The sequence below is a fragment of the Fulvivirga maritima genome (assembly GCF_021389955.1).
In the GTDB taxonomy this organism is placed as follows: Bacteria; Bacteroidota; Bacteroidia; order Cytophagales; family Cyclobacteriaceae; genus Fulvivirga; species Fulvivirga maritima.
Window position 1 is genome coordinate 1,343,258 of record NZ_CP089980.1, and the last position, 230,686, is coordinate 1,573,943.

Annotated in this window: 210 protein-coding genes, 1 tRNA gene and 1 pseudogene (2 of these 212 cut by a window edge); 95 read left to right on the forward strand and 117 right to left on the reverse strand. The window is 37.6% G+C overall.

The window, feature by feature from the left end:
- Positions 1–2,442, reverse strand: partial view of a tetratricopeptide repeat protein gene (locus LVD15_RS05585; protein WP_233779318.1) — the 5' portion only. The gene continues 672 nt to the left of window position 1, outside the view; only the first 2,442 of its 3,114 coding nucleotides appear in the window; its start codon is at positions 2,440–2,442; its stop codon lies off the left edge, out of view.
- A gap of 25 nt (positions 2,443–2,467) precedes the next feature.
- A complete protein-coding gene (locus LVD15_RS05590; protein WP_233779319.1) occupies positions 2,468–3,511 on the reverse strand; it encodes a tetratricopeptide repeat protein in 1,044 nt (347 codons plus the stop codon).
- A 221-nt stretch (positions 3,512–3,732) separates the two neighbouring features.
- Between LVD15_RS05590 and LVD15_RS05595 the strand changes: the two genes are divergently transcribed.
- Complete coding sequence (locus LVD15_RS05595; RefSeq protein WP_233779320.1) at positions 3,733–5,082, forward strand: sigma-54-dependent transcriptional regulator; 1,350 nt, start codon at positions 3,733–3,735, stop codon at positions 5,080–5,082.
- On the opposite strand, the gene LVD15_RS05600 is transcribed toward LVD15_RS05595, so the two are convergent.
- Entirely contained in the window at positions 5,074–5,745 is a 672-nt protein-coding gene (locus LVD15_RS05600; protein WP_233779321.1) for a response regulator, read from the reverse strand. The two genes, LVD15_RS05595 and LVD15_RS05600, sit on opposite strands and share 9 nt — an antisense overlap.
- Before the next feature lie 214 nt (positions 5,746–5,959).
- Between LVD15_RS05600 and fabG the strand changes: the two are divergent.
- Positions 5,960–6,707 (forward strand): annotated as a pseudogene (gene fabG, locus LVD15_RS05605) (3-oxoacyl-[acyl-carrier-protein] reductase).
- Between the two features lie 537 nt (positions 6,708–7,244).
- The gene (locus LVD15_RS05610) at positions 7,245–10,148 is read left to right on the forward strand and encodes a glycoside hydrolase family 9 protein (RefSeq protein WP_233779322.1); all 2,904 of its coding nucleotides are present in this window, start codon (positions 7,245–7,247) and stop codon (positions 10,146–10,148) included.
- A 110-nt stretch (positions 10,149–10,258) separates the two neighbouring features.
- On the opposite strand, the gene LVD15_RS05615 is transcribed toward LVD15_RS05610, so the two are convergent.
- Positions 10,259–11,878, reverse strand: coding sequence for a serine hydrolase (locus tag LVD15_RS05615; protein WP_233779323.1), 1,620 nt, complete (start codon positions 11,876–11,878; stop codon positions 10,259–10,261).
- A 126-nt stretch (positions 11,879–12,004) separates the two neighbouring features.
- Between LVD15_RS05615 and LVD15_RS05620 the strand changes: the two genes are divergently transcribed.
- Together LVD15_RS05620 and LVD15_RS05625 are read left to right on the forward strand one after the other, a co-directional pair.
- Positions 12,005–12,997, forward strand: coding sequence for a radical SAM protein (locus tag LVD15_RS05620; RefSeq protein ID WP_233779324.1), 993 nt, complete (start codon positions 12,005–12,007; stop codon positions 12,995–12,997).
- A gap of 184 nt (positions 12,998–13,181) precedes the next feature.
- On the forward strand, positions 13,182–13,388 hold the full coding sequence (locus LVD15_RS05625; protein ID WP_233779325.1) for a hypothetical protein: 207 nt from the start codon (positions 13,182–13,184) through the stop codon (positions 13,386–13,388).
- A 65-nt stretch (positions 13,389–13,453) separates the two neighbouring features.
- Here LVD15_RS05625 and LVD15_RS05630 read toward each other — a convergent pair whose 3' ends face one another.
- Both LVD15_RS05630 and LVD15_RS05635 read right to left on the reverse strand, forming a co-directional pair.
- Positions 13,454–16,078 (reverse strand): BamA/TamA family outer membrane protein, encoded by a 2,625-nt coding sequence (locus LVD15_RS05630; protein ID WP_233779326.1) that lies wholly within the window; start codon positions 16,076–16,078, stop codon positions 13,454–13,456.
- A 53-nt stretch (positions 16,079–16,131) separates the two neighbouring features.
- Positions 16,132–17,112: an SdiA-regulated domain-containing protein gene (locus LVD15_RS05635; RefSeq protein WP_233779327.1), complete on the reverse strand. Its 981-nt coding sequence runs from the start codon at positions 17,110–17,112 to the stop codon at positions 16,132–16,134.
- Between LVD15_RS05635 and hemE the strand changes: the two genes are divergently transcribed.
- Entirely contained in the window at positions 17,111–18,145 is a 1,035-nt protein-coding gene (gene hemE, locus LVD15_RS05640; RefSeq protein ID WP_233780938.1) for a uroporphyrinogen decarboxylase, read from the forward strand. The genes LVD15_RS05635 and hemE overlap by 2 nt on opposite strands.
- 19 nt (positions 18,146–18,164) lie before the next feature.
- Here hemE and LVD15_RS05645 read toward each other — a convergent pair whose 3' ends face one another.
- From LVD15_RS05645 to LVD15_RS05655, 3 genes are all read right to left on the reverse strand, one after another.
- Positions 18,165–19,316, reverse strand: coding sequence for a hypothetical protein (locus LVD15_RS05645; protein WP_233779328.1), 1,152 nt, complete (start codon positions 19,314–19,316; stop codon positions 18,165–18,167).
- A 461-nt stretch (positions 19,317–19,777) separates the two neighbouring features.
- Positions 19,778–22,453 (reverse strand): TonB-dependent receptor, encoded by a 2,676-nt coding sequence (locus tag LVD15_RS05650; protein ID WP_233779329.1) that lies wholly within the window; start codon positions 22,451–22,453, stop codon positions 19,778–19,780.
- 89 nt (positions 22,454–22,542) lie between these two features.
- Positions 22,543–23,376 (reverse strand): GLPGLI family protein, encoded by an 834-nt coding sequence (locus LVD15_RS05655; protein WP_233779330.1) that lies wholly within the window; start codon positions 23,374–23,376, stop codon positions 22,543–22,545.
- 118 nt (positions 23,377–23,494) lie between these two features.
- On the opposite strand from LVD15_RS05655, the gene LVD15_RS05660 reads away from it, so the two are divergent.
- Together LVD15_RS05660 and LVD15_RS05665 are read left to right on the forward strand one after the other, a co-directional pair.
- Positions 23,495–24,988, forward strand: coding sequence for a sensor histidine kinase (locus LVD15_RS05660; protein ID WP_233779331.1), 1,494 nt, complete (start codon positions 23,495–23,497; stop codon positions 24,986–24,988).
- Positions 24,988–25,668, forward strand: a complete 681-nt coding sequence (locus LVD15_RS05665) for a response regulator transcription factor (RefSeq protein WP_233779332.1) — start codon at positions 24,988–24,990, stop codon at positions 25,666–25,668. The genes LVD15_RS05660 and LVD15_RS05665 overlap by 1 nt, the downstream gene beginning before the upstream one ends.
- A 42-nt stretch (positions 25,669–25,710) precedes the next feature.
- On the opposite strand, the gene LVD15_RS05670 is transcribed toward LVD15_RS05665, so the two are convergent.
- The 6 genes from LVD15_RS05670 to LVD15_RS05690 all read right to left on the reverse strand — a co-directional run bounded on the left by LVD15_RS05670 (position 25,711) and on the right by LVD15_RS05690 (position 30,228).
- Complete coding sequence (locus LVD15_RS05670; RefSeq protein ID WP_233779333.1) at positions 25,711–26,493, reverse strand: SDR family oxidoreductase; 783 nt, start codon at positions 26,491–26,493, stop codon at positions 25,711–25,713.
- Between the two features lie 174 nt (positions 26,494–26,667).
- A complete protein-coding gene (locus tag LVD15_RS05675) occupies positions 26,668–27,246 on the reverse strand; it encodes an SDR family oxidoreductase (RefSeq protein ID WP_255763406.1) in 579 nt (192 codons plus the stop codon).
- A 25-nt stretch (positions 27,247–27,271) separates the two neighbouring features.
- Positions 27,272–27,415 carry an SDR family NAD(P)-dependent oxidoreductase gene (locus LVD15_RS26820; protein ID WP_255763386.1) on the reverse strand — a complete coding sequence of 48 codons (144 nt, stop codon included), beginning with the start codon at positions 27,413–27,415 and terminating at the stop codon, positions 27,272–27,274.
- A gap of 549 nt (positions 27,416–27,964) precedes the next feature.
- Positions 27,965–28,360: a hypothetical protein gene (locus tag LVD15_RS05680; RefSeq protein WP_233779334.1), complete on the reverse strand. Its 396-nt coding sequence runs from the start codon at positions 28,358–28,360 to the stop codon at positions 27,965–27,967.
- Between the two features lies 1 nt (position 28,361).
- Positions 28,362–28,916, reverse strand: coding sequence for a hypothetical protein (locus LVD15_RS05685; RefSeq protein WP_233779335.1), 555 nt, complete (start codon positions 28,914–28,916; stop codon positions 28,362–28,364).
- A 64-nt stretch (positions 28,917–28,980) separates the two neighbouring features.
- The gene (locus LVD15_RS05690; RefSeq protein ID WP_233779336.1) at positions 28,981–30,228 is read right to left on the reverse strand and encodes a DUF418 domain-containing protein; all 1,248 of its coding nucleotides are present in this window, start codon (positions 30,226–30,228) and stop codon (positions 28,981–28,983) included.
- Between the two features lie 105 nt (positions 30,229–30,333).
- Between LVD15_RS05690 and LVD15_RS05695 the strand changes: the two genes are divergently transcribed.
- Complete coding sequence (locus LVD15_RS05695; RefSeq protein WP_233779337.1) at positions 30,334–30,609, forward strand: PH domain-containing protein; 276 nt, start codon at positions 30,334–30,336, stop codon at positions 30,607–30,609.
- A 45-nt stretch (positions 30,610–30,654) separates the two neighbouring features.
- Here LVD15_RS05695 and LVD15_RS05700 read toward each other — a convergent pair whose 3' ends face one another.
- Genes LVD15_RS05700 through LVD15_RS05720 form a run of 5 tightly spaced genes read right to left on the reverse strand, consistent with a single transcriptional unit; the run spans position 30,655 to position 32,525 of the window.
- Positions 30,655–31,089: a hypothetical protein gene (locus LVD15_RS05700; RefSeq protein WP_233779338.1), complete on the reverse strand. Its 435-nt coding sequence runs from the start codon at positions 31,087–31,089 to the stop codon at positions 30,655–30,657.
- 19 nt (positions 31,090–31,108) lie between these two features.
- A complete protein-coding gene (locus LVD15_RS05705) occupies positions 31,109–31,414 on the reverse strand; it encodes an antibiotic biosynthesis monooxygenase family protein (RefSeq protein ID WP_233779339.1) in 306 nt (101 codons plus the stop codon).
- Positions 31,415–31,426: 12 nt separating this feature from the next.
- Positions 31,427–31,834 carry a GNAT family N-acetyltransferase gene (locus LVD15_RS05710; protein WP_233779340.1) on the reverse strand — a complete coding sequence of 136 codons (408 nt, stop codon included), beginning with the start codon at positions 31,832–31,834 and terminating at the stop codon, positions 31,427–31,429.
- Complete coding sequence (locus LVD15_RS05715; RefSeq protein ID WP_233779341.1) at positions 31,834–32,031, reverse strand: hypothetical protein; 198 nt, start codon at positions 32,029–32,031, stop codon at positions 31,834–31,836. The genes LVD15_RS05710 and LVD15_RS05715 overlap by 1 nt, the downstream gene beginning before the upstream one ends.
- Positions 32,031–32,525, reverse strand: coding sequence for a hypothetical protein (locus tag LVD15_RS05720; RefSeq protein ID WP_233779342.1), 495 nt, complete (start codon positions 32,523–32,525; stop codon positions 32,031–32,033). The genes LVD15_RS05715 and LVD15_RS05720 overlap by 1 nt, the downstream gene beginning before the upstream one ends.
- A gap of 325 nt (positions 32,526–32,850) precedes the next feature.
- On the opposite strand from LVD15_RS05720, the gene LVD15_RS05725 reads away from it, so the two are divergent.
- The 3 genes from LVD15_RS05725 (at position 32,851) to LVD15_RS05735 (ending at position 34,611) form a co-directional block, all read left to right on the forward strand.
- A complete protein-coding gene (locus LVD15_RS05725) occupies positions 32,851–33,531 on the forward strand; it encodes a metal-dependent hydrolase (RefSeq protein WP_233779343.1) in 681 nt (226 codons plus the stop codon).
- Between the two features lie 56 nt (positions 33,532–33,587).
- Positions 33,588–33,860 (forward strand): Rdx family protein, encoded by a 273-nt coding sequence (locus tag LVD15_RS05730; protein WP_233779344.1) that lies wholly within the window; start codon positions 33,588–33,590, stop codon positions 33,858–33,860.
- A 166-nt stretch (positions 33,861–34,026) separates the two neighbouring features.
- On the forward strand, positions 34,027–34,611 hold the full coding sequence (locus LVD15_RS05735) for a DUF4136 domain-containing protein (RefSeq protein ID WP_233779345.1): 585 nt from the start codon (positions 34,027–34,029) through the stop codon (positions 34,609–34,611).
- A gap of 70 nt (positions 34,612–34,681) precedes the next feature.
- Here the strand turns inward: LVD15_RS05735 and LVD15_RS05740 are convergent, their stop codons facing one another.
- The 6 genes from LVD15_RS05740 to accD all read right to left on the reverse strand — a co-directional run bounded on the left by LVD15_RS05740 (position 34,682) and on the right by accD (position 41,832).
- Positions 34,682–35,560, reverse strand: a complete 879-nt coding sequence (locus LVD15_RS05740; RefSeq protein WP_233779346.1) for a hypothetical protein — start codon at positions 35,558–35,560, stop codon at positions 34,682–34,684.
- A gap of 1 nt (position 35,561) precedes the next feature.
- Positions 35,562–36,992 (reverse strand): MBOAT family O-acyltransferase, encoded by a 1,431-nt coding sequence (locus LVD15_RS05745; protein ID WP_233779347.1) that lies wholly within the window; start codon positions 36,990–36,992, stop codon positions 35,562–35,564.
- Positions 36,993–37,253: 261 nt separating this feature from the next.
- Entirely contained in the window at positions 37,254–38,753 is a 1,500-nt protein-coding gene (locus LVD15_RS05750; protein WP_233779348.1) for a PAS domain-containing protein, read from the reverse strand.
- Complete coding sequence (locus tag LVD15_RS05755; protein WP_233779349.1) at positions 38,707–39,987, reverse strand: GAF domain-containing protein; 1,281 nt, start codon at positions 39,985–39,987, stop codon at positions 38,707–38,709. The genes LVD15_RS05750 and LVD15_RS05755 overlap by 47 nt, the downstream gene beginning before the upstream one ends.
- Positions 39,988–40,510: 523 nt before the next feature.
- Complete coding sequence (locus LVD15_RS05760) at positions 40,511–40,858, reverse strand: hypothetical protein (protein ID WP_233779350.1); 348 nt, start codon at positions 40,856–40,858, stop codon at positions 40,511–40,513.
- Between the two features lie 134 nt (positions 40,859–40,992).
- A complete protein-coding gene (accD, locus tag LVD15_RS05765) occupies positions 40,993–41,832 on the reverse strand; it encodes an acetyl-CoA carboxylase, carboxyltransferase subunit beta (protein ID WP_233779351.1) in 840 nt (279 codons plus the stop codon).
- A 185-nt stretch (positions 41,833–42,017) separates the two neighbouring features.
- On the opposite strand from accD, the gene fbaA reads away from it, so the two are divergent.
- The 8 genes from fbaA to LVD15_RS05805 all read left to right on the forward strand — a co-directional run bounded on the left by fbaA (position 42,018) and on the right by LVD15_RS05805 (position 51,444).
- The gene (fbaA, locus tag LVD15_RS05770) at positions 42,018–43,094 is read left to right on the forward strand and encodes a class II fructose-bisphosphate aldolase (RefSeq protein WP_233779352.1); all 1,077 of its coding nucleotides are present in this window, start codon (positions 42,018–42,020) and stop codon (positions 43,092–43,094) included.
- A gap of 147 nt (positions 43,095–43,241) precedes the next feature.
- Positions 43,242–45,305, forward strand: a complete 2,064-nt coding sequence (locus LVD15_RS05775; RefSeq protein WP_233779353.1) for a PP2C family protein-serine/threonine phosphatase — start codon at positions 43,242–43,244, stop codon at positions 45,303–45,305.
- 46 nt (positions 45,306–45,351) lie between these two features.
- Entirely contained in the window at positions 45,352–45,690 is a 339-nt protein-coding gene (locus LVD15_RS05780; RefSeq protein WP_233779354.1) for an STAS domain-containing protein, read from the forward strand.
- Entirely contained in the window at positions 45,687–46,097 is a 411-nt protein-coding gene (locus LVD15_RS05785) for an ATP-binding protein (RefSeq protein WP_233779355.1), read from the forward strand. The genes LVD15_RS05780 and LVD15_RS05785 overlap by 4 nt, the downstream gene beginning before the upstream one ends.
- A 104-nt stretch (positions 46,098–46,201) precedes the next feature.
- A complete protein-coding gene (locus LVD15_RS05790) occupies positions 46,202–48,184 on the forward strand; it encodes a peptidylprolyl isomerase (protein WP_233779356.1) in 1,983 nt (660 codons plus the stop codon).
- Between the two features lie 49 nt (positions 48,185–48,233).
- Positions 48,234–49,046, forward strand: coding sequence for a peptidyl-prolyl cis-trans isomerase (locus LVD15_RS05795; protein WP_233779357.1), 813 nt, complete (start codon positions 48,234–48,236; stop codon positions 49,044–49,046).
- Positions 49,030–50,442, forward strand: a complete 1,413-nt coding sequence (locus LVD15_RS05800) for a peptidylprolyl isomerase (RefSeq protein WP_233779358.1) — start codon at positions 49,030–49,032, stop codon at positions 50,440–50,442. Before LVD15_RS05795 ends, LVD15_RS05800 begins: the two co-directional genes overlap by 17 nt.
- A gap of 30 nt (positions 50,443–50,472) precedes the next feature.
- Positions 50,473–51,444, forward strand: coding sequence for an AAA family ATPase (locus LVD15_RS05805; RefSeq protein ID WP_233779359.1), 972 nt, complete (start codon positions 50,473–50,475; stop codon positions 51,442–51,444).
- 63 nt (positions 51,445–51,507) lie between these two features.
- On the opposite strand, the gene LVD15_RS05810 is transcribed toward LVD15_RS05805, so the two are convergent.
- The 6 genes from LVD15_RS05810 to cysC form a co-directional block, all read right to left on the reverse strand.
- Positions 51,508–51,945 (reverse strand): Rieske 2Fe-2S domain-containing protein, encoded by a 438-nt coding sequence (locus LVD15_RS05810; RefSeq protein ID WP_233779360.1) that lies wholly within the window; start codon positions 51,943–51,945, stop codon positions 51,508–51,510.
- On the reverse strand, positions 51,938–52,801 hold the full coding sequence (locus LVD15_RS05815) for a 3-hydroxyacyl-CoA dehydrogenase NAD-binding domain-containing protein (RefSeq protein WP_233779361.1): 864 nt from the start codon (positions 52,799–52,801) through the stop codon (positions 51,938–51,940). The genes LVD15_RS05810 and LVD15_RS05815 overlap by 8 nt, the downstream gene beginning before the upstream one ends.
- Positions 52,802–53,827 (reverse strand): phenylalanine--tRNA ligase subunit alpha, encoded by a 1,026-nt coding sequence (gene pheS / locus LVD15_RS05820; protein ID WP_233779362.1) that lies wholly within the window; start codon positions 53,825–53,827, stop codon positions 52,802–52,804. It abuts the gene before it with no gap.
- Between the two features lie 3 nt (positions 53,828–53,830).
- A complete protein-coding gene (gene cysN, locus LVD15_RS05825; RefSeq protein WP_233779363.1) occupies positions 53,831–55,111 on the reverse strand; it encodes a sulfate adenylyltransferase subunit CysN in 1,281 nt (426 codons plus the stop codon).
- 72 nt (positions 55,112–55,183) lie between these two features.
- Positions 55,184–56,089 (reverse strand): sulfate adenylyltransferase subunit CysD, encoded by a 906-nt coding sequence (cysD, locus tag LVD15_RS05830; protein ID WP_233779364.1) that lies wholly within the window; start codon positions 56,087–56,089, stop codon positions 55,184–55,186.
- Positions 56,086–56,691: an adenylyl-sulfate kinase gene (gene cysC / locus LVD15_RS05835; RefSeq protein ID WP_233779365.1), complete on the reverse strand. Its 606-nt coding sequence runs from the start codon at positions 56,689–56,691 to the stop codon at positions 56,086–56,088. Before cysC ends, cysD begins: the two co-directional genes overlap by 4 nt.
- Positions 56,692–56,771: 80 nt before the next feature.
- On the opposite strand from cysC, the gene cysQ reads away from it, so the two are divergent.
- Entirely contained in the window at positions 56,772–57,536 is a 765-nt protein-coding gene (gene cysQ, locus LVD15_RS05840; protein WP_233779366.1) for a 3'(2'),5'-bisphosphate nucleotidase CysQ, read from the forward strand.
- 5 nt (positions 57,537–57,541) lie between these two features.
- Here the strand turns inward: cysQ and LVD15_RS05845 are convergent, their stop codons facing one another.
- The 15 genes from LVD15_RS05845 to LVD15_RS05915 all read right to left on the reverse strand — a co-directional run bounded on the left by LVD15_RS05845 (position 57,542) and on the right by LVD15_RS05915 (position 73,696).
- Positions 57,542–58,594 (reverse strand): MraY family glycosyltransferase, encoded by a 1,053-nt coding sequence (locus LVD15_RS05845; RefSeq protein WP_233779367.1) that lies wholly within the window; start codon positions 58,592–58,594, stop codon positions 57,542–57,544.
- Between the two features lie 54 nt (positions 58,595–58,648).
- Positions 58,649–59,869, reverse strand: a complete 1,221-nt coding sequence (locus LVD15_RS05850) for an O-antigen ligase family protein (protein ID WP_233779368.1) — start codon at positions 59,867–59,869, stop codon at positions 58,649–58,651.
- A gap of 21 nt (positions 59,870–59,890) precedes the next feature.
- Complete coding sequence (locus LVD15_RS05855; RefSeq protein WP_233779369.1) at positions 59,891–60,655, reverse strand: WecB/TagA/CpsF family glycosyltransferase; 765 nt, start codon at positions 60,653–60,655, stop codon at positions 59,891–59,893.
- Position 60,656: 1 nt separating this feature from the next.
- Entirely contained in the window at positions 60,657–61,646 is a 990-nt protein-coding gene (locus LVD15_RS05860; protein ID WP_233779370.1) for a glycosyltransferase family 4 protein, read from the reverse strand.
- Complete coding sequence (locus LVD15_RS05865) at positions 61,639–62,847, reverse strand: O-antigen ligase family protein (protein ID WP_233779371.1); 1,209 nt, start codon at positions 62,845–62,847, stop codon at positions 61,639–61,641. The genes LVD15_RS05860 and LVD15_RS05865 overlap by 8 nt, the downstream gene beginning before the upstream one ends.
- Positions 62,848–64,026: a glycosyltransferase family protein gene (locus tag LVD15_RS05870; protein WP_233779372.1), complete on the reverse strand. Its 1,179-nt coding sequence runs from the start codon at positions 64,024–64,026 to the stop codon at positions 62,848–62,850.
- On the reverse strand, positions 64,023–65,306 hold the full coding sequence (locus LVD15_RS05875; RefSeq protein ID WP_233779373.1) for an oligosaccharide flippase family protein: 1,284 nt from the start codon (positions 65,304–65,306) through the stop codon (positions 64,023–64,025). Before LVD15_RS05875 ends, LVD15_RS05870 begins: the two co-directional genes overlap by 4 nt.
- A gap of 7 nt (positions 65,307–65,313) precedes the next feature.
- Positions 65,314–65,823, reverse strand: a complete 510-nt coding sequence (locus LVD15_RS05880; protein WP_233779374.1) for a serine O-acetyltransferase — start codon at positions 65,821–65,823, stop codon at positions 65,314–65,316.
- Between the two features lie 32 nt (positions 65,824–65,855).
- Positions 65,856–66,764, reverse strand: coding sequence for a UDP-N-acetylmuramate dehydrogenase (gene murB, locus LVD15_RS05885; RefSeq protein ID WP_233779375.1), 909 nt, complete (start codon positions 66,762–66,764; stop codon positions 65,856–65,858).
- Positions 66,748–68,004 (reverse strand): UDP-N-acetylglucosamine 1-carboxyvinyltransferase, encoded by a 1,257-nt coding sequence (locus tag LVD15_RS05890; RefSeq protein WP_233779376.1) that lies wholly within the window; start codon positions 68,002–68,004, stop codon positions 66,748–66,750. Before LVD15_RS05890 ends, murB begins: the two co-directional genes overlap by 17 nt.
- A 441-nt stretch (positions 68,005–68,445) precedes the next feature.
- Positions 68,446–69,465 carry a dTDP-glucose 4,6-dehydratase gene (rfbB, locus tag LVD15_RS05895; protein ID WP_233779377.1) on the reverse strand — a complete coding sequence of 340 codons (1,020 nt, stop codon included), beginning with the start codon at positions 69,463–69,465 and terminating at the stop codon, positions 68,446–68,448.
- Positions 69,465–70,331, reverse strand: a complete 867-nt coding sequence (rfbA, locus tag LVD15_RS05900) for a glucose-1-phosphate thymidylyltransferase RfbA (protein ID WP_233779378.1) — start codon at positions 70,329–70,331, stop codon at positions 69,465–69,467. Before rfbA ends, rfbB begins: the two co-directional genes overlap by 1 nt.
- Positions 70,332–70,401: 70 nt before the next feature.
- Positions 70,402–71,421 (reverse strand): UDP-glucose 4-epimerase GalE, encoded by a 1,020-nt coding sequence (gene galE / locus LVD15_RS05905; RefSeq protein ID WP_233780939.1) that lies wholly within the window; start codon positions 71,419–71,421, stop codon positions 70,402–70,404.
- 2 nt (positions 71,422–71,423) lie between these two features.
- A complete protein-coding gene (locus tag LVD15_RS05910) occupies positions 71,424–72,677 on the reverse strand; it encodes a nucleotide sugar dehydrogenase (RefSeq protein ID WP_233779379.1) in 1,254 nt (417 codons plus the stop codon).
- Positions 72,674–73,696 carry an NAD-dependent epimerase gene (locus LVD15_RS05915; RefSeq protein ID WP_233779380.1) on the reverse strand — a complete coding sequence of 341 codons (1,023 nt, stop codon included), beginning with the start codon at positions 73,694–73,696 and terminating at the stop codon, positions 72,674–72,676. Before LVD15_RS05915 ends, LVD15_RS05910 begins: the two co-directional genes overlap by 4 nt.
- 95 nt (positions 73,697–73,791) lie before the next feature.
- On the opposite strand from LVD15_RS05915, the gene LVD15_RS05920 reads away from it, so the two are divergent.
- The 8 genes from LVD15_RS05920 to LVD15_RS05955 are packed head-to-tail and all read left to right on the forward strand — an operon-like array spanning position 73,792 to position 80,732.
- The gene (locus LVD15_RS05920) at positions 73,792–74,637 is read left to right on the forward strand and encodes a Wzz/FepE/Etk N-terminal domain-containing protein (RefSeq protein WP_233779381.1); all 846 of its coding nucleotides are present in this window, start codon (positions 73,792–73,794) and stop codon (positions 74,635–74,637) included.
- Positions 74,634–75,290 (forward strand): heme exporter protein CcmB, encoded by a 657-nt coding sequence (locus LVD15_RS05925; protein ID WP_233779382.1) that lies wholly within the window; start codon positions 74,634–74,636, stop codon positions 75,288–75,290. The genes LVD15_RS05920 and LVD15_RS05925 overlap by 4 nt, the downstream gene beginning before the upstream one ends.
- A 12-nt stretch (positions 75,291–75,302) precedes the next feature.
- Positions 75,303–75,959 carry a cytochrome c biogenesis protein CcsA gene (gene ccsA, locus LVD15_RS05930; protein ID WP_233779383.1) on the forward strand — a complete coding sequence of 219 codons (657 nt, stop codon included), beginning with the start codon at positions 75,303–75,305 and terminating at the stop codon, positions 75,957–75,959.
- 54 nt (positions 75,960–76,013) lie between these two features.
- A complete protein-coding gene (locus LVD15_RS05935) occupies positions 76,014–76,268 on the forward strand; it encodes a CcmD family protein (RefSeq protein ID WP_233779384.1) in 255 nt (84 codons plus the stop codon).
- A 46-nt stretch (positions 76,269–76,314) separates the two neighbouring features.
- The gene (locus LVD15_RS05940; RefSeq protein ID WP_233779385.1) at positions 76,315–76,725 is read left to right on the forward strand and encodes a cytochrome c maturation protein CcmE domain-containing protein; all 411 of its coding nucleotides are present in this window, start codon (positions 76,315–76,317) and stop codon (positions 76,723–76,725) included.
- A 48-nt stretch (positions 76,726–76,773) separates the two neighbouring features.
- Positions 76,774–79,308 carry a heme lyase CcmF/NrfE family subunit gene (locus tag LVD15_RS05945; protein ID WP_233779386.1) on the forward strand — a complete coding sequence of 845 codons (2,535 nt, stop codon included), beginning with the start codon at positions 76,774–76,776 and terminating at the stop codon, positions 79,306–79,308.
- A gap of 33 nt (positions 79,309–79,341) precedes the next feature.
- Complete coding sequence (locus tag LVD15_RS05950; RefSeq protein WP_233779387.1) at positions 79,342–80,133, forward strand: Rossmann-like and DUF2520 domain-containing protein; 792 nt, start codon at positions 79,342–79,344, stop codon at positions 80,131–80,133.
- On the forward strand, positions 80,133–80,732 hold the full coding sequence (locus LVD15_RS05955; RefSeq protein WP_233779388.1) for a hypothetical protein: 600 nt from the start codon (positions 80,133–80,135) through the stop codon (positions 80,730–80,732). The genes LVD15_RS05950 and LVD15_RS05955 overlap by 1 nt, the downstream gene beginning before the upstream one ends.
- Here LVD15_RS05955 and prmC read toward each other — a convergent pair.
- Entirely contained in the window at positions 80,729–81,574 is an 846-nt protein-coding gene (gene prmC, locus LVD15_RS05960; RefSeq protein WP_233779389.1) for a peptide chain release factor N(5)-glutamine methyltransferase, read from the reverse strand. The two genes, LVD15_RS05955 and prmC, sit on opposite strands and share 4 nt — an antisense overlap.
- Before the next feature lie 87 nt (positions 81,575–81,661).
- On the opposite strand from prmC, the gene ribD reads away from it, so the two are divergent.
- Together ribD and msrC are read left to right on the forward strand one after the other, a co-directional pair.
- Positions 81,662–82,693, forward strand: a complete 1,032-nt coding sequence (gene ribD / locus LVD15_RS05965; protein ID WP_233779390.1) for a bifunctional diaminohydroxyphosphoribosylaminopyrimidine deaminase/5-amino-6-(5-phosphoribosylamino)uracil reductase RibD — start codon at positions 81,662–81,664, stop codon at positions 82,691–82,693.
- A complete protein-coding gene (msrC, locus tag LVD15_RS05970) occupies positions 82,686–83,168 on the forward strand; it encodes a free L-methionine (R)-S-oxide reductase MsrC (RefSeq protein WP_233779391.1) in 483 nt (160 codons plus the stop codon). The genes ribD and msrC overlap by 8 nt, the downstream gene beginning before the upstream one ends.
- Before the next feature lie 59 nt (positions 83,169–83,227).
- Here the strand turns inward: msrC and LVD15_RS05975 are convergent, their stop codons facing one another.
- The 4 genes from LVD15_RS05975 to LVD15_RS05990 form a co-directional block, all read right to left on the reverse strand.
- Positions 83,228–83,884, reverse strand: a complete 657-nt coding sequence (locus LVD15_RS05975) for a phosphatidylserine decarboxylase family protein (RefSeq protein ID WP_233779392.1) — start codon at positions 83,882–83,884, stop codon at positions 83,228–83,230.
- A 42-nt stretch (positions 83,885–83,926) separates the two neighbouring features.
- A complete protein-coding gene (locus LVD15_RS05980) occupies positions 83,927–85,201 on the reverse strand; it encodes a Glu/Leu/Phe/Val family dehydrogenase (RefSeq protein ID WP_233779393.1) in 1,275 nt (424 codons plus the stop codon).
- A 67-nt stretch (positions 85,202–85,268) separates the two neighbouring features.
- Positions 85,269–86,099 carry a phosphatidate cytidylyltransferase gene (locus tag LVD15_RS05985; protein WP_233779394.1) on the reverse strand — a complete coding sequence of 277 codons (831 nt, stop codon included), beginning with the start codon at positions 86,097–86,099 and terminating at the stop codon, positions 85,269–85,271.
- Between the two features lie 150 nt (positions 86,100–86,249).
- On the reverse strand, positions 86,250–87,185 hold the full coding sequence (locus LVD15_RS05990; protein WP_233779395.1) for a CPBP family intramembrane glutamic endopeptidase: 936 nt from the start codon (positions 87,183–87,185) through the stop codon (positions 86,250–86,252).
- A 61-nt stretch (positions 87,186–87,246) separates the two neighbouring features.
- Here LVD15_RS05990 and dusB point away from each other — a divergent pair, with 61 nt between their 5' ends.
- Entirely contained in the window at positions 87,247–88,239 is a 993-nt protein-coding gene (gene dusB, locus LVD15_RS05995; protein ID WP_233779396.1) for a tRNA dihydrouridine synthase DusB, read from the forward strand.
- A gap of 12 nt (positions 88,240–88,251) precedes the next feature.
- On the opposite strand, the gene LVD15_RS06000 is transcribed toward dusB, so the two are convergent.
- From LVD15_RS06000 to LVD15_RS06025, 6 genes are all read right to left on the reverse strand, one after another.
- Positions 88,252–90,360 carry a GAF domain-containing protein gene (locus LVD15_RS06000; RefSeq protein WP_233779397.1) on the reverse strand — a complete coding sequence of 703 codons (2,109 nt, stop codon included), beginning with the start codon at positions 90,358–90,360 and terminating at the stop codon, positions 88,252–88,254.
- Positions 90,361–90,537: 177 nt separating this feature from the next.
- On the reverse strand, positions 90,538–90,891 hold the full coding sequence (gene rplS / locus LVD15_RS06005) for a 50S ribosomal protein L19 (RefSeq protein WP_233779398.1): 354 nt from the start codon (positions 90,889–90,891) through the stop codon (positions 90,538–90,540).
- Between the two features lie 164 nt (positions 90,892–91,055).
- Positions 91,056–91,886: a sensor histidine kinase gene (locus LVD15_RS06010; RefSeq protein WP_233779399.1), complete on the reverse strand. Its 831-nt coding sequence runs from the start codon at positions 91,884–91,886 to the stop codon at positions 91,056–91,058.
- Between the two features lie 10 nt (positions 91,887–91,896).
- Complete coding sequence (gene trmD, locus LVD15_RS06015; protein WP_233779400.1) at positions 91,897–92,571, reverse strand: tRNA (guanosine(37)-N1)-methyltransferase TrmD; 675 nt, start codon at positions 92,569–92,571, stop codon at positions 91,897–91,899.
- A gap of 1 nt (position 92,572) precedes the next feature.
- Positions 92,573–93,097, reverse strand: a complete 525-nt coding sequence (gene rimM / locus LVD15_RS06020) for a ribosome maturation factor RimM (protein ID WP_233779401.1) — start codon at positions 93,095–93,097, stop codon at positions 92,573–92,575.
- 5 nt (positions 93,098–93,102) lie between these two features.
- The gene (locus LVD15_RS06025) at positions 93,103–93,663 is read right to left on the reverse strand and encodes a 30S ribosomal protein S16 (protein WP_233779402.1); all 561 of its coding nucleotides are present in this window, start codon (positions 93,661–93,663) and stop codon (positions 93,103–93,105) included.
- Positions 93,664–93,935: 272 nt separating this feature from the next.
- Between LVD15_RS06025 and LVD15_RS06030 the strand changes: the two genes are divergently transcribed.
- The 8 genes from LVD15_RS06030 to LVD15_RS06065 all read left to right on the forward strand — a co-directional run bounded on the left by LVD15_RS06030 (position 93,936) and on the right by LVD15_RS06065 (position 105,454).
- Positions 93,936–96,656 (forward strand): 2-oxoglutarate dehydrogenase E1 component, encoded by a 2,721-nt coding sequence (locus LVD15_RS06030; RefSeq protein WP_233779403.1) that lies wholly within the window; start codon positions 93,936–93,938, stop codon positions 96,654–96,656.
- Positions 96,657–96,673: 17 nt separating this feature from the next.
- Positions 96,674–98,221: a 2-oxoglutarate dehydrogenase complex dihydrolipoyllysine-residue succinyltransferase gene (gene odhB, locus LVD15_RS06035; protein WP_233779404.1), complete on the forward strand. Its 1,548-nt coding sequence runs from the start codon at positions 96,674–96,676 to the stop codon at positions 98,219–98,221.
- Between the two features lie 49 nt (positions 98,222–98,270).
- A complete protein-coding gene (locus LVD15_RS06040) occupies positions 98,271–98,666 on the forward strand; it encodes a DUF6452 family protein (protein ID WP_233779405.1) in 396 nt (131 codons plus the stop codon).
- Positions 98,663–99,316, forward strand: coding sequence for a hypothetical protein (locus LVD15_RS06045; RefSeq protein ID WP_233779406.1), 654 nt, complete (start codon positions 98,663–98,665; stop codon positions 99,314–99,316). The genes LVD15_RS06040 and LVD15_RS06045 overlap by 4 nt, the downstream gene beginning before the upstream one ends.
- A 3-nt stretch (positions 99,317–99,319) precedes the next feature.
- Entirely contained in the window at positions 99,320–100,723 is a 1,404-nt protein-coding gene (lpdA, locus tag LVD15_RS06050) for a dihydrolipoyl dehydrogenase (RefSeq protein WP_233779407.1), read from the forward strand.
- Positions 100,724–100,853: 130 nt separating this feature from the next.
- Positions 100,854–101,402: a rhomboid family intramembrane serine protease gene (locus LVD15_RS06055; RefSeq protein ID WP_233779408.1), complete on the forward strand. Its 549-nt coding sequence runs from the start codon at positions 100,854–100,856 to the stop codon at positions 101,400–101,402.
- A gap of 196 nt (positions 101,403–101,598) precedes the next feature.
- Positions 101,599–104,274, forward strand: a complete 2,676-nt coding sequence (locus LVD15_RS06060) for a TonB-dependent receptor (RefSeq protein ID WP_233779409.1) — start codon at positions 101,599–101,601, stop codon at positions 104,272–104,274.
- 52 nt (positions 104,275–104,326) lie between these two features.
- Positions 104,327–105,454, forward strand: coding sequence for a DUF4249 family protein (locus tag LVD15_RS06065; RefSeq protein WP_233779410.1), 1,128 nt, complete (start codon positions 104,327–104,329; stop codon positions 105,452–105,454).
- A gap of 171 nt (positions 105,455–105,625) precedes the next feature.
- On the opposite strand, the gene LVD15_RS06070 is transcribed toward LVD15_RS06065, so the two are convergent.
- The 4 genes from LVD15_RS06070 to rplU all read right to left on the reverse strand — a co-directional run bounded on the left by LVD15_RS06070 (position 105,626) and on the right by rplU (position 111,382).
- Positions 105,626–107,077 carry a SusD/RagB family nutrient-binding outer membrane lipoprotein gene (locus LVD15_RS06070; protein ID WP_233779411.1) on the reverse strand — a complete coding sequence of 484 codons (1,452 nt, stop codon included), beginning with the start codon at positions 107,075–107,077 and terminating at the stop codon, positions 105,626–105,628.
- 12 nt (positions 107,078–107,089) lie between these two features.
- Positions 107,090–110,317, reverse strand: coding sequence for a SusC/RagA family TonB-linked outer membrane protein (locus tag LVD15_RS06075; RefSeq protein ID WP_233779412.1), 3,228 nt, complete (start codon positions 110,315–110,317; stop codon positions 107,090–107,092).
- Positions 110,318–110,690: 373 nt separating this feature from the next.
- Positions 110,691–110,948, reverse strand: coding sequence for a 50S ribosomal protein L27 (gene rpmA, locus LVD15_RS06080; protein WP_233779413.1), 258 nt, complete (start codon positions 110,946–110,948; stop codon positions 110,691–110,693).
- Between the two features lie 71 nt (positions 110,949–111,019).
- Entirely contained in the window at positions 111,020–111,382 is a 363-nt protein-coding gene (gene rplU, locus LVD15_RS06085; RefSeq protein WP_233779414.1) for a 50S ribosomal protein L21, read from the reverse strand.
- Between the two features lie 206 nt (positions 111,383–111,588).
- Between rplU and LVD15_RS06090 the strand changes: the two genes are divergently transcribed.
- The 5 genes from LVD15_RS06090 (at position 111,589) to thpR (ending at position 119,057) form a co-directional block, all read left to right on the forward strand.
- On the forward strand, positions 111,589–112,092 hold the full coding sequence (locus LVD15_RS06090; RefSeq protein WP_233779415.1) for a hypothetical protein: 504 nt from the start codon (positions 111,589–111,591) through the stop codon (positions 112,090–112,092).
- A 360-nt stretch (positions 112,093–112,452) separates the two neighbouring features.
- The gene (locus LVD15_RS06095) at positions 112,453–113,445 is read left to right on the forward strand and encodes a ribonucleoside-diphosphate reductase small subunit (protein ID WP_233779416.1); all 993 of its coding nucleotides are present in this window, start codon (positions 112,453–112,455) and stop codon (positions 113,443–113,445) included.
- Positions 113,446–113,488: 43 nt separating this feature from the next.
- Positions 113,489–115,864 carry a ribonucleoside-diphosphate reductase subunit alpha gene (locus LVD15_RS06100; protein WP_233779417.1) on the forward strand — a complete coding sequence of 792 codons (2,376 nt, stop codon included), beginning with the start codon at positions 113,489–113,491 and terminating at the stop codon, positions 115,862–115,864.
- A gap of 140 nt (positions 115,865–116,004) precedes the next feature.
- On the forward strand, positions 116,005–118,182 hold the full coding sequence (locus LVD15_RS06105) for a S9 family peptidase (RefSeq protein WP_233779418.1): 2,178 nt from the start codon (positions 116,005–116,007) through the stop codon (positions 118,180–118,182).
- A gap of 323 nt (positions 118,183–118,505) precedes the next feature.
- Positions 118,506–119,057: an RNA 2',3'-cyclic phosphodiesterase gene (gene thpR / locus LVD15_RS06110; RefSeq protein ID WP_233779419.1), complete on the forward strand. Its 552-nt coding sequence runs from the start codon at positions 118,506–118,508 to the stop codon at positions 119,055–119,057.
- 7 nt (positions 119,058–119,064) lie between these two features.
- Here the strand turns inward: thpR and LVD15_RS06115 are convergent, their stop codons facing one another.
- Positions 119,065–119,556, reverse strand: a complete 492-nt coding sequence (locus LVD15_RS06115) for a DUF6702 family protein (RefSeq protein WP_233779420.1) — start codon at positions 119,554–119,556, stop codon at positions 119,065–119,067.
- Between the two features lie 65 nt (positions 119,557–119,621).
- On the opposite strand from LVD15_RS06115, the gene LVD15_RS06120 reads away from it, so the two are divergent.
- The 3 genes from LVD15_RS06120 to LVD15_RS06130 all read left to right on the forward strand — a co-directional run bounded on the left by LVD15_RS06120 (position 119,622) and on the right by LVD15_RS06130 (position 125,174).
- On the forward strand, positions 119,622–120,206 hold the full coding sequence (locus LVD15_RS06120) for a HupE/UreJ family protein (RefSeq protein WP_233779421.1): 585 nt from the start codon (positions 119,622–119,624) through the stop codon (positions 120,204–120,206).
- A 14-nt stretch (positions 120,207–120,220) separates the two neighbouring features.
- Entirely contained in the window at positions 120,221–122,449 is a 2,229-nt protein-coding gene (locus LVD15_RS06125) for a M1 family metallopeptidase (protein ID WP_233779422.1), read from the forward strand.
- A 199-nt stretch (positions 122,450–122,648) separates the two neighbouring features.
- Complete coding sequence (locus tag LVD15_RS06130) at positions 122,649–125,174, forward strand: M1 family metallopeptidase (RefSeq protein ID WP_233779423.1); 2,526 nt, start codon at positions 122,649–122,651, stop codon at positions 125,172–125,174.
- Between the two features lie 75 nt (positions 125,175–125,249).
- On the opposite strand, the gene LVD15_RS06135 is transcribed toward LVD15_RS06130, so the two are convergent.
- The 3 genes from LVD15_RS06135 to LVD15_RS06145 form a co-directional block, all read right to left on the reverse strand.
- Positions 125,250–125,876, reverse strand: coding sequence for a peroxiredoxin (locus LVD15_RS06135; protein ID WP_233779424.1), 627 nt, complete (start codon positions 125,874–125,876; stop codon positions 125,250–125,252).
- Between the two features lie 189 nt (positions 125,877–126,065).
- Positions 126,066–126,662 carry a hypothetical protein gene (locus LVD15_RS06140; RefSeq protein ID WP_233779425.1) on the reverse strand — a complete coding sequence of 199 codons (597 nt, stop codon included), beginning with the start codon at positions 126,660–126,662 and terminating at the stop codon, positions 126,066–126,068.
- A gap of 122 nt (positions 126,663–126,784) precedes the next feature.
- Positions 126,785–129,211 carry a TonB-dependent receptor gene (locus LVD15_RS06145; protein WP_233779426.1) on the reverse strand — a complete coding sequence of 809 codons (2,427 nt, stop codon included), beginning with the start codon at positions 129,209–129,211 and terminating at the stop codon, positions 126,785–126,787.
- Positions 129,212–129,346: 135 nt separating this feature from the next.
- On the opposite strand from LVD15_RS06145, the gene LVD15_RS06150 reads away from it, so the two are divergent.
- Positions 129,347–130,153 (forward strand): 5'-nucleotidase, lipoprotein e(P4) family, encoded by an 807-nt coding sequence (locus LVD15_RS06150; protein WP_233779427.1) that lies wholly within the window; start codon positions 129,347–129,349, stop codon positions 130,151–130,153.
- Between the two features lie 7 nt (positions 130,154–130,160).
- Here LVD15_RS06150 and LVD15_RS06155 read toward each other — a convergent pair whose 3' ends face one another.
- Entirely contained in the window at positions 130,161–130,574 is a 414-nt protein-coding gene (locus LVD15_RS06155) for a hypothetical protein (RefSeq protein ID WP_233779428.1), read from the reverse strand.
- Positions 130,575–130,707: 133 nt separating this feature from the next.
- Between LVD15_RS06155 and LVD15_RS06160 the strand changes: the two genes are divergently transcribed.
- The 3 genes from LVD15_RS06160 (at position 130,708) to LVD15_RS06170 (ending at position 134,139) form a co-directional block, all read left to right on the forward strand.
- On the forward strand, positions 130,708–131,046 hold the full coding sequence (locus tag LVD15_RS06160) for a tRNA-binding protein (RefSeq protein WP_233779429.1): 339 nt from the start codon (positions 130,708–130,710) through the stop codon (positions 131,044–131,046).
- A gap of 114 nt (positions 131,047–131,160) precedes the next feature.
- Entirely contained in the window at positions 131,161–133,596 is a 2,436-nt protein-coding gene (locus tag LVD15_RS06165; protein ID WP_233779430.1) for a bifunctional UDP-N-acetylmuramoyl-tripeptide:D-alanyl-D-alanine ligase/alanine racemase, read from the forward strand.
- Positions 133,597–133,599: 3 nt separating this feature from the next.
- Positions 133,600–134,139 carry a hypothetical protein gene (locus LVD15_RS06170; protein WP_233779431.1) on the forward strand — a complete coding sequence of 180 codons (540 nt, stop codon included), beginning with the start codon at positions 133,600–133,602 and terminating at the stop codon, positions 134,137–134,139.
- Positions 134,140–134,145: 6 nt separating this feature from the next.
- Here the strand turns inward: LVD15_RS06170 and LVD15_RS06175 are convergent, their stop codons facing one another.
- Entirely contained in the window at positions 134,146–134,892 is a 747-nt protein-coding gene (locus LVD15_RS06175) for a DUF3857 domain-containing protein (protein WP_233779432.1), read from the reverse strand.
- Positions 134,893–135,039: 147 nt separating this feature from the next.
- Between LVD15_RS06175 and radA the strand changes: the two genes are divergently transcribed.
- Together radA and LVD15_RS06185 are read left to right on the forward strand one after the other, a co-directional pair.
- The gene (radA, locus tag LVD15_RS06180) at positions 135,040–136,419 is read left to right on the forward strand and encodes a DNA repair protein RadA (RefSeq protein ID WP_233779433.1); all 1,380 of its coding nucleotides are present in this window, start codon (positions 135,040–135,042) and stop codon (positions 136,417–136,419) included.
- A gap of 8 nt (positions 136,420–136,427) precedes the next feature.
- Entirely contained in the window at positions 136,428–137,033 is a 606-nt protein-coding gene (locus tag LVD15_RS06185; protein ID WP_233779434.1) for a DUF2179 domain-containing protein, read from the forward strand.
- A 12-nt stretch (positions 137,034–137,045) separates the two neighbouring features.
- On the opposite strand, the gene LVD15_RS06190 is transcribed toward LVD15_RS06185, so the two are convergent.
- The 6 genes from LVD15_RS06190 to LVD15_RS06215 all read right to left on the reverse strand — a co-directional run bounded on the left by LVD15_RS06190 (position 137,046) and on the right by LVD15_RS06215 (position 142,887).
- Complete coding sequence (locus LVD15_RS06190) at positions 137,046–138,389, reverse strand: T9SS type A sorting domain-containing protein (protein WP_233779435.1); 1,344 nt, start codon at positions 138,387–138,389, stop codon at positions 137,046–137,048.
- Between the two features lie 38 nt (positions 138,390–138,427).
- Complete coding sequence (locus LVD15_RS06195; protein WP_233779436.1) at positions 138,428–139,315, reverse strand: 1-aminocyclopropane-1-carboxylate deaminase/D-cysteine desulfhydrase; 888 nt, start codon at positions 139,313–139,315, stop codon at positions 138,428–138,430.
- Positions 139,315–140,616 carry an amidohydrolase gene (locus LVD15_RS06200; RefSeq protein ID WP_233779437.1) on the reverse strand — a complete coding sequence of 434 codons (1,302 nt, stop codon included), beginning with the start codon at positions 140,614–140,616 and terminating at the stop codon, positions 139,315–139,317. The genes LVD15_RS06195 and LVD15_RS06200 overlap by 1 nt, the downstream gene beginning before the upstream one ends.
- A 69-nt stretch (positions 140,617–140,685) precedes the next feature.
- Positions 140,686–141,825: a DUF4097 family beta strand repeat-containing protein gene (locus tag LVD15_RS06205; protein WP_233779438.1), complete on the reverse strand. Its 1,140-nt coding sequence runs from the start codon at positions 141,823–141,825 to the stop codon at positions 140,686–140,688.
- A complete protein-coding gene (locus LVD15_RS06210) occupies positions 141,806–142,336 on the reverse strand; it encodes a hypothetical protein (RefSeq protein ID WP_233779439.1) in 531 nt (176 codons plus the stop codon). The genes LVD15_RS06205 and LVD15_RS06210 overlap by 20 nt, the downstream gene beginning before the upstream one ends.
- Before the next feature lie 2 nt (positions 142,337–142,338).
- Positions 142,339–142,887: an RNA polymerase sigma factor gene (locus tag LVD15_RS06215; protein ID WP_233779440.1), complete on the reverse strand. Its 549-nt coding sequence runs from the start codon at positions 142,885–142,887 to the stop codon at positions 142,339–142,341.
- Between the two features lie 148 nt (positions 142,888–143,035).
- On the opposite strand from LVD15_RS06215, the gene LVD15_RS06220 reads away from it, so the two are divergent.
- Entirely contained in the window at positions 143,036–143,602 is a 567-nt protein-coding gene (locus LVD15_RS06220) for a DUF6134 family protein (RefSeq protein ID WP_233779441.1), read from the forward strand.
- A 76-nt stretch (positions 143,603–143,678) separates the two neighbouring features.
- The gene (locus LVD15_RS06225; protein WP_233779442.1) at positions 143,679–144,587 is read left to right on the forward strand and encodes a sterol desaturase family protein; all 909 of its coding nucleotides are present in this window, start codon (positions 143,679–143,681) and stop codon (positions 144,585–144,587) included.
- Between the two features lie 57 nt (positions 144,588–144,644).
- Here the strand turns inward: LVD15_RS06225 and LVD15_RS06230 are convergent, their stop codons facing one another.
- Both LVD15_RS06230 and LVD15_RS06235 read right to left on the reverse strand, forming a co-directional pair.
- Positions 144,645–145,343, reverse strand: a complete 699-nt coding sequence (locus tag LVD15_RS06230; RefSeq protein WP_233779443.1) for an ABC transporter ATP-binding protein — start codon at positions 145,341–145,343, stop codon at positions 144,645–144,647.
- Positions 145,343–146,803: a DUF5687 family protein gene (locus LVD15_RS06235; RefSeq protein WP_370687400.1), complete on the reverse strand. Its 1,461-nt coding sequence runs from the start codon at positions 146,801–146,803 to the stop codon at positions 145,343–145,345. Before LVD15_RS06235 ends, LVD15_RS06230 begins: the two co-directional genes overlap by 1 nt.
- 88 nt (positions 146,804–146,891) lie before the next feature.
- On the opposite strand from LVD15_RS06235, the gene LVD15_RS06240 reads away from it, so the two are divergent.
- Both LVD15_RS06240 and LVD15_RS06245 read left to right on the forward strand, forming a co-directional pair.
- Entirely contained in the window at positions 146,892–147,908 is a 1,017-nt protein-coding gene (locus tag LVD15_RS06240) for a hypothetical protein (protein WP_233779445.1), read from the forward strand.
- 41 nt (positions 147,909–147,949) lie between these two features.
- Entirely contained in the window at positions 147,950–149,776 is a 1,827-nt protein-coding gene (locus LVD15_RS06245; RefSeq protein ID WP_233779446.1) for a M2 family metallopeptidase, read from the forward strand.
- Positions 149,777–149,866: 90 nt separating this feature from the next.
- On the opposite strand, the gene LVD15_RS06250 is transcribed toward LVD15_RS06245, so the two are convergent.
- The 5 genes from LVD15_RS06250 to LVD15_RS06270 form a co-directional block, all read right to left on the reverse strand.
- Positions 149,867–150,322, reverse strand: a complete 456-nt coding sequence (locus LVD15_RS06250; RefSeq protein ID WP_233779447.1) for a response regulator — start codon at positions 150,320–150,322, stop codon at positions 149,867–149,869.
- Between the two features lie 222 nt (positions 150,323–150,544).
- Positions 150,545–151,192, reverse strand: coding sequence for a response regulator transcription factor (locus LVD15_RS06255; protein WP_233779448.1), 648 nt, complete (start codon positions 151,190–151,192; stop codon positions 150,545–150,547).
- Positions 151,192–151,980 carry a sensor histidine kinase gene (locus tag LVD15_RS06260; protein WP_233779449.1) on the reverse strand — a complete coding sequence of 263 codons (789 nt, stop codon included), beginning with the start codon at positions 151,978–151,980 and terminating at the stop codon, positions 151,192–151,194. The genes LVD15_RS06255 and LVD15_RS06260 overlap by 1 nt, the downstream gene beginning before the upstream one ends.
- Entirely contained in the window at positions 151,980–152,618 is a 639-nt protein-coding gene (locus LVD15_RS06265; RefSeq protein WP_233779450.1) for a hypothetical protein, read from the reverse strand. The genes LVD15_RS06260 and LVD15_RS06265 overlap by 1 nt, the downstream gene beginning before the upstream one ends.
- A 51-nt stretch (positions 152,619–152,669) precedes the next feature.
- On the reverse strand, positions 152,670–153,014 hold the full coding sequence (locus LVD15_RS06270) for a hypothetical protein (protein WP_233779451.1): 345 nt from the start codon (positions 153,012–153,014) through the stop codon (positions 152,670–152,672).
- Between the two features lie 157 nt (positions 153,015–153,171).
- Here LVD15_RS06270 and LVD15_RS06275 point away from each other — a divergent pair, with 157 nt between their 5' ends.
- The 7 genes from LVD15_RS06275 to thrC all read left to right on the forward strand — a co-directional run bounded on the left by LVD15_RS06275 (position 153,172) and on the right by thrC (position 162,010).
- Positions 153,172–154,104 (forward strand): hydrogen peroxide-inducible genes activator, encoded by a 933-nt coding sequence (locus LVD15_RS06275; RefSeq protein ID WP_233779452.1) that lies wholly within the window; start codon positions 153,172–153,174, stop codon positions 154,102–154,104.
- A gap of 3 nt (positions 154,105–154,107) precedes the next feature.
- Entirely contained in the window at positions 154,108–155,250 is a 1,143-nt protein-coding gene (locus tag LVD15_RS06280) for a trans-sulfuration enzyme family protein (protein WP_233779453.1), read from the forward strand.
- Positions 155,237–156,103, forward strand: a complete 867-nt coding sequence (locus LVD15_RS06285; RefSeq protein WP_233779454.1) for a fructosamine kinase family protein — start codon at positions 155,237–155,239, stop codon at positions 156,101–156,103. The genes LVD15_RS06280 and LVD15_RS06285 overlap by 14 nt, the downstream gene beginning before the upstream one ends.
- A 120-nt stretch (positions 156,104–156,223) precedes the next feature.
- Positions 156,224–156,955, forward strand: coding sequence for an energy transducer TonB (locus LVD15_RS06290; RefSeq protein ID WP_233779455.1), 732 nt, complete (start codon positions 156,224–156,226; stop codon positions 156,953–156,955).
- Between the two features lie 391 nt (positions 156,956–157,346).
- Positions 157,347–159,797, forward strand: coding sequence for a bifunctional aspartate kinase/homoserine dehydrogenase I (gene thrA, locus LVD15_RS06295; RefSeq protein ID WP_233779456.1), 2,451 nt, complete (start codon positions 157,347–157,349; stop codon positions 159,795–159,797).
- A gap of 1 nt (position 159,798) precedes the next feature.
- Positions 159,799–160,719: a homoserine kinase gene (locus tag LVD15_RS06300; RefSeq protein WP_233779457.1), complete on the forward strand. Its 921-nt coding sequence runs from the start codon at positions 159,799–159,801 to the stop codon at positions 160,717–160,719.
- Between the two features lies 1 nt (position 160,720).
- A complete protein-coding gene (gene thrC, locus LVD15_RS06305) occupies positions 160,721–162,010 on the forward strand; it encodes a threonine synthase (protein ID WP_233779458.1) in 1,290 nt (429 codons plus the stop codon).
- A gap of 46 nt (positions 162,011–162,056) precedes the next feature.
- Here thrC and LVD15_RS06310 read toward each other — a convergent pair whose 3' ends face one another.
- From LVD15_RS06310 to LVD15_RS06340, 7 genes are all read right to left on the reverse strand, one after another.
- The gene (locus LVD15_RS06310) at positions 162,057–163,028 is read right to left on the reverse strand and encodes an ABC transporter ATP-binding protein (RefSeq protein ID WP_233779459.1); all 972 of its coding nucleotides are present in this window, start codon (positions 163,026–163,028) and stop codon (positions 162,057–162,059) included.
- Positions 163,029–163,104: 76 nt separating this feature from the next.
- Entirely contained in the window at positions 163,105–164,277 is a 1,173-nt protein-coding gene (locus LVD15_RS06315; protein ID WP_233779460.1) for a T9SS type A sorting domain-containing protein, read from the reverse strand.
- 180 nt (positions 164,278–164,457) lie between these two features.
- Positions 164,458–166,353, reverse strand: coding sequence for an acetate--CoA ligase (gene acs, locus LVD15_RS06320; RefSeq protein ID WP_233779461.1), 1,896 nt, complete (start codon positions 166,351–166,353; stop codon positions 164,458–164,460).
- Between the two features lie 209 nt (positions 166,354–166,562).
- Positions 166,563–166,997 carry a hypothetical protein gene (locus LVD15_RS06325; protein WP_233779462.1) on the reverse strand — a complete coding sequence of 145 codons (435 nt, stop codon included), beginning with the start codon at positions 166,995–166,997 and terminating at the stop codon, positions 166,563–166,565.
- Between the two features lie 61 nt (positions 166,998–167,058).
- Complete coding sequence (locus tag LVD15_RS06330; RefSeq protein WP_233779463.1) at positions 167,059–167,802, reverse strand: ZIP family metal transporter; 744 nt, start codon at positions 167,800–167,802, stop codon at positions 167,059–167,061.
- A 53-nt stretch (positions 167,803–167,855) separates the two neighbouring features.
- On the reverse strand, positions 167,856–168,599 hold the full coding sequence (locus LVD15_RS06335) for a class I SAM-dependent methyltransferase (RefSeq protein ID WP_233779464.1): 744 nt from the start codon (positions 168,597–168,599) through the stop codon (positions 167,856–167,858).
- Entirely contained in the window at positions 168,596–169,630 is a 1,035-nt protein-coding gene (locus LVD15_RS06340; RefSeq protein ID WP_233779465.1) for an FAD:protein FMN transferase, read from the reverse strand. The genes LVD15_RS06335 and LVD15_RS06340 overlap by 4 nt, the downstream gene beginning before the upstream one ends.
- Positions 169,631–169,757: 127 nt before the next feature.
- Here LVD15_RS06340 and ruvB point away from each other — a divergent pair, with 127 nt between their 5' ends.
- Positions 169,758–170,786, forward strand: coding sequence for a Holliday junction branch migration DNA helicase RuvB (gene ruvB, locus LVD15_RS06345; RefSeq protein WP_233779466.1), 1,029 nt, complete (start codon positions 169,758–169,760; stop codon positions 170,784–170,786).
- 201 nt (positions 170,787–170,987) lie between these two features.
- On the opposite strand, the gene LVD15_RS06350 is transcribed toward ruvB, so the two are convergent.
- Complete coding sequence (locus LVD15_RS06350; protein ID WP_233779467.1) at positions 170,988–171,587, reverse strand: LapA family protein; 600 nt, start codon at positions 171,585–171,587, stop codon at positions 170,988–170,990.
- Entirely contained in the window at positions 171,584–172,060 is a 477-nt protein-coding gene (locus LVD15_RS06355) for an RNA polymerase sigma factor (protein WP_233779468.1), read from the reverse strand. Before LVD15_RS06355 ends, LVD15_RS06350 begins: the two co-directional genes overlap by 4 nt.
- A 115-nt stretch (positions 172,061–172,175) precedes the next feature.
- Between LVD15_RS06355 and queG the strand changes: the two genes are divergently transcribed.
- Positions 172,176–173,114 carry a tRNA epoxyqueuosine(34) reductase QueG gene (gene queG / locus LVD15_RS06360; RefSeq protein ID WP_370687401.1) on the forward strand — a complete coding sequence of 313 codons (939 nt, stop codon included), beginning with the start codon at positions 172,176–172,178 and terminating at the stop codon, positions 173,112–173,114.
- A 140-nt stretch (positions 173,115–173,254) separates the two neighbouring features.
- A complete protein-coding gene (locus LVD15_RS06365; protein WP_233779469.1) occupies positions 173,255–174,910 on the forward strand; it encodes a S41 family peptidase in 1,656 nt (551 codons plus the stop codon).
- 96 nt (positions 174,911–175,006) lie between these two features.
- On the opposite strand, the gene LVD15_RS06370 is transcribed toward LVD15_RS06365, so the two are convergent.
- From LVD15_RS06370 to LVD15_RS06380, 3 genes are read right to left on the reverse strand one after another with little or no spacing between them, the layout of a single operon-like run.
- Positions 175,007–175,657, reverse strand: coding sequence for a Spy/CpxP family protein refolding chaperone (locus LVD15_RS06370; RefSeq protein ID WP_233779470.1), 651 nt, complete (start codon positions 175,655–175,657; stop codon positions 175,007–175,009).
- A gap of 13 nt (positions 175,658–175,670) precedes the next feature.
- Positions 175,671–175,991, reverse strand: a complete 321-nt coding sequence (locus tag LVD15_RS06375) for a hypothetical protein (RefSeq protein ID WP_233779471.1) — start codon at positions 175,989–175,991, stop codon at positions 175,671–175,673.
- Complete coding sequence (locus LVD15_RS06380) at positions 175,981–176,472, reverse strand: RNA polymerase sigma factor (protein ID WP_233779472.1); 492 nt, start codon at positions 176,470–176,472, stop codon at positions 175,981–175,983. Before LVD15_RS06380 ends, LVD15_RS06375 begins: the two co-directional genes overlap by 11 nt.
- A gap of 155 nt (positions 176,473–176,627) precedes the next feature.
- On the opposite strand from LVD15_RS06380, the gene LVD15_RS06385 reads away from it, so the two are divergent.
- The 11 genes from LVD15_RS06385 (at position 176,628) to LVD15_RS06435 (ending at position 190,203) form a co-directional block, all read left to right on the forward strand.
- Entirely contained in the window at positions 176,628–176,954 is a 327-nt protein-coding gene (locus LVD15_RS06385) for a PadR family transcriptional regulator (RefSeq protein WP_202241819.1), read from the forward strand.
- Entirely contained in the window at positions 176,947–179,568 is a 2,622-nt protein-coding gene (locus LVD15_RS06390) for an ABC transporter permease (protein WP_233779473.1), read from the forward strand. The genes LVD15_RS06385 and LVD15_RS06390 overlap by 8 nt, the downstream gene beginning before the upstream one ends.
- Positions 179,568–179,816, forward strand: a complete 249-nt coding sequence (locus LVD15_RS06395) for a permease prefix domain 2-containing transporter (RefSeq protein ID WP_233779474.1) — start codon at positions 179,568–179,570, stop codon at positions 179,814–179,816. Before LVD15_RS06390 ends, LVD15_RS06395 begins: the two co-directional genes overlap by 1 nt.
- A 32-nt stretch (positions 179,817–179,848) precedes the next feature.
- Complete coding sequence (locus tag LVD15_RS06400) at positions 179,849–182,239, forward strand: ABC transporter permease (protein WP_233779475.1); 2,391 nt, start codon at positions 179,849–179,851, stop codon at positions 182,237–182,239.
- Positions 182,232–184,841 (forward strand): ABC transporter permease, encoded by a 2,610-nt coding sequence (locus LVD15_RS06405; protein WP_233779476.1) that lies wholly within the window; start codon positions 182,232–182,234, stop codon positions 184,839–184,841. Before LVD15_RS06400 ends, LVD15_RS06405 begins: the two co-directional genes overlap by 8 nt.
- A 164-nt stretch (positions 184,842–185,005) precedes the next feature.
- On the forward strand, positions 185,006–185,224 hold the full coding sequence (locus tag LVD15_RS06410; protein WP_233779477.1) for an addiction module protein: 219 nt from the start codon (positions 185,006–185,008) through the stop codon (positions 185,222–185,224).
- Positions 185,221–185,511, forward strand: coding sequence for a type II toxin-antitoxin system RelE/ParE family toxin (locus tag LVD15_RS06415; protein WP_233779478.1), 291 nt, complete (start codon positions 185,221–185,223; stop codon positions 185,509–185,511). The genes LVD15_RS06410 and LVD15_RS06415 overlap by 4 nt, the downstream gene beginning before the upstream one ends.
- A 38-nt stretch (positions 185,512–185,549) precedes the next feature.
- Entirely contained in the window at positions 185,550–186,659 is a 1,110-nt protein-coding gene (locus LVD15_RS06420) for an RES family NAD+ phosphorylase (RefSeq protein WP_233779479.1), read from the forward strand.
- 625 nt (positions 186,660–187,284) lie between these two features.
- On the forward strand, positions 187,285–187,611 hold the full coding sequence (locus tag LVD15_RS06425; RefSeq protein WP_202241811.1) for a PadR family transcriptional regulator: 327 nt from the start codon (positions 187,285–187,287) through the stop codon (positions 187,609–187,611).
- Positions 187,611–188,843, forward strand: coding sequence for an ABC transporter permease (locus tag LVD15_RS06430; RefSeq protein ID WP_233779480.1), 1,233 nt, complete (start codon positions 187,611–187,613; stop codon positions 188,841–188,843). The genes LVD15_RS06425 and LVD15_RS06430 overlap by 1 nt, the downstream gene beginning before the upstream one ends.
- A complete protein-coding gene (locus LVD15_RS06435) occupies positions 188,800–190,203 on the forward strand; it encodes an ABC transporter permease (RefSeq protein WP_233779481.1) in 1,404 nt (467 codons plus the stop codon). Before LVD15_RS06430 ends, LVD15_RS06435 begins: the two co-directional genes overlap by 44 nt.
- Before the next feature lie 71 nt (positions 190,204–190,274).
- Here LVD15_RS06435 and LVD15_RS06440 read toward each other — a convergent pair whose 3' ends face one another.
- From LVD15_RS06440 to LVD15_RS06450, 3 genes are all read right to left on the reverse strand, one after another.
- The gene (locus tag LVD15_RS06440; RefSeq protein WP_233779482.1) at positions 190,275–190,439 is read right to left on the reverse strand and encodes a hypothetical protein; all 165 of its coding nucleotides are present in this window, start codon (positions 190,437–190,439) and stop codon (positions 190,275–190,277) included.
- Entirely contained in the window at positions 190,408–190,740 is a 333-nt protein-coding gene (locus LVD15_RS06445) for a hypothetical protein (RefSeq protein WP_233779483.1), read from the reverse strand. The genes LVD15_RS06440 and LVD15_RS06445 overlap by 32 nt, the downstream gene beginning before the upstream one ends.
- A 77-nt stretch (positions 190,741–190,817) precedes the next feature.
- On the reverse strand, positions 190,818–191,618 hold the full coding sequence (locus LVD15_RS06450; protein ID WP_233779484.1) for an SDR family NAD(P)-dependent oxidoreductase: 801 nt from the start codon (positions 191,616–191,618) through the stop codon (positions 190,818–190,820).
- 107 nt (positions 191,619–191,725) lie between these two features.
- Between LVD15_RS06450 and msrA the strand changes: the two genes are divergently transcribed.
- Positions 191,726–192,382 carry a peptide-methionine (S)-S-oxide reductase MsrA gene (gene msrA / locus LVD15_RS06455; protein ID WP_233779485.1) on the forward strand — a complete coding sequence of 219 codons (657 nt, stop codon included), beginning with the start codon at positions 191,726–191,728 and terminating at the stop codon, positions 192,380–192,382.
- Between the two features lie 86 nt (positions 192,383–192,468).
- Here msrA and lysA read toward each other — a convergent pair whose 3' ends face one another.
- The gene (gene lysA / locus LVD15_RS06460) at positions 192,469–193,701 is read right to left on the reverse strand and encodes a diaminopimelate decarboxylase (protein ID WP_233779486.1); all 1,233 of its coding nucleotides are present in this window, start codon (positions 193,699–193,701) and stop codon (positions 192,469–192,471) included.
- 182 nt (positions 193,702–193,883) lie between these two features.
- Here lysA and LVD15_RS06465 point away from each other — a divergent pair, with 182 nt between their 5' ends.
- The 3 genes from LVD15_RS06465 (at position 193,884) to LVD15_RS06475 (ending at position 196,999) form a co-directional block, all read left to right on the forward strand.
- On the forward strand, positions 193,884–195,359 hold the full coding sequence (locus LVD15_RS06465; protein WP_233779487.1) for a sensor histidine kinase: 1,476 nt from the start codon (positions 193,884–193,886) through the stop codon (positions 195,357–195,359).
- A complete protein-coding gene (locus LVD15_RS06470) occupies positions 195,349–196,038 on the forward strand; it encodes a response regulator transcription factor (protein WP_233779488.1) in 690 nt (229 codons plus the stop codon). The genes LVD15_RS06465 and LVD15_RS06470 overlap by 11 nt, the downstream gene beginning before the upstream one ends.
- 232 nt (positions 196,039–196,270) lie before the next feature.
- Positions 196,271–196,999, forward strand: a complete 729-nt coding sequence (locus LVD15_RS06475) for a 1-(5-phosphoribosyl)-5-[(5-phosphoribosylamino)methylideneamino]imidazole-4-carboxamide isomerase (RefSeq protein ID WP_233779489.1) — start codon at positions 196,271–196,273, stop codon at positions 196,997–196,999.
- A 102-nt stretch (positions 197,000–197,101) separates the two neighbouring features.
- Here LVD15_RS06475 and LVD15_RS06480 read toward each other — a convergent pair whose 3' ends face one another.
- The 8 genes from LVD15_RS06480 to LVD15_RS06515 form a co-directional block, all read right to left on the reverse strand.
- Positions 197,102–197,284, reverse strand: coding sequence for a hypothetical protein (locus LVD15_RS06480; protein ID WP_233779490.1), 183 nt, complete (start codon positions 197,282–197,284; stop codon positions 197,102–197,104).
- A gap of 132 nt (positions 197,285–197,416) precedes the next feature.
- Complete coding sequence (locus tag LVD15_RS06485) at positions 197,417–198,922, reverse strand: Do family serine endopeptidase (RefSeq protein ID WP_233779491.1); 1,506 nt, start codon at positions 198,920–198,922, stop codon at positions 197,417–197,419.
- A gap of 206 nt (positions 198,923–199,128) precedes the next feature.
- Positions 199,129–199,557 (reverse strand): Hsp20/alpha crystallin family protein, encoded by a 429-nt coding sequence (locus LVD15_RS06490; protein WP_233779492.1) that lies wholly within the window; start codon positions 199,555–199,557, stop codon positions 199,129–199,131.
- A 137-nt stretch (positions 199,558–199,694) separates the two neighbouring features.
- Positions 199,695–200,282 (reverse strand): toxin-antitoxin system YwqK family antitoxin, encoded by a 588-nt coding sequence (locus LVD15_RS06495; protein WP_233779493.1) that lies wholly within the window; start codon positions 200,280–200,282, stop codon positions 199,695–199,697.
- A 243-nt stretch (positions 200,283–200,525) separates the two neighbouring features.
- On the reverse strand, positions 200,526–200,840 hold the full coding sequence (locus tag LVD15_RS06500) for a thioredoxin family protein (RefSeq protein ID WP_233779494.1): 315 nt from the start codon (positions 200,838–200,840) through the stop codon (positions 200,526–200,528).
- A 185-nt stretch (positions 200,841–201,025) separates the two neighbouring features.
- Positions 201,026–201,724: an energy transducer TonB gene (locus LVD15_RS06505; protein WP_233779495.1), complete on the reverse strand. Its 699-nt coding sequence runs from the start codon at positions 201,722–201,724 to the stop codon at positions 201,026–201,028.
- Positions 201,711–202,010 carry a hypothetical protein gene (locus tag LVD15_RS06510; protein WP_233779496.1) on the reverse strand — a complete coding sequence of 100 codons (300 nt, stop codon included), beginning with the start codon at positions 202,008–202,010 and terminating at the stop codon, positions 201,711–201,713. The genes LVD15_RS06505 and LVD15_RS06510 overlap by 14 nt, the downstream gene beginning before the upstream one ends.
- On the reverse strand, positions 202,010–202,609 hold the full coding sequence (locus LVD15_RS06515; protein WP_233779497.1) for an RNA polymerase sigma factor: 600 nt from the start codon (positions 202,607–202,609) through the stop codon (positions 202,010–202,012). The genes LVD15_RS06510 and LVD15_RS06515 overlap by 1 nt, the downstream gene beginning before the upstream one ends.
- Positions 202,610–202,744: 135 nt before the next feature.
- Between LVD15_RS06515 and LVD15_RS06520 the strand changes: the two genes are divergently transcribed.
- On the forward strand, positions 202,745–205,201 hold the full coding sequence (locus tag LVD15_RS06520; RefSeq protein WP_233779498.1) for a zinc-dependent metalloprotease: 2,457 nt from the start codon (positions 202,745–202,747) through the stop codon (positions 205,199–205,201).
- 3 nt (positions 205,202–205,204) lie between these two features.
- The gene (locus LVD15_RS06525) at positions 205,205–206,671 is read left to right on the forward strand and encodes an ATP-binding cassette domain-containing protein (RefSeq protein WP_233779499.1); all 1,467 of its coding nucleotides are present in this window, start codon (positions 205,205–205,207) and stop codon (positions 206,669–206,671) included.
- A 1-nt stretch (position 206,672) separates the two neighbouring features.
- On the opposite strand, the gene LVD15_RS06530 is transcribed toward LVD15_RS06525, so the two are convergent.
- The gene (locus tag LVD15_RS06530) at positions 206,673–207,155 is read right to left on the reverse strand and encodes a hypothetical protein (RefSeq protein ID WP_233779500.1); all 483 of its coding nucleotides are present in this window, start codon (positions 207,153–207,155) and stop codon (positions 206,673–206,675) included.
- A 131-nt stretch (positions 207,156–207,286) separates the two neighbouring features.
- Between LVD15_RS06530 and LVD15_RS06535 the strand changes: the two genes are divergently transcribed.
- The 4 genes from LVD15_RS06535 to LVD15_RS06550 all read left to right on the forward strand — a co-directional run bounded on the left by LVD15_RS06535 (position 207,287) and on the right by LVD15_RS06550 (position 210,482).
- Positions 207,287–208,309, forward strand: a complete 1,023-nt coding sequence (locus LVD15_RS06535) for an RluA family pseudouridine synthase (RefSeq protein WP_233779501.1) — start codon at positions 207,287–207,289, stop codon at positions 208,307–208,309.
- Between the two features lie 164 nt (positions 208,310–208,473).
- Positions 208,474–208,570, forward strand: a tRNA-OTHER gene (locus LVD15_RS06540).
- A gap of 7 nt (positions 208,571–208,577) precedes the next feature.
- Positions 208,578–209,519: a HEPN domain-containing protein gene (locus LVD15_RS06545; RefSeq protein WP_233779502.1), complete on the forward strand. Its 942-nt coding sequence runs from the start codon at positions 208,578–208,580 to the stop codon at positions 209,517–209,519.
- A 300-nt stretch (positions 209,520–209,819) separates the two neighbouring features.
- Positions 209,820–210,482: a DUF4476 domain-containing protein gene (locus LVD15_RS06550; RefSeq protein ID WP_233779503.1), complete on the forward strand. Its 663-nt coding sequence runs from the start codon at positions 209,820–209,822 to the stop codon at positions 210,480–210,482.
- A 90-nt stretch (positions 210,483–210,572) separates the two neighbouring features.
- Here LVD15_RS06550 and LVD15_RS06555 read toward each other — a convergent pair whose 3' ends face one another.
- Both LVD15_RS06555 and LVD15_RS06560 read right to left on the reverse strand, forming a co-directional pair.
- Positions 210,573–210,986, reverse strand: coding sequence for a hypothetical protein (locus tag LVD15_RS06555; protein WP_233779504.1), 414 nt, complete (start codon positions 210,984–210,986; stop codon positions 210,573–210,575).
- A 207-nt stretch (positions 210,987–211,193) separates the two neighbouring features.
- Entirely contained in the window at positions 211,194–212,222 is a 1,029-nt protein-coding gene (locus LVD15_RS06560) for an App1 family protein phosphatidate phosphatase (RefSeq protein ID WP_233779505.1), read from the reverse strand.
- Between the two features lie 172 nt (positions 212,223–212,394).
- Here LVD15_RS06560 and LVD15_RS06565 point away from each other — a divergent pair, with 172 nt between their 5' ends.
- On the forward strand, positions 212,395–213,273 hold the full coding sequence (locus LVD15_RS06565) for a diacylglycerol/lipid kinase family protein (RefSeq protein WP_233779506.1): 879 nt from the start codon (positions 212,395–212,397) through the stop codon (positions 213,271–213,273).
- 84 nt (positions 213,274–213,357) lie between these two features.
- Positions 213,358–215,727, forward strand: a complete 2,370-nt coding sequence (locus LVD15_RS06570) for a prolyl oligopeptidase family serine peptidase (protein ID WP_233779507.1) — start codon at positions 213,358–213,360, stop codon at positions 215,725–215,727.
- A 42-nt stretch (positions 215,728–215,769) separates the two neighbouring features.
- On the opposite strand, the gene LVD15_RS06575 is transcribed toward LVD15_RS06570, so the two are convergent.
- The 7 genes from LVD15_RS06575 to LVD15_RS06605 form a co-directional block, all read right to left on the reverse strand.
- Positions 215,770–216,720: a pyridoxal-phosphate dependent enzyme gene (locus tag LVD15_RS06575; protein WP_233779508.1), complete on the reverse strand. Its 951-nt coding sequence runs from the start codon at positions 216,718–216,720 to the stop codon at positions 215,770–215,772.
- A gap of 231 nt (positions 216,721–216,951) precedes the next feature.
- Positions 216,952–219,753: a DNA polymerase I gene (gene polA / locus LVD15_RS06580; RefSeq protein WP_233779509.1), complete on the reverse strand. Its 2,802-nt coding sequence runs from the start codon at positions 219,751–219,753 to the stop codon at positions 216,952–216,954.
- Between the two features lie 80 nt (positions 219,754–219,833).
- The gene (locus LVD15_RS06585; RefSeq protein ID WP_233779510.1) at positions 219,834–221,006 is read right to left on the reverse strand and encodes a 7TM-DISM domain-containing protein; all 1,173 of its coding nucleotides are present in this window, start codon (positions 221,004–221,006) and stop codon (positions 219,834–219,836) included.
- A 228-nt stretch (positions 221,007–221,234) separates the two neighbouring features.
- Complete coding sequence (locus tag LVD15_RS06590) at positions 221,235–222,095, reverse strand: dienelactone hydrolase family protein (RefSeq protein WP_233779511.1); 861 nt, start codon at positions 222,093–222,095, stop codon at positions 221,235–221,237.
- A gap of 59 nt (positions 222,096–222,154) precedes the next feature.
- On the reverse strand, positions 222,155–222,613 hold the full coding sequence (locus LVD15_RS06595) for a DinB family protein (RefSeq protein WP_233779512.1): 459 nt from the start codon (positions 222,611–222,613) through the stop codon (positions 222,155–222,157).
- Positions 222,614–223,463: 850 nt separating this feature from the next.
- Positions 223,464–224,012 (reverse strand): DUF2911 domain-containing protein, encoded by a 549-nt coding sequence (locus LVD15_RS06600; RefSeq protein WP_233779513.1) that lies wholly within the window; start codon positions 224,010–224,012, stop codon positions 223,464–223,466.
- Between the two features lie 18 nt (positions 224,013–224,030).
- The gene (locus LVD15_RS06605) at positions 224,031–225,440 is read right to left on the reverse strand and encodes a toxin-antitoxin system YwqK family antitoxin (RefSeq protein ID WP_233779514.1); all 1,410 of its coding nucleotides are present in this window, start codon (positions 225,438–225,440) and stop codon (positions 224,031–224,033) included.
- A 376-nt stretch (positions 225,441–225,816) separates the two neighbouring features.
- Between LVD15_RS06605 and LVD15_RS06610 the strand changes: the two genes are divergently transcribed.
- Together LVD15_RS06610 and LVD15_RS06615 are read left to right on the forward strand one after the other, a co-directional pair.
- Positions 225,817–226,326: an FtsX-like permease family protein gene (locus LVD15_RS06610; RefSeq protein WP_233779515.1), complete on the forward strand. Its 510-nt coding sequence runs from the start codon at positions 225,817–225,819 to the stop codon at positions 226,324–226,326.
- A gap of 102 nt (positions 226,327–226,428) precedes the next feature.
- A complete protein-coding gene (locus tag LVD15_RS06615) occupies positions 226,429–227,667 on the forward strand; it encodes a retropepsin-like aspartic protease (RefSeq protein WP_233779516.1) in 1,239 nt (412 codons plus the stop codon).
- On the opposite strand, the gene LVD15_RS06620 is transcribed toward LVD15_RS06615, so the two are convergent.
- Positions 227,660–228,133: a hypothetical protein gene (locus LVD15_RS06620; RefSeq protein WP_233779517.1), complete on the reverse strand. Its 474-nt coding sequence runs from the start codon at positions 228,131–228,133 to the stop codon at positions 227,660–227,662. The two genes, LVD15_RS06615 and LVD15_RS06620, sit on opposite strands and share 8 nt — an antisense overlap.
- A 100-nt stretch (positions 228,134–228,233) precedes the next feature.
- Here LVD15_RS06620 and LVD15_RS06625 point away from each other — a divergent pair, with 100 nt between their 5' ends.
- Positions 228,234–229,343, forward strand: coding sequence for an NAD(P)/FAD-dependent oxidoreductase (locus tag LVD15_RS06625; RefSeq protein WP_233779518.1), 1,110 nt, complete (start codon positions 228,234–228,236; stop codon positions 229,341–229,343).
- Here the strand turns inward: LVD15_RS06625 and LVD15_RS06630 are convergent.
- Positions 229,340–230,236: a UbiA family prenyltransferase gene (locus tag LVD15_RS06630; protein WP_233779519.1), complete on the reverse strand. Its 897-nt coding sequence runs from the start codon at positions 230,234–230,236 to the stop codon at positions 229,340–229,342. The two genes, LVD15_RS06625 and LVD15_RS06630, sit on opposite strands and share 4 nt — an antisense overlap.
- 50 nt (positions 230,237–230,286) lie before the next feature.
- On the opposite strand from LVD15_RS06630, the gene LVD15_RS06635 reads away from it, so the two are divergent.
- Positions 230,287–230,686, forward strand: the 5' portion of a protein-coding gene (locus tag LVD15_RS06635) for a type III polyketide synthase (protein ID WP_233779520.1). The gene runs 689 nt beyond the window's last position; the window shows 400 of its 1,089 coding nt (coding positions 1–400); it begins with the start codon at positions 230,287–230,289; the stop codon falls past the right edge of the window.

Sequence of the window (230,686 nt, forward strand, 5' to 3'; positions counted from 1 at the left end):
CGTTCCTATATCATTAAGTGCTAAATCATATTGACCTGATTGATAATATAGCTTACCTCTGTTTTCAATAGCTTTTACATACTGACCATCTTCCTCAATGGCTTGAGAATAACTTTCAATAGCCTTCTCTACATTTTCAGTAAGTTCATACGCCTTTCCTTTATTATTACTAAGAATAGGGTCATCATATCCCTTCTGAGTAGCCAAATCATAATCCTTTATCGCACTCTCATAATTCTTTAACCTGAAGCGAGTATTTCCTCTATTATAATACACTTTACCATTTGAAGGATCTTTTTCAATGGCCTTATTAAGTGCTGAAAGCGCCTCCTCAAACTTACCTTCTTCATATAAAGACTCACCTAACTGACGATAAACCTCAGCGCTACCAAGTCCTTTATCTATGGCCATCTGCAAATCAGGAACAGCCTTGGTAAAATAATCAGTGTAATAATAAGCAGCTCCCCGTGTAACATACACATCAGGCTTTTCTATACCTTTATTTAAAGCACTGTTTAAGTTCTCTATTGCTGATTCATATTGCTTTTGCGCAAAATAAATATTTCCCAAGCCATAGTATAGCAGCTTATCATCAGCCCCCATAGATTGCGCCTTTTCGAGATAACTCAAAGCATCATCAGTCTTTCCCGTTTCAAATTTTGAAACTCCCAGATATAAATATTCTTCCTTCCCTGCATTACCGTCGGCTATTACTTTAGTGAGATCGGCCTCTGCTCCTGCATAATCTTTCAGCTCATATTTTGCAGCACCACGATTTCTTAATGATACAGCATAATCAGGTTTAATAGAAATGGCCTTATCAAAGTCAGCCACCGCCAATTTTGTCTGGCCAGTTAATAATTTGGCCTTTCCCCTATTATTATAAACCACTTCATCACTCATACCCGCGGCTATGGCCTTGTCATAACTTTTTATAGCGTCATCAAGCGCTCCCTTCCTAAACTGTGCATTACCCAGGTTATAAGCCACCTGCGGATCAGTAGAGCCAAGAGTGACTGCCTTTTGTAAAGCAACAATGGCATCATCATATTTCTTTAATTCATTATAAGATAATCCTAACTGAGAGGCTATCTCCACGCTATTAGGGTTCGCTTGAATTGCCTTTTCTAAATCTGTAGCTGCTCCAGAATAATCATTGAGATAATATTTGGCACTGCCTCGCTTTTGGTAAATATCAGCTGACTTTTCTCCAAGCTTCTCGGCTTCATCCAGATAACCAGCGGCCTTTTTATATTCTTTGGCATCATAGTTAATTAGTCCGGCATATAAATATAGCTCTCCGCTTTTTGCTCCCTCTTTTATAGCCTGCTCCAAAAATTTCTTAGCCGACTCAGTATCTCCGGTTTTATAATAGGCCAAAGCTAACATTTGATTCACCTCCTTATTAGAACCACTCGCCTCTTTAGCCTTAACCAAATCCTCAATAGCCTTTAGATAATTTTTCTGCTCGAAATGGCCCCTTCCTCTACTTAGTAAAGCTTTACCGTCATCAGGTTTGATTTTTAGCACCTTATCGAATTCGGCAATAGCTCCGGCATAATCCTTCAGGTTCATCTTAGCTCTACCCAAATTATTAATTACTGCTAAGTCATCCGCCTTCAGGCTTACCGCCTTTCCATAATAAGTAATGGCATTTTTATCGTCATTTTTAGCAAAGTAGATATCTCCCAATATTTTATAAATATCAAAATCAGCAGCTCCCTGAGCTTCCACTTTCTTGAGATCCTCCAGCGCTCCATCCATATTGCCTGCAGAGTAGCGAGTTAGTCCTCTATATTGATACACTTTAATGTTTTTAGATCCTCCGCTGATAGCTTTAGTCAGATATTCTTCTGCGCCACCACTTTTAGATTGATAAGCGGAAATCCCCAGCATTTCAGAAATTTCAACGCCATTCTTTCCCGCAGATTCCGCAGCAGTAAGATAGTTAAGCGCCTCCCTATAATTAGCCGTTTCATACAGAGATACTCCATAAGGATAATTGATTTCCTCAACCTTAGCTCCTCTTTGAATGGCACTTTTAAGGTTTGAAGCCGCTGCTTCGTATTGCTTGAGATGAAACTCCGCAATACCGAGATTTTTATATAATTCAGCATCAGAGCTGCCAGCATTTTTCAGCGCTTCATAATCCGCTTTAGCTCCAGCCCAGTCGTTTAATTTAAATTTAACAGCCGCTCTGTTTTCTAATGCTTTTCCGTAATCAGCTTTTAATTTCAGAGCCTGATCATAGTCAGCCAAAGCTTCCTTATCCTTGTTTTGCAAAAACCTGGCTTTCCCTCTATTATTAAATACTACAGGATCAGAAGCATCAAGTGCAATAGCCTTACCATAATTGGTTTCAGCTTTGTAGTACTCTTCTTTCTTAAATTGCAGATCGCCCAATATCTTAAAGGCATCATAATTTTCAGCCCCTTTATCCACTGCCTGCTGCAGGTCTAAGGCTGCCTCATCCTTTTTTCAACTCATATCTGGATAAGCCTCTATATAAATAAAGGCTAGTATCATTACCACCTTTGTTAATTGCCTGCGACAATGCATTATCAGCTGCTGAGTAATTCTTACTATAATAATAAGCCTCTCCTAATTTTGAATAAGTTTCCTTACTTGGATCTTGCTCTGCTGCCTGCTCCAGATATAAAGCGGCCTTTTTATATTCTTTTTGGTCGAAATAAATATTTCCAAGATACGCCTTCAGCTCTGGACTCTTATTGCCACGCTGTACTGCACTTTCAAGCGCCTTTTCTGCTTCATTATATTGAGCTGATTGGTACAAGGCAATGCCTTTTCTGGCAAAATTCTCATCCGTGACAGACCCTTGTTGTATCAGTTGATCATAATCTTCTGCGGCAGCCTTCCAGTTTTTAAGCTCAAAATTAGTTTCAGCTTTGTTTTCTAAGGCCTTTTGATACCCGGGCTCAAGACTTAGAGATTTCTCGAAATCCTTTAGTGCTTCCTGATAATTCTTAAGGTTATATTTTGCTTTGCCTCGGTTATTATAGATAGTGGCATCTGAGAGGCCTTTGGAAATAGCCATATCATAATACTTCACTGCATCCTGATAGCTATCCATTCTAAATTTAGCATTCCCCAGATTATAGGCTGCTTCTGGGGAAGCAAAGCCCATACTTATCCCTTTTTCCAAATCACCGGCTGCACTTTGATAATCTTTAAGCTCATACTTAGCCAGACCTCTGTAGCCAAATAGCTCAGCAGTATTGACCCTGGCCTTCACAGCATTATCAAAATCTTCACTGGCCTTTTCATATTCCTTTAAATGAAAATACGCAATACCGCGTTTTACCAACACTTCGTCATTTTTAAATTTGGAATTGATCAGCTGAGAATAATCCAGTGATGCGCCACGGTAATCTTTTGCCTCTAACTTTCCGTTGGCTTTTTCGTATGCACTTTGAAGGGGATCTTCGTCTTGAGCCCTAAGTGTGCTACCAGTAATTAAAACTATTAAGGATAAAAATAATGCTCGTATCATCACCTAAAAAATTGGCTTTAGTAAATATAAAAAATTGTTCGGTGGTAATGAATAGATGTAGGTAATCTATAATATGTAACAACCCTAACAGTTAAAATAAGGGGGATTAACTGCTTTTCCTGATTAGTTCTTATTAATTGCTTTTATTTTTTAAGTTTATCGAGGAAGTTTGTGGTAATTTCTTGTTAGAATGTTTTGTTCAGCAATTCCATTAAATCATAATGACTGGAATATTAATTGTAGAAGATGATGTCTCTTTTGCTACTATGCTAAAGGGCTTCCTGGAGAAGAATGGTTTTAGATGTGATCACGCTCCTAATGCACTCACCGCTCTTAAAAACTTAAATAAAAATAAATATGAGATAGTTATCTCAGATTTAAAAATGCCGGATTATGATGGTTTGGATCTGCTTCGTGACATTAAAAAGAACGCTTATAACTGCCCGGTAATCATTATGACTAGCTATGCGCACATAAAAAGTGCGGTAAAAGCTATTAAAATGGGAGCGTTTGAATACATAGCTAAGCCTATTAACCCTGATGAGCTGCTTTCTGTAATTAAAAATGCACTTATCAGAAGTAAAGAAAAGCCAAGCACTAATGCTGCTGCACCAAGTAAAAAAGTAAAAACCGGTTTTGAGTTTGTGTCAGGTAAAAGTGAGGAGTTTCAAAAAATAATGAAACACCTTGACCTGGTAGCCGCTACAGAAATGTCTGTAGTCATACTTGGAGAAAGTGGTACTGGAAAAGAATATATAGCACGCCGAATTCACGAACAAAGCAAGAGAAAAGATAAGCCCTTTGTTTCTATTGACTGTGGCGCGCTTACTGAAGACCTGGCTGCCAGTGAATTATTTGGCCATGTAAAAGGTGCTTTTACCGGAGCCGTAAACGATAAAGACGGCCAGTTTAAAATTGCCAATGGAGGCACTTTATTCTTAGATGAAATAGGCAACCTTTCTTATGAAATACAAGTGAAGTTACTTCGTGTTTTGCAAGAGCGAAAGGTAAGAAAACTAGGGGGCACCTCAGACTCTGATGTAGACGTAAGGCTGATTACCGCCACTAATGAAGATTTGAAAACAGCGGCCTCTGAAAACAAATTCAGAGAAGATCTATACCACAGGATCAATGAATTTATGATTAACCTACCTCCACTAAGAGAGAGGAAGAAAGACATCATGGTTTATGCTGAATATTTCCTCAATAAGGCCAACGAAGAATTAGATCGTAATATAGAAGGTTTTACTGAAGATGCTAAAGAGAGATTTTTAAGCTATAGCTGGCCTGGCAACCTGCGAGAGTTAAAAAATGTAATCAGGAGATCTGTGCTTTTAGAAACCACAGACATGCTAAGTACTGAAAACTTGCCTGATGTTATGTTTGAAAGCGAAGCTATACCTGAGTCACAGCCTAATCAGGATTTAAAAAGTATAGCCTCTGAAAATGAAAAAAGGCTTATTGAAAAGACCTTAAAAGAAGTAAAATACAATAAATCTAAAGCTGCACGGATCTTAAAAATAGACCGATCTACCTTATATAATAAGATTAGAAAATACTCTTTAGAATAAGAAAGTTTTGTTTTCCAGAGCAGTAATAAGTCTTTTTGCTGCCTGGATCACTTCCTGCACCTTCAGCTCCAACTCTTGCTGAGTCATCTCCACAGCTTCAGTTTCCAGCTTTTGCAAGCGCTCATTTAAATCATCATATTTATAATAAGCTACTGATGACAGCATTTTATGAGCACGGTCTTGCACAGCCTTGGCGCCTTCATGGCTCACCTCCTCTTCCAGCAAAGCAATCTCTTGCCTGAAATTTTGTAAGAAAGTGGTGATGTAAGTCTTTATTAAATCTTTATCTCCCATAGCAAAGGTCTCTATCTTGCTGATATCCACCTCTTCCTCTCCATCTAACAAAGCACTTATTTGCTTTACCTTATCTGCCGTTAGAGGCTTAGCCATATACAAATCTGCCTTCCCTTCTAACTTTTCAGTCTGGCTTAAGATCACCAAAGGCAGATCAGCTGTTTTTTTAAAATCAAGAATGGCCTCCTCTACATTACTACCACTTATATTTAAATCTGAAAGAATAAGATCATACTCCGCTGCCGTTTCTTGCAGCACCTGCTCCAGCTCTCCATATCCTGTAACCTCAAACCCAACACGCTTTAGCTGAGCTTCTATCATGGCTCTGGTAAACTCATCATCCTCCAATAACAGTATTTTCTTATTCATCACTTTTTCGCTACAAAATATAACCGGCTACTCTTCATAGGTTTATAACAAGTAGAAAGCCGCGTTTCAAAAATGAAAAGATAAGGAATTAATCAATAAATGATGAAGCTCATGCACTGAAACAAGGAAAGAAGCTAAAAAAATCTCGTTAATAACATTCATATCCGTATTTTTGCGCTAGAATTATCAAGATAAAATCATAAAATATAAACAAATGAAATTATTAGAAGGTAAAACCGCGTTGGTAACCGGAGCTTCAAAAGGTATAGGAAGGGCCATTGCTCTTAAATATGCTGATCAAGGAGCTAACATTGCTTTCACTTATCTTTCAAGTGTAGAGAAAGGCGAGGCTTTAGAAAAAGAACTTGCTGAAAAAGGTGTAAAAGCCAAAGGTTATCGCTCGGATGCTTCTGATTTTGCTGCTGCTGAGCAACTAATCAATGATGTGGTTACAGATTTTGGTTCTTTAGATGTTTTAGTAAACAATGCGGGTATCACTAAAGACAACTTACTGCTAAGAATCAATGAAGCAGACTGGGATGCGGTTATCAACATCAACCTTAAGTCTTGTTTCAATACTGTAAAAGCAGCTACTAAAACTTTTATGAAACAAAGAAGCGGATCTATTATAAACATGACTTCGGTAGTAGGGCTTAAAGGTAACGCAGGCCAAACCAACTACTCTGCCTCTAAAGCAGGTATTATCGGATTCACTAAATCTGTAGCCTTAGAGCTAGGCTCAAGAGGAGTGAGGTCTAATGCTGTAGCCCCTGGCTTTATAGAAACTGAAATGACTGATGTTCTGGATGAGAAAGTAGTGCAAAGCTGGAGAGATGCCATTCCTTTTAAAAAGAGGTGGTTCTCCTGATGATGTAGCTGATGCTTGTATCTTCTTAGCTTCAGATATGTCTAAATACATCACCGGACAAGTGATCCAGGTAGATGGCGGTATGCTTACCTAATAAAAATACTATCATGAGGCTGTATCAAAAGTAAAGTTTAAGTCAGATTACTCTCGACATCTTCATTATTATGAATAGTGATACATTTCGAGCATCAATGTGACCTTCACTAAACTCATTATCACTTTTGAAGCAGCCTCTTTTTTTCATTCTCTTTCCCTTCTCTAACCACCCTCAATTCACCCCAGCCAACTAACTTAGTTTAGTTCCACGTCTGCTATTTTTTTTCATAGAAATAAGAGGTCATTTCATCGAAAATTCACTTTCAATCGTCCTTAAAATTCACTATATTAATATAAGTTAGTACTGTTAATTACAAACCAATAAAACCTAAACCTCATGAACAAAAACCACATGGTGAAGCTATCCGCTCAGCTATATTGTAGCTCCCGAGCCTGATAGGCACACCCAGGGCTTAAACCCTATACATAATCACAAAACCAATAATTATTTTTCATAATGGAGGTAATATTTATCTCTCAATGGAAAGATATTGCCTTCCCTAAACTCAATTGTTTAACCAACAAACATTTCCTTATGAGAAACTTAATAACCTTTGTACTCATATATCTCATGAGTATACCAATGGCCTGGGCACAATACAACTATGCCGAGGCTCTTCAGAAATCAATGCTATTTTATGAAGCCCAGCAATCTGGCGAACTTACTAACAACCGCCTCAACTGGCGAGATGACTCAGCCCTTGATGATGGCTCTGACGTTGGTCATGACCTCACCGGAGGCTGGTATGACGCAGGAGACCATGTAAAATTTGGTTTTCCGATGGCCTTCTCAGCCACTTTATTGGCTTGGGGAGGAATAGAATACGAAGATGGCTATGTAGCCTCAGGACAGATGGATTACCTAAAAAACAACTTGCGCTGGGTAAATGATTATTTTATAAAATGCCATACTGCTCCCAACGAATTCTGGGGCCAGGTAGGTAACGGAGGCACTGACCATGCCTGGTGGGGCTCTGCCGAGGTAATGCAGATGGAAAGGCCTTCTTATAAAATAGATGCCAGCAGCCCTGGCTCTGACCTGGCAGGTGAGACAGCTGCCGCTTTGGCAGCCGCAAGTATTATTTTCCAGGATGATGACCCTGCTTATAGCAGCACCTTGCTTTCACACGCCATAGAACTATATGACTTTGCTGATAATTACAGAGGCGTTTACTCTAACTCCATAACAGATGCCGCCGGATATTACAGATCATTTAGCGGTTATAATGACGAGCTGGTTTGGGGTGCCATTTGGCTATACAAAGCCACTGGCGATCAGGCTTACCTCACTAAGGCCATCAACTATTATGACAACCTAAGCAATGAAGGCCAAAGCTCTGTTAAATCTTACAAATGGGGTCTGGCTTGGGATGATAAGTCATACGGATGTTACGTATTAATGGCTCAGCTTACCGGCGATGCTCAGTACAAGCAAGATGCAGAAAGACACCTTGACTACTGGACCGATGGTTACAATGGAGAAAGAATTAACTATACTCCTGGCGGATTGGCTTATTTAGATGTATGGGGTGCACTTCGCTATAGCTTAAACACCAGCTTTTTAGCATTAGTATACTCACCTATAGCTACTTCTTCAGCCAAAACCAGCACGTATTATGACTTCGCTGTATCACAGATGGAGTACGCATTAGGAGACAACCCCAGAAGCAGTAGTTATGTATGCGGATTCGGAAACAATTTCCCTGAGAACCCGCACCACAGAACGGCACATGGCTGCTGGTCTAACAACCAGAACGGACCACCAGAATTTACCAGACACACTCTATATGGAGCATTAGTAGGCGGACCTAATAGCGATGATTCTTACGAAGACGAAAGATCTAATTATGTTAATAACGAAGTGGCTTGTGACTATAACGCCGGTTTTTCGGGAGTATTAGCAAAATTTATTGACGATTTTGGAGGCACAGCCCTTAGCAATTTTCCTACACCAGAAACACCAAGCAATGAGTTCTTCACTGAAGCAAAACTTAATGCTGAAGGAACTACGCACACTGAATATGCGGTATGGATATACAATCACACTGCTTGGCCCTCAAGGATAGCTGATTCTTATACTTTCAGATTATTTATAGACATCTCAGAAGGTGTAAGTGCTGGCTATTCTGCTGCTGACTATGTAGTTTCTACTAACAATGGCGGTGTAGCATCCTACACTCCACTTATGGCTTGGGACGCCAGCAGTAATATTTACTACACAGAAGTATCTCTTAACTCAGACATCTTTTTATGGCCTGGAGGTCAGGGAGAATCTCGTCAGGAGGTACAAATGAGAGTGAGATTACCTTATGAAGCACCATCGAGCGCTTGGGATCCGTCTAATGACTGGTCTTATCAGGGAGTAAACGGCACATTATCACAAAGCCCTAACATCCCACTTTATGTAGATGGTCAATTGGCTTTCGGAAACGAGCCTGGTCCTGTAGAGCCAGTAGATGTGACTGGGGTTACCGTTTCACCTACTAGTGCAGAGTTAAGACTTAACCAAAGCACCACTTTAACCGCCACTGTACTGCCTGCTAATGCTACTAACAAAACCGTGAGCTGGTCTACTAGTGACAATAGTATTGCCACAGTATCTAGCACGGGTGTGGTTACAGGTATAAGTGAAGGTACGGCAACTATTACCGTAACTACTGATGAAGGCAGCTATGCTGCTACCAGCGAAATAACTGTGGTAGATGAAGAAATAGAACAATTTACTGTAAGCACCTCTGTAGTAGGTACAGGAAGCGTAAGCTTAAGCCCTGCCGGAGGCACTTATGATGCTGGCACCATGGTCACTTTAACGGCCAGTCCTGGCTCTAACTATCAGTTTACCGGATGGTCTGGAGACGCTAGTGGTTCCTCTAACCCACTTACAGTGACTGTAAATTCAGACCTTGCTATTACTGCTACTTTTGAAGAAGTTACTGTTCCGCCATTAGGCTGTGAAACGTACCAACCGATTTCCCTACCATATGATTATGATGGCAGTGGAGATTTCTGCTGGGTAACTTCTGGCAACATCAGCTTTATCAATTCATGGAACCTTGAAGAGCTGACCATTAATGGCGTTGATTACACTAACACCTGGTCTAACAGCATGCCTGCCAGAATAGATGGCAACTATTACATTCACTATAGTGGAAATTTTGGCTGGTCTCATGCAGAATTTAATGGCAGTTCAGTAGCTATGATTAGCAATAATCAGATGCTGATATACCCCAATCCTGCATCTGAAGAACTAAGATTCAAAGGTATAAGTGAATACAAAGTAATATCAATTATTAACACTTCTGGCAAAACCATTTATGAAGAGAGACTTGATGGCAGTGAAGAACTGACCATACCACTAAATGGCATTAAGCCTGGTGTGTATATACTAAAAGCACAAAGCGAACAAAAAGAAATAGTGAAGCAATTTATTATTGAATAATATTTAACTACAAGCTGCCTCATGCTATAGAGGATAATTTTTAACAAGAGTAAACACACCAAATTCCCGCCTAACTCCTGTTATCCTCCATAGAGAGGCAGCTTTTTTCACTACTTCTTTCTTTCCATTTTAAACTCCCTGCCTGCCTGATATAAGGTGGCTCCAGAAGCAGGATCACCTCCATCAAAAGATACTTCCACATCCATATCAGTCATAAAAAATCTATGAGTTGATTTTGGCAACATCTCAAATGCAGACTGCCCCGTAACTTGCATCAAATATTTACCCTCTTCACTCCATACTTTAACCAGAGCCCCATTCATTAGATATTCGCCTTCAAATTTAGAAAAGGCACCTTTCTCTAATTCTACCGCCTTTTTCTCTTCATACCTAGACAGCTCCATGTCCATACCATTCTGTTTTAAGTTAACAGAAACCACCTCTCCTTTGCTTCTGTTGAATTTAAGCTCAGCCTGCACCACTTTAAGAAAAAATTCATCTTCTCCTTTCGGGAAAATCTCAAACCTAGACTGTCCGGGTAATTGGGTATACAAATGATCACCTACTTGAGAGATAGTCATTAAAGCACCATTCATCAACTTATATTTCCCTATATAAGAGGCATAATTACTTTTGTCTACCTGTATCTCAGTGTTTTTCTCTAACTGGTCATCATAAAATATATTGATCAGATCATGAGCCAGAGTTGCAGGCACCACATATTTTGCAGGAAAACAACTGCTAAGCACCACTACATGCACATCCAACTCAGGGAAATAGGCCAGGTAAGACAAAAATCCATGTAAACCTCCACTATGACCATATTGCTGCTGTCCGCGATATTTACTTACAGCTATGCCAAATCCATACTCCTTATCGGAGTCATCATTCAATTTAGTATTGGCAAGTGCTTCATCTAACAGCTTCTGAGCGATGATTTCACCTCCATACAAATGCTTATTCCATTTTACAAGATCTTCGGCTGTGCTATAAATAGCTCCAGCCCCCATAGCCTGACTCATGTCCCAATTGATTGCGCGTTCAAATTTTTCATTCTCAAAAGAATAGCCCTTGGCCTCATTAGCATATTTTTCGGCATTATCATACACTCCTGAACGGCTCATTTGGGCAGGCTTAAACAGTTTTTCATTCAGATACTGCGCATATGATTTACCAGAAATCTGCTCTATCAAATAACTAAGAATAAAAAAACCTGAATTATTATATTTATACTCCTCGCCGGGATCAAAATCATACCCTAGCTGCTTAATATGATCCACCATTTTTTCCGGAGTTATTTTCTCTCCTACCTGATCCATAAAAGCAGGGTCATCAGTAAAGCTTTTTATACCACTAGTATGATTCAGCAAATGCCGGATTTTCACCTGATCTCCTTTCGGAAAATCGGAAATAAATTTATTTAAAGGATCGTCTAATGACAGCTCACCTTGTTGCACTAAGGTTAAAATAGCTACAGCCGTAAACTGCTTGGTTACAGAGCCTATTCTAAAAATAGTTTTCTCATTCATCTCCTTTTGAGCCTCGACATCAGCATAGCCTGCGGTTAGCTGGTAGCGAACTTTATCGCCTTCAACCAAAAGCACAGATAATCCAAACTTTTTTTCAGGCATCACTTTTTCAATAAGTGAATCCGCTTTTTGAGTTGGACTTTGAGCGTAAACATTGCTTAAGAGTAAGCTACAAAAGAGAATAGTTAGGAAGCGCGTCATAGGTTTTGCATTTAATTAATAGCATCAATAACAATTATAATACACTCACAAACAACATTTTAATGATTAATGGAGGTTATAAAAGATCAGCGTTTATTATTAAATAGCATTTATTAACTTTAAGCCATGAGGTTAATATCACATCCTGTTCTCTGCAACTATTATGTCACCTATCGGTGCAATGCGCAATGTGATTTTTGTGATATCTGGGAAAAACCATCACCATACGTAGAGCTTAAAAAGGTAAAAAAGAACCTTAAAGACTTAAAGCGGCTGGGAGTAAAAGTAATAGATTTCACTGGAGGCGAACCTTTACTACATCGTAATCTGGAGTTGATACTTAGGGAAGCCAAATCTATGGGCTTCATTACTACAGTAACCACAAACTGCCTGCTATACCCAAAAATGGCGAAAAAGCTTCAGGGTTTAATTGACATGCTGCACTTCTCGGTAGATTCTCCTAATGAAGAAGAGCATAACAAGTCGAGAGGAGTGAAGTGTTTTGATTTTCTATTAAAATCCTTAGAAATAGCTGCTACTCTGGGAGAGAAGCCTGACATACTATTTACGGTTTTTGAAGATAATGTAGGGCAAATTCAGGAAGTGTATGATAAGTTTTGCAAGCCCTATGGCTTAGTACTTATACTCAATCCCATGTTTGAATATGGGGCGGTAAACACAGGAGAAGCTCTATCTAAAGAGACGCTAACTACGCTTAAGCGCTGGTCTAAAAAGCCCTCTGTTTACCTCAATGATGCCTTTATTCAACTAAGAATTGATGGAGGCAACCATATTGAGAAACCTGTATGTAAAGCAGCGAGCTCCACGGTAGTGATATCTCCCTTTAACGAGCTAATGCTCCCCTGCTATCACCTTGGTATAAAGTCTATCAAAATTAAAGATGACTTGTATGATCTCTATCATTCTGAAGAAGTGAAAAAACTGATAGCACAGGAAGGTCGGATGCCTGCGTGTGAGGGCTGCGCCATTAACTGCTACATGCAACCTTCATTTGCAATAGAAATGAACAAATACTGGTGGAAAGCTCTGCCCAGCACCCTAAAATACAACCTCTTAAAGGGAACCTGGAAACAAATGCTCCCTAAAAAAAGAGCTTAAAAAATAAATCCAAACCCCATATATCCTACGTTTATATAAATAGTAACCACTATTTATCGTTAAAAAATGCATTTTATTGTCGAATAAAACTACTCAACCGGAATAATGCGAAATATTTTAGAATAAATACGTTACTTACATATGCTATTACGAAATACCAACTAACCACTTAACACATACTAACATGAACGTAGAGGAAAAAGAGATCAAGTTAAAAAGAGCTTTAATTTTAGGTAACTTCTACCACAGACAAGTAAAGATAGTAAAAGCTATTCATGAAGGCTACGAAACTATCATAGATACAATTATAGGCTTGAAGCAAGACTTGGTATTAACGAAAGATGGAGGCTTCATTCCTAGAAAATCGATAAAAACCATTTATCAACTCTAGAATACCACACACACAACTCTAATAAACTGATTCCCGACCACATAACTGCGGTCGGGAATTATTTTTTAGAACAAATAACCTAAGCGAGCATACACTAAAGTATCTTCCGGGGAGTGACCCACTTCTGCCGAAACCACCGCTCTATTAAACGGCGCCACCCAAATACCTCCACCAAAAGTCTGATGCCACTTATCTGAGTTTTCATTTTCATACCACACTCTACCGGCATCATTAAAAGCTAAAACGCCGAAGCTGCCAGGGAAAATATAGGTTCTGAAAGCAAACAGCTCCCACCTCAATTCCACATTGCTAAATACTTTCTGATCTCCATAAAACCGCGTTTTTCTGAAGCCTCTAAGCTCAGTCTTACCATCTAATACCTGAGACTGATAAAATTCATAATCCCCAAAATTAGCTCCCCCACCTACTCTTACCGCTAAAGTAAGCGGGTGAGCAGCTTTAGTACTGGCATACCATGAAAAAGAGGTATTGATAGTAGAGTAAGTGTAATCAGAATTATGAATACCATTCCATACAGATAAATCAGTATTCCAATAAATACCTTTTAGGGGCAGCATTTCATTATCTCGCTTATCAACCAAAAGGTTAACTCTGCCTCCCATATAATTTCTATACACGCCTACCAATGCCTTATCGGTAAGCTCGTCATAATCATAAATAAACCTCCTTTTATCATTATCAGCCTCTATCTCAAAAGACTGAAAAATATGAGAGATAGTTATTTTTGTATTCTTACTTAAATTTTGAGAAAGGCCAATATCCGTTGATATTTCTTCAAAGCGAAGCCTGTAGTAACTGATGGGCCGCCTGAGGTCAAACTCATCTTCCACTCCTTTATCGTAAACAGATTCATTACCCATTCCAAAAAAGTTATTCACGAAATTGGGCCTTTTAAAATCTACAGCAGCACTCAGATCCCAAGTGCCCACCACATCAGTGTAATCACCTTTATACTTAAAGTTGAATGATGATGTTCTAAGAGCATAACTAGCCAAGAACATATGGCGGTTTCTAAATGGCTCCTTTCTAAAACCATGATCTGTATACAGAAAACCTCCACCTACAAAAAGGCCATCATCTACATTATAATTACCCGTTACCAGTGGCATCAGCACATTATATTTAAAAGACTTACGATTATAGGTATTTACACTATTATCATTTTTTAACTTAAGTCGGGATTCTCCACTTACCTGCAGTGTAGTACTATCTCTTGTATCATAAAAAATATTCTTTTTACTCCATCCTACCACTTTAGACGAGTCTACAAAAACATCTTCATCGGCTCCTCCTATGATTCTTATTTTAGGACCTTTGGTTGATTCTCCGGTTATATGAAACTCATCATTACCTCCACGGCCATACAGCCTAATCTCTTCCGTCTCGTCATTATGGAAAGTGCGTTTATAAATTTTCTTTTTCAACTCACCATCCTTTTTCATTTTCCTGACAGTTACCTTCACATCATTATCAGGCATGCGCTCTACCTCAAAGTATTCGTGCTTATCACTTCCTACCACATCTACCTGACGAGCCAAAAACAGGTAATGTTCCTCGGCATATTTTTGCAGATTATCTCTTCTTGATTTTAATCTGGCTATAATCTCTTCACCATGCCATTGAAATATAGCATCAGGCCATTGGTGAATCGCTGCTTCTATTACCGAATCAGTAAGGTGCTCTTGCAGGTATTCAGCCTCCTTTATCCAATCCTTTTTAGAGAGACTGGTAAGAAATGAACGATCAAAATAGCGAGCGTTAAACATAAAACCAGAAGTCCACCTGATATCATAGTTAAATCCTTCCAGCTTGGGGAGCGCCCATTTTCTACTGGCCACTGAAGGAAAAAAGCCTTCGTTAATAAAAAACACCTGATCCCGGTCTCTAGGAATAGGCCTGTAGAGTTTTCCTTTGCCCTTTTTCTCAAAAGAGGCCCATCTCCACTGATCATCGTGCCTATCCCAGTCTCCTATCAGCATATCAAACAATCTAGAGCGGACTACAAACTTTTCATCTACCTCATCATCATTATCTTCAGCCAGTTTTTCTAAAACCTTGGCCGTGCTGATTATCTTTTCAGAATTACCAAAATAATCTGCATCTGACCAATCATGAGCCGGGCGCTGCTCATAAAGCGCCAGGGTATTAGCAAACTGAGCTCTATATTCTAGCAGATTAGCATCATCAGGAATATAAACTAGTTGAGGATTGGTATGGTAAATACCAGCGGCATCAGCCAAAAAAGGCAGCACAAAGGCACCGTACGGGTGTGAGGCAGAGATTTGATCCTGCACTATATCTTGAGCGAAAGTATTGCGCAGCATCTGAGGAACAGCTCCTTCGGCATATTTCTCAATGGTACGTAACACATATTGCTTTCCATCCTTAGCCTCTAATCGTAGTGATTTAGTCTGCATGCCACCACCCTTTTTAACAATGGTAAGCCCGCCATGCTCTTCATCAATATGAATGACTTTCACTTTAATCTTTTGCTGCCACTCATTCCGATAGTTTTGTCCAAACATTTTTATTTTGAACTTACTATCGGTTTTATATTGCTTGCTGGCTGATATGACTACAGAATCAGGCTGATGCTGCGCCTGTAGAGTGCAAGATAATGCCAAAAAAGAGCATAGAGCTACCCCTTGAATACACTTCACTAACTTCATAAGACTTAATGATAAATAATGAAGTTAGTCCGGCTATGGATAAAAACAAAGTGTTATTTCTGATATAATAATTTAAAGAGCCTGCCCCTTTTGCCTTTACCTTCACTGGAAATATAAAGTGTGCCATCAGGAGCAAAGCAAATACCTTCTGGCTGCCTGTAAATGTGCTTATCTAACTTCACCACTTCTTTGATTTTGTAATCTGCAGTAAAAATGGTGATGACATGGTCTGCCGAAATAACATAAATATCATGGGTAACAGGGTGTACATCTATGCCTGAAGGGTCAAATTCCTTAACGTGATCAAAGTACTCTCTCCCCTCTAAAAACTCGTCAAGATCCTCTTCTTTCACATGAAATAAATCCTTTTTAGAAACCTCCTTAGTTTCAATATCAAGGCCGTAAATAGCCTTTCCATCTACTTCATTATCACCTACATCACCACTATTTTTACAGGCTATAAGTAACTGTTTTCCATCATAGCACATACCTTCAAGGTTATTTTTAGAAGAAAAGTCCGTTTCTACTTCTTCAGCATCCACTTTGTCCTCATCAGTTAACTCAAAAAAGTAAAGATCTCCATTGCTTTTCATAACATAAGCCATACCATCTATGATCTCTACACTTTCATAATCTCCACTCTTGTGAAATTTGATTTTCCTTTGAATTTCTCCATTGGCACTACTAATGAGATATAAATAACCGCTTTCATCTTCAATGGTAGCCAGCGTATTTTCATCTATATAAGCCAGTCCGGAAGTTTCTTCCAGATCATCATGCAACTTATCTTCCCTATCAGGCTGGTAAAACTTATATCCTATTTCTTTTTCATTATAATCCAGATAAGTACTATCTGAATCCGACTCATAATAAGTATTGCAACTATTGGTAAACATGGCGAGTGCCACCATTCCTATAAATAACATCGTAAAAGCTTTCATATTTAACAAATCTACCTGATCAACAAACCAAAGAATATTGAGTTTAGGAAAAAAGGTTCTAATATTTAATGATATGCGTTTATCTTTGCGCATGCTTTTAAAAAATGACCTCATCCTCCGCACTATAAAAGGAGAAAAAACGGAACGCACACCTGTTTGGCTTATGAGACAAGCAGGCAGAATTTTACCTGAATACAGAGCTGTAAGAAGCGCTTTAAGTGGTTTCAAAGAATTGGTAGAAACCCCGGAAAGAGCTGCTGAGGTAACTATTCAGCCAGTAGACATCCTCGGTGTAGATGCGGCCATTATCTTTTCTGACATTCTGGTGATACCTGAAGCTATGGGGCTCACTTATGAAATGATAGAGAAAAAAGGCCCTCGATTTCCTGAAACTATAAAAAGCAAAAGCGATATAGAAAAGCTAAAAGTGGCTGAGCCCGACGACCTGCACTACACTATTGACGCTATAAAAATCACTAAAAAAGAGCTCGACGGCCGAGTACCTCTTATCGGTTTTGCCGGTGCACCATGGACTATTTTCGCCTATATGGTAGAAGGTGGAGGCAGCAAAACCTTCTCAAAAGCACGAGCCATGCTCTACACAGAACCTGAGCTGGCGCATCAGCTTTTACAAAAAATTACGGATAGTACCATCAATTACCTAAAAGGCCAAATAGCTGCGGGCGCTGATTTTATTCAAGTATTTGACTCTTGGGCAGGTATTCTTTCTCCTGAATTATATGAGACTTTTAGCCTGCCTTATATAACTCAGATTTGTGATGCTATTACAGAAGTTCCTAAAACTGTATTTGCCAAAGATGCCTACTTTGCCAGAAAATCTTTAGGCAAAATCAACTGCAACACCATAGGTCTGGACTGGTGTATGGATCCTAAGGAATCAAGAGAAATTATAGGGCCAGACAAGATACTACAGGGCAACCTTGACCCGTGCGTTCTCTATGGACCTGAAAAAGACATAGAAAAGGCCGTTAAAAATATGCTGGAAGCCTTTGGGCCAGATAAGCACATCGCCAACCTGGGCCACGGAGTATACCCTGACATGGATCATGGCAAGGTGAAGTTTTTTGTGGAAACAGTGAAGGAATTGAGTAAGGGAATGAGGTAATCCCCTTACTCCTGATTAGTTAAATATCATCTGAATAGTCCAGGGAGTATTTATAAATGTAACCTTCCTGGGTATCCTCCTTTTGCCACTTGTACTTAGACTTAAAGTAGATTTTTCCCTCCTCATCAATATCCATAATTCTCCAGGAAAGTTGGTCAGGCAGCTTAACTTGAGACACATATTTATTATCCTCAAAAACCTCTAAATAACTGTCTTTCTCATATACATGAGATAGTTTCTTAGCCTTAGAAGGACTGGTATCTTCAGAGTAAATCCGGTACAATAACCCTCGATGATTATCATAATAAATATCATCATAGAAATAGAATTGATTCCAATACTGAAGCCACAATCCGTCTGACTGTTCTTTTGTCAGTCCTTTTATCTCAGAGTTTTCAATATTCTCTCCTATATGACTAATTTTCCCTACCAAATTTCCATCTAGATCGTAATTATACACTTCTTCCGAGCCAGTATGTATTTGATATATAAGCTTATCTTTTTTATTATAAGTTATTGAAGACGTATTTCTGTGTGGCAGAAAACTGTGTTCATAAAACACAGATTCATACTCACCAAAAGCTTTAATTAATTGCCCTTTAGGTGATACCAATGCTATAGTATTAGAAGCATAAAATTCTTCTGTATAAGCATCTGATGCATTATCCTCTATCGGCACTATTAATAAACTATCTTCCTCTAGAGCAATCAGTCTATCGGAGTTATTAGCCACTCTGTAATTCTTGAAAATTGGAGTTCCTGCAGAATCTTCCACCATAGCCTTATTAGTAATATGAAACGAACTATCTATATGAATTACATGCATCAAAGCACCGGTTAGGGCTAATATTTCTTCATTCGTACTTATTAATGAACTAACAAAAAAGGGAAACTGGTCAGGAGCACTGCCTAAACCTCCAAATGAAGTGACAAAATCGCCATTTTCTTTAAAGACAATAATTGTATTTGGAGCTCTCTTTAATACGTAGAGATAGCTTCCATTTTCTTGCCTATAAATGGATCCTGCTTGTATGGGAATGCTGTCTGGAAAATTAAGCTTAACGGAATCTATTAAATTAAGTGAATACTCACTCTTTGCTTCTGTTTCAGGCTTTTTAGATGAACAACCAATGATGCACAAGATTAAAATAGAGGTGAAAAAGCTTTTCATTAAATAAAGGCTAATTAAAAATTCATAAAGCATTAAGCCATTGACAACACAAGAATAGAAATGAGTAAAATCTAAATCAGCCTCCAATATAATGCATTAAAAACATCTCATTCAATATATTTTACACCAATATTCATACTAATTTGCTTTATAAAGTTAAGTCACTGAAGGTTTGACAATTATAGTTACAGTCATATCTATCATATCCTAAAACATAAAGTGAAGAATTAGCCAGCATTTGTTTATGTTAGCGCAAAAAACAAATTCATTCGACTTAGTTAGTATAAAATGCACCATAAACTACTCTTTTTAGGAGCAATATTATTTTTAGCAGCTTTCTTCATTTTACATGAAGTCTACCACATTACGCAATACACGAATGTTCTCCTGATTTTGTCTTTGCTATGTATAATCATCAGGAGAGTGCTGGTTTATAGGGAGAAAAAGAGAGAGGAATAAGATCACAGATCATATTTTACTGAAAGCACTATATAGCGTTGTTGAATATAATATTCATAGGTACTTATCAAGTTAGCATTAAAACTGTTTCTCTGCACTCCCAATGTATTGAGTAAATTGTAGCCTGTTAAATCAAACTCCCAGGGAGACGAAGGTTTATGAATTCTTAATGCGGCATCCCAAAGCATGAACTTACTGGTAGCTTGCGTGTCCGTATTTTTATAGGTATTGTAACTATATTCTGTATTAATATTTACTGACTTGGTAATATCAAAACCAAGTCTTACATAGGGATTATAGGTAGCAAAAGAATTATTAGCTACGGTAGATTTATAGCTATTGAGCTGATACTTGTAGCCAATTTTTACATCTAGCTGTTTCCATAATGTGGTGGTTAAGGAAGCTTTATAAGTCTGATAAATACTGTTATTCTTCATCAAACCACCATCAACCTCATTATTGACAGTACTGGCCGTTACTTCTGCTGCTCCACTTATTTTAAACTGATTAAACCTTTTATCTGCCTGTAACATACCAGAGAAATTCTCATTAACCTTACCAGCGTTATAAACACTATTGATGAGCTGTAATTCAGAAAAATTAGAGGTAGTGGCAAAGCCATCAGTCTTACGCCTATAGCTAACATTACCAAACATATTCATGCCTCCAAAGAGATTAAAATAGTTATAGTAAAGTGAAAACATATGATAAAGACCATAATTCAATAGCGGATTACCCTGATAAAGGGCATTATAATCAGAGATAATAAGTCCACTTACTTGCTTTTCAATGTCAGCAAATTCGGCATTCATGCTATATCTGAAGGTTAGACTTTGAGTACTTCTTATATCCCATTTTGCATACATGGATGGCAGAACCAATACGGGTTCATTCGTGATGTCCATATTTCCCTGTCTATTATTAACCTGATACTTATGTAGGTACAAAGAAGGACTCAATATCAATGGCCCGTATTTCATTTTATAAGTTAGACCAGCAAAAAAATCAGAGAAATGATAATTAGCATCAATAAGAAAAGTAGCAGAATCCAATTGAGTAGGCACCCCACTCTCCTGATCCTGGTAAATACCTGAGGCATAGTCTTGCTCCAGATATTGATACCCTAATGAGAAATTGATATGATTAGTCTTATTTAAGACACGGTAATAATTAAATGCTGTTACAGCCCGTTGGCTACTAATATTCCGAGACTGCTCTAAAGAGCGAACATCAGCCTTCAAAAAAGAGGGAAACAACGACTGATCACCACTCAACTTTAAAAAGGGATCTTTGGATTGGTATGAATATTTTGCTTCCCAGGAAAACACATTCTTTTCATCAGGAGTATGGTACCACTCTAATTGTTGATCAAGGCTCAGAGGATTTTGCTCTGCCTTTTCATTAATAACTGAAGATTGTTCAGGGAACTGAGACCATTGGCTATTAGCTGAGGTTTGACCCGCAGCTTTACCAAAAAGACTATACTTAATATAAGTCTGTTCTTTTGGGGTATAGGTAGCTGAATACTTCAGTAAGCCAGAATGATTAGTGGTAGACAAATCGGTTTGTAAAAGCTCTTGAGAAGTCAAATCTTCACGTAAATACCTTCTTTGCGACAAGCTGCCAAAATTGCTTTTAGATCCTGAACCAATAAAAAAGGCTGAATGGTGCCACTTTTTACTTGGGTTATAGTTGAAATTTAATGCTCCAAGCTTGGTTTGCAGTTCCTGGGCAGTTTCCCTGTTAGCCATAGGAAAGCCCAAATCATCAGAAGAAATATTTACATCAGAACCGGAGTGAGCATCTATTTCACCCAGTCCTCCACTAAATCGAAAGTAATCCTGCATAGTGAAGGGCTGCTCGCCAATATTATTCGCATCACCAATAAAATTGACATTCACCTTAGGACTATAATAGAAAATATTACCATGCCCCGCATACCTTCCCTCCAGCCCACCTCCAATAGAAACATCACCAAAAACAAGGTTCTTTTTACCTTCTTTCAACTGAATGTTAAGAGCCAGTTTATCATCATTCGCCAAACCATTCATGGGAGATACTTCATTGTAATTTTTAAGCACCTGCACCCTTTCTATGGCATTAGCAGGCAGGTTTTTAGTAGCCATTTTCGTATCACCATCAAAAAACTGCTTACCATCTACCAGCACTTTATTCACCTTTTTGCCCTGCACTTTCACCTCTCCATTGTCATCTACTTCTATACCGGGTAGTTTTTCCAGCACATCACCCAGTTTTCTTTCCCTACCAGAAGTAAAAGCATCTGTTTTATAAATCAGGGTATCTCCTGACATAGTTACAGGCATTTCTTCCACCACCTCCACTGCATCGAGATAGCTGGTAGACTGACTGAGCTCTATCAGCAAGTTCTCTATATCAGCATTTTCACAATTAAGGGTTTCTTCAAAAGTAGCATATCCGATAAATGACACTTTTAATAAGTATCGAGTATTTCTGGACAGCGATAACTTGAAGCGTCCTTCTGTATCTGTAACAGCAAAAGAGGTAACTGCACCAGTTTTTGGATCAGCAGCCAGCACATTGGCGTAGGCGATGGGTGATCTTAACGTGTCGATCACCCTGCCTGTAACCACTATATTTTGAGCTTTGACCTTAAAAGCACAAATGAAGAATAAAATGAATAAGGTATACCGAAGCATAGAATCGTGTTGTTGTTATTGAGAAGTAAAGCAGTGGAAGAAAAGAGATCACTCTTGTATTTCTGAAAGACAGACCTGATTACTCTTGATCAACCGCTTGTTCTTATCTCAATTACATTTTCACCATCACCACCATTATATCGCTTCATCATTTCCTCTAACTTCTTATCAGAAATGGCCTTATACTCTGTGGCATTAACTATTTCCCCCTTAGTAGGCTTATCTATTTTTACCGGCTCAGTAGGGTTTAAAATTACTTTAGAACATATGATGACACTACTCCCCGTTTTCACTTCAAGAATAAGCCCCGGCAAGCCCACATACTGCATTGGTCCATGCGAAACAGGAATATCAGGAGTAAACCAAACTTCGGTTTTTATAGTGTCTTGTGTTATCTCCATTTCTTTCATGCCAGTAGAAAACTTTTTTGCTTCTACTATTCTGGTGCTTATAGCTTTCTGACAGTTATACTTTCCAATTTTCTTTGTTTCATTAGTTAGCTCCCAGCTGTATTCTTTTAGAGAATCTTTTACTATAAACCTCTTACCCATCAGATCTTCTCCTCGTTCATATTCATGCTTAAGCAGGTTTTTATACAGCACTTCCTGAGCAGAATTACCTGCTACCATTATTTCTATGCCATTGCCAGAAACCTGCGCAGGCCCTCCATTTAATGACTCCACTTGCTTCCAGCTAGATTCTGTTGTATTAAAAGAAAGCGTATATTCTTTCTGCATTTTTCTTTTGAACTCATCCTGTATCTTTTTCATCTGCTCAGGAGGCATCTCCGTACTGTCCATAGAAATCTGGATAGAGCCACTGGTTTTATAGGTAGCAATCCCTGTAAAACTCTGCGCTTTAGCTTCATCAATAATCATTACTAAAACGAAGACAGAAAATATTGATCGTATGAAATTTCTCATGCTTTTGAATGTTTGGTGTATGGCAAACAAAGCATAAGTAGTCTTAACGCTGGGTTAAGTAGTGTTAACGAGTGTTAACCAATCCCAAAAAGGGCAATTACTTGCTTATATTTGATTTATGAACCCAACCCGTTTCAGGCTAATAGGAGTAATTATTGTGATCATCATTATACTCACTTCAGTACTGCAGCTCTATTATCTCTATGAAAATTATCAACAAAATAAATTGCGTTTCGAAAATGAAGTGCAACAAATTCTGGATAATAGTGTAGAAGGATATTATGCTGAAATTGCTAAATCAGATATTTTAACTTTCACAGACATTAACGACATCAATCTAGAGCTAGGACGCAAAAGCGATTCTACCGTTAGCAAACAAAAATTTTCAACACGCATTGGGCAAAGTCACCTCTTAAGCAATCAGGCTATGCTCTGGGATCATCCTGACACTGTAATTAACGATGACAGCGTGCATGTATCATATATTCAGATTACTAAAAACTTGTCTGACAGTATCATGATTGATGAAACCAATGCCATCGCTATGTTTAAAGGCCAACATATGGTAGATAGTCTGGAAAAATTGCAATCTTTAACTAGCAAGATCGTCATTTCACTTACAAGAGATACACTGGATTTCCCCATGTTAAATGATCTTTTAAATGAAGAGTTGAAACGAAAGAACCTAAATATTGATTACGCTCTAATTCACACTAACAAAGATTCTGTCACCAACTCTTACAAAACAGAAAACGATCTTCCTCTAGCTTTAAGTACTTTTTCAAAATCCACCTACCTGCCGAACAAGCAGAAGTTAGAAATGAAATTTGAAAATGCACCTTTAGTCATATTAAAAAAAGGCCTTTGGAATATACTTTTCTCAGTGTTATTTGTGATCATCATTAGCGCAACTCTTATCTTCCTTTACAGGACTATTAAATCACAAAAAGAGCTTTCTGAGATAAAAAATGATCTAATCAATAACATTACCCATGAATTTAAAACGCCTATTGCTACAGTATCTACTGCAATAGAGGGCATCCGAAATTTCAATAAAGATAACGATCCCCGGAAAACGGAAAAGTATCTTCAAATATCACATGATCAACTAATTAAATTAAATCTTATGGTGGAAAAGCTTTTGGAAACAGCCACTTTAGACAGTGAAAAATTACTCCTTCACTCAGAGCCTGTAGATCTTGGAGAACTTTTACATCAGGTGGCAGAGAAATTCACCACTTTCAACCCCGAAAAGCAAATTAGTTTAACTCTGAAAAAGCAGGTAACAACGGACATTGACATCTTTCATTTCGAAAATGCGGTATCAAACCTGGTGGATAATGCAATCAAATACGGAGGTAATGAAATACACATCACTCTTGCTGAAACTGAAAAAACCACCATTTTAGTTAAAGACAATGGCGGTAATATCCCTAAAGGACAGCGAAACAAGGTATTTGAAAAATTTTACCGCATACCTAAGGGCAATGTTCATAATGTAAAGGGCTTTGGAATAGGGCTTTATTACACAAGAATTATTATAGAAAAACATGGCGGGCAGATTACCCTGATAGCTAACGACCAAAATACTACTTTCAAAATAGAACTATAATGCAGGAAGAAGTTACAGTACTTTTAGCCGAAGATGAAGCATCTCTAGGCCTCATAGTGAAAGAAAGTATGGAAAGCAGAGGCTTCTTGGTTAAGCTGTGTGAAGATGGCCTGCAAGCTTTAAAAAGCTATAAGACGCAAAAGCTGGATGTCTTGGTGCTGGACGTGATGATGCCACAGAAAGATGGCTTTACAGTAGCTAAAGAAATAAGAAAGATAGATCCGTTTATTCCCATTATTTTTCTCACTGCCAAATCACGAACTGAAGATGTGGTGGAAGGATTTGGTTACGGCGCCAATGATTACATTAAAAAGCCATTTAGCATGGAAGAATTAATTGTGAGAATAAATGCTTTGGTAAAAAGATCAGTTAAACCTGATACAGATGCATGGATCACCTTAGGGAGCTATCAGTTTCACCTAAGTAAGCAAGTGCTGATACATGAAAAAGCTGAAGAAACCCTCACCCATCGTGAGGCGCAGTTGCTCTATCAGCTGATTATACATAAAAACAATCTTACCGAAAGAAGCGTGATCCTCAAAGAACTATGGGGCAATGATGACTTTTTCAATGCTCGAAGTATGGATGTTTTTATTAGTAAGCTTAGAAAGAAGTTACAGTATGATAGTTCTATTCAGATACTGAATGTAAGAGGGTATGGATACAAATTGGTAGTGTAGAAGGATGCGAGCCAAAGGCCCGCACCAGCTAATTTATAATCCTTATTTCAAAGCATAATTAGTATAACCACCATCTACCAATAACTCAGTACCAGAAATAAAGCTTGCCTTATTTGATGCTAAAAACAGTACTGTTTCTGCTATCTCATTAGGAACACCTAATCTCTGTAATGCTACTGTAGATGCTAAATAGTCCTTTGCCTCATCTGTTACTGCTTTCTCAAAGCCTTCTGTTCTAATAGGACCAGGACTAACTATATTTACTCTTATCTGCCTGTCAGACAATTCATTTGCTGCTACTTGAGCAATTTTATTTAAGGCTCCCTTAGTAGCCGCATATATACCAGAACCTACGCTAGAAGTAGAAGCCACAGTTGAAGATGTAAATAATACTGTGGCGCCATTATTTAAATGAGGTAACAACTTTTGTAAAGTGAAGAAACTCCCTTTTACATTGGTATTAAATTGAGCATCAAAGTCCTCTTCCGTCACTTGCTCAATAGGAGTGAACCCGCCTACTCCTGCATTTAAAAATAGAACGTCTAGTTTTTTCCCGCTTTCAGCTACTACCTTTTCTAAAACTTCAATACCTGATAAACTAGAGATATCCGCTACCACTGTATTCAAGTTGTCACTATTAATTCTCTCAGCTGCATTTTGAAGATTTTTCTCACTTCTACCGGTAATAAATACAGTAGCTCCATTTTCAATAAAAGCTTGCGCAGTGGCAAATCCTATACCCGTACTTCCTCCTGTTATTACTACATTTTGTCTGTAAAATCCATTATAAAATAATTTATCGTTCGCTGCAATTCTACAAAACATAAGCAACTTTTGGGGCTACAAAATAGATTATGATGGCTACTTAGATTGGTAAGCTATTAACTCAGAATGCATGTTATAAATAATTACCAAAGAATATTAATAGTGTACAAAATCAAAATAAAGTGCCGCTGAATACGAGCATGAAACTCGCACCAGCGGAACATATTTGATCAATTATTTTCTTGCATAGTTGGTGTAACCACCATCTACCAATAACTCTGTACCCGCTATAAAACTGGCTTTACTTGAAGCTAAAAACAATACTGTTTCTGCTATTTCATTAGGCACACCTAACCGCTGCATGGCTACTGCAGAGGCTAAATAATCTTTTGCTTCTTCAGAAGCTACCGCTCTGTCAAAACCTTCTGTTTTAACTGGCCCGGGACTAACGATATTTAACCTTATTTGTCTATCTACCAACTCATTTGCCGCTACCTGTGCTATTTTATTTAAAGCTCCCTTAGTGGCCGCATATACAGCAGAACCTAGGTTAGAAGCCGTGGCCACGGTAGATGAGGTAAATAGAACTGTGGCTCCATTATTTAAATGAGGCAGCAACTTTTGCAAGGTGAAGAAACTCCCCTTTACATTGGTATTAAATTGAGCATCAAAGTCCTCTTCTGTAACTTGTCCAATAGCGTCAAACACTGCGATTCCTGCATTTAAGAAAAGTACATCTAATTTATTTCCACTCTCCGCTATTACATTCTCCAATACTTCAATTCCTGATAAACTAGAAATATCTGCCACCACAGTTATCAATTGATTACTGTTAATTTCAGCGGCAGCCCTTTTTTAGATTTTCTTCATTTCTACCAGTAATGAACACCTTAGCTCCATTGTCTATAAAAGCCTTTGCCGTGGCATATCCTATACCGGTACTTCCTCCTGTTATTACTACGTTTTTATTTGTAAAATCCATTGTAAAATAATTTATGTTCAATGCAATTCTACAAAACAATAGTTACCTAATTCAATCTTATTACTAAAAGTAACTGTTACATTTGTGTAACCAAGTAACTTGTCATGGTAAATAAAGTGGGTTGAGATTTTGGTTTTGTTCAGTCAGTTAATTATCGGGAAGTAAAGGTAGTGAATAGCAAAATATAAATATAAAGCAATTGCAACCGGAGAAAGGCCTACATCACCTATGAGATATTGAACAATAATTAATTTTTAAATTCAGATATAAAGTCCCTTTGCATAACTAAAAAAGAGTTTGAATGTGATAAAGAATACAACGTCTTAACATCAATTTGTCCAGTTTGATCTAACCCATTAGCCTTTTGATACGCGAGAATCGCTTTTCCAAGAGACTCACTTGGAACAGTATAATTACTAATAACATCTGTATATGTAGCGTTTTCAACACCAAGAGCATCTGCCACATATAATATCACTTTCTTTCTAGCATTTTCTCGAATAGAATCTGAATAAATATCTAAATTATAAACCTCATTTGAAGCTAAAGCTACTTTCCCATAAACTCTCCTTTTTCTTCAGAATCTAATGACTGCAAACTTTCAGAAGGAATTTCTTGCAGAAAATTTGCATTATTCAACGCTATGCTTTTCTCACTAAATTTATAAACTATAATATATTCTTTAATTAAATAACATTTTATTCCTTTCCGTCCATCGTAAGTTTGGGTATCTACAGGTTCAATATCTACTTTATCCATAAATTCGCAGTTTACAGGAATATCTACTTCCCCATTTACAGTATACCCAATAGCCTTTCCATTAAAATAAAGTTTACATTTTACTGCAATATTTTTTGTGTTTACTACTTTAATCTTTTTGACTCCTTGCGCCATCGAAAGCTGCAAAATACTAGTCAATAATATAATGATTGGCACTTTAATCATTTTACCTCTTCTTAAGTAAATAAATGTAATAAATAAGTAATGTTATTATGCTTAATATAAAGACAGTTACATTAATAATCAATTGATATTTTATTGCAATTGTTAAGAAATTCCAATTCATAATACGTACTGCTTGACCTCCTGAGCTTTTCATTATTAATATCCCTTGACCTCTATTCAAGGACCTAAACCTAACAATAAACTCTCCATTGGGCTGAATTTCATCAATTATAAAATCAAAGCATCTTTCAGATATGCTATTTGAATCAATTTCTTTTTGCATTGAATAAGCTGGTGGAATTGCAATCACAATAGGCTCTGAAACCAGACTATCAAGATCACTCGAATCTTTTAAACAGAGATTAAAGTTTAGGGAAGTTAACACAATGGCTGAGGAGAGATTAGTCAATTTGAGGTTAGTTATATCATTTTTTGTTCTAAAACTATACTCAAGTATGGGAGACTGTTTAGAATTTTCTATTATGTTATTTAATGACCATGTCAAAATCCCGATTAAAGCAACAAATAAATATGGTATATTGTCTCGATTTAGCATTATATTGCAATATAATAACAAAATAACAATAGTAAATTTAACATTATTATAACATAATTCATAATTAAATAACCAAATAAGTCAACCTCCTCCAGCACCACTCTAACGGCCCATATTCAAATTTTTTGAACCAGAAGTAGCTCCAGATTAATTGTAACCCCCAGATACAGACTACCACATAAAGGAGTTCATGGCGGGCTAGCTGACCATAGAGGGAAAAGCCATAGCCATAAAATAAAAGTCCGCAGATTATATTTTGGATTATATAGTTAGTTAACGCCATTCTACCAGCTAATGAAAGGGCGGTAAACCACTTGGGCCTGGCCAGTTTCTGATAAAATCCATTGAATACCAATATATAGGCCAACGCCATAATTTCCTTAGGGAAAGCAAAGAGTAACCCTTGCCAAATATTCAGCACAGGCTTATAATACTCAAATGTCCAGTGGTAATACCTCGCGTAATTGATATATAGTGCCAATGCCGTTATAACAGCAGTAATTAGCCAGTAATATTTCACTGACTTGTAATCACTAAAAACATTCAGTTTATAAAGAATAATTCCTATTATCATCAGAATGAGGGTGCGGTAAAGAATTCCCGAATAAAACACTTCCCCTTTAAGTACCTTCACATGCTCGGCATTTGCCTCCACACTTTGCCAATAAGTATCTCTGCCGCTTTCTATTTCATCTGTATTGCCTTCTTTAGGAGATGTGCTTTTCTGCCATTTTTCTATAACCATTTTCTGCTCGTCGGTAGGAGTATCAGCATCTAATGCTTCTAAATACTCCTGATATTGCTGTTGTTTGTTAAGCACGCTATCCACAGCATTATATGACAAAACGGCCACTGGTATGAGCAAGATGAGCACAAGCCTTTTGGCACTAAATACCCTAAATGGAAACAGCAGAAAACCACATATAGCATAATGATAAAGGATATCGCCATTCCAGATAAAATAGGCATGAATTACTCCTATCAGAAATAATAACAATAGCCGGCGCGCATAAATATCGACCGCTTTTAAGCCCAGTCCCTTCTTCTCTAGTCTTTCCAGAAAAATATAAAAACCCACACCAAAAAGAATTGAAAACATACCAAAAAACTTCCCTTGACACAGCAAATACACCCAAAATCGCACAGTATGATCTTGAGCAGACTCAAACCCATAAGCATAAGGGCTCCATTGGTTAGGGTAGCAAAATGACTCTATGTTCATTATCAATATCCCCAGTACCGCTATGCCTCTTAAAAAGTCTAATGATTGAATTCTATTCTTTTGCCTAGTGGCAGCTATTGCGTTTTGCATGTACATGGATTATAACATTTCTTCCAATCTTTTCATTCTTCGCCCGAAATATAGATTGCTAAAATTAATAATCCGAAGTTTTTAGACTTAAACATTTGATAGGAGATGCGCAAAATCCGCTTATTTCAGAATAAGGGGAATATTGTAAGCGGAACTCATGGGAAAGGAGTTTTGGTCTTTGCTAAGCAGATTGGCAAAAATTATGTTTACTATGCCTTTGTTCCAGATCAGGAAGACCTTTATGATAGAGAATCTCCATTGAATAAAAGAAGAAGAATAAAATGGTTCGACAAAGAAGGAGATGTATTCTCTTATAATTCTGATTCAGAAGCCACTCTAAAGTATGGTCAATCTTTTAAAGAAGTTAAAAAGAGCGAGTAGCTGGGCTTGCCCGTGCCGGGCTTTGGTCTATTTTTCCAAAAATAATTATCTCAGCAATTTTGGTATTTTATAAGTTGGTCCTTCAATTATGGCGTTTACACCATCAAGTTTTACTTCATAGTATGATGTCCTTTCCTTTTTAAGGAATGCCTTTTTCTCTTCTACAACTTCAAATATAAGCTCCTTACTATCCTGATAAATTAGCTCGCCGTTATAAGATTTGAAATGGCCCTGCAGCCACTCCACAAATTGTTTAAAATTATCAATTTCCACCACCATAAATCTCACCTTGTTATTACTAAGAGCTGAAACCAGAGCTATAAAGCACGCAACAATAACGTTTATTAACTCAAAAGACCATTGACTAAAATCAAAGTCAAATCTGATCAAATTGTATAAAATCATCCCGACCAGACTAACTAATGAAGTAAGTAGAAAAACTTTAGCACGAACCAACCATGTTTGATCTTTTACAATCATTTTTTCCTAATTCAACAACCTATTCATCAGCAAAAACCTCATAATGAATCACTTTCTCTTCAAACTCAAGCAGGTAATCATCATCTTCAGGATAGTACTTGGCCTTTTCAAAATCTTCTCCGGCAAAATTTTTAATCACTTCCAGATTTTCCCAGTAGGTAATCAATGTATAATGCGCTACATCTCCCTCTATCCTTCTTAGAAAGCTTAGTTTAATAAACCCTTTGGTGCTGCTGTAATCAGGTATGGCACGGGAGTTAGTAAAGGCTGTATACTCTTCGTAATGCTCCGCTTGGGTACGGCCGTGCCATATTCTTGCTATCATCGGCTTTATTATTTAATGCTCCTCACCATCATAGATCCACATTGGCTCAGTTTGCCCGGCGCGTGAAAAGCCTATTTTCTTATAAAAGTCTACCGCCTTACCATCGGCGGTAAGCATTTGCATATGAAATCCTGCATATTTCTCTTGCATCTTATCCATTATCATATGACCTATTCCTTTGCTATGATAATCTGGCAACACCAGCAAATGCGGATAGTATACCACCAAATGGCCGTCAGAAATAGCATTGCCTATGCCTACCAACTTATTTCCTTCCCAGGCTGAAACCAAACTATGAGATTTCATTAGTCCTTTATAAAGTGCTTCAGGTTTATCGGCCGAACTCCATTGATTAGCCCTATACAGAGCCATAATATTTTCGATAGGTATGTCCCGGGTTTCTGAAACTGTAATGTCCATTAGCTATTAAAGAATTCTTTGAATTTAGGGTAAGTAATTATTTTATACAGCAATGTTAATGCTCCCACCACTTTAAATATGACTGCGGAAGTGAGCAATAGATCGGCACTGGCCCAATGCATAATTTTAATTGCTACTGCTATAAAGTCAATACAATATCCGATGGCCAATACTATCAATGCATATTTGGCTTTCATCAATTTATGCTGTTTAGTGAATCTCTAACATTGCTTTCAGACCTGATTGAATCAGCATCACGCATAATATAATCATTTTTTTCTACACCCGCAGGCGTATCCGCTTTAAATAGCTCGGGCAGAAAGATCATAAGAGCGGTAATAACCACCCCAAAGAGTAATAGCCAAAAGGTAGTGCGCTTCAGCGCTTTAGAGCTGCCCATTTCCTGTACCGCTTCGTTTAGCCTACCGAAATCCTGAAAAGCTTCCTTTCTAGGCTTCTTCTCACCATAATCATACGCTTCTAAATATTCATAGCCATAAGGCGTTAGAAAATACACGCCTTCCTCCTCTTCTGTTTCTATCATATCATTAGCCACCAGCTCGCTCACCAAGGGGTCTACCTTCTCCTTTGGCACCTCTCGCTCCTGGCAAAATGTGGCTATGTTTAGAGCCTGTCCTTCAGTATCATAAATGGCTCCCAGTATAACAATATGATCATCAGTGATATTCATATCAACTTTGTATTCAGTTTATATATTAAGATTTTTTAACGTACCAATATTGCTTATTCCTCCGTAAACAATTTATTAGTGTTGTTTGTCATCAATATAGGTATGGATTACCAGTCAAAAACATGCTATTATGGTCAATAAATTTTATTCTTTTAGCCGTTATAGCATAAATACCAAAATGACCTGAAATCCATTTTCTACAATTGATGGTTAAACAATGTTTTTGCAAATTCGTAACTTTCTGCCAAAATGGAAAACTGACATTTGTAAATAGTTTTAAAGAAAATAAAGAATTCCATATTTAACATCAAAACCCAAAAGAATTATGAAAGTCACGTATTACGGACATGCTTGCTTTTCAGTAGAAGTAAAAGGAAAAAACTTATTATTCGATCCTTTTATCACTCCTAATGAAAAGGCCAAAGCAATAGACATCAATGCTATAAAAGCAGATTATATATTAATTAGTCATGGTCATCAGGATCACCTGGCTGATGCAGTGGCTATTGCCAAAAACACAGGAGCAACCGTTGTTTCTAATTTTGAGATAATTACCTGGGCACAAAATCAAGGTGTAGAAAATGTTCACCCTATGAACCATGGTGGCTATGTAGAGTTTGATTTTGGAAAGGTAAAATATGTAAATGCTATTCACTCTAGTTCATTTGCTGATGGCTCTTACGCCGGTAACCCTGGTGGATTTGTAGTAGCTTCTGATGAGAAAAACTTCTACTATGCAGGAGATACTGCCTTAACTATGGACATGAAACTGATCCCTGCCTTTGCTAAGATTGATTTCGCTGTATTGCCTATCGGAAACTGCCTTACTATGGGAGTAGAAGATGCCATTACTGCGGCCGATTTTGTAGAGTGTAATAAAGTGCTAGGTGTACACTATGACACTATGCCTATTATTACTATAGATCACCAAGCATCTATTGATCAATTTAAAGCTAGTGATAAAGAATTAGTATTAATGGAAATAGGTGAGAGCAAAGATTTTTAATTGAATAACCTGACTAAAACCCGGAGCCATTTAGGCAACGGGTTTTCATTTTTTATATGAAACCACACATACAAATCACCTACTGCACCCAATGCCGCTGGCTACTTAGAGCTGCCTGGATAGCCCAGGAACTGCTCACCACCTTTGATACAGACCTGGAGGAAGTAGCGCTAAAACCAGGAACAGGAGGCATTTTTGAAGTAAGACTGCAAGATGAACTCATTTTCTCCAGAAAAGAGGAAGGCAGATTTCCTGAATCTAAAGAACTAAAACAGCTTATCAGAGATCGTATAGACCCTGAAAGGTCACTCGGCCACAGTGACCGATAAAGCCACATTCACACCCCGTGGGTAATTTTTTCCATTAAATTCAAAATTATTCCACTTTAAAACGCAGAAAAAGCCCAGATTCTGCGCATATAGACTCTTTTTCATTGAGGCACGGTGTTAGAAGAATAGTAGGTGAAGTTTATTTTAATCACCTAAAATAACCGTTATGAAAAAGATAGTATTATCACTAACCCTAAGTATATTCTTTATAAGTACATATGCGCAACGAATATATTCTGAGAAATCAACAGGCGCTATAAATGGAAACTATGAAACTTTCGCATTACTAGACCCGCAGCAGTCTGCTGACCCGGGGAGTGCTGAAGCACTAGTGATTGAAAGCGATAACATGCAAAGCGTATGGGTATTTACCAACGAAAATTACCCAGGAGCAGATGTAAAAAACTCCATTAAAACTTCTATTAAGCAAGAGTTTATAGAAAGAGACTATGATTTTAACACTAATAATCCTGACCTTTTAGTATCATTTATGGTATTTGATAAAGAAGGTAAAATAAAAGGTCATTTTAATGACAATACTGCCACTGCAGGTGTTAAAACTCCAGAAACTATAGAATTTGACAAAGGTACTTTACTAATTACCGTTACTGATTATGAATCAGGTAAAACAGTATGGCAAGGATTTGAAAACAATGCGTTTGATAACTCAACCATTACCGAGGCTGATGCTATGAAGGCTGTTACTGATATTTTACAGTCGTTAGATCTTGATAGCCCAGGAACCTTATAATTATCGACAAAAAGAACCTATGAATTATTGAAGAGCTGTCTTTATCCTTAAACGGATGGAGACAGTTTTTTTATTTGCTTGCAGCATAACTCTCTTTACCCATTTCATTATTAGAAAAATACTTTTTCACTAAATCACACCCGTACTTATTTAAATGGCTATAATCCTTAAAGTATTGATAGTCTTTTGAAATCATCAGCCGCTGATCAAGATCCAGTACACCAACCTGTAAACTTTGTTGTATTCCTTCAAACTCATGCTTCACCTTTTCAGGCACATGTGTGTAATAATATTTTGTCAAAGGCATTTTAAGCAAAGTAACTTCGCAGTTGTTAGCCTTCAGTAGTTTCACCAGTTTTATAAGATAAGTCCGCTGTATTTCATCTTGCCGCACATAGTCCGGGTTCTGCCAATGGCGGAAAAGCGTTTCATTAATACTTAAGGTATCTCTAATGTGTGCCGTAGTATTTTCATTGATCAACCCCACACACATTTGTCCAATAAGGTTAGGCAAGGCTCTTGCATTCAAAACACTAAAGTTCTCCTCAGACTGATACATTGGGCTGTCAATTATCAGATCAAACTCTTCTATATGAGAAGCCATACTATTTCTCCAACCAGGAAAAATCTTATCGTTTTCTAACCTGTTTTGGTAGAGGTCTGAAAGGTTATGATAGTTAAATGAAACATAGACTCTTTTACCTTTTAGCTCATTTATGAATTCCTTGGCAAACCGGTATTGCACAAAATAAGGACTGCCCGCTACAGAGTAATTGGCTATTCCCTCACCATTAATAAACTGAGTCTGGCTATCTCCTAAAATAACTAAAGAGGAACTCTTAAGATCCATTTCAAAAGTCTCCCTTAGAAATATAAACAGAGACATATAAAAACATGCCGGCAGCAAAAGGAATAAAAAGATCTGCTTTATAAATTTCTTAACTTCCATATCAAAATTGAAAATACACAAACTCCTGACTGTTGTTTCCGCTGCACCATACTATAACTATCATTACTGAATAATACATTAGCCACCGCCATGGTCTTTTCCAGGTCACGCCTATCCTCTCAAAAGCAAACTGATGCTCCTTGCTGATCCACTCTACCACCAAAAAGCCTATTAGAAGCACCATCAGCGCTACCACTCTCATAGAGAATAAAAAACTAGGAAAATCTATAAACGGAGCCATTACTATTCTGTTCAAGTAATCGCACGCCATAGTAAGGCTTTCTGCCCTAAAAAACACCCAGGCCAACATGGTTAGCGAAAAAGTAGATGCTATTTGCACCGCTTTTCGCAGGTTGCTTCCTTCGCCTTGAGCGTACTCCTTGCCACCCAATAAAAGAGGCAAATAAAAGAGCGCATGCAGCGCTCCCCACATAATAAAAGTCCAGTTAGCACCATGCCAGAGCCCGCTAACTACAAACACTATAAATACATTCCTGATCTTAAACCAGGTACTCCCTCTATTGCCACCAAGCGGAATGTACAGATAATCTCTAAACCAGGTGGACAGCGAAATGTGCCATCTTCTCCAAAATTCGGCTATATTTTTAGAGAAATACGGGTATGAGAAATTTTGCATAATTTCAAATCCAAAAAGCCGGGCCACTCCCCTGGCAATGTCTGAATAACCAGAAAAATCACAGTATATCTGAAAGGTAAAGCATATAGCACCAAAGAGCAGTTCACTGCCTGCCATGCCTTTATAATTACCAAACACCTGATTCGCAAATAAGGCACAACTGTCAGCAATTACCACCTTTTTAAAAAGCCCCCACAACATTAACTTTAAGGCCTCTATTGATTTCTCTCTTTCAAAAACACGAGGCTTATAAAACTGTGGCAGCAAATTAGACGCCCTCTCTATAGGCCCCGCTACCAGCTGAGGAAAAAAGCTAACAAACGCAGCAAAAGCAATAAAATCAGTAGTAGGCTGCAGCTTTCTTTTATACACATCTATAGAATAACTCAGCGTCTGCAAAGTGTAAAAGCTAATACCTACGGGTAATATAATATTAAGTGAAGAAGAATGAATATCTGCTCCTAAAAGAGTAAATGACGAAACGAAGCCAGAAACAAAGAAATTGAAGTACTTAAAAAAACCTAAGATACCCAGGTTAATCAATAGACTAGTCCATAGTAACATTTTCCTTTTTATAGGCGTATCTGTACGCCCAAGGCTCATACCTACCCAGTAATCTACTACGGTACTGGAGAAGATAAGAATCAGGAAGCGCCAATCCCACCATCCATAAAAAATGTAACTAGCCGCGACAACGAAAAGGTTTTGAAGCCTTAAGTGCTTTTGAAAAGCCAACCAATAAAAGAAAAACACTACAGGCAGGAAAACCGCAAAATCAATAGAATTAAACAGCATCTGCAAAATAGGGTAAACAGCCTCTCTATTTCCTTAAGCAAATAAGAAAAGCCTCTTCATTCTCAATACTCATATATCCTGTTACCTCCACTTTTGTATCCTTTAATTGTTACTTTTTTTCATACAACCACTAAGTAATCAATTATTCCCGAGCTAACTCTCTATTTTTTAGCGCTTTTACTAAAAAAGCTATTGCCCCTCAGGCATAAAAAAAAGCCTGAGATAACTCAGGCTTCTGATATTTATTTAATAACGCTTCGGTTATGCTTTCATTCTTTTACCAAAGATTGCTATAGCAAATACTTTACCTTCCACATCTCTAAGAGGGCTATAAACGGTAAGATACATCATTTCCTCTCCTTCTATTTTAAACTTATCTGTCACTTCAAATTTCTCCCCTTTAAAAGCACGGTCATAATGTTTTTTATGAGCGTCTTTTAAATCATCAGAAATAAGTTCAAATATATCCAGCCCTTTAGTTACTTCTATTCCAGAGCCTTTAAATGAATTATAAAGAGCATCATTAAAGCTTAGCAATTGGTAATTTTTATCAATCGCCATAATGCTGTCATCAGTAGAGTCGATCATATCCTGAAGGAACTTCTCCTGACGTTGGGCTTCATCCATAATACGTTGCATCTCCTCTTGCGTGGCAGATAACTCCTCCATATTCTGACGAAGCTCCTCTTCCTGTGCCTTCATCTCCTCTGTTTGCTGCTGAGTTTCTTCTAACAAGTTTTCAGCCTCTCTTCTGGACAGTTCCTGCTCGGTGATATCTTTTCCGAATACAGCCGCTGCCGTTACTTTTCCATTTTCATCTTTAAGAGGATTATAGGTAGTAAGGAAGAAATGATCTTTACCATTTAATATAAATGAATCTGTTACTTCAAACTTCTCACCCGAAAGTACCCTGTCATAATGAGCCTTGTGAGCATCATGTAATTTTTCATCTATCAGATCAAATATAGACATGCCCGCCTTCAGCTCCAGTCCTGATTTTTTATAGTTGTTTTGTATGGACTGATTAAAGTTAAGCAGCTTATATTTAGTGTCTATTGTAAGGATGGTATCATCAGTAGAATTCATGATATCATGAACAAACTTCTCCTTACGGTTAGACTCATCCATTAGTCGTTGCATTTCCTCCTGAGTAGCAGAAAGCTCTTCCATATTTTGAAGCATCTCTTCCTCTTGCGCCTTCATCATTTCTGCCTGCTCCTGCGTTTCTGCCAATAGTTTCTCTACATTACGCTTAGCAAGTTCCTGCTCAGTTACATCTTTGAAAAACACTGATAGACCTATTACCTCTCCACTCTCATTTTTCAAAGGGTTATAACTGGCATCACTTATAGCCTCTTTTCCTCCGACAGTATTAGATTCTATTTCTTTGAAATATTCACCTTTCAAAGCTCTGTCCCACTGAGCTCTAAGATGCTCAGCATCCATACCTGCCTGGCGAGAGAGCTCATATATGTTATCCCCAATCTTAGGTTCAACATTAGTACCCTTCCAAAAACCAACAAAAGCATGGTTAAAGTTGAGCAACTCATAATTTCTATTAAGCGCAAAAATGGAATCTTGTGTAGAATTAATAATTCCATTCATAAAGCGTTCTTTCTCTTCTACCTCATTCATAGCACGCTGCATACCCTCTTGCGTAGCAGAAAGCTCCTCAAGGTTTTGGCGCATTTCCTCTTCCTGTGAACGCATTTTCTCAGTCTGATACTGAGTTTCTTCCAGTAGTTTTTTTAGTAGTTTCATTGGTTTTAGTATTAGACACCATTGAAGCTACTACCTCAGTTATTTTTTCTATAAACTCTATTTGGTAAGACTCAAAAGTTTTGAATGAAGCAATCTCTATTATACCATAAGTGAGTCCATTTAATTTTAAAGGGGCTATAAGAACGCTTTTAGGTAAAGCTTCGCCCAGACCAGAAGTAATATTTACATAAGACTCCGGCACTTCCTTCAAATGAATAATTTGTCCCTCTTGCCAACACTGCCCGGCCAATCCTTGTCCTTTACCAATCCTTTTCTCTATAAACTTCTTCCTTCCGTAGGCATACATGGCCTTCATTTCCATGTATTCATCAGTTTCTGCATCTTCAGTAATAAAAATACAGCCCTGATTAGCTCCCAAATATTTAATAATATAAGAGATAAGATCATTTGAAAGCTTAGTTAAATCATCATTCAAACGTAAAACTTCATTTACCTCTGCCAAGCCTACGTTTACCCAACTTCTTTTCTCTTCTTCTTCCTTATTTTTTTGAAACTGATCTTTTAACTCTATTAGTGAAGATGATAATTGATCTTCCTTATCTACTTCAGTCAGGTTTTCAAACTCTCCCCTGGCTATAGAGCTCACATATTCACTAAATAATTTGGTTCTTTTATGCTCCTTATCATTAAGGACTTTCATCTCGTCATAAATACCTTTGTGCTCACGGTCATACTTAATAAGCACAAAAATAGCCACACCCCATACCAGCGTAAAGCCAGTGAATAGAACAGAAGCCCATAAATAATAATCGCTGGTTCTGCCATCAAGATCGGCTTTTACCTTAGCCTGCAATTTTTGTATGATAGCATTATTGCCTTTGCATAACTCTAACACCTTCACTACAGGTATCTGATGACCACTTTTCATTGCTGTAAGAAGCTCTTCCAGCGAATTACTCTGTGTTAACAAAACCTCCCACTGAGCTGCTCCGCTTTCGGCAAAATAGTCACTTTCACTTTTTTTCACGGCAGTAATGTCTTCTATCATGGTTTTCACCGCCTGATCTGCATTAGTATACGAATTCTCGCTACCGCTTAAGGATATTAATAGTTGAGTATTTTCTTGCTCTATCTTTTCCATGGATTCCAGAAAAGCAAGAGCTTCTTGGTTATAAGTTCGGTACTTATAATTAAAAGTAAAAAAGCCAATAAGGATTACTACCGAGAGCACCCCCATAGTGATAATAAAGGAAAAACTTTTGTCAGTAAACATGTTTAAACTATGAGCTAAAAATATAAGTTTAGATTATTAAAAAGCAGGACAATCCTGACCTAATAGGCAATATATATATAGGTAATCTACCTTTGGTAATCCTTTAGGCATTATTTTCAGCCTAAATAATCTGATTTAGTACATTAAAATTAATGATTATTTTTCTCTTAAATTGAACAAACAGAGACCTATTAGCCTATTCAACTCAGAAAGAAAGAATGAAAAATCGAAGGTTGGAACAAAAATCAATTCATGTAATAATGAGCCTCTATTTATATTTAATCAACAAATAAATATTTTATTCAATGCTGAGTATCTCAATTTAGGATTTAATAAGAATCATTTTTTGATTATAGAAGTCTCATTTTCATACCACAATTTAATTGATACTCCGTAAAACCTATCTTGAAAAAATTAATATTTCGTTAACACTTGACCTCTCTATTTATACATGTCAGGCGTAACTATGATCTCCATTACATGATTTCCTTTGTAATCAAAATATTGGTAATTAAGTGTAATGTCATTTTTTTCTAAAAAACTCCATATCAGAGCTACTTTTAGCATTATTAATGATATTCGGACGAATGTATTTAGTTACCGTATCTACATTGACCTCTTCTTTTTCAACACCTACAAAAGTATAATAGTAAATAAACTCACTTTTACCTCTTGAGCCAGCACTATCCAATCGGGTAAAATCATCTACTAACATGAGTGCCTTTTCATTAATCTCTTTTACACCCTGAGCCAATTGCTTTTCTAAATCAGGCTGCATAAAATACTTTACAGCAAAAAACATAATTGAGAAACCCGCCACGGCTCCGATAATACTTACTATAGACTTATTACTTTTTTGTGTTTCCGCCATGTTATTGGTGCTCCGGTACTAACCGCATTTCAATTCAAATAATTATACAAATCTAATAAATAATTTAGATCACAAGCACAAAAAAAGGCTGCTGCGAAAAAACGCAACAGCCTTTAAAGTTTATATTTTTAATCTTACTTCAACATTTTCAGCAATGTATAAAGCTTAGATTTTAAGTTTCTTCTATCTACAATAAAATCAAGGAAACCATGATCCAGCACAAATTCTGCACTTTGGAATCCTTTAGGTAAATCTTTACCAATGGTTTCTCTGATTACCCTTGGTCCGGCAAAACCGATAAGTGCTCCTGGCTCAGAAATATTAAAATCTCCCAGCATAGCATAAGAAGCGGTAACACCTCCGGTAGTAGGGTCAGTCAGTAATGAAATATAAGGTATTTTAGCTTCACTGAGTAGTGCCAGCTTGGCAGATGTTTTGGCCATTTGCATAAGAGAAAGTCCTGCTTCCATCATTCTGGCACCTCCTGACTTTGATATCATCAGAAATGGCTTTTTGTTTTGTATAGAATGATCAATAGCTCTGGCTATTTTTTCTCCCACTACAGATCCCATAGATCCACCTATGAAATTAAAATCCATACAGGCAATGGTAAGATCAAGGCCATTTATTTTACCATAAGCAGTTCTTACGGCATCTTTAAGACCTGATTTAGCCTGAGAAGCTTTAATTCTTTCAGGGTATGGCTTACTGTCTTTAAACTTTAAAGGATCAGCAGACTCCATATTCTCATCCAGCTCAGTAAATTCATTCTCATCAAAGAGAATTTCGAAATACTCTTTAGAGCCAATTCTCACATGATAACCGTCTTCAGGACTCACGTAAGCATTATTTTTAAGCTCTCTGGTATGAATGATTTTTCCACTCGGAGTTTTAAACCAAAGTCCATCAGGAGCCTCTTTTTTGGCCTCAGTAGGGGTCTGTATCCCTTTATCTTTTCGTTTGAACCAACTCATGTTATCCATATATATTGATTGATCGGTGATCAATTATTGTCAAATTTATTCTTGCAAATATCTACCTTCTCGTTCATCTTTCAAAAATTACCTATAAGAATGTGACCAACCTAAATAATTTAGTTTATTTGCAATGCATAGTTATATGCGTAGTAAAAGCTTTTAATCATTAAAATTATAGTATAATGTCAGCTTCATATTTAAAACCAGGTGTAATCACCGGAGATGATGTACAGAAACTTTTCCAATATGCAAAAGAAAAGCAGTTTGCTCTACCTGCGGTAAACGTAACAGGAACAAACACTGTAAATGCAGTATTAGAAACAGCAGCAGCTATCAAATCGCCCGTGATTATTCAATTTTCTAACGGCGGTGCCAGCTTTTTCGCAGGAAAAGGCCTACCTAACACTGACCAACAAGCGGCAGTAGCAGGAGCGGTTTCCGGGGCTAAACATGTACACCAAATGGCTGAGCTTTATGGGGCTACAGTAATACTTCACACAGACCACGCAGCAAAAAAACTACTCCCTTGGATAGATGGTATGCTTGATGCTGGTGAAGAATTTTACAAAGCACATGGAAAACCATTATTCAGTTCTCACATGATTGACCTTTCTGAAGAGTCTTTAGAGGAAAATATTGAAATCTCTAAAAAATATCTTGAGAGAATGAGTAAAATGGACATGACTCTTGAAATTGAATTAGGAGTTACTGGTGGAGAAGAAGATGGAGTAGACAATACTGATATTGACAGCTCTAAATTATATACTCAGCCAGAAGAAGTAGCTTATGCTTATGAAGAGCTTGGAAAAATAAGCCCAAGATTCACTATAGCAGCTGCTTTTGGTAATGTTCACGGTGTATACAAACCAGGTAACGTAAAACTTACTCCGGTAATCCTTAAAAACTCTCAGGATTACATCAAAGAAAAATACAACACTACTGAGGAGCACCCTGTTGATTTCGTATTCCACGGAGGTTCAGGTTCTACAGTAGAAGAAATCAGAGAAGGTATTTCTTATGGTGTAATTAAAATGAACATTGATACTGATCAGCAATGGGCATTCTGGGAAGGAATTAAAAATTATTACAAAGAAAATGAAGGATACCTACAGTCTCAAATTGGTAATCCTGAAGGAGATGATTCTCCTAACAAAAAATTCTATGACCCAAGAGTATGGTTAAGAAAAGCGGAAGAGTCTTTCATAGTAAGACTTAAAAAAGCTTTTGATGACCTCAATAACATTGGCACCATAGGTTAAGATTTAATTATTCTTTCAGAAAGCCCCGGTCATTATTATTTTGATCGGGGCTTTTGTTTTTACAGCTTTTAATTGCCATTGATCACAGGCTTCTATGAATTAAAAAAGATAATTTACTATCTTCAAGCGTTTTTTTAATTAGGATACATGATCAGTAGTAAAGCTATTATAAGACTCACCAGTTTGGTGTCCATCATTGCATGGGCTACTATGGTGTTTACTGAGCTTTCTCTGGTATTCAGTAATAAAAACGGTTTAGACTCTGGCATAGGTAACGAAATACCTCAAGTCGCGCTCAGTGTTTTTATCTTATCACTCTTTGTGTTCTTTAAATACAGAATTGAAAAAGCAGAGAGTGTAAATTTTGTAGACCTCCTTTGGAAGGTTTTTGTCACTGGCCTGCTTACCACCATAGTTTCACTCATTTTCAGACTGTTTCTGACCTTATTAGGAAACACCAAGTTATCTGAAAATGTACTGTTTCTGGAGTTTATATACCTCATTAACCTCGGACTTATAGCCTCCTTCCTTATATCTACTTTTATAGTTTGGAAAAGGCTTATTCTTTATCAGAAATCAAAATTTTTGCTCACTGTATGGCAGATTTTTGAATATGCCTTACTCATCAGCTTGCTTTCTGCAGTGCTGCCTATTCCTGGTATAGTAGAAATGGAGCGGTACTATGCTGCTTTTCTTATTCTGTTAGGAGTATTTCTTTCTGCCAACATGAAATGGGTGGCTTACCTTAATTTTAAGCAAAAGTGGAAAAGCATATTGCTAATACTCCTGGCCATGTTTTATTTGGGGTATTTTGCATTCACGGTTTTTAGCCTTTCAGAAGACCTTTCTAAAATATCACCTCAGTTTCTAAACTTTGGTGGCAACATATTTCTGGTCTCTTTGATGAGCTTTATTTTCATCTACTCTTTATTTTCATTATTAGTAATACTCTTTAACCTACCCACTTCATCAGTATTTGAGCAAAAGCTGGAAGAGGTTGTTAATTTCCAACGCCTTAGTCAGTCTATACAGACCGAGCAAAGTGAAGAAAGGGTATATGAAATACTATTAGAAAGCGCTACCAGCACTGTATTTGCTGATGCCACCTGGATTGAGATATTTAACTCTAACGGCCCCAGCAAGTTCTACACTCATAAAATCTCAGAAAGTGAGATCCAAAATATTAAATCACACATTAATAGTCATAAAGTTTCTGGCATACTGGAGCCTAATAGTGACCGTAGCCGAAATTTAAACAAATACCTTTCTACCCTTCGTTCATCACGATTCAGGTCAATTTTGGCTTTCCCTATTTATGTGAAAAATGAACAGGTAGGTACACTGGCCTTATTAAAAGATGTGAGCGACGGCTTTAATAAGGAAATGTCTAAAATCATAGACACCTTCACCAACCAGGCGGGTATTTCCATAGAGAACTTCAGGCTACTATCAGAAGCACTGGAAAACGAAAGATATAAGGAAGAGTTAAAAATTGCCAAGCGAGTGCAAAGCAGTCTTCTGCCTAAAGTACTGGATCACGGCATAGATTACGACCTCATAGCCTTTTCTGAAGCTGCAGATGAAGTAGGGGGCGATTATTATGACACTTTCAGAATTAATAAGAATAAAATAGCCTTAATCATAAGCGATGTATCAGGTAAGGGAACTTCAGCAGCCTTCCATATGTCTCAGATGAAAGGAATATTTCACAGCTTTGCTCAGCTAGACCTGCCTCCTAAAGAGTTTCTGGTAAGGGCTAACACTGCTTTGAGCCGCTGCCTGGATAAGGCCTCTTTTATAACTACCTCCTACTTTGTAATTAATAGTGAAAGCCAGCGCGTGGAGTTTACCAGAGCAGGTCACTGCCCCACGCTCTACTATGATTCAGAGGCAAAAAAGGCTTCTTATTTCCAAAACAAAGGCTTAGGGTTAGGTATTATTAGAAATGACGAGTTTGCTAATTACATCCAGACTAACTGCTTTGATTATAAAAAGAATGACATCATAGTATTATATACTGATGGTATTACAGAAGCCAAGAATGACAAAGGAGAAGAGTTTGGTTATGAGCGCTTAAAGGAATTTATAGAACAGGTAAGTGATATGGATATTTTAAGCATTCAGGAAGATCTGATATCTGCTCTCTATGAGTTTACAGGCTCCAGAGCTATTGATGATGATTACACCACATTGATAATAAAATTTACTTAAAAATAGATATCCATAACATAAGTTAACATAATACGTAAAAATAAATATGGTTGACATAACAAGAACCCAGGAGGGGGAGTACGAGGTGATAAAAATTATAGGTGAGGTAGATGCCAGCTCTTCAATAGAGTTAGATAACGCAATAAACGAAGCGGTATCTGGCGGAGGCAAGAAGTTTTTGGTAGACTGCACTTCATTAGATTATATCTCTTCTGCCGGCTTGGGTGTTTTTATGTCTTATATTGAAGAATTTAAAAAACAAAATATACATTTGATCCTCTTTGGTTTAAATAAAAAGGTGGCTAATGTTTTTGAAATTCTGGGGCTGGACCAGCTGCTTAACATAGAGGAAAACAAAGTAGAAGCGCAAGCTAAGTTGGGATGAAGTACTGTTATAAAGTTCCGTGTCAAAAAGAAATGCTGAGGGAGATCAGATCCTTCGTGAAAGACGTTTTAGATAAAAACGGCCTTTCAGAAGAGGATATTAGCACCCTGGTTTTAGCCATAGATGAAGTTTGTGCTAACCTCATCATCCATTCTCATAAATGTAACGCCAGCGACTCTATAGAGCTGGAAATCAAGTTCAAGAAAAACAAGGAAGTGATCTTCAGCATCATAGATAAGGCTGAAATGTTTAACATTAATCAGTACGAAGAGCCTTCATTAGAAGAGATCATAAAAAGAAGAAGAAAAGGAGGAATTGGTCTTATCCTTGTTAAAAAAATTATGGATGATATTCAAATCACCTCTGACCAAAAAAAGCATATTTGTCGCCTCTCTAAGAAGATATAATCCTCAAAAAACTTACATATTTCTCTTTCCAGCCTCGTTTTCATACAGAATTGCTTAAAATTGCAAGGTTTAATAAGATCTAACCAGATTTAAAAATTAACCTAATGAAAAACCTACTTTATGTTCTTAGCCTTTTTGCTATTGTAGCCGCCTGCCAGGTAAGTAAGAACTCAACCCAAACCACCTTAAACCAACAAAACCCATTATTATTCACAGTAGCTAATGACTCTACTTTTACTGAAGAGTTTATCTATGTGTATAAAAAGAATAACATTAATAATGACAGCGCCTTTTCTCATGCTGACATTAGTGACTACCTGAATTTATACCAGAACTTCAAACTAAAAATAAAAGAGGCAAAAAGTCGTGGTATGGATACTACCGATGCGTTCCATAAAGAGTATGATACTTACAAGGAGCAGCTAAAAAAGCCATACCTCAGTGAAAACAAAGTGACTGATCAGCTCATACAAGAAGCGTATGACCGATATAAAGAAGACATCAACGCCTCACACATCCTTATTATGGTAGATGAGCATGCCTCTCCGGAAGATACTCTTAAGGCGTATAATAAGATACAAGAGATTCGTCAAAAAGCCCTTGATGGAGCTGATTTTGGCAAGTTGGCTAAAGAATATTCTGATGATCCTTCAGCTAAAACCAATAACGGCAATTTAGGATACTTCACTTCCATGCAAATGGTTTATCCTTTTGAATCTGCCGCTTACAGCACGCCTGAAGGAGAAATATCTAAGCCCGTAAGAACACGTTTTGGCTATCACATCATAAAAGTGCTTAACAGAAGACCAAGCCACGGAAGGGTAGAAGTTTCTCACATTATGATCAGGATTAGTCCTAACAAAACAGATTCACTGGAAGCTCGCAATAAAATCTTTGAAATATACGATCAGGCCACTGGTGGTGTGAACTGGGATGAACTGGCCCAGGAATTTTCTGAAGACATTAACACCAAAAATACTGGAGGAAAACTCCCCGTTTTTGGTCTTGGAAAATTCCCTCTCGCCTTTCAGGAAGCCGCTTTCGCCCTTGAGACTCCTGGCCAGATCTCTGATCCTGTAATGAGCCCTTACGGTTGGCACATTATAAAACTAGAAAAGAAGCATCCACTGGAAACCTTCGAAGAAATGGAACCAACCATTAAAAACCGAATCAGCAGAGACTCCAGAGCACAGATAAGCAAGAAGCTTTTTATTTCTAAACTAAAAAAGGAAAACGAATTTAGTGAATATCCATTTGCCGATAAGCTACCTACTTTTGCTGACAGCACCCTTATAAAAGGAAAATGGGCTGCTCCTAAAGATGTAGAGGTTTTAAATAACAGAATATTTAGCATCAAAGAGGTGACCTATACTGCCAAAGACTTTTTTACTCATCTGGCTAAAAACCAAATGCCTAACTCTTATGCTCCTAAAGATTATATGGAGCAGATGTATAATAATTATGTAGACCAAAAGTTATTAGCATACGAGGAAGATCATCTGGAAGATAAATATGTAGATTACCGAATGCTGGTAAAGGAGTACAAAGAAGGGATACTATTATTTCAGCTTATGGAAGAAGAAGTATGGAATAAGGCGGTTAAGGATTCTATTGGCCTACAGAGCTTCTACCAAAGTCACCTGGAGCAGTACCAGGCAGGCGAAAGAGTTCAGGCTACTATTTATAACGCCAAGAGCCAGGAGATCATTAATGACATAAAAAATTTACTTAAAAACAATGCTACCCCTGATAAGGCTGAGCTTGAAAGGAAGTATAATCAAAAAGGAGCCTTATCTTTGCAGATTAAGCAAGGCGTATTTGAAAAAGAAGACGAAGAAATTATTGATCAAATAGAGTGGAGCGAAGGCATATATGAAAAGGAATTAAATGGCCGATTTAACCTGGTAGTTATTAAACAAGTATTGGCTCCAGGCCCTAAAGCTTTAGATCAAATAAAAGGAATGGTGATTTCTGATTATCAAAATTACCTTGAAAAACAATGGGTTGATCAATTACGAGAAAAATACCCTGTAAAAGTAAACGAGAAAGGTCGTAAGTATATTTATGAGCAGTTGGAAAAAAAATAGCATTATATTATTCTCACTCTGTTGTCTATGGAGCTGTGATTTCATTAAAATGAGAGACAGCGCTGGTGGAGATGAAGAACATACAGGCGAACCCATAGCCAGGGTTAAAGATCAATACTTGTATATTGATGATTTGGAAGGTATAGTACCCAGTAATATGAGTAAAGAAGATAGCTCCGAACGTGTGGAGCGCTTTGTGCATAACTGGATACAAAAACAGCTCCTCATACAAGAGGCTTCCACCAAAATAGAATTTAATGAGGCTGATATTGAAAGAAAAATGCTGGACTACAAGTACAGCTTAATGGGATATCAATATCAGTCTTATTATGTAAATAAACATTTGGATAAGGCTATTTCAGATGAAGAGGTAAAGGCCTATTATGATGAGCATATAGATAACTTTATACTGAAGCAAAACATCATAAGAGGTAAATATGTGAAACTGCCGCTTAATGCACCAAAAATAAAAAAGGTAAAAGGCCTGATCACTTCTGAAAAAGAAAAGGATTTAGAAGAATTGAACTCTTACTGCCTTAGCTTTGCTACTAAGTATCAGTTAGATGATTCTGTATGGATGATTTTTGACGAGGTGATCCAAGATTCACCGCTGGCTGAGATACCTAACAAGGTGCAGTTTCTGCAAAATCAAAAATATACTGAAACTTCAGATGATAAATTTAGATATTATCTTAAGATTCAGGAATTTAGAATATCAGACAATATTTCTCCTCTGGAGTTTGTAAAAGAAGACATAAGAAGTATTATTATCAATAAGCGAAAGGTAGAGTTAGCCCAACAACTCGAAGACGAAGTTTATGAACGAGCAACCCAAAACAATGAATTTGAAATATATAATTAGATTTACCGCAGTAGCTATACTGTGTGCACTGCATTGGTCCATTGCTAACGCTCAGGATGAAGTAAACGATCAGAATGAAGTAGAAGAACAAGAAGCTAGCGCCACCAGCGACACAGAAGAAAAAAGCTTGGGTCTGGTAGCCGATAAAATCATAGCCAAAGTAGACAACTACATAGTTTTGAAATCTGAGCTAGAAAATACTTACATGAACTACTTGGCGAATGGTAATCCTGCCACCTCTGACGCCCGTTGTAGAATACTAGCTCAGCTTATCAGCCAGAAGCTGATGGTAGCTAAGGCCGAGATAGACTCTGTAATAGTTACTGATGAAGAAGTAGATGGCAACCTGGATAGAAGGATGCAGATGATACTCTCTCAATATGGGGGCTCGCCCGAGCAACTGGAAACTTACTATGGTAAGACTGTAGAAGAAATACAAGCAGACCTTAGAGATCAGGTAAAAGAGCAATTGGTAGTGCAAAGAATGCAAGAGACCATTACTGAAGGCATTAAGGTGACTCCTTCTGAGGTTAAAAAATTCTTCAGTAAAATGCCACAAGACAGCTTACCTTACTTCTCTACAGAAGTAGAAGTATCTCAGATTGTTAAAATTCCTGAAGTAGGAGAGGAACAGCTTAATGCAGCCAAGAAAAAACTTAATGATATAAGAGCCAAGGTCATAGGAGGAGAAGCCAGCTTCGAAGCTATGGCTAAAGAATACTCAAAAGACCCTGGTAGTGCTAAATATGGTGGTAATCTGGGCTTTGCTAAAAGAGGTGTAATGGCTCCAGAATTTGAAGCCGCTGCTCTTAAACTAAAGCCAGGCGAAATTTCAGCTCCTTTTACTACTCAGTTTGGAGTGCACATAGTACAACTTATAGAAAGAAGAGGTAACGAATATAACAGCCGCCACATACTTATCTCTGCAGAGCCTTCAGAAAAGGATATGCAAAAAGGAATAGAATTCCTGGACAGCCTTAGAACAAGCATAAATCAAGATTCTATCACATTTGCGAAAGCGGCCAAAGAATATAGTGACGATATGTATACTGCTGGTAATGGTGGTTTCTTTACTGATAATAATGAAGGTACCAGAGTATCTAGTGAAGACCTGGACCCCGTTATTTTCTTCGCCTTAGACAGTATGGAGGTAGGAAGTATTAGTAAACCTATTCGTTTCAGAACAGATAATGGTAAACAAGCGGTGAGAATCTTATATTACAAATCTAAAGTAAGGCCTCACCAGGCTAACCTTAAAGATGACTGGCAAAAGATACAGTCTGCCGCTCTAAGCGAAAAGAAGAACAGAATATTAAATAACTGGTTTAATGAGGCCAGAGGCGATGTATTCATAAGCATAGAAGATGAATATGACTATTGTGGCATTTTGAATTGACGAACCTATTCTAAAACCTATTAAAAATATATGAAGTCTTACAACTCGGACGTAGAAGCTGCCAATGCCTTTCATGAGGCATATCAAAAGCTGTCAGCAGAAATTTCAAAAGTAATAATAGGCCAGGATGAAGTGGTAAAGCTTCTTCTGACCTCCATCTTCTGTCAAGGTCACTGCTTACTGATAGGAGTTCCAGGACTGGCAAAAACACTTTTGATTCAGACCATTTCATCCGTATTAGACTTAAAGTTTAACAGAATACAGTTTACGCCAGATTTAATGCCCTCAGACATCCTGGGTGCTGAAACACTGGATAAAGACAGAAATTTCAAATTCATACAAGGTCCTATATTCTCAAACATAGTCCTTGCCGATGAAATTAACCGTACTCCTCCTAAAACTCAGGCTGCTTTGCTAGAGTCTATGCAGGAATATGCGGTGACCATTGCCGGGAAAAAATATGACTTAGATAGGCCATTTTTCGTTTTAGCTACTCAAAACCCAATAGAGCAAGAAGGTACATATCCTCTACCTGAGGCACAGCTAGACCGATTTATGTTCAATGTATTACTAGACTACCCTGCTTACGAAAAAGAGGTGGATATAGTAAAAAACACTACTTCAGAGATCAAAACTACTGTAAGCCATGTCTTGTCAGCTGAAGAAATCAACTTCTTTCAACAGCTGGTACGCAAAGTGCCGGTTACTGACAACGTGGTAGAATATGCAGTGGAATTAGTTCATAAAACAAGGCCTAACTCTGAAAAAGCCACTTCTATAACTAATGATTACCTGGAATGGGGTGCCGGACCAAGGGCATCTCAATACCTGGTTATAGGTGCCAAATGTAATGCCTTACTAAATGGAAAATACTCACCTGATATAGAGGACGTAATAGCTGTAGCCAAACCTACTCTTAGACACAGAATAGTTAGAAACTTTAAGGCAGAAGCTGACGGTGTATCCGTGGATAATATAATAGATCAGTTGATAGCTAAATAATAATAGCCAGATCTAACACAAAATGAAACCTCTTGATGACATGCTTATCAAGAGGTTTTTTATTTATAAAATTTCGTCTGTAACGGTGAGCGAACGAACGGTGAGGTAAGTAGCGTACTCTCTTAGCGGAAATTGAGATGGCCCACCAATGGGGTTGCCTGTATCAAAACTAAACTGAGACTGGCAACAAGGGCAAAATATATATAGGCCTGAGCTGTGCACACTCACTGTAGCACAAGCCTCATAAGGATGGTAAGGACAATTTTGCTCATAGGCATGATATTCTGTAGCACTAGACCTGTAGACAATAATACCTCGCACGCCTTCATCAAGAATATAATAACCTCCATCAAAAGATAGTGAATTAAACTGCGGCAGATCCAGGTTCATATACACATCAGGAAAACCACTATACGGCATTTCATCCTGATACCCCTCTTCTCCACAACCTGAGAACAAGCCAAAGGCAAACACCACAATAAGTAATAAGTATCTATTCATAATTATAAAAACCTTTGCCTGATTTACGGCCGTTATGTCCTGCATTTACCTTTTGCTCCTGTATCCTATTCGGCCTGAATTTAGCATTATAGTAAAATGCTTCATACATAGATTGAGTAACAGAAAAGTTAGTATCAACACCAATTAAATCCATCAACCTGAAAGGCCCCATACGAAAGCCTGAAGCCTCCATAAGCCTGTCAACACCTTCTACATCAGACACCCCTTCTTCGATGATTTTAAGGCTCTCTACGTAAAAATGTCGAGCCACCCTATTCACTATAAACCCAGGAGAATCTTTAGCTAATACAGGCGTCTTATCTAGTCTCTCAACGAATGCCTTAGTAACGTCTAGCACATGAGGCTCAGTACTGCTACCCGCTATTACTTCTACCAACTTCATAATATGGGCCGGGTTGAAGAAATGAACTCCCACTACCCGCTCTGGATGAGCCAGAGTTGAAGCAATTTTAGTAATAGGAATAGAAGATGTATTAGTGGCTAGAATAGTGTTGGTACTATTGATATCTTCAAGCTGCTGAAAAAGCTTTTGTTTCACCTCCAACTTCTCCAAAACCGCCTCAATAATAAGATCTGCCCTCAGATCATTTATTTCTGTAATAAAAGAAAGGTTACTTAAAGCCTCTTCCTTTTGACTTTCAGTAACCTTTCCTTTTTCTATTCCTTTATTGAAGTTGCTTATGATACTTTTTTCAGCATCTTTAAGCGCCTCCTCATTAATATCAAACAAAGCAGTTTTGAAGCCGGCTGCAGCACAAACTTGCGCAATGCCTAACCCCATAGTTCCTGCCCCTACTATGCCTACGGTTTTTATATCATCAACCGCATGCAGCATTTAATGAAGTGTTTTAAATTGCTGTAAGAAGCGCACATCATTTTCAGTATACAGACGTAGATCATTCACTCTGAACTTGAGCTGAGTAATACGCTCTACTCCCATACCAAATGCAAAACCGGTATATTCTTCAGGATCAATATCACAATTGGCCAATACGTTAGGATCTACCATCCCAGAACCACCAATTTCTACCCAGCCTGTATATTTACATAACTGGCATCCATCTCCTTTACAGATCTGACATGAGATATCTATTTCTGCACTAGGCTCTGTAAAAGGAAAATAAGATGGTCTGAAACGTACTTTTGTATCCTTACCGAACATCTCCTTAGCGAAATGATATAAGGTTTGTTTAAGGTCAACAAAGCTTACGTTTTTATCTACGTAAAGTCCTTCTACCTGATGAAAAACACAATGAGCCCTGGCTGATATAGCTTCGTTTCTATACACCCTACCAGGCATAATAGACCTTAAAGGAGGCTTTTGGTTAGCCATAAGCCTCACTTGCACACCAGAAGTATGCGTTCTTAAAAGCATATCAGGGTTTCTCTCTATAAAGAAAGTATCCTGCATTTCTCTTGCTGGGTGATTTTCAGGGAAATTAAGTGCAGTAAAATTATGGAAATCATCCTCTATCTCAGGACCATCAGATACATTAAAACCAATTCTTTCAAAGATCTGAATAATCTGATTTCTAACATAAGTTAAAGGATGCATGCTTCCTAAGCCCGCTCCAGCAGGAGGTAAGCTAAGGTCTCCATGCTGCTCTGATCCTTCAGAACCAGAAGATTCTAATTGATCAATAAGCTCTTTAAACTTATTTTGAGCTGCTTGCTTCACCTCATTAAGTTTCATTCCATAGGCCTTTTTTTGGTCATTAGGAACATCCTTAAGGCCTGCAAACAGTTCACCTACTACACTTTTTTTGCTGATAAAGCGCATACGAAATTGCTCCAGCTCATCTTGGCTAGAGGCGTTAGCGCTTCCAATCTCAGCTAATATTTCATCAACCTTCTCCTGCATATCTTAAATTATCATGCCTGCGGCTACAGTTTCATTAGTCGCTTCATCTATCAATATCACACTACCCGTAATGCGGTTTCTGCTGTATCTATCAAAGAACAATGGTCTTGTAGTACGCAAAGTTACGCGGGCAATATCATTCATTTTAATTTCCTTATCATCTTCAATACGGTGTAAAGTATTAACATTCACTTTGTATTGAATAGTTTTCACCATACATCTGGCATCATTTGTAGTATGTTTAATACCATACTTACCGTTAGGTACCATTGGCTTATCGTTCATCCAGCATAGCATAATATCTACATCCTGACCGATATTAGGTTTATTATTTTCCCTAACGATCATGTCTCCGCGGCTAATGTCAATGTCATCTTCCAGCTGGATAGTGACAGACATAGGTGCAAATGCTTCTTTCAACTCCCCATCATAAGCATCAATACTCTTGATCTTAGAAGAAAACCCTGAAGGTAATACCGTTACGTCATCCCCAGGTTTAAATACTCCACCTGCAATTCTACCTGCATAACCTCTGTAATCATGATGTTTATCAGACTGAGGTCTAATTACATACTGTACAGGGAAACGGCAATCAATATGGTTATGATCGCTACCAATGTGTATGTTTTCAAGCATGTACAATAATGTACCGCCTTTATGCCAAGGCATATTTTCAGATTCGTTCACTACGTTATCTCCCTTAAGAGCACTAATAGGAATAAATCTAATATCTTTAACATCTAGCTTAGCTGAGAAAGACTCAATGTCAGATTTTATTTTGTTATAAACGTCCTGACTGTAATCCACCAAGTCCATTTTGTTAATACAAAATACTACGTGAGGAATTCCTAGCAAAGAAGCTATAAATGTGTGTCTGTAAGTCTGCTCTACCACCCCGTTTCTGGCATCTACCAAGATCAGGGCCAGGTTAGCTGTAGATGCTCCTGTAACCATATTCCTGGTATACTGAATATGTCCTGGAGTATCTGCAATTATGAATTTTCTTTTTGGCGTAGCAAAGTATCTGTAAGCTACATCTATGGTAATACCTTGCTCTCTCTCTGCACGAAGCCCATCAGTAAGTAAAGCCAGGTTTACATTTTCATCTCCTTTTCTGCGGCTAGATTCTTCAATAGCCTCATATTGGTCTTGGAAGATAGACTTAGAATCATATAGAAGTCTACCTATCAGGGTACTTTTACCGTCATCTACACTTCCTGCTGTAGAGAAGCGCAGTAACTCCATATCTAAATATCCTTTGGATTCTGTATTATTATCGCTCATTAGTTTCTTTTATTTACTAAGATTTAGGGAATCTTAAATTTTGAGTATGCTTTTGTTTAAAGTGAAGAGATACTAAAAATAACCTTGCTTTTTACGATCTTCCATAGCTGCCTCTGATCTCTTATCATCTGATCGTGTACCACGCTCAGTAGACCTGGCTGCGGCTACTTCTTCTATAATATCTTCCAAAGTAGAAGCTGATGACTCTACTGCTCCAGTACAAGTCATATCACCTATGGTTCTAAATCTTACCACTTTCTTTTCAGCAGACTCTGTTTCCTTCATCTGAATGAAGTCGCAAGTAGCCATAATTACATTATCTCTAACAAACACATCTCTCTCATGAGCGAAATACAATGGAGGAAGCTCAATTTGCTCCTGTAAAATATATTGCCAAACATCCATCTCAGTCCAGTTACTAATAGGGAATACTCTAAAGTTTTCACCAAACTGTTTTCTTCCATTGAAAATATTCCAGATCTCAGGCCTCTGGTTTTTAGGATCCCACTGCCCAAATTCATCTCTGTGAGAGAAGAACCTTTCTTTAGCTCTGGCTTTTTCCTCATCTCTTCTGGCTCCACCAAGGCAGGCATCGAACTTATTATTTTCAATAGTTTCCAATAGGGTTACAGTTTGTAAACCATTTCTACTGGCATTATATCCCTTTTCTTCTACTACTTTGCCTTCATCAATAGACTTTTGCACAGAACCTACTATTAGCTCAGCACCTAACTCAGCCACAAATTTATCCCTAAACTCAATGGTTTCAGGAAAATTATGACCTGTGTCAATATGCACTAATGGAAAAGGTACTTTCCCTGGGTAAAAAGCTTTTTTAGCCAGGTGAGCTACTGTGATAGAGTCTTTACCGCCTGAAAACAGGATAGCCGGATTTTCAAATTGAGCAGCCACTTCGCGAATAACATATATCGCTTCGGCTTCTAGCTCTCTTAGGTGTGTTAGATTGTAAGCCTTCATTGATTCTTACTAGGTTTTATTTTTGGCAAAATATATTCTAAAAGTTGATCTAAATTATCCTCTACAGAGTGTTCAGCAGTGTAAATTGTAATGCTGGCATTCTGAGGTTCCTCAAAAGGGGAATCAATCCCTGTAAAATTTTTAATTTCTCCTCGTCTGGCTTTTGCATATAAACCCTTCACATCTCTCTTTTCGCATTCTTCTATAGGACAGTTAATAAATACTTCGCAGTACTTATCTTGCAATATAGTTTTAGCCATTTCTCTGATACTCTCTGTCGGACTTATCAACGAACATATAGTAATTACACCGTTTGCCGCTAATAGTTTAGAAGCTTCTGCTGCTCTTCTAATATTTTCTGTTCTATCTTCCTCTGAAAAGCCTAGATTATTGTTGAGTCCGGTACGAAGATTGTCTCCGTCTAGCAAAGCTGTAAGAAAACCTTCTTCATGCAATTTGTTCTCCAGCCCTCTGGCAATAGTGCTCTTCCCTGAGCCTGAAAGGCCCACCATCCAAATTACGATAGATTTCTGATTTAACAGCTCTTCTTTCTTTGAAGTACTAAGAATAGTATCAAATATAGGGTGAATGTTGTCAGCCATTGATTAAAATTTAAACGCCAAAAATACAATTAATTCAGTTAATTAATAAACCATACAAGCATTTGTGTAGTTTTGTTTGCATGACAGAACAAATTAACACCCAAGAATTGATAGATTTGGCTCTGCAGGCAGGCCAGGCAATCCTTAATATTTACCATGATAAAGACCTAGCCGGTGATGTAGATTACAAAAGCGACAATTCGCCGCTTACCCTAGCTGATAAAGCATCTCACAACGTGATTATGAAAGGCTTAACTAAGCTTTACCCTAATATTCCCATCATTTCAGAAGAGGGAGAGCAGGTAGAGTATAGCGCCAGAAAAAATTATGATACATTTTGGCTAATTGATCCGCTTGATGGCACCAAAGAGTTTATCAATAGAAATGGTGAGTTCACCGTGAATATTGCACTGATCAGCAAGCAAAAACCTGTGTTCGGTATAGTTTATGCCCCTGTGCCTGATGTTGTTTACGTAGGAACTGGTGAAAGAGCATTCAAACTGGTTAATGGAAAAGAGGCTCCTTTAAAGGTGAATAATTCTACCTCTAACAGAATAGCTGTAAGAAGTAAATCTCATGCATCTCCTGAGGAAGAAATTATCCTTAAAGAATATGATGTTACTGATAGTATTTCAGTAGGTAGCTCTCTTAAGTTCTGCATGGTGGCTGAAGGCAAGGCTGATATTTACTACAGACATGGCCCTACTATGGAATGGGATACTGCCGCAGGGCAAGCTGTACTGGAAAGTGCTGGCGGTAAAGTATTTAAAGAAACAGGACCAACACCATTTACTTATAATAAAGAATCTCTTCTTAACACTGGCTTTCTAGGACTAGGCTTTTAATAAGCCTAGCGATTTAGCTTTCTGATAATTAGGAAATCTAATGTAAGCGAAAGCACCACAGAGAAGATAATTAATATTGGCAATAAAACGGCATCCTTAACATTCATACAGATTATAGCTAAAAGTATATAAACGATGTTGAGGAAGCCCAAAGCCAATGCTGTTTGAGAATGCTTCATACCCAACCTCATTAATGCATGGTGGATATGGTTCTTGTCAGGAGCAAATGGAGACTGCTTTTTAGATAGCCTTAAAATGAAGATACGCAACGTATCAAACAAAGGAATAATAACTACACAAATTCCAGAAGTAATAGAGGCTCTAAATCGAAAGGGGCTATCTACCGGCAAATTATAATTGGCATCTATAAAAGTAATCACCAAGACTGAAAACAAGAAGCCGAGCACTAGCGCACCCGTATCTCCCATAAAAATTTTTGAAGGCTCCCAGTTAAAAGTTAGAAAGGCCACCACAGCACCTGCAACACTTAGTGCCAACAAAGCTACCCAAGGCTGATCTATCAGGTAGAACCAAATGCCAAAGCTTCCTAACGCTATGGTAGCTATAGTTCCTGCTAAACCATCTAGACCATCTATAAGATTAAAGGAGTTAGTAACCACTATAAAAGTAAAGATAGTTAATAGATAACTGGCTACTTCGTTAAGTTCATTAATACCAAAAAGGCCATATAATGAATGTAATCTTACACCGGAGAAGAGCACTACAATTGAAGAAGCGATCAGCTGCCCAATGAGCTTATTCAAAGGCCTAAGCGGCACAATATCATCCCTCATACCTACCAGAAAGATGATGCCCGTACCCGCTAATATATATTTGAAATACTCAAACCCCTCAAGTGGGAGCCAAACGAGGAGAGCCACAAAAAAGCCAGAAAAGATACCTATCCCTCCCATAGAAGGAGTGATCTTTTTATGAATCTTTCTTCTCCCCGGCGTATCCAACAACTTGCTCTTCTTCTTTGAATACTTGATGATCACCGGGATAACCAAAAAAGTGATAATAAACGATGTAGCTATCGCCAATAGTATTGCAGTCATCTAAGAATTTTTTAGATGCGCAAAGTTATGATAAATGACATTGCCAAAAAATTATTAATCTGAGATTTTAAAACTGTTAAAAAAAAGGAGACTGTTAAAAAAAGAATAAAAAACAACCCCTTTCTGTCTTAAAAAGAAAGATTCTCCCATGCAAACCAATATTATCAATACAATAAAAATTAAATATAATTTCTCTCCTTTATAATAGGCATGCCTTAAAGAAAGAAAAAGCACTAAACTAAAAGCAATTAGCCCTAAAACTCCATACTTAATAAAATAATCTAAATATTGATTATGAGAATTATATTCTTTCCTCAGTGCATTTTTTAAATCATTTTCCCTATAACATTCATTAAGAAACTGTTGGCTATCACCTGTTCCAACTCCCACCAAATAAAATTCACTATAATTTTCTAATATCACTTTCCATCGTGAGAACCTGCTCTCACCCAGCTCATATCTTAAGCTTGTGCTACCGTTGTCCTTAATTAAATTTTCAAATCTCTTTTTTGTATTGTTAGTTTCCGGGAGATTATAGATAATAAATCCAGACAATACTATTATAGCAAATATTACAGCAGTTGCATTCAAAATATTACACTTTCTAAACAACCATAATGTAAAGCTTAAAAAAACAAATAACCCCGTAATCAATATAATGCTTCTTGAAGCACATAAGTAAATTATAAATGTGATAAACAGAATAGCTATAACCAAAACAATCAAAGGAATACCTACCGGCCGATCTTTTATGCAAAAGATAATGGTTAAAGATATCATTGAAAAAAGTAGATACAACGAAAAATAAGTTGGATGTAAGCCAAGTAAAGAAAGAAAATTTAAATGGGTATTGTAATATTTAAATATTGTGACTAAGGAGCGATTTGTGAGATAAATAAAGTGTAATCTATCCAAAAGTGAAATACAAGAAGCTATTATTACAGAAACTGAGAACATTAGTAAAACCCAAATTAATTGCTCCCTTTTTAGTTTTGGGCCTGTGCCAATAATTATAGGAAATAACAAAAGTGCAAAAGACTTTTCAACTGTAAAAAGTCCCTTAGAAATTGTAGAGGTCCAAATCAATCCAACAACACTTATAATAAAAAGACTAATAAACATTAAAATCGAATATCTCTGCTTAGCGTTAACTTGCCTTTTCTTTACTATAAGCCAAATTATAAAAAGGCCAATTATTGAAATATTACTCAAAACAATGCCAAATGGCATTACAAAAGCAACACAAACTAACCCCAAAAAGTATAACCTTTCCAATTTTAGACACTCTCGCTCCACCTATAAACTTTTATTAATTTTAAGTTTAATCACGTTTCTGATAAATTTAGGAATGCCTATAACTGTACGCTTCCAATACTTCCTTGGATCATGAAATAAGCGTACCATCCATTCCAATCCAAGTTTTCTAATAGCACGTGACCCTCTAGGTTTTTCTCCAGAAAAAAGAGCATACAAATCACCCACCGCTTGAACCACATTACAATTCAGCTTATCAATATTTTTATATATCCAAATCTCCTGTTTCGGCGATCCCATTCCCACCCATAGAATATCGGGACTACATTCATTAATTTCTTTAAAAATCTTGGGGTCATCAACATCTTCATAGCCATTTTTACAACCAACAATTTGCAATCCAGGATAAAGGAACTCCAATTCTACCAAAGCCTTATTTAATCTTTCTGTTGTAGATCCTAAAAAAAAAATTTTCCACCCTCTTTCATTACATTCCTCCAAAAAATCAAATCCGTAATCAGTCCAATTAAACCTTTCCCTTAATGGCATTTTCAAAACCTTAGATGCTGAAAAAACACCAATACCATCCGGGTGTACTATATCGGCCTCATTTATCGAATCACAGAATAACGAATCTGACGAAGCTCGATTCAGTGTATTGGCATTTGCATAAACAATTGTGAGTTTATCATCACTAAATATAGCATTGTCAATGCACTCTAACATAATTTCATAATTAACATTAGAAACCTTAATAGGACCAATATTAACATGTTCAATTCCTCTACATATGATTTTTTCTGTCATTTTATTCTAGACTTTTATAAATCTTCAATAACTCAATAGCTACAGATTCCATATCTAGCTTTAGTTTAACAATGGACTCTCTATATTTATTTTCAGCAATATTCTTCTTAAAGCTTTTATCAACAAGGGCGGCTAAGTCACGAGGGTTATTTGAGTCACTAACGAAGCAACCTTCCAAGCCGTTAACTAATTCCCTAACATTTCCAACGTCTGTAGAAACTACAGAAGTATTGCAACTTAAACTTTCCTTCACTGAATTCGGCGACCCTTCGAAGTCAGAAGTTAATAAATGTAACTCTGCCGCATTAAAATAAAGGGGAACCAAATCTCTTTCAACCTTTATTAATAGAAGCTCCTCTACATCATCATATCCATATTCATCCTTTAGGATACACAGAGTTTCCTTAAAAATATCATATCTCTTTTCCCGGCGATCCCTATTATTTAAACTTGCGAATAGAATATATTTCTTACTTTGATCCAAGCCTAATTTTTCTTTTGAAGAAAATTTACCTTTAGGATAAAAGAAATCCATATTCACGCCGTTTGGCAGATAATAACTGTTAGGGTCATCTTTAAATTTACCGGGAATCCCCTTTTTAAAAATTCTTATATCACTATTTAAAGAGACATACCTAAAAAGCCTTTCACCAACCAATTTATTGAATCCAAAATTAGGAAGTATCAATTCTTTACCTCCATCACTTAAAAAAGAAACTAAGACCTTAGTATGTGCAGGTTTAATTAATAATACCACTAAAGCGGCCAATAAGTGATGACAATGAATGACATTATACTTCGGCAAGATAGAACGAAGCTCCTTATAGGCTTTATAATACGCTTTCTTTCCCTCTTCCTTACCATTAATAACATATAAATCGAATTCACAGTTTAACTTCCGTAAGGAATTCAACTGTTCCTTAACAAATATACCATGAAGTGGAAATTTTTCTGTAGGGTAAGCATTTGTGACTTGCAAAATATTAACCATGCAACTTATTATTTTTTTCGACCGTAAGTATCCCTAAATAGATGATGAATATAAAAAAAGCCACTGTGAATAATGTATCACCTAAAAAAAAACCAAGTAGAAAATAATAGAAAAAAATATATATCTCTTCCATTTCTAATTGCTTGATTAGGATTGTAAACTTCTTGATCATGAAGGCCATGATTATTGAAAATAAAGTCATTCCTACGAGACCAGTTTCTACTAAGATTTTAACAAAATTAGAGTGAGCCTCATATCCACGTCCATCAGGGGTAGAAAAACCATTCAGTTCAGTTTCTTGTCCAAGACCACGCCCAAAAAAAAGATAATTTTGAAACCAGTCAGTAACCAAATGATACCACTGCAAAACCCTCCATTGAAAAGAACTATCAAGTTTTTTTCCTGAGATTTCAGAAATATTATAAGACGAACCTAATGTTGTTATTAATCTATCTTGTACTTCATGATTAAATGATAGGCCAATAATTAAAAACAAAAAGAGAATGATAAGTTGTATGAATTTTCTCTTATGAATTACATAATAAATGGAGAAGGCTCCTATCAAAATTACAATCGCCCGAAGAGTATCGTTAGCTGCTAAAAGAAAACAGAACAAAATAAAAGAAACTAAACATAGAAATCTTTGGTATCCCGAAGACCTAACTATTCCCACATAAAGAAAAATCACCAGTAACCCTAAAAATGTACCAAACTGCCCTTCACGCTCAAAATAACCAGATAAACGACTATGACCGTGGATGACTGTCACCTCATTACCATACAGATCAAACAAACAATAAATAAGATGAAAAGTAAAGATTATTATAAGACCACTCCAAACAACCCTACTTGGCAAAAATTTAGCGACTACTATGCCTAAGTAAAATAAGGCCAAGAGTAAAAGGTATCTAGAAAGATCATGTATTGCATTTTCAAATGGCATGCCTTGATAAAGGCTTCCTACCATACCTATACCTAAAAAAAGAATAGCTATAACCAGAATTATTAAATTATTAACCTTTATTGGAGTGGAAGAATCACTATAAAGGTATAAGAATAATACCCCTAGACTAACTGCTCCGAACAATAGGTTATAAATTGAATTATTTAATAAATATGTAAATCTCAAAGTTGTAAGGACAAACAACATTAAGGCAATCACAAAATTAACTAAATAATAACTTGAAGCTTTTTTGATCATTTAACTATTTCTTTTCATCCTGTTTTTATACAAAACAAATGTTCTCATAGTATATAAGAGATGCAATAACAGATCAAAACTACATCTTCTTATTTCCTTCTGTAACGACAAATACAAACGATTATATTCACTGCGTTTTTCTAACAAGTCAAAATTAACTTTAAACATTTGTTGGGAAAATTTCTCCAAACCTTCTCTATAGTCAACATCAAGAATTGAGCGCCTGATTTTTAAGTATGACTTCTCAACAATATCTTCATTTACCTCGTTTCTTGGAGAAAAGTTGCTTTTTGAGACACTTTGAAATGTCATATCATCAACTAGAACAGGTATATCACTCCCTAATACTGGGGTAAGTATAACCTTCCCCAGACTAGCGGCCTCCATTAAGCCACGCCCAGTACCAATCACGTAATTAGATACATTAATCAGTTCACTTGCATTTTTAGTAAATTCATCTTCCGTCACAAAATGAACGTAGGATGGAGATGAATCAGATAGGTTCTGAAATATATCATGATCGTAAACAACCCCGACAACAAGTAAGGTACACGTTTGACCATCCCTTCTCAATCGTTCTACTAAATTAATACTTTGTTTAATACTACTTTCATATGCTTCGCCAATTCTAGCAACACGTAGGAAGACAACACCATCAAGGTTAATTCTTGTTTTAAGTTTATTAATTCTCAATTTATCTGGTCGCACCTGTATCACTCTATTTGGAATAAGGTATCTCTTCCCATTACTATATCTAGCTCTATGCTCAAAAAACAGATCATTTTCTTTTGAAAAATTTATCATCGCATCAAATTTAGGGAAATAATGGGGTGGATTAGGGCCTCCACATTTAGTTAAAATAACCCCCACTCTGAACTTAGTATTTAAAAATCTAGCGAATAAATAGGCATGAATATCAAAAGCATGAATTACGTCTGGCTTAATTTCTTTAAAAATTCTATGTAATTGATGCATTGCAGTTGAAAAATCACACCCTCTACAATAAACGAAATCGTTCCGCAATTCTACACCTTCCAATATTTTGTATGGCTTAAGACCTATTACTGCGATACTTGGCTCTACAACTGATGATAGTGCTTTAATCGTGGTTAGCATACTATATGTATGTCCACCACCAATTTCCTTTCCTAAATTTGAAATTAGGTATAAAACCTTCATTTAATTTTTAAGATTTTATAGAATTGTTGCAATTCATATTTACTAATCATTATTATTGACTTATACGGTAACGAATGGATTCTTCTGTAAAAGATAATTATTAGAACCACACTCGCAAAGTAACTAACATTAGTTGCTATTGCCGCTCCAATGACTCCTTTTGATGGTATCAGAATTATATTTAAAACTATGTTTAGCATTACTGCTGGAATAAAAACTTTTAACGCAATGTCCGGTCTCCCAATTCCTGCTAACTGACTATTTAAAACTTTAAAAATCACGAAAATCAATATGCCAGGTAAGAGGTATTGAATAACTAATACACTCGACGAAAACTCTTTACCATAAATAATCGGTATAAAAATTGGGGCCAAGAAATACGCTAAAAAACACATGAAAAATCCTAGAATAAAAGAAATTTTAAGAATTACTAAGACTTCGTTAGTATTCTCCAAAGAATTTTTAGAATTGGCAGTTCGAGCCAAGATTACGGTTCCTATAGCAGTAGGTACAAGCCAAATTTGTTCCACAAGATTTACACCCAAAGTGTAATTGCCAATTTCAGCAGACGAAACCCATCGATCCAAGAGCAATATGTCCAGCTTGTAATTCAACTGTACAAAGAAAAGAGCTAAAGCATAAACAAATCCCTTTTTTAGCAAACTCTTTATTAGAACAATGCTCACTCCAAATTCTATTTCATACCTCTTGGTTATAATAATAAAAGCATAAATAGATAAAAAAAGATTTGATGCAAGTAAAACCAATATTGCTCCAACAACCTCCATCTTCAAATAATGAACAAGCACAATAACACCTATACAGTTAATTACAGGTGGCACCCAATTCAGATGATTAAATTCTTTATAAGATTGCTTTGCCAATAAAATCCCACTTGAATAGGAAATCCATAATTTAGAGGGTATAAACAGACATATTAAAAGGCTGAGCATAACACTTGAGCTCATATTTAAAGCAAATATTATACTAAAGCACGCAATAAAGCTTATAATACTTGCTCCCAAAAAAATGTTAATCATTGCAGATATCACATCTTTAGTTGAATTCATTGTATTACTTAGGTGATAAATAGCAGACTGTTTAATACCCAACTCTGCGATACTAAAAATAATAGTTGGAACCACCAGCAAAGTTGACAATAAACCTCTACCTTCTGCTCCTAATAACCTCGCTAACAAAATACCAGACAAAAAATTTAAAGCTATAGAGGTGGTATTACTGAGAAATACACTTAAAAAGTTTTTAAAAAAACTGCCCACATCAATCTTACTTTGGATAAATAACTTTTGATGGCACACCCACAGCCACACAATTTTCAGGCACATCTTCCAAAACTACAGAGTTAGCCCCTACATTGACATTTTCACCTAAATGAACACCTCCAATAATCTTGGCTCCAGAGTATATAATGCAATTATTTCCGATTGTAGGATATGATTTTTCACTTGATTTCTTCCCATGGCTACCCATTGTTACTTGCTGAAAAATGGTGACGTTATTCCCTACTTTCACATTTTCACCTATAACTACCCCAAATGGGTGAGGGAATTTTATGCGAGCGCCCAACTGGGCACTAGCTGATATCTCGCTAGAAAAAATCACCTTCTGAAAATAGCCTAATACTAGATTTAAACGCCTTATTTTTGTAGTATTAACAAAATACATAACCCTATATAGAGCAAGCAACTGAAATCCCGTATGAAACATCCAAACTCCAATTCTTTTAGAAATTGATTTTCCTCCGTAGAAAATCAGATCATCTTTAATGATCTTCATGACTGAAACCATATCCGCCTTTCATTATAAACCTAAGTCAAAAAAATAACTTCTGGCTCCAGGTCAATTGAAAATTTTGCTTTTACCTCCACTTGAATAGTCTGCATTAAACTTCTAACATCCTTAGAAGATGCATTTTTATCTACTTCAATCCAATTAGCATGTTTCTCGCTTACTACAGCGGTTCCACACCGATATCCTTTTAACCCAGCTTTATCTATATACCATCCAGCCGATTTACCTCCAGCCGGCTGTTTGAATGTACTTCCTGCTGTGGCCTTAGTTAATGGTTGTTTAGCCTTTCTATCTTTTAAATTAAAAAGTGTGCGCTCCTTAATTTTATTAGCATCTGATTTATCCCCCATTCTAAATCTTGCACTTAAGATAAATAGTTCGTTTCCCAAAATAGAACTGTATCTATAGCCCAACTGAAGATCATCCTTAACCAAGGTTAATTGATTTCCCATATTGTCAATGGCCTCAATATCAACCAGTAACTCTCCTATTTCAAGAATAGTTCTTGCTGTTAAGCCAGCATTCATTACTATCCCTCCACCAACGGTACCTGGTATTCCAATCAAAAATTCATATCCGCTACATCCTAATTTTGCTGCGTATTTTGCTAGCATAGGTAAGGGGACTCCACTCTCTGCTATTATAAAATCATCCGCATTATTAATTGACCGGAGAGCTTTTTTTGTACAAATCACTAAACCATCAAGACCTTTATCGTCAATTAAAACATTAGACCCTCTGCCTAAAAAATAAACCTTGATACCATTTTGGTAACAAAAAGAAATAACGTCAGCCACTTTATCAGCCACTGGAAACCAGAAATATTTAGCTTTTCCTCCGATCTTCCAAGTCGTATAATTTGAAAGATCAATATCCCTTTTTAAATCAGGAATCAATTTTTCCAACTTTTCAATTGACTCTTTCAATCCTTCCTCCTAGATTTCTAAATTTTTCAACAAAATTATTATACCCTCTATCAATCTGCCAAGCGTCTTCAATGACAATACCTTCCTGGGAAACAAGTCCTAACAATGCTAAGGCAGCACCAGCTCGAAGATCTACCGCTCTAGCACTTCCTCCTATTATTTTACACGGTCCATTGATATTTAACAAATTACCTTCAACACTACTCTTAAATCCAACTTTTTCCATTTCCTCTGCATATTGATACCTTCCAGGGAATCTCAGATCAATAATTTTTGAATCTCCCGATGCCTGGGAAGCATAAGCAGCCATAATGGGTTGCATATCTGAATTTATCCCAGGATAAGGTCCAGTACTTATCTCTAACGGAAAACACTTTCCTCCTCTTATAATAATCGCATCATCAGATCTAAAAAACCTAGCACCACTTTCTCTTAAAAAAATTAAAGGTACTTCAAGATCTTTGAATGGAAAACCATCAATTTCTACATCTCCATTTGTCATGACAGAACCAATTAACCATGTTAGTGCCTCCATATTATCTAATATCACATTATGGTTTGTTCCAGATAAAGATTCTTTACCTTCTATTCTGATATGCTCTTGCCCATACACAGTAATTGAAGCTCCCATTTTATTTAACATTTGTATAAGATCCATTATTTCAGGCCGAATATGTGGGTTCCAAACCCTTGTAACGCCAGTAGCTAAGCAACCACAAATTATCGCATTTTCAGTTGCTCCTGTTGATCTTATCGGCAATCTAATTTCACAGCCTTGCAGCCTCCCCTTAGATTCCGCATGCAAATAGTCGCCATCCATCCAAACTTCTGCACCCATTTCCCTAAAAATCATCTCATGCAAATCATATTTTCTTTCCCCCAATTTGCACCCACCCGGTAAAGGTACCGCTCCCTTACCGTATCTAGTCAGTAGTGCCCCCAGTATCAATAATGTATTTCTGATTGACCTGCCTTCCCAGCTTAAAGTTGTAATTAGATCACTTGATTCACTAATTATAACTTCATCCTTTTTATGGTGATGAACTGTCTTCCCCAGATTCATAAGCATCTCCTCATGAACTTTTACATCCAATAAGTCTGCGGGATAATCAGTTAAATTAATGCTTTCATTGGTAAGCATCGAAGCTGCTAATAAACGCAACGCACTATTTTTTGCTCCACTAAGCTTTACCTTACCAACCAGCCTGTCAGGCTTAATATGATATTTAAAATTTTCCAAAAAAATATGCTTTTATAATAATGAAATTTTAGTGTAAAATCCTCTTAAAGGATAAAATTTAAGGTTACAGAATGAATAAGAGATCTTATAATTAAACCTAAAAGCAATATTAAATAAACCTGTATAAAGTTTCAAAAGAAAAAAACATACACCCTTCTACACCAAAAAGAATTCATGGTCACTTAAGCAATCTTATTACTATAATAGTAGTAAAATAATAAGCGAATTAATACTATAGACTATCAATTTATACTTTGCGATCTTCAGCTATTTTCTCCTCCATATTCTATAACTAAGTAGGAGACAATAATATTTTCACGAAAACATCTTATATTCAATCATTTATTTTCAAAAAATGACAATAATAAAAGCTGTCAATAATGTACATATTATTACGCTGCGCTTTCAGTCAATATATCCCCTTATTACGAATAAGACTAATCAACAATTGTATTTTTTTAAATACCAGTTGATGGTGCGTTTTATGCCGGTATCAAAATTTTCATCGGCTTTCCAGCCCAGGTCATTTTCTAGTTTGGTGGCATCTATAGCATAACGACGGTCATGTCCGGCACGATCTTTTACATAGGTAATTTGAGATTTGTAAGATTGGTCTCCTTCTTTAGGATGTAATTCATCAAGGATAGCACAAATGGTGTTAACTACTTCATTATTATTGCGCTCATTTCTACCTCCAATATTATAGGTTTCTCCAACTACTCCTTTATGAAACACAAGGTCTATGCCTTTACAATGATCAAGCACATATAACCAGTCTCTGATGTTTTTACCGTCACCATAAATAGGAATGCCTTCTCCATTAAGGGCTTTCCTGATGATTACTGGTATCAGCTTTTCATCATGCTGCTTAGGACCGTAGTTATTAGAACAGTTAGTTGTAACTACATTCATCCCATAAGTATGAAAATAACTTCTCACCAACAGGTCACTGCTAGCTTTAGACGCAGAATAAGGGCTATTAGGTGCATAAGGAGTTTCTTCAGTAAATAGACCTGTTTCTCCTAGAGTACCATATACTTCATCGGTTGAGATATGATGAAAACGAGCATTTTCAAATTCGTTCTTTTTCTTAAATGGCTCGTCCATCCAGGTATTTCGAGCAACATCTAATAGCGTAAAAGTGCCATTAATGTTAGTGTTAATAAATGCCTCTGGACCTGAGATGGAGTTATCCACATGAGATTCTGCTGCAAAGTGAACCACTCCTTGAAATTTATATTCATTGAAGAGTTTTTCTATAAGAGATCGATCACAGATATCTCCCTGAACAAAGGTATACCTGTCTGAACCTTCTACCTCTGTTAGGTTAGATAAGTCTCCGGCATAGGTAAGTTTATCTAAATTTACCAAATGGTAATCTGGATATGACTCCAAAAAGTAGGGAACAAAATTAGATCCGATAAATCCTGCTCCCCCTGTAATCAATATATTTTTTTTCATTATTCTCCTGCGATTTTCATTAAGTACTGTCCGTACTGATTTTTCAATAAAGTTTTGGCTGCTTCTTTTAATTGTTCTTTATTTATGTAGCCCTTTCTAAAAGCTATTTCTTCCAGACATGCTATTTTTAACCCTTGTCTCTCTTCAATAGATTCTACAAAATTGCCTGCCTGAATTAAACTTTGATGTGTACCTGTATCTAACCATGCCATACCTCTGCCTAAAAGCTCTACACTTAAACTACCTTCTTCTAAATACATATTGTTGAGGTCGGTAATTTCAAGCTCTCCTCTTGGGGACGGTTTAATCTGCTTTGCCTTTTCGCTCACTGTATTATCATAAAAGTATAACCCAGTAACAGCATAATTAGATTTTGGATTTTCTGGTTTTTCAACCAAAGAAACTACTTTATTATCATCAGTAAATTCCACAACTCCATATCGCTCCGGATCCTTTACATAATAACCAAAAACGGTGGCACCAGAAGTCTGCTGCGAAGCATTTACCAGTGTCTTAGAGAAATTATACCCATAGAATATATTATCTCCCAAAATCAAACAGCAAGAATCATTACCAATAAACTCTTCACCAATAATAAAGGCCTGCGCTAATCCGTCAGGAGAAGGCTGAATGGCATATTGTAAATTGATGCCAAACTGAGAACCATCGCCAAGTAGCTTTTTGAATGCCTCAGAATCTTCTGGAGTAGTAATGATCAAAACATCTTTAATATCTGCCAACATGAGTACCGATAATGGATAATAAATCATCGGTTTATCATAAATGGGCAGTAGCTGCTTTGAAACTGTTTTAGTGAGGGGATAAAGTCGTGTGCCGGAACCTCCGGCGAGTATAATTCCTTTCATGGGTTTTGGTTTGATTAATATAAATTTAAATTAATAATTTTTAATGAAAAATTACCCTATTTAGCTCAAATCAACCCAAAGATTTCTGCCAATTCCAAGCATCCTTCAATGCTTCAGCTAGAGTAATTTCTGCTTTCCATTTCAATTCTCTTTCTACTTTGCTAGCATCAGCATATACTTTTTCTACATCTCCGGATCTTCTTGCTCCTATTTCGTAATTTAATTTTACGCCTGTTACTTCTTGAAAAGTATCTACTACTTCTTGTACTGAATTACCATTACCAGTACCCACGTTGAATACTTCCAAGCAAGCATCTTTACGAGCTAGGAGATAATCTAAAGCAGCTATATGTGCTTTTGCTAAATCCACTACATGTATGTAGTCTCTGATGCAAGTACCATCAGCTGTATTATAGTCATTACCAAATATGGTAAGCTTTTCTCTTATTTCCGCTGCTGTTTGGGTAATGAAAGGCACTAGATTATTGGGTGTTCCCAAAGGCAATTCCCCTATTAAAGAAGTAGGGTGTGCTCCAATAGGATTAAAATATCTTAAAAATATTCCTTTGAATGTTTCAGATGTTTTAGCGAAATCTGTAGTGATATCTTCACATATTTGCTTTGTTCTTCCATAAGGAGATTCAGCAGGTTTTGTTGGTGTTTCTTCCGTAACAGGCAACTTATCAGGCTCTCCATATACAGTACATGATGATGAAAATACAAAGTTAGTCACACCTTCTTCATCCAATACTTTTAACATATTGATAGTAGAAAGCAAATTGTTCTGATAGTATTTCAACGGCAATTTGGCCGACTCACCCACGGCTTTATAGGCTGCGAAATGAATCACTCCTGAAATATCTGCATGCTTTTTAAACACAGACTTCAAGAAATCATAATCACCACAATCACCCTCTTCTAATGCTACCTCCTGTCCTGTAAGTTCTTTTAACCTATCTAAGATAAACTTTTCTGAGTTTGAAAAATTATCAATAATGATAGGTGTGTATCCAGAGTTAATCAACTCCACACATGTATGCGAGCCGATATATCCGGCTCCTCCTGTTACGAGTATTTTCTTTTCCACAATATTTATAATCTTGCTGTTATTAAATCTCTATTCCAATAGCCTTTAATGTCATAAATAGCAGTGTTCTCTTCAGCAATGGAGCTCATATCTAAATCTTTAAATTCATCATGACTTACAGCTAAAACTATGGCATTGTACTTTTTGTTTGGTTTTTCTATTAAATCGATGTCATACTCATGCTTCACTTCTTCTTTATCAGCCTCAGGATCAAACACTTCCACATTAGCACCAAACCCCTGAAGTTCTCTAATAACATCTATTACCCTACTATTTCTAATATCAGGGCAGTTTTCTTTAAAGGTAATACCTAAAACAAGGATGTTACTATTATTAATAGGATTATCCTTTTTGGTCATAAGCTTAATCACCTTATTGGCTACAAACATGCCCATATTGTCATTTATTCTTCTTCCAGAAAGTATCACCTGAGGGTTATACCCATAGCTTTCAGCCTTATAGGTTAAGTAATAAGGGTCAACTCCTATACAGTGACCGCCTACTAATCCTGGCTTAAAGTTGAGGAAGTTCCACTTAGTACCTGCCGCTTCTAATACCTCATGAGTATCAATTCCTATTTTATCAAAAATAAGAGCTAATTCATTTACAAAGGCTATATTAAGATCCCTCTGAGAGTTCTCTATTACTTTAGCAGCTTCAGCCACTTTTATTGAAGAAGCTTTGTGTGTACCTGCCGTAATAACTGTTTTATACAGCTGATCCACTTCTTCTGCCACCTCTGGCGTACTTCCACTTGTCACCTTTTTAATAGAAGGTAATCTGTGCACTTTATCTCCCGGGTTAATTCTTTCTGGAGAATAGCCACAATAAAAATCATCATTAAACTTTAACCCACTTACCTCTTCCAGTATAGGAACACAAACTTCCTCAGTACACCCAGGAAATACAGTAGACTCATATATAACAATGTCACCCTTCTTCAAGCTCTTTCCCACTGTAGCACTCGCTTTCTCCAAAGGAGTTAAATCTGGTTTTTTATATTGATCTATTGGAGTAGGTACCGTTACAATATATATATCTACATCATTAAGATCATTAATATCAGAGCTATAAGTTAAATTCTGAGCCTCATTTAATTCATCAGAATCAACTTCCTTTGTTCTGTCAAAACCTTTCTTAAGTTCTTCTATTCGGGTTTTATTTATATCAAAACCCACCACTTTTACTTTTTTTCCAAATTCAACGGCAAGTGGTAAGCCAACATAGCCAAGGCCAATTATTGCGAGATTTTTACTCATATTTTTACTTTATAATAATCAACATACCAATCCACAAACTTCTGTATTCCATATTTCAAGCTAGTTTGCGGCTTAAAGCCAACAGCATCAGCTAAATCCTGTACATCAGCATAAGTCTCTAGCACATCACCTGGTTGTAAAGGTAAAAGATTTTTAATGGCCTTCTTACCTAAACACTCCTCCAATGTAGTTATATATTCCATAAGCTCAACAGGGTTATTATTACCAATATTGAATAACCTGTAGGGAGCCCAACTTGTTGCAGAATCAGGGTTATCTTTATCCCATTTATCGTCAGGTTGCGGAATCACCGGGATCAATCGTGCTATTCCCTCCACAATATCTTCTACATAGGTAAAATCTCTTTTCATTCTCCCTTCATTGAACACATCAATGGATTTTCCTTCAATAATAGCCTTGGTAAATAGAAAAAGAGCCATATCGGGCCTGCCATAAGGACCATATACTGTAAAAAACCTCAACCCTGACGTCGGTAAGCCAAACAAATGGGAATAAGTATGTGCCATTAGCTCATTGGACTTTTTTGTAGCCGCATATAAGGATACAGGATGATCCACATTCTGATGCACTGAAAACGGCATGGCAGTATTTCCTCCATATACTGAACTTGAAGATGCATAAATAAGATGCTTAACATCATGATAACGACACCCTTCCAAAATATTCAAAAAGCCTTGAACATTGTTTGAAATATATTCATCCGGATGTGTCAAAGAATATCGTACTCCTGCTTGTGCAGCCAGGTTGATGACATAATCAAATTTATGGGATTCAAATAAATCAAGAATTGATTTTTTATCACACAAATCAATTTCTATAAACTGGAAACACTCCTTTTTTGGCAATGCTTCCAACCTTGCTTTTTTCAAATTGACATCATAATAATCATTCATATTATCCATGCCTACAACCTGATAATCAAGCTTAAGTAGTTTATCACATAAATGAAAACCTATAAAACCAGCTGCTCCTGTAACTAATACTTTTGGATTCCCCACAAAAAAAGTCTTTTATATTTTGCAAGCAAAGGTAATAATTCTGACTATGCATTAAGGAATGTTTAAATATATTTGCAGCAAAATATAACTTTATCATGCCAGAAACGACTACAAATACTGACGAAATCGACTTAGGGGAATTACTAGTTAAAATAAAACAGGCCATCCTAACTAATAAATTAATCATATTGGTTTTGGCCTTGGTCGGCTTATTCATTGGTATTTTTTTATTCTATTCTAAGCCTAAAGTATATGAAAGTGAAATGCTTATTTATTCAGAAGTGCTTGAAGAACCTCTCATTGAGACCATAGGAGAGAACCTTGACAAACTGGTAAGTGAAGGGAATTATATGACTCTTGCTAATAAGTTGGGAATTTCTGATAGCGTAAGCACCTCAATTACCAGTATAGAAATATCCGTAAACGAAGGTCAGGTAAACAAGAGTAATGATGGAGAGCTAGGACTATTTTTCACCATTACAGTGGATGCCAATGGAGACAAAAACTGGACTATTATCAATGACGGAATTATAAGTTTTTTGAGAAACAACCGGTATATTGATAAAAGGGTAAAGCTAAAAAATGAGAACCTTAAGAATCTCACTTTAAGGTTAAATGATGAAGTAAGTCAAATAGATAGCTTGAAAAATAGTCTTAATGGATTAAGCAGCACAAGCAAAGATGTTACCATCTTAAGCCCTTCAACTGTTTATGAAACCTTAATTGATTTGTATAAAGACTTACTGAAAACCAACACCAACTTGCAATTATCAGAAGGCATAGAAATCATAGACATAATCACTTATAATAAACCAGTGAGTGCAGGATTATTAAAATCTGGTGTGGTAGGACTAGCTATAGGTATTTTTGTATCGCTTTTCTTGATTTTCTTTATTGAGGTGAGCAAATACATGCGTAAATACGAAAATTCAGGTAAGTGATTTATAATTTCATAAAAAAGGAAATCCTGCTGGAGTGGAGACAACGGTATGCCATCAACGGCATACTGCTATACCTTGTCAGTACAATATTTATTTGCTACCTAAGTTTCAATGTGAAGGCGAATCAATTAAACCCTATTACTTGGAACACCCTTTTTTGGATAATAATATTATTTACTTCTATTAGTGCCATAGCTAAAAGCTTTATTCAGGAAAAACAGGAAAGATACCTTTATTACTACTGGTTGTTAAAGCCACAAGTACTTATAACAGCCCGTATTATATATAATGGCCTATTAATGCTAATATTAGGATTAGCAGGTTTTATTATTTACGCAATCGTGCTGGGAAATCCTGTTCAGGATGTGACCTTATTTATTGTTAATCTGGTGCTGGCGTCAATCTCTTTTTCATCAGCACTAACTATGATTTCAGCTATTGCCTCAAAAGCTAATAGCAACCAAACGCTCATGGCCATACTAGGTTTTCCTGTAATATTGCCTATGCTCTTAATGATTATCAAGGTATCTAAAAACGCCTTAGATGGTCTACCAAGAGATGCCAGCTATCACGAAATAGCGACCTTATTCGCAATTAATCTAATAATAGGGGCCGTTTCTTACCTGTTATTCCCGTATATTTGGCGCAGCTAAGTGTATTAGGTTATGAACAAAATCTGGTGGAAAGCCCTAACTGTTATTTTACTAATTTATATCATTACAGGAGGCCTGTTATTTGATGTGCCTCGGTTAGATATATTGAATGAAACCATAAGAGCTTTATATTTCCATGTGCCTATGTGGTTTGGAATGATCATTATGCTCACCATTTCTGTGGTGCACTCCATTCTTTACTTAAGATCATCAGATGAAAAACATGACATTGCTGCAATAGAGTATGCTAATGTAGGTGTAGTATTCGGCATACTAGGCATAACTACGGGCATGCTCTGGGCGCAATTTACCTGGGGTGACTGGTGGAGTGGAGACCCTAAACAGAATGGAGCTGCTATCGGCTTATTGATTTATTTCGCCTATTTCATTTTAAGAGGTTCATTTGAAAATCAAGACCAAAAGGCACGAATCAGTGCTGTGTATAACATATTCGCCTTTGCCGCTCTCATTCCTTTATTATTTATACTGCCAAGACTAACGGACTCATTACACCCCGGCAATGGCGGTAACCCAGGCTTCAATGCCTATGATCTTGATAGCAAATTAAGAATGATCTTTTATCCGGCAGTAATTGCCTGGACACTTCTGGGGGTATGGATAACTACCTTAAGAATACGAATCAAAACTATTAGCAATTCCGTTTTATAAAACGAAATAAATACATTCTCGTAAAACTCTACTTTTAACATAAAGGTATTTCAAATGAAAAAATTACTAGTAGTCACTCTTCTCATTATTAGTTCTGTCATCGGTAAAGCCCAGGATAAGATTCAGGTTACTGAAGATGACTACACCAATAGTGAAGTAAGTATGGCTGATCAGTTTAGAGCCGAAGGAAAAATTTATGTGCTTACCGGAGTCATTTTATTGATATTGGGAGGACTGATTGGATATCTGATAGTTATAGACAGAAAAGTAAGCAAGATAGAGAAACAATTACCGAATGATAATAATTAGAAACCTTTTTGCGTCTAAATTTGTAGCATATTAGATTTTATTAATTATGAAAGCATCACATATAATAGGCATAGTAGTTATCGCAGTAGCCATAGGCATCATTATAGTGACGGCCGGCGATGCAAGCTCTTATGTTACTTTTGATCAAGCCAAAGAGATGGCTGATAATGGAAATAATAACAGCATTCATGTGGTAGGTGAGCTACCTAAAACAGGTAGTGGTGATATTACAGGAATTGAGCCATCTATTGATAAGCTGTCTTTTTCATTTGTAATGGTTGATGAAAACAAAAAAGAGCAAAGGGTTTTTTATAACGAACCTATGCCAACTGATTTCAAACGTTCAGAAAAAGTAGTGGTAATTGGTTCTTACAAGGAAGACCTTTTCGTGGCTGATAAAATTCTAATGAAGTGCCCTTCTAAATATCAGGAAAAGACAGTTAATGCTGGAATTTAAGACTTATGTCTGCATGTAAGTCTCCTCAAAATCGCTCAACAAAATATTATGATACATTCATTTATAGGTGACCTCGGTCACCTTTTTGTTATTATTACGCTGGTTACAGCAGTTTTTGCCGCTTTTTGCTATTTCATTGCATCAAAAAAAGATGGGCTTCAGGCTAACCCCTGGAAAATCAACGGCAGGTTCTTTTTTACTCTACATGCCATAGCCGTTACAGGCATAGTCTTTTGCCTTTTTTACATTATCTATAATCACTACTTCGAATATCATTACGCTTGGAGCCATTCTTCCAGGCAACTACCCACACACTATATGATCTCCTGCTTTTGGGAAGGTCAAGAAGGCAGTTTTCTATTATGGATTTTCTGGCATGCGCTTCTAGGCATCATAATCATCTTAACTAATAAATTCTGGGAATCATCTGTAATGACGGTATTCTCACTAGTGCAGATTTTCCTTGCCTCAATGATATTAGGAATAGTGATACCAGGCCTTGACATTAAGCTGGGTAGTTCTCCTTTCATATTATTAAGAGATGCCATTGACGCCCCCATATTCTCTTCACAGCCGGATTTTGTTCCAGAAGATGGTACAGGGTTGAATCCTTTACTCCAAAATTATTGGATGGTAATTCACCCGCCTACTTTATTCCTCGGTTTTGCCCTATGTACTGTTCCTTTTGCGTATTGTATAGGTGGCCTATGGAAAAAGCGCTATAGAGATTGGATAAGACCTGCTTTGCCTTGGGCACTTGTTGGAGGAGCCATTTTAGGCTTAGGTATACTCATGGGAGGTTATTGGGCTTATGAAACCCTGAACTTCGGAGGTTATTGGAATTGGGACCCTGTAGAAAACGCTGTGTACGTACCTTGGTTGTTCTTGGTGGCAGCCATCCACACTATGATCACTTTTAGAAGTAGTGAAACTGCTCTGAAAGCCAGTATAATTTTAGTGATCACCACATTCATATTAATATTATATTCCACCTTTCTTACCAGAAGTGGGGTTCTCGGTGAGTCTTCTGTTCACTCATTTACTGATTTAGGACTTTCTGGCCAATTATTAATATACCTTCTATTCTTCACCTTGGGAGCAATAATACTTTCAGCAGTCCGATGGAATGAACTGCCAACCACAGAAAAAGAAGCCTCCACCTATTCCAGAGAATTTTGGATATTTATCGGTGCCGTGGTTTTATGCCTTATGGGCTTTCAGGTGCTTATTCCTACTTCCATTCCAGTTTATAACAAAATTTTAGAACTATTTGGTGTTGTTTCCAATTTGGCTCCTCCTGCAGATCAGGTAGGATTTTACACCAAATTTCAATTATGGTTTTCTGTATTAGTGGCTTTGCTTTCAGGTACAGGTCAGTTTTTCTGGTGGAAAAAGATGGACAAAGAGGCTTTAAAAAACAGCCTTACTATCCCTGTAGTAATTACCTTGATTCTTACTATGGTAATAATATTGATTAAAGATGTGGCAGAGCCTTCTTACATTGTTTTATTACTCGCCAGTGTTTATACTGTAGTAGCTAATGGCAAAATATTTATTGATGTAATCAGAAAAAGCCCCGGGCTTTCTGGTGGAGCTATTACTCACATAGGAGTAGGACTTATGTTAATAGGCATAATGTTTTCATCAGGATACTCTAAAGTAGTATCCCTCAATACTACAGGAATGCTCATATCTAAAGAGTCTTCTAATGAGTTTAACAGTGAAAACTTACTTCTTTTTGTTAATGAACCAAAAGAAATGGCTGGTTATCAGCTAAAGTACAAAGGTGAAAGGGTAGAGTCAACCAGTCCATCTGTTTTCATTAATAAAAATGACATAGAAAAAACGGCTACTGACTATTTGGTGACAGCCAAAAAAGATATTGAAGATGACGGAGAAGTAGTTTTTAGCAAAGGAGATACTATTAAAATTTCCGCTGAAAATACTTATTATGCAATTGAATACACTGACCAAAGTGGCAATAGCTTCGACTTATACCCAAGAGCTCAAGTAAATGAATCTATGGGCGGTTTGCTGGCATCTCCGGATATCAAAAGAGGTTTATCTAAAGACCTTTATACGCATGTTTCTTCTATAAGAAGTCCTAACGAAAAAGTAGAATGGAGTGATCTGGAAGAATTTAAAGTAAGCCCTGGAAATAACTTCTTTGTAAATGATTATGTCTCGCATATCGACAGAGTGGAGCGTTTGGATCACATTGAAGGAATTGACCTTGCCGCTGATGATGTAGCCGTAAAAGTAAGTATCACCGTAGAAGGTGAAGACAAGGAATACTTGGCTCAGCCTATTTTCTTAATTAAAGACGGTATGGTTGGTCGTATAGCTGATGAAATAAATGACCTGGGCATTAAGTTTACTGCATTAAATATTCACCCTGATGAAAATGCATTTACCATAGGAGCCAACACCAGACAAAAAGACTGGGTAGTATTAAAGGCTATGGAAAAACCTTTCATCAACGTACTTTGGGGAGGCACATTATTGCTTATCATAGGTTTTGGAGTAGCTATCAACAGAAGATATAAAGAATTCAAAAAAATGAGAGAGAAGGGGATGGAATAATCCTCTTTTCTCCTTAATAATAGGAGAAAACATATGGCACAGCAGCAATATGTCACTTTTATTGGAGCCGGTAATGTGGCTTGGCACTTGGCACCAGCCTTGGATAATGCAGGTTATGCCGTTAGGGAGGTCTACAGCAGCACTGAGAAAAGCGCTAAAGCCCTAATTAGCAGACTGTACCAAGCAGAATTAAAAACAAATCTTGATTTCTCTGACAGCGCTTCTCAAATATTTATAGTTTCCGTTTCCGATGATGCCATTGAAAGCATAGCCCAGGAGATAATATTGCCAGATAACGCCATCATTGCGCATACTTCTGGTGCACAGCCATTAAGTGCATTATCTTATAGTGCAGGAGAAAATATTGGTGTTTTCTATCCACTTCAAACTTTTTCTAAAGACAAAAAGGTGGACTTTAAGTCTACCCCTATTTGCATAGAAGCAGAAAACAAGTTTACCAGAAATACACTTTTAGATATAGCTGATACTATCAGTAAAAAAGTATATAAAATAGATTCTGCTGATAGAAAGTCACTTCATGTTGCTGCGGTTTTTGCCTGCAATTTCACCAACCATTTCTTTAAAATTGCTTCTGATATTCTTAGAAGTAAAAAATTAGAGTTTAATCTCTTACAGCCTCTTATCGCAGAAACCATCAATAAGGCATTAGAAATTGGCCCTGACAAATCTCAAACCGGCCCTGCTGTGAGGCATGATTTTGAAACGCTAGATAAACATATGGATTATCTAGAAGGGAACGAAGAGCTTTCAGAAATGTACAGGCTCATTTCTCAGCATATTATTGACACCTATCCTAAAGACTGATGTCATCACACCACATAGTTAAAGATGACCAAGAGCCTGCTCTCATTATACAAGCTCCCATTTCGAATCTGGAACACCTGAAACAGCTATTAGAGTGGAGTCCTACGGTCATCTCCTCTTATGAGGCTCTAGATTGGCTATTAACAGAAAGCATTAACATTGATGTGCTCATCTGCACTGAGGCAGAATTAAGCTCAGCAACAGAAAAACTTCAGCATCAGCTACCGGTTAAATTCCTTACCTTTCATTCATTAGAAAAAGGCATTATTCCTGAAGCCATTAGTTTTCTGACCTACGCCAAATACGGAGCCGCACATATCATAGGTCCATTTAAAGCCGACTTACTTCAACAAACACCTCTTTCTATTGGTGTAATTTGGTCAGATGATCTACATCAATGGGCATTGGTAAAGCATGGTAATTACAAAAAGTGGTATAACCATCATCAGCAAATTGTGCTGCTTGAAGAGCCCGCTAAAATTGCTGGCAACTATACCATTTCACACGAAGCCTATTGCTATTTGGAAACGCAATCTGAAGGGATACTTGAAATTCAAAATTCAGATCCATTTTGGATTGGAGAACCTATCTCAGATTAAAAACTGCTTATATCAATGTAGTTGGTAGCTCTTACTATTCTGTCTTTACCGTAAATATCTTTCACTACCTCTACATGTGTATAGTCCATCACTTCTAAAAGCATCTTCACCTCTTCACCATACTTCTCATTAATTTCAAAATATAGAGTGCCGCCTTCTTTCAATGCCTGTTTGGCCAGCTCTGCTATGCGTCGGTAAAAAAGCAAAGGATCATCATCCTTTACGAAAAGGGCTCGTTCCGGCTCATATTCCAGCACATTGGGCTTCATTTGCGCCTTTTCACTCTCCAACACATACGGCGGATTACTAATTATCACATCTAACCCTGTAAGCGGAATAGGTTCTTTTAGGATATCGATCAGTAAAAATTCTACAGCGGCCTCATGTCTTTCTGCATTTTTTCTTGCCACTTTTATTACTCTGGGATCAAAATCTATGGCACTGGCTCTGGCTCCTTTGAGCTCCTTTGCTATAGTAATAGGTATGCAACCACTGCCGGTACCAATATCTAAAAAGCGAATTTTCTTCCCTTTATTTTCGCTTAAGACTAGCTGAATAAGCTCTTCCGTTTCCGAACGCGGAATAAGTATGCCTGGCCCTACAGTATAAGTTCTACCATAAAAATCACTTTCCCCAATAATATATTGTATAGGCTCATTATCATTCAGTCTTTTCAAAATACGGTTGAGCTCCTTCTCTCTGGCTTTAGAAAAATTAACCGAACGATCGAGAATAATTTCCGTTCTATTAATATCAAAAACATGTTCTAAAATAATGTGAGCTATACTGGATATTTCTTCCAAAGACTCTTCTACCTTCACTTCACTAATGATATATTTCAAAAGTTTTTTTGAAGAATCGGGGTTGTGAGATGACATCTTTATAATTCGGGGGAGTTTGGTTATCATTGTAAAGCCGGAGCAAAGCTAATGAATAAAGACGAACAATATATAACCAGAGCCTTTGATTTGGCTCTAAACGGTGTAGGCAAAGTAAGTCCTAATCCGCTTGTAGGGTGCGTAATAGTACATAATGACACTATTATTGGAGAAGGTTGGCACCAGCAATACGGCGGTCCACATGCAGAAGTTAATGCTATTAACAATGTCAGTAACAAGGACTTACTGCCAGAGTCTACCGTGTATGTAACATTAGAACCTTGCTCTCATTTTGGCAAAACCCCTCCCTGCGCTGACCTATTGGTTAAACATAATGTAAAAAAGGTGGTGATTGCTAATATGGACCCCAATCCTTTAGTGGGAGGTAAAGGCATAGAAAAATTAGAAAATGCCGGAATTGAGGTAATCACTGGTATATTAGAAGAAAAAGGCCTTAAAATAAATAAAAGGTTTTTTACCGGTCTTAAACATAAGCGACCATATATAATACTGAAGTGGGCCCAAACTCACGATGGCTTTGTGGCAAGAAAAAATTATGACTCCAAATGGATTAGCAATGAGCACAGCAGAAAGCTCGTGCATAAATTAAGGTCAGAGGAAGATGCCATAATGGTAGGCACCAATACTGCCCAATATGACAACCCTAAGCTAAATGTACGCTCATGGCAAGGCAGAAATCCTACTCGCGTAGTTATAGATAAGCAATTGCGCTTGCCCTATACTCAAGCACTATTTGATCACTCGCAATATACCATCTGCTATAACCTGGTTAAAGATGAAGAAAGCGAGCTTATCACTTATGTAAAGCTGGAAGAAAATAATTTTATAGAGTCTTTATTACACAACTTATATGAGCGAGATTTGCGCTCTGTAATTATAGAGGGAGGCTCTCTACTACTTAATACATTTATTGATAAAGGCTTATGGGATGAAGCACTAGTCTTCACCTCATTCCAAACTTTTGAAGAAGGTATAGAAGCCCCTACTATTAGTGGATTAGTAGAAGTAAAAGAGCTGGCAGGTGACAAGCTCTTAGTATATAAAAATTTAAGAAATGGCTGAAGAATTGATCATTAACTCCGAAGCGAGTAAAAAAGAAAAGTATGAGGAGCTATTACCTCAAATAGAAGGGTTGGTTACTGGCGAAGATGATCTCACTGCTAACCTGGCCAATATAGCTGCCGCCCTAAAATATGGAATGAATTTCTTTTGGGTAGGCTTTTATCTGGTGAAAGAAGAGGAGCTGGTATTAGGGCCCTTCCAAGGACCAATAGCGTGTACCCGTATAAGAAAGGGCAAGGGGGTTTGCGGTTCTACCTGGGAAAAGAAGGAAACTATCCTCGTACCCAATGTAGATGAATTTCCCGGGCATATTGCCTGCAGCTCAGACTCTAAATCAGAAATTGTGCTGCCTGCCCTTAAAAACGATGAAGTGTTCCTTATTCTGGATATCGATAGTGATAAGGTGAATGATTTTGATGAGATAGATCAGAAATACCTCACTAAATTGATGACCATTATTGAGTCAAAGTTATAATAACAAAAAGGGCTATCATTTTAAGATGATAGCCCTTTTTTATATATAATTGACCTATATTAAATCTCAGCAAGCACGGTACGGCCGCCTTTGGTTTTCTCTCCTATGTTTACTTTTACCTTAGCATCTAAGGGTAAGAAAACATCGACTCTGGAGCCAAACTTAATAAATCCAAATTCTTCACCTTGCTCAAACTCCTGGCCTTCTTTCACATACCATTTTATTCTTCGGGCCATAGCACCAGCTATCTGCCTTACTAATACCGGTACACCTTTGCCTGTCTTCACCACCAAAGTAGTACGTTCGTTTTCAGTACTTGACTTAGGGTGCCAGGCTACCAGATATTTACCTGCATGATATTTAAAAAACTCTACAATTCCTTTTACTGGCATTCGATTAACATGCACATTAACCGGAGACATAAATATTGAAATTTGTAGTCTTTTATCTTTTAAATACTCCGTTTCAGTGGTTTCTTCTATCACCACCACTTTACCATCTGCAGGAGCCAAAACATGTTTCTCATCTATTGGAGACACAATTTTTGGGTGCCTGAAAAACTGAAGAATCAGTAAGAAGAGTATTAAACTGGCAGCCAGAGTAACATTAAATATAATCGGCCTTGCAGGAAAGGCATACAGCACCACCGCGTTAATAATTATTAAAACTATTAACATCACTGCTAGCAGTACTCTTCCTTCTTTATGTATCGTCACTTAATATAATGTTTAATAAAAATGCAAAGATCGTTATTCTTATTAATAACCACCACGATATTTGTATGTTTTAGCAACTTTATCTATTGCTACAACATAAGCCGCTATTCTCATAGAAACATTATATTCTTTCGAGGTTTTATAAACATTATCAAAGGCATCTTTCATAATCCTGTCAGATCTTCTGTTTACTCTTTCTCCTGTCCACTTATAACCCAAGCGGTTTTGCACCCACTCGAAGTAAGAAACAGTTACACCTCCAGCATTAGCCAAAATATCAGGAGCAACCATAATTCCTTTATCATTAATCACGGTATCAGCCTTAGCAGAAGTAGGTCCATTGGCACCCTCTACTATCAATCTGGCCTTAATGCTTTCCACATTTTGAGAAGTAATAACATCTTCAGTAGCTGCAGGCACTAATACATCTACCTCCAGTCCTAAAATTTCATCACCATCAATTTTTTCAGCTCCCAAGTATCCTTCTAAAGAACCTCTATTATCATTTCTATAAGCAATAGCTTCTTCTATGTTAATTCCATTGCTATTATAATAAGCACCAGAAAGGTCACTGATGGCCACTACTTTCACTCCTCTTTCCTCTAACAATAGAGCTGCGTGCGAACCAACGTTACCAAAACCTTGCACTGCACAAGTAGCTTTGTAAGGATTAATTTTTAATTTCTCCATAGCTGCCAGAGCAGAAACCATTACACCTCGTCCGGTAGCTTCAGTTCTTCCTAAAGAACCTCCTAGCACTAAAGGCTTTCCGGTTACTACAGAGTTTACAGTCATACCTTGAGTACGAGAGTATTCATCCATTAACCAGGCCATTTCTCTCGGTCCTGTTCCCATATCAGGTGCAGGTATGTCTCTATCAGGCCCAAATATTTCAGTCATAGAAAGGGTATAAGCTCTCATAAGCCTTTCTATCTCTCCAGAAGACATCTCTCTTGGATTACACTTAATCCCTCCTTTGGCACCACCATAAGGAATATCCACCACGGCACATTTCCAGGTCATCCAGGCTGCGAGGGCCTTTACTTCATCAATATTCACTCCGGGATCAAACCGGATACCTCCTTTTGAAGGCCCTAATATATTAGAGTGTATTACTCTGAAACCTTCAAAAACTCTTATAGACCCATCATCCATAGTAATAGGTAATGAAACAATAACCTGCTTAGCCGGAGACTTGAGCACGTTATACACCTCATCATCTAATCCTAGAATTTGAGAGGCAATATGAAATCTAGACATCATCGCCTCAAAAGGATTTTTCTCGTCCTTTATTGGAGCTGGTTCAATATAACCCATATCAGTGGTTTTTAAATTACTAAATCGATTGCAAATTTAATTAAATTCACAATTTCCTATATTACAATTAAAAAATTTTTAAAAATGCCGTTATAAATGGAGCTGATAATAAAAGTCCATCAAAACGATCCAAAAATCCGCCATGTCCGGGAATTAACCTACCAGAATCTTTAATTTCTATACTTCTTTTAAAAAGAGACTCTACCAAGTCACCATAAGTACCGCCTATAACTATAATGAGGCCAATGCCCATCCAATGCCACAAGTCTAAAATTCCCGTAGTATAATAGAGTGCATAAGCCATGGTCATAGCCAATAATAGGCCTCCCACGCTACCTTCCCACGACTTTTTTGGAGATACACGTTCAAATAGTTTTCTTCGGCCGTATCTCACACCTGTAAAATAGGCACCAGTATCATTAGACCATAAAATTAATAATGAACCTAGTATAAGTTGAAAAGTATAATTTCCGGGTTCAAAAGCGATTACATTGAGTAGCGAAAAAGGTATTGCTACATATAATATACCCAAAAAAGTAAAAGCTATTCCTCTAAAAGGTTTTACTTCCTTACTTCTATACAAATAAATTAAATAAACACAGGTGATAATAGGGAAAAGTATAAAGTAATACTTGCTATCTATCTGTCCACTTTCAATAAAGAAGGACAGTAAAAACAAACAAGCACCACAAATAGTACCGAAAGTCTTAAGAGGCAGCATACCATCCAGGCCCACCAGTTTATAAAACTCTAGTTGAGTGACTATACAAATTGAAAAAAAGATTACAAAATAGCTCCACTCACTAAAGCAGATACTACTGATAATCACTAAAGCCCCGCCCATTCCAGCGATCACTCTTTGAGTAAAATTGCTGTATTTATTTAATATTGATGTCATTGTTTAACAGTTGTAGCCCTCCATCACTTTATCAGAGGCCACATATACTCCAGAAGAACAAATGATAGGACTAAACTTCTCATTAATAATTACCTGAGAAACAAATCTTTTGCTGCGATAGCGTTAAAGACGCACTTCTCCCATGAATAATTAATTCACCTGCCTTCTAAAAAAATAATTTCTAAAATAAATCAATAGTCCTGTGGTAATAATAGCGAATATTAACACAGTAGGCAAAGGGACGGTATCAGTATTTTCAATATCATACCCAATTACTTCCTTCTGAGCCAGCAGAACCATTACCAGAGTAAAGCCATTATTCACTAAATGGGCCAAGATAGGAATGATTAGGTTTCCTGACCAATAATATAAATAACCGAACAATGCCCCTAAAAGCAAACGAGGAATAAATCCGAAAAACTGCATATGGATAGCACTAAATAAAATAGCAGACACCCAAATGGCCACATGTATGTTTTTACTAAACTTATGAGTTAGTGTTTGCACAAAACCTCTAAAAACCAGTTCTTCACCTATGGGAGCTATCACAGCTATTACTATAAATGCAAGAACTATTTCAATAATACTATTAAACTCTGTGAGAAATTCAGTCATTTCTGCCATCTGATCTTCTTTAGCTCGAGCCCATTGTTCAAAGCCTTTTAAAAATTCAGGAAATACCAGGTTTGAATTCCATTCTATAAAAATGGCATTTACCATCATAAAAGAAAGCACTATAAATACGGTTAATATAAGAGGCTGTATGCCAATTCTTTTTTCAAAAAAGATACTTATATCTTGCTTGAGGACAAGCTTAAGATATAACCAAGGGAGACAAACCATGCCTAACAGCGTGCCGAAAGCCTGACTCACAAACAATACTAGTTTTATATCAGGGTACCCTTGTGGGTTAGATAAAGCCGCACTGAGCTCAGTTAATGAACCCTGAAAAAAGGGCACACATAACATCACCCCTACTACAGAACCCAATAAGGAACCGATTAAAGCAAGTACAAAAATAAAAATAGCAGTAGTCAGGGAACTTACTCCACTTGAGAGATGTATATTATTGTCGAATTTATTCATAATTTGACGTAAATTTACAGTTTATTTTACAAAGACAAATGCAAAGTTAACCCCCGAGTTGATGGTGAAAATTGGAAATATAGAGATTGGTGATTTTCCGCTTTTATTGGCTCCAATGGAAGATGTAAGTGATCCTCCCTTTAGAGCAGTATGTAAGGAAAATGGTGCAGACCTGATGTATACGGAGTTTATATCATCAGAGGGATTAATACGCAACGCTGCCAAGAGCGTAGAAAAACTAGACATCTATGATTATGAACGCCCTATTGGTATTCAGATTTTCGGAGATAAAATAGAGTCTATGCGAGAGGCGGCTTCTATTGCAGAGGAAGCCAGCCCAGAGATGATAGACATCAACTACGGATGTCCGGTAAAAAAAGTAGCAGGCAAAGGTGCAGGAGCCGGGATATTGCTTGACCTACCGAAAATGCAAAAAATGACTGCCGAAATAGTAAAGCAAGTAAACCTGCCAGTAACAGTAAAAACTCGCTTAGGATGGGACGAAAGCACTATTAAAATTATAGAAGTAGCTCAAAGATTGCAAGATGTAGGTATTTCTGCCCTTACTATTCATGGCAGAACCCGAAAGCAAATGTATAAGGGCGAGGCCGATTGGACCAAAATTGCTGAAGTTAAGAACCACCCTGATATACATATCCCAATTTTCGGAAATGGAGATATTGACTCTCCTGAAAAGGCCGTTGAATACAAAAACAAGTATGGTGTAGATGGCATTATGATAGGAAGAGCATCAATAGGCTATCCATGGATTTTTAATGAGATAAAACATTTCATGAAAACCGGCGAGCACTTACCTCCTCCTAGCATAAAGGACAGAGTAAATGCCGCCCAAAAACACCTTAATTTTTCTGTAGAATGGAAAGGTGATAAAAAAGGAATTTTTGAAATGAGAAGACATTACACCAACTATTTTAGAGGTATCCCTCATTTTAAACCCTACAGAACCAGACTGGTAGAATCTATATCACATGAAGAAATATTAGGTATTCTATCAGAAATAGAAAATAACTTTACAGAAGTGTTTGCCTCATAACCAGGCAAACACTTAACTGGCCATTTTTTCTTTTGATTCCACATGGATAAGTATGCCTATACCATAAACTTCTCCTTCATCATTAATTATAGGCTCACAGCGATTTACCAGCATACCTTCTCCCATTTCATATTTAGCCTCGAAAGATTCTCCCGCAAGCGCTCTGTCATATTGGGCTCTTACAGCCTTTTTCTGAGTTTCATCAAGGCCATTTAACAAGCTCATACCTGTTTTCACCTCCGAACCAAAAATAGCGGGGGCTCCTTTTTTGAAACGGTCGTTAGACACAATAAGGTTATAATCACTATCAATGGCTAAGAGCATATCATTAGAGGTATTCAATAGCGAGCTCATTACCTGACTCATTCTATGATTTTCAACCTCCATTCTCTTTCTGTCAGAAATATCTCTAGAGAATATGGATGCGCCTATGATTTTATTCTTATCATTTCTAACTGGGTTAATATAATACTCTCTCCAAGTATCCTCTCCACGTACGGAACTCTTAAGCACAAATTTCAACATCTCACCAGCAAAAGCACGATCATAATACTCTTTCCACTCATCTCTCACACTTCCCAACATCTCAAGCGCATTAGAACCTTCACCCAAACCTTCATACTGAGTACCTACATAGCGAGACTTTTGCATAGCATTCATAATTACCACATTATAATCCAGATCTATGGTAATAATGCTATCCGTAGTATTATTTATGAGAGCATTAAAATTGGCCTCCTTTGCCGCCAGGGTACGCTGTGTACGAGCCATCTCTTCCTGCGTGGCTTGCATCTCTTCCATATTTTGCCTCATCTCCTCTTCCTGAGACTGCATCTGCTCTGTCATCTCTCTAGATTGCAAAAGCAAGTCTTTGGTAGCCTGATTGGTCTTAGCACTAATAACACTAGAAGCAATACTTTCGCCTACCTTCTCTAAAAACTCAATATCAAAATCCTGGAAAGGCCTGAAAGAAGCCATTTCTAAAACCCCAACCAATTCATCATTAGATTGGAGTGGCACCAGTAAAAGACTGTTAGGAGTAGCCATACCTAAACCAGAAGTGATGTTCACATAATCTGACGGCACTTCTTTTAAATGAATAAACTTCTTCTCCACAGCTGCCTGGCCAACTAACCCCTGGCCGATCTCAACTCTCTTTTGTAAGTACTTTTTCCTTTCATAAGCTCTGCAAGCCCTGAGCTCAAGATGTCGGTCAGCCCCATTTTCATCTTCTTCCAAAATAAAAATCCCACCTTGATTCACCTTCATATACTTTACAAGCTCGGCTATTACTTTATCACAGAGTTCGGTAAGATCATCAGAATTAGCCCTGAGAATATCCCCAATAGAAGCAAGCCCAACATTAACAAACCTTTCTTTTGATTCTCTATCAGCAGCTTCTACCAAGCTTTCACGCATTTCCATTAGCGCCTTACCTAGTTTATCTGGCTGATCTGCCTGGTATTTCGCTTTTAGGTCTCCTTTACTTATGTTATCTGCAAAATTGATGTTGGTATCCATCAGCTGAAGCTGTTCCTGCATTTGCAAATTACTAATAGCAGATTCTTCCGTTTGCTTCTTTTGTAACTGCGCCCACAGCGCACATAAACCCGCATATAAGAGCATAATACCCGCATGTAAAAGGGCATTTTTATAAGTCAAGTCGGGTACATTAGTAAAAAAGCGCTCGTACTCTGAACCATATATTTCAAAGAAAAATATAATTACAAAAGTAGCCAGAGCATAAATTACGGCAGGAAGCAGCACTACCCAGTCTTCATAAAACAAAAGCACTGTGAGTGACACAAAATAGAAGAAGTACATTTCATAAGTGCCGTGGAGCTGCAGAATAAATTGCAAAGGAAAATTCCACAATAGAAAGCTAACAGTAATCCTGAAAAACAGTGTACCGGAAGCGAGTGTTTTGACTAAATAATACAACCCTAAAGACACCAGGCCCATAACTACGCCTAATTCCCAGGTATAATAAACTAAGGACAGCAATAGGCCAAAGACAAAATAACCTAGCACAAAATACTTGACTATATTATCAGCATCATTATGAACTTTTTCATGAAATTTTTGCAGCTGATCACTAAGGAGTTGCTCTTTATCTAGCATATATTAATTAGACAAAATTTTTTAAAAACAGAGGATTTACACAAAACCCGGTCTAATATATACTATAATGCTATTAATTACAATGATAGGGGAGGCAATGAGGTTAAATAAATACCCATTATGCAAAAAAGGGGTAACCTGAATGGCAACCCCTAAATTATTTTCTTTATTAGATAATTACAGCTTTTCTTTGATTCTAGCTGCTTTACCTTGTCTTCCTCTCAAGTAGTAAAGTCTTGCTCTTCTTACTTTACCTTTTCTTACTACTTCAATTTTCTCAACACTTGGAGAAAGAATTGGGAATATTCTTTCAATACCAATTCCATTAGAAACTTTTCTTACAGTAAAAGTCTCCCCATTAGAATTAGGGTGTCTTCTTTGGATTACTGTACCTTGAAACTGCTGGATTCTCTCCTTGTTACCCTCAGTAATTTTTACGTGTACATTTACTGTATCACCGGCTTTGAAAGAAGGAAATGAATTTCTTCTCTCGCTGTATTCAGCCTCGATTGATTTGATAATATCATTCATGATCTATATCTCTAAAAAGTCTCAATTCTAAAACGGAGTGCAAATATAAAATAATTTTTAGAATATACTACCATATAAGTATAAATTAAATATTCACACCGCTTTACAACTCGTGTTTTATAAAATTTTATTTTATTCAGAGCATTTTAAACTTCTAAAATGCCCTATTTTAATTTAAATGGAAGTTTTATAGTAACAGTACTTCCCAGGTTAACCTTACTCTCAATACTGATTTCCCCTTTTAACTTGGTAATGATCTGGTTAGAAATATATAAACCTAACCCCGGCCCTTTAGACAGAGTAGCTCCTCTAAAAAACATCTCAAAGGCTTTCGTTTTTATTTCATCACTCATACCTATACCATTATCTACTACAGAAACCAGCAAATGATCAGCTGATGAAGTAACATATATCCTTATATAAGATTCTGCACTTCGGTTTCTAAAATGCACTGCATTAGAAATCACCTGAAAGAAAACCAATTTCAACCTCTCTTTATCACTCACCAAGGGCTCATGCGTAGTGGGCTTGGGCAATGAAATATTTACATCACTTACACCATCAATAAACCTAAGGCTGTGAAAGGCATCATGAATTAATTCATGAATATTTACCGACTCCCAATGAATATTGTCAAGCAAATTCCAGGAGTACTTGGTAAGTAGAAATAACACTTTCTCCATTTCAAGAGAAGTATGCCTAGCCAGCTCTGCATAAGAATTAATTTCTTCAGAATCAGAAACTTGTGTTATAAGATTCATAAGCCCCCTCAGTGTAGTTATGGGAGATTTAAGGTCATGCGAAGTGCGATATATTATCTGATCAAGTTCCTTATTGCGGCTTTTCAGCTCAGCTAAAACTTTTTCTAGCTGCACATTTTTACTTACCACATTTTCTATAGCGGCAGTAAGCTCTTCGTGCTGGGCCTGCAGCTCTTCTTCCTTTTCAGATAGTTCTTTTCTTGCCCTTAACCATTTGTCCTTAAAATCCTCCATAGAGATTACTTCAGGAAATTAAACCAGGTCGTCTCTTCTTGGTTCTTTCTACGGATTGCTCAAACCTCCAGTCCTCTATTTTCTTCTCATTACCCGATAATAAAACTTCAGGAACTTTCATTCCTTCAAAATCCGCTGGCCTGGTATAAACCGGCGGAGCCACAAGGTCATCTTGATAAGAATCTGTTAACGCGGATGTCTCATCAGAAAGCACACCAGGTAAAAGCCTTATAACTGCATCGCAAACCACTGCCGCAGCTAATTCGCCTCCTGAAAGCACATAATCTCCTATGCTTATCTCCCTGGTAATAAAATGCTCCCTGATTCTTTCATCAACTCCTTTATAATGACCACATAGTATGAGCAAATTACCTTTTAGTGAAAGTTCATTAGCCACCTTCTGACTAAACTGCTCACCATCAGGACTCATATATATAATCTCATCATAGTCAGTATCTTCCTGCAATTTTCTGAAACAATTCAGAATGGGCTCCATCATCATGACCATACCAGCTCCACCACCATAAGCATAATCATCTACCTTCAGATGCTTATCAGTAGAATACTCTCTCAGGTCATGTACATGCACACTTACCAGCCCTTTGTTCTGCGCCCTTTTAAGAATAGAATCTCCAAAAGGACTCTCTAACAAACGAGGCAAGCAAGTAATAATATCTATTCTCATATTATTCAAGATAAATATCTAAAAGCCCCTCAGGCAAGCTAACATTTATTTTTTTTTCTTCATGATCTACTGATGTTATAATTTCATCATTTATAGGCACCAATATTTCCTTTTGATTAAAATCCACTGCCAGCAGGTCCTGCTGTGGAGATGCATAAACATCTTTAGCCACACCAATACTGCCTTGGGCTTCATCTACCACCTCATAGCCTATTATTTCATGAAAATAAAATTGATTGCCGGTAAGTTGGGGCAAAACTGCCAGCGGCAAAAACAAGCTATTACCTGTCAACTCATCAGCCTGCTCTGCAGTATCCACATCTTCAAATTTAACTACGGCCTTATTACCTTTTAAGCTCAGGCTATCAATAAAAAAAGGAACCAGTTTTTTGTTGATCTCAACAAACACTGATTCCATTTCCTGATAATATTGGGGATCGTCTACATCTAATAAGATATTAACTTCTCCCTTTAAGCCGTGTTTTTTGATGACGTAACCGAGTTGGAAACACTCATCAATATTCATAGCTCTTACTCTTTATCCTCAGACTCTTCTTTTTGTTCTGCCTCAGGAGCCTCTTCTGCAGTAGCTTCACCTTCTGCTTCAGCTGTAGCTTCAGGAGCTTCTTCAGCAGGAGTGTTTTTTTGTTTCAAAGCTTCCGCTCTAGCTTCTTTCACTTTAGTTTCAGCATCTTTTCTTGCCTTAGCTGTAGCAGCTGCATCTTTGGCAATCTGATCTCTTCTTGTAGTGATTTTAGCTTCTTTTTCTTGTAACCAAGCATCAAATTTCTTATCTGCTTCTTCTTGGGTTATTGCTCCTTTATTAACACCTATTTGTAAGTGTTTTTTAAGCATAATTCCTCTGTAAGAAAGCATTGCTCTTACAGTATCGGTAGGCTGAGCACCTTTCATTACCCAATCAAACGCCTTATCCTCATTCAACTCTACAGTTGCAGGATCAGTGTTAGGATTGTACCTTCCGATTTTTTCAATGTAACGACCATCACGTGGTGCTCGGGCATCAGCTACGACTACATCGTACATTGCCCTCTTCTTGCGGCCTCTACGGGCCAATCTAATTTTTACTGCCATTTTGTTATATTAGTTTTTAAATATTGCGGAACACGTCCGGCATTTAAAAGACTGCAAAGATAACTGTTTTTTTTATAAATACATTTTTTATACAAACATTTATCCCTTTTATTCCATTATAAACCGTAAATTCAATAGTAACAAAACACACATATGCCAAAATAATGGCAATTGATTGAAAATCAGAGATATTTGCATATGCGTGTTTACGGTTTTTTTATTAAAATCATGTTCTATACCTTTGTTTCAGTAATAAAGAACACGTTTTACTCATGGATAAATATTCCTACATCTCAAATGCACACGGCCACTATCTGGACGAATTATATGAAGCATATAAAAATGATCCTGAATCAGTAGATGGCTCTTGGCAAAAGTTTTTTGAAGGGTTCGAGTTTTCTCAAACGAAATTTGGCGAAAACGGAGCAGCAGCAGGTGATGGCATTTCTTCTAAGGAAATGTATGTCAGAAATCTTATTCACGCCTACCGGTCCAGGGCTCACCTAAAGTCTGACACCAACCCGGTGAGAAAGCGTAGAGATCATAATGTATCTCTTAACATAGAAGATTTTAATCTTACTAAAGAAGACCTGAAAACGGAATTTGAAGTAGGTGATATTTTAGGTATAGGGAAAGCCACATTAGAAAAAATTATTTCCACTCTTGACAAAGTGTATTTAGGCAAAATAGGCTTTGAATACATGCATATAAGAGATTCAGAAATTCTGGAATGGTTTAAGAAGAAATGTGAGAAAGAAGCTATAGACACCACTCCTAATAGCGATACTAAGCAGAGGATCCTAAATAAATTAAATGAAGCAGTAGTTTTTGAAAACTTCTTGCACACTAAATTTTTAGGTCAGAAAAGATTCTCTCTTGAAGGTGGTGAAAATACAATACCTGCTCTGGATACTCTAATAAATACCGGAGCTGAGTTTGATGTGAAGGAAGTAGTAATAGGTATGGCTCACCGAGGTCGCCTAAATGTGCTGGCCAACATAATGGGTAAAACCTACGAAGAAATTTTCAGCGAATTTGAAGGCAACACCACTCCTGACCTTACCATGGGTGACGGTGACGTGAAATATCACTTAGGTTATGCCAGCCATTTAAAAACAACTTCTGGGAAAGATGTATATGTAAAACTTACTCCTAACCCATCTCACCTGGAAGCAGTAGACCCTGTAGTACTGGGGTATACTCGCGGCCAAATAGATGATGAGTACGGCGGCGATTTGAAAAAAGGCATGTCTGTTTTAATACATGGTGATGCTGCTCTTGCCGGACAGGGAATAGTTTATGAGATCACTCAAATGTCTCAACTACCTGGTTACAGAACAGGGGGAACAATCCACTTTGTAATTAACAACCAGGTTGGTTTCACTACAGACTATGATGATGCCCGTTCTAGTATCTACTGTACTGACATAGCTAAAATAATAGATGCTCCGGTATTACACATTAATGGTGATGATCCGGAAGCGGTGGTATTTGCTTCAAAATTAGCGGTAGAATACAACCAGAAATTTGGTAAAGATATATTCATTGACCTTTTATGTTATAGAAGACACGGTCATAATGAAAGTGATGAGCCTAAGTTTACTCAGCCAAAACTTTATAGTCTTATAGCTAAGCATCCTAATCCAAGAGAAATTTATGTGAAAACATTGATTGAAAGAGGAGATATTGATGGTAAGGCTGCCAAGAAATTAGACAAAGAGTTTAGAAACCTACTGCAGGACAGGCTTAATGAAGTAAAACAGAAACCGCTTTCATACAAACCTCAAAAGGTAGAAGAAGAGTGGAAACAACTCTCTAAAGCTAAGCCCGCTGACTTTGAAAGTTCACCGGACACTAGCATAAGCAAAGAAGTAGTAGATAAAGTAGCCAAGGCACTCACCTCTATTCCTAAAGGTTTTAAACCTCTAAAGCAAATTGAAAAATTACTCAAAGACAGAAAAACTAACTTCTTTGAGAAAAAGGAATTATCATGGGCTGATGCCGAATTACTAGCTTATGGTTCATTACTTACTGAAGGCAAACTGGTACGTATGTCTGGTCAGGATGTAAAAAGAGGAACCTTCTCTCACAGGCATTCTTATATATTTGATGCGAACACTAATGAGCCGTATTGCAACCTTGACCATATAGAAGAAGGTCAGCAGAAATTTAAAATCTACAACTCTTTATTATCAGAGTTTGCAGTATTAGGTTTCGAATATGGTTTTGCTATGGCTACACCAAATGCCTTAGTAATATGGGAAGCACAGTTTGGAGACTTTGCTAACGGGGCACAAGTAATGATTGACCAGTTTATAGTAAGTGCCGAATCTAAATGGCAACGCATGAACGGATTGGTAATGTTACTTCCTCATGGTTATGAAGGTCAAGGGCCTGAGCACTCTAATGCCAGACCTGAAAGGTTCTTACAGCTAGCTGCAGAAGAAAACATGATCATTGCTAATTTGACTACTCCGGCTAACCTCTTCCACTTATTGAGAAGACAAGTTACCTGGAACTTCAGAAAGCCTTGCGTAGTGTTCTCTCCTAAATCATTATTGAGACACCCTAAAGTAGTATCTCCATTAAATGATATTACTGACGGCAAATTCAAAGAAGTAATAGCAGACGATTATGTAGATGATAAATCTGTAAGAAAAGTGCTTCTATGTACAGGAAAAGTATATTTCGACTTACTTGAAGAGCAGGAGAAAAATGAAGTAAAAGATGTGGCTATAGTACGTGTAGAGCAGCTTTATCCTTTCCCTAAAAATCAAATTGACGAAATATTAAAGAAATATAAGAATCCTAAATTGGCTTGGGTACAAGAAGAGCCTGCCAATATGGGATATTGGTTCTTCATCCAGAGATTCATGGGTGACTATGGTCTTGAGTTAGTTTCTCGTAAAGCGAGTGCTTCTCCAGCCATTGGTTACGCTAAAGTTCATAAAGATGAACAAGCCAGAATCGTAGAAAAATCATTTGAAAAATAACATTAAAAAATAACCCCATGAGTTTAGAGATAAAAATCCCTGAAGTAGGAGAATCTATTACTGAAGTTACCATTGGCTCCTGGTTAAAAAGCGATGGAGACTATGTAGAGCAAGACGAAATTATTGCAGAAATAGAAACTGATAAGGCTACTCAGGAATTTCCCGCAGAAGCCGCCGGTATATTAAAAATAAAAGTAGAAGAAGGTGAAACTGTAGAGGTAGGATCTGTAATTGCAGAAATCGACACTGAAGCAAAAAAAGATGGAGGTTCATCAGAAGCTCCTGAAGAAAAGCCTGCAGATTCAGCTCCTTCAGAATCATCAGAAGGTAAAAAAACAGGTGAGGTAAAAGAAATGAATGTTACCGAACTTGGAGAATCTATTACCGAAGTTACTTTAGCTTCTTGGTTAAAAGAAGATGGCGATTATGTGGAGATGGATGAAACCATTGCTGAAATAGAATCTGATAAAGCCACTTTTGAATTACCTGCTGAAGCAAATGGTATTTTAAAAATAGAAGCTCAGGAAGGCGATACGCTTGAAATAGGTGCCTTAATCTGTAAAATAGAGGTTATGGAAGGTGCACCTGCATCTGCCAGTAGCTCTTCTCAAAAGGAAACTGAAGCCAAGCCTGCAACTCAAGCTGCCAATGGCAACCAAACGTATGCTACAGGCCATGCTTCTCCTGCTGCAGCTAAAATATTAGCCGAAAAAGGCATAGATCCTAAAGATGTAAAAGGAACGGGTGTAGATGGCAGAATCACTAAAGAAGATGCCGAAGCAGCTCAAAAGTCCGCTAAGAAAGAGGCTCCTAAAGAGCAAAAAGCTAGTCAGGAAAGTGGCCCTAAATATGCAGGTGGCGTTTCTCGTGAAGAAAGAAAAGAGAAAATGACCAACCTGAGAAAAACCATTGCAAAAAGGTTGGTTTCTGTGAAAAATGAAACTGCCATGCTTACCACTTTCAACGAAGTGGACATGAAACCTGTAATGGATCTTAGAAAAAAATATAAAGATCAGTTTAAAGAAAAGTATGGTGTAGGCTTAGGCTTTATGTCATTCTTTACTAAAGCTTGTTGCCAGGCATTAAAAGAATGGCCTGCGGTAAATGCGGCTATTGATGGTAATGAAATTATTTACCATGATTACTGTGACGTATCTATCGCTGTTTCTACACCTAAAGGACTTGTAGTGCCTGTAGTAAGAAATGCTGAATCTATGGATTTCCAAGGTATAGAAAGCGAAATCATAAGACTGGCTGTAAAGGCCAGAGATGGTAAACTTTCTATTGATGAGATGAGCGGTGGTACTTTCACTATCACTAATGGTGGAGTATTTGGCTCTATGATGTCTACTCCAATCATTAATGCACCTCAATCTGCCATTTTAGGAATGCACAACATAGTAGAAAGACCTGTGGCTATCAATGGCCAGGTAGAAATAAGACCTATGATGTACATAGCATTATCTTATGACCACAGAATAATTGATGGTAGAGAGTCAGTTAGCTTCTTAGTAAGAGTAAAAGAGCTCTTAGAAGATCCTGCAAGATTAATGCTTGGAATATAAAGCATTGAATATGCCATGCTTTAATACTATAAGATTTAAAATGCCAGCCATGATTTGCTTGATATCCTTGCAAATCATGGGCTGCTTTAATGATGACGCTGCTTGTGATCCGTATTTTACGGAAGAACCAGAAGTACAATTACAGTTTCGGGATTCAACCCCTTACTCTGAAGTATACGGGGTGAAGCCTGGCTTTAGTGATCTTATAGAACCTGAAGATGGCATATATTATCTGCCGATTAACCTCAACTCTGAAGCGTCTACCTACGTTTTTAAATCTGGAAATACTCAAGACACACTACAGCTTCATTATACTCTTGAAACTAAATATCTGTCAGAGGAGTGTGGCTTTGTGTTAGAGTTAAAGGATCTGCAAAACGGAGAACAAACAACATTCGATTCTGTATATGTAAGCTCCTATGAATATTATGTAGAAATAGAATGAAAAAAGCATCCATACTTTTACTTTTCCTAGCCATAGTAGGAAATACCTTAGCGCAAACAGAAGAGTCTCAAGAAAGAGATGCTATTTTTCTAAAGCTGGAACTATTCAAACAGGCCTTTGCTATTCAAAGAGGATATGTACTAGAACCAGAACTAGCCTGGCAACATGACCGGTTAAATTTCAATTTCACATATGGGTACTCACAATACAAAAGATCGAGTTTATACAAAGAATTAGACTATCTCAATAAAGGAAATTACTACCAGCTAGGCCTACTTTACCAAATAGTAGCCTCTAAGCAATATTTCGGGCAAGGCCTTTTTGTAGGCGTGCAAATGAGCTATGCTGATTTTAAAGAAACTGGTAGTGTAACTTTTGATGGACCTTATTTTGGAGATTATACTTCCAATTTAGAGCAGAGCAATGAATTATATTCTTTGGTATACATGCTCAGCTTCAAAAAAATGCTCTCTGACCACCTCATATTAGACCTTACTGGTAGAATATGTACAGTTTTAGATGATTATAACCAACCGCATTTTCCGGTATACATAGTACCTGGAAGTGGTGTAACCAATATTTTTGAACGACCCGAAGAAAACAGTTTTATGACCGGAGGACTCTCCGTCAAACTCGGATATAAATTTTAAATTATGGATTATCAAGTAACAGTAATAGGCTCAGGACCTGGCGGCTATGTGGCTGCAATAAGAGCTGCCCAACTCGGCTTTAAAACTGCCATTATTGAAAAATATAATACATTAGGAGGTACTTGCCTTAATGTGGGATGTATCCCCTCAAAGGCTTTATTAGACTCTACTGAGCATTTTCATAATGCTGCGAACCACTTTAAAGAGCATGGTATTGATATTAATACCCCTAAGGCTAACCTAAAACAAATGATCAGTCGTAAAGCTGACGTGGTAAAACAAACTTGCGACGGGATAGAATTCCTAATGAAGAAAAATAAAATAGATGTTCTTCATGGAGTAGGGTCATTTGTTGATAAAAATACTATTAAAATCACCCCTTCAGAAGGAGACGCTAAGCAAATAACTACAGAAAAAGTAATTATAGCCACAGGCTCTAAACCAGCTGATCTTCCATTTGCTAAAATTGATAAAGATAGAATCATCAGCAGTACAGAAGCTTTAGAGCTAAAAGAAATACCCAAACATTTAATAGTAATGGGGGGTGGTGTTATCGGTATGGAGTTAGGTTCTGTTTATGCCAGAATAGGCGCTAAAGTTACAGTAGTAGAGTACCTTGATCGTATCATACCTACTATGGACAGCACTATGAGTAAAGAACTGACCAGAACCAGTAAAAAGAATCTTGGTATAGACTTCAAAACCAGTCATAAAGTAACTTCTGTTGAAAATAAAGGTAAAGAGGTAGTAGTGAAAGCAGAAGACAAAAAAGGTAATGAGGTAGAGATAAAAGGAGATTACTGTCTGGTAGCCATAGGTAGAAAGCCTTATACTGAAGGACTCAGCCTTGAGAACGTCGGCATTAAAACTGACGAAAGGGGCAGAATAGAAACTGATGAGCACTTAAAAACAAGTGTTGATAATATCTATGCCATCGGTGATGTGGTAAAAGGAGCTATGCTAGCACACAAAGCAGAAGAAGAAGGCGTTATGGTGGCGGAGCAATTTGCCGGACAAAAGCCGCATATTAATTATAGATTAATCCCTGGTGTAGTATATACATGGCCAGAAGTAGCAGGAGTAGGATATACCGAAGAAGAGCTTAAAGAAAATGGAAGCGAGTATAAAGTTGGCTCATTTCCTTTCAAAGCCTTAGGTAGGGCCCGAGCTAGTATGGATACTGATGGTCAGGTGAAAATACTGGCAGATAAAAACACTGATGAGATTCTAGGCATACATATTACCGGCCCAAGAGCTGCTGATATGATTGCTGCTGGTGTTACGGCTATGGAATACCGTGCTGCTGCTGAAGACGTATCTAGAATGTCTCACGCACACCCTACATACATGGAAGCTGTAAAAGAAGCTTGCCTGGCAGCTACTGATAACAGAGCGCTACACGTATAATATTGTTAAACAAATAAAAAGGCTGCCTCTTAAAAAAGGGCAGCCTTTATCTTTTATGATCTCAGTTACTGTCATTCTTATTGCCATAAATGTTATTCTTTCACTCTATGCCTGGAATAACAACCACATTATGAATAAGTGGATTTTTAATCCATACAGCGTTAATAAATACAAGCAATATTACAGGTTCATTACCAGTGGCTTCATCCATAATGATACATTGCATCTCATCTTCAATATGTTTGTATTATGGATGTTTGGCAAAAACATTGAATACATCTTCACTACTATTTTTGGCTCTATTGGCCTCGTTATATACGCTGCCATGTTTTTACTAGGCATTATAGTAGCAGACATCCCCACCTACCTAAAACATAAAGAACACGCCTACTACAATGCTTTAGGCGCATCAGGCGGAGTTTCATCTATACTGTTTAGCTTCGTACTATTCGCCCCCAATGAACCTCTCTATTTATATGGAATTATTGGTTTACCAGGACTGGCATGGGCTGCCATTTATGTAGCATACTCTATATACATGGGTAAAAAAGGAGGCGACAACATCAACCACGACGCCCACCTCTGGGGAGGATTATTCGGTATTGCCTTCACTATTGGCGTATACCCAGAAGTACTGCTCCACTTCTTCAATCAACTAAAGGATTTTAGTTTGTTTTGAGATTGAGTTGATTGATTTCCTACTATTGCCAAACTAATATTCATTTATTTTAACATCTGATGCTTAAAGGATAAACCACTCATCCTATACAGTAACCTCTCCATTATTTTAAAATAAAATATTTTCTATCTTATTTATAACTTAGGATATGTTTTCTTTTGAAATTCTTGCCAGTCATTCACCAATAAATTATAGAATGTATAATTCAATAATTAAAAAATTCCTTCTTTTAATAACTATATCCTTACTATTTCTACCTCTGTGTTCTGCTCAAAATAGCGGAAACGTAAACAGAATTACTATTAACCCTAGTTACAATGGAACGAAAGTGGTTGATGCATTAAAGGCAATAGAAAGTGAGTACAGTGTAAACATCCTTTATAACGAAGAAACTATTCAAGGATTTACGCTTACAGGCATTACTAAACCCTTTAAACTAATAACATTTCTTAGGCTATTGTTAGTTGGTTACTCCGTTATTCCGGTTGAAAACAATACCTTACTAATACTAGAAGAAAAATATGAAAAAGACGTTCCTGAAATCAATGCGAGTTATATCCTATTAAAAATCAACTCCAAAAAACTTATAAAAGGCACCGTATTCGATGGTGAAACTAACGCTCCTATTATAGGAGCATATGTACAGCTTCCAATGGAGGACAAAGGTACAATTACAGACACAGATGGAAATTTTACTATAAAAACAACAAACAAAGTTAATCTGCTTCAAATCAAATACATTGGTTATTCCACTAAAAATATGCTTGTAGGCATAAGTTCTACTAGCTCTAAGACAGAAGAAGAATTCTACCTGTTTGAATCTTATACAGAATTAAGTGGTGTAGAAATTACTGCTGAAAGACAAGACAGGAATGTTACAGAGCAGATAACAGGAATTGAAAAAATGGGAGTAGAATCTATTAAAAGCCTTCCAACATTTTTAGGGGAAGTAGATCCATTAAAAAGTTTAACTACGCTCCCAGGGATTAGCTCAGCAGGCGATGTAACTGCAGGAATAAATGTTAGGGGAGGAGAAACAGGTCAAAACCTTATACATCAGGATGGAGCGCTTATTTACAATCCCACTCATTTATTCGGATTTTTTTCAGGTTTCAATCCAGATATGGTCAATAATGTTACACTATATAAAGGTGGAGGTCCTGCTTCACAAGGAGGCAGAGTTTCTTCAATTTTAAATATTGGCCTAAGAAATGGCAATGAAGATAAACACATTATAAAAGGTGGTTTAGGTATAATATCAAGCAGGTTAATGATAGAGGGCCCAATCAAAAAAGGACGGACCTCCTATATGCTAGGAGGTAGAATATCATATAGTAATTGGTTAATCAATTCCGTTCAAAATATACAATTAGAAAATAGTGCCGCCAATTTTCACGATGTCACAGGAAAAATATTTCATAAAATAGATAACAAAAATTATATCACTTTATCGGGTTATTATAGTTATGATGACTTTCAACTCGCCAAAGATTCTATATTCAACTGGAATACCAAGAATTTAAGTTTAAAATGGGATCATACGAAAAATGAGAATCTATCAACTTCTCTGACTGTTTCAGGCAGCAGATATCATACTATTGTGGACAACACTGAAGCCACTGCTATGTCTACTTCCAAAAATGGGATTAATACCTACAGAGCTGCATATGATATTAACTTCAATCAAAAAGGTAGAAATCACCATCAAATAGGTATTGGAACCACAGCTTCAGAAATAAACCCAGGGCAATTGATGGCGTCTCATAACAGTAATGTTCAGGAAATCAAACTAAGAAAGCAGCGTCTTTTAGAGCCTTATATCTATGGAGAAGGTAATTTTAACCTAGGGCTAAAATGGTCATTTAATGCCGGTATTCGAATAACTTCTGCATTTCGTTTTGGAGATGATCTAATATACAATTTTAACCAAGAAAGCTTAGATGGCAGGTCTCCTCATATAACAGACACAACTCAATATAATAAAGGAGAATTAATGTTTTCGGATATTAATATAGAACCAAGAATATCCTTTAGATACTTATTATCCAAATCCACTTCATTAAAGGCTAGTTACTTCAGAACCCATCAGTATATGCACTTAGTTTCCAATACTACCATTCCTATGCCTACAGATTATTGGATTGCAAGTAGTGATAATTTGAAACCTCAAAGAGGTGATCAGCTTTCTTTCGGTATATTCCAAAACATAAACCATTCGGAATATGAGATCTCCGCAGAGGGCTATTACAAAATCATCGATAACACTATAGACTATATTGAAGGAGCCAATTTAACTCTCAATCAAGCAATAGAAACTAATTTATTACAAGGCAAAGGACGCGCTTATGGTTTGGAATTTCAGGTTAAAAAAAATACCGGGAAATTTGATGGTTGGATTTCTTACACTTATTCCCGAAGCGAAAAGAAATTTAACCCGAGTAACCCTGAACTAGAAATAAATAATGGCAATTACTACCCCTCAATTTATGACCAACCTCATAATTTATCCATTATTCTAAATTACCATTTCAGTGAAAGAACCACTCTAAGTAGTAACTTCCAATACAGCACCGGGAGACCCATTACTATTCCCACCTCAAAATTTTCCTATGGACCATATCTTTCTGTGTTAAATTACTCTGAACGTAATGCGTATAGAATGCCGAATTATCATAGACTAGATTTATCACTTACCATTAAGGACAGAAACTATAAAGACAGATTTATCACAGGAGAATGGGTGATTTCTATCTACAATTTATACGGCAGAAAAAATGCATATTCTATATATTTTAATACAACAGGACTAGCCCATAAACTTTCAATATTAGGAAGTATGTTTCCCTCAATCTCTTACAATTTCAAAATATAAAGCATAACCGTAAGGATCTTCATTAATATTTTTCTGTTCTAATTATTAACACATGCTAATAAAAGAAATAAATATATACAACCAACTTAGGATACTCATATTAATAATCTGCATCACATCAATCCTATCATGTGTTGAATCCTATGAATTTGATACCAAGAATCAAGAACCAGGAGTAGTGGTAGAAAGCTACATATCTAACAAATCCTATAATGACACAAAATGTTATCCTTCTGAAGGCCGATACTTTAAAGTTCTATTAAAATATAACAGTTTACCTAGTAATGTACGTGATTCTAGCATAGCTAATGCCATAGTCATGTTAGAATCATCTTCCGGATCAACATGGTTTTATACCGAGATTGATAAGGGTGCATATTCTTTGTTAGATGATGACTTTAAAGCTACATATGAACAGCAATATAGACTCAATATAACTTTACCTAATAACACAGAAATAACCTCTTCCTGGCAAAAACTTCCTACTCCAGACACTCAGCTTGGCGAAGTCCATTTCGAAGAAACAATTCTTAGAAGCTATATAGATAAAGGAGACGAGAAACAATTAGAAGAAAATGATGGAATCAATGTCAGAATTAATACTACAGCAGATTCAAATCAATATTATAAATGGCAATTCGAACCGTTGTGGCTCTATAAAGCACCATACGCCAGTATAGGCACTCCAGGATATCAATGCTGGATAAAAGGAACTTACTACCTAAATGACTATCAATTAAAAAATATAAGTGCAGACAATTCAGACGCAAACCTATTCTCACTAGAAATAACCGGTAACGAAAAAATTTATGAATACTTCTCGGTATTAATTACCCAGCAAGTTATGAATTCAAATTCATACAATTTTTGGATGGAAATGAAAGAACAAAATCAAAATTCAGGATTATTTGATGAACCTCCAGTGTCATTACAAACCAATTACACCTCTTCTGATAAATCTATACCAGTATTTGGATACTTTAGTGTTTACACCGAGAACGCTACTAGATGGGTTTTTGATAAAGACAAGTTGAGCTATCCTATAGAAAATGACCTAAGAGCCCAATGCGACTCGCATATCTGTGTTGGCGGCCCTTGTCCTCCACCCTCATGCAGTGATTGCTTACTATATATGAATGGTTCACCTACAAACTCTGCTCCTGAATGGTGGGAAGAATAGATTTAATGATTAAAATCATTTAAACAACTATCTTCATGAAAGGTAAATTTATCTCATGATTAATCCCATTAATAAGCTTTAATCTCACGTACTATTATGTCTAAAGTTTGACAAATTAAAAAGGCTTCGAATAATTCGAAGCCTTTTTAATTTATTCCAAAATTCTGAAGATTAATTTACATCCCAGAAAATACTTGTTGTTGTATTATCTGCACCCATTGCTGAAATAGCTGCATTATAGCTAGCCACATTAATTAACCTCTCTTCTGTTGGATAAATAATTCTTTTAGGATTCTCTAATCCACTAGAAGGAGCAACTGCCAATACAGGATAATCCAATCTTCTTGCCTCTGTCCAAGCTTCATGGCCTTGTCCATAAAAAGCAATATACTTTTGATTACCTATCTTTTCTCTCCAAGTTCCTTCAGCTGTTGCATAGTTCACACTACTTTGAGACAAATAATCAGCAGCTTGACTCTCAGAGAGCCCCCAGTAACTAAAAGAAGCCCTTATACCAGCAGCATAATAATCTGCCGCTGAACCGTCAGTAATTATACCTCTCTCCACTGCTTCTGCCAATCCAAATTGAACGGAAGCATAATCCATCAATGTCCCTGCATAAGAGGCATCAACTATTGATTCAGTTGGATGCGTTAATTCTTCGTATGCGTTACCAGTGACTCCATAATCACCTCCTTCATAAGGTGTAACATTATCATCAAAATAAACATCACTTCTAGGATCATTGAAATCGTTTAATAAGTCAATGAAATTTTGTGTAACCACAAAATCACTAGCTCTACTGTCTATTTCAAAATAATCATAAATCGGGTTAACATATGGTTGTGTTCCAGTAAAATGAATTTGCGTATTATCATCATTTGAAGCAAATACGCCTGTATTAACAGCTGCAGTAACAAGTTCAGATGACCAAGTAGGGTTTATATCAGCTACTCTTAATCCAATCTTCAACTGTAATGAAGCAGCAAATTTCAACCATTTGGTCATATCTCCTTCATATATTAAATCTTCATCCGCTTCAAATCCTGTCTGATCAGTACTTATTAAAGAAATAGCAGAAGACAAGCTATCAGCAATAGCTGTATATACTGTCTCACCACTCTCATAAACTGGCGTAATATTATTCAAATCTAATGCTTCTCTAAAAGGTATGTATCCGAAGTTATCTACCAAATATTGATAAGCAAATACTTCCATGATTTTCACCATAGCCAATCTATTATTATGTTGACTTGTGAATGGCTCTCCCAAATCTTCCTCTGATCTTAAAATCTCCTTAGCCCTTGCCAACTCATATAAACCTTCCGTATATATATTATCCCATATTGTTCCTCCTACATTGCGGTTTGCTGCATCATAGCCAGACTCTTGTATGTAGGTTGTCTGAGTAAAGTAGTTAGCCCATATAAGAGAAACATTAGCATTATAGTCAATATCAACAAATTGTTTTGCAATATTATACTGACCGTAAGTAAAAAGAGGGGCAGCATCAATTTCTTGTGCATTCTTTGGATCAACATTAAGATCCGTCAAATCATCATCACAAGCCTGCATAGCAAAAACTAAAGCTAACAGACATATTATATAATTAAATCTTTTCATCCTTGATAATCCTTAAAATTGTACTCTTACATTAAATCCATACTCTTTAGTAGCAGGTAAAGCTCCGTTCTGGATACCTTGACTATTACCAGAACTAGCACTAAACTCTGGATCTCCATAAGGAAGATTCTTATCTATTATCCATAGGTTACGTCCATAAACACCAACTGTAACGTCTTGCAAAAATGTCTTACTAATTACACTTGAAGGTAATCTATAATTTAACGTTACCTCCCTAAGTTTGATATAACTAGCATCATATACTAGGCTTGCATCAGGGGCATAACCTCCCGTTTCTACTGAACCTCCATAATATCCAAATGGCGTCTCATAAGTACTTGCATCAGCTCTTACCGTATTCACTGCCCCATCTGCTGTAACTCCATCTAGAAGTACACCGCCTCCTTCACTAACAGGATCCCTTACCGGGTTACCTAACTCATTTAAACCAGCTGTCTCTTCATAAAGCCCTGTAGCTCTACCAAAACCCATATCATAGTTAACTATGTCACCTCCATGCTGAATATCAATTAAGAAGCTGAAAGATAAATTCTTATAACTGAAAGTATTATTCACTCCAGCATTCCAATCTGGCTGAATATTACCAATTATCTCAGTTGTTGATTCTGACATTAGGTATTTACCATCACTACCTACCACTCGTTTACCATTTAGGTATACATAATCAGAACCTGTTATAGCCCCATAAGCTTCGCCTTTTCTTGCATTAATTGCAGTTGACCACGCTGAATAAATTAATAAGTTTTCTCCACCTTCAAATAAAGAAACTACTTTATTTCTGTTTCGAGACCAGTTTACATTAACCCCCCATTCAAAATCTGAGGTTCTTACTGGAGCACCAAAAAGTGAAACTTCAATACCTTTATTTTCCATTTCACCAGCATTTACAAATCTATAGTTAAAGCCTGTTGCCTTAGATACTTGAACTGGTAAAATTTGATTGGTTGTATTCTTTTTATATAACGACAAATCCAATCTTACTCTATTATCAAGAGCACTCATTTCTAACCCCAATTCCAATTCTTCCGTTGTTTCAGGTTCCAAATCTGGATTGTTCGCAGTATCATCTATAAAGTATAGAGGTGTTGATCCATATGGAGTTGCCGCCTGATAAGTATTCAACAAACTATAAGGTTGTGCATCACTTGTTACTTGGGCCCATCCTAATCGAACTTTCCCCATGTTTAACCAAGATTGATCCATTAACTCACTAAAAATAAAACTTCCTGCCACTGATGGGTAAAGGTATGTGTTATTATCTTCAGGTAATGTAGATGACTTATCTACTCTTAATGTGGCATCTAAATATAATAAATCATTATACCCAAATGTTGCCTGACCGTAATATCCAAATTTTCTGACATGTGTATCTGTTTCAGTAGGAGGGTTAAGCGCACTTACAGAATTGCTCAAAGCATATACTCCATCAACGACTAGACCTCCATTTGTAGAACTTCTTGTACTGTTGATCCTAGTATTTTTTATTGAAACTCCTAAAAGGCCATTAAAAGAAAACTTATCAGTTATGTTCTTATTAAACTGTAAAATAAAATCACTGTTGTAAGCTTCAAAAGTTCTATGATATTTAGAGTAACTTGGTTGCGCTAAACTTCCCACAGCCATTCGCTCTTCTTGCAAATCACTATAGCTATCCACCCCAAATCTAGCCATAGCTTTCATCCATTCAGTAATTTCGTAGTTTACTTGAAATTTACCAAAAAACCTATTCCTTCTATCAGTTTCATAATTCTCATTCAATACAAAATATGGATTATTGAAGTAATGTGGTGACACATCTGTATTTGAATTGGGATTCCAAGTTATATTTTGTCCTGTCTGGTTATATGCCTGCTCTTGAGCTTTAAGATCTACATTAGTTTGAAACCATTGTCTTAAACCTTGTACTACGTTACCACCATCGTACCCAGTTCCATATCTACCTTTACCCTCCGTGCGGAAATAAGACATTTTACCATCTACTGATAATTTTTCAGATAAGTTATAACTCGCATTAAAATCAATAACATCTCTGGTTATCTCACTATTTGGCAAAATTCCCGTTCTATTGTCATGAGTGTATCCCGCTCTAAATGACCCCTTTTCATTACCTCCTTGAAAACTTAAACTTGTAACATTTGAAACTCCTGTCTCAAAAATATAATCAGGTCCATTTTCAGCACCAACCCAAGGTTGAGGCTGCATGTATGTATCCAATTCTGGATATAATGACTCCCATGTGTATACTAAAAGGTTAGGATCGTAAGCAGCACCAAACGATGCATCTTCACCAACCGGCACCAAAAGGTCTAGTTGCCCATCCCCATTTACATCCCTATCATAAAAATAATCTGATGTGTCTCCATATCCAGGACTATATCCCGCCCCATAGCTATTTTGATATTTAGGAAATGTCTTTTTATCAAAAACACTAAAAGAAGTATTATGATTTAAAGTCACTCCTATTCCTTTTTGCTTTGATCCCTTTTTCGTTGTGATCAAAACAACTCCGTTTGCCGCATCAGATCCATAAAGAGCAGCAGCAGTAGCACCTTTTAACACTGAGATAGATGCGATACTTTCTGGGTCGATATCAGAAGCAGCATTACCATAGTCATAACCACCGCCTCCAGTTTGCTGATCTGCAGTATTTAAGTTACTGTTACTGATAGGAATACCATCAACAACAAATAATACTTGGTTATTTCCAGTCAAAGAGTTAGATCCCCTAACTACAGCATTAACAGAACCTCCAAGAGAGTTACTTTTTTTAATATTAAGTCCTGAAACTTTACCAGATAAAGAACTAATAAAACTTCCTTCTTTTGCTTTAGAAACGGCATCTCCTGATACTTCCTGAACAGAATACCCTAAAGATCTTTCCTCCCTCTCAATACCTAAGGCTGTTACTACAACCTCTCCAAGTTGTTGAACATCCTCCTGCATCTGCACATCAATTACAGACCTTCCAGCTATAGCCTCTTCCTTTGAAGCTAACCCTACAAATGAAAATACTAAAGTAGCATCTTCTGGAGCAGAAAGGCTATAATTACCTTCTACATCCGTTACCGTACCATTGGATGTACCTTTTACGATAACGTTTACTCCGGGCATTCCTGTTCCGTCCTTAGCCGACGTCACTTTCCCGGAAACAGTCTTTTCTTGTGCCCACGTAACCAGCGAGAACACGAAAAAACTCATAAATAGTAATAGTTTCCTCATAATTAGTTGTTTTAGGTTATTTTAGTTAGAAATGGTACTCATGTAAAAATACCAAGCCGCCAAATTAACACAGGTTGATGTAAAAACAAAATCTAATTCCGTCATGAAGCTGAATTTTAGTCGAATATTTCGACTTTTACTTAAAGTATAGATTTAAGCATTTTATCAGGTTCAGCTTCTTTTAAATCGATTTCGAAGATAAAACATAACAAAATTGAGTTAGTGCAATTAATAAAATTTCAGAAAAGACAGCGGTTTCTTAAAATATTCACAAAAGGCACGAAATCTGAAATTTTAGGCAAGCCTATAAAACAAAAAAACCTTCCCGAAATAAATCGAGAAGGTTTCTCCTAATGTATGTTTTATAGGAAGCTTACGCTTGTGCTTCTACAGATACAAATGATCTGTTGTTTCTTCCTTTTTTGAAAGTAACTATACCATCAGATAAAGCAAATAATGTATGGTCTTTTCCAATACCTACATTTTTACCTGGGTGATGCTTAGTTCCTCTTTGTCTCACGATAATGTTTCCAGCGATAGCTTGCTGTCCTCCAAATATCTTTACTCCTAGTCGTTTACTTTCCGACTCTCTACCGTTTTTAGAACTACCAGCTCCTTTTTTATGTGCCATGTTCGTTAAATGTTTTTATTATACTTAAGTATCTGTTCTCTAAACTTAGTTCAAACTAACTTGAAGCCTCTTTATGCAGCTTCCTCTGTAGATTCCTTCTTCTTAGTGGCCTTTTTAGCTCCTTTACCAACGATATCTTCTATCTGAATTTTGGTAAACTGCTGGCGGTGACCGTTTTTCTTCTTGTAACCTTTTCTTCTTTTCTTTTTGAAGACGATTACTTTATCACCTTTTACATGACCCAGGATTTTTCCTGATACTTTGGCACCTTCTACTAATGGTGCACCTACTTCGATCGTATTGCCATCACCTAATAACAATACGTTACCGAACTCAACGGAAGCGCCTTCTTCGCCCTCCAACTTGGGAGCATACACGAATTGGTCTTTTGTTACTTTGAACTGCTTTCCGGCTATGTCAACTATTGCGTACATGTAACTTATAGATTTTTAAAATGGATTGCAAAGTTAAACTAATTATATTAAATATCAAACACTTGCTTGGATGATAATAATGATAATTATTCTATATATATTAAGGTGTAGTGCTTGCGCTTACGCTTGCTTCGCTTGCTTATATTGCTTGACTTGCTTGCAATTATCGAATGCTTTATTTTAACTTCGTATTTCTTTTTCACAATATGAAACTCAACATTCCCGAAAAATACGCAGATTTATACCTGAAAGCGCTCTCAGAACGTAAGCGTATGCTTCAGGCTAAAATAGCTGAGTTTCAGAGGGAAATAGATGATATTGAAAACCATATGAGTGCGCTTACAAGCATACCCATTTTTCAGGATAATCTACCTACCAGCAAGTCTAAATATCAAGCGAACAGCTATCAGGAGGAGTGGCCATGGTCTAGAAAAATCACTTATTATCAGGAACTTAACAAGCAAATAATGACCTCCGCAGAAGTGGTAGACTTCATTTTAAATAAGGAACCAAGCCTAGACAAAAACAAGGTAAGAAGCTCAATATCAGCGGCTTTATCTAACAAACACCGCTCTGGTGATTATATTAAATTTGTAGACCCAGTCACTAATACCGCTTACTACGGGCCACCTGAGTGGTTTATAAATAAGGAGCAGCCCCATCTCACTTATGTACCAAACGATCTTAAAAAAAGGCTTATCGGCAAGTAATATAATGTAAGAAATGCTGCTTCAAATGAACTTCAGCAGCTTGATTCTGTGGAAAACTTTTTGAGATTTTTTCAACCCCATTTCCTGCCATCTAGAGGCAAACTAACAATTGAAAAAATGCCCCTAATTACCTGTAAATAAATAACTTATATCACATAAGCACCCCATGCCTCCGCTTCAGCTTTCAGCTTTGATTTTTCTTCTCATTTCTTAATTTTGCATCAGCTTTTCACAGCTACAAATTCTAACACCGTTCTGGAATGTCCCTGTAATTTTTAGAACAAATATTTCGTTTTAACAAAACATTGACCTCTGGTCCATTTTTATAAATAATAAGTTTTCAACTTAAACATGTAAATGATGAGTGACAACACAAACGCCATTGAAGAACCTATATTAAAAGAGAACAAAAACAGATTTGTATTATTCCCTATACAGCATGATGATATCTGGGAGTTTTACAAAAAATCAGAAGCCAGCTTTTGGACAGCAGAAGAAATAGATTTAGGGCAGGACCTAAAAGACTGGAACAACCTGAACGATGGTGAACGTCACTTTATATCTCATGTACTTGCCTTTTTTGCAGCCAGTGATGGTATTGTAAATGAAAACCTGGCAGAAAACTTTGTGGCAGAAGTACAATATACTGAAGCTAAATTTTTCTATGGTTTCCAGATAGCCGTTGAAAACATTCACTCTGAAACTTATTCTTTATTAATAGACACTTATATTAAAGATGCTAAAGAAAAAGACAGGCTCTTCAATGCTATTGATACTATGGACTGCGTGAAGTTGAAAGCTGACTGGGCTCTGAGATGGATCGATAAAGGAAGTTTTGCAGAAAGACTAGTGGCATTTGCAGCAGTAGAAGGAATTTTCTTCTCAGGTAGTTTCTGTTCTATCTTCTGGTTAAAGAAAAGAGGTCTAATGCCAGGACTAAGTTTCTCTAATGAGCTTATCTCCAGAGATGAAGGTCTGCACTGTGATTTTGCTTGCTTAATTTATAATAACCACCTTGTAAACAAGTTGCCAAAAAGCACTGTTAAGGAAATCATTAAAGATGCCGTTTCTATTGAAAAAGATTTCGTTACTGATGCTCTTCCTGTATCTCTGATAGGTATGAATGCTGATTTGATGTGCCAATACATCGAGTTTGTTGCAGACAGACTATTACAAGAGCTTACTGGAGAAAAAATCTATGGCGCAACCAATCCATTCGATTTTATGGAAATGATTTCTTTACAAGGTAAAACAAATTTCTTCGAGAAAAGAGTAGGAGATTACCAAAAAGCCGGTGTGATGAAGAAAAATGATGATTCTTCTCCTAAGTTTTCTCTTGACGAAGATTTTTAATTTTTTTGATAATATAAAAAAACCAACATAACCCCCTATTTATATGCTAGTAATAAAAAGAGACGGACGGCGTGAGTCCGTTAAATTTGACAAGATAACGTCAAGAATTGAAAAACTTTGCTACGGCCTAGATATGAACTATATCGAGCCAGTAGATATTGCCAAAAAGGTTATTAATGGAATATATGATGGTGTAACTACCGTAGAATTAGATAACCTGGCTGCAGAAACTGCCGCTTCTATGACTACAAAGCACCCAGATTTTGCTTTGTTAGCTGCTAGAATGGCTATTTCTAACCTTCATAAAGTAACTAGCAAGTCTTTTTCAAATACTATGAAAAGACTTTATACTTATGAAGATCCTAAAACAGCAGAAAATGCACCTTTGATTTCTAAAGAAGCGTATGGGGTTATCAAGAAAAACGCCGCTTTATTAGATTCTACTATTATATACGACAGGGATTTTAACTACGACTACTTCGGATTTAAAACTCTTGAAAGATCTTACCTAATGAAAATAGATGGTAAGATAGTAGAAAGACCACAGCACATGCTTATGAGAGTAGCTGTAGGTATTCATATGGATGACATTGAGTCTGTAATTGAAACTTACAACTTGTTAAGTGAAAAATGGTTTACTCACGCTACACCTACACTTTTCAACGCAGGTACTCCTAAGCCTCAATTGTCTTCTTGTTTCTTACTTACTATGCAAGAAGATAGTATAGATGGTATTTATGATACCTTGAAACAATGTGCTAAAATATCACAATCAGCTGGTGGAATAGGGTTAAGCATTCATAATGTAAGAGCTACCGGATCATATATCAAAGGAACAGGGGGTGTTTCTAACGGTATCGTGCCTATGCTTAGAAACTTTGATATGACTGCCAGATACGTAGATCAGGGTGGTGGTAAAAGAAAAGGAAGCTTTGCTATTTACCTTGAGCCTTGGCATGCGGATATCTTTGATTTCCTTGATCTGAGAAAAAACCACGGTAAAGAAGAATTAAGAGCCAGAGACCTTTTCTACGCATTATGGATTTCTGATTTATTCATGAAAAGAGTAGAAAACAACGAAATGTGGTCTCTTTTCTGCCCTAACGAAGCTCCAGGATTAGCTGATTGCTACGGTGAAGAGTTCGAAAAACTTTATACTAAGTACGAAAGCGAAGGAAAATACAGAAGACAAATAAAAGCTCAGGATTTATGGTTTGAAGTATTGGAAGCTCAAATAGAAACAGGAACTCCGTTCATGCTTTATAAAGATGCTGCCAATAGAAAATCTAACCAGAAGAATTTAGGTACTATTAAGTCTAGTAACTTATGTACTGAAATTATGGAATACACTGCTCCTGATGAAGTGGCTGTATGTAACCTGGCTTCAATTGCTCTACCTAAATTTGTTACAGAAGAAGGTACTTTTGATCATCAGAAGCTTTATGATATAACTAAGGTAATCACTCGTAACCTCAATAAAATTATTGATGTTAACTATTACCCTGTTGCTGAAGCTAAAACATCCAACATGAGACACAGACCTATCGGTATAGGTGTACAAGGTCTGGCGGATGCCTTCTTAATGTTAAAAATGCCTTTTGACTCTGAAGAAGCTAAAGGATTAAACAAAGATATCCACGAAACTATCTACTTTGCTGCTATGACAGCTTCTATGGAAATAGCTCAGGTAGAAGGACCGTATGAAACATTCAAAGGTTCACCTGTTTCTAAAGGTATATTCCAGTTTGATATGTGGGGAGTAACTCCTGAGTCTAACCGTTGGGACTGGGCTACTTTAAAGCAACAAGTGAAAAAGCATGGGGTAAGAAACTCTCTTTTAGTAGCACCTATGCCTACTGCTTCTACTTCTCAAATACTTGGTAACAATGAGTGCTTTGAGCCTTATACTTCAAACATTTATACCAGAAGAACATTATCAGGTGAGTTCATTGTAGTGAACAAGCACTTGATGAGAGATCTTATTGAGTTAGGAATTTGGGATGATGATATGAAAAACAGATTGATCGAAGCTAACGGTTCTGTTCAAGGTTTCGCTGATATCCCACAAAATATAAAAGACAGATATAAAACAGTTTGGGAATTATCTCAAAAAGTAATTATAGATATGGCTGCCGATAGAGGTGCCTATATTTGCCAAAGTCAGAGTATGAACGTTCACGTTCAAGAGCCTAACTTCGGTAAGTTAACCTCTATGCACTTCCACGCATGGAAAAAAGGCTTGAAAACCGGAATGTATTATCTAAGAACAAAAGCCGCTGCTTCTGCTATTCAGTTTACAGTTGATAAGTCTGCCAAACACCAACCTGTAGCTAGAAACGCAGAATTAGAAGACCAAAATCGCTCAGATATGGCTTGTTCACTAGATGATCCGGATTCTTGCGAGGCATGCGGAAGTTAATTTATGTCACCTAGTTAATTCACTTTAACTTGAAGTCCCGATCCTCACCGATCGGGACTTTTTTATTTCCTTATATAAAAGGTACCGATCTACTCAGTAGCTTTTGTTAAATTCGCTGACCAATAACCTATAAGATAACCATGAAAAAAATTACACTAGCTTTTATTGCTCTACTTTTTATGAATATCGCATTTGCCCAAAAAGAAATAACTGTTTCTGATATATTTGAAAAAGGCACTTTCTCTCAGAAGAGTGTCTATGGTATTAACTGGATGAACGATGGCCGCTACTACAGCGCCCAGGAAGGTAATGACATAGTAAAATATGATGTTACCACCGGAGAAAAGGTTGCTACCATACTCAATGGAGATGACCTGAGTCCATCCATTAACTTCAGAGGTTATACTTTTAGCCAAGGCATGGATAAAATATTGCTGATGACTGAGCGGGAAAGCATCTATAGAAGATCTTACAAAGCCGAATTCTATGTTTATGATATGGAAACCAAAAAACTGGTAAAACTATCAGAAAACGGTAAGCAATCATATGCTTCATTTTCTCCAGATGGCTCCAAAGTAGCATTCACACGTGATAATAATCTCTTTTATGTGAACCTTGCTGATATGAGTGAAGTGCAAATCACCTCAGATGGCGAATTTAATCATATTATTAACGGCAGCACAGATTGGGTTTATGAAGAAGAACTCTCCTTCACTAAGGCATTTGAATGGTCTGGAAATGGAGAACAAATCTTCTTTCTGACTTTTGATGAAAGCGGAGTAAGAGAATACAATATGCAAGTATGGCATAACGGACAGCTCTACCCTGAAGATTATCGTTTCAAATACCCAAAAGCAGGAGAAGATAACAGTAAAGTTACAGCACAAATTTTCACGCTTAAAAACAAAGCGTTAACCCAGGTTGAACTTCAAGGAGATGATAAAGAATTTTATATAGCAAGAATAAAACCTACCGAAAAAGCTCAAACACTGGCATTAATAAGACTCAACAGGCTTCAAAATAAAATTGATTTACTTCATGTAAATATGAATAACGGAGAAGTAAAAGAAGTGCTCTCCGAAAAATATGACACTTACATAGATATTGATTTTATTGACGAGCTGTATTACCTAAAAGATGGAGAAAGGTTCATCTGGGCCAGCGAAAAATCAGGCTATAAGCACTTATACCTGTATAATACTGATGGAAAATTGATTAACCAAATCACGAATGGTGAATGGGAAGCTTTATCAATAGCAGGAGTTGAAGAAAAAGGGAAGAAAGCTACTATCTATTATACTTCAAATGAAGGTTCTCCACTAGAGAAATACTTCTACTCTGTGGGTATTAATGGTAAAGGCAAGCAAAAGCTTACTGAGCAACAAGGTGTGCATAACATTAATATGAGTAATGATCAGCAATATTATATAGATTATTACTCTAGTGCTACTGATCCTCTGAAAGTGACTTTGTACCAAACCAAAGGAAATAAAAAGATAAAAGTGCTGGAAGATAATGCAGCACTAAGCGAAACAGCAAAAGAATATAACCTTCAGGAAAAAGAGTTTTTCACCTTTAAAACAGTAGATGGAACAGAGCTAAATGGCTACATGCTTAAACCAGAAGGTTTTGATCCAAATAAGCAATATCCCATTCTTATCTATCAATACAGTGGGCCAGGTTCTCAAAATGTATTTAACTCATGGGGTGGCGGTCAATATTACTGGCACCAGATGTTAACTCAAAAAGGCTATATAGTAGCCGTGATTGATACACGAGGAACAGGTGGCCGTGGAGCTGATTTCAAAAAAATCACCTATAAACAACTAGGTAAATATGAGGTAGAAGATCATATAGAAGCAGCCAAATTTTTAGGTACGCAGACTTACATAGATGCCGATAGAATAGGTATTTGGGGCTGGAGTTATGGTGGTTATATGAGCTCATTAGCCATTTTAAAGGGGGCCGATGTATTTAAAGCGGCAATAGCTGTGGCACCGGTAACTAATTGGAGATTTTATGACACCATTTATACAGAAAGGTATATGGATACTCCACAAAATAATGCCTCTGGTTATGATGATAATTCTCCTACCACTTATGCAGATCAGCTTAAAGGCAACTTCCTGCTTATTCATGGTACAGGTGATGACAATGTGCATTTCCAGAACTCGGTGGCTCTGCAAAACGCATTGATACATCATGGAAAGCAGTTTGACTCATTTTACTATCCTGACAGAACACATGGTATTTATAAAGATAGCGCTCGCCCTCACTTATTTACTATGATGACTAACTGGATAATAGAAAACCTTTAAACTTATCTTAAAGGGCTGTCTCAAAAGTAGTGACTCAATGAATGTCACATTGGGTTACTACCAATGACAGTTGTGTGAAAAGTCAGAACAATTGAGATCTAATTAAATCATGAATCAGTACCGATCGTCTACACTTCGACACGGCTCAGCGTGACTCGGCTGTGGTTTCATCTTGCTGTACAGTTGTGAGGTGACAGTGGTTTGAAAAGAAGGCTTTTCTCAAGTTCTTAGTGGTAGTTCATTTATATGAAATGCTTCAGTGAACGGAAGACCTCACAGCAAGAAAGAGTTTTTTGTTACTTTTGAAACAGCCCTTTTTTTATATGAAAGATCCCGCTTTATATTTCATAGCCCTAATACCGCCCAGTCCTATTAAAGAAGATGCGCAGCAGTGGAAAGAATACTTCAGTGATAACTATAATTCTAAAGCGGCCTTAAAATCGCCTCCGCATATCACTTTACACATGCCTTTTAAGTGGAAAGAAGAAAAGGAAAATCGAATAATAGAAGCCTTAGAGCAATTGGCCTCTACCTCTCAAAAATTTGAATTAGAGATGGATGGTTTTGGAGCTTTCGAACCTCGTGTAATCTATATGGCACTCAATAAACCGGAAGGGCTGAGCCTATTATATAAAAATCTACAGTCAGTAATGAAAAGAGAGCTGAATATATTTAATGCAGACTATAAAAACAGAGGATATCACCCTCACCTTACTGTGGCCTTTCGTGATTTAAAAAAAGCGAAATTTATGGAAGCCTGGCCTGAATTTAAAGACAAGAAATATAATGCTAACTTCCAAGTAAGTGATTTCCATTTACTAAAGCATAACGGAAAACACTGGGATGTTTATCAGGCTTTTGATCTTAAGCAATAAGGCAAGTCTAAAACTTAAGCTCGTCTATTTTGCTTTCAGAAGTAAACTTCATGCTTTTTATATCATCACCTTGCTCTACATGCACCAGATTAACTTGGTCATCATACACTTCGGTGAGTATACTGTTAAAAACCCTTACAGACTTTAATTGATCGACACCGTCTAGTTGCAAATAGCAATAGATAGCATCATTCTCCACTTCATGCCCCAGGTATTTAGGTAATACCTCTTTACCATTAACCGTTACTTTGAAGCGATTTTTGAGGTATTCTTCTAATAAATCATCTGTTTTTCTTCCTTTTCCAGGATTAGTAATATCTAAAAAAGGCTCTTTTAATGATTGCCTGAAAGACTTTTCCCAATCATCAATAAAAATATGGTGCGTAAACTCCAGGCTATGATTTTTTTGGTTGAAATTGATTTCACAAACACTCACGTGCATAGGGTGAAACCATTCACTGCCAAAAAACACAACCACTAACATGAAATACTTTAACATTGATATAAATGTTTTATCAATTTGGACAAATATAGCCTAAACTTGCCCCTTATAATAAAATCAATATGACCCAATTTCAATTATATTTCGAATTAGGCCTTGAACACATCCTGGACATTAATGGCTATGATCACATCCTATTTGTTATTGCCTTATGTGCCATATATCTATTACACGATTGGAAACGCATTTTAGTTCTGGTAACAGCATTTACTATTGGTCACTCCATTACGCTGGCACTCTCCACATTAAACATAGTTAATTTTAATAGTGCAGTAATAGAATTTTTAATTCCTGTCACTATTTTTCTAACTGCTATGAGCAACATTCTCAAAAAAGAAAGGATGTTCTCTACCAAGCTTATACAAACCAATTACATATTAGCATTATTCTTTGGACTAATACATGGACTTGGTTTTTCGAATTATCTAAAAAGCCTTTTAGGTCAAAATAAAAACATTGTATCACAGCTATTTGCCTTTAACATCGGTTTGGAAGTAGGCCAAATAATAGTAGTTGCAATTTTTCTACTAATTAGTTTTATATTCGTAGATCTTATAGGCGTTCAGCGACGAGACTGGCGCATCGTCATATCATCAGCTGTAGCTGGCATAGCACTTATGCTCATGTTTGAAACAAAATTTTGGTAACTAAAAAAATAAGAATGAGGAAACTAGCACTTGGTTTAATTACACTATTTGCTTGCCAGGCATCCTTTGCGCAGGATAAACCATGGCAAGGCAAATTTGAACAGCTCGGCACGGAGCTACCCACTCCTAATGAATACCGAACCGGCTCTGGTGCTCCGGGAAATGCTTATTGGCAACAGCAAGCCAATTATGACATAGAGGTAGAGCTTAATGATCAAAACCAAAGCATTACCGGTAAAGAAAAAATTACTTATATCAATAATTCACCTGATGCCCTTAGCTACCTGTGGGTACAGCTAGATCAGAATGTAAGAGAACAAGGCACTAATACTTTAAAAGTAGGTCAGTTTAACCTTAGAGATTCTCTTCCTGCTAAATTTGCCGCTCAGGGCTTAGGCATGACTGATTATGATGGTGGTTTCAAAATTAAATCAGTAAAAGATGATTCAGGAAAAGATCTGAAATACATCATCAATAAAACTATGATGAGAGTGGATCTACCTGAAAAATTAAAATCAGGCGAGTCTTATACTTTCGGAATTGACTGGAGCTACAACATTAATGACCGTATGGAAGATGGTGGTCGTAGTGGTTTAGAATACTTCCCTGAAGATGATAACTACTTATATACTATCGCTCAGTTTTATCCTAGAATGGCCGTTTATGATGACTATGAAGGATGGCAAAACAAGCAATTTTTAGGCAGAGGTGAGTTCGCTCTTACCTTCGGTGATTTTGATGTTAAAATTACTGTTCCTGCTGATCATATTGTAGCCTCTACAGGTACGCTTCAAAACCCAAAAGATGTACTTACTAAAGATCAGCAAAAAAGATTTGAGCAAGCTAAAAAGTCTTTTGATAGCCCGGTAATCATCGCTACTCAGGCAGAAGCAGAAGCCAGAGAAAAAACAAAGTCTAGCAAAAAAGCCACTTGGTACTACCATGCTGATAATGTAAGAGATTTTGCTTTTGCAACTTCAAGAAAATTCATTTGGGATGCTCAGGCAGTTAAAATAGGAGATAAAACTCCTTTAGCTATGTCTTACTACCCTAAAGAAGGTAATCCTCTTTGGGAAAAAGAATCAACTAAAGCGGTTAAAAACACGCTAGAGACATACTCAAAATATACTATCGATTATCCTTATCCTAAAGCCATTTCAGTACATGCGGCTTCTATAGGTATGGAGTACCCAATGATCTGCTTCAACTTTGGTAGACCTAACCCTGATGGTACTTATAGTGATCGATTAAAATATAGAATGATTGGTGTGATCATCCACGAAGTGGGCCATAACTTCTTCCCTATGATCATTAACTCTGACGAGAGACAGTGGACCTGGATGGATGAAGGATTAAACACTTTCGTTCAATACAGAACAGAACAGGAAACTTATGATGAGTTCCCTTCAAGAAGAGGTCCTGCTGCTAACATAGTTGATTACATGAAAGGCGATACTAAATACATCAGACCTATCATGACTAACTCAGAGCAGATAGTACAGTTTGGAAACAATGCTTATGCTAAACCAGCTACTGCCTTAAATATCTTGAGAGAGACGGTAATGGGCCCTGAACTTTTCGACGCTGCTTTTAAAGAGTATGCTACCCGATGGGCATTTAAACACCCTAAGCCTGCTGACTTCTTCAGAACTATGGAAGATGCCTCTGCTATAGACCTGGACTGGTATTGGAGAGGTTGGTTCTACTCTGTAGACCATGTAGATATTTCTATTGATGAGGTGAAGTGGTTTACCATGAGAGATGAAAAGGCTCAAGTTGAAAACAAAGGCAAAAAGGTTAAAAAAGGTGATTTAGCTGAAAAAGAAGCTTCAGAAAATGCTATGGATTTCAGTAATGGTCCCGAGCCTTTTTCTTTAATAGAGACTGATCCTCGTTACTACGGAGAGTTCCAAAATAAAATAGATGACAAGGCGGTTATGGCCAAGTTTGCTGACAAGAATTTCTATCAGGTGAAATTCCAAAACAAAGGTGGACTTGTAATGCCTGTTATAGTGGAATTCACTTTCAAAGATGGCAGCAAAACCATTGAAAAAATACCAGCTGAAATCTGGAGAATGAATGAGCAGTTTGCTACTAAAGTATTCGCTTTTGATAAAGAAGTAACTAACATCACGCTTGATCCTAACTTGGAAACAGCAGATACTGATGTAGAAGATAACTACTTCCCTAGAGAAGAGTCTACTTCTAAATTTGACCAGTTCCAAGAGAAAGAAGGCAAATAAGAAGTTACATTATATTCGTTTGAAAGCCACTCCATTCTGAGTGGCTTTTTTTATTTATGGGTATAACACCACCTTCTAAAAGTGAAATTCACCCTTAAGCCCACTCCCAGGGTCCTTATTGTAATTTCAATACTTATCCACAAAAAAAATTAACTAGCTTTGTATACTACACCGTGAAATTTTAACCAGACTTAATTATATGAGAAAGATTCTACTCACTGTAATGGCTATTGCAGCCTGGAGTACTTCCTGGGCTCAGGAAGATTGGGGACAAAAGTTTGAACAACTAGGCCAACAATTGCCTACTCCTAACGTGTACAGAACAGGATCCGGAGCACCGGGAGTAAAGTATTGGCAACAGCAAGCAGATTACTCTATTGATGTAACCATTAATGACAAAACCCAGGAACTAACAGGTTCTGAAACTATTAAATATCATAATAATTCTCCTGATGTGCTGAGCTATCTTTGGGTACAGCTAGATCAGAATGTTAGAGCAAAAGATAACTTAGACGATGCCACCAGCACTGGCACTGTAAGAGACTCTTTGCCTGCCAAGTTCTTCCAATCTCAAATGGGAACTGATGCTTCTGGTTATGAAGGGGGTTATAAAATAAAAGCCGTTAAAAGTGAAAGCGGCAAAGACCTTGACTATGTCATCAACCGTACTATGATGAAAGTAAACCTGCCTGAACCTTTAAAATCTGGTGATAGCTATACTTTCAAAATCGATTGGTCTTACAACATTTATGACCGCATGATTATAGGAGGAAGAGGTGGTTATGAGTACTTCCCTGAAGATGATAACTACGCCTACACATGTGCACAGTGGTACCCTAGAATGGCCGTTTATGATGACTATGAAGGCTGGCAAAACAAACAATTCATTGGCCGTGGTGAGTTTGCCCTGACCTTTGGAGATTTCGAAGTAAACATTACTGTGCCAGAAGATCATATAGTAGCTGCTACAGGTGTATTACAAAATGCCAAGCAAGTGCTTTCTAAAACACAAATGGAGCGTTTTGAAAAGGCTAAAAAGACCTATGACAAACCTGTGTTTATAGTTACTGAAGATGAAGCCAAAGCGAACGAAAAAACTAAGGCCAGCAAAACCAAGACATGGTCTTTCAAAGCTGATAATGTAAGAGACTTTGCCTTTGCATCATCAAGAAAATACATTTGGGATGCTCAGGCAGTGAAACTACCAACCACTACGCCATTGGCTATGTCTTTCTATCCTAAAGAAGGAAATCCGCTTTGGGCTGATGAGTCTACTAAGGCCATTAAAAACACACTTGAAATATACAGCGAAAGAACTTTTGACTACCCTTACCCGGTAGCCATTTCTGTGAATGCTGCTAATCAGGGAATGGAATATCCTATGATCTGCTTTAACTATGGCAGACCTGTTGATGGCACTATTTCACCAAGATTATTAGATGGTACCGTTAGCGTAATAGTACACGAAGTAGGGCACAACTATTTCCCTATGATCGTGAACTCTGATGAGCGCCAGTGGACATGGATGGATGAAGGTCTTAACACCTTCCTGGAAAAAGAAACTAAGCGCGAGCGTTATCCTGACCTAGATCTTGACTGGGGAACTCCAAAAGGCGTAATCAGATACATGAAAGGTGATACCAAATATATTACCCCTATCATGACTAACTCTGAGCAGGTAAAGCAATTTGGCTATAACGCCTATGGTAAACCATCTGCGGCTTTAACAGTACTTAGAGAAGTAGTAATGGGCCCTGAGCTTTTCGATGCAGCCTTCAAAGAATATTCTAACAGATGGATGTTTAAACACCCTAAACCAGCTGATTTCTTCCGTACCATGGAAGACGCCTCTGCTGTAGACCTTGACTGGTTTTGGAGAGGATGGTTCTATTCTGTAGATCATGTAGACGTGAACCTGAGCGATGTGAAATGGTTTAAGATGAGAAATGAAAGTGGCGATGTAGAAAACAAAGGCAAATCTGTTAGCGAAGCGGATCTGCAGTCTGGTAGTAATGGTGCCATGGACTTCAGCAAAGGGCCTGAACCTTTCTCACTTATTGAAACTGACCCAAGATATTACGGTGAATTTCAAAATAAAATTGACGACAAAGCTGTAATAAAGAAGTTTGCTGATAAGAACTTTTATCAGTTAAAATTTGAAAACGAAGGAGGTTTAGTTTCTCCTCTAATTGTGAAGTTTACCTTTAAAGACGGCACATCTACCACAGAAACTATTCCTGCAGAAATATGGAGAATGAATGAGCAGGAAGTGACTAAAGTTTTTGCTTTCGATAAAGAAGTTACTGACATAGTAGTTGACCCTGAAGAAAAAACAGGAGATACTAACACTGAAGATAATATATTCCCAAGAGAGCCTTCACTTTCAAAATTTGAGCAGTTTAAGAGCAAAATAGATGCAGATGCCAAAGTAGATGTAGAAGGTGAATGGAATTTAACTATAGATATGCCTCAGGGAAAAACTACCGGAACTATTGCTATTAAGAAAAAGAGAAACAAATATTCTGGTACAGTAACTACTGAAGGCAATTCAGAAAAAAGAGAGCTTACTTCTGTATCCTTAGAAGGAAATGTGCTAAAGTTTAGCTTCGAAGCATCTTCAGGTACATTTATGGCGGAAAGCCAGGTAATAGTGGAAGGAGACCAATTTAATGGTACAATGACACTAGGATCATATGGAGATTTTGACGTAATTGGAACGCGATAACGTTTTAGTTTTTACATATAAAAAAGGCTGCCTTACATACCGTGAAGCAGCCTTTTTTCATTCGATTCAATTAAATTAAACGTCGGTTAATCTCAAGTATGGTTTCACTTTTTCATAACCAGGGAATCTTTTATCTGCCTCTTCATCAGATACAGAAGGTGAAATCACTGCTTTATCTCCTTTATTCCAGTTAGCAGGAGTAGCCAGCTGCTGATTAGCAGTAAGCTGTAAGCTGTCAATCACTCTTAATAATTCGTCAAAATTTCTACCAGTAGATGCAGGGTAAGTAAGCAAAAGCTTAATTTTCTTATCCGGACCTACTATAAATACTGATCTTACTGTAGCCTTATCAGATGCATTAGGGTGCATCATACCATAAAGATTAGCTATTTCCTTATTAGGGTCAGCTATGATAGGGAAATTCATCACACAATTTTGTGTTTCATTAATATCCTTAACCCACTCATGGTGAGAGTCTATATCATCTACACTGATAGCCATCATCTTCACATTTCTCTTATCAAACTCAGGCTTATATTTAGCAGCAGTACCCAGCTCAGTAGTACACACTGGCGTAAAGTCTGCAGGGTGAGAAAATAACACTCCCCAAGAGTCTCCTAACCATTCATGATAGCTAATGGTACCTTCAGTAGTTTCAGCGGTAAAATCAGGGGCTATATCGCCCAATTTTAAATCTGCCATGATTTTAAATTTTTGATTTAAGTTTCCAAATCCTTTTTTCCTTTGATAATCAAAGGTTACTACTCTTTAACGTATGAGATTTTTGATAGTTGGCTTTTTTTAAATAATCTGAATAAAAACAAAAAACAGGCCCTTCTACTAAGAGAAAGAGCCTGTTCTGGCGATTAAACCTAAACCGTTTATTTTAAATTATTCTACTTCTATATTCCAGGTAAGATCTACATCAGACAATCCATCTTCAGTAGTGGTAGACTGAGACTTTAAATTTGGCTGGTGCTTAAGCACAATGCGGAAGTCTCCTGATGCTGCATCACCGGTGGTCCAGCTAGTGATTAACCCTACAGGAAGTGCGTTTACATCAACATCCTCGTAGTTAACATCATTATTTCTATTTCCAGCTCCTATATTTCCAGTACCTTGAGGGTCAGTAAATAAACCTTCAGTAAATCCGAAGAAAAACATATGTGCGTCACTTTCTTCGTTTATTTCGTCAGTGATTTCTTCATTTTCATCACCCACAGTATTCTTTAAAGACATTGTTAATTCATACTCAGTATTAGCTTGTAGTACAATATCCTCTTGTGTAGCCGGCTCAGTACCTTCTCCATCAGGGTCAAGATAAGTAGCCGTTACTACATCACCTCCCTGAGCAGGAGTAAATGTGAGTGTAATCTTATTAATCACTTCTTCCTCGTTTTCTGCTTCAGGCACATCATCATCACTACATGAAGTGAAAAGCACTGTGAATAATAATAAAACAGGAATTGTAATTCGTAAAAATTTCATGTGTTGCTGCATTTTCGTTTCTAATAAATTCTCAATGCAAATATATAGCATTTGCAACAACGATGCATTTATTTTGCGTGAAAGGTTTAATAAATATTTAAGTTGCCTTAATTTAAGATATGTTAAAATTTATACTTAGCAGAAAAAAGCACATTTATACCGGGGTCATCAGCATAATAGCGCATGCTATTGGTATAATCTCTATAGCTAGTATTAAACAGATTCTTACCTCTAAGACCAAGGATTAACTTACCCATAGTTACATTCACTTGAGCATCTAACAAAAAGTAGCCATCAGGTGCTGCCGCAAAATCAAATCGATCATTACTATTTTCTATAACTGGTGTCCCAGCCTCTTCGCCCTCAATAATCTCAGTAGGACTTATCACTTTCGGAGCATTGTATTGCTTAAAGATATAATTCCCTTCAATACTTGCATTTACATTATCAAACCCAAGAATAGATTTTTCAAAATTCAATTTATACCCCACCTTATTTAAAGGAATGCCTACAAAATAGGCATCGCTGCTAACATCTCTTACATACAAATAAGCCCCTCTTACCTGGGAAGAAAATGTTTTATTATGATGATGGATATAACTGGCGTCTAGCCCATAAAACAGGGCATTAGTCTGATCATAAACAAAATAGGGGAAAGGCCCTCTTACAGTAGAAATTATACCTCCAGGACGTGTATAAATATAATTGCCTATGTAATTAACATAAGGCGTTATTTCTAAATCATGCCTTGAAGTTTTATAATTATAAGTAGCCAGCCACTTAATAGAGGTTTCGTTATCAATAGGTTTGCTATCCTGATCGGCCACATCGTCGCGAGTACCCACTGCACCTGCACTTTTAATCTCCCAACGCCAAAAACCATATTCAACCTCATTTTCATGCTTACCAAAACTATACAGTTCCGCTACGTTTGAAGGTCTCCAGGCTGATCCTATACTAGTTCTAAAATGTCCGTATTGCCCTAACTCCTTGCTTATACCAATAAGGCCTGTAACACTATTATAAGTCAGGTCTTGTCTGTAAATGCTATTATCATTTCCTCGACCACGCACATTGGCCTGTTGATAATCATACCTAACACCTACCTCAAGGGTAAAGTGATCCAGCGGCTTGGATTCCGTGATGTATAAACCAAATCTACTGTTATTGTAATTTGGCACAAACTGTACAGTATTAGTACCTGGCACATTGTTATTATCCTGATACAGCCACTGACCTCCAATACTTCCATCCCATCCATTAATTTCTGGGTGTAACCACTCCACGTCTAAAGTATGTGTAAATAGCTCCAAATCTATTGACGGCAATTCATTATTATTCGATCTCCTGACATCAAACTCTTTCCTTCTATTAGCTTGAAAACCGTATTCAAACTTTAGCATACTGTTAGAAAAATTGTACTCTCCCTTGGCAGTAACCACATCATGCTGAACCTCCTGTCTGGGGTTATTGATATCATAGCTAAAATCATCATTAGTATAAGCGGGCTCATCACTTTCCATTGCCAAGGCCAAATCAGCCAGATTACCCACTACGGAGCCGCGCAGCACACCCAACTCTTGTTCTACATGACTATAGCTTAACTCCAAATCTAGTTTTTTATGATGGTATCGGGTTCCTGCCATATAGCTAAGGTTACGAGCCCCCGTGTTAGTGAGGTAATAATCAGGAGCCTTCATATCTCCCTGCTGCCTGCCCGATATCTGAGCCATCCAAGCCCATTTTTTGTAGCCTTCTTGTAATAAAAGATTTCCGCTTAATGATCTCCCATTACTTCCTGCCTCCACACCTGCTTCGCCGTGTAAATGACCAGTGAGTAACTCCATTTTAGGAGGATCTAAGATCACAACACCACCCATGGCATCAGGGCCATATTTAACCGCTGAAGCTCCCTTTACCACAGTAACATTTTCTGACTGGCTTACATCTATTTCAGGAGCATGATCACTACCCCAGGTTTGGGCTTCATGACGAATACCATTATTGATTATAAGTATACGGTTTCCGTATAATCCATGAATAACAGGCTTCACTATATTAGCACCCGCCTTCATAGTAGAAACCCCTGTAATATTGGTGAGCACATCACCAAGGCTTTCATTCTTTACCAAATCTAATTCCTTCTTAGAAAGCTTGCTCTCTGCTGCGGTAGTCAGCCCAGACTGCTGTTTATCTCCTTCTACCACCACACTCTCAAGAATCATATCATCTTCGGCAAGCTGCACATTCATGTGTTTATGAAACAGGTCATGATGGTGGACTACACTTTTATACCCTACGTATGAAACCAAAATATCGAATTCTTGAGCACATAACTTTTCTAGTACAAAATGGCCATTCTCGTCAGTAAGCGTACCCTTCTCTGTACCTTCTACCTGCACAGAGGCATAAGCCAATGGCTCGCCAGTTTGAGCATCGGTAATTACACCATCAAAAGAGCAACTACAATCTGCCGCACAATCTTTATTTTGACCATATACAGTACACAACAGCAAAGAGAAAATTAATATTAAGCCTAACTTTTTCATATCATTAATATAATTGCAACAAAGTTGCACAATCAAATTTAGAGAGCGCCGTGTTTTAAAAATTATTTTATTATTAGCAACAAAAAGCCTCACAATGCTATTAGTATTGCACGTTAAAATTTCAAATTCCAGGTTATGACTAGAAAAAAGCCTCTCCACATTTACGTGGTAATCATTCTCATTTCAATGCTATTCAGCAATTGTGCCCCTAAACTTTCTACTGCAGAAAAGCAACTTTCTGAGCACCTTACTAATAGTGTATTGTGGTACCAGCAGTCTGCCGAGATGACGGCTTGCTACCTACAAGCCTACCAATATGCTGAATATCTATTAAGCAAGAAACTAGATACTATGGAGTTTCAAAAGCCACCAGCAGTGGTGCTAGATATTGATGAAACTGTACTAGATAACAGCCCTTATGAAGCTAAGCTGATAGAAGAGGGCAAAACCTATAATTCTGAAACGTGGAAAAACTGGACTGATGAAGTAAGGGCAGAAGTACTACCCGGAGCTAAGGATTTTCTGGTTTATGCTCAAGAACATGGAGTGGAAGTATTCTATATCTCTAACCGCAAACAGACGGAGCTGGAAAGCACCATTCAGAACCTAACTATGCTGGACTTGCCCAATGCAGATCAAAACCATATACTGTTAAAATCAAGTACCCGCGATAAAACGGAGAGAAGACAGAAAGTGGCTAGTGATTACCATATCATACTTTTTATAGGCGATAACCTCACAGATTATTCACAGCTCTATGCTGACCGCGGTAATGATATGGGCAAAAACATCTTGTTGAAAAACAAAGAAGAGTTATTACATAATTTTATCATTTTGCCAAACCCCATGTACGGTGAATGGGAAGGAAGTATTTATGGCAATAATTATGGAATCTCCAGTGAAGAAAAAATTATCAGAAGAAAAAAGGCTTTGAAAAAATAGGTCGAGCCTATTCATCCACCATTTCTGAGAATTTAAATTTCTGGATAATGTAATGTAAGAAATTAAAAGAAATTACAGAATTAGGATCTTCATTTGTATCATCTGATACAGATGTTTCCTTTTTTTGATGGCTTTCCTGGCCACCATCTAAACGATTAGAAGAAACTTTACTCTTGCCAGATTCCTTCTTCTGAGATTCTATCTCCTGATTTTTCTTGTTATTTTCTTTGTCGCCTTCAGTATAAGAAGTACTCGCTTTGTGGTGTGTAGAATATGACCTGCCTTCTCCTGAAGTATATGATCTGTCATTACCAGCATTTATCAGATCACTTTGAGAAGAACCCGATCCTCCATCCTCGAACATAAACGTACTTTCCTGTGCATGAGCAGTAGTTGCAAAGGCACAAATTGCTGAAAGCATTAATAAGTTTTTGAACGACTTTAGTTTCATAAGAAGCATAAAAGTGATGTCAAATATACGCATAATATTTGAAAATGTTGCATATCCTAGACGATTCGGCTAATATTATACCGTATTTCAAACAAAACACAATATGAATCTAATTAGTTGGGGCGATTTCGAAAAGGTTCAAATTTGCGTAGGAACGGTGATTAAAGCAGAGCAGTTCCCCGAGGCCAGGAAGCCCGCCTATAAGCTATGGGTTAATTTAGGAGAAGAAATTGGTATAAAAAAGTCAAGTGCCCAAATCACATATCACTATGATCCTGAAACCCTCATTAACAAACAAGTGATTTGTGTAGTCAACTTTCCTGAAAAACAAATAGGCCCCTTACTTTCTCAGGTGCTAGTTACGGGTTTTCATGATGCTGATGGCAATGTAATTTTAGCCACGCCAGACAAGCCTGTACCTAATGGTACTCGTCTTTTATAACTTACGTACCTTTTACCATAGGTTCTGCTGAATTTTCTCATTCAAAAATAGCTATGTTTTATATGTTAAAGCATCATGATTCTATAGCTTTAGAAAAAATTTGGAGAACATCATATGATTACGTTCCAGCAACTACCCGCTATCACCAGGGGAGTTATATTATCTGAAAGTGGGCCCGCAGAAATAAAATATTTATTAACAGATAGCCGAAAGTCTTTCTATGCCAGAGGCGCCTTGTTTTTTGCCATTTCAGGAAAAAGACATGATGGCCACAGCTATATCTCAAATTTATATCAAGAGGGCGTTCGGCAGTTTGTAGTAGAAAAAGACCTGGACGTATCAGCATACCCTGAAAGTAATTTTCTGAAAGTAGATAATGTAATTACTGCACTTCAGTCAATAGCACAGCATCATCGTGAGAATTATAAGCTACTATCTGTCGGCATAACCGGTAGCAACGGTAAAACCATTATCAAAGAGTGGCTTCACCAGATGTTGGCTTCTTATAAAAAAGTAGTAAAAAGCCCGCATAGCTATAACTCACAAATAGGCGTGCCACTTTCTGTATGGCAAATCAATGACCTCCACGAAGTGGGCATATTTGAAGCCGGCATAAGCACCACCGGTGAAATGCAAAAGCTGGCAAGCATTATACAGCCAGAAATTGGCATTTTTACTAACATTGGTTCAGCTCATGCTCAGGGATTTGCCTCTATAGAAGAAAAAGTAAAAGAAAAGGCCTCTCTTTTTGATAATGCTCGTCAAGTTATTTATTGTAAAGATCATAAGCTGATAGACCAGGCCTTGCAGCATAAAGGGTTTACCTGGGGACATTCGGCCGAGGCAGATATACACATCATTAGCCAAGAAAGCAAACAGGGTCAAACCTCTATGCAAATAGCCTATAAAGGCCATAATCATGTGCTTAATTTTCCATTTGCCTCTGAAGCAGCATTGCAAAACAGCATGCATTGCGTGGCTTTTCTCACTTTAATGGGTTTTGAATTCAACATCATACAAAAAGGACTGGATAAGCTGCAGACCATCCCTATGCGGCTGGAGATGAAAAAAGCGCTGAATGGCTCTTCTTTAATAGATGATACCTATAATAATGACCTGGCTGGCCTACGCATAGCGGTAGAGTTTCTGTCTCACCAGACACAACACCCGAAAAGAACGGTGATATTATCAGACATACAGCAAAGTGATTTAAATGAAGAAGAGCTTTATCAGCAAATCAATACCATATTTAAAGCTGCTGACATAAAACGATTTATAGGAATAGGCCCCGTTATTACAAAAAACAAAGGCTGCTTTGATATTCCCTCCTCCTTTTATGAAAATACAGCTGATTTTTTAAATGACTTTGACCTGAGTCAACTACAAAATGAACTGATTCTGGTAAAAGGAGCACGTAGTTTTACTTTTGAAAAAGTGGTGCGAGCACTTGAAGAAAGGCTTCATGGCACCCAACTACAAATTAACCTGGACGCGCTCACTCATAATCTTAACTTCTATAAATCTCGCTTAAAACCAGAGACACGGCTCATGGTAATGGTAAAAGCCTTTGCCTATGGCAGTGGCAGCTTAGAGATAGCCAACCTCATGCAGTTCCATAGGGTTGATTATCTGGGAGTGGCCTATGCTGATGAAGGCATGTTTTTAAGAACCAATGGCATTTATCTACCCATAATGGTGATGAACCCTAGCGAAGACAGCTTTGAAACCATCATCAGGTATGATCTGGAACCTGAAATCTATAATTTAAATATCCTCAATAATTTTATTAGTTACTTAGATGGCCGTCCGGCAAAAATTCATTTAAAGCTGGACACCGGCATGCATAGGCTCGGCTTTGAAAAACCTGATCTGGAAGAATTATTAAGTCTGCTGAAGGCTAATCCTAACCTGGTAGTAAAAAGTATTTTCAGTCACCTGGCCGGAGCTGATGAAGCAGAACATAAGGATTTCTCCTATCAGCAGGCGAAAAAAGTAAAAGACTGGTCTGATATTATTAAAAAGGGCCTTGGTTATGCTCCCATTGTTCATTTATTAAATTCACCGGGTATTATTCGTTTTCCTGATTTACAGTTTGACATGGTGCGCTTAGGAATAGGACTTTATGGCCTGGACACCAACAACCTGGAGCAGCAGCACCTATTGCCAATCAGCCGATTAAAAACCATGATTTCTCAAATAAAAAAAGTTAATCCGGGAGAGACGGTAGGCTATAGCCGAAAAGGAAAGGTGAATCATGAAATGAAAATAGCCACTATAGCTATAGGCTATGCAGACGGCTTTAACCGGGGTTTTGGCAATGGCAATGGAGAAGTATGGATCAATGGCAAAAAAGCACCTGTAATAGGCAATGTTTGTATGGACATGACTATGATTGATGTCACCAATATTGATGCACAGGAAGGAGATGAAGTAGAGGTTTTTGGAGAACACGTAACCATTACAGAAATGGCTGATAAAATCAATACCATTCCTTATGAAATATTGACTAATGTGAGCCAAAGAGTAAAGCGAATCTATTATACTGAGTAAAACATGAAATGGATCTCTATTATACTGGTTTTGATAATCACCTCTTGCAATATTGACAGCGAAAAAGGGGTAGACCTCACTGATTTTGATTTTAAAACAGGTGATGATACTGAGATTTTCTTCAAAAATGTACGGCAGTCTTACTATGATCTGGAAGAAAATAAAACGGCCAACTTAAATATTTTCCGATTTGAAGATCGCGTAAAAGAGTCGGCACACCCTGTGCTTAATTTGGCAATAGTATTTAATTACTTACAAGATGAAGCCACTTTACTGATAGAACCACTGAATTTAACTTTAGAAGATAGTCTGGAAGTAATTACTTACCAAGATGAACAGCAAGGAGACACGCTGACGTTAAGTTCTTTTAACAGAAGTGCCATGCTCACCTTTATTAACGACATATATCAGCACATGTTAAAGGGGAATAAGTTCAAAATAAAAACTGAGAGGGGTTACGAGGAGCTTCTTTCTACAAAACAAGAAAGGGAAGCCTTTAGACTAACCGTTTCCGATTACTATAGGCTTACCCGTATTTATTAATGATGCTTATGTTTTATTAACCAAAACCGCTTTTTTCTTATCTGCCGCTCTTACTTGTTTATAAAATTCTACCAAGTCAGCATATACTTCAGGCGTATAAATACCTTTATTTAAAGTAAACTTTCGGTAGTATATTAGTTCATTTTCAAATTTTTGCTCATAATCAGCCAACGCCACAAAACCTGTTTGCACTTTTTTATAGTCAAAGTACTCAGGCAAAGACACTACGTATTCGCTATACAGCACCGGGATAGAAGTCTGAAAATACCAGGTATTCAAACTGCCCCAACTACCATAATTTACATCATAAGTATATTCGATAATTGAGCCTTCCTTGATATCAGGTAAGCTAAATCGCATCTGACTTACGTCATCATTAACATTTTCTATAAAAGCATCTCTTCTTGAAAATTTAGATTCTACAATCTTTCCATCAACCAGATTATAAGTGGCTGCTTTAAATTTTTCAACTCTGTCTTTTGCGCCAAAAGGAATTTTAATAGTTCCACGGTCAAATTCTGAGCTGTTAAAAATCTTGATCCTAACGTGATTTCTCATGCTAATTTCAAAATTGTGATCAAATGACGTAGCTCCATAATCAAACATTATCAGGGCTCCAGCTGACGAGTCAATTGGGTTTGTGGTCATTTGCAGGTTTTCAACACTAATGTCGCCAAACTTTTCAGGGCTTTTTTGAGAGAAAGCCAACTGTACAGAAAAAATGGCAGAGAGGAGTAGGAATATTCTAGCCAAACACATAAAAAATAAGACTTAATAAATATTTAGTTTTAATTGTTTCACAATATAATACCTTTTTTGACTAAAACACACCATTATTTATGAAATCAAGGTTAAGAATGATTTAATCTAAAGTCCGGATAACCTTTTTTATCTTTGTGCATGGCCAAAACTAAAACCTTATTCTTTTGTCAGAATTGCGGGTATGAATCAGCTAAGTGGCTGGGCAAGTGCCCTTCATGCGGTAGCTGGAACAGCTTTGTAGAAGAAGTAACTAAAAGCAGCTCATCTACTGATAAAAATGAATGGAGAACCAAAAGCAAACAGCAAAAATCTGCTCCTAAAAAAGTAGGGGAGATAACTCATGAAAAAGACCAGCGGATTAACTCTAAAAACAGTGAGCTTAATCGTGTACTTGGTGGAGGTATAGTGGCAGGGTCTGTGGTGCTCATTGCGGGCGAACCTGGTATTGGCAAGTCTACACTGATGCTGCAAATAGCGCTTTCTGTTAACTGCAAAGTGCTGTATGTATCTGGTGAAGAAAGTGAACAGCAAATAAAAATGCGTGCCGACAGGATCACTAATATCGAATCTAGCGCCAACGAATGTTTTATTTTAGCAGAAACAGATACTCAGGACATTTTTTCGCAAGCTGAAGAATTGAAGCCTGATGTACTGATTCTAGACTCTATCCAAACACTGCACTCTTCTCATGTAGAATCTGCCGCTGGTAGTGTTTCTCAGGTAAAACAATGTACAGCGGAGCTGATAAAATTTGCCAAGGAAACCAATACACCACTATTTTTGGTAGGCCATATTACAAAAGATGGCACCATAGCCGGCCCCAAGGTATTAGAACACATGGTGGATACCGTACTTCAATTTGAAGGCGACCGTCACCTCTCGTACCGCATATTAAGAACTACCAAAAACAGGTTCGGTTCTACTTCAGAGCTAGGCATTTATGAAATGTTGGGCTCTGGCTTAAGAGAAGTGAGCAACCCATCAGAAATACTTATATCACAAAAAGACGGAGAGCTGAGTGGTGTAACTATTGGGGCTACAATAGAAGGCAACCGACCTTTAATGATAGAAATACAATCATTAGTAAGCACGGCGGCCTATGGCACCCCACAAAGGAGCTCAACAGGTTTTGAGCCTCGCCGGTTAAATATGCTACTGGCAGTATTAGAAAAACGATGTGGTTTCAGATTAGGCCTGCAAGATGTATTTTTAAATATGGCCGGAGGCATAAAAGTAGAAGATCCTGCCATGGACTTGGCAGTGTGCTGTGCGGTAGTATCATCATTAGAAGAAATATCTATACCCGAAAAAGTATGCTTTGCTGCGGAAGTAGGGCTTGGTGGTGAGCTAAGAGCCGTAAACAGAATTGAAAGTAGAATAGCAGAAGCGGAAAAGCTTGGCTTTGATGAAATTTATATATCGAAATTCGGAATGAAAGGGGCAGAACAATCAAAATTTAACATTGCCATTAAACCTTTCAGTAAGATAAACGATATTTTTAGTGAACTCTTTGGATAATATAGCTTATGGAAACTTATTTTGCGGATTGGGGAATAGACTCAGAGACCTTCAGAATTGTAGTATTACCTCTCATGATTTTCTTTGCAAGGATTTGTGATGTATCCATCAATACTATAAGAATTATATTCGTAATGGGCGGCAAAAAAGCCGTTTCTACCATATTAGGCTTTTTTGAATCACTTATTTGGCTTTTAGCTATTGGTCAAATTTTTCAACATATAGACAATATCTATTCTTACATAGCCTACCCGGCAGGATTTGCCTGTGGTATTTTAGTAGGAATGTTGATAGAAGAGCGCTTAGCCCTAGGCAAGGTAGTAGTAAGAATAATTACCTCCGCCGATCTCTCCTCTATACTAGACTATATTCATGATAAAAACATCCGATACTCTATCGTATCATCAGAAACTCATGAAGGAGAAGAAAAACTGCTCTTTACCGTTCAAAATCGTGATAATTTACCTGAATTCTTAAATTATATGCAAAAGTCATTACCAAAAGCATTTTACACGGTAGAATCTGTAAAAAGTGCCAGTGAATCAGGACTGCTAATAGAAAAACCCAGCAGAAGAGGACTAGGCTCCTGGCTTACTTCTATCAGAAGAAAGTAATGACAATACGCCTTATTCTTTTATGAATTGATATCTATCATTAGCCAATTCTAAAATATATACTCCGGCAGGAAGATGAGAAATGTCTATCATATGATCAACTATAGTTCGAGAATAGACATTTCCTTTCATATCTACTACCTTCACCTCTTTGGGTAAAAATACCTTATCTAAATATATTTTATCTTTCGCTGGATTGGGGTAAGGAAGCGGCACTTCATACTTTTCCTCGTTAGCTGTAATCAGTTCATTAGTATCAGGTATTTCAATATCAGGCTCCTCGGTGGGCTGGCTATACACCAAGAAGTTAAAGTCATTCACCAAAGAATCGGGTTCCACTTGGTATGTAACCCTTACTGTGACTATATATGGGTTAACCCGGCTCAGCTCATCAGTCATTTCCAGTTCAAGATAAAGACTATCATTCAGTTGTTCCGCCTCAACATTTTCTAGATCACTAAATACTTCAAAATTGACCTCCCCGCTATTCATGGTAGCATAAACATATAAAGAATCAGAATTATTTGGCTCCAAAACTAAAGCGTTATTATTGTCAATAGGCTCCACATCTTCATCGTTGATTTTAACAGCACCATCTATATCTTTTAAAATAATCTGAAAATCGCGCACTACAAAAGCTACCATCTGATACTCTCCGTCTACTAACGCAAACTGAGCTATTTTTAAAGCAAAGTTATACTCTCCGATAGCATCATCTTCTGAAGGCAACCACGTAAACAAACCTGTAATTGGGTCAACAGATACTCCTTCTGGAATAAAATAATCCTCCACCTCTATATTCACCCACTGCTTACAAGCCACCAGTTCATAGCGGATTTTCAAATCCTGTTCATTTTTCACCGCAAGAGATACATTGATCTCTTTCCCATATTGGCCAGTAAAAACGGGGGGTGCAAGTAATTCAGGCGACTTTTTTGACATCACGACTTCATCATTTATCGCTATGAATGATTCCAAATAAAGAATTGTGTTAATCGAATTACCTATGTTGATAACATTGGGGTTTCTATTCGCCTCTGCATACTGAATAAGATAATTACCTGGCTCGCCGTAGCTGTGAGTAACTGAACTTTCTGAATAGCCTACTTGTGAGTTTAATCTGGTAGTATCTACCATAGGTAAAATCATAGAAGTACCATCACCAAAGTATAGAGTGCCATCACCTAGTCTCACCTCAGAATTGACATCATTATATGCCTTTACGGTTATTTTATAAGTGAAATTACTTTCATCTATCAACTCATATGATATCTCTCCACTCCTAAGGTGAGTAGCCCAAAGGCTATTTGCAGAAAAAACAGATATTACGAGCAAGAAGAAAAGTGATTTTTTCATTATGTTAAGTTTGAATAAAAATTTACTGATATTTTTGATCACTCAAAACCCTTTAGCCCTTGGAGCCCTCCTGTATGTACTGCCAGAATTTTACTACCTGGCTCGAAGTAATCCATACCTATTAGATCCCACAGCCCAAACATCATTTTACCAGTATACACAGGGTCTAAAGGCAGATTATGCTCTTCTCTAAATCTATGTATAAATGACATTAGCTCAGCGTTAATCTTAGCATAGCCTCCAAAATGGTAATCAGTATTTACTTTCCAGTTTTGATAATCTACGCCATAGCCCTTCAAAAGGTCGCCTACTTCTTTTTGTAAGAAATCTCCTTTAAGAGCTGAAAAGCCAAGCATCTGCCCAGCTCCTTGCATGCCTACAATAATTCCTGAAATGGTGCCGCCAGTACCAGAAGCAGAACAGACATAATCAAAAGACCGCACCTCATCATCCACAATTTCTTCACACCCTTTTATTGCAAGATTGTTAGTGCCTCCTTCAGGCACCAGATAGAAGTCACCAAACTCATCTCTAAGTTGCTGTATAACCTCTTCTGTCTTTTTTAATCGATAGGTGCTTCTGTCCATATAAGAAATTTGCATGCCATGCTCCTTCACAAAACTAAGCGTAGGATTAAGTGGCAAATGCTGCTCTCCGCGTATAATTCCTATAGACTTAAAGCCTACTTCTTTAGCCGCCGCCGCAGTAGCATAAATATGGTTAGAATAAGCCCCGCCAAAAGTGAGTAAAGTATCATGGCCTTCTTCTTTTGCCTGAATAAGGTTGTACTTTAACTTTCTCCACTTATTACCCGAGACATAAGGGTGAATAAGATCTTCTCTTTTTATAAAAAGCTTTACCTTTTTATGATCTAAAAAATTATGACTTATCTCTTTAATTTCAGGCTCTTGGTGTATTGTAAGCATTATTTCTTTTTCTGCATATAATCAATGGTAAGATTAAGCATAGCTTTCATGCCAGTGATTAAACCACTTTCATCAATATAAAAATCGGGTGTATGATGCCCGCCTAAAGTTACTTCAGGTTTATCTGAATCCAACGGCTGACCGCCAATAAAGAAGTATAATCCTGGTATTTTTTCTTGAAAAAACGAAAAATCTTCAGCACCAGTCACCGCATTGATCAACTTCACATTTTCCTGGCCTGCCGCTCTTTGTAATGAAGGCAGCATCATGTCTGTTAAAGAGGGTTCGTTATAGGTTACCGGCACCATTTTTTGGATAGTCACCTCGGCAGTAGCTCCGGCGCTTTCTGCTATTTTGGTAGCTGTAAGCCGCACCTTGTTATGAATCATATTTTGCATACCCTCGTCTAATGTTCTAATGGTGCCAGTCAGGGTTACTTCTTCAGGCACTATGTTAAAACGGACACCACCATTAATTTTACCTACTGTAATTACAGCGGCCTCTTTGGTAAGCATGGTTTGCCTACTGATAATAGTTTGAAGACCATTAATAATCTGAGCAGATACCACCACCGGATCTACCCCATTCCAGGGAGAAGAACCATGGGTTTGCTTCCCTTTTACTTTTATAGAAAATCGATCAGAGGCAGCCATAGCGCCACCGGGCTTATAATTAATTTGCCCCACAGGAGTACCGGCACTAATGTGAAGACCGAAGATAACCTCAGGCTTAGGATCTTCGAGCGCGCCCTCTTTTATCATCAGGTCAGCACCTCCTTCTTCTCCGGCAGGAGCCCCTTCTTCTGCTGGCTGAAATATGAACTTGACCGTACCAGGCAGCTGAGCTTTAATTTCTGACAATACGGTAGCTACTCCCATTAAAATAGAAATGTGCGTGTCATGGCCGCAGGCATGCATCACTCCGGTTTTTACGCCCTCATATTCTGTAGTCACTTTAGAGGCAAAGGGCACATCAGTACGCTCAGTTACAGGAAGGCCATCAATATCTGCTCTTAGGGCTACTACCGGACCAGGTTTACCCCCTTTCAAAATGCCTACTACTCCGGTTTTAGCTACTCCGGTTTCTACCTCCATACCCAGAGAAGTGAGGTATTCGGCTATTTTTTTAGATGTTTCAAACTCACGGTTAGAGAGCTCAGGGTGCTCATGAAAGTAACGGCGCCACTCTATAACCTGAGACTCCAGATTCTCAGCTTTACTTATGGCTGATTTGTTTAATGATGATTGCGAAAAAGCAATAGAAAAGCACAAGGCAAGAAATAAGGTAAGGGTAATTTTCATGTTCGGTTTAAATTGATCTTTCGACAAGATAAATATTACAACCGTTTTGAAAAATTTTTACCCTTTTTATTACTTGTTGGCTGATTGCTTAAGGCTGGTTAACGATAGAGAAATATCACCTCCATTTGCATTTATATTCACATAACCCGGATAGTTAGTTTTTGCTCCTATCTCTCCTGTCACGCGTACGTCTTTTTGCTTATCATCAAGGTATTCCTTTTTAGTTTTCACATTTTCAAAAGGCAATCTCAAAGACTCTTCTCTGGCTGTGATATCTACCTTTAAATAGCTATTGGGGTAGAAATCAAAGAAAACATCGGTGTACTTACTTCTAATATCTATTTTATTAAAACTAAAAGGAATGCTTTTAAATGACACGGATCCATAACTCATATCCATATCTACTGACTTGTTGAGCTCCTCTATTTCTAACTCTGAAAAAGTAGTATTTCCTTTGATGTAATTCAGCTTTTCAAAAACCAACTTCCTATCACTTTTAGAGTCAAGCGTAATATCATTGGCCTCTACTATTCGCAAATCCGAAGAAACACTTCTGATGTTTACCTTGCCCATTTTCAATACTTCACCTTCCACTGATTTCAAAACCAGCTCCCCATCACTTAGCTCCTTTATGCGTATGTCTCCATAACCCACATCTATTTTAGAGGTACTATTCAGCTTATTCGCCCTGAGATTACCATGTGTTACTCTCACTTCGCATTCACCAAAAAGTTCATGCAGATAAACATCTCCAAACTTATTATCTAGCTCCAAATTATGGTTTCTAGGCATGTAAATCTCATAATTAATTTCAATTTTATTCTTGCTCAGAAGCGTCTTAGAGTAGTCATTAATATTATTCCACAGCTCCTTAAAAAAGCCTGATTTTCTATCCAGAATAGTTTCTATGATAAGGTATTGACCTGTTTTATTAAAATCAATATCCACTCTATCAGTAAGCTTTTCAGCATCATCTTCATCCTTTCCATAGCCTACTATTTCTACTTTTACCTTTATAGAATCCTTATTCCAAGTGTGAACAGCCACCTGACCGTACTTATTCATCACCTCTAAAAAGCCGCTTTTGTCTACCAAAAATGATTTTTCTATTAACCGGGTTGATTTAGCATCTTCCTTTTCTTCTGCCTTCGCCACTAATACGGTCATACTCAAAAAGCACAGCAGATATTTAAATATTAACGTCTTCATCAATACTTTCTCCTTTATGTTTTCTAATCTCTCCTATAATTTGCTCCAAAATCTGCAATTTGATGCGATAATTGGCAATCATGGCATCTATCACTTCCTCGCTATCTGCGTTATCTTTCAAATCATTCTTAAGCTCCGCATAAGCGCTATCAAGCATTGAAAGGTTCTGCATTACCTCATGATCTATATTAGTATTGCTAGCCTTAATCACCTGTAATTTTTCTGCTACCTGCTGAGAATAATAAAACTCAGTTTCGGCCATTTCAGGAGAAACATCGTGCAGAGCATAACCTTGTTTATAATCACCACCTGCAAACTGAAGTGTAACTACACCGGCCACACATAATAGTAGTACGGCAGCAGCCATTTTACCTATGTTTTGCCATAAGTTTATGCGCCGGGTCTTTCTAAGCCCTTTGTCTATATTGCCCCAAACCGCATCATAGTCTGTCTGATAAACATCAAACTCCTGCCTGCGATTCTGGACAGCGTTTTTTAATTGATCTTGCATGTTCAGGTATTTAGACTCAATATTTTTCTTACTTTACTCTTCGCCTTACTGTACTGCGCTTTAGAGGCAGACTCAGTAATTCCAAGTATATGCGCTATCTCTTTGTGGTCATAACCTTCAAAGAGATAAAGATTCATCACTGTACGGCACCCTTCAGAAATATGATCTATGGCTTGCAGTATTTTTCTGCTTTCCAAAGCACAATATTCGCATACCTCCTCTTCTTCCGGCTCCATCATATCGAAACCTTCATTGAGCTCAGATATCAGGAGCTTTTTCTTTTTGAGTGCATTTAAGCAATGATTAATCACTATCCTTTTTAACCAAGCACCAAAAGTGACCTCCTTCTTAAGCGTGCTGATAGATGAAAATGCTGTAATGAATGCATCTTGCAACACATCCTTAGCCTCTTCTTCTTCACCCATCATACGGCGACAAATATTATACATAGCCCCAACATAGAGCTTATAAAGCTCATTTTGGGCTTGCCTGTCTCCTTTTTGGCACCGTTTTACCAGGTAAATATGTATCGTTTGTTGTTCTGCCTCCACTTAGGTGTTAGTTATTATAAGGACAACAGCGCATAGGATAGGTTTCCATTAGTATTGAAAACATTTTATTTTAAAGGCCGTTGTTTCTTACATGGTTATACGCAAGCCCACAAGAACCTCCCTCAAATTAAATATAAGGATCATTATCATGTTATGTGGTTTTATTTTTAGTGGAATAAATTCATACGCACAAGAACACATATATAGGGTAGAATGGAAGGGAGACTCTATCGGCTATATGATAGCTCAGAAAAACGTAGAAGGAAACATTACCGATTACTCCATAGAGAGCAAAACAAAAATAAGTATGCTGCTCAGTTTTGAGCTCAGCTCTTCTTATCAATCTCAATATGAGAGTGATCATTTAAAGCAATCTTACTGCAAAAACATCCTTAATAAAAAAGTAAAGGGGGAAACCACCGTATCATACAACGGCTCCGGTTATCAGATAAAGCAAAAAGATGAAGACGACAGAGTTTTAACCAAATCTATTAAAGAAAGTATAGCAGCCCTGTATTTTAATGAGCCCAAGTTAAGCGAGGTCTTCTCTGAAAACTACGCTTCCTTTTGTGCAATAAAAAAACTGGAAGACCATACTTATGAATTAACAAAGCCTGATAACAATACAAACCTTTATTATTTTGAAAACGGTCAATGTGTTGGAGTGACAGTTCATCTGAATCTGGCCACGATAAAAATGACGAAAATCAATTAAATAATGGCCTTAATTTCTTAATTTGAAACGTTTTATGGGGTAACTTAGCGTTTCACTTTACTTTAACCTAGTGTATATGGAAAAAGAAAAATTCACTGTTGATCAAATTTTATCCATGGATTTGCCTAACATTATTTTATATGCAGCACCTGTAATGCTGTCATTAGTGGCAATAGAATGGATAATAAGTTACAAGCAGAAAAAAGACTATTATGATTCGAAAGATACTATTTCTGCTGCTGTAATAGGTCTGGTAAATGTGGCTATGAGTGCAGGGTTAAAGATAGTTACCTTTGGTATTATTTTATTCTTTTATAATCTAGTGCCTTGGTCTATTCCTCCTACATGGTGGTCATATATACTATGCATCATCTGGATTGATTTCTGGAGATATTGGGCTCACAGAGTGGGACACGAAAACAGATTCTGGTGGGCAACACACGTTACACACCATAATTCAGAAAAGTACAACTGGTCTGTGGCGTTCCGTCTTAGCTGGACTCAGCACATTAAAGTTATATTCTTTATCCCGGTGGCGCTTACTGGTTTTCACCCGGTAGTATTCTTTATATGTCACCAGATAGAAGTTTTATATCAATTCTGGATTCATACCGAGTATATCCATAAGTTGCCTCGTCCTATTGAGTATATTTTCACTACACCGTCGCACCACAGAGTGCACCATTCTAGTGATCCTAAATACCTGGATAAAAACTATGGTTCTACCCTTATCATTTGGGATAGAATATTTGGTACATTTCAGCCAGAAGAAGAAAGACCTAAATACGGCCTTACAGAACCGGTAAACACTTACAACCCTATTACATTGAATTTTCACGAATGGCGTGATATTTTCAGAGATGTAAAGAACAGTAAGTCACTGAAAGAAGCTTATCATATGATGTTTGGTAGCCCGGCTCAAATAGCAGCAGAAAAGAAAGCAGCTATGGAAGCAGCAGCTCATCAAGAGCAAAAAGCGGCTTAAAAACCATTTGAAGAAATTTAAAAAGGTCGGTTCATAACAGAGCCGACCTTTTTTATTCTATCCATTATTAAAATACTCTTGCAGCTCTGTAAGGGTAGAAGGTGACGTGTTAAGATCTTTTATCACCTCTCCTTTTTCTAAAACAATAATTCTATCACACACCTCAGTAACATGAGTAAGATCATGACTAGATATCAGGTAGGTTACCGGGTGATCATTTCGGTATTCTATGAGTAGCTTTTTGAGCTTTATTTGAGTGCTGGGGTCTAGGTTGGCAAAAGGTTCATCAAGAATAATAATTTCAGGATTACCCAGAAACGCTGAGGCAATGCCTACCTTCTTCTGATTCCCTTTAGAAAGGTCTCTGATATATTTCTTCTTGCCGAGCACCTCATCGTTAAATATATTTACAAACCGCTGCAGCGCCAGACTAATGTCAGCCGGAGACATTTTGTGCAAGCCTCCCACAAAAGCAAAATATTCATCAGGAGTTAGAAAACTAATCAGAAAGCCTTCGTCAAGAAAAGAGCTGGTAAAGCTTTTCCACTCATCTTTACCTTTAACAGGAATATCCTTGAGCAGCACTTCTCCATCATTAGGCATGATCAAATCCAGAATAACCCGAAACATGGTAGTTTTACCGGCTCCATTATTCCCCACTATTCCTACGGTACTACCTCCTTCTATTTGAATGGTGGGCAAATTAAGCACAATATTATCCTTATAATGCTTTCTTACCCCTTGTATTTTTATCATTATTCCTTCCTTAGTGAATCTGCTATTACGTACTTATAATTATTAAACCGCTTCACTAACACATCTATCAGCTTCTGGCGAAACATAATCCCTAGCACCCCTTGAAAAGCCACCAATACCACACCCCATACCGGCATACCTAAAATATAAAATAGCATATAACCCAGCAAAGGAGTAATAAAGCAAGGAACTGCTAATAGAAATTGAGCCAGGCCTGTGCCCTCATAATTAAACATACTTGACTTAGACAAATCTATCCTTTTTGGCTTTTTCCCTGTGAAATAAAGGATAAAGAATGAATTCACCCCCATATTAAACAACAATGCTGCAATATGAATAAGGATAATTTTAGCCCCAAAAAAACCATATGGTAATGATAGCAGAAACCCTATGAGACATCCATAATCAAACAGCTTGAGCTTATTTTCAATAATCTGTCTATAGCTAATGTTTTTGGTAAGAAAAGTATCAAAATAGCCACTTTCCCAACTAAAACTAAACTGACCATAGTTAATCATAAACCCACCAGTGATGAAAATACCAACAAAAATGAGCATGGCATAACCATCCATATAGTTTTCTTTAGTGTAAAAAAGGAAGCCATATAAAATAAAAAACAAAGACATAACCAGCATAGACCTTGGCCTTTTGTTCCTTAAAATCAGCCTTAGCTCCAGAGTGATAAGCTCATTTTTAAAATGAGGATTGAAGTTAAACCATTTGCTGTCGTCCCTCTTTTCCTGCATTTGCTCAGCATAGAACGCATTTATGAAAGTATGAAAACATAAAATGTACAGCGCCACCAATAACAGAAAGATGATAACAGGCAATACATAAGATTGTAGCGATAACATGAATAGGTTAGCAGAAACCGCTTTAAAATCATAAATATGATAGTAATCTAAGGCAAAAATACTCAGCACCAGCCCCACGAAAATCAGCATTACCCAAGAGCTCTTAAAAATGGTTTTCTTTAGATAAACAATGCCAAAGCTGCACAATAGCGACAACAAGCTAATAGATAGCAACCAACTAAAAGTAAGTCCCCATCCATAGGCAGGCAGCACTTGCTTAAAGGCAAAAGGCACTACCAAAAACAGAGGCACCAAATTAAATAATGTAATGGCCGACCGTATCAACAAATAATGAATCAAATGGCTTCTTTTAACAGGGAGCACTCTATAAGGCTGCACTTCTAAAGCGGGTATTTCCTGTAAATAGAACCTCATAATCAGCTCTGAAGTAAAGTAAAATAGCACGAAGCCGGCATACGTTTCTATCACTGGCTCACCAGGAAACATAATCATAATGATGCGGTCCATTAAATAGCCAACGCCCATCATGTATAAAACAGCCACTATCCCTACCAAAAAGGATATTACTGTAAGCATCTGGTTTTTACCCCACGAGGGTGACCTTCGTATCTTTTTGGACTGATGATTAATAATCCATTTGAACATAAATATTTGACAGGGTATTAATTAAAACCAGATTGATTTTCAATAAACTAATTTTTCAACGTTATTTGAAACAGTAGAACCCTAAGTTATGCACAAATATCTTCTTATTGTAATTTTCTTCTTAGCAACAGGAACCTTAAAAGCCCAGGACAAGCGCCCTATACATGATATTCTGGACTCCCTACAATATACTCAGGAGTTACCCAAAGACATTTTAAAGACTAAGTCTATGGTACTGGTAGACGTGCCGCCCAAGAGTACCGATCCTTACATCAGAGGAAACTGGAAGGCTCTGGCCGAAGCTGCTCAGCCGGGTTTTAGAAAAGCAGGAATAGACGCAGTCGTTTATTACCATATGGATGATATTTATAGCGGCAAAGAGTCATTTGATGCCTTTATGGGAAACTTTAATGGCCGGGAGATAGAGAATGTAGTATTCCTAACCCAAGAAAATGGCATGATTAAGCTCATTCTCTCTAAGGTGCATGATGAAACCCACCTAATAGTGCCAGGCCAAGCGGCATGGAAAGCTGAAAACGCAGATATGAAGGATCTTATGACCAATCTTTATCGTATAGCTGCTAACTCTTCTCAAGATCGGGAAAACCTATTGGTGACTACGGTACCTGAATTCGGAGAGATGCCCAGGGTAATAAAAGCCAGAAGAGGTGAATACTATGACCTCAACTTTTCTTCTGAAAAACTGGCTATCCCTATGTTTGCTGACACAGTAGCCATCAGCCAGGCTATGATTAACTACCCCTACGAATACGGTTTTGTAGATCCTGAGAGAGAGGAAAAAAAGCTTAGGTCAGACGGCTATCAGTACATTTTGTACTATGTACACTCCACTGCCAAATCTGTAAAAGAAATGCTGGAATACCCTATTAAAGAATCAGAAACCGCTTTTATCTCAGAAGTGATAGTAGATGATAAGACAAGGACTACCTCCAATAACATTAATACTCCCGTTTATAAATTTTATATAAAACATATTTACTCAGGTAATGTATTTTTAGGGAAAAGATGGGACGCCGCACCACGTTGGCAAGACGCTCTGATCAACTATGTTGATAACCTGCGCAATGAACTAGTAAGAAACTAGTCATCATCTGGCGGTGTCTCAAGGAACCTAACCGCAGATTTATGAAAAAAACATTTACAGCCTTTTTGGTACCCCTATTACTTATGTGGGGATGTAATAATGCCAATAAAGAAGATAGCACCTCACAAAATTCAGAGGTGCAGGCTTTCCTTGATGAGTACAATGCCAGGTACTTGAAACTATACTATCAATCATCTCTGGCCGAGTGGGCCTCTAACACCCATATTGTAGAAGGTGATACGATGAATGCTTATCAAACACGATTGGCTAACGAAGCCTTAGCATCATTTACGGGTAGTCAGGAGGTAATTGAAAAAACCAGGAAGTTTCTTGAAAATAAAAATTCACTTGACACACTTCAAGTCAAACAGTTAGAGGCCATATTATACTCTGCAGCTAATAATCCTGCTACCGCAAAAGAAACAGTAAAAAGAAGAATTAAGGCCGAAGCTCTACAAACAGAACGGTTGTTTGGCTTTGATTTTAAAATAGGAGATAAGTCAGTTTCTACTAATGATATTGACAATATTCTTAAAAGCGAAAATGATCTACTACTAAGAGAGGCTGCTTGGGATGCCAGCAAAGAAGTAGGCAAAGAGCTAAAAGCAGGCTTAGATTCTTTAAGAAGACTCAGAAATGAAACTGTGCAGGCACTGGGCTACCAGGATTACTTCTCTTACCAGGTTTCTGACTATGGCATGACTGTAGACGAGATGATGGCACTCAACAGACAGCTTATAGAAGAGGTATGGCCGCTATACCGAGAGTTGCATACTTATGTACGTTATGAACTGGCTAAAAAATATGGCGTAACTACCGTTCCGGAAATGATTCCTGCTCACTGGCTCCCTAACCGATGGGGACAAGATTGGTCACCAATCATTGATGTAGAGGGAATAGATTTAGATGCTACCTTAGAAGAAAAAGGGGCAGAATGGCTGGTTAAACAAGCGGAAAGCTTTTATGTAAGCCTGGGCTTTGACCCTCTTCCTAAAAGTTTTTATGACAGTTCCAGCTTATATCCCGCTCCTGCAGATGCTGGTTACAAAAAGAACAATCACGCCTCTGCCTGGCATATGGATCTTAAAAAAGATGTGAGAAGCTTAATGAGCGTTATTCCTAATGCAGAATGGTATGAAACCACTCATCATGAGCTTGGCCATATTTACTATTATATGTCATACTCTACTCCAGAAGTGCCTCCATTATTGAGAGGTGGAGCTAACCGTGCTTTTCATGAGGCTGTGGGGAGCATGATGGGGTTAGCCGCTACACAAAAGCCATTTCTCACTGAGCTAGAGCTTATACCTGCTAATGTGGAGACTGATGAAACCAGAACATTATTAAAAGAGGCGCTGAGCCATATTATATTTATCCCTTTTTCTTCTGGAGTAATGACACATTTCGAACATGATCTTTACCTCAATAACTTACCAGAAGACCAGTTTAATGCCAAATGGTGGGAGTACAAGAAGACATTTCAAGGTATAGTACCACCTACTCCTCGTGGTGAAGAGTTTGCTGATGCCACCTCTAAAACGCATATTAATAATGATGCCGCACAGTATTATGACTATGCCTTATCACACGCATTATTATTTCAGATTCATAGCCATATAGCTAAAAATATACTTCATCAGGATCCGAGATCTACTAACTATTTTGGAAGCAAAGCTACAGGCGAATTTCTGCATAATATGCTCAAAACAGGAGCTACTGAAGACTGGCGTAAGCTATTAAAAGATGCTACCGGAGAAGACATCAATGCTAAAGCTATGCTGGAGTACTTTCAGCCACTAATGAAGTATTTAAAAGAAGTAAATAAAGGGAGAGAATATACCTTACCGGTAAGACCCATCTTTAATTAACCATTGCATTAGAAAAAAAGCTACCTCTTTGACAGAGAGGTAGCCTCAGTTAAAACCAAACCAATAATTATATTAAATTAAGACACTTGCTCAGGCGTAGTTTATAAACGCTAATTGCTGAGCTCTGCATTCTTCATATCTCAAAGGCCTTCTTTCTTTATTAACCTTCAGATCCGTCTCTCCCAAAGACTTTTTTACGGCATATATGAGAGAGTTATCCAAATATGGTTTTATTAAAAAGGCACTTGCCTCCAGTTCTCTGGCTGAACGAATATAATTCAGATCCATTTCCCCGTGCAGGCATATTATACTTATATCTTTAGTTGATTCCTCATTTCTGAGCATATCCACCATATCAAGGCCGTTAAGCACAGCTATATCAATATCAGTGATAATCAAATCAGGCTGATTCTCTTTTGCCGCATATAAGCCATGAAGGCCATCTGTAGCATACATAAGGTCAAAATCAAAATGGGAAAGTATGCTATGCATTTCTCTCCTTGTTTCTTCATCTTGATGGATAATCAGAATACGTTTACTTTTCATCTACTAAGAGTTTTGGGCGATTAGTGATGGCAAGTTATAAATCGATTAATTGATAATTTTTTCAGAATCTCCCCAAGTAGTTACACTTAGAGGATTCCCCTTAATCAACCATTTGATATTTAGTAATTTACACGTATTTCAATTAAGAGTCAACCCTTATGGTATGGGTATTTTATACTAAACAATTAGGTAAATTTACCTAATATGTCATATGTAAGGTATTTAGTCTAGCAGACCACTTTCATACGCATATTTTACGAGACCTACGGTATTTCGCACACCTGTTTTGTCCATAATCCTGGCTCGGTGATTATGAATGGTCTTTTCTGAAAGAGATAATTTCTCTCCTATTTCCTTCATAGTAAGCTCCCGGCATATGAGCAAAAGTATTTCCTTTTCGCGTTCTGTAAGGGAGAGTGTATGATTAAAAATCGGCCTTGATTCTGCCTTTTTCCTATCTCTGGCACCTTTTCTTAAAGCATCTACCACCAGCTGGTTTTGATAAAAATCTTTTTCTATTACCGAATTTATGGCTTCTTCTACCTCTTCTGGCTCAGCATTTTTTAGTAAGAAGGCATGAGCCCCTACCTCCATCAGGTAAAATATATGTTGTTGGCTATCATGCATTGAAAGTATTATCACTTTTATGTCAGGATAGCGACTTATGACTTTCTCCGTGGCTTCTATGCCATCCATTACAGGCATTTCCAAATCCATGAGAATCACATTAGGAGGGTTCTCCTTTACCAAATCCAGTAATTCTTTTCCATTTTCAGCTTCTTTCACCTCTAAAATCCCCGGAAAGGATTTTACTAATCTAGCCATGCCCTTTCTAAAAAGGGTTTGATCATCTGCTATGTATACTTTCATTAAGTTCCTAAAACAATTCTTATTCGCGTGCCTTTGTTTATTTCGCTATCGAATTGTACCTCTGCCTTAATTAAACTCACTCGGTTTTCTATACTGTATAATCCTATTCCTCGCCTGATGTCTTGCTTAGTTTTTACTAAATCAAAACCCTTTCCATTATCAGAAACTGTTAAATTAATAGGATTATTCCAATCCACATTTACCCACACTTCGGAAGCCTCTGCGTGTTTAAGAGCATTATTAATTAATTCTTGCACAATTCGGTAAATCAGGAGTTCATCCTGTTGGTTTAATTTAACGTTTTCTCCCCTCTGATGAAAATATATTTTGGTTTGTGGTGTAGTTAATTTTTCTACCAGTTCTTCTAAAGCTCTTCCTAATCCAAAAATTTCCAGTGATGATGGTAATAAAGCTTTGGATATTTTTCGCACCGTTTCTATGGTGCTATCTATCATTTCTTTGGTATCTACCATAGCCAGTTCCATCTCATCAGAAGGAATAGTGCCTTTTTTTAGCATATTGAGATTGAGCTTAGCTGCTGATAACATGGCACCTACACCATCATGCAGTTCTGCTGCTATTCTTCTGCGCTCTTTTTCCTGAGAATCTACAGTGGCCTGCAACAGCTCTCTCTGATAGTCTGCTTCCAGCTGCTGAGTAGCTATTTTGTTTTGCAGCATCCGGGATCGATAATAAATAATAAAAAATATTATGCAGCCTGCTAATAGTAAAGTGGTAGATGTACCTACTATTACCAATGCAGTAATATTTGGAATTTCTGCACTCATTAACATCCTACCTCTCTTGATTTTCGTTGAGCCACCCAAAAACCATACGCCAGACAAATATTTTTAACCACACCCAATAGATTATGAAACATATATGATATAACGGCCGAGGCCCTGTCAATCTTACTCAATAGTTCAAAAAATAAGGATATGAACAGAAAGCCAGAAAAATAAATGAGGAAACCTGAATTAATCCAGAATAAAGAATCTTCTAATGGATTTTCTTTTTCCATTTCTCTTAAATATTTAATAAAAAATAAGGCAGATAGAACACTAAACAGAATACTGTTAGAAACCCTGAGATAGTTATTATTAAAGCCAGAATAGCAGAAAATAGCTAATATCAGTAATTCTATAATTGCCAAGATAAAAATTTTCCTAAATTTAAATATTCTTTTATAAAATTCAACTAACAAAAGAAGTTCTATTATTCTGTAGACTACTCCGTGATAGGGAATATATACACCAAAAAAGTCATAACATACAGCAAAAATCAGATCCAACAGAAAGGAAAAGAAAACAAGTGTCAGAACGAACTTCGAAATATTGGCAGAATCTCTTAGGCCAATTAATAGCGAAGCTACTGCACTAAAAATCATGATATAGCTGATTACGTCATAAAGATTTTCGTACTCCACAGCAATAATTTGTTATTGACATTAAGTAAAAGAATAAAACAGGCATTATGTTCAAGCCAGTAGATCTTCTTGGCCCGGGCATTTGGGAGGGCACGCGGCTCCATCATCCAAAATCATATAATTGATATCATTTTCACCCTCAGGCAAAATGTTATTTTCATCCGCCGTAGCAGCCACTAATATTAACTTATCCTCTCCATAGTCATCTTTGGCAAAGTATATTCTTAGCCCAACTGCTTTACCCTGTTTATCCTTTTCAGCCAAGAGCTGCTGTAATTTTTCCTTTCCATAAAAAATAGCCTTAACCCTGCCAGGGTTTTCCCGCTGATAATGCTTGGTCCATCTTATCGCAGTTTGTAAAGAGATAAATTCTCCTTCTTTTCCATTAAAAGCCATAACTATAAATTTAGAGTCAATAAATGATATTTATATGATTATTATAATATATTATTGTTTATCAAGAAAGGAAACCACTTGAACTGAAATAAATAAGAGGTAAACAAGTCGTTTCCTGATTCAGCTTTTATTATTTAATTTGCCCGAAACCTCCATTATGACTTTAATTCAATTTGAATATATAATAGCTGTAGACAACTACAGACACTTCGGAAAGGCAGCAGAATCTTGTTTCGTAACCCAACCTACCCTTAGTATGCAAATCCATAAAATGGAAGAGCAGCTAGGTGTAATGATTTTTGATAGAAGTAAACAGCCTGTGGTACCTACAGATGTAGGCAAAAGAATTATAGCTCAGGCCAGACTAGCACTTAGCGAATCAAAAAAAATTAAGGAGCTGGTAGCTGAAGAAAAAGGAGAAGTAGCGGGTGAACTGAGCATAGGCATCATACCTACCTTAAGTCCGTATCTTCTACCACTATTTATCAGTAACTTTATAGAGAAATACCCTAACGTAAAAATTAAGGTAGAGGAGCTTAAAACTAATGAGATCTTAAAAAAACTTAAAAATGAACTGTTAGATCTTGGCCTGATAGTAACGCCTCTTAATGATCCCGGGCTGATTACTAAACCGGTGTTTTATGAAGAGTTTTATGCTTATGTATCTCACCGAAGCAGTTTATATAATGAAGACAAGCTTCATGTAGAAGAGCTACCAGCAAATGAAATCTGGTTATTAAATGAGGGCCACTGCTTCAGAGATCAAGTCTTAAACCTCTGCCATACTTATGAAGACAAAGACACACAATTTAAATATGAAAGCGGCTCGCTAGAAGCACTGAAGAAGATAGTAGATAAAAACGGAGGATTTACCTTGCTACCAGAGCTCGCCACATTGGATTTTGATAAAAACAGTAAATCAAAATTAAGATCATTCGTAGATCCCAAACCGGTAAGAGAGGTATCTATCATAATGCATAGAAGCTACCTGAAGAGAAAGTTAGTAGAAGCGCTTCATACGGAGATCCTTAATGCTATTCCTGATTATATTAACATTCAAAAACACGGAGAAGTAATAAAATGGAAATAATATATGAATCAGCCTACATCAAAAGCCACGGCCTGCGTACATGCAGGCTCCAAGGCAGACACCATGACCAAAGGAGTCAATACACCCGTATTTACCTCCACAGCCTATGATTATCTAGACGTAGACGTCCACGCCTATCCGCGCTATTTTAATACCATCAACCAGCAGGTAGTTTCAGACAAAATAGCTGCCTTAGAAAAAGGAGAGAAGGCTATGGTATTTAGCTCTGGTATGGCCGCTATTACCACTGCTCTTTTTTCTATCCTCAAAACCGGAGATCATGCTATATTTCAAAATGATCTTTATGGAGGCACTCACCATGCCATAACTAATGAGCTAAACCGCTTCGGTATAGAGTTTACTTTGGTAAACAGCCTATCAGCCTCAGATTTTGAAAAGGCTATTCAGCCTAACACCAAGCTTATATACATAGAAACTCCCTCCAATCCTTTACTCAAAATCATTGACATCAGAGCCATAAGTACATTAGCTAAGGCCAATAATCTTATTACACTCATTGATAATACTTTTGCCTCACCCATTAATCAAAATCCAATAGAGCTGGGTATAGACATAGTACTGCACAGCGGCACTAAATATCTGGGAGGGCACAGTGACCTATGCTGTGGCGCCATAATTTCTTCAGAGGAGCTTATGCAAAAAGCATGGTCATCAGCCATTCATTTTGGAGGCAACTTAGATGCTCAATCTTGCTATTTATTAGAAAGAAGCATAAAAACCTTATCACTGCGAGTAAAGCAGCAAAATTTAAATGCCCATGCTATCAGTAAGTTTTTGGAGGGCCACTCAGAAATTTCCAACGTTTATTATCCAGGATTATCAACACATCCACAGCATGATTTGGCCACCAGTCAAATGTCAGGCTATGGCGGCATGCTCTCTTTCGAAGTAAAAATTGACCCTGATGCATTTGTAAAAAGGCTGAAGCTCATAGCTCCGGCAATGAGCTTAGGAGGAGTAGAATCCACTATTACCTCTCCGGCACAGACATCACATTCAAAAATATCTGATGAAGAAAAAGAAAAGGCTGGTATATCAAATCATTTACTCAGATTATCTGTTGGCATAGAAGAAGCTGATGATTTAATTAATGACCTAAACCTCGCCCTCCATGGTAATACCTAAAGAAATACGTGAGTTTTGCGAAAAGAAAATTGGAAGTATAAGTGATTTTAGCCCTGCCTCTGGTGGCTGCATTAATCACGGAGGCACAGCTACCACTACAAAGGGGGAGTTTTTCCTGAAGTGGAATAGTGCAAGCCTATATCCTAATATGTTTGAAGTAGAGGCTAAAGGCTTGCAACTTCTGGCTAAACCCAAATGCATAAAATTACCTGAAGTAATCTTTACTTATGAAGGTGATGAATATTCCTGCCTGATTCTTGAAAATATAAAATCATCAGCCAAAAGTCCTAACTACAGCAAAACTTTAGCAGAAGGATTAGCCTGCCTGCACCAGCAAACAGCAGAACAATACGGGCTCGATCATGACAATTATATGGGCTCCTTGAACCAAAGCAACACTTCTACCACCAGCTGGCCAGACTTTTTCTATAAAAACCGAATAGCACCGCAAGTAAAATTGGCGCTCTCTAACGGCAAAATGAATCAGCGAGATTATGATAAATTCTGTGAGTTTGCTGATAAGTTACCTGCACTTTTATCAGACGAAGCTCCAACTCTTGTACACGGAGACCTGTGGGGCGGAAATACTATGGTAGGTAACAATGGCGAGCCTGTGCTCATAGATCCGGCCGTCAGCTTTGCTCACAGAGAAGTGGATTTAGCCATGACTACTCTCTTTGGCGGGTTTGACCAATCATTTTATGATGCTTATCTGAGCATTTTTCCTCTACCAGAAGGCTACAAAGATCGATGGGACATCTACAACTTATATCCGCTTCTGGTGCATGTTAATTTGTTTGGGGGCGGATATTACGCTCAGACCATGAATATACTCTCTAAATTCATCAGATGAGAAAGATTTTCCACACTTTAAACTTCCTCAAAATACACTAACCAACTGATTTTCAGAACAATAATATATGTGGTACTATTTTGTCATAAGTGAAGACAATACCAAACCGTGAAAATCAAGATGGAAAATAACATTAACAAATTCGATATCAACATGTATGCGATCCTTTTTATAGGAGCGTTAGCATTTATGATCTTCGTGGTAGGATGTGAATCCCCTAAGCAAAACGACGAAGAAACGACAGACTCAACTGCGGTATCACTTGATAATAGCAATACCGAGGCTCCCAATAATACCGTTGTTTATGATGAAGACTCTACCATACAAGCACTGGTAGAAAAATACCCTGAATTAGAATACAGCTACGTACAGACTGATGATGGAAATATAGTAACTGTAAAAGGAAATTATCAGGTAAAAGTAGATGGAATAGATGATGATCAGGATCTAAACAAGTTTGTAAAATATGCTGAAGGTCACTTTGCTAATCAGGAGCTGATGCGTAAAGAATACAATAAAAATGTAGAAGTTGGTGCTGAACCTAAAAACGGATTCGAAGCATATTACGAAGCCATCAAAGCCAATGTGGAGTATCCTGAAGAAGCATTAGATAACAATGTAGGAGGAACTGTAATAGTAGAATTTATAGTAGATGAAAATGGCGAAATAGACGAAGTGAAACCTATGGAAGCTATGTATTACACTAAAGATAAGGAGTATATGGAAGCTCTGGATGAAGCAGCTGTAGAAGCCATTAAAAATACCAATTGGACCTGGACTCCTGCTAAGCAAGGAAATGAGCCTGTAAAAATGAAATTAGAAATACCTATCACGTTTGAAGCGGATAGTTGATAGATTGTAATAGTAACCTAAGAGGGGCTGTCACAAAAGTAACTTTAAGTCAGGTCGGCTTATTAGTATTTACTTTTGAGGCAGCCCTTTTCTTATTTTGCCAAAGATTAATTGGCCATAATCATTTTAATCAATAAAAAGATATGGTAAAATTTTTCAATTAAAAATTAAGCATTACCTTTGGCTGGCAATCAAGTAATAATAATCACTAGGTGAAACCTCTTTTCACATACACGAACATCACACTAAACTCTATTCTAGGGATGGGCAATATTATTATTACTACCATTATTACCCCTTTGCGGGGTTAATATTCATATATCACCATTAGGGGCATGGGCTCCATCTTATAAAACACATCTCATTTTATTAATTATAAACTTATCTGTTTATGCAGGTCTTAAAATTTGGCGGTACATCAGTAGCCTCAGCTAAAAACATTACGCTGGTAAAAGACATCATAGTTCAAAAACAAGAAGCAGGCAGCCTAATAGCTGTAGTATCTGCATTAGGCGGCATTACTACGCAGCTGGTAAACGCTAGCCTTAAGGCTTCTAACGGAGATGAGGGCTACCTGAAACTTCTCAATCAGGTAGAGCAAAAGCACATAAAAACCGTTCAGGAACTGATATCCGTAAAAGCACAAAGCAAAACCCTCGGTAAAGTAAAAATATTATTAAACGATCTTGAAGATATTTGTCGAGGCGTATTCCTTATTCAGGAACTTACCGCTAAAACCAGCGACAAAATTCTTTCTTTTGGAGAAAAACTTTCTTCTACCATTATAACGGACTTCCTTAATGACTGCGGCATAAACACCAGCCTGGCAAAACCTCAGGAGTTTATTATTACTGACAATAATTATGGCAGGGCCAATGTAGATTTCGGTGTTACCGTACCTAAAATCAGTGCTTATTTCTCTGAGCAGCTACCCGTTTACATCTGCCCGGGATTTATAGCCTCCTCTAAAGACAACCAGTGGACCACTCTAGGTCGTGGTGGCTCTGATTATACCGCTGCTATATTAGCCTCAGCGCTAGATGCCGCCGAGCTGGAGATATGGACTGACGTAAGTGGCATGATGACCGCCGACCCCAGGTTAGTGCGCTCTGCTTATGCTATTAATGAGATCTCTTACGAAGAAGCCATGGAGCTTTCTCACTTTGGCGCTAAGGTGATATATCCGCCTACTATACAGCCTGCGTTAGAAAAAAGCATTCCGATAAGGATAAAAAATACTTTTAGCAAAGAAGACGCAGGCACTTTGATCTCTGCCAATGCATCAGCCAACGGCCATTTAATAAAGGGACTTTCCAGCATTCAAAACATAGCTTTGCTTAATGTTTCTGGCAGTGGCATGGTAGGCATTCCTAACTTCTCGCACAGACTTTTTAGGGCACTTTCTAATGCAAAAGTAAACGTTGTACTCATCACTCAGGCCTCTTCTGAGCACACTATCTGTGTAGGCATAGACACCAGTGATATAAGCAAAGCCATTACTGCGATAGAGTCAGAGTTCGCCTTTGAATTATCTGCACGTAAGATTAACCCGGTAGAGGTAGAGAAGGAGCTAGCCATAATAGCCCTGGTAGGTGCCAACATGAAGGAGCAAGTAGGAGTGAGCGGCAATATGTTTAGTGTGTTGGGTCAAAATGGAGTAAACATAAAAGCCATTGCACAAGGATCTTCAGAGAGAAACATATCTGTAGTAGTGCATGAAAAAGAAGTAAAAAAAGCACTCAACAGCTTACATGAAAGCTTTTTCCTTTCTGACAAACGTGTTATAAATGTGTTTATGATCGGCGTGGGTAATGTGGGATCTGCCTTAATAGAGCAGTTGAGAAAACAAAAAAGCTACTTATCCACACATCATCATATAGATTTAAGAGTGGTAGCATTGGCTAACAGCCGAAAGATGTATTTCCAAGAAAGAGGCATGGATCTCAAAGAGTGGAAAAACAAATTGGAGCACGAAAGTGAGCCTATGACTACTGAGTCATTCTTACAAAAGATGGCCGAACTGAACTTAAGAAACAGCATTTTCATAGATAATACAGCTAATGCAGATATCGCGTCGGTTTATAATGGTGTTTTAAAAGAGAGTATTTCGGTAGTAACGCCTAACAAAATAGCGTGTACTAATTCCTATGAAGAATACCTGAACCTTAAAAAGACAGCCTTAAAATATAAAGCCAAGTTCTTGTTTGAGACCAATGTGGGAGCAGGGCTGCCGGTAATCAACACACTTAATGATTTGATAAAAAGTGGTGATGAAATCATAAAAATACAGGCCGTTCTTTCTGGTAGTTTGAATTTCATTTTCAATAATTTCAATGAAAATACTCGCTTTGCTGATATAGTAAGACAAGCGCAGGAAGAAGGTTATACGGAGCCAGATCCAAGAATAGATCTTAGCGGAGTAGATGTAAAGAGAAAAATACTCATTCTTATAAGAGAAAGTGGCTTGAACATGGAGATAGATGACATCCCTTCAAGAGCATTTATCCCTGACGAATGCATGAATGCTCCTACTATTGAGGAGTTTTTCAATAAGCTTGAAGAGCATGAGGCCACCTTCCAAAAGATGATAGCTGATGCTAAAAAAGCAGGTAAAAAAATAAAATACGTTGCTACTTTCAATAAAGGCAAAGCAGAAACAGGCGTACAGCTTATAGAAAGCTCACACCCACTTTATAACCTGGAAGGAAAAGATAATATAGTCCTTTTCACCACCAAAAGATACCCTGAGCAACCACTGGTAGTGAAAGGTGCTGGTGCTGGTGCTGAAGTAACTGCTTCCGGAATATTTGCCGATATCATGAGAATAGCCAATGCTAACTGATATGGAAAAGATAAAAGTTTTTGCACCTGCCACTGTAGCCAATGTAGGTCCTGGTTTTGATGTACTGGGCCTGGCTTTAGATGGTATTGGTGATGAACTCGAAGTGATAAAAAGTGACAAGGGCATTAAAATCAATCCTATTCCAGGTTTTGAAGATTTGCCACTTGATCCTAAAAAAAATGTAATAGGCGTAGCCATTCAGGCATTATTAGATGAAGCCCGGCTTTCTGATGGTTTTGAAATTAATGTCAAAAAAAGGGTGATGCCAGGCAGTGGCTTAGGCTCTAGTGCTTCCAGCTCTGCCGCTGCGGTATTTGCTGCCAATGAGTTGTTAGGGCAGCCCTTCAGCAAACAGGAGCTGGTAAAATTTGCAATGGAAGGGGAGCGGTGCGCCTCAGGAAAAGCCCATGCTGATAATGTAACCCCGGCTTTACTAGGCGGCTTCACTATAGTAAGAAGCTACAGCCCGCTGGATGTAATTAATGTGCCTTACCCTAAAGATTTGCATGTGGTGGTGGTTCACCCTCAGATAGAGGTAAAAACTTCTGACTCTAAGCGCATACTCAAGAAAGATGTGAGCCTGGAGACCGCCATTAGTCAATGGGGAAATGTGGCAGGTCTAATTGCAGGTCTCGCCACTGAAAATTATGAACTCATAGGCCGCTCTTTAGAAGATTACATAGTGGAACCTATCCGCTCAGTGCTTATTCCGGGCTATGATAAAGCCAAAAAATTAGCTTTAGACAATGGAGCTCTCGGATGTAGTATTTCAGGATCAGGGCCATCCATTTTTGCACTTACTAAGGGTAAAGCCATAGCAGAAAAGATTGGCGAAGCTTTCACAAATTATTATTCATTACTAGAAATAGATCATAAAGTATACCTCTCAGCTATTAATGCAGAAGGTGCTAAAGTAATTTAAAATGCAGTATTATAGTACCAACAGACAAGTAGCGCCGGTAAGCTTCAAAGAAGCGGTAATAAAAGGATTGCCTGATGACAATGGCCTTTTTATGCCTGAAAGCATACCTCAGTTACCCAAAAGCTTTTTCGAAAAGTTATCTACTCTCAAGCTCGATGAAATAGGATTAGAAGTAGCTACGCCACTGGCAGAAGGAGATATTCCAAAGGAAGATCTGGCCACCATTATTTCTGATACACTAAATTTTGATATTCCAGCGGTAGCCGTAAAAGATAATATTTATGCTCTGGAATTATTTCATGGACCTACCCTGGCTTTTAAAGATGTAGGAGCACGCTTTCTGGCTCGTTGCTTAAGTTACTTTTCAAAAGAAAGTGACCAAAAGGTAACGGTGATTGTAGCGACCTCAGGTGATACGGGAAGTGCTGTAGCTCACGGCTTTTTAGGAGTTGAAAATGTAGATGTAGTTATTCTTTATCCTAAAGGAAAAGTGAGTTATCTACAAGAAAAGCAGCTTACCACATTAGGCCAGAATATAACGGCTTTAGAGGTAGATGGTAATTTTGATGACTGTCAAAAACTAGTTAAAACGGCCTTTTTAGATAAGGAGTTAAATCAAAAAATGAAACTCACATCAGCCAACTCAATAAATATTGCCAGGTTAATTCCACAGTCATTTTATTACTTCTGGGCTAAGGCACAGCTACCAGAGAAGGATCTTGTATTCTCAGTACCCAGTGGCAATTACGGAAACCTGACTGCTGGTCTTTTAGCCAAAAAAATGGGACTAGATATCAAAGGCTTTGTTGCTTCTTCTAACATTAATGACATAGTTCCTAATTATCTTACTTCTGGCAAATATGAGCCAATGGCTTCTAAAGCCACTATTTCCAATGCCATGGACGTAGGTAATCCTAGTAATTTCTATAGACTTCAGGAATTATATGACAAAAACTGGGATGACATTACTGCCGAAATAAAGGGCTTTAGCTTCACAGATGAAGAAACAAAAAAGGCTATGAAAGAGGTGTTTAATGAGACAGGATACGTTATGGATCCGCATGGAGCAGTTGGCTATTTAGGTCTTAAAAATTATTTACTTCAAGACGAACAAGCCACAGGTTTGTTTTTGGAAACAGCTCACCCAGCTAAGTTTAAAGACACGGTAGAAGAGGTGATAGGAGAAGTTGACATTCCTGAAAGACTAGCTAAATACGCTGACAAGGAAAAGAAAAGCGAGCTGATGTCATCAGATTATGAAGAGTTCAAAAACTACTTACAATCCAGATAAATAATACAACCTCCGATGGCTCACATAAAAGCCATCGGAATTATTTTTATTTTTCTAATCGGCCCTTTAACTTGTCATAATCAGCAGCCAGATTTACTTCTTTATTTCCCTCTAAAGCTTCAGGATTGTTAAAAAACAGCTTCTTACCATTATACCTGGCTTCCACCAAATAGTCTTTACCACAAAAGTAGCTTTTCACCACCGTAGCTGATAATGTCGCTCTTTCAGTCACATACAGATCATGCGGATAAAGTAGCACCTTCTTATCACTATTTAGCTGCGGCCATATAACATTAGCTTCTACTTCTGATACCTCTCCAAACAAGTTAGCCACATACTTATTAGCCGGGTTATAATATAAATGGGTTGGCGTTTCATGAGCTATTATTTCGCCTTCTTTCATTACTATGGCATCATCAGAAAATGAAAGGACTTCAGTAGGATCATGAGTAGCTACAATACAGGTAATATTCTTTTCTTTCAGGTAATTAAAGATATTCCTACGCAAGTTATTTCTTCTATATTGGTCTATGTGACTAAAAGGCTCATCGAGCAAAAGCAGCTCCGGCTCTTGTGCCAATGCCTGCACTATGGCTACCCGCTGCTGCTGACCACCGCTAAGATATTTAGTCTGTATATCAGCAAAATCTTCCATCTCCACCATCTCCAGCAGCTCTTGTATCCGATCCTGTTTTTCATCCATAGGCATCAGCTTTAGGTGCTTACCTACATTTTCTGAAACCTTATGAAAAGGGTATAGATCGAAAGATTGAGAAAGGTATTTTATGAAAGGCTCGCCTGGCACCAGCTTATCTTCTGGCTTAGTAATTTTTCTATCTCCCCAGCTCACCACACCCTCATAAGAAAGTAAGCCATATATCACTTCCAAAAGAGTAGTTTTACCACATCCGCTGGCTCCTATTACACTTAAATGCTGCCCCTGAGCCAGGCTAAAATTGATTGATTTTAATATAGGATCATGGTTATAGGCAAAAGAAACATTGGATAATTCTAGCATAAAAAATGTCTTCTTATAAAATCATTTGGAAGGCTAAAACTACCCCTGCTTTCCTAATTAACCAATTTAATTGGAACTAGTTAATCAATATTTTTTGAGTGATTAACTCACTAGCAAATGTAAGCTGAACTATATAATAACCTTTGGCCATGTTCTGCGGAATAGACAACTCATTCGTATAACCATCTCCATCAATAGCAAGCTCTAATAGATCTCCTTTGGCAGAAATCACTACCAACTTTTTGAGTTGCTGGGTGCTTTTTACAGTTATACTATGATTAGTCACTGGGTTTGGATACAATTGATAACTCAGACCATGCGCTACATACTCCACTCTTACTAAACCATGATATTCTATAAAGCCATCAAAGTCGACAGCTTTAAGTCTATAATAGGCTACTCCTTCAGCCGGAGCATAATCAGTCCAGGCATAATCAATTACTTCAGAAGAATTTCCGTTACCTCTTAAGTACCCCACTTCCTCAAAGTCCACTGCATCCACTGATCTTTCTATCACAAAATGATCGAAATTTAACTCTGTAAGCGTAACCCAGGTAAGTTCAACAGCATGATCAGCAACTTGTGCTGAAAAATCACTGATCTCAATAGGAAGCACCCCTCCATTTCTTACGAAATCATAAAGTGGTCTGTCATCATTATATAAATCACTTTCCGTAGCAGTATAATCTGTAGGATTACAGGAGGGAGTCCCCCACCAAGTAGTGGCGCAGTTGTTAGAGCCATCACCTATAGTACCATTATTATTATTCAGATTTCCAAAAATATAAAAATTAGAATTGGTGGTTACGGCAGTTCCATCATTAATGTTAAGGTCTCCTAGTACCACTACTCTACCATTATTATCACTTTTAAAACCGCCATAAGAAGTATATGAACCCGTTACGATTAGAACGCCATTATCATGAATTTCTATTGAAGCACTAGAACCAAGGGTTAAATCGCCATCCACATACAAGGTGTCATAAATATGGATTTTAGGACTCGCATTTTGCACTGATAAGGACCCTGCAGTTCTGATATAGCCATATAAGTTGATACCGATAGCATTATTATTTGTAGGGTTATTAGGCGTAGTAGGTGATCCTCCCCAGCCTCCTGTACTTGACCATGTAGCTTGATCTTCCCAATTCCCTGAGTAGTTGCTCTTACTAGAATAAGTTATTTGAGCGTTAGCTAAATTATATACACTAAAAAAAAGAAAAATTATACTAAAATATCGATATTTCACCACCTATGTAATTTTCATGACAACATTCAACAAATGTAAATAATGTGCCAACAATAAAAAAGGCCTTTATTCAATAATAAAGACCTTTGTTGCTAAATAGTATTTCCATTTCGGGATTTTATTCTCTTCATAGATTCAATCCACATGTCACCATTAATGATAATAACATATTAAAATGGATTATATTACATTTTTAATGATTTCATCTACAACATCTGGATTGAGCAATGTAGAAGTATCTCCGAGGTTTTCTGTATCTCCACTCGCTATTTTTCTTAAAATCCTCCTCATGATTTTTCCCGATCTGGTCTTAGGCAATCCTGGCACAATCTGTATCTTATCAGGCTTAGCGATAGGTCCTATAATTTTACTTACCGTCACTCTAATTTCCTGTTTCAGGTTATCTTCAGAACGACCTTCCATATCACAAATTACATAGGCATAAATTCCTTGTCCTTTAATATCATGCGGATAACCAACCACTGCGGATTCCACTACTTTAGGGTGTTCATTAATAGCATTTTCTACCTCTGCAGTACCCATTCTATGGCCAGAAACATTAATAACATCATCTACTCTACCTAAAATACGGTAGTAGCCATCTTCATCGCGCTTCACGCCATCACCCGTAAAATAATAGCCTTTGAAGCTAGAGAAATAGGTCTGCTTGCACCTATCATGATCTCCATAAGTAGTTCTTAATATAGAAGGCCAAGGGAATTTCACACAAAGGTTTCCTTCTACACTATTACCTTTAAGCTCATTACCATCATTATCTAAAATGGCCAATTGTACACCTGGCAACGGTAATGTGGCATAAGATGGTTTAGTAGGCGTAACACTGGCTATGGGAGAAACCAAAATTCCACCAGTTTCTGTTTGCCACCAAGTATCTACCACAGGGCATCTTCCTTTACCCACATGATCATGATACCAGTGCCAGGCTTCTTCATTAATAGGCTCACCTACAGAACCCAGCACACGCAAAGAATCTAGTTTATACGGCTTTAAGGCTTCAGCACCATAGGCCTGCAAAGCCCTGATAGCAGTAGGGGCTGTATAGAACTGGTTCACCTGATATTTATCACATATCTCCCAAAAGCGACCTGCATTAGGGTAAGTAGGCACACCTTCATACATAAGAGTAGTAGCACCAGCTAATAGTGGGCCGTAAACTATATAAGAGTGACCGGTGATCCAACCAACATCTGCCGTACACCAATAGACATCTCCCTGATTATATTGAAATACATTCTGAAAAGAATAGCAAGAATACACCATATAACCACCACAAGAGTGCACAACTCCCTTAGGCTTACCGGTAGAACCTGAAGTATAAAGAATAAAAAGCATGTCTTCAGAATCCATGATCTCGGCCTTATTCTCTGTAGAAACACCTTCAATGGCCTCATGCCACCAAATATCTCTCCCTTCAGCCATAGTCACTTCCTGACAAGTTCTTTTATACACTATGACCTTCTCTACTGTAGAGGTTGATTCGAGTGCTTCATCTACCACAGTCTTCACTTCTATCTTTTTCTCACCTCTAAAATTACCATCAGAGGTAAGTACCATTTTAGCTTCACAGTCATTAATTCTATCTGACAAAGATTGAGATGAGAACCCTGCAAATACTACAGAATGGACCGCACCAATACGTGCGCAGGCCAGCATAGCCACAGCTGCCTCAGGCACCATGGGCATATATATAATTACTCTATCACCTTTACCCACTCCATTTTCTTTTAGAGTGTTAGCAAACTGACAGACCATTTCATGTAATTCCTTATAACTAATAATCCTGTTATCTTCTTTAGGATCATTGGGTTCCCAGATGATGGCCGGCTTATCACCCAGCAAAAAGAGATGCCTTTCCAGGATGTTTTCAGTGATGTTTAACTGGGCATTTTTAAACCACTTTACATCTGGCTTATCAAAGTCCCATTCCACTACCTTATCCCATCGCTTATGCCAGTAAAACGCATCGGCTACTCTACTCCAAAAGTGCTCAGGGTCTTGAACACTCTTTTGGTAATCGTAAAAATAGCCACTTAATGTCTGGATTTTATTGATCATACTTTTAATTGTTGATTAGTAATATTTTTTCGCCTAAAGCCGCTTCCCTAATTTGCAAAAAAACCAGCATACGACGAAATACTACACTGCAAACGTTATCGAAAAGTATAATGTTTAATGTTCGAACAAATAAAAAAGCTCTTCACTTATCAGCGAAGAGCTTTACTTAATGATATAAATGTCTTTATTATTCTACTTCAATATAGGAGCTAAAACCGGTAAGTAAGCGTAATGCCAGTAGCACCGTTCTTTCTAAAGTAGCCCGCGCTCACCCTGTCAAGCCTTCGCTCATATTCCTTTTCTTTTTTATGACCAACAATAGCCAATACTACCCCAGTAACCGTTAGTGGCACCCCAATTACTGTAAAAAGGATTCCTGCTACTCCTTCAGGATCATCAGTAGTAACAGTGTTATTATTACTTCCGTAGCCACTCGTATCTTCCCAATCGGCCTGACTTATGAGCACTATACCAGCTGCAGTCATTACACCCCCACCAACAGCCATAGCGGTGCCTGTACGTTTTAACCTGCCGTATTTTTCTACTTTCCTTAAGTTGGTTAACTGGCTTTCATCAAACTGAGCCTTAGTAAATTCAACCGTAACTAAAACTAGTAGTAAAGCTAATCCTATTGCCTTCATCATTTTTTATTTAATATGATTTCAATGCAAGATATGGAGTTATTTAAAGAGAAAAAAGAAGAAATTAAAAATACACTTCTGCCATAACAGCGATAAGAGCTCCAAAAATAGCTACACCTAACTTTCTGGCGTTAAACAAATGGTTCGCGTTATTTTCAAATATGATAGTAGTAGAGATATGTAAAAAGCTACCACTCACTATGGCAAAAATTATGGTAAATGACTCTGGAGAAAATGCTTGATGCTCCACATAATAATCCCCCAGAACCAACCCAAAAGGAGAGGCCAATGAAAAGATCAGAAGGAATATGCCTGTCATAGCCTTTTTGCCTAGCTGGCATACCAGAATAGACATTAAAGCAAAAGCCGCCGGAGCCTTATGTAGCAAAATGCCGAACAGCAATGTTCTTGATTCATGGTGCGCATGCACCGTACTGGGGTGCGCTAATAAGGATCCTTCTAAAAACGCATGCACCGATAAAGCCAATAGCACCATGATGGCGCCACTTTTGGCATGGTTATGATTTTCTCCATGCTCATGCATATGCCCATGCTCTACACCAGAAGAGAAATACTCTAAAATAAGCTGGATAAAAAAGCCTATCAAAATATAAAGGCCTATGCTGGTAGGATCTTCAGAACGCGCAAAAAGCTCAGGCAATATGTGTATAATGGTAATGGCAAACAGATAAGCACCTGCAAATACCAATATCAACTTATAATTTATCCCTTGCTTCTGAGGTATAAAAAATGCAACTGCTCCTGGAATGGCAGCCGCTAAAAATAAAAATATCAGATTAAAAGCCATTTAAATTGGATTAAACGGCAAATATACAACATTGTTGCAGTTAGACCCGCTATTTATTCACTTCGGGCAATAAAAATCATACGTTCAGATTTTTTCTCATCGTAAGCATTTAGGTCATAATCACCAAAAAGCTTCACTGCATGCAAGCCTGCTTTGGTAAAGTAGTTAATGAAGCTTTCTTTATACAAAATTTTAACACGCTCATAAAACTTATACCGCTTACCATGATCGGTGAATTCTATATTTTTAATGATAAAGCCATCATCACTCAGCTGCTTGGATATTTTAAATTCTATACCTTCCACCTCTTTTTCCTGATAAGGTACCATATTATCCATAACCCAATGTGGATTTAAAAAATCTATCAGAAAGGCTCCTTTTGGCTTTAAGCCTTCTGCCACAGAACTTATGGTCTTTTCATTTTCCTCTTCAGTTCCGAAATAACCAAAACTGGTAAATAAATTAAGTATAAAGTCAAATTCATGGTGTGCAAATACTTCTCGCATGTCATGCTCATAAAAATGAAGCGTGTCGTTTTCAAACTGCCTGGCATATTCAATATTATGATCTGCCAGATCCACACCTACCACCTCAAAACCTTTTTCATTCATATAGACAGAATGCCTGCCCTTGCCACATGCGAGATCCAAGACTTTATGATCTGGAGTAACCTGAAAATATTCAATAAGATTATCTATAAACCTCTTAGCCTCCTCAAAATCCCTGTTTTTATAAAGGATATGATAATAAGGTGAGTTAAACCAATCTCCAAACCACTCTCTGACTACAGGTTTCATTGTTCTGCTATTTCGATATCTTCCTTCACTCCATCGGTTGTAAAATGATGGAGCTGCCCTTCGCTATCAGTATATACCAGCAAGGCATCAAACTCAGCGTGCTTTTTGAAAAAATCCATTGATTTTTCCTTTCCCATCACCATACAGGCTGTGGCCAAAGCATCAGCCGTCATACAGTCAGGCGCAAAAACGGTAGCACTAAGCAACGAGTGTTTAATAGGATGGCCTGTTTTAGGACTTAGAGTATGACCGTACATGACGCCATCGATCTCCTGATAGTTAAAATAATTACCTGAAGTAGCCATGGCTCTATCCTTTATTTTTGCGTAAGCGTAATAAAACTGATTCAGTTGATCAGACCGCGGATCTAATATGCCCACTTCCCAGTATTTATCTTTCTGTAAGTTTTTTCCTTTCGCGTAGACTTCACCGCCAATTTCTACAAATAGGTTTTCTATGCCTTTCTCTTCCAGAAAGCGCCCTACTACATCTATACCGTAACCTTTAGCCAAAGCACTAAAGTCTAGCTGCACCCTATCATCTGATTTCCAAACCTGCTTTTCATTGTAAAGCACCTTCTCCATACCCACAAAAGTCATCAGTGAATCTATGTAAGCACTATCCACTGTTATTTCCTTTTGTGGACCAAAGCCCCAGGCATTAACCACAGGCATAATGGTAGGGTCAAAAGCACCATCAGTATATTCAAATATTTTACGGCTATCTTCTAACACAGGGTAGAAAAATGCACTTTCAAAAACAAAAATCGAATCTCTATTAAACCGGGATATTTCTGACTCAGGAATATAAGTGCTTAATGACTGATTAAATACCTTGAGCAATGAATCTACTTCCTTCTGAAAGTAGCGGGTATCATCATCAAAATATTTAATGTGATACTCTATTGGTCCCATGGTTTTACCGGTAAGGTACCCTAAAGGTATTAGATTACTCTTCCTGTATTTCCAAACCAAAAAAACGGCCAGTAACAGCACCACAGTATATATGATATTTTTATATCGAAGCGTCATACATCAAAATTTGGCCTAAAATTAATGAAATTGAAGAGGCTTATCTTTATTTAGAATTATTAATTAGGGAATTATATCTTAAATTCACACTTGGAAAAAGGGAATCTAATATCTGGTTGACTAATATATGAGAGAAGACTATTTAAGTGGAGATGGAGAAGGGCTCAATGCTGGAGAAAAAGAAATTGAAAAAGCACTCAGGCCTTTAAGTTTCGGCGATTTTACCGGCCAGCATAAGGTGGTTGAGAACATTAAAATATTTGTTCGTGCTGCCCAGCAGCGGGGAGAATCTCTGGATCATGTATTGCTTCATGGCCCTCCAGGATTAGGAAAGACCACTCTATCTCATATTATAGCCAATGAGCTGGATACGAACATCAAGATCACCTCAGGCCCGGTCCTGGATAAGCCCAGTGATTTGGCTGGCTTACTGACCAACCTGGAAGATAACGATGTGCTCTTTATTGATGAGATTCACCGCCTGAACCCCATAGTAGAAGAATATTTGTATTCTGCCATGGAAGACTTCAGGATAGATATTATGCTGGATTCAGGCCCCAGTGCCAGAACGGTGCAGATCAGCCTTTCCCCCTTTACCTTAATAGGTGCCACTACACGTGCAGGGCTACTTACCTCGCCCCTGAGAGCCAGGTTTGGAATAAATGCCCGACTAGAGTATTATGATGCCGAACTTTTAAAAACCATTATACAGCGCTCATGTAGCATTCTTAATTGCCCTATTCATGAAGATGCGGCCTATGAAATTGCTCGCCGAAGCAGAGGAACGCCAAGGATAGCCAACAACCTACTACGCAGAACCCGGGATTTTGCTCAAATAAAAGGGGATGGCACCATCACTAAAGACATCGCCAAAATGGCTCTTGATGCGCTGGATGTAGATGAACATGGCCTTGATGATATGGATAATAGAATACTGTCTACCATTATAGAGAAATTTAAAGGTGGCCCTGTGGGTATTTCTACCATAGCCACCGCCTGTGGTGATGAGGCAGAAACTATTGAAGAAGTATATGAGCCGTTTCTGATTCAGGAAGGATTTATAAAAAGAACTTCTCGAGGTAGGGAAGCAACTGAGTTAGCTTATAAGCATTTAAAAATAGTGCCCCCTAATAAAACCAGAGGGCTATTTGATTAAGAAATGGTTATCATGGCAGGAGATGCCCAAAAGCCCTGCCAATAACTACCCCGCTTTTAAAGCAAACAATGAAGATGATTAGTAAAAAAAGCACAGTAAATAAGATTTGACTTTTTCTACTCTTCCCACTTAGTTTTTCAATTATAGTTTCCATCAGTTAATTATTTAGTTTTCAGGTTAGTAGACTAAAGCCATTCTTTATTACAGATCTCCTGAATTATTTTCAAAATCTTTTATCTGCTGCTTTAACCTTTTGATTTTATGGCCATACAGCAGGTTTACCAGCCAATTAATGAGCCAGGAGACTAGCGCTGCTACCAACAAAGCTCCTAAGATCACTAACCATATTTTATAATTAAACCAAAAGTCTACACCACCAGCCTGTGTGTACCCAACATGTACACCACGCATAAACGCAATGGAGCCAATAACCGGAAAAATCAACCACATTAAGATTTTATAATGCAAAAGGAAAACATGCAAATACCGGTAAGTGGCCTTTAACCCCTGCAGCACATTTTGGCTATAATCAAACCCTGAAGTTTTGTTGATGAGCATTTTGTAATAAAAGAAATAACCAGCACTAAACACCAGCTGCAGCAAAGCCAACCACCACATTTCACTGATCGCTAACCAAACAATTACCAAAGGGCTAAATAACAGATTGATCCAAAACTCTATTTTTAACACCTTGCTTATGCTACGAAGCACGCCCTCAGACTGAGACTCCAATCGATCAAAATCTGGAGACAGCAAAGCTTCATCAGCATTATTCCATAATTCCTTCAGGTCTACATTCATCTTATTATGGATTTAAGTTGATTTTTGGCTCTATTCACTTTTGCGCCCACATTAGTAACTGTTATTCCCAAAATGTCAGCCATCTCTGTATAGCTCTTATCTTCCAGGTATAGTAATAAAATGGCTCTATCCGTATCCTTTAATTTCTTCATAGCAGCATATAGTTTGGCCAGCTGCTCTTGCTGCGGATCAATACCTTCCTCAGGTATATCATTAGGCAGTATCGAAACGGTTTCCACTCGCCTTTGTCCCTTTTTAGAAAGAGAGAGGCAAACATTTAAAGTAACCCGATACACCCAGGTAGAAACCTGAGAATTGCCTTTAAACTTTTCATAAGATTTCCACAGTTGTATAGTCACCTCCTGCACATAATCCTTCATCTCTTCAGGGTCACGTGCATAGGCCCTGCAGATGCGGTTTATGATCCGTAGATTATCACTTACAAAATTTTCAAAAAAGGTATCCGATCCCATGAGTTTGAATTCGGGAGGTTAGTAAGTTAAATCTCAAATTTATTACAAGCGAAGGAAAACTTTTTTCAATAAATGTTCATTAAGAGAATTTTTAGACAAAATCTATCTTTGTAGCGTGCAGTCAAAAAGTGAAAGAAGCCAAATTATTAAAAAGATAGCTCATGACTTGGGGTTTATGTTTTGCGGTATAGCCAAAGCTGAATTTCTGGAAGATGAAGCCCCACGCCTGGAAAAGTGGCTAAAGCAAAACATGCACGGCAAAATGAGCTACATGGAAAATCACTTCGACAAAAGACTTGACCCTACCAAGCTGGTTCCCGGAGCCAAGTCAGTGGTAAGCCTGGCTTATAACTACTATCCCGAAGAGAACCTGGCCAAAGAAAATAGCTTTAAAGTGGCTAAATATGCTTACGGAAAAGATTATCATTTCGTAATAAAAGAAAAGCTCAAGCTCTTTCTTGAAATGATCAGGGAAGAAATTGGTGATGTAGATGGTCGTGTATTTGTAGACTCAGCACCAGTAATGGAACGTGCCTGGGCCGAAAAAAGTGGGGTAGGTTGGATAGGGAAAAACAGCCTGATTTTAAGAAAACAAGCCGGCAGCTTCTTCTTCCTGGCTGAGCTAATTATAGATTTAGAATTAGAGCATGATGGCCCCGTGAAGGATTACTGCGGCACTTGTAGCGCTTGCATGGATAACTGCCCCACAGACGCCATTACGGAACCCACCGTGATAGACGCTAACCGATGCATCTCATACCTAACCATAGAACTCAAAGACGAAATACCTAAAGAACTGCACTCTAAAATGGAAGATTGGGTATTTGGCTGCGACATATGCCAGGATGTGTGCCCCTGGAACCGATTCTCTAAAGCTCACCAGGAGCCACAATTTAAACCACATCCTCAGCTTGGCGATTTAGACAAAAAGGAGTGGAAAGAACTCACCCGAGAGCTTTTTAACGAAATCTTTAGAAAATCCGCGGTAAAAAGAACAAAGTACGAAGGACTGATGAGAAACATACAAGCAGCTGAAAATGAAGGTGATAGTTAGCCTTTACATGTCTAATCATTGAGAAATTTAGGAAATGATCATCATTACTGAAATAGTGGTTTCATGATCTGGCTAACAACATTGAGAATAAATATTCGTATTATATTAAATCTCAATTATTTCACAATAAACACGCCAGTATGAAAGCATGCCACCTATTTTTACTTTTAGTACTCTGTATAATAAAAACGAGTACTTTTGCTAACCCTAATAAAGACAGAGATACAAAACTCTTCACCCTATGTAAAACATGGGGTCTGGTAAAATATTATCACTCTGAAGTTCAAAAGGGTAAGATTGATATGGACAGCGACGTCCTGTCTATGATTGATAAGATCAATAATGACCCTGAAGCAGATGTTAATGTTTTAATTAGTGACTGGTTAAAGGAAATAGGACCGCATAAGAGTTGTGAAAAATGCATCACTCCAGAGGATATTCAATTTGTAAAAAATTTTAATGATTCATGGATAGAAAGCAATTCAATATTAAATAACGACAATAAAGGGTATTTATCAACTCTCATTGGATCACCTGTAAAGGATAACCAGTTTTACGTCAATCAGAATTCCAAAAGTAAAAGGACTGAAATAACTCATGAGAAAAAATATACCTTAAAAGACGTTGAAGATCAGAGCATGAGATTACTCCTTCTTTTTAGGTATTGGAATACGATTGAATACTTCTTTCCTTATAAGTTTATGATGGATGAAGACTGGGATGACGTGCTAAGAGAATTTATACCTGATTTTATTAAAGCCAATACTATCAAAGATTTTCAGTTGACCTTTTTAAGACTAATAGTAAAAATAGACGATAGCCATGGCAATATGTTTACAGATGAAATCTATGATTTTTTTGGAACCAAATATGTACCTGTAGCTTTCGCTATAAGAGATAATAAGGCCCTAATTGTCGACTTATTAAATGAAGATTTATCGACTAAAAATAATCTTCAAAAGGGTGACTACATTATCAAAATAGGAGACTTCAGTATTGAGGATAAAATAAAGGAGATAAGCCCTTATCTCCCCGGTAGTAATTTGGCTAATAAAAGTTTGAACTATCGGTATAGTGTTTTAAATGGCAATGAAGACACTGTCAGTTTAACTCTCGTCAGGGGACAAGATACTATTCAGCAGTATGTGCAAAGATATACACTTGAAGAGATTAATTATCAATATCCTAAATCAGCTAAATGGGAAATGCTGGAGGATAATATCTTATATGTCAACCTTGACAAACTAAGGTATGATGAGATAGATGATCTCAAAATTGAACTCAAAAAAGCAAAAGGTGTAGTAGTTGACGTGAGAAACTATCCAAAATACTTAATGAAACGTTCATTTGTAGGCCTTTTCAAAAGTGAGGAATCGGATTATTACAAGTGTATAGTTGCAGACTTTAATAGGCCTGGGATGTTTAAATATAAAAAAGCCAGAACCTCTGGGCCTGTAGGCGGTTATCAATTTGAAGGTCCTGTTGTAGCACTCGTAAATTCCAGAACCATAAGTCATTCGGAATTTATAGTTATGGATCTTCAAAGTTGTGAAAATGTTACGGTTATAGGCACCCAAACTGCTGGAGCTGAAGGTAATGTAATTTCTTATGAAGTAGTTGATAAGATGTACACAGCCTTTACAGGAATAGGCATATTCTACCCAGACGGTAGCAATATTCAAAGAAGTGGTGTGAAAATCGATATTCCGGTAGAATATACAGAAGAAGTCCTGATAAAAGGTGAAGATGCTGCTCTAAAGAAAGCTATTGAATTCCTGAGTACGGATGATCTATAATATGTGAGAAATTCAATATTTATAAATATTGTAAAACATACAAGCAGCTGAAAATGAAGGTGATAGTTAGCCTTCATTTTCAGCCTACTCATTTTATTATTTCAGTTCTACTACAATTACTCCATTGGCCGCTGTTTCGCCAAACTTCTCTACTGCGGTCTCTCCTTTGTAAACATTTAAGCTCTTAATATCTGCAGGATTCAGATCTTTAACAGAATCCACTTCTTTAAGGCCAGATGCTGTTTTAATATAATATTTTGGCCCTGAATCTGCCTGCACCTGATCAATTTTAAGCACAACCCTTGGATTCTCATTGATAGGAGTTATAAAATTATAGGATAGCTGCCCATCGGCTTCTTTATATTTATTAAGTTCTTTTTGTTGAGCAGCCGTTAATTGATTCTTGATCTCAATAAGCATAGATAGTCGTATTTTTTTTGCGTCCTTTTCCAAAACCAACATTTTTTCCAGCATATCAATAGATTTTTCAGAATCTACATGACTACCTTCCAACATTTGCTTCATACTGACCTGGTAAGCATCCATATCCCATTTTAAAGAATTAAAATTGGCCATATGATCGGCATGAATTTTCTTAATTGCAGTCACCTGTTTATCAGTAAGTTTAATTTCATTACGGTATTTCATTACCAGGTCAGCACTATACAGCTCCTGTTGAAATACATCCTGACTAAACCCCACCCATGAAATGGAGGTGAGCCATACGAGCATTAGTATCTTTTTCATATTCTTATCTTGTTTAAAAATCGTTTATTAATGAAGCAGTAGGAGATTCCCACTCGCTAACAGCAGTTTCTTCTTTTATCAAATAATCAGAGCTTAATGATGGCCCTGTCTCTATAATAATGCTCATTTCAGCGACATTCTCTGCAGCCTTTTCCTTAGAAGGAAGCAATGTATAACCTATACCTGCCAGCACCACCACCGCCAATGATGAAAAAACTAAGGAAAGTCTGACCCTCCTCTTGCGCTTCGCCGGAAAGGCAGGAATTTCTATACTCTCTTCATCTTGCTTCTTCATATTATTGAAGAATTCTTTCATTAATTTCTCATCTTCCATAAGCATATTTATCTTGAATCAGCTCTTTCAATTTTTTCTTTCCGCGGTCATAATGTGTACGCACCGTACCTAAACTCACATTTAAGACTCCGGCAACTTCTTCCAGCGTGAGGTTATGATAAAAAACCAGCAGAAGCACTTCTTGCTGCCTCTCAGGGAGTAGTTTCAATAAGGCCTCATAATTCTCCGCTTCCGTTTCAGAGGTGTCATTCTGCAGCATTGAAATATCAGCCATATCTAAACTGGAAAACTTACTCTCCTTCTTTAGCAAATCAATAGCTGTATACTTTACAACAGAAAACAACCAGGTTTTCACCGTTGACTTACCTCGGTATTTAGCCCTCCCCTCTAACACTTTCAAATACACTTGCTGCAACACTTCATTAGCCGTATCACTATCATAAAAACAGCACTGACGAGCCCAAAGGAAAGCTTCCTTATGCATAACTTTTAATTGGTGCTCTAACTCTTTTTGTGTCATTCTTACCCCTTAGTCTGGCTTGCTGCTGATTTATATGACAAGCCATGAAATAAATTTAAAAAAATTTCGCGCCCTTATTTATTTCTAGATTGTAGAAGATATATGATTTAATTTTAATATATTAGTTCTACAATCTAGAATATAATAAGTATCTCATGAAAGAAACTCGATTAGGAGAGTTTGAAGAAGTGATATTATTACTGGTAGGCATATTAGAAGAAGATGCCTATGCTTTTAAAATATCAGATGAATTTGAAGCGCAAACAGGGCGTTCTGTTTCTATAGGAGCGGTACACTCCACCTTAAACCGACTTTCGGAAAAAGGCTTTCTTAATTCTGAAATGGGTGCTTCTTCTCCAGAAAGAGGAGGCAGAAGAAAGCGAATATATACAATTACTGCATTGGGGCACAGGGTGTTGACAGAGGCGAAGGATTTTAGGGTTTCCCTTTGGAACCAATTTCCTGGTCTTGCCAATGGTTAAGAAAAACAACACACCACCTAAGCTTGCAGAACGCTTACTTCTCTGGTTTTTAAAAGAGCAGCTGGCAGAAGAGGTATTAGGTGATTTGAACGAGAAATTTTATAGCGAAGCTGCAAATGGGTCATTGCGGCGAGCTAAACTCAATTATTGGCATCAGGTAATTCATTATCTGAGACCATTTGCAATAAAAAGTATTAGTTCAAAAACTCAAAACATCATGCTTATTCACCACCTAAAAATTGGCTTTAGAAGCATTAGGTCTTCTAAGTCATATTCCATCATCAATATTTCAGGGCTCGCCCTGGGTCTGGCATCCTTCCTCTTCATTATGCTATGGGTTAATGACGAGCTCCAGATGGATAACTTTCACTCCAAAAGCCAGCAGCTTTATAATGTCTACCAAACCATAGAAGAACAATCCGGCAATCTAAATGGCAGCCCCAATACGCCCTTAAGCAATGCAGGAGCTTTACTTTTAGATTCCGCTGAAAGTGAAATTCCTGAGGTGAAAATGGTCAATCACTATGCCACGGGCTATGAATTGCCGTGGGGGTTTCCTAAAACCTTTAGACGGGGAGAAAAGCTGTTTAAGCTGTCAGGCTCAAGAGCAAGCCCTAATTTCTTTGAGATGTTTGACTATCCCATTATTGCGGGCAGTAAGCAGGCGGCCATTAAAGATATTAGCAGGATAGCCATATCCAGAAAAATGGCTCTAATGTTTTTCGATTCACCGGAGGAGGCCATTGGCAAAACCCTCAACTATGAAAATAATCTCGATTTTCAGGTGCAGGCTGTTTTTGAAGATGTGCCCCAAAATAGTTCTCTGGAGTTTGATTATGTCATAAACATAGAAAATCAAATTTTGCGTAAAGTGGAATGGGCATCTCATAAAATCATTACTACTTATTTATTAGAAGAAGGGGCTAATCCTGATGAAGTCTCACAAAAGCTCAGTGCTTATTTGTCCCATCGCGTGGATGAAAATGCGGGAAACAAAGTGAGTGTAGGGTTGCAGCCATTTAAAGATCAGTATCTGGTTTCCGGTTTTGATAATGGTAAGCCTGCTAACGGTAAAATGGCCTATGTGAAGTTGTTCATCGGGGTAGCCATATTTATTTTAATTGTGGCCTGCATTAATTTCATGAATTTGTCTACTGCGCGTTCGGTTAAAAAAGGTAAGGAAGTGGCCGTTCGCAAAGTGGTGGGCTCTTCAAAAAGCCTACTGGTGCAGCAGTTTCTCAGTGAATTTTTGCTAATGACCTTAATGGCATTCGCATTGGCTGTATTAATAGTGTTTAGCCTGTTGCCAGCGTTTAATCAGTTTACCGGTAAGCAAATTGAACTTCCACTTACAGAATTGTGGTTTTGGGCCTCTCTCTTGGTGCTTGCTTTTATGACCAGTTTTGCTGCCGGGGCCTATCCTTCATTCTTTTTATCTGCACTTGTTCCAGCCAGAATATTAAAAGGTACTGTTCGTTTTTCAAATCGCTCAAGGCTCTTTCAAAAAGGATTGGTGGTGTTTCAGTTTTGCCTTTCTATTATGCTACTCATTTCCACAGTGGTATTTACCTGGCAAACTAACTATATCAGAAACAGCAACTTAGGTTACGATAAGGAAAATCTCATCTATGTGAGAATAGAAGGAAACCTAAATCCCAAATATGATTTATTAAGAAAAAGGTTGAATTCCATGCCAGGGATAGCTTTGGTAGACCGAAGCAGTGAGGCACCTCATGCCATGAATTTTGAGACAGCTGATCCTATTAATTGGGAGGGCAAGCAAGAAGGTCAGGTGGTGAGTTTTAAGCCAGTTTCCGTTGGGTTTGATTTTACCAAAATAATGGACTTACAAGTGGTGGAGGGACGTGCTTTTGACAGGAATATCGCCAGTGATTCTAATGCTTTTATGATTAATGAAATTGCCCTAAGAGAAATGGGCATAAAAGATCCGATAGGTAAATGGATATCTGCCTGGGAAAAGAAGGGGCACATTGTGGGCGTGCTGAAAGATTTTCATACTCATTCCTTCAAGCAGAAGATAAAGCCACTGGTGGTAGATGTAAAAGAAGACTTATATTTTGGAGAAGTTATCGTACGTACGGAGCCAGGGAAAACTAAAGAAGCATTAGCCAGCATGGAGCAGGTGCTTGAAGAGATCAACCCTGATTATCCGTTTAGCTACAAGTTTTTAGATGCTGAGTACATGAAGCTTTACAAGAGTGAGGAAACAGTGTCTAACCTTTGTAATCTGTTTGCCGGGCTGGCCATAATTATTTCTTGCCTGGGCTTATTAGGCTTATCTATGTTTTCTGCTCAGCAGCGGACCAAAGAGATGGGAATACGAAAGGTGCTGGGTGCGGATGCAGGCCATATCTTATCGAAATTTTCTGTTCAATTCCTGGTGCTGGTAGCTATAGCATTTCTTATTACTGTGCCACTGGCCTGGCTTTTAATGAACGACTGGCTGCAAGGTTTTGCATACCGAATAGACTTAAGCTGGTGGATTTTTGCTCTGGTAGGTCTCATAATATTAGGCATTACCTTACTTACCGTGAGTTTTCAGTCCTTCAAGTTGGCCAGGATCAACCCTGCTCGTACACTGAGATCTGAATAGTGAAAACAACAAAAAAGTCGATACCACCCCAACTGGCCGAACGCCTGCTCACCTGGTTCCTAAAAGATGAGCTGGCCGAAGAAGTACTGGGTGATCTGGATGAAAAATTTTATGTACCGCTGCAAAAGGGTCATTGTGGCGGGCTAAGCTTAATTATTGGTATCAGGTGCTGCATTATTTCAGGCCTTTTGCTATTAGAATTTTTAGGTCAAACTCAAATACAACAGTCATGTTCCAAAATAATTTAAAGCTCGCCTATAGAAATCTAAAGAAGCATAAGATGTTTTCGATGATAAATGTCTTCGGGCTTGCTACAAGTATGGCTGCATGCCTCATTATTTTTCAGTATGTAGAATTTGAATATAGTTACGATGATTTCCGTAAGCCGAATGTTTACAGGGTGTTCCATGAGGGGTTTTCCTATGGTGAAAGTTTAGGAGAAAGAGCGCAGAGCTCCCCAGCCCTGAGTCCGGCTTATAATAGAGAGATCCCTGAGGTGGAGCATGCGGCCAGGCTAATACATACTGATCCTCTCATGCCAGATCCTGTAATGCAGGTAGGTGAAAATAGCTTTCACGAATCAAAAATATATTTTGCTGATCCGGATTTTCTGGAGATGTTTTCTTACAATATGAGATCGGGGAACATTAAGAATGCACTTTCTAACCCCGATCATGTAGCTATTTCTGCAAGTATGGCTCAGAAATATTTTCCCTTCCAGGAGCCTGTGGGGAAGAGCATCACCCTGCACCAAGGAGAGAGGGGTAGTGTTGATCTAAAAGTTAGTGGTGTTTTTGAAGATATACCTGCTAATTCTCATTTACATACTGACTTCTTAATTTCCTTCAGCACTATACCTTTTAATCTGGATGAAAACTGGGATTGGGACAACTTTTATAATTACATTGAACTAAGGCCAGATGCAGACCCCGCGATTGTTGAAAACAAGATGGCAGCCACAATGAAAAAGTATAGAGGCGATTTAATGGACGCTTGGGCAGACAATGGTTATAGAAGTGAAAAGCACTTAACGCAAATTCAAAACATTCATTTAGACTCACACATGGAGGAGGAGGCGGAGCCAAATGGAAGCAGGCAGACCGTTAACTTTCTGATGATTATCGCTTGTTTCATTTTAGTAATTGCCTGGATCAACTATCTCAATCTTACTGTGGCTAAAGCAGTTGAAAGGGCTAAGGAAATAGGCGTACGGAAAGTAATTGGTTCTAGTCGAAGGCAACTTATTGGCCAGTTTTTGTCAGAATCATTGGTTGTTAATCTATTAGCTGCTGCCGTGGCAGTTATAGTGTCTCAGCTTTTGCTACCTGGTGTTAGAAGTCTTCTGGGTTGGCAATTCAGCATGCACTATAATTTTGAGCTTATCCTCATTGCTTTTGCGATTTTGCTGGCGGGCACATTTTTATCTGGTTTTTACCCTTCTTTTATTCTTTCGGCTTATCGACCACTGGATGTATTAAAAAATAAAGTAACCAGCTCTAGAGGAGGTGTGAAATTGCGCAAAGTGCTCGTGGCCTTTCAATTTGCTGCCTCTATAATATTGATCATAGGCACTTTTGTGGTAAAAAGTCAATTGAATTTTATGCGTGAAAGAGATTTAGGCTATGATCCGGAGCAGATGCTGGTAGTGAAAGGGCCGGGCATGCAAGATTCAACTTATACCAAACACTTATCCTATTTCAAGGAACTGACTAATCAGTTATCAGGAGTAAAGGTAGTTGCCAGATCTACTGACGTGCCGGGAAAAGAGCTAAGCTGGGGCAGAAAATTTTACCAGAGCGCCACACCTGAAAATAAGGTGGGGCTAAGAATTGTAGCTATCGATGAAGATTTTTTCGACGCCTATGATATGACATTTCAAGCAGGAAGAAATTTTGACAAAGAAACTGCAACAGATAGAGCAGGCTTAATTTTTAATGAGCAGGCTATTAAGGAATTAGGGTTTGTAAGTCCTGAATCAGCTATCGACCAGGAGGTGGTTTGGATGGAAAATTCGGAAGATGAGCACCAGAAGCAGGTTGTGGGTGTGGTTAAGGATTACAACCAGGAATCACTTCATAAGGAGGTAGCCCCAATGGTTTTTGTGTTGAAAAGATATCTTAATGCACCTTGGACGGGTGAATATCTTTCTATAAAATTATCGAACTCAAACTATCTATCTCTCACTAATGAAATTAAGGATAACTGGGGTAAGGCTTTTCCGAATAGTCCATTTGAATATTTTTTTCTTGATGAACATTTTAACCAGCAGTATAAATCAGATCAGCAGTTTTCCAGAATATTCACAGTTTTCTCGGCCTTGGCCATAATCATTGCACTTATGGGGCTCTTCGGGCTAACTTCTTATATAACTCTACAGAGAACGAAAGAAATTGGTATAAGAAAAGTGCTCGGTGCTAAAACCCTCCAAATCGTAAAATTATTCACGGCAGAGTATACAGTTATTGTGATAGTATCTATGCTGATTGCCATGCCTATTGCTTACTATTTTACGTTGCAATGGCTGAGCAATTTTGCCTTCAAAGCTAATTTTAGTGTCTGGTATTTTGCAGTGCTCGGAGTAGTAATAATTGTAGGGACCTGGTTAATCATCGGTCTTCAAACTTTAAAAGGAGCCTCAGTAAATCCTGTGGAGTGTCTGAAAGATGAATAAAAGTAGGCCAATACCACCCCAACTAGCCGAGCGCCTGCTCACCTGGTTCCTAAAAGATGAGTTAGCCGAAGAGGTGCTGGGTGATCTGGATGAAAAATTTTATAGTGCCGCCGCAAAAGGGTCATTATGGTGGGCTAAGCTTAATTATTGGTATCAGGTGCTGCATTATTTCAGGCCTTTTGCTATTAGAATTTTTAGGTCAAACTATTCAATACATGGGATTATGCTTCAGCATTATTTTAAAATATTCACCAGAAATTTAGGCAAGAATAAAGCCTTTTCTTTGATCAATATCAGTGGGTTAGCTATAGGTCTTACGGTGGTGATTACCATTGCCTTGTGGGTAAAAGATGAATATTCTTATGATAAGCATTTCAATAATTATGACCGGGTAGCGCAAGTAATGTACAGGCAAACTTATGAAGATGGCATAAAGGTGGGGAATTCCACTGCTCGGCCATTAGAGTTTATTTTGAAAGATGAATACAGCGGCCTATTCAAACAGGTGGTAATGAGCACCTGGAATAGAGAGCATATTCTCTCGCACAACAATACTCATGTTATAAAACACGGCATTTATATGCAGGAAGGCGCAGAAGAACTGTTATCATTAAAGATGATATCTGGAAATAATGAGGGACTTGCTGAGCCAGGAAACATATTACTGTCTTCAAGCGCGGCTACAACCTTATTTGGTAATGAAGAGGCTGCAGGAAAGACCATTCAATTGGATGATGCCCATGAAATGGTGATAGTGGGGGTTTATGAAGATATACCTTCCAATACTTCAACTAACTTTTCTCGGCTGGATTTTATTGCTCCCTGGTCATTATATGTAGCTCGTTCTGAATGGGTTCAATCCGTGGAGCAAGTCTGGGATCAGTCATTTCAGACTTTTGTTTTACTGAATGAAAATGTTTCCATGGCTCAGGCCAATGCAACCGTTAAGAATGTTTTAGAAAACAGAGATCAACACCTGACAGACACCAAAGCCGAACTCTTTTTATACCCCATGCAAGACTGGTATTTGCAGAATCACTGGGAAGATGGTGTGCTTGATGGAGGTAGAATTGATTTTGTACACCTTTTTGAAACCATTGGCGTGTTTATTTTGCTGTTGGCTTGCATTAACTTTATGAATCTCAGCACCGCCAGATCAGAGAAGCGATCTAAAGAAATTGGCTTAAGAAAATCCATTGGCTCAGGCCGTTTTCAAATCATTTTCCAATTTTACATGGAAAGCTTTTTGATTGTATTCGCTGCCTTTATTGTATCGCTTTTTGCGGTGTATCAATTGCTCCCTTATTTCAATAATTGGACACATAAGCACATTGATTTACCACTCAATTCACCCTCATTTTGGCTAATTGGAGGATCATTCATAATAATTACCTCCCTAATGGCAGGCAGCTATCCTGCCATATACTTATCTTCTTTTAATGTCATTAAAGCCTTAAAAGGTAAGGTAAGACAAGGGGCCGCTGCACTTATCACCAGAAAATCATTGGTAATCACCCAGTTTAGCGTGGCTATTGTATTAATAGTTTGCACAGCCGTGATTCATCTCCAGGTAAATTTCACTAAAGACCGACCGACGGGATATAATAAGGCCGGCCTCATACAAATAAGACTCAACTCTGATGCCTTCAAATTTAAATATAAAAGCCTGAGAACCCAGTTCATAAATTCTGGTGCAGTAGTAGAAATGTCCGGCTCTCACAGCCCTTTAACCGACGTTTACTCCCGATCCTCAGGGGTAGACTGGCCGGGAAAACCTACTGATTTCAAAGACCAGTTTTTAATAGTGAGATCCTCACCGGAATACGGAGCAACTGTGCAATGGAAAATTTTAGAAGGAAGAGACTTTGATCCTGACAATAAAGCGAATGAAGAAGCTGTGATTATAAATGAAGCCGCTGCTAAATATATGGGGTTGACAGATCCTATCGGGCAATCCATTGGCAAGAAAAGAAAGTCGCCAATCATAGGCGTAGTAAAGGATATGGTGATGGAGTCACCTTACGAACAGGTAAAACCAACCCTTTATGTTATTGATGGACCATATAATTTTTACAACCTAAGACTCAACCCGAACCAAAGCATACACAAAAACCTATCCGTACTGGAAAATACCTTTAAAAAGACATTACCCAATGTGCCCTTCAATTTCCAGTTTTTAGATGACCAGTATGCTCAAAAGTTTGAGAGCGAGGAGAGGTTAGGGCAGCTTTCTGGCCTGTTCACTATTCTGGCCATTTTTATTTCATGTATTGGGTTGTTCGGCTTATCCGGATATTTGGCAGAGCAGCGAACCAAAGAATTAGGGATAAGAAAAATTTTAGGTGCCTCAGCCCTGAGTTTATGGCAACTGCTATCCAAAGAATTCGCCTGGCTCACCCTCATAGCTTGCTTCATATCAGCGCCCTTGTCCTATTATTTTATTTCAGAATGGCTTTCTACTTACCAATACAGCATCTCGATGCCCTGGTGGTTATTTGCCATTACTTGGGTTGGAGTTTTACTTATCACCTTGCTTACGGTGAGCCACCAAGCAGTGAAGGCCGCTTTGGTTAATCCTGTGGATAGTTTGAGGGGGGAGTGACTTTACCAGGTCGCAGCATATAAAATCTTGTTTGATTGAATTAAAAAATTGATTTTTAATAGTTTAAGCGAGAATGAAATATATTTGGCTTATGTTATAACTGTAAATGGGTAAAACAATAAGGGTAATGGATAAAATAAATAATTACTCTTAAATTGACACATATGAAAAATTTGAGCAGACTAGAGCAAGTGCAGCACTATTTACAGCACGAAGCAGATGACAGGTTTATTAACATGGTATTTGGGATGATAGAGGCTGAACAAGAAAGTCAATACGAGCTTTCACCTGAACATCGTGACATCTTAGATGAGCGTCTGAAAATGCGAAGAGAAAACCCAGGTCAAGGCAAAACATGGGAAGAAGTTAAAAAATCAATGTGAGCTATCAGTTAATCATTGAACCTGGCGCTGAAACCGACATAAAAAGGTTAAGGGAGTGGTATGAGGATAAACAAGAAGGCCTAGGTGATAGATTTCTGAAAATGCTGGACTTCAAACTCACCAAGGTTTTAATGAATCCCTATCAATACCAGGTAAGATATAAAAGTATTGTGAGAATGGCGTTTATAAAAGTATTTCCCGTAGCCATACATTATGAAATAGAAAGCAATAACATTTATGTACTGGCCGTATTAGGCACTCAGCAAAGTCCGGGGTTTTGGAGGTAGCAATAGTATAATAATTCAATCTATCATAGATTCTAAATATGTCGAAATATGTCTGTATAGATCATTTTTCTCACCCTGAGATAATTGAATATATTGAAAGTGAAAATAACAGGAAAGATTATTGTTCATATTGCAATCATTCTGCTGAACTTGTAATTTCCATAAAAAAAATATCTGATTATGCTCGAAAAATCATAGAGCAAGAATACGAACTATTTGAAAATTCTAGTCATTTTAGTGATGGATACAATCCCTATGATAATGATAAAGACGTTGCCATAACAACGTTTGAACTTATTGAATATTATTTCTATATAGACTTTGATGACAAAGCTATTGTTGAAGACATGGCACAGTCAATTAACGAAGAATTTTGGGCATATAAACATGAATTGGAAAGTCCTCCTGATGAAAATGCGATAGGGCGTTGGTCGGAATTTTGTAAATACGCCAAACATATAGGTAGATATACACTTCTAAATGATAAATCAAAATGGGCACATTCAATATTTGAGATAGGTTTAATAACTGCCGAATTGGATATGCATATTGATTTGCCTGTAGGATCAAAAATTATAAGAGCAAGACAACACACAGCTCTCGATATACTTGAAAGCTTTAGTGATTTGACGAGTACTCCAAATGAGCATGCAATTTATCCTAATAGAATGAGTCCAGCTGGAATTTCCATGTTTTATGGTTCATTTGATAAAGAAACTGCTTTTAAAGAAGTTTTTAATTTATATGACCTTAATACTAAAGACTCTATTACCTTTGGTGAATTTGAAGTTGAAAAAGAATTAACTCTTTTAAACCTAAGTCAGGTTCCTGAGGAAAAATTGCTTGATACGCACCTATTTCAAAAAAGGTTTCTAAATCATTTTGCATCACTAATTTCAAAGCCAATTAAAAATGATGGTCTTCAGCACCTAGAATATATTCCTACTCAAGTTCTAACAGAGTATTTCAGATATGTATTTAAGGGAATAAGTGGGATACAATATGATGGAATAATGTATAAAAGTTCAAAAGTTGAGAATAAAGACTGTCTGGTTTTATTTTTAGATCATGAAATGAGTAAACAATACCTTAAGCTTACAGGTACTTCAAGGCACAAATTTGATGACATCTCCGGTTTCAATCTTTGACGTGACGAACTCCTCCACCCGATCCCTAGCCCTATACCGCGTGACGAATATTACTGAGGCCTAATGCATAACAGTAACTTGGCCGGAGCCAAGCGACTGATTTAATAGACGTAATTTGAAAAGCTCCTGCTAAACCAATAAATAGATCTTTCCTTTCGTCAAGATGACTGTAGTGGAGATGAAAAGCAGGCTCCCTTTAACCAGTTCATCAATCAGTCCCGATCGTCTACCCTTCGACGCGGCTCAGGCTGACTTGATAGTGTTTAATCTTGCTGTACCGTCGTGAGATGAAAGAGGTTTGAAAAGCAGACTTTTCTCAAGTCCTTAGTGGCAGTTCATATCTATGAAATGCTCCTGCGCTCGTAAGACGTCACAGCAAGAAAGAGCTTTTTATTACTTTTTTGATCGACTGAAAAAAAGTAAGGAACCCCACCAATGGAATGTAGGCTGCAGATTCTAAAGTAAGCAGATGTTTGAAAAGCTCCTGCTAAACCAATAAATAGAGCTTTCCTTTCGTCAAGATGACTGCTGAAAAGGTGAAAAAAGTAGACACTATTTAACCATTTACTTAACAAGTATGAAACTAATTCATTATATTCACAATTGTTAAGTAAATGAATGCAGGATGAAAGAACCCTCTTTAGGTGAATTTGAAGAATTAGTATTGCTCATGGTTGCCGCGCTTCATGATGAAGCTTATGGTGTATCCATTCTTGAAAACCTGGAAACCAAGCTTGATAAACGGGTCAATATCAGCGCTATTCATGTTGCCTTAAAGCGCATGGAGGAAAAAGGTTTTGTGCAATCCCGATTTGGAGGTATTACTAATGACAGAGGTGGTAGAAGAAAGAAATTTTATATTATTACCGCTTTTGGTAAAAAAATGCTGGATCAGCAGTATGCTCTTCGCACCAGTTTGTATCAGGAAATACCTAAAATTTCCTTTAACTAATGAAGGTGCAAGCTCCCAAATATGCCTTAAAATTTCTCAGGTGGTTTTGTAGAAAAGACTATCTGGAAGAGATAGAAGTTGATTTGATAGAGCTATTTGAGTTACAGTCTGCCGAATCTCCGGCTGCCGCCAAAAGAAAATTTACCTGGAGTGTTGTCCGCTATTTCCGCCCTGAGTTCATAAAGCTTTTCCCAAGTCAAAACTCAAAATTTATTATCATGCAACAGCACAATTTAAAAATCACTTATCGGACTTTTCTCCGGTATAAAAGCTCATTTCTCATCAACTTGTTTGGTCTGGCCACCGGCCTCACCTGCGCCATTCTCATTTTCCTTTGGGTAAATGATGAGCTCAGCACAGATAAATTTCACGAGCATGATGCTCAGCTATATCATGTCATGCTCAACCATGAAGAAGATGGAGGTATACGCACAGACACCAGCTCTCCCGGTCTGCTGGCCGAAGCCTTAGAAGAAGAGGTGCCAGAAATAAAAATGGCCGTAGAAGATAGCGATCCCCTATGGTTTGGTGAAAATTTCAGCTTATCAGACGGAGAGAAATTTCATAAAGCCTCTGGTAAATTCGCTGGAGATGGTTATTTCGAAATGTACTCTTTCCCCATGAAGTATGGCCAGGCAGACCATGCTTTGAAAGACAAAAAATCGGTCGTGATTTCAGAGTCACTGGCTACCCGTTTATTCGGCAGCTCTAAAGATGCGCTCAATAAAACATTAGAATGGAAACTTTTACATTTCACATCTCAAGCTACAGTTACGGGCGTTTTTAAGAATTTACCCACCAACTCCACACAGCAGTTTGATTTTGTATTGCCTTTCTCTCTTTTCAAAGACATTTTAGGTGATGGCCTTCATTGGGGAAATTACAACACTTACACTTCAGTGCTGGTTACTCCAGGCTCCAATATTAACCAACTCAACCAGAAGCTGGCCGATTTTATCAAAAATAAAAACGAGGGCAGCAATGTATCTCCAATGCTGGTTAAGTTCTCCGACCTATATCTTTATGGTCAATTCGAAAATGGGCAACAAGCCGGCGGCAGAATCATGTACGTACGCCTTTTTTCTGTTATAGGCCTGTTTGTACTGATCATCGCCAGCATCAATTTTATGAACCTCAGCACTGCCAGAGCATCTCGCAGGTTAAAAGAAATAGGGGTTAAAAAATCACTTGGAGCAGGAAGAAAAAACCTTGATAGGTCAATATCTGACTGAAGCCCTGGTCATGGCTTTTCTAGCTTTAATATTTGCCATAGCCTTTACTTATGCTCTTCTTCCACAGTTTAATCAAATTACTGGTAAGGTTTTAACATTGACACTGTCACCCACATTTATTGGAGGTCTAATAGGTATTGTAGTCTTCACTGGTTTATTAGCAGGCAGCTATCCTGCTTTGTATTTATCAGGCTTTAAGCCAATAAATATATTAAAAGGCCGCTTTAGAGGCTCTGCCACTGAGGCATGGACACGAAAAGGACTGGTAGTTTTCCAATTTGTATTATCCATTGTAATGGTGGTTTCGGTACTTATTGTTTATAAGCAAATCAATTTTGCACTTACCAAAAACATAGGCTATGATAGGAATGGCGTAATTCTAGTACCTATGGAGGGCAAGGCCACCGAAAACATTGAAAGCTACTTAACCAGATTAAGTGAAGTTCCTGGCGTGGAACATGTTTCTGCCAGCTCCCATACTTTCACCCAAAACGGCTCTTTTACCACTGGGGTAAGTTGGCCAGGAAAAAATGAAGGCACCATCATTAAATTCGAACAATCAAGGGCGTATTATGACATTCAGCAAACGTTAGGCTTTGAAATGGCAGAAGGAAGAAGCTTTTCTAATCAATATGGGGATGAGACATCCAAAATCATATTTAATGAAGCCGCTATTGAAGCCATGGGATTGGAAGATCCTATCGGAAAAAAGGTAAACTTATGGGGCGAAGAAAAAGAAATAATTGGCGTGATGAAAAATTTCAATTATTCCAGCCTGCATAGTAAAGTAGAGCCTATGTTATTTCATTTCAAAACAGATTTTCTGCCTAATATTTTAATTAAGTTAAACACTCAAAATCCAGGAAGTGCACTTTCTAACCTGAGAGAATGGTACAAAACCAACAATCCGGGCTATACTTTTGATTATACATTTTTAGATACTGCCTATGAGGCTCAATATAAAGCAGAAGAAAGAGTCTCATTGCTAGCCAGATATTTTGCAGGTGTAGCCATAGTTATCTCATGCCTGGGTTTATTTGCTTTAGCAGCTTTTACGGCAGAGAGAAGACAAAAGGAGATAGGAGTAAGAAAGATACTCGGAGCCAGTCATTTTACTATTGTCAGGCTGCTCTCAGCTGATTTTACCAAAATGGTGCTATTAGCTATAGTAATAGGCTTACCTGTAAGCTACGTAATGGCTAACTTCTGGCTACAAAACTTCGCCTATCATATCAATTTAGAATGGTGGTACTTTGCCATCTCAGGTGCCGCAGCACTGATTATAGCCTGGCTCACTGTGAGCTTCCAGACTATCAAAGCGGCTCAGACCAACCCTTCCACAAGCTTGAAGGAAGAATAGAAACAAAACAAAGAGGCTGCCTTAAAAGTAACTTCCAAAGCAGCCTCTTATATATTTTCAGATATTAATTTCTATTGTAATTGATAAGTCAATCCAGGTCCATCACACGCCATCCATGAGCTGCTTAAAGTATCATCTGACTGATAATATAAATGCTCTTTGTTATCACCAGAACAGTTACCGATCAGGTCACTATTTTCATCCTCAAAAGTGAGTACAAAAAAACCTTTCTTCACCTTTCTCTTCTAGCTTATAAGTCCCTTTAGCCTCTTCAGTCTTCCCTTCTGCTGTTCTTGATTTCACAAAAGTATTGTCTTCATTAAAAACATACTGTTCCTGATAAGCCATTTCATCTCCTGTAAAAGTCTCACCCCTTAAACTGCCTGTCATTCTCACTAATTTCCAGACCATATATGATTCATTAGAAGAGGGAAACACTTCACCCTCACTGTTGCTATCTTCCACTTCATTAGTATCACAAGCAGAAAGCCAAACAATAAGACAAAGTACAGAGCTGAGGTAATTTAGGATTTTCATAATATGCTGTTCGTTTCTCTATAGACACCACAGCTCCATTAATGGTTGTAATTTTTTAATTTGTTTTTTGACAAAATTTATACCGAAGCCACTGAGCCACCATCAACTCTAAAATTAGCTCCTGTAATAAATGAAGCCTTGTCTGAGGCTAGAAACACCACTACTGCTGCAGTTTCAGCCACCTCACCAGCTCTTTCTAAAACAATATTAGGCCTTTTATTTTTAAGAAATCCTTGCTCAGCCTCCTCAGGAGTAATCCCTTGTTTTTCGGCCTGCTCTTTCATCATATTCTCTACCAGCGGCGTTTTTATAAATGCCGGTGATACCGTATTAACCAAAATACCATCTTTACCCAGCACCTTAGATAAGGTCTTAGTCAGGTTATTCAATGCCCCTTTAGTTACATTATAATGAGCCATATCCGGATCTGGTTGTTCACCATTTTCAGAAGAAATATTAATGATTCTTCCCCATTGGTTTTGCTGCATCATAGGCACCACTTTTCTAATTAGTGTAACAGCAGAAAACACATTAAGCTCAAAGATCTCTCTCCACTGCTCAGTGCTGAGCTCCATAAATGATAGTGGATCACCAATAGTACCGGCATTGTTTACCAGTATATCTATCTGCCCAAATCTTTCCTGAGATTTATGGATTAGTTTATCAATCTGCTGCTCATCAGTAAGGTCTGTAGGCACCGCAAGCACATCTACATTATACTTTTCCAGGTCAGATACCGCTTGTGACAAATCGGCCTGATCTCTGGCGCAGATAATAAGGTTACAACCCTCCTTAGCTAACTCCTCTGCTACTCCCTTACCTATACCTTTACTGGCTCCGGTAACGAGCGCCACCTTTTCTTTCAAATTTAAATCCATGATATCCTATTTTGCGTATTTCCTAATAATAACGTTCTGAACTGGTAGGCTTGAAACAAATCAACTTGCCGTTCAGTTACTATTCATAAGACTATAACACCAATATTATGAAGCTTGTTTTCAAACTTACCGCAATGGCCTTTTTATTCATGGCCGCCAGCTGCGGAGCAAAAACAGAATCAAAACACATTACTGCTTTAGAAATAAGCACTGAAAAAGCAGCTCAGCTCGATACCGCTTACTTTGCAGGAGGCTGTTTCTGGTGTATAGAAGCTATTTTCGAACGTGTAAAAGGAGTAGAAGCCGCTGTTTCTGGTTACAGCGGTGGTGACCAGAAAAACCCCACTTACCACGAAGTGAGTTATGGAAAAACCAACCATGCAGAATCTGTAAAAGTATTTTTTGATCCTAAAGTGGTTTCTTATGAAACGCTGGTTGAAATCTTCTTTGGCTCTATAGATCCTACCCAGCTCAACCGACAAGGACCTGACGTAGGAAGGCAATACAGATCAGCCATTTTTTATAAAAATGATGAACAAAAGAAAATAGCCACTGAAGTAAAAAACAGGCTTAATAAAGCTGAATATAATGGCAAAATCGTAACGGAAATTACGCGTTTCAAGGCCTTTTATGATGCTGAGGGTTATCATCAGGGATACTATGAAATTCACCCCGAAGATCCTTATGTGAGAAGCGTTTCAAAACCTAAAGTAGAAAAGTTTATGAAGCACTTTAAAGATAAGCTGAAAGAAGAATACAAGTAATACTATAGAAAAAGAGATTGTATAAAAAGCGCTACTTTGCTAGTCAATATGACTTGAAAGTATCTTTAAATACAACCTCTTTTATTTTATAAATCTATTTCTATCTGATTTTTCAAAATATCATCCATGGTTTCTCTCTGACGGATGAGATGGGCTTTCCCTTCATACACCAGCACTTCTGCAGGTCTGCAGCGGGAGTTATAATTAGATGCCATACTAAAGCCGTATGCTCCAGCATTTTTAATGGCTAACACATCACCTTCTCGCACTTCGTTTAGCTTTCTATCCCAACCAAACGTATCTGTTTCGCAGATATAACCTACTACAGAATATACCCTTTTAACGCCAGAAGGGTTAGAAACATTAAAAATTTCATGATGCGCCTCATACATCATAGGCCTGATTAAATGATTAAGACCTGAGTCTACCCCTACAAATACGGTAGCCGGTGTAGTTTTAATTACATTAGCCCTCACCAAGAAATATCCTGATTCGCTTACCAGATATTTCCCAGGCTCGAACCACATTTCAAGCCTTCTTCCATAAGACTCACAGAATTTATCAAACGCGGCACCTAGCTTTTGCCCCAGTTCTTTTACATCAGTAGTAATATCATTCGGCTTATAAGCCACTTTAAAGCCACTACCAAAATCAATAAACTCCAGATCAGGAAAATCATTGGCCACATCAAATAAAATATCAGCCATTTTTAAGAATACCTCGGCATCTAATATGTCTGACCCTGTATGCATATGCAGGCCTTTTACATGAATATTATTGGTCTTCACCACTCTTAGCAGATGCGCCATCTGATAAATAGAAATACCAAATTTAGAATCTCCATGACCAGTAGATATTTTAGCATTACCACCGGCCATAATGTGAGGATTCAGGCGTACACAACACGGAACAGTATCATGATAGGTATGGCCAAACTGCTCAAGAATAGAGATATTATCAATATTGATGATAAGCCCCATTTCTACCCCTTGCTGTAGCTCTGCAAAAGAAACACAGTTAGGTGTAAACAATATTTCATCAGGCGTAAAACCGGCTTTCATGGCCAGCTTAGCTTCCTGTATGGAAACAACATCCACTCCGGCACCATGCTTTTTCATCAACTTAAGTACAGAAATATTAGTTAATGACTTAGCTGCATATTTTATCTTCAGCTTTTGAGTTGAAAAAGCATCTTTTAAACTTTGAAGCTGACTGATGATTTTATCTGCATCATAAACATATACAGGGGTACCAAATTCCTCTGCTATCTGAGTTACATTTATACCCTGAAGCTGATAAGTGTTGTTGTTTAATTCCATGTTATAAAAAAAATATTCTTCAAAGATATAAAAACCTACAGAGGTTTTAGAATATCAATAAAACAAATACAATTACAGGATCAATATCATCAGTAAAGCCTTGTGTTAAAATTAGTTAAATTGAAACTTAAGCACATTTAACAAGGTAAGAATGTTACAAAAACTGCCGAAATTGCAACATAATGAAGAAGCACATTATTTGGATAGTCATATCGCTAATGTCTGTAGCATTAATAGGGCTCACCAGTTTTCAGGTGTACTGGATCAATAATGCCATAAAATTAAACCAGAAGCAGTTTGAGCAAAAGGTACAGCAATCTTTACAGCTAGTCTCTCAGCGACTGGAAAAAAAGGATGCTTATGACTTCACACATAATATTTTAAGAGTATATCCAGGAGTAGTATCTCAAAACACTTTAAGAATAGGAGTACCCACAGACGGAACTAATGAAGACAGTTCTGAAGTAGCGAATCCTTCATATTACTGGGGCCATCATGCTTTTTGGTTCAACATAGTAAACCCAGATATGCAGGCAGAAAATCAGCTGCTACGAAAATCAGAAATGATTAATGTGGTGGTAGAAGAGATGTTTGGTCGCAAGCGAAGCATCCATGAAAGGGTAAACCCAGAAGTGCTGGAATCTATGCTAGACAAGGAATTTTTTGAAAGAGGTATAGAGCTCAATTATGATTTTGCCGTTTGGAACCCTTATATGGATAGTGTGCTGTACACTAACACGAATAACAGTCTCAACACAGTAAAGCACTCGCCGCTGCGAGCAAGATTATTTCCTAATGACATTTTAGGCAACACGCATTACTTAACGGTAAACTTCCCCGACGAGAGCGCCTTTCTTTTTAGAGAAATATGGGCCACTCTGGCTACTTCAGTAGTTTTTATATTGCTCATAATTGGCTGCTTTACTTATGCTATTTACACTATCATTAGGCAAAAGAAACTGTCTGAGATGAAAAATGACTTCATCAACAACATGACACACGAGCTAAAGACACCCATTGCTACGGTAGGACTGGCTTGCGAGGCTTTACATGAAAAAGAAATGCGAGAGAACGATGGCATTTTACTGCGTTACCTGGATGTGATTAAAGATGAGAATAACCGATTAGCCACTCAGGTAGAAAAAGTGTTACAATCGGCATTATTAGACAAGCCTTCTTTTCAGCTTAAAAATGCAGAGTTACAGCTACATGACCTGATAGAAAATGTAGTATCAAAAATAAGAGTGCCGTTGGAATCAAAAAACGGGGAAGTAGAACTGAACCTAAAGGCATCTAATGACATTATCCAGGGAGATTATGAGCACCTGTCTCATGTAGTACTCAACCTGCTGGATAATGCTATGAAATATTCACCAGCAGCTCCTCTAATCAACATTTCCTCTTTCAACATTCAGGATGGCATAATAATAGAGATCTCTGATCATGGAAAAGGGATGAAGCAGGAGGAATTAAAGCGAATTTTTGATAAATTTTATAGAGTACACACCGGAGACCGACATGATGTAAAAGGTTTTGGTCTCGGACTTAGTTATGTTAAATCAATTGTAAATATGCACGGCGGCGATATTTCTGTGAGATCAGTTTTAGATCAGGGTAGCACGTTTAGCATATTTCTTCCTTTTAAAAATGGAGAATAAAATAAAATTACTCATCGTAGAAGATGATCAAAACCTGGGACAGATACTAAAAGAATATCTGCAACTGAAGGGCTACAAAGCTGATTTGTACCGCGACGGGGAATCAGGCCTGCAAGCCTTTTCTCCTGGCTTGTATGATCTGTGCATACTAGACATCATGATGCCGAAAAGAGATGGCTTTTCTCTGGCGCAGGAAATCCGCAATCAGGATAAAAATATTCCTTTGGTTTTCCTCACTGCCAAATCTATGAAAGAAGATGCCATAAAAGGCTTAACTATAGGGGCTGATGACTATGTTACCAAGCCTTTTAGTATGGAAGAACTATTGCTTAGACTGAAGGCCATTCTAAGGCGTTCTGCTCCTATTGCAGGGGAACAGCCCGCTGAATTTAATATCGGCGATTACAAATTTGACCCTACCCGTAGAATACTGGACTTTAAAGGAGACACCACCAAGCTCACCACTAAGGAAAATGACCTGCTCACGCTACTCTGCAAGCATCAGAACAAGGTGCTTTCCAGAAAAATAGCCCTTAACAGCATCTGGGGAGATGATTCTTATTTTAACGCCAGAAGCATGGACGTGTACATTACTAAGCTTAGGAAGTATCTCAAAAAAGATGAATCACTGCAAATTCTTACCGTACATGGAGAAGGGTTTAAATTGATCAATTTATAAGTCTGTTTCTTTAAAAAAATAATATTTCGTTTTATTAAAAATTTAAAGAGGACCATGTAAGTAATCTTGTAAATTATCTCTATTTTTCGTACTTTTCTGTTTAATTCCAAACAAAAACAAAGTGCTTTAAAAAGGAGAATTTTTGCTCGGAATTAGCAAGGTGCGCACGGAGAAATGCAACCATTTATTACAAATAATTTTATTGATCCAGAACCTATAACCCTATATTCCGATGATACAGATAATACCTTCGATCATTATAAATGATGGAAAAGTAATTCGATTACAGCAGGGAGATTTATCTCGCGAAAAGGTGTACGACAAAAGCCCTCTTGACCTGGCCAAAAACTTTGAAGACCACGGCATAGAAGAAGTCCATTTAGTAGACTTAGATGGTGCCAGAAGAGGAGAGCCCATTAACTACCACATTTTAGAAGCTATAACGGGACACACCAATTTAAAAGTTGATTTTACGGGCGGCATCCATACTGATGGTGACATAAGCAAGGCTTACGAGTATGGTGCTAAATATATAACAGCTGCCAGTGTAGCAGTAGCACGCAAAGAGCTTTTTGCCTCATGGATAATTTCCTATGGCCGAGAAAAAATTACGCTTGGCGCAGATGCCATGAATGAAAAAATAGCAATACGCGGTTGGCAGAAGTCTACAGATATAGATTTGTTTGAACATATAGAATACTTCTACTCCAGAGGCTTAAAATATGTAAAAACTACAGATATAGCTCGTGATGGACTTATGGAAGGCCCATCCTTTGACCTGTATCAAAAAATTATAGATAAATTTCCAGACATCTGTGTATTAGCCAGTGGTGGGGTCAGAAATGTAGATGATATTAAGAGACTTAATGACATGGGGGTATTTGCCGTAATATTTGGTAAAGCCTACTATGAAGGCCGCATACAGCTTAAAGAACTAGAATCTTACCTGGTAAAGGTATAAGTCCAGCCCCTAATCACCTGGCAAGCAGCAAACAATCAACTGTTTGAGAATATTACCCCTCAAAAAAATTAAAAGCCCCGAAGATCTTCGGGGCTATAAAATTTAACTTGCTTTTAATAAATTGTCCTGTTTCAGTGTGTATGTCCTGACTTCTTTCTTCTCCAAATCAAACCAGGCACATTCTACTAGGTAAGAGCTTTTGTCTTTTATATAGTGTAATACCTCCATCACTTTTCCGTCTCTATTACTTTTTACACGCTCTCCCTTTTTAAAGAGTCTTTTCATAGGCATCTCCCAACTATTATAAATTAATATAACAATATCGTTCTTACCTTAAGTATACGATTTTTTTTAATAAAAGATCGTAAAATCTACGATTATTAACCAGACTCATATAAAATTTATTCACAGTTAATATTAAGATAATCCTAAACCATAGTAATAAGAGCCAGACAGACCTTCATATACCCCCTCAATCAACACACCGCCATCTTTATTTTCAAGGATTTTAACTACATCCTCTTTACTCTTCACGGTTTTACCATCTATTTTAGTGATAATGAAGCCTTCTCTCATATCAGTATACTTTCTTATTTTACCAGGTTTCAAGGCTTTTACTCTCACACCAGATTTAAGATCTAACTTACTTAAGGTAGAATTATCTACATCTTCCAGCTCAGCACCTAACACTGATAATATTTCAGCAGTCTCTTTCTTCACTACTTCAGTACTACCTTGTCTGTTTTTAAGCTCTACTTTATAAGTCAGCTCTTTGCCATCTCGGTTTACTTTTAACTCTACTTTGTCTCCCGGTCTCTTACTACCTATATAACCAATAAGCTGAGCTGTATTATCAATTTCTCTACTATCCACACCTGTGATTACATCACCAGCCTGCACACCGGCATCTTTAGCTCCACTCATAGGATCCATTCCCGCTACATACACTCCAGAGTATAGATCTATATTCTTTTCTTTAGCAAACTCACCAGTTACGTTCTGAATTTGAACACCTAACCAACCTCTTTGTACAGTACCATAAGCGATAAGATCTTCTACTACTTTACTTACAATATTAGCAGGCACAGCAAAAGAATAACCAGAATAAGATCCGGTAGGACTTGCAATGGCAGTATTAATTCCCACCAAGTCACCACTAAGGTTTACTAAAGCGCCTCCACTATTACCTGGATTAACCGCTGCATCTGTCTGTATAAATGACTCAATAGCAGTATTAAGACTATCCTGAATATTATTTTCAGCTAAAATACCTATGCTTCTACCTTTAGCACTTACTATACCAGCAGTAACCGTAGAGTTAAGGTTGTAAGGATTACCTACAGCCATTACCCATTGACCCACTTTTACCTCATCAGAGTTAGCTAATGAAAGGAAGGGCAGGTCTGCTTCCTCTATTTTAATTAATGCAATATCTGTAGTAGGGTCTGTACCTATTACTTTTGCTTTATAGCTTCTATTATCATGTAGCGTTACTTCAAGGTCATCAGCATCGGCCACCACGTGGTTATTAGTAACTATATAACCTTTGTTATTTATAATTACACCACTACCAGTACCTACTCTTGGCTGAGGTTGAGCACCTCCTTCTTGTTGTCTGAAAAAGGGACCAAAAAAATCTCTAAACTCATCAGGGATTTGCTGCCTTCTTGAGGAATAATTACCAGTGCTGGTAGATCTGATATTAACTACCGCATCCATGGTCTTTTCTGCTGCTGCAGAAAAATCTAAAGCTACCAATTCTCCGGCTTCATTAGTAGAGTAAGCAGTTTTTACTGCCGGAGTACCATCTACGTGTTCTACTGTGATGGTTTTACCATTGCCAAGGTCAAATACCTGAATTGACCCGATGGTTAATGCACTACCTAAAACAGCAGCCATTATTAATGCACTAAACTTCTTCATACTTTCTGTTTTTCTTGATTAAAACAATTGCAATAAAGGTTTGATAACATATTGCACATTCTAACGTGAGCAACTGTACTTTTATTTACGCTCTAACTCATTTTATAGTTTAAAGAGCATGTTAAAAATTGTTAAAGTACAATTAAGAATAGAAAAAGGTCACCTCTCGTGCTTACGAGAAGGCGACCTTTTAGAATATTTAATGACTAAGAAATTTCTATTAATCGAGAAGTAGCGGTTTTTGCTTCTTCTTTTTTAGGAATAGAAAGCTTTAAAATACCATCAGTATATTTAGCTTCTATCTTGTCACCTACTACGGTGCTAGGTAAGGTAAATGATCTTCTGAATGATTGATAGTTAAACTCTCTTTTTGTGAATTTACCTTCATCATTCTTTTCTTCATTTTTCACTTCTTTTTCATAAGAGATAGTAAGCACATTGTTATCTACCTCTACTTTGAAGTCTTTTTTATCTGCTCCGGGAGCAGCTACTTCTACTTGAAAATCTCCGTCACTTTCTTTTATATTTACTGCAGGCATGGTGTTACTTTCGCCTGAGATATTGAACAGGTCTCTTGATAAGAAATCGTCAAAGAAAGTAGGAAACAAGTCATTTGGTCTTCTAATGAGTGTCATAATATACCTCCTTTTTTAATGTTATTAAATCGATTAAAATCAAATTCAATTACACTTTTACAATTAGGATGCCAGAGCAAAAAGAAGACATTTTGACGCTAAAAATTGAATAAAATCAATACATCAAGACATTTTGTCTACTTTTCAACTAACTCACCGTTGTCATACTCATATTCTATTGACACATTGCCTTCCTGATCATACCAGCGAGATAATCCATCTCTCTTACCGTCAGAATAAGGACTTTCCTCCATGAGGGTACCATTATCATAATAAGACTTGGCCACCCCTTGCAGCAGACCATTTTCGTAGGTTTTTTCTTCTTTTATTCTATTTCGGTTATAAACCACATAGTCTCCATGCAGCTGACCGTTATGATAGTAACATCTCTTTTCTATTTCTCCTCGCTGCCCCATTTCTATATGCATGCCCTGCATAACACCATCTACATAGCCTGTTACTGACTTCACCACTCCATTGGTATAAAAGGCGGTCCAATTGCCCACTTTATGCCCGTTTAACAAGTCTCCTTGCTCCACCACATTGCCGGCCTCATTTTTAATAGTAACCTTAACCATGGCGGAGTTATCTTGATAAGGTTCTTGAATGGCCCCTTCAGGAATAGCAGCAGACTCTGGAGTGGCAACTGCATTATTATCAGCCACTTGGTTATCTACACAAGAAAACAATACCATAGAAACGAACAAAGCAAATAAATACTTCATGATGATTTAAGCGTTAATGAATAAAATAAAGCTCAATTATAAAATAAGGACGATAAAATAAAAAGCATAAGGTGGATTTTGAATTATACTTTTATATATTCTACTTGTTTTACTAGCTCAATTTATCAAAACTCAACCAACTTAGAATAGTCATATACACATATAAATTGAGCGGCCTTATAACTTATAAAACCGCTCAAGCCAAGCCTATAACAACTGAGAAAGATTCAGCTACTAAATGCATTAAAGTTCCTCTAGCAGCGCTATCACTTTCTCTTTATTATCAGAAGTAACTTTATCTTTTAATGCCCCCTTCTCAAAAGTAGCAAAGAAAGGAAGGCTATAAACCCCTGCCTTTAGTCGGGTTTTAGGAGCATGCTCGGCGGAGACTTCCAAAAAAGTAACATGTTCATATTTTTCTTCTGAAGCTAACCTCTTATAAATAGGAGCAAAGCGCTTGCAGACTCCGCACCAGTCAGCCGAAAATTTGACGATTACTTTTTCATGAGCATTGATTACTTGTTCGAATTCATCATCAGAAACTATCTTATTTTCCATATTAAAAAATGTTTAGAATAATGACTAAGAAACTGATTATCAATTTTAATTAGCAGCATAATCAATCAATAAAATTGAGCATGTCATAGACAAAACAAATGACTGCTGTTTTTCAACGACAAAAAAGAGGTTGCCCAAAGGTAAATTTTGGCACAACCTCTCTAATTAATAGAATGGCAAAATTCTTATCTTCCTCCCAGTACAAATTTCACGGGAATGATTTGTCTTACTTTTACAGGCACGCCTCTTTGCTTGCCAGGATTCCACTTAGGAGCATCTTTTTCAAAAATTCTTAGCACCTCCTCATCGCAACCAGCGCCGATTCCTTTAGCAATCTGGATATCCACCATATTGCCGTCTTTATCCACCACAAAGCTTAAAAAAACCGTGCCCTCCACACCTATTCTGCGTGCCTGACCAGGATATTTTAGCTTTTTGTTAATAAACTGATACAGCGCATTCTCGCCACCTACAGGTGAAGGCATTTCCTCCACAATGGAGAAAGTATCGTCTGCTATCTCCTCAGGCATAGATTCTTCTACAACCACGGGATCAGTCACTTCAACAGGAGGGAGCTCTACTACAACCGTTTTTTTCAATTCCTCCTCCACATCCTGAATATCGGGATCAGGAATAGGATTCATTATTTTTTTCTTCACCGGTGGTGGTGCTGCTGGCTTTTCTTTTACTTGTACAGTAGGTAAAATTGTTTCTATAACTTCCCCTTCACCATCATCCAAATTCACCGGATTATCAGGGACTTCTACGGCCGTACGATATTCAAAGGCACTTACTACCAACATTATAGCTGCCAGCAGGCCAATCTGAAAGAATAAGCCCGAAAGCCTTCTTACATCTTTTTCAGGATTTTTACGTTTTTCCATTGTCTGTCATGTTTCGTGTAACATTTATAAAATCATCCGGCCGGGATGTATTTTCTACATATTCATTATAAGCACGCTTCTCATCTTTAGCCCTTACTACTTTTACTGTAAAATAGGCTACCAGCAATAAGCCTAATAATATGAGCACATATATAATGAGTCTTACCACTCGCTTACCGCCACTACTTTTCTCATGCTGCTTTAATATGTCATGATAGTTCTTATGGCTTTCGATGCGCCTCGAAGTCATTTTCTTTCTTCTTAACCGTATTTCGTGTCTGCCCATTATTGCTCCCAGTTGACTTTAAAATGCTTTTTTAACTTTTCAACAGCCCTGTATAGACGCATTTTCGCACCACTTTCTCCTATATTCAATATAAAAGCGATCTCTTTAAAACTTCTTTCTTCAAAAAACCTTAACTCCAGCACCTCAATAGTTTCTGTAGGAAGTTCTCTTAATGTAGCTATGAGTAATCGGATTTGCTCCTCACTAAACTCACTGTCACTCTGCTCAAAAAGCTCGAACACTCGTTCTTCTTCTACACTAAATATTTTATTCCTTTTATTTTTATTAAAGTGCTTATTTACCTCGTTACTCGCTATTCTATAAAGCCAGGCAGAAAAAGGCAAGCCTCTAAACTCATATTTCTTTATGTTCTGCAATGCCTTTAAAAAAGTTTGAGAACAGATATCTGCTGTCAGATCTTCATCATCAGTTCTTCTGTATATAAAATTAAATATACCTTCATAATACTGATCATAGATCGCACCAAATGCCTTCGCATCTTTTTTAGATGCTTCTATCACTCGTTGTTCCTGAGTAATATCGTCCTCGGTCATATGTCTGGCCGTATTCAAGCTATTCAAGGTAATGGTTTTGATCATATAACCGCCGTTTTCCAAAAGGTCACAGGTTAATTTAATTTTTTTTTTAATAATTATCTGTATTCAATTCTTAGAATAGAGTTGTGAACCACAAAGTCAATGTCTAGTTTTAAAGAACCTTTAAACTTAAGCCGCATGAAAACAATAGTGAATAAGCTCCTTTTTCTATTCCCCATTATATTCTTAAGCTGCGCCGCTTCTAACTCAGGATCATCATCTGAGTCAGGCTCCACAACAGGCGGAATCGACCAAAAAACCGCTGGAATGAAGAAATACGAGGGATATTTCTCATTTTACTATGATGAAAAATCCGATAAAATATTTCTGGAAATAGATAAGCTGGGTGAAGAATTTCTTTACGTTAACTCACTGGCGGCAGGAGTAGGATCTAATGACATAGGCCTTGACAGAAACCAGCTGGGTAATGACAGGGTAGTGAAATTTGAAAGAAGAGGCCCGAAAATTTTATTAGTTCAGCCCAATTATAAATACCGAGCCATCAGTGAAAGTGAAGATGAAAGAGATGCCGTAAGAGATGCTTTTGCCCAATCAGTACTTTATGGCTTTAAACTAGTAGCCGAAGAAGAAGGAAAGGTATTAGTAGATGCCACTGACTTTTTCATTTCTGACTCACACCATGTCACCAGCACTCTAAAAAGAAGTAAACAAGGAAGTTATTCACTAGACAAATCACGATCTGCTCTTTATTTACCCAAAACCAAGGCATTCCCAAAAAATTCTGAGTTTGAAGCCACACTCACATTTTCCGGCGAAGCTCAGGGAGGCTATATCAGAAGTGTAACACCTACTTCATCAGCTATCACCGTAAGGGTTCACCATTCATTTGTAGAGCTACCAGACAGTGACTATGAACCAAGAAAATTTGATCCTCGAGCAGGTTATTTTTCTACCTCTTACTATGATTATGCAACACCAATTGGTGAACCACTGGAAAAAAGATTTATCACCAGGCATCGGTTAAAAAAGAAAGATCCTAATGCTGCGATAAGTGAGCCAGTAGAACCAATTATTTATTACATGGATCGAGGCACTCCTGAACCTATTCGCTCAGCACTAATGGAAGGAGCCAGCTGGTGGAATCAAGCTTTTGAAGCTGCTGGTTATAAAAATGCCTTTCAGGTAAAATTACTTCCTGCTGATGCTGACCCATTAGATGTACGCTACAATGTTATCAACTGGGTACACCGATCTACGCGGGGCTGGTCTTACGGTTCATCAGTAGTAGACCCCCGTACCGGAGAAATCATTAAAGGTCATGTGCTGTTGGGCTCATTAAGAGTAAGGCAAGATTACCTGATAGCAGAAGGACTTTTAGCTCCTTATAAAAATAGCACTTCGGTACCTAAAGAAATGGAAGAAATGGCTTTGGCTCGCCTCCGACAGCTAGCAGCTCATGAAGTAGGCCACACACTTGGCTTAGCACATAGCTATACTTCCAGTTCAGAAAATAGGGCTTCGGTGATGGATTATCCACACCCGCTCATTAAAATAACCAATGGAGAAATAGACCTATCAGATGCTTATGATGATAAAATAGGCGCTTGGGATAAAGTAGCCATCAACTACGGATACAGAGACTTTTCTTCTAATGAGAATGAAAAAACCGAACTCAATAAAATAATACAAGAGTCATTAAAAAATGGTCTTACTTTTCTATCTGATCAAGACGCAAGACCAAAAGGGGGAGCCCATCCTTATGCACACCTCTGGGACAATGGCAAAAGTCCTGTAACTGAACTGAACCACATTTTGGAAGTGAGAAGAATTGCACTTAACAATTTTGGAGAGAACAACATCCAAACAGGTACTCCTTATGCAGAACTGGAAGAAGTATTAGCACCCGTCTATTTCCTACACCGATACCAGACTGAAGCCGTTTCTAAAATAATAGGCGGCCTCAACTACAGGTATGCGCTTCGTGGCGATGGACAGCCTGTCACTGAACTTATAGATGCCAATGAACAGAAGCTCGCTTTAGGAGCCTTACTTTCCACTATAACCCCAGAACGGCTTATGCTTACCGAAGATCTTCTAAAAATAATTCCTCCTCGTCCCTTAGGGTACCGCAGAAGCCGTGAGCTAACTGAAATTCGGACCTCACTCACTTTCGACCCTCTTACCGCAGCCGAAAGTGCTGCTCAAATGACTTTCGGGCTACTATTCAACCACTCACGCGCACAAAGATTGATAGAACATCATGCACGCAATAGCGAGCAGCCTGGCTTGGAGTATGTCATAGATCAGGTAATAGCTGCCACTTGGGAGCAAAAACCATCTAATAACACCTACAAAGCCGAAATCCAAAGAACTGTAAATGATGCCTTACTCACTCAACTTATGGGGTTAGCCGCAAATGAAGAAAGCAGTGAGCAGGCCAAAGCCATCGTCTATTATAAACTAGACGAACTAAAAACCTGGCTTAACTCCATTATGAAAAAATCCGATGAACTACAAAAAGCACATTTCGCTTATGCTGTTCATAAAATAGAAGCATTTCAAAACGAACCTGAAAAATATAAGTTACCTATGGTGGTTGATACACCTGACGGATCGCCTATAGGCAGTTATTAAACCATGAATTCACTACTACTGAAATTTGAAAATGCCGTAGCAGGTTACGGCATTGCTCACTCCATACCACCTATTGATATTGAAATACATGAAGGAGAACATGCGATTCTTGTAGGTGAAAACGAAAAACGGAAAGCAGAATTTATGGATGCCGTAGCTGGAAAAATATCCATTCCTAAAGGCAGGCTTTATTACCATTTTTCTGACAATTACTGCAAAGCTGATATCAAAAAGCCTATTGCTTCTGTACTGGCACGTCATGATTTTAAAAGCCTGGATGCCGAAAAAAAATTCTACTATCAGCAAAGGTATAATTCATCTGATTCAGAAAACTCTGAAACAGTATCAGAGTATCTGGCTAAAATTAAGTCATTTAGGAAAAAGCCCTATTGGACTATTCCTAAAGTGGTAAAAAGGCTGAACCTAAAACCACTGGAAGATGAAGCACTTATAAAACTATCTAATGGAGAAACCCGCAAAGTACTATTGGCCGCAGCCTTATTAAAGAACCCGGCCATCTTACTTTTGGACAACCCCATGACGGGTCTCGACAAGGAAAGTAGAGCTTTTTTCAACTCTCTCATTCCTGACATATCTTATTCTGGAGTAACCATTATCATGAATTCCTCTGAACTCGATATTCCGGAAGAAATAGAAAAGGCCATTATTTTTAAAAATAACCAACCTATACAAAAAGTAAAGACTAGAGAAGCAGAAGGGTACTTACAATCAGAAGAAGCGCTAAATATTCCTAAAGATGATCTGGAAAAACTAATGCAGCACAACCATACAGCTTATGAAAGCATCATAAAAATGAATGATGTAAAGGTAAAGTATGGCAGCAAGTTAATTTTAGACCACATTAATTGGACTGTTAAGCAAGGGGAGCGCTGGGCTCTGACAGGCCGAAATGGAGCAGGAAAATCTACTTTACTAAGCCTTATTAATGGAGACAACCCTCAAGCTTATGCCAATGAAATCTTTCTTTTTGACAAGAAAAAGGGATCCGGTGAAAGTATATGGGATTTAAAAGCAAAAATAGGGTTTGTATCTCCCGAATTATTTCAATACTTCCCTCGTCACCTGACTTGTGGACATGTAATAGCCACTGCTTTTTATCTTAGAATGGTATCTATTCCGGCATTACCCAATGACCGAAAAGAGAAAATTCTGCAATGGATGAACCTTTTTAATATTGATCAATATTTTAACGAAAAATTCTATTCCGTTTCTATCAACATTCAGCGCTTATGCCTATTAGCCAGGGCTTTGATCACCAATCCGGTGCTACTAATTTTAGACGAACCATTTCAAGGCTTTACTCATAATCAGAAAATGTACCATAAAAAAATTATAGATACCATTTGCGAACAAAGCGACATTACACTCATTTTCGTTAGCCACTATGAGGAGGAAATACCTGAAAGTGTTACTAACACAATCAGGCTAATAGATGGAAAACAGGCCTAACTTATAATTCAGGCCATTTTATGGTATCGTCATCAATAAACTGAGGAGACCACTGTATCTCATCTAATCGTCCTTCATTTATCCAAAAATTAACTGAGTGAGAATTGGATTCAATTAACTTATGATCTGGACTTTCGGCAGACGACCAGTCTTCCATTTCCAGGTCATCCATTCCTACTTTAGCCAATACTTCCTTCAACTTTTCCTCACTTTGACCAATTAACGTTTCACCCTCTAGCTGGTAAAAATCAGAAGTTACTGAAATTACTATCAGACGCCAATCATCTTCTTCATCAAAATTAAGAGACAAACTCAACTCCTTATAATCCCATGATTCGGTAAGATCTTGATCAGAATCAGTATAAGAATAGCTCTCTACCACATCTGCTTCGCCTAATATTTCCTTAACCTGGTCACGAGTCATACCAAATTTTATAGTACCTAAACCTTCTCCTGGTTTTATATCTTTTAGTTCTATATTCATAACGTTTATTTTAAAGCAAATCTAACCATAATAAAATCAGCATCTCACTTTTTATCCACTAAGCTGACACTGTTTCCTTACTATCAACATTATATTATTACTTTTGCATAAAACGGGTTATAAAAAATTATATGGAGGATATTGATATTATTGAAGACGATGAGTTATACGAGCATCATCGTATAGTGGCTGACCCCAAGCAGCAATTACTAAGGATAGACAAGTTTCTGATGGACAGGCTCCCTAATGTAACCCGAAACAAGCTGCAGTCGGCCATAAAGGACGGATTTGTAAAAGTGAATGATCAGGAAATAAAACCTAATTACAAGGTAAGGCCTGATGACATTATAACGATTGCTCTGCCTGAGCCTCCGAGAGAAACCGAAGTAGTACCGCAAGATATACCTCTCAACATAGTTTATGAAGATAAGCATGTGCTTGTGGTGAACAAAGAAGCGGGCATGGTAGTGCACCCTGCTTACCAAAACTGGGAAGGCACATTGGTAAACGCTTTGGCATACCATTTTAAAAATCTGCCAGAAATGGAGGGCAATGAGGGCCGACCAGGACTAGTACACCGCATAGATAAAGACACCAGCGGCTTGCTTGTAATCGCTAAAACTGAACAAGCCATGAATGGACTGGCCAAGCAGTTTTATGATCACTCTATTGAAAGAACCTACTATGCGCTGGTGTGGGGCTCTCCTGAACCTAATGAAGGTACTATACATATTAACCTGGGCAGAAGCCTGAAGGACAGGAGGATTACTGTGGCTTATGAAGATGATACCATAGGCAAAAATGCCATCACCCATTATAAACTACTGGAAGACCTCAGGTATGTTTCATTAGTGCAGTGTAACCTGGAAACAGGCCGTACCCACCAAATCAGAGCCCACATGAAACACATAGGCCATGAGCTGTTTAATGATGCTACTTACGGTGGAGATAAAATTCTAAAAGGCACTCCTTTTTCTAAGTACAAAAGCTTTGTAGATAACTGTTTTAAAATATTACCCAGACAGGCCCTGCATGCTAAATCCTTAGGATTTGTTCACCCTATTACTAAAGAGTTTATGCAGTTTAACAGCGAGCTGCCTGAAGATTTCTCACAAGTATTAGAAAAGTGGAGAAGTTATGTGCAGTATAATTAAATGAAAGGCTAAGTGGTTAGCCTTGGTTTAGTTTAAGCTGGTTGTTAGTTTTAGTGGGAATGCAGATTGGCGTTCGGTAACTTATGCCCTTCATGCAATTGCAATCATTACTATGCTAGGCTGATTAGGCAGATATTAAACATTTTATTAACTTTAACAAACATGGGGATTAGCTTAACAGGTAAAGCTAGGCAACTGACATATGAATTGCTAATTCATGAGTCAATTGCCGAGTTGTAGGTTCGAGTCCTGCATCCCCTCAATTGCCTTGGAACAATCAAACTCATATATCTCATTCAAAAATCGAACACAAGAAATTTTTGACTTTGCTGTTCTAATAACGAGTAGCGTTCCCACTTTTAAGCACAACCTTAAACTTTTTGAATCGGGTGAGATTAATAGACTTTCAGAACCAGATTATTTTCAGCCGTCTGTCATTTATGAGATAACTCAGTCAACCCTAGTTGATCTAGAAGGTAAAGGTTTAATTGAAGAAAAACTGGAAAAGCTTAGTGATTTAGTGAATATCCCACTCAACAATAGGGAATTCAAAGAATCCATTATTGCTCGAATTGGAAAAGATAACTATCAGAAGTACCGGAACACCTTGAAACGTCAAAGCGCCGATTACATCAAAAATTTGCGCGAATGCTCTAAAGCTTACCAAAAGAAGTTAGCATCCTATCTATATTTCTCACTTTTCTCTTATTTTGAAGCTTTCATAGGAGATCTTGTTAACGAGGTGATTAATGACTTCAATAAACTAAATATTCCAAAACACCTTGAGAAGGTATCAAACATTGATTTTGAGAAAGAAATTAGAATATTGGATAGAAAATATGACCCACGAAAAATTGATAGATACAAAAAGTATAGCGAACAACTAATTAATAAAGGATATGTAAAGCCAGAGCATCTGATGTTTTCTTCAATGTTAGATATTCTAAAAGATTCTAATGAAAATATGAAGGCCAATGACATTCCTGACTTTTTGAAAAAATTCTTCTTTTTTGAACTTAGCCCATCAGATAATGAAATCTACCACAATTTAAAAAGTAATAGAAACTCATTGGGACATGGAGGCACAACATTCACTCCAACTCTTAAAAGTGTAATAGACTCAAATAAATTTTTTAAACGAATCAGCAAAAAAATAGATACTCATGTCACAAGAAATTTCATGAACCTAAATAACTTTAAAACACCCTAAAACTATTACTAATAAGAAGACAACTCTTACTTCAATAGAGCCTGAAATCACCGTTCACACCAGTTTCGCTACACTCAAAACCCTAATCCTCTCCACCTGTAATAAAACCAAATTCATGGATTTTTTAGTACATTTAAACAACTGATATTCAGTTTATTAAATACAGGAAATCACTTTTGGCATGGCTCTTGATTAATTCACACTATAAGTTATTTACTGATATCACTTTATAACTTCTTTAGTTCATGAGATCCCGACTTATTGATTTCATGTAGATGTTAAATCTAAATTTTTAAGGACATGAAGAAGGTTGCATTACTTATCGTATTCACTGCATTTATTGCAGGATCTGCTTTAGCTGAAAAAGCTGCAGCTACATTTAGAACAGACAAAGGAGAAAAAATTCAGGTGATTATTAATAATAAGGTTATCAATCACCAACCAAAATCAATAGTAAAAGTTCAGGGAGGCGGGGGCCTGCTAAACGTGCAAATTAAAGTCTACAACAATCATAATACCTTAACCTTAAGAGATAGACTAGACATAAAGCCTGGTTTTAAAAGTGATTTTGTGATTATAAAAACAGGCAGAAATGCTGAAATTCAAAAATCTGCTACAAAACGTATTTATAATAATCACTACAGAAGACCAGAAGAGCTGTACAATAAAAAGTATTTTGCACTGATAAGTGAAGAGGGTATGAATACTTTAATGAACCGAATGGAACGTGCGCATAATGATCAGGATAGATTATTAACCGCAAGAAATAATATTGGTGATAAAAAAATAACCACTTATGATCTGGGTGAAATCTTAACCTCTTTAGAAGAGGAAGAATCTAAATTAAAATTTGCCAAATGGGCATATAAAAGAACGCTTGATCAGAACAATTACGCCGATATACACACCGCTTTTAAATTCAGAACCAGTATAATAGAACTCGATAGATTTATTTACGGTTAGTTAATGTTGAAAAAAAGCCCTTCAGATTTCTCCGAAGGACTTTTTTTACACTCAAAAATTGATCACCATTCCCTCATGATTAAAAGGGTATTATCTTCCTAAAGTCATATTCAAGTCTTTTGGAGCATAAACTGAACTCACCGAAAAATTATAATTTCTATAATTATTCAAAAGCTGAGAAGCTTTCACCTCAATAGATTCTTCACAGCCGGGAGTCCAATCTCCGGTGGTAGCCAGCATTATTTCATAATCAGCCACCCCAACATCAAACTTATAGCTACCGTTGTTATCTGTATAGACTTTTTCACCTCCTATGAGCAGCGCCATTCCAGGAAGTATCTTCTCTCCAACATCATAAACACAATTGTCATTTTCATCTACGAAAACCACTCCAGAAATAGTTAATGTTTCTGGCTCTCCACACGCCTCTTCTCCTTCTCTTCCAGTAGCATACATATTCACCGCGCTGCTAAGGGCAAATATGGCAAGTAACAATTTCCTCATTATTAGCATTTTTTAAGTTGTGAAAATGTTATTACATGGGTTGTGCCTAAATATTAATTGATTGATTTACAGTTAATTAAGATAATAACCATTTGAAAAAATGTTCCAAAACGCAAAAGACATTCCCAATTCTGGAAGGCAATCCAAAATAGTAAACGTTAGGAAATAGTATAAATTGAAAGAAAAAGAGCGGTTACTTTAATAAAACTACTCTGCGTTGCTCTCCACCATTTGACCCACAAGGCTTTCTGAGCGCTCTTTCTGCTCACGGGTTTCCCTTATAACCTGCTGCAGTTCCTCTTCATTAATAAAGCCTTTGCTATAAGCATGCTGAGCTGCTACAGCTGTATCAGAGACTAGAAGCATATCTACATTTAAGGCTTTTATACCTTCAGCCTGCTTTAGCACTTTTTTCTCCTTGCGCTTTTTAGAAACATCTCTAATGTAAATAGCTTTAACTCTATCTGGAAATTCCTGTGTTATCTGTGCATAGAGCTCAGAATCTTTCTGGCCGCTATCACCAATAAGGATAAATGATAAATCATCATACAGATCAAACAGGTGTCTTATTTTTATCAGTTTATGATTATGAGTGCCTCCTCCAGAGCTCATCAGCTCCCAGAGGCTGGTTTTCAATTCTTGTAATAAAAAAGGGCCTTTGGGAATATTCCGCACCTCACAGAAGTTTTCAAGAAAATCATAAAGATTCCACTCACTGCTACTGACATAAAATATGGGATTAGAAGCATCGCTCTTGGTGCCTCGTCGCAGCGCATCATAAAAAGCGGCCACACCGGTAAACGGTAATCTGGTTTTAGAATTTTTAGTAAGGATAAGCCTCAGCTTTCGCAAGGTTTGGGTAGCGTGAGAAATAAGGATAGTATCATCTACATCAGAGATTATTCCATAGCAAGAATTAGCCTCTTCCAAATATACCTCTGTCTCGGTTTCTATCTCTTTCTGATCATCTACAATCTTATCTAACACCTTGAAACAGGCCTTATGCCAGCCCTGTTGTGGCAGCTCCTCTTCAAACTCAAATACCGCTTCAAAAAGGCCATTTTCATTGGTCACTACTTCTTTTTCATAGCCAAACAGTCTTACCTGCACTCTTACATCAGGAATGGCTTCACTGAGATAGCGGCTTATCATGGCTCTAAAATTCTTCCTCCGCCTATCGCCTTCATTTGATTCATAAAGCACCCTATCATCCAGCACATGGCCCCGCAGGTACACCTTCTTTCTTGAGCCATAACCCCGATAAGGAATTATGGTAGGTGGGGTAAGTACGCCTAGCCATTTTTTTAGCCTTAATGACAGCTTTTTAACCGGTTTTCTAATTAACTTTTTGATAGATATCTGTTTTCTTCATAACCATTTATAATCCCTTAATGTTATTTGAGGACGTATGAGCCACTTATTGTTTGTAATAAACCCTATTTCAGGAGGAATTGATAAGTCTGACTTGCAGAAGCAGATAGAGAGCTGTTGCAAAAAGCAGCAAGCCGAATATTCCATTATTGAAACCAAAGGTAAAAATGATCAAGAAAGAATATCAGATCGTATTAAAGAAATCTCTCCTGATACTGTGGTGGCCTGTGGCGGTGACGGCACTATTAACCTGGTAGCCAATGTGCTTTTAGGTTATGACAATATCAAACTGGGCATTATGCCCCTGGGCTCTGCCAATGGCTTGGCCACTGAGTTAAACATACCTGAAGATGTGGAAGATTCGCTGGAGATCATTCTTGCTGGCAAAACCATTCATATGGACATCTTGCGAATAAACAAGGAACATATTTCACTTCATTTGAGTGACATTGGTTTTAACGCCACTTTAATAAAAAGATTTGAAGCCAGTGGCTCGCGAGGTAAAATGGCTTATGCAAGACATTTTTTCACTACGCTATTTAAAAAGAAAGCCAGAAAATATCAGTTCGATTTAGGTTATACTAAATTTAATCAAAGGGCAGAAATGGTGGTTTTTGCTAATGCTACTAAATATGGCACTGGCGCCGTAGTAAACCCCGAAGGCCAATTGGATGACGGTAAATTTGAAATCTGCATTTTCAAACCATCTCCGTGGTATGCTATGTTCAGCCTGGCATATCATTTTTTTACCGGGAATATGAAAAGATCGCGCTATGTCTCCATTCTAACAGCGGAAGAACTGCGCCTGTATACTAAAAAAGCAGATACTCTTCAGATAGATGGTGAAGATTTGGGCGAATACACAGAAGTTTATGTGCAGATAGAACCTGCACAGCTGCACGTGATAAGAGGCTAACCTCAGCACTAACTACCAAATAACCAAGCATACCTCCACTCAAACAAAGCCTGTTTTTAGTAAAGATGAATTGCTTATTTTTAAATGACTAAAACTCATTACTATGATAAGAATTCTCTGTTTACTGCTATTTCTTTTGCCGCCAAGGCGCAGTACTCCTCCACATTGTCTATCCCTGAAATAATGAAGGGAGAAGATTTTGTAGGTTATCTGCCCGAAAGAGTGCAATGGAGCCCAGATAGCAAATACATTTATTTCTCCTGGAACCCCGACCATGAGCTGATTAGAAGCATGTATAAGGTAGAAATAGCCACAGGAAAAATCAGCAAAATGACTGATGAAGAGCAAAAAGCCAGAGTATATATTGATACTTACAATGATGATCGCAGCCTGATGGTTTATAATAAAGACGGAGATTTATTTCTGTACAACACTAAAACAGGCAAAGCAAAACAGATTACCAATACACTAGAAAGCGAAAGTGGCCCCGAATTTTCTGGTGACCAAAAGCAGATCATCTATTCTGTAGGTAAAAATTTATTTGCCTGGTCTATTGCTGATGGCACCACTCGTCAGCTCAGTAATTTTAAATCAGGCTCTGAGAGAAAGGAATCTAAGGAATCACCACAACAGGGATGGCTAAAAAATGACCAGCTGGCTCTGTTTGAAGTGCTCAACAAAAGAAAGGAAGAAAGTGAACTGAGCAAGGAGCAAAGAGAAAACTTAAAGCCAGAAAGGCCTTTAGAAATTTACGTGGGTGATAAAGATGTTTTTGGCCAAAAAGTGAGCCCTGATTTGGCCTACATCACCTATAGATTAAGAAAAGAGGCGAAGCAAAAGAATACTGAAGTAACCCATTTTGTAACAGAGTCTGGCTACACTACTCAAAGCCCGGCGAGATCAAAAGTAGGCATAGAAGAGGACACCTATGAAATGGGCATCTATGACATTAAAAATGACACTACTTATACCTTGGACACTAAGCAAATAGAAGGTATTTATGACAAACCAGCCTTCTTAGAAGATTATGCTGATGGAGATTTCGATCCTAAATATGAAACACCGAGAGAGGTAATTTTTCATGGCCCATTCTTTTCTAAAAATGGTAATGCCTTTGTTGATATCCGCTCTCAGGATAACAAAGATCGTTGGATTATGCTGCTAGATCTGGCTAGCGGTAAGCTTACACTAGTAGATCATCAACATGATGATGCCTGGATTGGAGGCCCCGGCATCAGCTCCTGGAATTTCTTCCCTGGCAATCTGGGTTGGCTGGCTGATAACGAAACCATATGGTTTCAATCTGAAGAAACCGGATATTCACATTTGTATACCTATAACATTAAAAGCAAAAAGAAGAAAGCACTCACTAAAGGTGATTTTGAGATAAGAGAGGCTAAACTTTCTAATGACAAAAAACACTTTTACCTACAAAGCAACAAGGTATCTCCTCATGTGAACCACTTCTACAAAATGCCTGTAACCGGAGGTAAAATGATGCAGATCACCTCTTTGGAAGGCCGAAATGATGTTACTATCTCACCTGATGAAAAACAGCTGGCAGTATTATACTCTTACAGCAATAAACCTACGGAGCTGTACCTCATGAAAAACAGTGAAGGGGCGGCTATGAAACAACTTACGAACTCTACAACAGAAGCGTTCGATGCCTATTCCTGGAAAGATCCTGAAATCATTCGCTTTGAAGCGGAAGATGGCGCAAAAGTACCCGCCAGAATTTATAAGCCAGAAAAGCCAAATGGTGCAGCAGTAATATTTGTTCATGGCGCCGGCTATCTACAAAATGTACACAAATGGTGGAGTTCTTATTATCGTGAATTTATGTTTCATAACTACCTCACAGATATGGGCTATACCGTTTTAGATATTGATTACCGTGGCAGCGATGGTTATGGCAGAGACTGGCGCACAGGCATATACCGATGGATGGGAGGCAAAGATCTTTCCGACCAGGTAGATGGAGCTACTTATTTAGTAAAAGAACAAGGAATTGATAAAGACAGAATAGGCGTCTATGGAGGGTCTTATGGCGGCTTCATTACTCTTATGGCTATGTTTACCGCTCCTGACACCTTCCAAAGTGGCGCGGCACTGCGTTCGGTTACTGATTGGGCACACTATAATCATGGATATACTGCCAATATTTTAAATACGCCTGCCCAGGACAGCATTGCTTATGCTAAAAGCTCTCCTATTTACTTTGCCGAAGGCCTAAAAGGGAAGCTGGTAATGCTTCATGGTATGGTAGATGATAACGTACAGTTTCAGGATGTGGTAAGACTATCACAAAGGCTCATTGAATTAGGCAAAAAAGACTGGGATTTGGCCGTTTTCCCTATGGAGAGACACGGCTTTGTAGAAGCAAGCAGCTGGGCTGATGAATACAGAAGAATTTATGAACTCTTCGAAGAAACACTGAAAAAAGAAGAATAATATCAAGGGCGGACATTTGAATGAATGTCCGCCTTATTATTTCTAAAATGGCAGTGAGGCTAAGTCCACATTACCTCCACTAATAATTATCCCTACCTTCTTCCCTTCAAATAGACTTTTATTTCTAAACAATACAGCCAAAGGAACAGCTGCACTAGGTTCTATAATTATTTTCATCCGCTCCCAAACCATTTTCATGGCTGCTGCTATTTCATTATCATTGGCCAATAAAATAGCGGACACATGTTCTTTAATTATATCAAAAGGCTTTTCTCCTAATGAAGTTCTGAGACCATCAGCAATAGTATCAGGTTTCACCATAGGCACCAATGTTTTGGTTTGAAAAGACCTAAAAGCATCATCAGCACCCTCGGGCTCACAACCAATCACTTTGGTGCTATTTGACCAATAATGCGCACTGAGCGAGGTGCCGCTCAAAAGACCTCCACCACCCACAGGAGCTAGAATATAATCTAAAGGCTCATTTACTGATTCTATTAACTCTTTGGCCGCTGTAGCTTGTCCCTGAATAATATGATAATCGTTATACGGATGGATCATAGTAGCACCAGTCTCATTAATTACCTGCTGCAAAGTGTCCTCCCTAGCCTGAAGGGTGGGCTCACATTCTATGAGGTTAGCACCATAGCCTCTCACGGCATCCATCTTCACTTTAGCAGAATTAGAAGGCATAACAATATGAGCAGGTATGCCTTGCAACTGAGCGGCTAAGGCTACAGCCTGAGCATGATTCCCGGAGCTGTGAGTTGCCACTCCTTTACTTTTCTCTTCATCTGATAAAGACAACACAGCATTCATGCCTCCACGTGCTTTAAAAGCACCTACTTTCTGAAAGTTTTCACACTTAAAGAAAATTTGTGTTCCTGCTATTTTATTAATGCTTTCCGATGAATAAACCGGAGTGTAATGAATGTAAGGAGCCACACGATCGTGTGCCATTTCAATTTCTTGAGCGGTCGGTTTGGTGTTCATACTCAAAAATAGGGGATATTCATTTAATCAGTTATGATTTGCTAAATGAATAACACCACTATGACCAGAGCTATCAGAATTCCAAAAATGAGAAGGCCGGTTTGGTTTGCTTTTTTCATGGTTTCCATCAGATATGCTACAAAGATCACATCCTAAACAAAACGAAAAAAGCGAAACCTCCTCAACCACCCAATTTATGGAGTGAACCGTAGAAATTTACCGGTAAAAGAATTAATGGGCTTTAAGCCAATTGTCACCTACGCCAGCTTCTACATCCATAGGCACTTCAAGCTTCACGGCTGAAGTCATTAGCTCTATCACCTTAGGCTGCACTATTTCCAGTTCATCTTTAGGCACATCAAACACCAATTCATCATGCACCTGCATAATCATTTTGGTTTTCAGGCCTTCATCGCGTAGCCATTGATGAATTTTTACCATAGCTATTTTAATAATATCTGCCGCACTACCCTGAATAGGAGCGTTAATAGCATTTCGCTCAGCATAGCCACGCATGGTAGCATTTTTAGAGTTAATATCTCTCAGATACCTTCTTCTGCCTCTTATGGTCTCCACATATTCCTTTTCACGAGCCTTTTCAATACAAGCATCCATATAATCCCTTATTGAAGGAAATTCCTTAAAATATGATTGAATGATCTCACTAGCTTCAGATCGAGGTATGTTTAGGTTTTGCGATAAGCCAAAAGCTGAAATTCCATATATAATACCAAAATTCACCTCTTTGGCCTTTCTTCTCATATTCGAATCTACTTCCTCTACCGGCACATTAAATACTTTAGCCGCGGTAGTAGCATGAATGTCTCTGCCTTCTTTAAAAGCAGCTATCATGTCCTTATCATTCGCAAAAGAGGCCGCTATTCTCAATTCTATCTGGCTATAATCGGCAGCCAGCAGCACATGATTATCATCTCTGGGAACAAAGGCCTTTCTTATTTCTCTTCCCTTCTCAGTTCTGATAGGAATGTTTTGAAGATTAGGATTATTAGAGCTAAGTCTTCCTGTAGCTGCCACTGCCTGACCATAATCGGTATGAACCCGACCATCACCACTAATTAGCTTAGGCAAAGCATCTACATAAGTAGACTTCAGCTTTTGGTATTCTCTAAAATCAAGAATTTTGCTGCATATCTCATGCTCAGAAGCTAATCGGCTCAATATTTCTTCTCCAGTAGCATACTGACCTGATTTAGTCTTTTTAGGCTTATCTACCAGTTTAAGCTTATCAAAAAGCACCTCCCCAAGTTGCTTAGGAGAAGCAATATTAAATTCCTGTCCTGCCAATTCATAGATCTCTTGCTGCACTTTTAAGCTAGCCTCCTGCAACTCCTTAGACATATCAACCAGCGCATCTTTGTCTATTCGCACTCCCTCAAACTCCATATCAGCAAGTACGGGCACCAGCGGGTATTCCACTTCATCAAGAAGCTCTGCTAATTTCTCTTCCTTTTTGATTTCCTTATCCAGCACTTCTTTTAGCTGTAAAGTAATATCAGCATCTTCTCCAGCATACTCCACTACCTCCTCAGGCGCAAGGTCTTTCATATTTAACTGCTTCTTGCCTTTCGGCCCCAGCAGGTCAGAAATAGGAACAGGTATATAATTTAGGTATTGCTCTGCGATCATATCCATGCTATGCTTGGTTTCGGGCTCCAGCACATAATGAGCTAGCATAGTATCGAAAAGCTGCCCTTGCACATGAATATCATATTTCTTCAAAACCAGAATATCATATTTCAAATTCTGGCCTATTTTAACAATATCAGTATCTTCTAAAACCTCTTTGAAGTCATTTAGCACCTCTTTGGCCTGCTCTCTATCTAAAGGCACGCTTACATAAAACGCTTCCCCTTTTACATATGAAAAAGCAATACCTACTACTTCTGCCTCTACGGCATCAATATTAGTAGTCTCGGTATCGAAACAAAATTCCTTTTGCTTTTTAAGATAAGTAGCAAGCTCCTTCCTTTTCTCCGGGGTAGTGATCAGATGGTATTCATGAGCCACCGTTTTTATTGTGCTCTTCTCCGTTACTACTTCTTCTTCTACCTCTATAGCCTGTTTACTCTCGGCACTAAACATAGAAAGTTGCCCTGATGACGATGCACTTGAAGCGCTAGCGGAAGAAGCCTCCTCACCAAAAACTCTTTTAAGTAAGGTTCTAAATTCCAACTCATCAAAAATAGGTTGTAGCTTCTCTTTATCAGGACCAGTGTATAATAGGTCTTCTTCATTAAACTCTACCGGCACTTCAGTATTGATAGTAGCCAGTTCTTTAGAGAGTATTCCCTGAGCTCCGAAATTCTGTACATTCTCTTTCTGCTTACCTTTAAGATCATCTGCATGCTCTACCAGATTCTCTACTGAGCCATAAGTTTTTATAAGCTTAGCAGCGGTTTTCGGGCCGATTCCCGGTATACCAGGAATATTATCTGAAGCATCTCCCTGTAAACCCAGCATATCCGCCACCTGATCTACAGATTCTATGTCCCACTTTTTGCAGACCTCTTCTACGCCTAAAATATCTACCGCATTACCCATGTAGGCAGGCTTATATAAGTATACATGCTCCTGCACCAGCTGACCATAATCTTTATCGGGAGTCATCATAAACACCTCAAAATTATTTTCAGCGGCCTTTTTAGATAAAGTACCTATAATGTCATCAGCCTCATAGCCATCTAGCTCTATCACAGGTATGTTAAATGCCCTTACAATATCTTTCACTATCGGAATACCCGTCTTAATATCTTCGGGAGTCTCCTCACGGTGCGCTTTATACTCCACATATCGCTCATGCCGAAAGGTAGGAGCTGAAGTATCAAAAGCTACTGCTATGTGAGTGGGCTTTTGTTTATGCAAGACTTCCAAAAGGGTATTGGTAAAACCAAACATTACGCCGGTGTTAATCCCTTTAGAACTAATTCTAGGGCTTTTACTAAAGGCAAAATGGGCTCTATATATTAATGCGTAAGCATCTAACAGGAAAAGTTTTTTCTCGGGTTTACTCATAAGGCATAAAGGTAGCTAATTGACCTAACAGATGGCAAATTTAAATTATAATTCATCTGATAATGCCCTGCAGAAACCCGTTAAAAGATGCCTCTTAATCGGCTAAAAGAATCTTCTTTTTCCCGCTCCAAATGATTTATTTTCTGATAAGCAATTACAAAATGATAGGCTATAACTAATGAATTGAGAAAAAATATAGCCAGATAACCTAAGTTAACCACTACAACATTGACCTTAAACATAAAAATATAAGCCGTGAGCTCATAAGCAAAAGATAATATCCCCACTAAAATACCTGCTGCGCTGAACCAAGCCTCTTTCTGCTTATTCAATAATGCCTGAACGATGATCACCATGATGTAAATTAGGTTAATCATTAAAAAGAATTGATATGCTGGCAAAAGTGAAGTAAAGAAAACAGGAGGAAGAATTAAGGTGATGGCTATAAAAATATAATTAATAGTAATGATGATCCATTTAATAAGACCCTTTACCATATTCTGAAAAGATTTGGTAATGAAAAGCACGCCCACCAAAGCACTGGCATAAAGAGATAAATATTCTATTCTTATAGAAAGATTCCAGGGTAAGCTCACTATCTCTGGTATCAGATAAAGGTTTGAAAATAGTGCTCTCACGGCCCAAAGCAAACAGAAAATGCCAAAGTACAATGTAGCCAACTGCCTTTTCCTTATAAAGAAGAATACTATAAAGAAACAACCTAATACTAATAAGCCCCCAACAGAAAGTATATTGGCGGCGACCAGATTCTGCTGACTATGAGCCAATTGCTCCGGCACTCCTAATTTTAGTGGCTTATGAATACCGCCTCTATGATGATGAAAATTGGCCACCTGCCAAATGATCTCCAGCTGGTCTCCTTCACAAATGAAGGTTTTGTAGATAGGTCGCCACTCTGGCTTTACCTCATCTTTTGATTTTCCTACATTACCATTCTGTGCTATCAACTGCCCATTAACATACAAACGATGGGCTGTATACACATTCGGCACATATACAGCTAACAAATTATCTGCAGGCTTCTTATTAATAACAAGACGATAAGTGGCAACTCCCTGCCCATTTAACATGATACCCTTATAGCGCATATCATTCCAAATGGCTGGTACTTCTGCATATGCAGTATCTACGCCCTCTATAAAATCTTCTGAATAGAGAAGTTGATTATAATAAAATTCCCATTCACCAGAGAGGTCAAGGGTTCCTAATTCACTGATATCTTTCTGTGACAAGTCAAGTCGGCCTTTATTTATTTGAGACAGATCTTGGGCATAAAGTGAAAAAAAAACAGAAAGTAGACGAAAAAATGACAAATATTATCTGCCAAAAAGCTTTAACTATAGACATTAATAGACAATGTTACTAACCCACCATCTTGCAAAGTAAACGGAATGTACCTTACTTCCTACTAATAATAATCAGAAAAGGTACATGACATTGACAGTGGGTATAGAAATAGATTAATCGAGCACCCGTTTTAAAAACCCTATTGATTTATGATATGCATCTTCAGCCGCCTTTTTATCATAATCAGGATTACTGGGGTTAGCAAAAGCATGCACGGCATCATAAAAATGAATTTCTATAGATTTAGAAGCACTTTTCATGTCCTCCTCAAAGGTATTTACTATCTCAGGAGTAATGTGCCCATCTTGCTTAGCGAAAATTCCTAAAACCGGAAATTCTATTGTCTCGATCTTACTTTCATCCTTTTCGGGCATTCCATAATACATCACGGCTCCCTGAGTCTGCTCTCCGGCTATCATAGCGGCCTGCAGTGCCCAGCCTCCACCAAAGCACCAACCCAAAGTAGCAATTTCAGAACTTATTCCCGTATAGGATACTGCTCCTTCTATAATGGCCTCAGCTCTATCTGTTGAAACCGAACCCACTAGTTTAGAAGCTTCTTCTCTGGTAGTAGCTACCTTACCATCATACAGGTCAATGGCTAACACATTAATGTTTTTATTAAACCCATGCCAGTATTTATCGGCTTCCTTTTTTATGTAATCATTAAGCCCCCACCATTCGTGAAAAATGAAAATGTAGTTGTCGATATCCGTATTGGCTTTTACCAGATAAGCCCTGGCCTTTTTACCATCAGGCGTTTCAAAAGTAATCATTTCTCCTGCCTGCTCTTTGTATTTGAAAGGTATGGGATTCATATGCTCCTTTTTAAAATCTTCATTAGAAGCAAACAACGCAAAGCTTTCAGTAGCAGAAGTTTGACATACCGTAATATTTTGGTCCAGCGTCTTCTGAGCATATAACCCCGAACTAATAAGTAATAGAAGCGATACTAATTTTCCTATCTTTTTCATATTGGTTTAGATTAAATGGTAATAGTATGCTTCTAACAGAAAAACTAACCTAGTGTTTATCACTTTTGCCTGCAATAGGCTATATAATCAGTAACTGGCGGGGCAAAATCCAACTCCCGTAATCTACTCATAACCTGACCTCTATGGTAAGTGCTATGGTTAAGCACATGCGATATAATTTCTCTAAGCGTGCTCTCGTATTTAGTGCCTTTAGTATTTTTATAGAAAATCATTTCCTCGAAAGTCTCTCTGGGATGCTTCTCTATAAGGTCGCGCCAATTACGGTTGCTTTCCTCATTCATACTCTTTATTTCATTGAGCTTATACTGCTCCCATAAAGGAAAGGGTGAGGTGGGCAGGTCCTTTATTCTATTTATCCAGATGATTTGAGCAGAAAGCAAATGACTAAAGAGCGTCATAATTTTATCATCTTTTACCTGGCTATCTTCCAGAGTGATCAGCAGGCGGTTATTAGCCCATTCATTATATCGGAATAAATCTAAAAAATGCTTTTTCATAATCTTCAATCTTAGTAAAACAGTAGTTACATAAATAGTACATAGCATACACCTATCATCCGAACTAAGCTATAAAAATTTTACCTCATTCCTGAATAGTTCTTAGCTGCTTACTCACAAAATAGCAACAATAAGCATCAAAACCTTATTTCCGAAAAACGGAAGAAACTTCCTGTAATGGAAAGAATTAAAGTATGCCAAACACACATATTTCTGAATATCAACCATTTAAAGTTTAGGCACATCTTATGACTATAGAGTATTAAATTGATTTAATTGAAAAATGGAGATGGAACATATACTCCCATAGATTATGAACTGATTGCCACCAAAATTTTAAGATAGTAATGGGTGAGCGTGTAAAGTAAAATGTGAAGAAGAATGATCTCATTACTATTAATGGTGGCGTTCATAATCATATATGTTTCTAAGAAGATAGTAAGTGATAAATGAAATTTTTAACAGGTCTGCTGTAAAAGAGTAAGTACAGATCAAAACTAAAGAGGAAAGAGCAAGGTAGTGGTGATTTAGAAAAGTAGTGGCTCGAAACGATTTGAGGAGATGGAATTAGTGGAGATCAAGAGGTTGAGAAAGTAGGGTTGAACACAGCAGATTCTGTTAAGAAATTGGCCATGGGCAGTGCATAAGAAGAGGAGAAAAGGTTCAGTAGTTAGCTGTAAGAGTATTTTACAGTGTGAGGTAGCAATGGTAGTAGGAAGTAACCACTGAACTTAACTGAGGGGAAGAAAGCACTGCCCATAGTGGCCTTTTCAAATAAAAAGATGTGATGATGAGTTAAGATTGATATGTGTAGAATGGTAAGAAGCCCGGTTTCGAGTGTCGGGCTTCTTTATTTTATTGAAAAAGGAACTACAATTAATGTATTTTCCCACATCATGATCATTTCTACCTCATCTCCCATAGTTTCTAAAGCTATGGTAAACTGATTAAACACATTAGAAGTATAGATAGGCTTCACTTGCAGCACTAAAGCATCTTTTTCTGGATCTCTATTGGCAGATTGAGAAAATACATCGATACCCCACTGACCTGTTTCCTTATTAAACATCACCTGCCAGTAGTCTTTGCCGGGCACAGTAAAAACAGAATAAGAACCAGCTTTTAGTTCTTTTCCATTGATTTTTAAATCCTGATTTATAGTTAGAACAGTGGCTTCATTAGCACCGGTTCTCCAAACTTTACCGTAGGGAACCAGTTCTCCAAAAATAACTCTATCCTTTATGAATGGCCTGCTGTATTTCACTTCCATAGTCACGCTATCACTCTCATAAGTAACAGTGTCTTGCGGACTGAAAGATTTTGTGTAAATCCTAAAAACAACTAGAAATATGGCAATGATAGCCACTATGCTACCAACAAAAACAATTAGGTTCTTCATTACCTGATTCCCATCCTTTTATTCATACGTCTGCGAGTCTTGCAATGAACCGTTTCTATAGTAGTATAGCCAGCGTCCGGTTTCCTCCCCCTCTTTATATTCTCCATATGATTGTCTATTCCCATTGTCATAATAATAAGTCCATGTACCTGTTTTTAGGCCATTTTCAAATTGACCTTCTTCTGCCAGTTTTCCATTATGGTAATAGTACTTCCAGCTACCATCAGGCAATCCATTTTTAAATTCGCACTCTATTTCCTTCTGTCCATCAATGTAATAATTGATTTTAAGGCCAGTGCCGTTCTTTAAATTTCCTGCCGAAAGGGTATCTCCGTATATGGTATAGTAGTCACTTACACTCATGAGCATACCGGAAACCCATTCTTCTTCCTGCATAAGTAAACCTGTAGTATGGAATATGCCCCACTTACCATTTTCAAGACCCGCTTCAAAAGAACCTATGCTTTTGAGCTCTCCTTTATCATAATAAGTAAACCACTGGCCACTCTGCTCTCCGTTTAAATAATGTCCCTCTTCCAACAAGTAACCTTTTTCATTAAAAAATCTCCAATTTCCTTCTTTTAGTCCATATTCATATACTCCCTGTATCTCAGGCTTGCCATTTTCAAAGAAGGTAAGGTATACGCTGTCCTGCAATCCATACTTATAAAAACTGAGCGATTTCAAATCTCCATCGAGATAATACTCTCTCCATTTTCCTTCTGGTTTGCCATTTTTAAAATGCTTTTCTGATAGCACCTGACCATTAACCGAATATTCTAACCATGTACTGTCTGGTGATCCCAGCTTATAATGTTCAACTGCCCTTAGCTGACCAAATTCATAAAACTCTTTCCAGGTGCCTACTTTTATACCATTACTATAGTCACCATCTACAGCAAGTTTGCCATATTCATTATATAGCTTCCAATCCCCATCGGTAGTGTCATTAGCATATTCGGCTTCGAGCATAAGCGTACCATAGTAGTCAAACTCCCTGGTTACACCTTTTTTCTTGCCTTCTTCGTACTCTACCTTAGCCTTTACCTTTCCATTGGGGTGATAGCTGGTCCAGACACCAGATTTCAAACCATTCTCAAACTGCCCGGCTTCAACGGTAGTACCACGCTGATCGTACTCCAAATAATCTTGAGGCTCACCATTTTCATATTTTACCTTGGCCATGATTCTGCCATTAGGGTATAAAATATTCCAAACGCCTTCCCGCTTATCATTCTCAAATTTTCCTTCTTCAATTTTTACATTATCCTTATTGAAAAATTGCCACTTGCCGGTTTTCTTGCCCTCCACAATATCTCCTATGGCATATACGGAGCTGTCCTGAGTAAAAAGTGTTGTTTTCTGAGCAAAGGCAGGTATGAAAATAATGCTCAAGCCAAATGCTATAAGTATATTCTTTAGTTTCATTAGGTTTTAGTTAAGCTATAGGTCTTAATAACGCGTTTTGTTACTATTCTCCCCACAAATACCATACGATAGTTTTCAATATCGGATACGTTTTTGATCCATTATCGTATTTCAGGGCTAATTTACTTGATATTTTTGGTCTGAATGAGAATTATCAATATCATATTTTGATAATCGGGTCTCCAAATCCTATTCAATTAGCACGTTTAAAGCTCCTGATTAATATAATTATCATAAGCCTCTCATTGTTCAATATTGAACGCTCTTATGGGCTATGATCGTACAGAAACTCAAAATAAAATTGCCTTAAAAGCCCAATTAGGCATAAAAGGTTAATGGTACGCTCTTTGAATTAAGACTATGAAAGGGGAGCAATATGTTTAAAAAAAATGCCATAATTACTATTCGAAAATTCAAAAGCAACCTGCCATTTAGGTTGGCTGCCATTGTTCTACTGAGCCTGGGAGATCTATCTCTGCTATTAAATATAAGCCTTTGCAGAAGTAGCATGGCTCACATTTCTTTTAGCCTGGCGGCCATTTCATTTTTTATATCAGGCGTACTTATACAGATTATGCCAGAGCATGGTCACCGCAAAGAAATGGGGATGAGAAAAATATTTGGAGCCAACATAAAAAGCCTCTTCGAATTACACTTTCTAGGCCACCTGCTAAACTCCTTTCTGGCTCTTATACTTTGCCTAATTATTTATAACAATAAAAAATTCATAGAAGTACTTTCTGGTATACCTCATAGCTACATCCTGCATTACATAGACCTCGCTATTATTATGATTTTCTCACTTATAATCAGCATATTAAGCAGTTTGATATACAGTTATATCGGGGCCAATGTAAACATCATGCGCTTACTGCGGAAGAGATAATGATTAGAGCGGTTAGGTTTATTAAATAAACACAAAATGAACGGCAGGCATCATACATAACTGCTAAAAATTGCTTAAATTTTAGTAAGAACGCATAAGTGCATGAAGACCTATACAACAGCCATAATTTCACTATTTATTTATCTGGCTTGTCCTTCTTATGCGCAGCAGTTAGGCTTCAGCATTAGTAATAATAAAAAGAAAGTTGAAATACCGTTTGAAATCTATAATAACCTAATTATAGTGCCGGTAGTGCTTAATGATGAACTGCCTCTAAAATTTATTATTGACACGGGCGTAAGAACCAGCATACTCACCGAAAAGGCATTTGGAGATATCATTAACCTTTCGTATTCAAAAAAATACACTATTTCAGGACTCGGCGGAGAGCAACTTATAGACGCTTACATCACTAACAATGTATCTATAACCCTGCCCGGCGTAACAGGCCGAGGACATGCCTTGCTAGTGTTAGCAGAAGATTACCTGGAGCTAAGAAATTATCTGGGCACCGATGTACATGGCATATTAGGTTATGAGCTCTTTAGCCGCTTTGTGGTAAAAATCGATTATGATCGTAAAATAATGACTCTCACTACGCCAAAGCATTTTAAGCCTGGTAGAAAATATAGAGAAATACCCATGGACGTGCATGATACCAAGCCTTACATTACCGGCCGCATTATTTATGGGCCTAATGATGTGCACAGCGCCAGGCTTATGGTAGACTCGGGTGCCAGCCACGGATTAAGACTGGACCCCAATAGTGAAAGTGACATTTATATTCCTGAAAATAATATTAATGCCATATTAGGAAGAGGCCTCGGTGGTGTAATGAAAGGTAAGATAGCCCGGATACCTATGCTCCAGCTAGAAGATAAAATCTGCTGGGAAGATGTAATAACCAGCTTCCCTGATGACCATGATTTTCTTGATAGCCTGAAAAGCTCCGGCACTAACAGAAATGGAAGTATAGGAGGCGAAATATTAACCAGGTTCATCACTGTTTTTGATTTTCCCGAAGAAAAACTGTTTCTCAAACCAAGCAAAGATTATAAAGATCGATTTTCTTATAATATGAGCGGGCTCACTGTAAAAGCAAAAGGCAGCTTGCTCAGTACTTTTGAAATAGTAGAAGTAAGAAAAAATTCATCTGGAGATTTGGCCGGCCTTAAGAAAGGTGACCTCATTCTGAAAATCAATGGCATGGATGCCGCTTCATTACACCTGAACGTCATTAATAGTATTTTGAACTCCAAAGAGAACAAAAAAATAAAGCTAGTTATTCAAAGAAGTAATGAAAAACTAGCCTTCAAATTTCGTTTACACAGCCTTATTTAGAAAAGAATTGCGTTATTCTTGACTTCTCCTTTTTATACTGCTTATACAGATAAGCATGCATGCTCTTAAATTTAATAGCATTCAAAATGGATCTTGATAATGACTCTGAGGTAATGCCATCTTTAAGAATATACTCTTGCGCATCAGCCAGGTAGGCTTCAGAATAATTTGAGTTTTTAATGATGGTAATAGGAATATGCCGAGTTTTCATACCTGAAGACAACCTTTTCACCAGGCTCTTCATATAACTCCTGTCAAAATTATCATCAATTAAAATGCAGCTGGGGTTAGAATTAATAATCTTTTTATACAGCCCTTTAAGATTAAAGCCTATCTCTGCATGATAGGTTTTGTGCTTAATTTGCTTAAGTTTATCATAGATGTGACCCAGCTCAATAGGATTATTACCTACTAAGAAGATATTCAAAGAGTCTCTTTTCTTATCCGGAGTTGTTAAGGCTTGCATAGATTGTGATGTTTCAAATGGTTAACGGATAATCGAATAATTTGTTAATGACTAAAAGCTCATTTTTATTACACCGTACTGATCTAACTAAAATCTGGTTTTGAGACAAATAATCATTATAGGTGGCGGGTTATCAGGGTTGATTTGCTCTATGGATTTACAAAATTCCGGCTTCCAAACCTTAGTAATAGAGAAAAAAAATTATCCGTTTCACCGAGTTTGTGGAGAATATATTTCTAATGAAGTCAGGCCATTTTTAAGCACTCTGGGCATACACCCTGAGGAACTGGGAGCCGCCACATTCAATCATTTTCAACTTAGCTCTATTACTGGTAAAGAATTAAGACTCCCTCTGGATTTGGGAGGTTTCGGTATAAGCCGTTTCTCTTTAGATCAATATTTTTATGAGAAAGCCCAAGCAGCCGGTGTCACTTTCATCACCGGCAAAAAGGTGCAGAATGTACAATACCTTCAAGATCATTTTGAAGTAGAATTACAAGGCGGAGCCATTGAAAAAGGCCAATTTGTGATAGGAGCCTATGGCAAGCGCTCAAAGCTTGACCAAGTAATGAAGAGACCGTTTTTCAGCAAAAGATCTCCTTACATGGGAGTGAAATATCACATTAAATACCCGGATCAACCTGCTGATCTGATTTCATTACATAATTTTAAAGATGGCTATTGTGGTATAAACAAAGTAGAAGGCAATGCTTATAACCTATGCTACCTCACCGCTCGCAGCAATTTAAAAACTACCATTTCGGAAATGGAGGAAAACACATTATACGCCAATCCATTTCTTAGAGAAATTTTCACTTCAGCCGAATTTGTATTTGAAAAGCCATTGGTTATCAATGAAATATCTTTTGAAACCAAAGAACCGGTTACTAACCACATGCTTATGTGCGGAGATGCGGCTGGTATGATTACCCCGCTATGTGGCAATGGCATGGCTATGGCTATACATTCGGCAAAAATCCTTAGTGAGGTCATTATCAAATATGCTCTCGAAAAAGATGCACAACTCATTCTTGAAAAAGCCTATACTAAAGCATGGAATCAGTTATTTAAAAACAGACTTTGGAAAGGCCGACAAATACAAAAATTATTCGGCCACACTTGGGCTTCAGAATTGAGTGTAGACCTGGCGAATAAAGTACCGGCCATTGGCAATTTCATAATGAAGCAAACGCATGGCGATGTATTTTAAAACCCTTTAATAGCCTGTAAAATCTGAGTTCTATCTATAAAAAAATAGATAAAAAAGGCACTAAGACATATCGCTGATATCATATTAAGCCACATGGTATGTTTATAGTCAGCCTTAGCACTATCTTGATGAACTCGCAAGTACCAAAAGGCAAAGTACATCACTACAGGAAACATACTGCCCACAAAAATCCAGGCATATTTAATTTGCTGATACTCCATAAAATAAAACACAAAAGCAGCTACGGCCACGGAAAAAGCGGCGGCAGTAAAATAAAAAGTGCCCTTGATACCCAATTTCAAACTAAGCGTATTATCTCCCCGTTTAGCATCCTCCTCATGTTGGTAAATCTGAGTCATAGGGTAGGAGCCCCATAAAATCAGAGAGCTCAAGATGGCCGGAATAACCACCTGAGGCAATAAAAACACATTAAAGCCAAAACCATTAAGCCCCATATATGCCATAACTAAGGTAAAAGCCCCCTGAAATAAACCCGCGATGAACCAGCTAAGCAATGGATATTTTTTAAGACGGATAGAAGGATGACTATAAGCTTTCGACACCAAACCATATACGAATAACATGATAGCCAATGGCCAACTGATGTAAAGCCCCAACAAAATGGCGATGATATCAAAAACTAATGCCAGGTAATAAAGCCCTTTAGAAACCTTCGGTGGATTTTTAAGTCCTCCAATGCTCTTCTCATCCTTATCAAAATAGCTATTATAACCATTGCTGGCAGGGTATAGAAAAAAATGTAAAGAAAGAAAAACAATGAGGAGGTTACTTTCCTTAATATTTGGTGAAATACTGAGAGCAAATAGAAAAACAGGCAGAAGAAAAAAAGAAAATGGTATTCTTAAGTGCAGCCAGGAAGATTTCTTAAACATAAAAAAATTAGTTTTCTCCAAGATATTGATTTTTTAGTATTATTGAATGAATGAACGTATACATTACTGCCACAGGCACCGCCAATCCTAAATACAAAATACCACAGGCTGAGGTTTGGGAATTTATGTCCAAAGCTCACCAAATGAATGAAACTGAAAGCCGGCAGCTACAAATGCTTTATCGGGCTACAGGCATACAAAACAGGTATTCGGTTATTCAGGATTATGCCGCTCAAAATGTAAGAAATTTTTACCCGGACACCGATGATCTGGAACCTTTTCCTACTACAGAAAGCCGATCTCACTTATTTCAGAGAGAGGCAAAAAAGCTCGGGGCAGAAGCCGCCGAAAAAGCACTTGCAGGAATAAAAAGAGAAGAAATAACCCATCTTATTACCGTAAGCTGCACAGGCATGTATGCTCCGGGTATTGATATAGAGCTAATTGATC

Bases quoted from the DNA above. Each gene is read 5' to 3' on its own strand.
- LVD15_RS05590 (WP_233779319.1), bottom strand. From the start codon at position 3,511: ATGATACGAGCATTATTTTTATCCTTAATAGTTTTAATTACTGGTAGC.
- LVD15_RS05595 (WP_233779320.1), top strand. From the start codon at position 3,733: ATGACTGGAATATTAATTGTAGAAGATGATGTCTCTTTTGCTACTATG.
- LVD15_RS05600 (WP_233779321.1), bottom strand. From the start codon at position 5,745: ATGAATAAGAAAATACTGTTATTGGAGGATGATGAGTTTACCAGAGCC.
- LVD15_RS05610 (WP_233779322.1), top strand. From the start codon at position 7,245: ATGAGAAACTTAATAACCTTTGTACTCATATATCTCATGAGTATACCA.
- LVD15_RS05615 (WP_233779323.1), bottom strand. From the start codon at position 11,878: ATGACGCGCTTCCTAACTATTCTCTTTTGTAGCTTACTCTTAAGCAAT.
- LVD15_RS05620 (WP_233779324.1), top strand. From the start codon at position 12,005: ATGAGGTTAATATCACATCCTGTTCTCTGCAACTATTATGTCACCTAT.
- LVD15_RS05625 (WP_233779325.1), top strand. From the start codon at position 13,182: ATGAACGTAGAGGAAAAAGAGATCAAGTTAAAAAGAGCTTTAATTTTA.
- LVD15_RS05630 (WP_233779326.1), bottom strand. From the start codon at position 16,078: ATGAAGTTAGTGAAGTGTATTCAAGGGGTAGCTCTATGCTCTTTTTTG.
- hemE (WP_233780938.1), top strand. From the start codon at position 17,111: ATGCTTTTAAAAAATGACCTCATCCTCCGCACTATAAAAGGAGAAAAA.
- LVD15_RS05635 (WP_233779327.1), bottom strand. From the start codon at position 17,112: ATGCGCAAAGATAAACGCATATCATTAAATATTAGAACCTTTTTTCCT.
- LVD15_RS05645 (WP_233779328.1), bottom strand. From the start codon at position 19,316: ATGAAAAGCTTTTTCACCTCTATTTTAATCTTGTGCATCATTGGTTGT.
- LVD15_RS05650 (WP_233779329.1), bottom strand. From the start codon at position 22,453: ATGCTTCGGTATACCTTATTCATTTTATTCTTCATTTGTGCTTTTAAG.
- LVD15_RS05655 (WP_233779330.1), bottom strand. From the start codon at position 23,376: ATGAGAAATTTCATACGATCAATATTTTCTGTCTTCGTTTTAGTAATG.
- LVD15_RS05660 (WP_233779331.1), top strand. From the start codon at position 23,495: ATGAACCCAACCCGTTTCAGGCTAATAGGAGTAATTATTGTGATCATC.
- LVD15_RS05665 (WP_233779332.1), top strand. From the start codon at position 24,988: ATGCAGGAAGAAGTTACAGTACTTTTAGCCGAAGATGAAGCATCTCTA.
- LVD15_RS05670 (WP_233779333.1), bottom strand. From the start codon at position 26,493: ATGTTTTGTAGAATTGCAGCGAACGATAAATTATTTTATAATGGATTT.
- LVD15_RS26820 (WP_255763386.1), bottom strand. From the start codon at position 27,415: ATGGATTTTACAAATAAAAACGTAGTAATAACAGGAGGAAGTACCGGT.
- LVD15_RS05680 (WP_233779334.1), bottom strand. From the start codon at position 28,360: ATGATTAAAGTGCCAATCATTATATTATTGACTAGTATTTTGCAGCTT.
- LVD15_RS05685 (WP_233779335.1), bottom strand. From the start codon at position 28,916: ATGCTAAATCGAGACAATATACCATATTTATTTGTTGCTTTAATCGGG.
- LVD15_RS05690 (WP_233779336.1), bottom strand. From the start codon at position 30,228: ATGCAAAACGCAATAGCTGCCACTAGGCAAAAGAATAGAATTCAATCA.
- LVD15_RS05695 (WP_233779337.1), top strand. From the start codon at position 30,334: ATGCGCAAAATCCGCTTATTTCAGAATAAGGGGAATATTGTAAGCGGA.
- LVD15_RS05700 (WP_233779338.1), bottom strand. From the start codon at position 31,089: ATGATTGTAAAAGATCAAACATGGTTGGTTCGTGCTAAAGTTTTTCTA.
- LVD15_RS05705 (WP_233779339.1), bottom strand. From the start codon at position 31,414: ATGATAGCAAGAATATGGCACGGCCGTACCCAAGCGGAGCATTACGAA.
- LVD15_RS05710 (WP_233779340.1), bottom strand. From the start codon at position 31,834: ATGGACATTACAGTTTCAGAAACCCGGGACATACCTATCGAAAATATT.
- LVD15_RS05715 (WP_233779341.1), bottom strand. From the start codon at position 32,031: ATGAAAGCCAAATATGCATTGATAGTATTGGCCATCGGATATTGTATT.
- LVD15_RS05720 (WP_233779342.1), bottom strand. From the start codon at position 32,525: ATGAATATCACTGATGATCATATTGTTATACTGGGAGCCATTTATGAT.
- LVD15_RS05725 (WP_233779343.1), top strand. From the start codon at position 32,851: ATGAAAGTCACGTATTACGGACATGCTTGCTTTTCAGTAGAAGTAAAA.
- LVD15_RS05730 (WP_233779344.1), top strand. From the start codon at position 33,588: ATGAAACCACACATACAAATCACCTACTGCACCCAATGCCGCTGGCTA.
- LVD15_RS05735 (WP_233779345.1), top strand. From the start codon at position 34,027: ATGAAAAAGATAGTATTATCACTAACCCTAAGTATATTCTTTATAAGT.
- LVD15_RS05740 (WP_233779346.1), bottom strand. From the start codon at position 35,560: ATGGAAGTTAAGAAATTTATAAAGCAGATCTTTTTATTCCTTTTGCTG.
- LVD15_RS05745 (WP_233779347.1), bottom strand. From the start codon at position 36,992: ATGCTGTTTAATTCTATTGATTTTGCGGTTTTCCTGCCTGTAGTGTTT.
- LVD15_RS05750 (WP_233779348.1), bottom strand. From the start codon at position 38,753: ATGAAACTACTAAAAAAACTACTGGAAGAAACTCAGTATCAGACTGAG.
- LVD15_RS05755 (WP_233779349.1), bottom strand. From the start codon at position 39,987: ATGTTTACTGACAAAAGTTTTTCCTTTATTATCACTATGGGGGTGCTC.
- LVD15_RS05760 (WP_233779350.1), bottom strand. From the start codon at position 40,858: ATGGCGGAAACACAAAAAAGTAATAAGTCTATAGTAAGTATTATCGGA.
- accD (WP_233779351.1), bottom strand. From the start codon at position 41,832: ATGAGTTGGTTCAAACGAAAAGATAAAGGGATACAGACCCCTACTGAG.
- fbaA (WP_233779352.1), top strand. From the start codon at position 42,018: ATGTCAGCTTCATATTTAAAACCAGGTGTAATCACCGGAGATGATGTA.
- LVD15_RS05775 (WP_233779353.1), top strand. From the start codon at position 43,242: ATGATCAGTAGTAAAGCTATTATAAGACTCACCAGTTTGGTGTCCATC.
- LVD15_RS05780 (WP_233779354.1), top strand. From the start codon at position 45,352: ATGGTTGACATAACAAGAACCCAGGAGGGGGAGTACGAGGTGATAAAA.
- LVD15_RS05785 (WP_233779355.1), top strand. From the start codon at position 45,687: ATGAAGTACTGTTATAAAGTTCCGTGTCAAAAAGAAATGCTGAGGGAG.
- LVD15_RS05790 (WP_233779356.1), top strand. From the start codon at position 46,202: ATGAAAAACCTACTTTATGTTCTTAGCCTTTTTGCTATTGTAGCCGCC.
- LVD15_RS05795 (WP_233779357.1), top strand. From the start codon at position 48,234: ATGAGAGACAGCGCTGGTGGAGATGAAGAACATACAGGCGAACCCATA.
- LVD15_RS05805 (WP_233779359.1), top strand. From the start codon at position 50,473: ATGAAGTCTTACAACTCGGACGTAGAAGCTGCCAATGCCTTTCATGAG.
- LVD15_RS05810 (WP_233779360.1), bottom strand. From the start codon at position 51,945: ATGAATAGATACTTATTACTTATTGTGGTGTTTGCCTTTGGCTTGTTC.
- LVD15_RS05815 (WP_233779361.1), bottom strand. From the start codon at position 52,801: ATGCTGCATGCGGTTGATGATATAAAAACCGTAGGCATAGTAGGGGCA.
- pheS (WP_233779362.1), bottom strand. From the start codon at position 53,827: ATGCAGGAGAAGGTTGATGAAATATTAGCTGAGATTGGAAGCGCTAAC.
- cysN (WP_233779363.1), bottom strand. From the start codon at position 55,111: ATGAGCGATAATAATACAGAATCCAAAGGATATTTAGATATGGAGTTA.
- cysD (WP_233779364.1), bottom strand. From the start codon at position 56,089: ATGAAGGCTTACAATCTAACACACCTAAGAGAGCTAGAAGCCGAAGCG.
- cysC (WP_233779365.1), bottom strand. From the start codon at position 56,691: ATGGCTGACAACATTCACCCTATATTTGATACTATTCTTAGTACTTCA.
- cysQ (WP_233779366.1), top strand. From the start codon at position 56,772: ATGACAGAACAAATTAACACCCAAGAATTGATAGATTTGGCTCTGCAG.
- LVD15_RS05845 (WP_233779367.1), bottom strand. From the start codon at position 58,594: ATGACTGCAATACTATTGGCGATAGCTACATCGTTTATTATCACTTTT.
- LVD15_RS05855 (WP_233779369.1), bottom strand. From the start codon at position 60,655: ATGACAGAAAAAATCATATGTAGAGGAATTGAACATGTTAATATTGGT.
- LVD15_RS05860 (WP_233779370.1), bottom strand. From the start codon at position 61,646: ATGGTTAATATTTTGCAAGTCACAAATGCTTACCCTACAGAAAAATTT.
- LVD15_RS05865 (WP_233779371.1), bottom strand. From the start codon at position 62,847: ATGATCAAAAAAGCTTCAAGTTATTATTTAGTTAATTTTGTGATTGCC.
- LVD15_RS05870 (WP_233779372.1), bottom strand. From the start codon at position 64,026: ATGAAGGTTTTATACCTAATTTCAAATTTAGGAAAGGAAATTGGTGGT.
- LVD15_RS05880 (WP_233779374.1), bottom strand. From the start codon at position 65,823: ATGAAGATCATTAAAGATGATCTGATTTTCTACGGAGGAAAATCAATT.
- rfbB (WP_233779377.1), bottom strand. From the start codon at position 69,465: ATGAAAAAAAATATATTGATTACAGGGGGAGCAGGATTTATCGGATCT.
- rfbA (WP_233779378.1), bottom strand. From the start codon at position 70,331: ATGAAAGGAATTATACTCGCCGGAGGTTCCGGCACACGACTTTATCCC.
- LVD15_RS05910 (WP_233779379.1), bottom strand. From the start codon at position 72,677: ATGAGTAAAAATCTCGCAATAATTGGCCTTGGCTATGTTGGCTTACCA.
- LVD15_RS05920 (WP_233779381.1), top strand. From the start codon at position 73,792: ATGCCAGAAACGACTACAAATACTGACGAAATCGACTTAGGGGAATTA.
- ccsA (WP_233779383.1), top strand. From the start codon at position 75,303: ATGAACAAAATCTGGTGGAAAGCCCTAACTGTTATTTTACTAATTTAT.
- LVD15_RS05935 (WP_233779384.1), top strand. From the start codon at position 76,014: ATGAAAAAATTACTAGTAGTCACTCTTCTCATTATTAGTTCTGTCATC.
- LVD15_RS05940 (WP_233779385.1), top strand. From the start codon at position 76,315: ATGAAAGCATCACATATAATAGGCATAGTAGTTATCGCAGTAGCCATA.
- LVD15_RS05945 (WP_233779386.1), top strand. From the start codon at position 76,774: ATGATACATTCATTTATAGGTGACCTCGGTCACCTTTTTGTTATTATT.
- LVD15_RS05950 (WP_233779387.1), top strand. From the start codon at position 79,342: ATGGCACAGCAGCAATATGTCACTTTTATTGGAGCCGGTAATGTGGCT.
- LVD15_RS05955 (WP_233779388.1), top strand. From the start codon at position 80,133: ATGTCATCACACCACATAGTTAAAGATGACCAAGAGCCTGCTCTCATT.
- ribD (WP_233779390.1), top strand. From the start codon at position 81,662: ATGAATAAAGACGAACAATATATAACCAGAGCCTTTGATTTGGCTCTA.
- msrC (WP_233779391.1), top strand. From the start codon at position 82,686: ATGGCTGAAGAATTGATCATTAACTCCGAAGCGAGTAAAAAAGAAAAG.
- LVD15_RS05980 (WP_233779393.1), bottom strand. From the start codon at position 85,201: ATGGGTTATATTGAACCAGCTCCAATAAAGGACGAGAAAAATCCTTTT.
- LVD15_RS05985 (WP_233779394.1), bottom strand. From the start codon at position 86,099: ATGACATCAATATTAAATAAATACAGCAATTTTACTCAAAGAGTGATC.
- LVD15_RS05990 (WP_233779395.1), bottom strand. From the start codon at position 87,185: ATGAATAAATTCGACAATAATATACATCTCTCAAGTGGAGTAAGTTCC.
- dusB (WP_233779396.1), top strand. From the start codon at position 87,247: ATGGTGAAAATTGGAAATATAGAGATTGGTGATTTTCCGCTTTTATTG.
- LVD15_RS06000 (WP_233779397.1), bottom strand. From the start codon at position 90,360: ATGCTAGATAAAGAGCAACTCCTTAGTGATCAGCTGCAAAAATTTCAT.
- rplS (WP_233779398.1), bottom strand. From the start codon at position 90,891: ATGAATGATATTATCAAATCAATCGAGGCTGAATACAGCGAGAGAAGA.
- LVD15_RS06010 (WP_233779399.1), bottom strand. From the start codon at position 91,886: ATGGAGGATTTTAAGGACAAATGGTTAAGGGCAAGAAAAGAACTATCT.
- trmD (WP_233779400.1), bottom strand. From the start codon at position 92,571: ATGAGAATAGATATTATTACTTGCTTGCCTCGTTTGTTAGAGAGTCCT.
- rimM (WP_233779401.1), bottom strand. From the start codon at position 93,097: ATGAATATTGATGAGTGTTTCCAACTCGGTTACGTCATCAAAAAACAC.
- LVD15_RS06025 (WP_233779402.1), bottom strand. From the start codon at position 93,663: ATGGCAGTAAAAATTAGATTGGCCCGTAGAGGCCGCAAGAAGAGGGCA.
- LVD15_RS06030 (WP_233779403.1), top strand. From the start codon at position 93,936: ATGGATAAATATTCCTACATCTCAAATGCACACGGCCACTATCTGGAC.
- odhB (WP_233779404.1), top strand. From the start codon at position 96,674: ATGAGTTTAGAGATAAAAATCCCTGAAGTAGGAGAATCTATTACTGAA.
- LVD15_RS06040 (WP_233779405.1), top strand. From the start codon at position 98,271: ATGATTTGCTTGATATCCTTGCAAATCATGGGCTGCTTTAATGATGAC.
- LVD15_RS06045 (WP_233779406.1), top strand. From the start codon at position 98,663: ATGAAAAAAGCATCCATACTTTTACTTTTCCTAGCCATAGTAGGAAAT.
- lpdA (WP_233779407.1), top strand. From the start codon at position 99,320: ATGGATTATCAAGTAACAGTAATAGGCTCAGGACCTGGCGGCTATGTG.
- LVD15_RS06055 (WP_233779408.1), top strand. From the start codon at position 100,854: ATGAATAAGTGGATTTTTAATCCATACAGCGTTAATAAATACAAGCAA.
- LVD15_RS06060 (WP_233779409.1), top strand. From the start codon at position 101,599: ATGTATAATTCAATAATTAAAAAATTCCTTCTTTTAATAACTATATCC.
- LVD15_RS06065 (WP_233779410.1), top strand. From the start codon at position 104,327: ATGCTAATAAAAGAAATAAATATATACAACCAACTTAGGATACTCATA.
- LVD15_RS06070 (WP_233779411.1), bottom strand. From the start codon at position 107,077: ATGAAAAGATTTAATTATATAATATGTCTGTTAGCTTTAGTTTTTGCT.
- LVD15_RS06075 (WP_233779412.1), bottom strand. From the start codon at position 110,317: ATGAGGAAACTATTACTATTTATGAGTTTTTTCGTGTTCTCGCTGGTT.
- rpmA (WP_233779413.1), bottom strand. From the start codon at position 110,948: ATGGCACATAAAAAAGGAGCTGGTAGTTCTAAAAACGGTAGAGAGTCG.
- rplU (WP_233779414.1), bottom strand. From the start codon at position 111,382: ATGTACGCAATAGTTGACATAGCCGGAAAGCAGTTCAAAGTAACAAAA.
- LVD15_RS06090 (WP_233779415.1), top strand. From the start codon at position 111,589: ATGAAACTCAACATTCCCGAAAAATACGCAGATTTATACCTGAAAGCG.
- LVD15_RS06095 (WP_233779416.1), top strand. From the start codon at position 112,453: ATGAGTGACAACACAAACGCCATTGAAGAACCTATATTAAAAGAGAAC.
- LVD15_RS06100 (WP_233779417.1), top strand. From the start codon at position 113,489: ATGCTAGTAATAAAAAGAGACGGACGGCGTGAGTCCGTTAAATTTGAC.
- LVD15_RS06105 (WP_233779418.1), top strand. From the start codon at position 116,005: ATGAAAAAAATTACACTAGCTTTTATTGCTCTACTTTTTATGAATATC.
- thpR (WP_233779419.1), top strand. From the start codon at position 118,506: ATGAAAGATCCCGCTTTATATTTCATAGCCCTAATACCGCCCAGTCCT.
- LVD15_RS06115 (WP_233779420.1), bottom strand. From the start codon at position 119,556: ATGTTAAAGTATTTCATGTTAGTGGTTGTGTTTTTTGGCAGTGAATGG.
- LVD15_RS06120 (WP_233779421.1), top strand. From the start codon at position 119,622: ATGACCCAATTTCAATTATATTTCGAATTAGGCCTTGAACACATCCTG.
- LVD15_RS06125 (WP_233779422.1), top strand. From the start codon at position 120,221: ATGAGGAAACTAGCACTTGGTTTAATTACACTATTTGCTTGCCAGGCA.
- LVD15_RS06130 (WP_233779423.1), top strand. From the start codon at position 122,649: ATGAGAAAGATTCTACTCACTGTAATGGCTATTGCAGCCTGGAGTACT.
- LVD15_RS06135 (WP_233779424.1), bottom strand. From the start codon at position 125,876: ATGGCAGATTTAAAATTGGGCGATATAGCCCCTGATTTTACCGCTGAA.
- LVD15_RS06140 (WP_233779425.1), bottom strand. From the start codon at position 126,662: ATGAAATTTTTACGAATTACAATTCCTGTTTTATTATTATTCACAGTG.
- LVD15_RS06145 (WP_233779426.1), bottom strand. From the start codon at position 129,211: ATGAAAAAGTTAGGCTTAATATTAATTTTCTCTTTGCTGTTGTGTACT.
- LVD15_RS06150 (WP_233779427.1), top strand. From the start codon at position 129,347: ATGACTAGAAAAAAGCCTCTCCACATTTACGTGGTAATCATTCTCATT.
- LVD15_RS06155 (WP_233779428.1), bottom strand. From the start codon at position 130,574: ATGCTTTCAGCAATTTGTGCCTTTGCAACTACTGCTCATGCACAGGAA.
- LVD15_RS06160 (WP_233779429.1), top strand. From the start codon at position 130,708: ATGAATCTAATTAGTTGGGGCGATTTCGAAAAGGTTCAAATTTGCGTA.
- LVD15_RS06165 (WP_233779430.1), top strand. From the start codon at position 131,161: ATGATTACGTTCCAGCAACTACCCGCTATCACCAGGGGAGTTATATTA.
- LVD15_RS06170 (WP_233779431.1), top strand. From the start codon at position 133,600: ATGAAATGGATCTCTATTATACTGGTTTTGATAATCACCTCTTGCAAT.
- radA (WP_233779433.1), top strand. From the start codon at position 135,040: ATGGCCAAAACTAAAACCTTATTCTTTTGTCAGAATTGCGGGTATGAA.
- LVD15_RS06185 (WP_233779434.1), top strand. From the start codon at position 136,428: ATGGAAACTTATTTTGCGGATTGGGGAATAGACTCAGAGACCTTCAGA.
- LVD15_RS06190 (WP_233779435.1), bottom strand. From the start codon at position 138,389: ATGAAAAAATCACTTTTCTTCTTGCTCGTAATATCTGTTTTTTCTGCA.
- LVD15_RS06195 (WP_233779436.1), bottom strand. From the start codon at position 139,315: ATGCTTACAATACACCAAGAGCCTGAAATTAAAGAGATAAGTCATAAT.
- LVD15_RS06200 (WP_233779437.1), bottom strand. From the start codon at position 140,616: ATGAAAATTACCCTTACCTTATTTCTTGCCTTGTGCTTTTCTATTGCT.
- LVD15_RS06205 (WP_233779438.1), bottom strand. From the start codon at position 141,825: ATGAAGACGTTAATATTTAAATATCTGCTGTGCTTTTTGAGTATGACC.
- LVD15_RS06210 (WP_233779439.1), bottom strand. From the start codon at position 142,336: ATGCAAGATCAATTAAAAAACGCTGTCCAGAATCGCAGGCAGGAGTTT.
- LVD15_RS06220 (WP_233779441.1), top strand. From the start codon at position 143,036: ATGTTATGTGGTTTTATTTTTAGTGGAATAAATTCATACGCACAAGAA.
- LVD15_RS06225 (WP_233779442.1), top strand. From the start codon at position 143,679: ATGGAAAAAGAAAAATTCACTGTTGATCAAATTTTATCCATGGATTTG.
- LVD15_RS06230 (WP_233779443.1), bottom strand. From the start codon at position 145,343: ATGATAAAAATACAAGGGGTAAGAAAGCATTATAAGGATAATATTGTG.
- LVD15_RS06235 (WP_370687400.1), bottom strand. From the start codon at position 146,803: ATGTTCAAATGGATTATTAATCATCAGTCCAAAAAGATACGAAGGTCA.
- LVD15_RS06240 (WP_233779445.1), top strand. From the start codon at position 146,892: ATGCACAAATATCTTCTTATTGTAATTTTCTTCTTAGCAACAGGAACC.
- LVD15_RS06245 (WP_233779446.1), top strand. From the start codon at position 147,950: ATGAAAAAAACATTTACAGCCTTTTTGGTACCCCTATTACTTATGTGG.
- LVD15_RS06250 (WP_233779447.1), bottom strand. From the start codon at position 150,322: ATGAAAAGTAAACGTATTCTGATTATCCATCAAGATGAAGAAACAAGG.
- LVD15_RS06255 (WP_233779448.1), bottom strand. From the start codon at position 151,192: ATGAAAGTATACATAGCAGATGATCAAACCCTTTTTAGAAAGGGCATG.
- LVD15_RS06260 (WP_233779449.1), bottom strand. From the start codon at position 151,980: ATGAGTGCAGAAATTCCAAATATTACTGCATTGGTAATAGTAGGTACA.
- LVD15_RS06270 (WP_233779451.1), bottom strand. From the start codon at position 153,014: ATGGCTTTTAATGGAAAAGAAGGAGAATTTATCTCTTTACAAACTGCG.
- LVD15_RS06275 (WP_233779452.1), top strand. From the start codon at position 153,172: ATGACTTTAATTCAATTTGAATATATAATAGCTGTAGACAACTACAGA.
- LVD15_RS06280 (WP_233779453.1), top strand. From the start codon at position 154,108: ATGAATCAGCCTACATCAAAAGCCACGGCCTGCGTACATGCAGGCTCC.
- LVD15_RS06285 (WP_233779454.1), top strand. From the start codon at position 155,237: ATGGTAATACCTAAAGAAATACGTGAGTTTTGCGAAAAGAAAATTGGA.
- LVD15_RS06290 (WP_233779455.1), top strand. From the start codon at position 156,224: ATGGAAAATAACATTAACAAATTCGATATCAACATGTATGCGATCCTT.
- thrA (WP_233779456.1), top strand. From the start codon at position 157,347: ATGCAGGTCTTAAAATTTGGCGGTACATCAGTAGCCTCAGCTAAAAAC.
- LVD15_RS06300 (WP_233779457.1), top strand. From the start codon at position 159,799: ATGGAAAAGATAAAAGTTTTTGCACCTGCCACTGTAGCCAATGTAGGT.
- thrC (WP_233779458.1), top strand. From the start codon at position 160,721: ATGCAGTATTATAGTACCAACAGACAAGTAGCGCCGGTAAGCTTCAAA.
- LVD15_RS06310 (WP_233779459.1), bottom strand. From the start codon at position 163,028: ATGCTAGAATTATCCAATGTTTCTTTTGCCTATAACCATGATCCTATA.
- acs (WP_233779461.1), bottom strand. From the start codon at position 166,353: ATGATCAATAAAATCCAGACATTAAGTGGCTATTTTTACGATTACCAA.
- LVD15_RS06325 (WP_233779462.1), bottom strand. From the start codon at position 166,997: ATGATGAAGGCAATAGGATTAGCTTTACTACTAGTTTTAGTTACGGTT.
- LVD15_RS06330 (WP_233779463.1), bottom strand. From the start codon at position 167,802: ATGGCTTTTAATCTGATATTTTTATTTTTAGCGGCTGCCATTCCAGGA.
- LVD15_RS06335 (WP_233779464.1), bottom strand. From the start codon at position 168,599: ATGAAACCTGTAGTCAGAGAGTGGTTTGGAGATTGGTTTAACTCACCT.
- LVD15_RS06340 (WP_233779465.1), bottom strand. From the start codon at position 169,630: ATGACGCTTCGATATAAAAATATCATATATACTGTGGTGCTGTTACTG.
- ruvB (WP_233779466.1), top strand. From the start codon at position 169,758: ATGAGAGAAGACTATTTAAGTGGAGATGGAGAAGGGCTCAATGCTGGA.
- LVD15_RS06350 (WP_233779467.1), bottom strand. From the start codon at position 171,587: ATGAATGTAGACCTGAAGGAATTATGGAATAATGCTGATGAAGCTTTG.
- LVD15_RS06355 (WP_233779468.1), bottom strand. From the start codon at position 172,060: ATGGGATCGGATACCTTTTTTGAAAATTTTGTAAGTGATAATCTACGG.
- LVD15_RS06365 (WP_233779469.1), top strand. From the start codon at position 173,255: ATGAAAGCATGCCACCTATTTTTACTTTTAGTACTCTGTATAATAAAA.
- LVD15_RS06370 (WP_233779470.1), bottom strand. From the start codon at position 175,657: ATGAAAAAGATACTAATGCTCGTATGGCTCACCTCCATTTCATGGGTG.
- LVD15_RS06375 (WP_233779471.1), bottom strand. From the start codon at position 175,991: ATGGAAGATGAGAAATTAATGAAAGAATTCTTCAATAATATGAAGAAG.
- LVD15_RS06380 (WP_233779472.1), bottom strand. From the start codon at position 176,472: ATGACACAAAAAGAGTTAGAGCACCAATTAAAAGTTATGCATAAGGAA.
- LVD15_RS06385 (WP_202241819.1), top strand. From the start codon at position 176,628: ATGAAAGAAACTCGATTAGGAGAGTTTGAAGAAGTGATATTATTACTG.
- LVD15_RS06390 (WP_233779473.1), top strand. From the start codon at position 176,947: ATGGTTAAGAAAAACAACACACCACCTAAGCTTGCAGAACGCTTACTT.
- LVD15_RS06400 (WP_233779475.1), top strand. From the start codon at position 179,849: ATGTTTTCGATGATAAATGTCTTCGGGCTTGCTACAAGTATGGCTGCA.
- LVD15_RS06405 (WP_233779476.1), top strand. From the start codon at position 182,232: ATGAATAAAAGTAGGCCAATACCACCCCAACTAGCCGAGCGCCTGCTC.
- LVD15_RS06410 (WP_233779477.1), top strand. From the start codon at position 185,006: ATGAAAAATTTGAGCAGACTAGAGCAAGTGCAGCACTATTTACAGCAC.
- LVD15_RS06420 (WP_233779479.1), top strand. From the start codon at position 185,550: ATGTCGAAATATGTCTGTATAGATCATTTTTCTCACCCTGAGATAATT.
- LVD15_RS06425 (WP_202241811.1), top strand. From the start codon at position 187,285: ATGAAAGAACCCTCTTTAGGTGAATTTGAAGAATTAGTATTGCTCATG.
- LVD15_RS06430 (WP_233779480.1), top strand. From the start codon at position 187,611: ATGAAGGTGCAAGCTCCCAAATATGCCTTAAAATTTCTCAGGTGGTTT.
- LVD15_RS06445 (WP_233779483.1), bottom strand. From the start codon at position 190,740: ATGAAAATCCTAAATTACCTCAGCTCTGTACTTTGTCTTATTGTTTGG.
- LVD15_RS06450 (WP_233779484.1), bottom strand. From the start codon at position 191,618: ATGGATTTAAATTTGAAAGAAAAGGTGGCGCTCGTTACCGGAGCCAGT.
- msrA (WP_233779485.1), top strand. From the start codon at position 191,726: ATGAAGCTTGTTTTCAAACTTACCGCAATGGCCTTTTTATTCATGGCC.
- lysA (WP_233779486.1), bottom strand. From the start codon at position 193,701: ATGGAATTAAACAACAACACTTATCAGCTTCAGGGTATAAATGTAACT.
- LVD15_RS06465 (WP_233779487.1), top strand. From the start codon at position 193,884: ATGAAGAAGCACATTATTTGGATAGTCATATCGCTAATGTCTGTAGCA.
- LVD15_RS06470 (WP_233779488.1), top strand. From the start codon at position 195,349: ATGGAGAATAAAATAAAATTACTCATCGTAGAAGATGATCAAAACCTG.
- LVD15_RS06475 (WP_233779489.1), top strand. From the start codon at position 196,271: ATGATACAGATAATACCTTCGATCATTATAAATGATGGAAAAGTAATT.
- LVD15_RS06480 (WP_233779490.1), bottom strand. From the start codon at position 197,284: ATGAAAAGACTCTTTAAAAAGGGAGAGCGTGTAAAAAGTAATAGAGAC.
- LVD15_RS06485 (WP_233779491.1), bottom strand. From the start codon at position 198,922: ATGAAGAAGTTTAGTGCATTAATAATGGCTGCTGTTTTAGGTAGTGCA.
- LVD15_RS06490 (WP_233779492.1), bottom strand. From the start codon at position 199,557: ATGACACTCATTAGAAGACCAAATGACTTGTTTCCTACTTTCTTTGAC.
- LVD15_RS06495 (WP_233779493.1), bottom strand. From the start codon at position 200,282: ATGAAGTATTTATTTGCTTTGTTCGTTTCTATGGTATTGTTTTCTTGT.
- LVD15_RS06500 (WP_233779494.1), bottom strand. From the start codon at position 200,840: ATGGAAAATAAGATAGTTTCTGATGATGAATTCGAACAAGTAATCAAT.
- LVD15_RS06505 (WP_233779495.1), bottom strand. From the start codon at position 201,724: ATGGAAAAACGTAAAAATCCTGAAAAAGATGTAAGAAGGCTTTCGGGC.
- LVD15_RS06510 (WP_233779496.1), bottom strand. From the start codon at position 202,010: ATGGGCAGACACGAAATACGGTTAAGAAGAAAGAAAATGACTTCGAGG.
- LVD15_RS06515 (WP_233779497.1), bottom strand. From the start codon at position 202,609: ATGATCAAAACCATTACCTTGAATAGCTTGAATACGGCCAGACATATG.
- LVD15_RS06520 (WP_233779498.1), top strand. From the start codon at position 202,745: ATGAAAACAATAGTGAATAAGCTCCTTTTTCTATTCCCCATTATATTC.
- LVD15_RS06525 (WP_233779499.1), top strand. From the start codon at position 205,205: ATGAATTCACTACTACTGAAATTTGAAAATGCCGTAGCAGGTTACGGC.
- LVD15_RS06530 (WP_233779500.1), bottom strand. From the start codon at position 207,155: ATGAATATAGAACTAAAAGATATAAAACCAGGAGAAGGTTTAGGTACT.
- LVD15_RS06535 (WP_233779501.1), top strand. From the start codon at position 207,287: ATGGAGGATATTGATATTATTGAAGACGATGAGTTATACGAGCATCAT.
- LVD15_RS06550 (WP_233779503.1), top strand. From the start codon at position 209,820: ATGAAGAAGGTTGCATTACTTATCGTATTCACTGCATTTATTGCAGGA.
- LVD15_RS06555 (WP_233779504.1), bottom strand. From the start codon at position 210,986: ATGAGGAAATTGTTACTTGCCATATTTGCCCTTAGCAGCGCGGTGAAT.
- LVD15_RS06565 (WP_233779506.1), top strand. From the start codon at position 212,395: ATGAGCCACTTATTGTTTGTAATAAACCCTATTTCAGGAGGAATTGAT.
- LVD15_RS06570 (WP_233779507.1), top strand. From the start codon at position 213,358: ATGACTAAAACTCATTACTATGATAAGAATTCTCTGTTTACTGCTATT.
- LVD15_RS06575 (WP_233779508.1), bottom strand. From the start codon at position 216,720: ATGAACACCAAACCGACCGCTCAAGAAATTGAAATGGCACACGATCGT.
- polA (WP_233779509.1), bottom strand. From the start codon at position 219,753: ATGAGTAAACCCGAGAAAAAACTTTTCCTGTTAGATGCTTACGCATTA.
- LVD15_RS06590 (WP_233779511.1), bottom strand. From the start codon at position 222,095: ATGAAAAAGATAGGAAAATTAGTATCGCTTCTATTACTTATTAGTTCG.
- LVD15_RS06595 (WP_233779512.1), bottom strand. From the start codon at position 222,613: ATGAAAAAGCATTTTTTAGATTTATTCCGATATAATGAATGGGCTAAT.
- LVD15_RS06600 (WP_233779513.1), bottom strand. From the start codon at position 224,012: ATGAAGAACCTAATTGTTTTTGTTGGTAGCATAGTGGCTATCATTGCC.
- LVD15_RS06605 (WP_233779514.1), bottom strand. From the start codon at position 225,440: ATGAAACTAAAGAATATACTTATAGCATTTGGCTTGAGCATTATTTTC.
- LVD15_RS06610 (WP_233779515.1), top strand. From the start codon at position 225,817: ATGTTTAAAAAAAATGCCATAATTACTATTCGAAAATTCAAAAGCAAC.
- LVD15_RS06615 (WP_233779516.1), top strand. From the start codon at position 226,429: ATGAAGACCTATACAACAGCCATAATTTCACTATTTATTTATCTGGCT.
- LVD15_RS06620 (WP_233779517.1), bottom strand. From the start codon at position 228,133: ATGCAAGCCTTAACAACTCCGGATAAGAAAAGAGACTCTTTGAATATC.
- LVD15_RS06630 (WP_233779519.1), bottom strand. From the start codon at position 230,236: ATGTTTAAGAAATCTTCCTGGCTGCACTTAAGAATACCATTTTCTTTT.